Genomic DNA, 225,256 nt, shown 5'->3' on the forward strand with positions numbered 1-225,256 from the left:
GGCGTGAGTCCCAGCAGGACGTCGACGTTGGCCAGGCCGAGGTCGGCATCCAGCAGCATGACGCGACGGCCGAGATCGGCCAGAGCCAGTGCCAGGTTCACCGACACATTGGTCTTGCCGACGCCGCCCTTGCCGCCAGTTACTGCGATCACCTGTACGGGATGCATGCTACCCATCTGCTTCATACCTTGTGTTGTCGTCTTCCCGGAACGCCCCTTCCAGCGCTCTCCGGTATTGGCGGGAACGATGCGCCATCGCTCCCGGCCCGGCGGAAGCCACCTTCGCTTCCGTCACCCGCGCCACGCGCGGTTCTTCCCACATCCTCAGCCGGCACGCCGCGCCGGTTGCTGGTAGAGCCCGGCGAACATCTCGGCCATGGCGTCCTCGCTGGGCTCTTCCGGTGCCTGCAGGCTCACCGCCCGGCTGACCAGTTGGTGACTGCGCGCCACCTGCAGGTCGTCCGGAATCCGCGGCCCATCCGCCAGATAGGCTACCGGGAGACGCTGGGCGATAGCCAGCGCCATCGATTCACCGAGGCTGCCCGCCTCGTCCAGCTTAGTCAGGATGCAGCCCGCCAGCCCGCAGTGCCGATAGGTCTGGTAGGCCGACTTGAGCACCTGGCTCTGGCTGGTGGTGGCCATCACCAGGTAATTCTTCACGTTCAGGCTCGGCGACGCCAGTGCCTCGAGCTGCATGCGCAATGCCGGGTCGCTGGCCGGCAGGCCGGCGGTATCGATCAGCACCATGCGCTTGCGCGCCAGCGGCGCCAGGGCCTGGATCAGCGACTGGCCGGGATCGACCAGGGTCACCGGTACGTTGAGGATCCGACCGAGGGTCTTGATCTGCTCCTGGGCGCCGATCCGGTAGCTGTCCATGCTCACCAGCGCCAGGCTCTGGGCGCCGTACTTGAGGACGTAGCGCGCGGCCATCTTCGCCAGGGTGGTGGTCTTGCCGGCACCTGCCGGGCCGACCAGGGCCAGTACGCCGCCCGCGTCGAGCGGGTCCTGCTCGGGGGTCTGCACGGCACGCGACAGGTGCGCCAACAGCATGCGCCAGGCCTGGCGCGTATCGCCCACCGCGGCGACCCGCTCCAGCAACGGCTTGCTCAGCTCCGCCGGCAAGCCCATGCGCTGCAGGCGCCGCCAGAGATTGGCCTGCTGCGGACGCTGGTGCTGCAACTGGCCCCAGGCGATGGAACCCAGTTGTACCTCGATCAGCTCGCGCAGGCCGTTCAGTTCGAAACGCATTGCCTCGAGGGTCTGGCCGCCCGCCTGGGGCTTGGCCTGCGCCGCCGTCATGGACTCGGCCAGGGACGGACGCGCCGGCTTCTCCTCGGCGAACAATTGACGGTCCTTGCGCTGGGTTTCCGCCGGACGCGCCGTCAACTCGGCGCGCGCCTCTGCGATCCGCGCCTGGGTCTTGCGCAGCTCCACTTCCAGCGCCGGGTTGGGCTTGCTCGGCGCCGGCGGGGCCTGGTAATCCAGCGCCGCGGTCAGCTCGATGCCGCCGGCGACCCGGCGGTTGCCGAGAATCGCGGCGTCCGGACCCAGTTCGTCGCGGACCAGTTTCATGGCCTGGCGCATATCGGCGGCGAAGAAGCGTTTGACTTGCATTGCCCGAACCCCTCAGTTCAGTAGTCTTGCCGGCAACCTCAGGTTGCCCGGTGTGCCGGCCCTGGAGCCGGCGCAGCCCTCGTTCAGTTCTGTCCCACCGTCGCGACGATGGTGACTTGCTTGTTGTCCGGGATTTCCTGGTAGGCCAGCACATGCATGCTGGGCACCGCCATCCGCGCGAAGCGCGACATCATCGAGCGGATCGGTCCGGCAACCAGCAGGATCGCCGGCTTACCGAGCATCTCCTGGCGTTGCGCGCTCTCGATCAGCGAGCGTTGCAGCTTCTCGGCCATCCCCGGCTCCAGCAACATGCCGTCCTCGGAGCCTTGTCCGGCCTTCTGCATGCTGTTCAGCAAAATCTGTTCCAACCTCGGCTCGAGCGTGATCACAGGCAGCTCCGGCTCAAGCCCGACAATGCTTTGCACGATTGCGCGGGACAACGCGACGCGAACCGCGGCGACCATCGCGCCGGGATCTTGACTCCGTGGAGCGACGTTGGCGATGGCCTCGGCGATGGTACGGATGTCGCGCACCGGCACCTGCTCCTGGAGCAGCGCCTGCAGGACCTTGAGCAGGGTGGACAGGGAAATCAGCCCCGGCACCAGCTCTTCCGCCAGCTTCGGCGAGCTGCGCGCGAGCAATTGCAGGAGCTGTTGCACTTCTTCATGGCCCAGCAGCTCGTGGGCGTGCTTGTGCAGCACCTGGTTCAGGTGAGTGGCGACCACGGTGCTCGCATCCACCACGGTGTAGCCCAGCGACTGCGCCTGGTCGCGCTGGCCGGGCTCGATCCATACCGCCTCCAGGCCGAAGGCCGGGTCCTTGCCGGCGATGCCGTTGAGGCTGCCGAATACCTGGCCGGGGTTGATCGCCAGCTCGCGATCGGGATAGATCTCCGCTTCGGCCACGCTGACCCCCATCAGGGTCAGACGGTAGGCGTTGGGCAGCAGGTCGAGGTTGTCGCGGATGTGCACCGAGGGCATCAGGAAGCCCAGCTCCTGGGACAGCTTCTTGCGTACGCCCTTGATCCGCGCCAGCAGTTGCCCGCCCTGGTTGCGGTCGACCAGCGGGATCAGCCGGTAGCCGACTTCCAGGCCGACCATGTCCACCGGGGTGACGTCGTCCCAACCCAGTTCCTTGACCTCCTGGGCGCGCTGCGCCGGCAGCAGCTCCTGCTGGCGCTGCACCTCCTGCTCGGCGACCTGCTTGGCCTTGTTCTGCCGGTGCCAGATCCAGTAGGCGGCAGCGCCGGCCAGGGCGCCGAGGCCGATGAAGGAAACATGCGGCATGCCCGGCACGGCGCCCATGGCGATCAGGATCGCCGCGGAAATCGCCAGCGCCTTGGGCGAGGCGAACATCTGCCGGTTGACCTGCTGGCCCATGTCCTCGGAACTGGAGACCCGCGTCACCATGATCGCCGCCGCAGTCGACAGCAGCAGCGACGGCAGTTGTGCCACCAGGCCGTCACCGATGGTCAGCAGGGCGTAGACCTTGCCGGCGTCGCCGAAGGACATCGAATGCTGGATCATGCCGATGGCGACGCCGCCGATCAGGTTGATGAAGAGAATCAGCAGGCCGGCGATGGCGTCGCCGCGGACGAACTTGCTGGCACCGTCCATCGAACCGTAGAAGTCGGCCTCCTGGGCCACCTCGCTGCGGCGCTTCTTGGCTTCCTCCTGCTCGATCAGGCCGGCGTTGAGGTCGGCGTCGATGGCCATCTGCTTGCCGGGCATGGCATCCAGGGTGAAGCGCGCGCTGACTTCGGAAATCCGCCCGGCGCCCTTGGTCACCACCACGAAGTTGATGATCATGAGGATCGCGAACACCACCACCCCGACCACGTAGTTGCCGCCGATCACCACTTCGCCGAAGGCCTGGATCACCTTGCCTGCGGCGCCATGGCCGTCGTGGCCGTGGAGCAGCACCACGCGGGTCGAGGCAACGTTCAGCGCCAGGCGCAACAGGGTCGCCACCAGCAGGATGGTCGGGAACACGGCGAAGTCCAGCGGCCGCAGGGCGTACACGCAGACCAGCAGGACGACGATGGACAGGGCGATGTTGAAGGTGAACAGCACGTCCAGCAGGAATGGCGGGATCGGCAGGGTCATCATCGCCAGCATGGCCAGCAGCAGGACCGGCACGCCGAGGCTGCCGCGCCCCAGTCCCGCCAGGTTGCTGCGCACATTGCTGATCAGTTGCGTGCGATCCACTCTCGACTCCCCTGCCCTGCGTATGGCGCCCGTAGGTGGGCGCCGAACAAACTTTTGACGCCGGAATGCGCGTCGGGCGGGTCATTGCAGGAACCGTTCCAACTTTTCAATTCATTGATTGAAAAGGGTTTTCGCCAATCACCAACTACCGGAGGCGCCACCGCCGCCACTCGAGCCTCCGCCGCCGGAGAACGAGTCCGAAGACGAACTGGACGAACTGGACGACGAGGAACCCGATGAGCTAGCGTAATCGCCGCCGCGTCGACGCCCTCCCCCCGAGCCGCCGGCGCTGAAATTGCAACCGATGAGCAGCGGCAGGCAAGCGGCGGGCAGGATGATCAGCGCCTCGATGCTGTTCAGCGGGTCGTCCACCAGCAACAGCAGGCACTCCAGGGCCAGGGTCAGCAGCAGGCCGAGCAGGCCCGGCAGGTAGGCCCAGCGCCGTCCTCTGCGCAGCCCCTGCCAGGCACCGGCCAGCATCAGCAGGGTCAGTCCCAGCGAAAGCGGCACGGCCAATCCGTAATGGAGCACCGGCAGGCCATAACGGCCGTAGGCCCAGAACAGCCCCAGCGCATAGAGCACAAGAATGGCGAAGAACCAGCGGGCACCGCACGAATACTTGAGCAACGCGCCGAAGCCGACGCCCAGGACCGCCACCATCTCCGCCAGCGCCACCATCGCCCCTGCCGGCCAGTGCCGCCCCAGTGCCAACGCCGCAGCGAGCGCCACTACCGCCCCCAGGGTCCAGTACCAGGCGCGCGGACGTACCAGCAGCGCCACCCCGCCGAGAGCGCCGAGCAGGAATGCGATAGCCAGGGTCTGCCGTACCGCGCCGGGCTCCAGCGGGTCGCGCGGCGGCGGCGGCAACGCCTCGCCGTCGATCAGTCGTACCAGGCGCTGCGCCGCCGCTTCCAGGCCGCCGGCGTAGTCTTGCTGACGGAACGCAGGGGTCATGTATTCGCGGATGATCCGCCCGGCATCGATGTCGGTGATCGTTCCTTCCAGGCCATAGCCGACTTCGATGCGCATGCGCCGGTCGTCCTTCGCCACCAGCACCAGGACGCCGTCATCGATCCCCTTGCGCCCCAGCTTCCACGCCTCGAAGACCCGCGTCGCATAGGCCTCAATGCTGTCCGGATAGGTGCTGGGCACCATCAGGATCGCTACCTGGGCACCCTTCCGGGCCTCCAGCGCGGCCAGCGAAGCTTCCAGGCGGGCACGCTCGGCGGCGTCGAGGGTCGCGGTAAGGTCGGTCACCCGCCGCGCCAGCGCTGGAACCTCCGCGGACTCGTAGCCCGCATCGCGCGCTGCCTCGGCCTCGGCGCCGACCGCCGATGCCTCCACGGCCTCCTCCTCGACATCGGACGCTGCCACCGCGACGGTGACCGGCACCGTCGCGGTGGCAACGGAGGGAATCGCGGCGGCGCAGAGCAGCATGCCGAACAGGCGAAGCATGGCGAGATAACGCGTGATTGCAGACATCCTTGTCTCCGAATGAAATGAACGGGAACCCATTACCAACTGCCCGACGCACCGCCTCCGCCGCTGGAACCACCGCCCCCGGAAAAGCCGCCGGACGACGAGGAGGAAGAGGAGGAAGAGGAGGAGGAACCGCCGCCGGAGCTTCCCGACGAGCCTCCACCACCCCCACTCAGGCGTACCTGGCCGAACACCAGCAGCCCGAGCATGAGCTGGAACGGTAGCAGGGCCAGCCAGACCAGCGGTGCGTCCAGGCCACCGGACAGCAATCCGAGCAGCAGGTAGGCCGCCAGCAACGCCCACAGTCGGCGGTGGAAACTTTTCCGCCGCTCACGCCATAGCGAGCGCATCAGGCGGTAGTTCGACCAGCAGAGAACCGCCAGCATCAGCACCCCGGCCGGCCACAGCAGGCCATAGATGAAGGACACCGCGCTGAACCAATGCGCCGCCAGCCCGAGCAGGGCTACATAGACCAGTACGCCGATCACCAGGTAGAAGGCCGGGCGCACCGTCCACAGCGCGCCGAAGGTCGCGCCGCCGACCAGCATGCACAGCGGAGCGACCAGCAGCACGCTCATCCATTCGCCGGAAGCGCCGGCCAGCGTGCCCAGCAGCCAGCAGAGCAGCGCCCCGCCGAGCAGCCAGGGCCAGCGCAGCGCCCGGGCACTCAACAGCACTCCGGCCAACGATCCGTAGATGAAGGCGACCAGCAGCGCCCAGGCTTCCGCCGGCAATTGCCCCAGCGAGACTTTCGGCGCACCCGACGACGCGGCCGCCGGCAGCGTTTCGCCGTCGACCAGGCGGATCAGCTCGTCCACCGCGGCCTCGATCCCGCCGGCGTAGTCGCCCTCGCGAAATGCCGGGGCCATCCGCTCGCGAATGATCCGTCCGGCGACCACATCGGGCACCGCACCCTCCAGGCCGTAGCCGACCTCGATGCGCATGCGCCGGTCATCCTTGGCCACCACCAGCAGCAGACCGTCGTCGACCGCCTTGCGGCCGAGCTTCCAGGCCTGGAACAACTTGTCGGAGAAGGCTTCGATATCGAGGGTACCGGTAGTCGGCAGCATCACCACCGCGATCTGCGCACCGCGTCGCCGCTCCAGCGCCTCGAGCTTCTCCACCAGGCGTTGGCGCGTCGCCTCGTCCAGCGTGTGGGTGGCATCCACCACCCGCTCCGACAGGGGCAAGGCGACCCATTCCGCCGGCGCTTCGGCGTGCGCAGGCATCCAGGGCAGCAGCCAGGCCAGGGCGAGCAACAGGAGGACAGGCGGGAAAATACGATCAGACAAGGTTCGATCCATGAACGGCAAAGCTCTCATCCCGAGCGGGTATCGGCCAAGGCTGCCACAGCGCGGCGCGTAGCTCCAGCCAGGTCACTCGTCGCGACGCAGGTCCGGCGGGATCGGCAGGTCCTTCAACGGGCTCGGCCGCTTGCCCTTGCCGGCCTGGTACTGCTTGAGCTGGTAGACATAGGCCAGCACCTGGGCCACGGCGAGATAGAGCCCGGCGGGAATCTCCTGATCCAGCTCGGTGGAGTAGTACACCGCTCGCGCCAGCGCCGGCGACTCCATGACCATCACCTTGTGCTCCTGGGCCACCTCGCGGATCTTCAGGGCCAGGAAATCGTTGCCCTTGGCCAGCAGCAGCGGCGCCCCGCCGCCCGCCGGGTCGTACTTCAGGGCTACGGCGAAGTGGGTCGGGTTGGTGATCACCACGTCGGCCTCCGGCACCGCCGCCATCATCCGTCTCTGCGCCATCTCGCGCTGCATCTGGCGGATCTTCGACTTGACCTCGGGCTTGCCCTCGGAGTCCTTGTATTCGTCGCGGACTTCCTGCTTGGTCATCAGCAGCTTCTGGCGGTTGTCCCAGATCTGGTAGGGCACGTCCACCGCGGCGATCAGCAGCAGGCTGCAGGCCATCCAGAAGGCGCTCCAGCCGACCACCCGCACGCTGTGCAGGATCGCCTGCTCGAGCGGCTGGTGCGCCAGCGCCAGGAGGGCGTCGCGGTCGGCGGAGAGCACCAGCAGGGCCACCGCCAGCACCACCAGGAACTTGATCAGCGCCTTGCTCAGTTCGAGCAGCGACTTGGCGGAAAACATCCGCTTCAGCCCCGACAGCGGGTTGAGCCGGCTGAACTTGGGTTGCAGGGCGTCCATCGAGAACAGCCAGCCGCCGAGGGCGATCGGCCCGACGATCGCCGCCACCAGCAGCATCAGCAGGATCGGCCAGAGCCCCTGGGCAGCCAGGTAGGCCGAAGCGCCGAGCAATTGCAGCATGCTCTCGGTATTCATCGCGGTTTCCCGGGACAGCTCGAAATTGCTGCGCATCAGGCGCAACAGGGCGCCCGCCAGGTCGGCGCCGTAGATCAGCAGGCCGCCGGCGCCGGCCATGAGGATGGCCAGGGTGTTCAGCTCCCGCGAACGCGGCAACTGCCCTTTCTCGCGCGCCTCGCGGCGGCGTTTCTCCGTGGGTTCCTCTGTCTTGTCCTGCCCGCTCTCGCTCTCGGCCATGGCTATTTCGCCCGCACCAGTTCACGGAGGAATTGCAGGGCCTCGCCGGCCAGCACCTGGTACTGGCTGAGCAGGTCGGCGGTGCCGATCCAGAGGATCACCAGGCCCAGCACCAGGGTCAACGGAAAGCCGATGGAGAAGATGTTCAGTTGCGGCGCCGCGCGGGTCATGGCGCCGAAGGCGAGGTTCACCACCAGCAGCGCGGTGATCGCCGGCAGCGCCAGCAGCAGTGCCGCGCCCATCACCCAGCCGAGCTTGCCGGCGATGATCCAGAAATGGTTGCCGCTCAGGCCCTCGCCCACCGGCAGGGTGACGAAGCTCTCGGCGATTACCTCGAACACTACCAGGTGCCCGTTCATCGCCAGGAACAGCAGCGTCACCAGCATGGTGAAGAACTGGCCGAGCACCGGCACCGAGACGCCGTTGGCCGGGTCAACCATGGAAGCGAAGCCCAGGCCCATCTGCATCGAGATGATCTGCCCGGCGATCACGAAGGCGTGGAACAGCAACTGCAGGGAAAAGCCGAGCAAGGCGCCGACCAGGATCTGCTCGCCGATCAGCAGCATGGCCTTCATGCTCAGCGCGTCCACCTGCGGCATCGGCGGCAGGTTCGGCACCAGCACCACGCAGACGCCCAGCGCCAGGTAGAGGCGCACCCGCACCGGCACCAGCTGGGTGCCGATCACCGGCATGGTCATCAGCAGCGCCGCGACCCGGAACAGCGGCAGCACGAAGCTGGCGATCCAGCCGCCGATCTGCGCGTTGGTCAGCTCCAGCATCAGCCGATCAGCAGCGGGATGTTGCCGATCAGCGTCTGGGTGTACTCCATCAGCTGCCGCAGCAGCCAGGGGCCCAGCACGATCAGGGTGAGCAGGATCACCATCAGGCGCGGCAGGAAGCTCAGGGTCTGTTCGTTGATCTGGGTGGCGGCCTGGAACATCGCCACCACGAGACCGACCAGCAGGCTCGGAACCACCAGCACGCCGACGATCATCGCCGTCAGCCACAACGCCTCGCGGAACAGGTCGAGTGCCACCTCAGGGGTCATGTCTCTCTCCAGCGCGCCAGCGGCGCGTCAAGCCGGCGGCACCGCTAGACGGTGCCGAAACTGCCCGCCAGCGTCCCGATGATCAGCGCCCAGCCATCCACCAGGACGAACAGCATGATCTTGAACGGCAGGGAAATGATCAGCGGCGACAGCATCATCATGCCCATCGCCATCAGCACGCTGGACACCACCAGGTCGATGATCAGGAACGGGATGAAGATCATGAAGCCGATCTGGAACGCGGTCTTCAGCTCGGACGTGACGAAGGCCGGGACCAGGATGGTCAGCGGCGTCGCCTCCGGGCTGCCGATGTCGGTGCGCTTGGACAGGCGGACGAACAGCTCCAGGTCGGAGGTACGAGTCTGCGCCAGCATGAACGCCTTCAGCGGTACCTCGGCCTTTTGCAGGGCTTCCTGGGCGGGAATCTGCTCGTTCAGGTAGGGCTGCAGGGCCTGGCTGTTGATCTTGTCGAACACCGGGGCCATGACGAACATGGTCAGGAACAGCGCCAGCCCCACCAGCACCTGGTTCGACGGCGTCGATTGCAGGCCCAGCGCCTGGCGCAGGATGGAGAAGACGATGATGATCCGGGTGAAGCTGGTCATCAGCATGACGAACGCCGGGATGAAGCTCAGCGCGGTCATGATCAGCAGGATCTGCAGGCTGACCGAATACTCCTGCTGGCCCTGGCCGTTGGTGGTCACGGTGATCGCCGAGATCGATGTCGGGTCGGCGGCCAGCGCCGGCCACGGCGCCAGCAGCAGAAGGCAGAGCGCGGCGAGCGCGCCGGCCAGGGAGATGCGCGGAGTCATGGCTTGCCCTTGGGGTCCTTGTTCAGCAGCTCCAGCAGGCGCTGGGCGAATTCCGGCGTGGCCGGCTCGCCGTCCGGCAGGTGTACCGGCTCCTTGAGCACGTGCAACGGCGTGATCCGGCCGGGCGTCAGGCCGAGCAGGATCTGCTCCTCACCGACCTGCACCAGCACCAGCCGGTCGCGCGGACCCAGCGGCTGGCTGGCAAGGGTGCGGATCAAGCGGTTGCCGCGCGGACCGGCCTGTTGCACCCGGCGCACCAGCCAGGCGAGCAGGAAGATCAGGCCGATCACCAGGCCCAGGCCGAGCACCAGTTGGGCCAGTTGCGCGGCGGCGCCGGAAGCGGCGCCCACCGTCGGCGCGGCGGCACCCGTCGTCCCCTCGGCGGCGCACAGCGGCGCGCTCAGCGAGGCGAGTGCCGGCAGGAAGCCGGCGAACAGGTAGCGACGCATGTCAGCGCAGCTTCTTGATGCGTTCGCTGGGACTGATCACGTCGGTCAGGCGGATGCCGAACTTCTCGTTCACTACCACCACCTCGCCGTGGGCGATCAGGGTGCCGTTGACCAGTACGTCCAGCGGCTCGCCGGCCAGGCGATCGAGTTCGATCACCGACCCCTGGTTGAGCTGCAGCAGGTTGCGGATGCTGATGTCGGTATGCCCGACCTCCATGGAAATGGTCACCGGGATGTCCAGGATCACATCCAGGTTGGGCCCCTCCAGGCCGGAAATGGTCGGTGCCTTCGGCGAAGCGCCGAACTCTTCCATCGGCGCCCGCGGGGTACTCGGCTCCGCCACGGGAGTCGCGCCGCCCTGGGCCATCAGCGCATCGATGTCGTCCTGGCTGGCGTCGCCCGCCTCGGCCAGCGCCGCCGCCCACTCGTCGGCCAGTGCCTGTTCCTCGGTGGTCACTTTTTCTTCGTCTGCCATGGTTCGTCTTTCCTCCGGGGGAAGCGGTCAGCGCGAGCGCTCGACCGCTTCGAGAATCTGTAGCGCCAGGTTGCCCTTGTGGGCGCCCAGCTTGACCTTGAAGGCGGGCACGCCGTTGGCGCGCATCACCATGTGTTCCGGCATCTCCACCGGGATCACGTCGCCCGGCTGCATGTGCAGGATGTCGCGCAGCTTGAGCTGGCGGCGGACCACGGTGGCGCCGAGCGGTACCTGGACGTCCAGCACGTCCTCGCGCAGGGCCTTGATCCAGCGCTCGTCCTGGTCGTCGTGGTCGGACTGGAAACCGGCGTCGAGCATCTCGCGGATCGGCTCGATCATCGAATAGGGCATGGTGATGTGCAGGTCGCCGCCACCGCCGTCCAGTTCGATGTGGAAGGTGGAGACCACCACCACCTCGCTGGGACTGACGATGTTGGCCATGGCCGGGTTGACCTCCGAGTTGACGTACTCGAAGTTCATCTCCAGCACCGCCTGCCAGGCTTCCTTCAGATCGACGAAGGCCTGCTCCAGCACCATCCGCACCACCCGCAGTTCGGTCGGGGTGAACTCGCGGCCCTCGATCTTGGCGTGGCGGCCGTCGCCGCCGAAGAAGTTGTCCACCAGCTTGAACACCAGCTTGGCGTCGAGGATGAACAGCGCGGTGCCGCGCAGCGGCTTCATCTTCACCAGGTTGAGGCTGGTGGGAACGTACAGCGAGTGCACGTACTCGCCGAACTTCATCACCTGCACGCCGCCGACCGCGACGTCGGCCGAACGGCGCAGCAGGTTGAACATGCTGATGCGGGTGTAGCGGGCGAAACGCTCGTTGATCATCTCCAGGGTCGGCATGCGGCCCCGGACGATGCGGTCCTGGCTGGTCAGGTCATAGGACTTGACCGATCCCGGCGTCGCCTCGACTTCGGTTTCCACCAGGCCATCGTCGACGCCGTGCAACAGCGCGTCGATTTCATCCTGGGAAAGCAGATCTTGCACGGCCATGGGATACCTACTGCAGCACGAAATTGGTGAACAACACTTGTTCGATAGCCAGTTGGCCGGTTTCCTTCTTGGCCAGTTCCTGCAATCCGGCGGTCGCCTGCTGGCGGAGCATTTCCTTGCCCACCGGAGTCACCAGCGAGTCGAAACTCTGACTCGAGAACAGCATCACCAGTTTATTGCGAACCAGCGGCATGTGCTCGCGCAATGCGTCCATCTGCGCCTTGTCGCGCCCCATCAACGCGACGCCGACCTGCATGTAGCGCTGCCGGCCGTTCTGGTTGAAGTTGACGACGAAGGCCGGCGCCAGGATCTCGTAGAGCGCCGGCTGCTTGCCCGGCTTCGCCGCCTCGCTGGCGACTTCCTCGGTCTTCTCGGCCTTCAGCGACTTGCTGAGGAAGAACCAGGTGCCGCCCACCGACAGGCCGATCGCCAGCAGCAGGCCGACCACGATCAGCAGGATCAGCTTCAGCTTGCTCTTGCCGCCGCTCGGAGCCCCCGCGTCGGCGGGTGTCGCCTCTTTCTTAGCCATGCCAAAAATCCGTCGCTATAGCGTCAAATGAAGGGTTTCACAGGGGCAGAGCAAGGGTTGTGCCATTTCTGCAACGCCGCCCCGCCTCCTGGGACCAGCCCCGGAGGGCTGTCCGAGATGATAGACGGCGCGGATATTACAGCCTGGCCACAGGAAATCATCCCCGTCTTTTGCGAAATTGCCCGCTCCGGAAAAAGAAAGGCCTCCCGCAGGAGGCCCAAAGGGGAAATGCAGTCGTTCGCCTCAGGCGTAGTAGTCGACCAGACCGCGCGCCGCCGACGCACCCGGCCGGCTGCGGATCTCGCTGACTCCGGCGAGGGTTTCCTCATCGCCCGAGGCCTCGCCGGCCAAGCCGCGTCCGCGCGCCGATCCGCCCTCGCCCTGCTGCTGGCCCTGCCAGCCCCGCGCCAGCGACTGATCGGAGACGTTCACGTCGAGCTGGTTCATGCCCTGCTGGCTGAACATGTCGCGCAGCCGGTGCATCTGGCTTTCCAGGGCGTCGCGAACGCCGGCGTTGGGACTGGCGAAGGTCACCTGGGTCTGGTCGGCGGTCATGTGGATGCGCACGTCCAGGCGTCCCAGCTCGGCGGGGTCGAGCTGGATCTCCGCCGACTTCAGGTTCTGGCTGGACATCCACATCACCCGGTCCACCACCGCCTCGCTCCAGCCGTTCTGCTGCATCGCCACCGGCTGGCCGGGCACCGTGCCGTTCACCGGACGGTTGGTCAGGGCCTGTTGCGCCATGGCCTGAGTCAGCCCGTTGAGCTTGGCCGCGAAAGGTTCACCGCGGGGTTCCGCCTTGCTCTCCAGCAGGCTCTCGGAGGCGGCGCTGGCGACGGCCGGCTCGGCGGTCTGCTGCAACTGGGCCTCGAGCGCCTTGCCGTCGACGGCCTTGGTCAAGGAATCCGAGGTCAGGCCGGCAAGGGTATCGCCGAGGTTCGCCTGGCGGGGATCGGCGCTCTTCGCCGGCCCGCCTTTCGCCGTCTGCGCGGCGTCCTGGGCGCCTTGCTCCAGGGCCATGTTCACTGCCGGAACGCCGTTGAGCTTGACCAGGGTCGGGTCGCTGCTGGCTTCGGTCAGGCTGGCAGGAGCACTGCTGGCCGTCGGCACGGCCGGCGGCAGCAAAGTCGCCTGGGTATTCTCGTCGAGCATCGGCACGGCGCCGCCGAGGCCGAGCAGTTGCAGCGGATCGACCGGCGTTTCGACTTTATCTTCGCCGTCGGCCTTGGCCTGGCCGTCGGCCGGCAAAGGCTTGCCGTCTTCGGCAACGGCCGGCTGCCTGGCGGCATCCGTCGGCTGCGCTTCGACGGCGTCCTTGCCGGCGTCCCGTGGCTTGTCCCGCGAACCCTTCGCGGGACCGTCGGCGCGCTCGGCGGGCTTCTTCGCGGTCTCCTTGGCATACATGTCGGAGAAGCTGGAAGTCTTGTCGTTACTGGGCTCAGGCGTTTTCTGCTGGCTCTTCGGCGCAGCGGCCTTGGGCTTTACATCAGGCGTCGGCGGCAACAACACACCAGGGGCGACGGCCATGGGAATTCTCCATTTGCGAAGGGATTGCATCGTGGCTTGCGCAAGGGATGGAGCAAGGTCCGGGCCAACTTCGCCGAGAGCGTCCGTGAAACGCTCGCCAGGGCGCCGCAGCAGGCACGCTCGCTTTGCCCGCAGGTCCCGTCTGGACTACAATCCAGAGCCGCATCCCTCCCGAGGTAGTACCCTGATGTCCTTCGCCGAAAAACTGTCCCGTCTGCAAGCCTTCCTCGATGCCGATGACCTGCACGAAGAAGCGCTGGACTACGTGGCGACCCACGGCTACCTGACCGCCCTCTCCATCTGCCCGGAGCAGGTGCCGGAGCGGGAGTGGATCGACGCCCTGTTCGCCGAACCGCCGCACTACCGCAGCGATGAGGAGCGCCAGGAGATCGAGACTTCCCTCGAGCAGCTCAAGGCGCACATCACCCGCGTGCTGGCCAGCGACGAAGACCTCGAGCTGCCCTGCGACCTCGACCTCGGCGACGAGCCGGACGACTCCGACCTGCGCGGCTGGTGCATCGGCTTCATGGAAGGCGTGTTCCTTCGCGAGGAAGTCTGGTTCGAGCAGGCCGAGGAGGAAGTCAGCGAGCTGCTGCTGCCTATCATGGTCGGCTCCGGCCTGTTCGACGAGCAGCCCGAGTTCGACGAGATCGCCCGCGACCGCCACCTGGTGGACGACATGGTCGCGCAGATTCCCGACCTGCTGACCAACCTGTTCCTGCTCTGCCAGGCGCCGGAAGAAAAGCCCGCCCTGCTCAAGCCGCGCACGCACTAAGGAGCGCCGCGGTGGCGCAGCGGGAAATTCGCCCGAGCGCTCGCGCCTGGGTGCGCTATAGCCTCCAGGCCGTGGGTTTCCTAAGCGTAGCCCTGGGCGTGATCGGCATCTTCCTGCCGGTGCTGCCGACCACGCCTTTCCTGCTCCTCGCGGCGGCCTGCTTCATGCGCAGCTCGCCGCGCTTCTACCACTGGCTGGTTGGCCATCCACGGCTCGGCCCGTGGATCCGCGACTATCTCGACGGCGAAGGCATCCCGCTCAAGGGCAAGGTCTACGCCATCGGCCTGATGTGGGCCAGCATCGCCCTTTCCTGCTACCTGGTCCGACGCCCCTGGGCCCAGGGCTTCATGCTGACCAGCGCGGTACTGGTCAGCATCTATATCCTCCGCCAGAAGACCCGCCCGCCGCACGACGCCTGAAGGCCCGCTCAGGACAGCGCCGGATCGCCCTCGCCCAGCGGCAAGCGGTCGCCGGGCCCGCGCCGCTCAGGGCTCAGCACGGTGAAGCCGAAGGTGTTCCAGCCGTCCGCGCTGTCGACGAACACCGAACCGCCGTGCATGCTCGCCACCGCCTTGACGATGGACAGGCCGAGGCCGTGGTTGGCCTCGCTGTTGCTGCGCGCCGCGTCGACCCGATAGAAGCGTTCGAACAGGTGCCTGCGGTGCTCGTCGGCGATCGGCACGCCGGGGTTGCTCACCGCCACCCGCACTTCGTCGCCGCGCCGCTCGACGCCGACCCGCAGCGTGCCGCCGGCGGCGGTGTGCTGGGCGGCGTTGTACAGCAGGTTGGTCACCGCCCGCTGGAACAGGGCGCGCTCGACCAGCGCGCGGGCCTCGCCACGCACCTCAATGCCGACCCCGGCCTCGTCGAAGATCACCTCGAGGAAATCCACCGTGGTGGCGATCTCGCCGGCCAGCGAGGTTTCCTCGCGCTCGCAGGCCAGGCGTCCCTGGTCGGCGCGGGCGAGGAACAGCATGTCGTTGACGATCGCCCGCAGCCGCTCCAGCTCCTCCAGGTTGGATTGCAGGACCTCTTCGTAATGTTCGCCGCTGCGTTCGCGGGACAACGCCACCTGGGTCTGGCCGATCAGGTTGGTCAATGGCGTGCGCAGCTCGTGGGCGACGTCGGCATTGAACGACTCCAGGCGCACGTAGGCCTGCTCCAGGCGGTCCAGGGCGCCGTTGAACGCTCCCACCAGCTCGCGCAGCTCGGCCGGCAGCGGCGAGAGCTGCAAGCGCTGCGACAACTGCCGCGGGCTGATCCGCCGGGCCTCCTCGGACAGCCGATGCACCGGCCACAGGCCCAGGCGGGCGATCCAGTGGCCAAGCAACGAGGCCAGCAGCACACCGAGGGCGGACAGGCCGAGCAGCCATTTCAGGGTGGAGGTCCGCGCCTCATGGAACGCCGCGCTATCGATGGCGGTGACGTAGGTCAGCCGCGGCCGCCCCTCGCGCGCCGGCAACACGCCGACCCGCGCAGTCAGCGCGTACCGGTGCTCCGGCAACTCCAATTCGTAGCGGCCGGCGCCATCGGCGATCAGCCGCTGCACCGGTTCGCTGAAGCGCCCGTAGTGATAGCGCGGGTCGTCGCTGTCGATCCAGAAACGGATCAGCTCGTACTCCTGGCTCAGGTTGTCCAGCTTGCCCTGCAGGTGCGGCCAGCGCTCGGCCAGGTCGGGATGGTCGAGCATCCGCGAGACCATGTTGAAGCGCACGTCCACCTCGCCCTGCTGCAGGCGCTCGGTCTGGCGGTCGAGGATGCAATAGAGCATGGTGCCGATGAGGGCGAAGATCACCACCGCGGCGCCGGCGAACATTCCCGCCAGGCGGGTCGACAAGGACATGCCCACCTCAGCCCGACTCCGCCAGCGCACGGTTCTCCAGGACGTAGCCCATGCCCCGGATGGTATGCAGCAGCTTGTTCTCGAACGGACCGTCGAGCTTGGCGCGCAGGCGCTTGATCGCCACCTCCACGACATTGGTGTCGGTATCGAAGTTGATGTCCCAGACCAGTTCGGCGATCGCCGTCTTCGACAGGATCTCGCCGCTGCGCTGGGCCAGCACGCAGAGCAGCGCGTACTCCTTGGCAGTCAGCTCCAGACGGGTGTTGCCACGGAAGACCTTGCGGCTGAGCAGGTCGATGGACAGGTCGGCGATGCGCATCTGCGAATGGCTTTCATGGTTGCCGCCGCGCCGGGTCAGGGCCTGCAGGCGGGCGACCAGTTCGAGGAAGGAGAACGGCTTGATCAGGTAGTCGTCGGCGCCCTCGCGCAGCCCGCGCACCCGGTCTTCCACGCGCTCGCGCGCGGTGAGCATGATCACCGGGGTCTGCCGCCGCTCGCGCAACGCCCGCAGAACGCCGTAGCCGTCGACGCCCGGCAGCATCACGTCGAGCACGATCACGTCGTACTCGCCATGGAGCGCCAGGTGGCGACCGTCGATGCCGTTGTCCGCCAGGTCCACGGTGAACCCCTGTTCGCTGAGGCCACGGTTCAGGTAGTCCGCCGTCTTCGCCTCGTCCTCGACAATCAGTACCCGCATCTATCGCCCGATCCTCTGTTCGCCTTCGCATCCCGGGCGGGACGCATGCCTGCCTGCATCCTAGCCACGCGCCGCCGTCCAGGAAAGCCGCGTCCGTTACGCCTCATGTCGCCGTCGCCCCAGCGGTTCCGCCGTCCGAGGTCGTCGTCCCGCGCCGGTGGAACAGCCGCTCCAGGGCCAGGTATACCACCGGCGTGCTGAACAGGGTCAGCACCTGGCTCACCAGCAGCCCGCCGACCACCGCGATGCCCAGAGGCTGGCGCAGCTCGGAACCGGTGCCGAAGCCGATCATCAGGGGTATCGCGCCCAGCAGCGCGGCCAGGGTGGTCATCATGATCGGCCGGAAACGGGTCAGGCAGGCCTGGTAGATCGCCTGCTCCGCGCTCATGCCCTGCTCGCGCTGGGCGACGATGGCGAAGTCGACCATGAGGATGCCGTTCTTCTTGACGATGCCGATCAGCAGCACGATGCCGATCAGCGCCATGATCGAGAAGTCCTGGCCCCAGGCCCAGAGCAGGAACACCGCGCCGATCCCCGCCGAGGGCAGGGTCGAGAGGATCGTCAGCGGATGTACGAAACTCTCGTAGAGCACGCCGAGGATGATGTACACCGCGATCAGCGCGGCGAGGATCAGCAGCGGTTGCGAGGCCAGCGAGCTCTGGAAGGCCTGCGCCGCGCCCTGGAACACGCCGATAATGGTCGAGGGCATGCCGATCTCCTCCTGGGCGCGCTGCACCGCCTGCACCGCCTCGCCGAGGGACACCCCGGCAGCCAGGTTGAAGGACAGGTTGACCGCCGGGAACATGCCGTTGTGGTTGATCTGCAGCGGCCCGGAGCGCGGCGCCGCGACCTTGGCGATGGCCGACAGCGGGACCATCTCGCCGCTCAGCGGGGAGCGCAGGTAGAACCAGTCCAGGCTTTCCGCGCGGCCGCGCTGGCGCGCATCGAGTTCGAGGACCACCTTGTACTGGTTGACCTCGGTCTGGTACTCGCCGACCTGGCGCTGGCCGAAGGCGTCGTAGAGGGTCTGGCTGACATCCTCGGCGCTGAGGCCGAAACGCGCCGCGGCCACCCGGTCGATGTCCAGCGCGGTGACGCTGGCGCCGACCTGCAGGTCGTTGGACACATCCATCAGCCCCGGCACCTGCTTCAGGCGCTCGGTGAGGCGTTGCGCCCAGAGCGCCAGCTGGGTGCTGTCGCTGCTGCGCAGGGCGTACTGGTACTGGGTCCGCGAGGGTCCGGAACTGAGGTTGATGTCCTGCGCCGCGCGCAGGTAGAGCATGATTCCCGGCACCTTCGCCAGTTGCGGGCGCAGCCGGTCGATGAACTCGCCGACCGAGACATCGCGCTCGCCACGGTCCTTGAGGACGATCCAGAAACGTCCGTTGGCCAGGCTCTGGCTACCGCCGGTGACGCCCACCGCATGGTTGTAGCTCTGCACCGCCGGGTCGCTGGCGATGATCTCGGCCAGTTGCCGGTGCTTGGCGACCATGTCGTCGTAGGAGATATCCTCGGCAGCCTGGCTCGTGCCGAAGACGAAGGCGGTGTCCTGCAAGGGGAAGAAACCCTTGGGAATCCCGACGTAGCCGGCCACCGCCACCAGCACGGTAAAGGCGAAGCCGACCAGCATCAGCCGCTGGTGCCCGAGCGCCCAGCGCAGGCCGCGCTCGTATCCGCCGGTCAGCCATTCGGCGAAGCCCTTTCTCGGCGCGTCGGCATGCCGCAATGCCGGCATGAAGCGCGAAGCCAGCATCGGCGCCAGGGTCAGCGAAGCGAGCACCGAGATCAGGATCGCCACCGTCACGCTGACCGCGAATTCGCGGAACAGCCGGCCGACGATCCCGCCCATGAACAGCAGGGGAATGAACGCGGCGATCAGCGAGAAGCTGATGGAAATCACGGTAAAGCCGATCTCCGCCGCGCCCTTGAGCGCCGCCTCGACCTTCGAGGCGCCCGCTTCCAGGTGTCGGTGGATGTTCTCCACGACCACGATGGCGTCGTCGACGATGAAGCCGACGGCGATGATCAGCGCCACCAGGGTCAGGTTGTTGAGGGTGAAGCCGAGCACGTACATCGCCGCGAAGCTGGCGCTCAGGGACACCGCCAGCACCGTGGCGACGATCAGGGTCGCCGACAGCTGGCGGAGGAACAGGCCCATCACCAGCACCACCAGGCCAATGGTCAGCAGCAGGGTCAGTTCGACCTCGTGCAGCGACGAGCGGATGGTCCGGGTGCGATCGTTGAGCACGTCTACCTCGATGGTCGCCGGGAGCATCTCGCGCAGGCGCGGCAATGCGGCCTGGATCGCGTCGGCGGTATCGACGATGTTCGCCCCAGGCTGGCGGAGGATCACCAGTGCCACCCCGGGCACACCGTTCGGCCAGGCCTGCACGTAGTCGTCCTCGGGCGCCGAGACGATCCGCGCCACGTCCTTGAGGAACACCGGCGCGCCCTGGCGGTAGGCGACCACCAGGTCGTCATAGTCGCTGGCGTTGAACAACTGGTCGTTGGCCGCGAGGGTCGACACCCGCCCCTCGCCGTAGAGCGCGCCCTTGGCCAGGTTGACGCTGGCCGACTGCAACGACTGGCGCAGGTCGGCCAGGGTCAGCTGGTAGGCGGCGAGCTTTTCCGGCTGGGCCTGGATGCGGATCGCCGGGCGCTGCTGGCCGACCACGAAGATCTGCCCCACGCCGTTCACCTGGCTGAGCTGGCGGGCGAGGATGGTCTCGGCGTAATCGCTGAGTTCGATCAGCGGCATCATCTCCGAGTTGACCCGCAGGATCATGATCGGGCTGTCCGCCGGGTTGACCTTGCGCCAGGTCGGCAGGTTCGGCATGTCCACCGGCAGCCGCCCCGCCGCGGCGTTGATCGCCGCCTGGACCTCCTGGGCGGCGACGTCGATGCTCTTGTCGAGGCTGAACTGCAGGGTCAGGGTGGTGGTGCCCAGGGCGCTGCTGGAAGTCATCTCGGTGATCCCGGGAATCGCGCTGAACTGCACTTCCAAGGGGGTGGCCACCGACGAGGCCATGGTTTCCGGGCTACCGCCGGGCAGCAAGGCGTTGATCTGGATGGTCGGGAAGTCCGCCTCCGGCAACGGCGCCACACCGAGCCGGAGGAACGCCAGCAGCCCCAGCAGCAGCGAGGCCAGGGTCAGCAGCGCGGTGGCGATCGGGTGCCGTACGCACCAGCCGGAAATCCCGGCGCGCGGCGTCACGGCTGCCGCTCCGCCGCCTGAGCCAGGCTCGGGCGCGGCTCCTGGATATCGACCAGGGCGCCGGGCATCAGCCGCGAGTGGCCGTCCACCACCACCTGGTCACCGCTGGCCAGGCCTTCCACCACACTGAGGCCGTCGATGTCCTGGAGCACCCGCACCGGCACCGCCTCGACCCGGTCGGCGGCGACCCGGTAGACGAAATTACCCTCCAGGCCGCGGCGCACCGCCTTGCTCGACAGCACCAACTGGTCGCGCCGGACCCCGGTGTGCAGGCTCACCGCGACGAACTGCCCGGGCCAGAGCCGGGCCTGGCGGTTATCGAAGGAGGCGCGCACGCGGATGGTACCGGTGGAACTGTCGATCTGGTTGTCGATGGTCAGCAACCGGCCCTCGCCCAGCGCGCTCCCGCCGTCGCGGCTGTAGGCGCGCACCGCCGCCTCGCCGCCGAGCAGCGCCTGCAACTGGGGCAACTGTTCCTGTTGCAGGGAGAAGACTACGGAGATCGGTGCGATCTGGGTCACGCTGAACAGGCCGAGACTGTCGCCGACCCGCACCAGGTTGCCGACATCGACGTTGCGGATACCGACCTTGCCGGATACCGGCGAGGTGATCCGGGTGTAGGACAGGCGCACCCGCTCGGCGTTGATGGTGGCATCGTTGGCCTTCAGGGTCGCGCGCAACTGGTCGACCGTCGCCTGCTGCTGGTCCAGCAGTTGGCGTGACACCGCACGCTCGGCATACAGGCTGCGGTAGCGTTGCAGGTCCTGCTCGGCGGATTTCAGCTGGGCCTGGTTGCTCGCCCTGGAGGCCTGCGCCTGCTCCAGCGCGGCGACGACGGCGCGGTCATCGATGGTCGCCAGCAACTCGCCCGCCTCGACCATCTGCCCTTCGCTCACCAGCAGGCGGGTCAACTGGCCGTCGATCTGGGTGCGGATCACCACGTTGTGCAACGAAGTCACCGTGCCGATGCCGCTGACCTGTTGCTCGACGTCGCGCCGCTCCACCCGCGCCACGTTCACCGGGACCCTGGCCGGCGCGGGCGCCGCCTTCGCCCCGGCGTCGCCGCCGAGCCATGCCCAACCGCCGAAGGCGACCAGGCCCGCCGCCAGCACGCCCACCAGGACCCGTCCCCCACCACTGCGCAACGCCTGCATCTGTCCACCTTTCCCAGTGGCCGGCCTCGCGCGGCCGACTTCGTTCTTCTTTATAAGCAGCGCAGCGGGACCCCACCCTGACCCCTGAATGACAATCCTGTCAGTTTCGCCGGACACCCCGCGCTGGCAGGCCGCCCGGCGCTCTCGTAGACTTCGCTGAGTCCTTCCGGAGCCCGCTCGATGTCCCCACCCCCCGGCGCACGCCGGCCCTGCCCCAGGGCCTACGCCCCCTGGCTGCTGTCGCTGGCGGCGACATTGCTGCTGGCAGTCGGCGCGGCGCTGGCGCAGTGGGACCTGGAGTCGATACTGAGCCGTGCCGAGCAGCGCTACGGCGAGCTGGGCGCGGCGAAATCACGCCTGGGCGACTGGGGCCGCCTGCTCGAACAGGGCGGCACGCTCGACGAAGCGGCCAAGCTGCGCGCGGTCAACGACTTCTTCAACCGGTCGCTGCGTTTCACCGACGACATCGAGATCTGGCAACAGGAAGACTATTGGGCGACTCCGGTCGAGGCGCTGGTCAAGGGCGCCGCCGACTGCGAGGACTACGCCATCGCCAAGTACGTGACCCTGCGTCGCCTCGGCGTCGCCAGCGACAAGCTGCGCATCACCTACGTCAAGGCCCTGCGCCTGAACCAGGCGCACATGGTGCTGACCTGGTACGCCAGCCCGGGCGCCGACCCACTGGTGCTGGACAACCTGATCGGCGAGATCCGCCCCGCTTCGCAACGTGACGACCTGTTGCCGGTGTACGCCTTCAATGCCGAGGGCCTCTGGCTGCCCGGCGCCGACGGCGGACGCCGGACCGGCGACAGCAAGAAGCTGTCGCGCTGGCAGGACCTGCTGACCAAGATGCGCGCCGAAGGCCTCGACCTCGACGCACCCAAGGAGGATTGAATGTCACTGCTCAAGCAATTGTTCCTCGCCATCTGCCTGTTCCTCGTCGTCGCCTTCAGCGGCAGCTTCGTCAGCAGCGTGGAGAACTCCCGCGAGCAGTTGCGCGGCCAGTTGCGCTCCCACGCCCAGGACGCCGCCACCGCCCTCGGCCTGTCCCTGACGCCACACGTGGACGACCCGGCGATGGTGCAACTGATGGTCAGCTCGATCTTCGACAGCGGCTACTTCGCCAGCATCCGGGTGATCGACATCAAGAGCGGCAAGCCGCTGGTCGAGCGCGTGCAGGCGCATGCCGAGCGTACGGTGCCCGGCTGGTTCGAACGCCTGGTGGATCTCCAGCCCCAGGGTGGCGACGCGCTGATCATGCGCGGCTGGGAACAGGCGGCGCGGGTCGAGGTGGTCAGCCATCCGCAATTCGCCCTGGCGCGCCTGTGGGACAGCGCCCTGGGCAGCCTCTACTGGTTGCTGGCCTGCGGCGCGGTGAGCCTGCTGCTTGGCGGCTGGCTGCTGCGCCGCCAACTGCGCCCGCTCGACCAGATGGTGCGCCAGGCCCATGCCATCAGCCGGCGGGAATTCCTCAGCCTGCCCAGGCTGCCGCGCACGCCGGAGCTGCGCCGCGTGGTGCAGGCGATGAACCAGATGGTGGAGAAACTTCGCACGCTGTTCGCCGAGGAGGCCGCGCGTAGCGACAAGCTACGCGCCCAGGCCTACCAGGACAGTCTCACCGGCCTGCCCAACCGGCGCCTGTTCGACGCCCGCCTCAACGAACAGCTGGGTGCCGGCGAGCACGAGCATGCCGGGCAGCTCCTGCTGCTGCGCCTGAACGACCTGAACGGGCTGAACCAGCGTCTCGGCGGGCAACGCACGGATGAACTGATCCAGGCGGTCGCCCGCTTGCTGGTCGACTCCTGCGGCCAGCAAGGGCGCGCCGACTGGCTGCTGGCCCGCAGCCGCGGCGGCGAGTTCGCCGTGCTGGCTCCCGGTTGCTCCCGCGAGCAGGCCGAACGCCTGGCCGAGGAACTCTGCGAAGGCCTGGAGAACCTTGCCCGCACCGGTGCCAGCGATCTCACGCCGGTCGCCTATCTCGGTATCAGCGCGTTCGCCGAAGGCGACTCGCCCGCGGATCTCCTGGCCCGTGCCGACCAGGCCCTGGCCCAGGCCGAAAGCCAGCCCGCCCAGCCCTGGGCGAGCCAGGACGGCACCGCGCTCGCGGCGCTCAACGACAGCCAGGACTGGCACGACTGGATCGACCAGGCCCTGACGGAGCGCCGCCTGCTGCTCTATTTCCAGCCGGTGGTGGACTGCCTGGACACCCAGCGCGTCCTCCACCACAAGGTCCTCGCGCGCCTGCTCGACCCGCAGGCCACGGCCATCGCCGCCGGGCGCTTCCTGCCCTGGATAGAACGTTTCGGCTGGGCCGCGCGCCTGGACCTGGCGATGCTCGAACAGAGCCTGGAGCACCTGCGGCGCCATCCACGGCCGCTGGCGCTGAGCCTGTCGGCCGCCAGCGTCCGCAATGCGCAGGCGTTCGCCCCGCTACTGGCCCTGCTCAAGGCGCATCCGCAGGAGGCGCGCCAGCTGACCCTGGAACTGGACGAGCGGCACCTGCCAGCCGCGGCCGAACTGGAGCGCCTCAGCCAGGTCCTGCGCGAACTGGGCTGCGGTCTCGGCCTGCAGCATTTCGGCGGCCGCTTCAGCCTGATCGGCAACCTTACCCATCTGGGGCTGGCCTACCTCAAGCTGGACGGCTGCTACCTGCACGCCGTCGACCGGGAAGGCGACAAGCGGTTGTTCATCGAAGCGGTCTATCGCACCACCCACAGCATCGATCTACCGTTGATCGCGGAACAGGTGGAAACCCTCGGTGAACTCGAAGTACTGCGGGAAATGGGCTTGCGTGGCGCCATGGGACGCCTGTTCGGCAGCCCGGCGCCCTGGTCCGGGGATGCCTGATAGCGAGTCCGGAGCGGGTCGGACTCGCTTTACAGCGGATTCGGCATCGACGCCAGGCGCTCCCTCTCCGACAGAGAACGCGCCGGCGCGAGCCGACAGGTCCCCGTCATGAAACCGCCAGTCGCTGTTCCACCAGCACTCCCCCGTAAAGCGCGATCTGGGTCTTGGCATTGAGTTCGATGCGCAAGGCCACCGCGCGCTCGATGCCGATCTTCAGGTGCGGACCGAAGCGCGATACGTCCAGGCCGGCACGGATCATCATCTTCTCCACGCCTACGGTGGTTACCGTCACCAGCGTCTGGATGTCGTTCTGCAGGCTGTAGCGGGCCAGCGCGCGCATCGCCTCCAGCGTACAGTCGGAAAAGCCCAGCGAGCCTTTCTGTCCAGAGTTGATGGCGAAACGGCTGAGTTCCCAGATGTGCGGCGAGCAAGGCGCTTCCTTGCCGTGCAGAAGCTCCGGGAAGGTGTTCTTCAGCATGTAGGGGCCAGTGGTATCGAGAATTCGCCAGCAACCGAAAACCTGGGCTTCAGGAGTATCTTCCTGGATCAACATGTAATAAGGACTGAGTGCGTCATAACCATCGATTTCCATCTCGTCGATGACACTAACGTCCCAGCCTTTGCGCTCCTTGAACACTTGAGCACGCAACTTGTGCATCTCGCCCAGCAGTTTTTTATCGAACTCTTCGCGCCGACCAATTTGTACGATCATCTTCACTTCCTCCAAATAGGAAGCTGAAGAATTTATGCAAATTTCATAATTTTATAACTAGCAAATGAGATAGATTTCGGTGAACCCGGACCCTTGCTAGGCTCGAAGAAACGTCCGAAAAGATCAGAGCAATGGCTTCACACGAGAGAACACAGCCCCAAAACATGGCCTTCCGGGCAAAGGCCACCCGCACCGCCCGACGGGAAAGCCAGGAAACTTTCTGGAGCCGCTTCGGGATAAGCCAATCCTGCGGCAGTCGTTTCGAGAATGGCGAGAACCTGCCCTTCCCTATATATCTGCTTTTGCATTTCTATATAGAAGGGCAAATTACCGATCGCCAGCTCGCCGACCTGAGAGGCAAGATCAGAGAGTAATAAGACCCAAATTAACGGCCATAATGGCCGCTACGCGGCGGGAGGTCACACCGAACTTCCGCCGAATATTTCCCATATGGAAGTTCACATTGGCTTCCGAGCAGTTGCAGATAACCGATATCTCCCAACTGGTCTTGCCGATGGCGCACCACTGCAACACTTCCTTCTCCCGGCTGGTCAGAACCACCGGTTTGCTGACCGGATGTTCGAAGGCCAGTCCGGCACCGCTCTGCAGTGCGTAGTCCTTGAGCATCCACAGGGTCGGCAGGACCGACTCCATGAAACGGTTGGCCTCGGCCCGGTTTTCCGCTTCCACGCTGAGGCTCAGCGCGCCGAGTTCGCCGCGAGCACCATGCAGCGGCATGGTCAGCCCATACACCAGGCCGGCGGCCGAGGCTTCCTCGAAGAACTCGTGCTGCTTTCGCGTCTGGTAGATGGACGGTTCCCAGAAAATCGGCAGTACGCTCTGGGTACAGTGACTGACCGTCGGGTCGACCCGCGCGTAGCCAGCCCGGTCGTAATGCTCGCGCCAGGCGGCCGGGTAGTTGCCGACGATGAAGGCGTTCTCGTAGTCCTGGCTGTCCTTAGGCAACAGGCCGAACAGGATCTTCGAGAATCCAAGGTCGCTCGCCATCTTCTGCAGGATGGCGCTCCACTCCAATTTTCCACTTGAGCGTTCCAGCTCAAGAAAACCGTCAACCAAGGCCATAGCGCTACGTTCTTCTTAAACTATTAACCAATCAGCCAAATATGGATTCGGCACCCGATATCCGGCACGTTGTACGGCAGTCCGAGAATCCCGGCTTCCTGCCGAGGCGCATGCGCCCGTGCCCGACGACCCCTGAAGATGTCCAGTCAGCCCACTCTATAGAGTTGGCGTTGTGCCGGAAAGGCACATTTCAGTCCCACTTAACAATAGACCGCAGCGTTTGATGCACCTAGTACGATACCCGTCCTAGAGGGTAAGCAAACGTTTAAATGTGATCTAGATCACATTTTATGCGAACTGAATACCCAGTCACACCTGGTCCCCGGGTTCACTGTCGGCCCATCGCCACGCGTGCGACCGCTCTCGGCCGGGCGATCCGAGGCGCAGACGTCTGTGCGCGGCGCACGGGCAAAGGCACAGCGCCACGGCCAAGGGGGCGACCTCGCGGCGTCAGGCCTGCCGGGCACGGACCCGGCGACATAGCCACTTTTCCAGTTCGGCGACGCAGAACAGGCCGAGCCCGGCCAGCAGCACCCGCGCCCACTCGCCCGGGGCCAGGCCGACCGAGCCGAACAGCGCCTGCAACGGCGGCGCGTAGGTATAGAGCAGTTGCAGCACCACGCAGGCGGCGATCGCCAGCAAGACCTGGCGGTTGCCGAACAGGCCCTCGCGGCTGAGCACCGAATCGTAGATATGCCGGCTGTTGAGCAGGTAGAACATCTCGCACACCACCACGCTGTTCACCGCCATGGTCCGCGCGCTCTCCAGCCCGGTGCCATGCTCCAGCTCCCAGAGGAACAGGCCCAGGGCGCCCGCCATCATCAGCAGCGAGACCAGCAGCACCCGCCAGACGAAGAACAGCGACAACAGGGGCTCCGCCGGCGGACGCGGCGGACGCTGCATCAGGCCGCGCTCGGCCGGATCGAAGGCCAGCGCCAGGCCCAGGGTGCTGGAGGTGACCATGTTGATCCAGAGGATCTGCGCCGGCGTCATCGGCAGGGTCAACTGGAACAGGATCGCGGCGATCACGATCAGCGCCTCGCCACCGTTGGTCGGCAGCATGAAGAGGATGAATTTCTTCAGGTTGTCGTAGACCGCCCTTCCCTCGCGCACGGCATTGGCGATGGTGGCGAAATTGTCGTCGGCGAGGACCACCTCGGCCGCCTCCTTGGCCGCCTCGGTGCCCTTGTTGCCCATCGCTACGCCGACGTCGGCGCGCTTCAGCGCCGGCGCATCGTTGACCCCGTCGCCGGTCATCGCCACCACCTCGCCGCTGGCCTGCAGGGCCTGCACCAGGCGCAGCTTGTGCTCAGGGCTGGCGCGGGCGAACACATCGACGCCCGGCAGCACTTCGCGCAGGCGCTGGTCGTCGAGCAACTCGATCTCCGCGCCGGTCAGCGCCGGCCGGTCGATGCCGATCCCGAGCATGGCGCCGATCGCCCGCGCGGTGTCGACGTGGTCGCCGGTGATCATCTTCACCGCGATACCCGCCGCCTGGCATTCGGCGACCGCGGCCACGGCTTCCTCGCGCGGAGGGTCGATGATGCCCACCAGGGCCAGCAGGGTGAAGCCATGTTCCACGTCGGCGAAATCCAGCGTGCGCTGCTCCGCCGGCATCGCCCGTCGGGCGATGGCCAGCAGGCGCAGGCCGCGAGCGGCGGTGTCGGTGGCCAGGCGCCGCCAGTAGTCCGGGTCCAGCGGCCGCACCGAGTCGCCCACCCGTTCAGCCTCGCACATGTCGAGGATGCGCTCCGGCGCGCCCTTCAGGTAGACCATCGCCTGGCCTGCGTGGTCGTGGTGCAGGGTGGCCATGAAGCGATGCTCGGACTCGAACGGAATCGCATCGCTGCGTGGCCGTTCCGCCGCCAGCGCCTGCGGATCGAGGCCCAGCTTGAGGCCGAGGCTGAGCAGCGCGCCTTCGGTGGGGTCGCCCTCCAGTTGCCATGCCTCGCCCTCCTGGTGCAGGCGCGCCTCGTTGCACAACAGCGCCGCGCGACCGATCTCCTGCAGATCGTCGCGTCCGGCGGGATCGAGGCCTTCGCCGTTGTGGCTGAAACCACCCAGGGGGGCGTAACCGGCGCCGCTGACCTCGATTACCTGGTCGGCGGTGACGATACGCTGCACGGTCATCTCGTTGCGGGTCAAGGTGCCGGTCTTGTCCGAGCAGATCACCGTCACCGAACCCAGCGTCTCCACCGCCGGCAGGCGGCTGACGATGGCGTTGCGCCGGGCCATGCGCTGTACGCCGAGGGCGAGGATCACCGTCATGATCGCCGGCAGTCCCTCGGGAATCGCCGAGGCGGTCAGCGCCACCACCAGCATGAACATGTCCACCATCGGCTGGCCCTGCCAGAGGGTGCCGAGGACGAAAGTGGCGCCGGCCAGCAGCAGGATCGCCAGGGCCAGCCAGCGACTGAAGCTGGCGATCTGTCGCAGCAGCGGAGTGGCCAGGGTGCGGACTTCGCGCAACAGCGTACCGATCCGGCCCAGTTCGGTATCCCCGGCGGTGGCGACCACCACTCCGCGCGCCTGGCCGCTGGTCACCAGGGTGCCGGAATAGGCCATGCAACGGCGGTCGCCGAGCAGCGCGTCGATGGCCACCGCGACGCAGCCCTTCTCCACCGGCACCGACTCGCCGGTCAGGGCCGACTCGTCGACATGGAAGTTCTTCGTTTCGAACAGCCGCAGGTCGGCCGGCACCCGGTCGCCGGAGGCCAGCAGCACCACGTCGCCCGGTACCAGGCGTTCGGCGTCCAGCGCCTGGCGCTGGCCGTCGCGCAGGACCAGGGCATGCAGCGAAAGCATGTCGCGGATGGCGTCCAGCGCGTTGGCCGCCTTGCCCTCCTGGACGAAACCGATCAGCGCGTTGACCACCACCGCCAGGAGGATTACCGCACTGTCCACCCAGAAGCCGAGCAGCGCGGTGACCAGCGAGGCGAACAGCATCATGTACAGCAGGACGTTGTGGAACTGCCGCAGCAAGCGCAGCAGCGGCCCCTGGCGTTTCGGCGCGGGTAATCGGTTGTAGCCGTGCGCCGCCAGGCGGCGGGCGGCTTCGTCCGCGTCCAGGCCGGCGGCGGAGCTGTGCAATCGTTCCAGCACCCGTTGCGGCGGGCTGGCATGGGCGTCGCGGGAAGACAGGGGTGGGATGCCGTTCATGGGATTCCTGCGCCTCGTTCTGATGAACAGAACTATCGGGCAGGCCTGCGCCGCAACGTTTGACCTGTCTCAAACGGATGCTTGCAGTTGAAAGCATCTGGCCGGGGAAAACTTTTCCGGATGTTGCGCGGCACCTCGCTCCACAGGGCGAGGTGCCGCGTCCTCCTACAGGCTCATGTGCAGCAGCGGGAACGGCCGCCCCGCCGAGTCGGTCGCGGAGCGGCCGGTCTGGCGGAACCCATAGTGTCGATAGAAGCCGCAGGCCTGCGGGTTCTGCTCGTTGACATCGACGCTCAGGCGCGGCCAGGTCGCCCGCGCATGATCGAGCAGGCGTCGGCCGATACCCCGGCCGCGCAGCCCGGGTTCGACGAAGAGCATCTCGACATGCGCCTGGTTCAGGCCGATGAAGCCCTGGGCCACGCCGTCGTCGTCGACCAGCACCCAGACCTCGACGGCCGGCAGGTACAGGTCGCGGACCTGTGGGTAAAGCTCGACGATGTCCGCTTCACTGAGAAAGTCGTGGGTCGCGCGGACGGAACGTTCCCACAGGTCGACCAATGCCGTGTTGTCGGCGTCGACGCGCTTGCGAATGTGCATGCTGGATTCCTTTATCCGAAAGATTCCAGGTAGAACGAAAGGCAGCCGCGACCGCCAGGCCGGGCGCCACGCTGAGGTTCGTCGCCTGGATGCCCGTGGCGCGAATCAACGCATGGACGGTGCACAGCGGCGGCGACGAGGGAGGAAGGGAGCGCCATCCTAGAAGAAAACGACCGGTCGGAACAGCCGCTCTTCCCATGCTTTTCCCGAAACGACGAATGAACGACACTGCGCCCGACTCTTTTTCCCGGTATCGCCCATGCCCAACTCCCCGCTTCCTTCCGGCCGCAGGCTGCCCGCTTGCGCCTTCGCCGACATCGGCGAGCCCTACGCCGTGTTCCAGGCTCCCGGCGGCGCGCTCCTTGCGGTGGCCAGCGCCTTTCATGGGCAACACCCGGGCCGACAGCTCGACGTCTACGAACAGAGCCTGCGCCTGTACCGCGGCGGCGACCTCGAATGCATCGCCGTCCTGCCGGACCTGGGCTTTCCGCTCAACGCCATCGCCTGGCACCCGAGCCGGCCCGTACTGGTGATCGGCGGCGGACGCTACGACGGCGGCGCCTTCTTCGAAGGCGGTCTGCTGGCCTGGGACTACGCGAGCGGCAAGACCCAATCGCTGCTCGCCGACAACCGCGAAGTGCTCGCCTGCGACTTCGAGGACGACGGCCGGCGCCTGACCTTCACCGTCGCCCCCAGCGACGACCTGGAGGACCGACCGTTGTTCCGCCAGCGCCATTCGCTAGCCTTTCCGGTCGACGCCCCACTGGTGCTGGACGACCTGCCCGGCACCCGCCTGCCCTTCGACTGGGCCCTCTACCCTGCCTCGACACAACGCGAAGCAGCGCTGCCGATCCTGGAAAACCTAGCCCTGGGCAAAGATCGGCGGTTCCTGCATCGTCCACCGGTATGGGACCTGTGCTTTCTCGACGGCCAACGCCTGGCCATCGCCCGCGCCAACCCCCGGCTCGAGCTCTGGAATCTGGCCGACGACAGCCTGCGCAGCTTCGAACTGGCCGAACGGGGCCAGTGCCTGCAGGTCTTCCATAACGCCACGGACGACAGCCTGCTGGTCAATCTGCAACTCGGGTATGCCGCCCAGCGACTGTTCAAGGTGCCGCTGACACCGGGACAACCGCTGCTCCTGAGCGACTGCCGCCATCTGCTGGCGCAATCCGCCCAAGGCGGTTTTCTCGCCCGCCAGATCGCCCTCGAGGGCAAAGACCTGGAAGACCTCGTGCTCGACCCGGCCGGCCGGATCATCCACAGGCGCCGTCTCGGACACTACGACCTGTTCAACCACCATCTGCGCATCGACCGTGGCGAAGCCTTCTTCTACCTGGCCGGCAATCCGCCGGAGCAGCACCAGGACAAGGGCCTGTTCCGCCTCGACCCGCAGACCTTCAAGACCCGCGAAGTGCTACGCCTGGAGCGCCACCCGGAGCACTTCAACAACCTGCACGGCTGCCTGCTGGGCAATCGCCTGCTGCTCAACGCCAAGGTCTACAACTCGCCGCATCACGCCTACGGTACCCAGCGCCTGACCTGCTACGACCTGGAGAGCCGCGGCACGCTCTGGGGCGCGACCCTGTCCGCCCAGGTCAGCGCCTTCGCGCCGTTGCCCGGCGGACAATGGATCGCACTGGCGCTGGTCGATGGTCAGGTCGAGGTACGCGACCTCGCCAGCGGCGAATGTCGCTGGCGCTACCGCACGGCAGACGCCATACCGCTGTGCCTGGCAGTCAGCGACAAACTCCTCGCCATCGGTTTCAGCCACGGCGGAGTCAGCCTCCTGCAGGTCGCGGCGGATGGCCAGCTCATCGGTCCTCCAGGCGCCAACCCGCGGCAGTAGCCCGCAGTTCGCCATCCAGCGCCAGTCGCCGGAGAAACACCGGGTCGTGGGACACCACCAGCAAGGCCCCACGGTACTGCCCGAGCATGCTTTCCAGGGCCTGCCGCGCAGCCAGGTCGAGGTGGTTGTCCGGTTCGTCGAGCAGTAGCAGCTGCGCCGGCCGGTCGGCGTAGAGCACCAGGGCCAGGGCCGCCTTCAGGCGTTCGCCGCCGCTCAGCGTCGCGCACGGCTGGGCGAGCCGTTCAGCCGGCAAGCCGAGTTGCGCCAGGCGCGTGCGCAGCCAGCTTTCGCCGCGACTGCGATTGACCTCCAGCAACTGCTCCAGCACGCCTCGCCCGTGGTCCAGCACGCTCAGCCGCTGGTCGAGATAGGCGGCGCCCACCGTCACCGCGCAGGTTCCCGCCAGCGGCGCCCGTTGCCCGGCCAGAAGCCGCAGCAGGGTCGACTTGCCGCTGCCGTTCGGGCCGACCAGCGCCAGCCGTCGCGGACCGCTCAGGAGCAGGTCGATTTCGCGCAACGGCCCGCGCAGATGCGGCAGGACCGCGCCCTTCAACTCGACGATCCGGCGCTGTGCCGCCAGTTCGGCATCGGGCGAATCGAGCAGCAGCGGCGACGCCTCCTCGACCTCCCGGGCAGCCTCGCGCACCTCGCGGTCGAGACGCTCGCGCTCCGCCTGGTGGGCGTTGCGCAGCTTGCCGGCGCTGACCTCGCTACGTTCCCTGAACCCACCGAGCAGGATCTTCGCCTGGTTCGCCGTCTTGCCTTCGCGCCGGCCGCTGGCCTGGCGCCGCTCCTGGCGCTGCTGCTGTTCGCGCATGGCCAGGGTCTGCCGCTTGCGCTCCAGACGACGCTGGTCCAGGCGACGTTCGGCGGCCTCGCGCGCCTCCTCCCGGCTCTGCGCGTAGAAGGAATAGCCGCCGCCATAGCTGCGCAGGCCGAGGGTCGACAGCTCGACGATCCGCTGCATGCCCTCCAGCAGTTCGCGGTCATGGCTGACCAGCAGCAGGCCGCCGTCCCATACCGCCAGGCGCGCCCGCAGCAAAGCGCGTGCCGGCCCGTCGAGAGGGTTGCTCGGTTCGTCGAGGATGAGAAAGTCGGCGTCGTCGAGGAATGCGCCGAGCAGCGCTACGCGCATGCATTCGCCGCCGCTCAGGCGTTCGCTCGGGGTGTCCGCGCGGAGATGGCCGAGCCCCTCGGCGGCCAGGGCGTCGGCCAGGCGTTGGCGGATGTCCCAGCGCTCGCCCAGGCATTCGTAGTCGGCGGCGTCGAGGCTACCCGCCTCGATCCGCGCCAGCGCCTCCAGCCATGGGCGGACGCCGGCCAGATCGGCGACGGTCGGGTAGTCGGCCGGTTCGAGCTGCTGCGCCAGGTAGCGCACGCGCCCCTGGCGCCGGACGCTGCCGCTGGACGGCTGCAAGTGTCCGGCGAGCAGGCGCGCGAGCAGCGACTTGCCTACGCCGTTGCGTCCCACCAGCCCGGTGTGCCGGGTGTCGAAGGTTTCGTCGAGATCGGAAAACAGAAGGCTGCCGTCCGGCAGCTGGAAAGAGACGCCATCGAGCGTCAGGGTCGACGTCTTCGTCATGGATACCCCCTTGATGCCATGCATTCCCCCGGGCCCTCGGGCCAGGGACGGAAAACCGGCCGTGCAGACACGGCAGCATCAATTGCGCATCGGACGAACACCTCGTACGGAAGGAAAGACCGCGGCAGTCTACTCCGCCCATGCGGCCCTGCCAATCGGGCATACTTTTCGTTTCCGACAGACACGACCGACCGACATGGCCAGACCGCGCATCTCCGAACTCTTCGAACAGGAACCCTCGCGCTGGGGCGGCCGTGGCGACCCCTACCTCTGGCAGGAAATGGCCGGGCAACTGGCGGACGCGTCCTGGCCGGCTTCCGCAGCGGCCCTGGAACACCTGCTCGGCGAGACCTTCGAGCGCCTCAGCGGCCATCCGCTGGAATACGATGCCTTGATCTACCTCGCGCGCCACGCCCACGGCGGCATGTCCAGCGGCATGGTCAGCCCGGAGTTCTGGCGCGAAACGGCAATCCCGGAACTGCTCGACCGCTATCGGCGGCGGCGCTCCTGGCTGAGATGGTTGCGCCGATAGGTGTCCTCGCCCATCGCCGCGATCTGCCCCTCGATCAGGGCATCGAAGGGTTTCAGCAAGGCTTCGTGGGTACGCGGCGCCTCCAGTTCGTCGAGCGCCGCAGCGATTGCTTCGATGGTCGACAGCGCGCCCTCTCCCGGCGCCTTGCGCAGGCGATAACGCGACGCCATGCCTTCGGCCAGGCTCACCCGCGGCAGGGCCGCCAGGGCCGGGTTCAGGTGCAGGAGCTTGCGCGCCTTGCGCCAGGTGCCGTCCGGCACCACCAGCAGGAGGGGCTCGCCGGCGGCCTCGGCGGCCATCTCTGCCAGCGCACGCGCCTGCTCGCCGGGAAACAGCAGGCAGGCCCGGTAGCCCGGTACCCGCCAGGTCTCCTCGGCGAAACGCTCGCCAACCCGCAGCTCCGCATTGCACAAGCCGAGGACGGCCAATCCTGCGGTATTCAACGCGTGCCCGACCTCGCTGGGGTGCTGCAGGACCAGCACCCGCGTACGCGACGGCAAGGAGGGAATCAGCGCGCAGAGGCAATGGCTGGCGGGGCGAGCGCAACGCTCGCAGCGGATACGTGGCATGGGACGACTCCTGGAAGGGGCCCAGTGTGCCACAGGCGGAGGGGCTTCCTCTCACTCGCAAAAACGTCATATTTCCGACGAATGGCGGTAATTTGTTTCACCCATTAAGAATAACGACGATTTTTTGTCATTCGATGAAAAAATACAATCGTCCCACCCTCTCAACTCCCGCCCATCGGCGCCGAAGACAGGGATGAGCCCCTCTCTCTATCCAAGGATTTTTCTCATGTTCACTCGCAAGTACCGACAGATGAACGCCGACTTGCAACAGCAACTCGCCGCCGAGCGCCTGCACATGGCGGCCCTGGACCGCTCCATGGCGCGCGTGGAGTTCGATCCGGACGGCAATATCACCGATGCCAATGAGAATTTCCTGACCCTGCTGGGCTACCGCCGCGACGAGATCCTCGGCAAACCGCATCGCCAGCTTTGCGACGGCGCCTACGCGCAATCGGAAGACTACCGGCGCTTCTGGGAACGCCTGCGGCGCGGCGAACACTTTTCCGGCCGCTGCAAGCGCATTACCCGCGAGGGCCGGCCACTCTGGCTGGAAGCCACCTACAACCCCGTACGCGACGGGCAGGGTCGACTGCTCAAGGTGGTCAAGTACGCCAGCGACATCGATGCCATCGTCCACCAGGAACACGAGATGCAGAGCAAGCTGGATGCCCTGTCCCGCTCGATGGCGATGATCGAGTTCGACCTCGACGGCAATGTCCTCGCGGCCAACGACAACTTCCTCGCCACCATGGGCTATGGCCGGGCCGAGCTGGCCAGCGCCAACCACCGTCAGTTCTGCGAACCGGGCTACCGCGACGGCCCGCAGTACGCCGACCTCTGGCGCCGCCTGAACCGCGGCGAGTACGTCACCGGGCAGTTCCGCCGGGTCCACCGCAACGGCCAGCCGGTCTGGCTGGAAGCCAGCTACAACCCGGTCTACGACGCCGACGGCAAGCTCTACAAGGTTGTCAAGTTCGCCAGCGATGTCAGCGACCGCATGCGCCGCTACCAGGCCGAGGCGGACAACGCCCACCAGGCCCATACCCTGTCCACCGAGACCCGCACGGTCGCCGAACACGGCGCGCTGATCATCCAGAGCGCGGTGGAGGAAATGCTCAAGATCGCGAATACCCTGGATGCTTCCTCGCTGAACATCGGCGAACTGTCACAGCACTCGCAACAGATCACCTCGATCGTCAACACCATCCGCGAGATCGCCGAGCAGACCAACCTGCTCGCCCTCAATGCCGCCATCGAGGCCGCCCGCGCCGGCGACCAGGGTCGCGGCTTCGCCGTGGTGGCCGACGAGGTGCGGCAACTGGCGGAACGCACCAGCAAGTCGACCAAGGAGATCGCCGACATGATCGGTCGCATCCAGACCGGCACCCGCAGCGTCATCGACGACATGCAGCACAGCCAGGAACAGGCGCGGCGCGGCGTGGAGCTGGCCAACGAGGCCGGCGCGGCGATCCTCGGCATCCGCGAGAGCACGCACAAGGTGGTAGAAGCGGTGCAGCAGTTCTCGCGCACCCTCAACGCCGATCTCTAGGGCTCAGGCCAGGCTCATCTGCGTCCGCAACTGGTCGCGGAAGGCCTGGATCAGCGGCTCGCGCGAGCGGCCGCGACGGAGGATCAGGGAGAATGGCGCCTGGTAGCCGAAGGTCGCCGGCAGCAGGGCGCGCAGGCGCCCCTGCTCGACCCACGGGTGAGCGTAGTGCTCCGGCAGGTAACCGATGTAGCCGCCGGAAAGGATCAGGATCAGTTGCGCCTCCATGCTCTCCACCGTTCCCGCGCTGTGCTTGAATCCGTGCCGAGCCAGCTCGGCCTGGCTCCAGTAGCCGCGGCCGACCATGCGTTGCTGGGTGATCAGATCGGCGGGAATTCTCCGCCCGTCGAACAGCGGATGCCGGTCGCTGCAGTACAGCCAGTGCTGTTCGCGGTACAGCGGCTGGTAGACCAGTCCGTTCATGCGACTGGAAAAGGCGCCGATAGCCAGGTCCTGGCGGTTCTCCAGCACGCTCAGTTGCAGTTCGTAGGGGCTCTGCACCAGCAGGTGCAGGTGCACCGCCGGGTGTTCGCGGCTGAAGGCGCCGATCACCTCGGCCAGCGGCAGCGCCGGGTCGCTCACCGTGGAATCGAGCACGCCGAGGTTCAGGGTGCCGCGCAGCTCGCCCTTCAACGCCAGAGCGTAGCGTTCGAAGCCTTCCAGTTCGCCGAGGATGCGCAAGGTTTCCTGGTGGAACAGCTCGCCCTTGCTGGTCAGGCTGAAGCCACCGCGGCCACGGTGGCAGAGCAGGATGCCGAGCTGGTTCTCCAGTTGGCTCATGTAGGTGCTGATCGCCGAGGTCGACAGGTTCAACTCCTGCTGGGCGGCGGCGAAGCCCTGGTGGCGCACCACCGCGGCGAAGATGCGCAACAGGCGCAGGTCGGGCAAGGCGTTGGACACGGCGACTCCGGTTTGCGGGCGAGGATTTCGGACTGCGGGCCGAGGCAAAGGCCGCCGTCCAGGCTCGGCGGCGAAGTCTAGCCGCTTCGCCGTTAGTTTAGAAATCTCTGAACTGATTATTTGTAGCCAGCGATTTGACTCGCTACCGGCTGTGAAGAGAATCCATCCGACCCCTAAAACAACCACAACGACCGTGAGGCCACCCCGTGGACAAGAATCTCCACCAGCCCCTGGGCGGCAATGAAATGCCCCGCTTCGGCGGCATCGCCACCATGATGCGCCTGCCCCATGTCCAGTCCCCCGCCGAACTCGACGCCCTCGATGCCGCCTTCGTCGGCGTGCCCCTCGACATCGGCACCTCCCTGCGCTCCGGTACCCGCTTCGGCCCCCGCGAGATCCGCGCCGAATCGGTGATGATCCGTCCCTACAACATGGCCACCGGCGCCGCCCCCTTCGACTCGCTGAACGTGGCGGACATCGGCGACGTCGCGATCAACACCTTCAACCTGCTGGAAGCCGTGCGCATCATCGAGCAGGAATACGACCGCATCCTCGGTCACGGCATCCTCCCGCTGACCCTCGGCGGCGACCACACCATCACCCTGCCGATCCTCCGCGCGATCAAGAAGAAGCACGGCAAGGTCGGCCTGGTCCACGTCGACGCCCACGCCGACGTCAACGACCACATGTTCGGCGAGAAGATCGCCCACGGCACCACCTTCCGCCGCGCGGTGGAAGAAGACCTGCTGGATTGCGACCGTGTTGTGCAGATCGGCCTGCGCGCCCAGGGCTACACCGCCGAGGACTTCAACTGGAGCCGCAAGCAGGGCTTCCGCGTGGTGCAGGCCGAGGAGTGCTGGCACAAGTCGCTGGAGCCGCTGATGGCCGAGGTCCGCGAGAAGGTCGGCGGCGGCCCCGTCTACCTGAGCTTCGACATCGACGGCATCGACCCGGCCTGGGCGCCCGGCACCGGCACCCCGGAAATCGGCGGCCTGACCACCATCCAGGCGATGGAAATCATCCGCGGCTGCCAGGGCCTGGACCTGATCGGCTGCGACCTGGTCGAAGTCTCGCCGCCCTACGACACCACCGGCAATACTTCGTTGCTGGGCGCCAACCTGCTCTATGAAATGCTCTGCGTCCTCCCGGGCGTGGTGCGTCGCTGAGCCGTAGCGCGACCATGACCGACGACCGCGTCGAACAGGTGCTGGAGGCCGCCCGCCGACTGGTGGCGGCCTTCGCCCGCAACGATGCCGAGGCCTATTTCGCCGCCTTCAGCGAGGACGCCAGCTTCATCTTCCACAACTGGCCTCAGCCGCTGCGCTCGCGCGCGGCCTACCGCAAGTTGTGGGAGCGCTGGCGACGCGAGGACGGCTTCGAAGTGCTGGCGTGCGAATCCAGCAATACCTGCGTCAGCCTGCAAGGCGACCTGGCGATCTTCAGCCACGATGTCGCCACCCGGCTGCGCCTCCAGGGAACGGAAAGCCTGAACCGGGAACGGGAAACCATCCTGTTCCGCCTAGAACAACAAGAAGGCCGTTGGCTGGCCTGCCATGAGCACTTGTCGGCGATGCCGGAGTACCTGCCATCGACTAGCTAGCTCTCCCGGGAGAACGTCATGGATAACAACAATAACCAACACGCAATCACACGCATCGAAACCTTCGGGGTCGAACAGATTCCCGACCACGAACGCAACGCCACGCCGGTCGATCTGTTCCGCATGATCTTCGGCGGCGCCAATACCTTCGCCACCGCCGTGCTCGGCAGCTTTCCGGTGCTCTTCGGGCTGTCCTTCCAGGCCGGGCTGTGGGCGATCCTGCTGGGCGTCACGCTGGGCGCGCTGATCCTCGCCCCGATGGGCCTGTTCGGCCCGCTCAACGGCACCAACAACGCGGTCTCCTCCGGCGCGCACTTCGGCGTGCACGGGCGCATCGTCGGCTCCTTCCTCTCGCTGCTGACCGCCATCGCCTTCTTCTCGCTCTCGGTGTGGAGTTCCGGCGATGCCCTGGTCGGCGGCGCCCGGCGCCTGGTCGGCCTGGAAGAGAGCGAACTGAACCTGGGCCTGGCCTACGGCCTGTTCGCCGTGCTGGTGCTGACCGTATGCATCTACGGCTTCCGCTTCATGCTGCTGGTCAACAGGATCGCCGTGTGGGCCGCCAGCCTGCTGTTCCTGCTCGGCCTGTTCGCCTTCGCCGGCCCCTTCGACGCCGCCTACGCCGGCAGCGTGCAACTCGGCCAGCCGGGCTTCTGGGCCGCCTTCATCGGCGCCACCCTGCTGGCCATGAGTAACCCGATCTCCTTCGGCGCCTTCCTGGGCGACTGGGCCCGCTACATCCCGCGCCAGACCTCGCAGGCACGGATCATGCTGGCGGTGATCGGCGCGCAGCTGGCGACCCTGGTTCCCTTCCTGTTCGGCCTCGCCACCGCGACCATCGTCGCCGTCCGCGCGCCGGACTACATCGCTGCCAACAACTACGTCGGCGGCCTGCTGGCCATCGCTCCCGGCTGGTTCTTCCTGCCGGTATGCCTGATCGCGGTGATCGGCGGTATGTCCACCGGCACCACTTCGCTGTACGGCACCGGGCTGGACATGTCCAGCGTGTTCCCGCGCCTGCTCTCGCGGGTGCAGGCCACGGTGCTGATCGGGGTCGCCTCGATCGGCTTCATCTTCGTCGGCCGCTTCGCCTTCAACCTGGTGCAGAGCGTCTCTACCTTCGCCGTGCTGATCGTCACCTGCACCACCCCGTGGATGGTGATCATGCTGATCGGCCTGCTGACCCGTCGCGGCTTCTACCGCCCGGACGACCTGCAGGTGTTCACCCGCGGCCAGCGCGGCGGCGCCTACTGGTTCGAGCACGGCTGGAACTGGCGCGGAATGGGTGCCTGGATTCCCAGCGCGGCAGCCGGCCTGGCCTTCGTCAACCTGCCGGGGCAATTCGTCGGTCCGCTCGGCGAACTGGCCGGCGGCATCGACCTCAGCCTGCCGGTCGCCCTCGGCCTGGCCGCCCTGCTCTACCTGGCACTGCTGCGCCTGTTCCCGGAACCGCCTTGCGTCTATGGCCCGCGAGGACCGCGCTGGGTGCGCGCGCACGGCACGCGGAGGGCACCGGCGATAGCCACCGCCTGAGGTGGGGGACACACACGGCGGGACGCCAGCGTCCCGCGCTTCCGGCGCCTCGCCGGATACAACAATGACAATGAGAAACTTGGGAGACCTGATATGGCCCTCGACATATTCGTCGTTCTGATCTACGCCGCGGGCATGATCGCGCTGGGCTGGTACGGCATGCGCCGCGCCAAGACCCGCGACGACTACCTGGTGGCCGGCCGCAACCTCGGCCCCGGCTTCTACCTGGGAACCATGGCCGCCACCGTCCTCGGCGGCGCCTCCACCATCGGCACCGTGCGCCTGGGCTACGTCCATGGCATCTCCGGCTTCTGGCTGTGCGGCGCGATCGGCCTCGGCATCGTCGGCCTCAGCCTGTTCCTGGCCAAGCCGCTGCTGAAGCTGAAGATCTACACCGTCACCCAGGTCCTGGAGCGTCGCTACAACCCCGCCGCGCGCCACGCCAGCGCCCTGATCATGCTGGTCTACGCACTGATGATCGGCGCCACCTCGACCATCGCCATCGGCACCGTCATGCAGGTCCTGTTCGGCCTGCCGTTCTGGGTCTCGATCCTGATCGGCGGCGGCGTCGTGGTGCTCTACTCCACCATCGGCGGCATGTGGTCGCTGACCCTGACCGACATCGTGCAGTTCCTGATCATGACCGTCGGCCTGGTGTTCCTGCTGATGCCGCTGTCGATCAACGACGCCGGCGGCTGGGACGCCCTGGTGGCCAAGCTGCCGGCCAGCTACTTCGACTTCACCGCGATCGGCTGGGACACCATCGTCACCTACTTCCTGATCTACTTCTTCGGCATCTTCATCGGCCAGGACATCTGGCAGCGGGTGTTCACCGCCCGCAGCGAGACCGTGGCCAAGGTCGCCGGCTCCGCCGCCGGTATCTACTGCGTGCTCTACGGCATGGCCGGAGCGCTGATCGGGATGGCCGCCAAGGTCCTGCTGCCGGACCTGGAGAACGTCAACAACGCCTTCGCCAGCGTGGTCGAGCACAGCCTGCCGAACGGCATCCGCGGCCTGGTCATCGCCGCCGCCCTGGCGGCGCTGATGTCCACCGCCAGCGCCGGCCTGCTGGCGGCGTCCACCACCGTCACCCAGGACCTGCTGCCGCGCCTGCGCCGCGGCCGCGGCCAGTCCGACAACGGCGACGTGCACGAGAACCGCATCGCGACCCTGCTGCTGGGCCTGGTAGTGCTCGGCATCGCCCTGGTGGTCAGCGACGTGATCAGCGCCCTGACCGTGGCCTACAACCTGCTGGTAGGCGGCATGCTGATCCCGCTGATCGGCGCGATCTACTGGAAGCGCGCCACCACCGCCGGCGCCATCACCAGCATGACCCTGGGCTTCCTTACCGTGCTGGTGTTCATGATCAAGGACGGCCTCGACGCCAATACGCCGATCTACTACAGCCTGGCGGTCGGCCTGCTCAGCTTCGTCCTGGTCAGCCTGTTCTCGCGGCGCCCGACGGGTGTCGCCAGCGCCGCCTGAACCAGGCACAACCCCGACAGGCGAGGGACTTTCCCTCGCCTTTTCCATTCCCGAGAACATGAAAAAGGAACGGCCATGACCACCTGCGGCGAATTCCTCGTCAAGCAACTCGAAGCCTGGGGCGTCGAGACCGTCTTCGGCATCCCCGGCGTGCATACCGTAGAGCTCTATCGCGGCCTGCCCGGCAGCCGTATCCGCCATGTCACCCCGCGCCACGAGCAGGGCGCCGGCTTCATGGCGGACGGCTACGCACGGGTCACCGGCAAGCCCGGCGTGTGCTTCATCATCACCGGCCCGGGGATGACCAACATCCTCACCGCCATGGCCCAGGCCTACGCCGACTCGATTCCGATGCTGGTGATCTCCAGCGTCAACGAACGCGCGCGCCTGGCCCACGGCAACGGCTACCTGCACGAGCTGCCGAACCAGCGCAACCTGGTAGGCAACGTCTGCGCCTTCAGCCATACCCTGATGAGCGCCGAGGAGCTGCCGGCGGTGCTCGCCCGCGCCTTCGCCGTGTTCGACAGCGAGCGGCCGCGGCCGGTGCACATCGAGCTGCCGCTCGACGTCATCACCGCTCCCGCCGAACACCTGGCCCTGCGCCCACGCACCGTCGCCAGCCGCCCGGCGCCGGCCCTCGCGCCCTTGCGCGAGGCCGCAGCGCGCCTGCGCAACGCGAAGAAGCCACTGCTGCTGCTCGGCGGCGGCTGCGTCGAGGCCGCCGCCGAAGCGCGTGCCCTGGCCGCCGCGCTGGACGCGCCGACCGCCCTGACGATCAACGCCAAGGGCCTGCTACCGGCCGACCACCCGCTGCTGCTGGGCAGCAACCAGTCCTGCGTGCCGGTACGCGAGCTGGCCGCCGAGGCCGACGTGGTGCTGGCCATCGGCACCGAGCTGGGCGAAACCGACTACGACGTGGTGTTCGACGGCGGCTTCGCCCTCGATGGCGAGTTGATCCGCATCGACATCGACCCGCAGCAACTGATGCGCAACTACACGCCGAGCCTGGCCATCCACAGCGACGCCCGGCTGGCCATGCGCGTGCTGCTGGCCGAACTGCCGGGCGGCGAGGCCTCGCCGGACAGCCCCGGGGCCCGGCGCGCCGCCGCCGTGCGCCAGCGCCTGGCCGAAGACTTCGCCGGCTGGTCGCACTATCGCCAGCTGTTCGCCGCGATCCTCGCCGAGTGGCCGGACGCCCGCTTCGTCGGCGACTCGACCCAGACCGTCTACAGCGGCAACCACCTGGTCGATCTCGACGAGCCGCGCCGCTGGTTCAACGCCTCCACCGGCTACGGCACCCTCGGCTATGGCCTGCCCGCCGCCATCGGCGCCAAGCTCGGTGAGCCGGGACGCCCGGTGGTCAGCCTGATGGGCGATGGCGGCCTGCAGTTCACCCTGCCGGAACTGGCCAGCGCGGTGGAAGCCAAGGTCGGCATCGTCGTGCTGCTGTGGAACAACCACGGCTATGGCGAGATCAAGCGCTACATGGAGCGGCGCGAGATCACTCCGCTCGGGGTCGATATCTACACCCCGGACTTCCTCGCCATCGCCCGCGGCTTCGGCTGCGCCGCCGAACGCGCGCGCGATCTCGAGCACCTGCGCGAACTGCTGCGCGGCGCCCCGGCGGACCGTCCGCTGATCGTCGAGGTGCTGCAAGCCGCGCCCTTCCATCCCTGACCCGGAGCCCGCCATGGACGATTCCGAACTCTACCGCTCCCTCTGCGAGATCCTCGGCGCCCGTGGCGTGCGCGACAGTGCCGCGCTCGCCGGGCAGGACCCCGGCTACCATCCGCAGAACCTCGCCGGAAGCTTCCTGGTCCTGCCGGAAAGCACCGACCAGGTCGCCGCCGTGGTGCGTCTGTGCCGCCAGGCGGGACGCGCCCTGGTACCCCAGGGCGGACTCACCGGCCTGGTCGGCGGCGGCGCCGCGCAAGCCGGCGACGTGCTGCTCTCGCTGCGCAGGCTGAACCGCATACATCGGCTGGATGCGGCCAGCCAGACCCTCGACCTCGACGCCGGCGTCACCCTCGAACAGGCTCAGGCGCTGGCCGCCGAGGCCGGACTCGACCCCGGCATCGATCTCGCCGCGCGCGGCAGCGCCAGCGTCGGCGGGCTGGTCGCGACCAACGCCGGCGGCATCCGCGCCTTCCGCTTCGGCACCATGCGCCAGCGCGTGCTCGGCCTGGAAGCGGTACTCGCCGACGGCAGCGTCTACAGCGACCTGCGCGGGCTGCTGAAGAACACCACCGGCTACGACCTCAAGCAGTTGTTCGTCGGCGCCGAAGGCACCCTCGGCATCGTCACCCGTGCGGTACTGCGCCTGGAGCCGTTGCAGCGTCCCGGCGCCACCGCCCTGCTCGGCCTGCCCGACGTCGACGCGGCGATCACCATCGCCGCGCGCCTGCGCCGCGAGCACGCCGAACGCCTGTTCGCCTGCGAGATCCTCTGGCACGACTACCTGCAATGCACCGCCGCACCCATGGGCGACAGCGCGCCGAGCCTGGCGCCCTGCCCTCTCTACCTGCTGGTGGAACTGGCCGAGGACCGCCACCTGGATGCCGGCGAGGCGCTCACCGCCCTGCTGGAAGGCTGCTTCGAGGACGGGCTGGTGGAAGACGCCCTGCTCGCCGCCAACGAAACCCAGCGCCTGGCCATCTGGCGCCTGCGCGAAGACTCCGACGCGGCCATCCACGCCGGCGTCGACAGCCTGTCCTTCGACGTATCGCTGCCGGTGCCGGCCCTGGCCGGCTACGTCGAGCGCATCCGGCGGCGCCTGGACGACCTGGTGAAGGGCATGCAGGTCTTCCTCTTCGGCCATTTCCTCGACGGCAACCTGCACGTCATGCTCGCCGCCGACGTCCCGCTGCTGCCGCTGCACCAGGCGGTGGAGGAAATCCTCTACGGCGAGTTGGGCGAATGCGCTGGCGTGATCTCCGCCGAGCACGGCATCGGCCTGGAGAAGAAGGAAGCCCTGGGACGCTACGCCGATCCGCTGAAGCTCGCGCTGATGGCGCAGATCAAGGAACTGCTCGACCCCAGCGGGCTGTTCAACCCGGGCAAGGTCATACCCTGAACGCCTATCCTCCTGGGATAGCCTTTCCACCGACAGAGACCGCGATGAGAATCGTCAGCCGCGACCGCTGGTTCGAAACCCGGCACTTCTACAACGGTATCAGCCTGATCCACGAGCCCTACGTGCGCCCCTTATATCGCTGCAACATGTGGCATGTCCAGGGCCGCGAGCGCGACGTGCTGGTGGACAGCGGCTCCGGTCTGGTCAGCCTGCGCGAGCAACTGCCCTGGCTCACCGAACGACCGCTGCTGGCGGTGGCCAGCCACACCCACTTCGACCATATCGCCGGCCACCACGAATTCGCCGAGCGCCTGGCGCATCCGGCCGAGGCGGAGATCCTCGCCGCGCCGGACGGCGACAACACCCTGGCGCGCGCCTATGTCGGCGACGAGATGTTCGAGGCGCATCCGGAGTGCCCGCTGTGCTACGCCGAATACCGGGTGCGAGCAGCGCCGGCGACCCGACTGATCGACGAAGGCGACGTGCTCGATCTCGGCGACCGCGTGCTGCAGGTGCTGCACACGCCCGGGCACTCGCCGGGCGGCATCAGCCTGTGGGAAGCGGCGACACAGACGCTGTTTTCCGGCGACATCGTCTACGACGGTCCGCTGGTCGAGGACGCCTATCATTCCAACCTCGACGACTATGCCGCCAGCCTCGCGCGCCTGCGCGAGCTACCGGTGCGCACCGTGCATGGCGGGCATTTCGCGAGCTTTTCCGGGGAGCGTTTGAGGGAAATGATCGTCGCCTGGTTCAGGAACCACGATCGATAGACCAAAACCGGGACTCTGGCCAGCGCCGCAGGCGGAGGCCAGAGCGTCGGGGAACCGGCTCAGCGACGTTGCCGCGCGGCGAGGCGCCGGCGTTGCTCGTCGTTTTCCACCGGGATGGGTTGCATGCGCGGGGGCTCGATCAGGCCAAGGGCGACACCGAGTTGCCACGCCAGGTTTTGCAGCCAGAGTTTCATGACAGGCCCCTTGTCCAAGGGAAGGAGAATCGGGCGACCTGACAAGTCAGGTCGCCCTAGGAAAGAGTAGACCGGCGTCCCACTCTCCGCACGTTCCACTCCGTCCTTGGAAACAACTTTACTGCGGGAAACCGGCCCCGGACCCTGACCTGAATCAAGCCAACGCCGATTCCCGCCCTTGCAGGAGACCGATCCAGGCCTTCAGGTTGGCGCCGACCATGCCCTTGCGCCAGACCAGCCAGGTATTCGCCCGGGCGAACGGTTCGGCCAGCGCATGCACCGCCACCGACTCCCGCCCCGGCAGGCTTTGCAGCATCGACACCGGCATCAGCGCCACCCCGCCGCCGGCCACCACGCAGGCCAGCATGCTGTGGTAGGACTCGATCTCCATCACCCGGCCCATGCTCACCCGCGCGCTGGCGAACCAGGACTCCAGCAGCAGGCGATAGGAGCAGCGCGGGCGGAAGGCGATCACCGCGCTGCCGGCCACGTCCTCGGGACCGCGCACCGGCGGGTGGCCATTCTCGGTGACCAGCACCATGCGCTCCTCGAACATCGGCAGGCCCTCCAGACCGTCGAAGTCCAGCGGGCCGTCCACCAGCACGGCATCCAGGCGCCCGCCCAGCAGCGACTCGACCAGCTCGCCGCTGGGCGCGGTCTGCAATTGCAGGTTCACCGCCGGATAGCGCCGGTGGTATTCCGCCAGGCGCGGCGGCAGGTGGATCGCCGCGGTGCTGTACATCGAGCCGAGGGCGAAGTCGCCCACCGGTTCGCCCCCCTGCACCGCCGCGCGCGCCTCCTCCTGCAGGGCGAACAGCCGCGCGGCGTAGTCCAGCAGGACCTTGCCGGCCGGCGACAGTTGCAGGCGCTGGCGTTCGCGGAGGAACAGGTCGACGCCAAGCTGTTCCTCCAGTTGCCGCAGGCGCGTCGACAGGTTCGACGGCACCCGGTGCAGGCGCTCGGCGGCGCGGGCGATGGAGCCTTCCTCGGCGACCGCCTGGAAAATCCTCAACTGGCCGAACTCCACGATTAATTCTCCAAAACAGAACAAGTAATTCACGATTATTCATTTTTACAGAATTGCCGCAAGACCTAACCTGCTGCCATTCATCCCCCGGCAGGAATCCGCACATGTCCCGTGATTTTCTTCGTTCGCCGCTGGTCGGCCTGCTCGCCTGCCTGCTGGCACTGGTGGTCGCCATGGGGGTCGGGCGCTTCTCCCTGACCCCGCAACTGCCGCACCTGATCCGCGAAGGCCAGCTCGACCTGACCGGCGCCGGCCTGCTGGCCGCCGCCAACTACCTCGGCTACCTGGTCGGCGCGCTGGACGCGCTGTTCGCCCGCGAAGCGCGGCAGGCGCGCTTACGCCTGCTGGTCGGGCTATGGGCCTGCTTCGGCCTGACCCTGGCCTCGGTCTGGGCCGAGGGCTTCTGGCCGCACGCGCTGCTGCGCTTCGGTCTTGGCGTGGCCAGCGCCTGGGTACTGATCATGGTCACCGCCCTCAGCCAGCGCCTCGCCGCGGAAAGCGGTCGGGCCCGGCTGGGCGCGCTGGTGTTCGCCGGCCCCGGCATCGGGGTGATGGTCACCGGCCTGCTGGCGGCATTGGGCAACGCCCTGGGCCAGGACTCGGTGTTCATCTGGAAGCTCTTCGCCGACCTCGCGCTGGTCCTGATCCTCATGCTCCTGCCGCTGCTGCCGCGCCCGGCCGCACGCGGCGCCGGCCACGACGCGCCTGCCACGGCAAGCGAGAACGCCGGCCTCGGCCGCCTGACCTGGGCCTACGGACTGGTCGGCCTCGGCTACATCATCCCGGCCACCTTTCTCTCGCAGATGGCCGCGGCGCGTTTCCACGGGCAATGGCAGGCCGACCTGTTCTGGCCCTGCTTCGGCCTGGCCTCGGCCACCGGGGTAGTGCTGATCAGCCTGCGCCGGCAGCGCCCGGACGGCACCCGCCGCTGGCTGGTCGGCGCGCTCTGGCTACAGGCCCTCGGCGTGCTCGCCTGCCTGCTGCCGGGGATCGGCGGGCTGGCCCTGGGGGTAGTGCTGACCGGCCTGCCGTTCCTCGCCGGCATGCAACTGGTGATGCAATACGCCCGCGAACTGGCGCCGCATACGCCGCAGCGCAACGCCGGCCAACTGACCACCGGTTTCGCCCTCGGCCAGTTGCTCGGCCCGCTGCTGGCGGCGCTCAGCACGCATTTCGCCGGCGGCCTGCAACCGGCGCTGGCGCTCGCCGGGCTCGGCCTGGTCTTCGCCGGCCTGCTGTTGCGCCGGCCGCACTCGCTCAGCGTCGCAGCAGGCGTCGCAGCCACTGCTCGCCGCTGACCAGGGTGATGCCGGCGAGGACCAGCGCCGCGCCGGCGACGAAGTTCAGGCTGAGCGGCTCGCCCAGCAGCAATACGCCGAAGGTGACGCCGAACAGGGGGGTCATGAAGGAGAAGATCGCCAGGTTGTTCGCCAGGTAGCGACGCAGCAGCCAGAACCAGCAGAAGTAGCTGGCGAACGACACCACCACGCCCTGGAACAGCACGCTGGCGGTGCTCACCGGGGTCCAGCGGACCTCGCCGAGCTGGCCGCTGAAAAGAGCGATCAGCAATAACCCGGCGCATGCCACGAACAATTGGTAGAACAGCGTCAGGCTTGGCGGTGCCTCGGACAGCCGGGTGCCGCGCACTGCCACCGTGGTCGCGCCCCAGGACATCCCGGCGAGCAGGCCGAAGGCGTCACCGAGCAGCATCCGCCCATCCATTTCCGCCCACGACAGGCCTCCGCCGAAGGCCACCGCGATGCCGCTGAAGCACACCGCCACGCCCAGCCACTGCAAGGGCCGCAGGCGTTCGCTGGGAAGCAGGAAGTGCAGCCCGAGGGCAGAGAAGATCGGCGCGGTATAGAGGAACACCGACATGTGCGAAGCCGTGGTGTATTGCAGGCCGAGGGCGATGAACAGGAACTCCAGGGCGAACAGCGTGCCGGTCAGCAGGCCGGCGCCCAGGGTGCCCTGGCGCAAGCCCTCCCAGCCGCCGCGCCAGCACATCAGCAGGCCGACCAGGGCGGCGGCGATGCCGGAACGGATGGCCGCCTGCATGACCGGCGCGATGTCCGTCGCCGCCCACTTGATGGTCACCTGCTGGATGCCCCAGATCACGCAGAGCAACAGCATGGTCTGGAAGGCGAAGGCATCGGCGGACTTACGCATGGCGGACTCACAGGCAGGCATGGAAGGAAGCGGCCGCCAGCGGCGACCGTCGGGCAGCGCCATTATGGACAAGCCGGCGCGCCCGGTCGAAGCCTGGAAGCGACCTCCAGCGGGCCGTGGGCGGCGGTTCCGGCCTGCTTGCCTGGCCTGGCCTGGCCTGGGGGACGCTATCCGTCCTGCGAACCCGCCATCTGGCCGCGGCCGCTCACTTGCCGGTCTTGATCTTGCTCCAGGTCCGCGTGCGCAGCCGCTCCAGCTTCGGCGGCAGCATTTCCACCGAATACAGCCTGGCCTGCACTTCTTCCGGCGGGTAGACGTTCGGGTTGTCGCGCAACTCCGCCGAGATCAGGCCGTCCGCCGCCTTGTTCGGGTTGGCGTAGGCCACGTAGTCGGAGATCGGCGCCACTACCTCCGGGCGCAGCAGGTAGTCGAGGAAGGCGTGCGCCTGCTCGACGTTCTTCGCGTCGCGCGGAATCGCCAGCACGTCGAACCAGGCCGCGGCGCCCTCCTTCGGGATGCGGTACTCGATGCGTATGCCGTTCTTCGCTTCCCTGGCCCGGTTGGCCGCCTGCATAGCTCCGCCGGACCAGGCGATGGCCACGCAGACGTTGCCGTTGGCCAGGTCGCTGACGAACTTCGAGGAACTGAAGTAGGTGATGTACGGGCGCAGCTTCGCCAGGTGCTCCTCGGCTCGGCGGTAGTCTTCCGGCTGGTGGCTGTTGGGCGACAGGCCGAGATAGTGCAGCACCTCGGGGATCACCTCGGTGGGCGAGTCGAGGAAGGCCACGCCGCACTGTTGCAGCTTCGCCAGGTTCTCCGGCTTGAACACCAGGTCCCAGGAGTCCAGCGGCGCATAGTCGCCGAGCACCGCGCGGACCTTGTCGAGGTTGTAGGCGATGCCGTTGGTGCCCCACATGTAGGGCATCACGTAGCGGTTGCCGGGGTCCTTGCCGGCGAGCACCTTGAGCAGGGCCGGGTTGAGGTTCTTCCAGTTCGGCAGCTTGCTCTTGTCCAGCGGCTGGAACACCTCGGCCTTCAGGTAGTTGGGCAGGAAGCTGTCGCTGGGCACCACCAGGTCGTAGCCGGAATGCCCGGACAGCAGCTTGGCCTCGAGCACCTCGTTGCTGTCGTAGACGTCGTACTTCGGCGCGATGCCGGTCTGCGCCTGGAAGTTCTTCAGGGTGTCCGGGGCGATGTAGTCGAACCAGTTGTAGATCCGTACTTCCGGCGCGGCCTGGACCAGCCCGGCGGAAACGGCCAGCGCGAGGCCGGCCAGCAGCTTGCGAGTCGATTGCATGCTTCGCTCCTCAGCGGGCCGCGCCTTCGTAGCCCTGCAGCACGTTGACCGCGTTGATGCCGATGGCTTCCACCGCATAGCCGCCTTCCATGATGAACAGGGTCGGCAGGCCCAGCCGGGCGATGCGCTCGCCCATCCGCAGGTAGTCCGGCGAATCCAGCTTGAACTGGGAGATCGGGTCTTCCTTGTAGGTGTCCACGCCAAGGGAAATCACCAGGGCATCCGGGGCGTAGCCGGCGATCCGCACGCAGGCGTCGTCGAGCGCCGCCGACCAGAGGTCCCAGCCGCTGCCATGGGCCAGCGGATAGTTGTGGTTGCAGCCCTCGCCGGCGCCTTCGCCGCGCTCGTCTGCGTAGCCGAGGAAGTACGGGTATTCGACCCGCGGATCGCCATGGATCGAGGCGAACAGCACATCGTCGCGGCGGTAGAAAATGTCCTGGGTGCCGTTGCCATGGTGATAGTCGACATCGAGGATCGCCACGCGCCGGGCACCCTGGTCGAGGAACGCCTGGGTGGCGATGGCGGCATTGTTGAGGAAGCAGTAGCCGCCCATGAAGTCGCCACCGGCGTGATGGCCCGGCGGACGGCAGAGGGCGAAGGCGCTGCGGGCGCCCTGGCGCATATGCTCCTGGGCGGTCAGCGCGACCTGGGCGGAGCTGTAGATGGCCTGCCAGGTGCCGGCGGTGATCGGCGCCTCGGTGTCGAAGCTGTAGTAGCCCAGCTCGCCCATCAGCGCCGTGGGGATCGGCCCGTCGCGGCGCAGGCGGCGGCCGGGGAAGGTGGTGGACACCAGGTCGCCGCTGTGGCCTTCGGCGGTCCAGCGGGCCCAGGCGCCCTGGAGGAAGTCCAGGTAGGCGGCGTCGTGGATGCGCAGCAGCGGCTCGCGGCCGAAATCCTTCGGCGCGATCACCTCGCCAAGGTTCTGCGACTTCACCCGGGCCAGCACGGTGTCGGCCCGGCTGGGCATTTCGAAACAGGGTTGCAGCTTGCCGTCGACCAGTTCCGACTGGCCGAAGTGCAGACGATGATCGTCGCTGTAGACGCTCAGCATGGAGAGACCTCGCAGGTTTCTTGTTCTTGGTGGAGGGATTCTGCCCAGCGCGCGGTCGCGGCAAAACGGCGGCGGCGGCCAAAAAGGGATCGATATGGCCAGAATCCATGTCCCTTTAGCGCCGCCTGGCGATTATCGACGCGGGGAATTACTCGGCGCCCGCGCCGGTCCATACTGCTTGAGCCAGTCAGGATCGAAAGGGGGATTCGATGAGGCGCGCCAGCCTGCATATGTTGCTCTGCCAGTTCGCCATGGCCCTGGGCCTGCTCCTGAGCCTGGGCAGCGAGGCCTGGGCCGCCAGGCCGGCTCCGCAGGCGGCCGTCGACCTGGAAGCGCCGCCCGCCCTGGCCGAGGACGCCAGCCTCGACCAGCTCAACGCGCAACTCGACCTGATCCGCCAGCGCGTTACCGCCGACGCCAGCGACGACCTCCTCGCCGAGTTGCGCCAGAGCGCGCTGCAAGTCCAGCGTCAGGCCGACGCCCTGCTCGCGCTACGGGTGGCCGACATCGAGCGGCTCGACGATCAGTTGAAAGTGATCGGCCCGCCGCAGCCCGACGAGGCGGAAAGCCTCGCCGCCCAGCGCCAGGCCCTGACCCGGCAGAAGAACGCCCTGCTCGATGACGAACGCCAGGCCACCCAGCTCGGCCAGTCGTCCCGCGACCTGGCGGCACAGATCGTCAACCTGCGCCGCAGCCTGTTCAACTCGCAGATCAGCAGCCGCGCGGCGACACCGTTCAGCCCGAGCTTCTGGTCGACCCTGATCCGTCCCACCGACGACGACCTGCGCCGGCTGGACAAGCTGAAGGCGGAGGCCCTGGTCGCCTTCGACAGCGCCATCGCGCCCGGACACCGCTGGGCCTTCGCCGGAACCCTGCTGGCCACCGTGCTGGTCTGGAGCTTCGGCCGCCGCCTGCTGGAGCGCATGCTTACCTGGGCGATGATCCGCTGGCTGCCGGAAGGCCGCCTGCGGCGCAGCGCCCTGGCCCTGGCGGTCGGGCTGGCGACCATCCTGACCATCGTCGGCGCGGTGTCGCTGATGCGCTGGGGCCTGGAAAGCAACGCCAGCCTGAGCCCCGACATGGCCAGCCTGACCGATCAACTGGTGAGCCTGGCGACCTTCTGCGCCTTCATCGCCGGCCTCGGCCGCGCCCTGCTGATGCTGCCGCGACCATCCTGGCGGCTGCCGGCGATCCCGGACAGGATCGCCAGCGCCCTCGGCCCGTTCCCGGCGATCCTCGCGGTGGCGCTGATGCTGGTGGCCACCGAGGAACGGATCAACAGCGTCACCGGCACCAGCCTGGCCCTGACCGTCGCCCTCAACGGCCTGACCGCGCTGGTCACCGCGCTGATCTTCGCCGCCGCCCTGCTGCGCTACCACCATGTGCGGCGCAAGCACGACCTGGAGCGGCCAGGCGGGATCGCCGGGCTGATCCCCTTCGTCGCCTCGGTATGGATCGCAGCGATCCTCCTCGCCCTGTTCACCGGCTACCTGTCGCTGGCCTACTTCCTCACCGGCAAGCTGCTGTGGATCAGCGTGATCGCGGCCACCACCTACCTGCTGATCGCTTTCTTCGGCGACATCTGCGAAACCCTGCTCTCGCCCAAGCATCCCAGCGGCCTGGCGCTGGCCAATGCGCTCGGCCTGTCGCCGCGCCACCAGGCCCAGGCCAGCACGGTGCTGGCCGGGGTCGGCCGCACCCTGCTGCTGCTCACCGCGCTGCTGCTGGCCTTCCTTCCGGTCGGCTCGAGCCCCAGCGAACTGCTGCAGGGCTTCGCCCAACTGGGCGAAAGCAGCAAGACCCTGGGCAACCTGAACATCGTCCCGCAGGACATCCTGGTCGCCCTGCTGCTGTTCGTCGGCGGCCTGTTCGCCCTGCGCATCGTCAAGCGCTGGCTGAGCGAGCGGTTGCTGCCGGAAACCAACATGGACGCCGGCATGCGCGCCTCGCTGGTGACCCTGGTCGGCTACCTCGGCTTCGTGCTCCTGGCGATGCTGGTGATGTCCACCCTGCGCATCAACCTGACCAGCCTGACCTGGGTGGTCAGCGCCCTCTCGGTAGGCATCGGCTTCGGCCTGCAGGCCATCGTGCAGAACTTCATTTCCGGCCTGATCCTGCTGACCGAGCGGCCGGTGAAAGTCGGCGACTGGGTCAGCCTGGGCGGGGTCGAGGGCGATATCCGGCGGATCAACGTGCGCGCCACCGAGATCCAGATGGGCGACCGCTCCACGGTGATCGTGCCGAACTCGCAGTTCATCTCCCAGACCGTGCGCAACGTGACCATGGGCAATGCCCTCGGGGTGGTCGGGGTGAACCTGACCCTGCCGCTGGACACCGACGCGATGAAGGTCCGCGAACTGCTCCTGCAGGCCTTCGCCGAACACCCGGCGATCCTCGACGCACCGGCGCCCTCGGTGACGTTCAAGGATCTCGCCAGCAACGGCCTGGTGCTCAACGCCAGCGGCTTCGTCAACAGCCCGCGTTCGGTGGCCGGCGCGCGCAGCGACCTGCTCTTCACCATCCTCGACCGCTTGCGCAGCGAAGGCATCGCGCTGTCCTCGCCGCAGAGCCTGCTGATGATCCAGGATGGCGGCCCGGCCAGCGCCGCGCCTGCGCCCGCGACGCCCGATTGAAGCGAAGAGGCGGACTGGCCGTCACGCAACGGGTAGAATCCGCCCCTTTTTCAACGCCGAACCGCCATGAATCGCGAAGCCCTCGATACCCTCCTCCAGCACCTGCTTGCCGCGCTGTCCCCGGCGCCGGCGGAGACCCGCCGTCTGTTCCATGGTCGCGGCCGCTGCTGGCCGGACCTGGAACAATTGACCGCGGACTGGCTGCAGGGCGTCCTGCTGGTGACTCTGTTCAAGGAGCCGCAGCCGGAGGAACTGCAGGCCTTGCGCCGGACTCTGGAGCAACTGACCACGGCGCCGGCCTGGGCTGCGAGCCAGGGCCGGCACCTGGTCCTGCAGCACCGCTACCGCCCAGACAGCGCCTGCGAATGGCTGTCGGGCGAGCCGCTGGAAACCTGGGACATCGTGGAAAACGGACTGCGCTTCCGCCTCGACCTAGGGCGCAACCAGAACACCGGGCTGTTCCTCGACATGCGCCTGGGCCGCCGCTGGGTGCAGGAGCAGGCCGCCGGCCGCCGCGTGCTCAACCTGTTCGCCTACACCTGCGGCTTCTCGGTGGCGGCCATTGCCGGCGGCGCCAGCCAGGTGGTCAACCTGGACATGGCCCGCGGCCCGCTCAACCGCGGCCGCGACAATCACCGCCTGAACGGCCACGACCTCGGCCGGGTGAGCTTCCTCGGCCACGAACTGTTCAAGTCCTGGGGCAAGCTGCGCAAGCTCGGCCCGTACGACCTGGTGATCGTCGATCCGCCGAGCTTCCAGAAAGGCAGCTTCGTCCTGACCCAGGACTACCGCAGGATCCTCCGCCGCCTGCCGGAACTGCTGGTGCCCGGCGGCACCCTGCTGGCCTGTATCAATGACCCGGCCATCGGCCCCGACTTCCTCCTCGAGGAAACCGCCCGCGAGGCGCCGTCGCTGCACTTCGTCGAACGCCTGGAGAATCCGCCGGAGTTCCCCGATGTCGACCCCGCGGCGGGCCTCAAGGCGCTGCTGTTCCGCAACGCAGGCTGATCGACGCGCGGGCGGCGTGTCGCTAGGCTGTCGGCATGGACATGCCCGATGGCTTCATCCCCCTGCCGCCACGCGTCGAACCGCAGGCGGCCTTTCGCCCCCTGCTCGACGACCTGCGCCGGACCCTGGCCCGGCCTCCGTTCGAGCGGGCCGTGCACAGCATCTACCTGTACGGCAGCGTCGCCCGCGGCGAGGCCATCACGGGGCGCTCCGACCTCGACCTGACCCTGGTCCTGCGCGACCCGCCCAGCCCCGAACTGGCCGCGCAACTGGAAACCGCGCGCCTGGCATTGCAGGCGTGCCACCCGGAAGTCAGCAAGATCGATTTCGATATCGGCCACCTGGACCAGGCCCGCGATCCGGCCAACCGCGATAGCTGGGGCTATTGGCTCAAGCACCGCTGCCGCTGCCTGTGGGGCGAAGACCTGGCCAGCGCCCTGCCGCCCTTGCGTCCGGCGAAAGCCATCGCCCTGGCCCTCAACGGCGACTATGCGCAGGTGCTGGAAGACTATGCGCGACGCCTGGAAAGCGCGTCCTCGGAGGAGGAGCGCCGCCGCCTGCAACGAGAAGCGGCGAAGAAGCTGATCCGCTCCAGCGACATCCTTCGCGGGGAGACGGAAAGCGTCTGGCCGGAAACCCTGGAGCATTACCTGGCGCTGTTTCGCGCGCGGCACCCCGGACAGGTGCCGGCCCTGGAATATTTCAAGGCCGTGCTGGACGACCAGGTCACCGACCCGGCGGTGTTCATCGAGCGCCTGCGCGCATTCAGCGCCTGGATGCAGCGCCAGGCGTAGCCCGCCGAGACGGTCGTCCTCAGCGTCGGGCCAACAGGGCCGTGGCGCCCTGGGCCTTGCGCGTGTACCAGAGCACCCGGCTGACGCCACGGGTAATCGCCACGTAGGCCAGGCGCAGGCTTTCGTCCTCCATGGCCTGGTCGTAGCTGTTGCGGAAGAAACCCGAAGCCGCGTACAGCGCGTTGCGCAACGGATGCTTCTCGCCCGGCAGGCAGTCGTCGACGACGATCGCCACTTCGGCCTGGAGGCCCTTGGCGCGATGGATGGTCATGCCCTTCACCGGCAGCGCGCGATCCAACTCCGCCTGGATCGCCTGCAACGGCTCGTTGCGCCGGCTCAGCAACAGCACCGCGGTGCGCTCGCTGCTTTCGCGAGCGGCGGCGTGCTCGCACTGGGCGCGGATTTCCGCCAGTAGCTTCGGCAGTTGCGCACGCAGGTCGAAACGCTGCACCAGCTTCACGCCATGGTCGCCCGGCTGGATCGGGCGGAACGCGCGGCAGGTCTTGTCCTGCTTAAAACGCACCCCGGCCAGCACCTTCTCGCCGTCGCGAATGATCGGTTCGACGGAGCGGTAGTTGGTTTCCAGCACCAGCAGCGCGCTCTTGCGTCCCCGCCCACGCGAGGGGAAGTGCCGGTCGAAGTCGATGAACAGCTCCGGCGAACTGCCGCGCCAGCCGTAGATCGACTGCCAGTCGTCGCCGATGGCCATCAGGCTCGGCGCGGTGCCCTGGGTCGCCAGGCGGCGGTGCAACGCCTGTAGCCAGAGGACGATCTGCGGCGAGACATCCTGGAACTCGTCGATCAGCAGATGGGTGAACGGCGCCAGCGCCGTTTCCGCCAGGGCCCCGCCGGCCATCCGCTCGCCGAGCTGCTGGAACGCGGCGTCGAAGGTCATCAGGCCCTCCTCGCGCAACAGCGCCTGGAACCTCGCCCAGAACAGTGCCATGGCTTCGACGAAGATCTTCTCGCGCAACCCGCATTCCAGCTTGCCGCTGTCCAGGCGTTCGACGCGCAGGCCCAGGCTCTCGGCGAACCCGGCCTGGGCATGGAAGGCTTCGTACAGCGGCAGCGCCTGGAACTCGCCGGCCAGCTTGAACGGCTCCAGCGGCGCCTTCGGCTGCCGTCGCGCGCCCTCTTCCGGCTCCGCCGGCGGCGGCAGTTCCAGCAGCTTGTGGGTCTTGGCGCGGAACGCCGGGCTTTCCGCGTAGCACTGCTGGTAGGCCTGCTTCAGCAGGCGCTGCTGGGCCGGACGCAGGCGTCCGGCGGCAAGGGGGTTGTCCGGCTCGGCGGCGGGGTGGCGGTCGTCCAGTTGTTCGAACCAGCGCGGATTGCCGAGCACCTCGCGGGCCAGGCTGCCGAGCGCCGAATGGAAAGTGCGCACGCACTGCCGCGCCTGGGCCGCGTCGAACGGGTATTGCCAATGGGCGAGCACGCGCAGCAATTGTTCGCGCAACTGCGCGCAGGAGGCGTTGGTGAAGGAAATCACCGTCAGCCGCTGCGGCTCGACGCCCAGGTGGCAGAGCATGAACACCACCCGCAGGACCAGGGTGGTCGACTTGCCCGAGCCGGCACCGGCAAAGATCCGCGCCAGCGGCTGGCGGCAGAGGATCATCGCCCACTGTTCCTCGGACGGCGGGCTGACCACGCCGAGCGTCGCGGCCTGCGCCACCTGCTCGCGCATGGCGCGCTCCTGGGATTCGTCGACCTTCAGTGCGGCAGCCGGATAGATTCCCTGCGGCGCGCCCCGCGAGGCGGCAGCGGGCTTGCCGGCGCCCTTCGCAGGCTTGCCGGCGGCCTTGGCCGGAGCCTTCGCGGCGTTCTTCCTGGAGCGGGCCTTGGCCGGCTGCAACAAGGCTTCGCGAGCCTCGCGCTCGGCCTGCAGGTAGGCGGTGGTACGCGGGAAACAACGCGCCAGGGCGCTGGAGAGCATCGACTTGTAGCGCCGTACGGCAGACAGCATCGGGGACCGGTCCAGACAAAGCATGTGGCTGAATCATAAGTGTTTTCCGCCCTCGGCCGACAGTCGGACGCGGACCGCCCATCGCGCCAGGGCAACCCTTGCGCGACCGCACCGGTCTACCCTTCGGGCCCTGCCGGCCTGCCAACTCAGCGAAAACAAGGAGCCTACCCATGAGCGATTGGGCAATCACCTACAGCAAGGACGAAGCCACCGAGCGCCAAGTCCTGCCGTTCCCCCACAAGCCGAGCCCCGAAGAGGTCGCCGAGCACCTGCTGGAATGGGCCGAGGCCAACCTCAAGCCGGGCCACTACAGCACCGGCAAGCTGGAAAGCGACGAGCCGGCGGAACTGCTGCTGCGCCGCTTCGGCATCGTCGTCACCGGCATCGCCGAAGCCTGATCCCTCCCGCGACCGGCAGACGCCGGTCGCTTCCGCCGATAAACGCCTGCTCCGCCAAGCCTACGAACGCGCCAGCCGCGTACCTGGGCCGCTGGGCCAAGCGACGGTTTTGCTCCGGCCACCCGGCACCTCAGCGCTCGTCAAGGGCGGCGAGATAGGCGCAGAGCATATCGGCCAGGGCCTCGGCGTAACGCTCGATCTCCGCCTCGCTGCGCGGCTGTTCGGAGAACTGCTTGCCGACCGCGCCGAGGGTGGTGGTGAGCAAGTCGCCGGCCAGGCTGCGCTCGGCCTCGGCGACCTCCGGCAAGGCCTCCCGGAGAAACACCTGGAACACCCGCGCGCCCTCCGCCTTCACCTCCCGCGCCTCGTCGGCGTCGCGATACAGCGGCGCCGCGTCGCTCAGCGCCACGCGTATCGCCGCCTCTTCGCACTCCGAGCGCACGAATGCCAGCACCAGCCGGCGCAAGCGCGCCAGCGGCGGCCGGGTGGTGTCCTCGAGGATCTCGCCGAGCAGACGCGTGGTGCGCCGCCACTCGTCGCTTTGCAGGCGGAAGAGGATCGCCGCCTTGTTCGGGAAATACTGGTACAGCGAACCGATGCTCACCCCGGCGCGCTCCGCCACCCGCGCGGTGGTGAAACGTTGCGCGCCTTCGCTGGCCAGAACCTGAACAGCCGCCTCCAGGATGCTCGCCACCAACTCGCTGGAACGGGCCTGCTGCGGCTGCTTGCGCGAGGAAATACGCGGGTTTCGCTTGTCGCTCATGGAAGGCTCCGGAATGCGAATGGCGGAATGCGATGAATCCGTCGCATTCTAGGTCCACGCACTTACGCGCTCAAACATTCCCGGAGCCATCCATGAATACCCTCACCAACGCCCCGCTCGCCGATCTCCTGCAACGCCTGTTCGCCGAAGCCGAAGCCAGCGCACCGGGCGACAGTCCCGCCCTCGCCGACCTCTCGGAGGCCGAACTGAAGCGCCTCATGGGCAGCAAGACCGAATACCGCGAGTTCTACGGTCGCCTGAAGGACCTGGCGCTGCCCGTCTCCCGCGAAACCGGCTGCCTGCTCTACATGCTGGCGCGCAGCAGCTCGGCGCGCAGCATCGTCGAGTTCGGCACGTCCTTCGGCCTGTCCACCCTGCACCTCGCCGCAGCGCTGCGGGACAACGGCGGTGGCCGCCTGATCGGCAGCGAGTTCGAACCCTCCAAGGCCGAGCGGGCACGGCGCAACCTGGCCGCCGGGGGGCTGCTCGACCTGGTGGAACTGCGCGAGGGTGATGCCCTGCAAACCCTCGCCAAGGACCTGCCGGACAGCATCGACCTAGTCCTGCTGGACGGCGCCAAGGCGCTCTATCCGGAGGTCCTCGCCCTGCTGGAAAGCCGCCTGCGCCCCGGCGCGCTGGTGATCGCCGACAACGCCGAGCATAGTCCCGAGTACCTGGCCCATGTCCGCTCGCCGGCCAACGGCTACCTGTCGACGCCCTTCGCCGAGGATGTCGAGCTGTCCATGCGCCTGGGCTGAAGCCTAGCGACTGACGGCGTCTCGCGGGTTTGCTAGGGTCTGGCTCATGCCGCCCGGACAGCTCGAAGGAGACCCGCATGACCCGTGACCGACTCGCCGAGCGCTACCGCGCCTACATCGACTGCCTGAACCGTCAGGACTGGGCGCGCCTGGGCGATTTCGTCCATGACCGGGTGCGCTACAACGACGTGCAGATCGGACTCGACGGCTACCTGCGGATGCTCGAAGGCGACTTCCTGGCAATCCCCGACCTGCGCTTCGAGATCGAACGCCTGCTCGTCGATCCGCCGGGCGTCGCCTGCCGCCTGCACTTCGACTGCACACCCGGCGGCCGGCTGTTCGGCATCCCGGTCAACGGCCAGCGGGTACGCTTCGCCGAGAACGTCTTCTACGAATTCGAAGACGAGCGCATCGCCGGCGTCTGGTCGGTGATCGACAAGGCGGCGGTCGCCGCGCAGGTTCAGGCGACGCCGCCGTCGTCCTGAGGCGCCAGGGCACTGCGGGCCGACCATCTACCAGGTATCCACGAACGGCCGCTTGCGCCCCGCCCTCGGCGCCGGTTCTCCGGCGACGGCCAGGCCGCGCAGGAGCCAGGCGCGGGTCTCCGCCGGGTCGATCACCGCGTCGATCTCCAGGTAGCTGGCCATGTTCAGCGCCTTGCCGTTGCGGTAGGCCTTGTCCACCATGCCGCGGAACAGCGCCTCGCGCCGCTGGGGATCTTCCTCGGCCGCCAGCTCCTTGGCGAAGCCCAGCCGCACCGCGCCTTCCAGGCCCATGGCGCCGAACTCGCCGCTGGGCCAGGCGACGGTGAACAGCGGCGAATGGAAGCTGCCCGCCGCCATGGCCTGGGCTCCCAGTCCGTAGCCCTTGCGCAGGACCACGGTGAAGAACGGCACCGTCAGGCTGGCGGCGCTGACGAACATCCGCGAGACGTGGCGCACCGTGGCCTGTTTTTCCGCCTCCGGGCCGACCATGAAGCCAGGGGTGTCGCAGAGCGAGACGATCGGGATGTCGAAGGCGTCGCACAACTGCATGAAGCGCGCGGCCTTGTCGCCGGCCGCGGCATCGATGGCGCCGCCGAGATGGCCAGGGTTGTTGGCGATCAGGCCGAACGCCCGGCCCTCGATGCGCAGCAGCGCGGTGACCAGGCCGGGAGCGAACTGGCGCCGCAGTTCCAGCACGCTGCCCCGGTCGGCCAGGACCTCGATCGCCTGGCGGATGTCGTAGGCACGCAGGCGGTTCTCCGGCACCAGGTGGCGCAACTCGCGCTGGTCGGCGCAACTCCAGTCGGGCAGCGGGCCCTGGAAATAGCCGAGATAGCGCCTGGCCACCGCGACCGCTTCGGCCTCGTCCGCCACCAGTACGTCGATCACTCCGTTGGGCCCCTGCACGCCCGTCGGACCGACCTCCTCGGCGGCGAAACGGCCCAGGCCGCCGCCCTCGATCATCGCCGGGCCGGCCATGCCGATGGTGGCGTCGCGGGTGGCGATGATCACATCGCAGCAGCCCAGCAACGCGGCATTGCCGGCGAAGCAGCGACCGGAGACCACTCCCACCAGCGGCACCAGCCCGGAGAGCCGGGCCATGCCGACGAAGGTATGGCAATCGAGGCCGGCGACGCCGACGAAATCGGTATCGCCCGGGCGCCCGCCGCCGCCCTCGGCGAACAGCACCAGCGGCAAGCGCCACTGTTCGGCCAGGCCGAGCAGGCGGTCGGTCTTCTTGTGGTTCATCACCCCCTGGGTGCCGGCGAACACCGTGTAGTCGTAGGCCAGTACCAGGCAACGCGCGGCCTGCACGCCGAAGCTGGCGGCCCCCACCGTACCGGTGCCGGCGACCAGGCCATCGGCGGGGCTCAGCTCCAGCAACTCCTCGGCGGAGCGCCGGCGACGCTGGGCGGCCAGGGCGAAACCGCCATATTCGCTGAAGCTGCCCTCGTCCAGCAGGTCGAGCACGTTCTCCCGCGCGGTACGCTGTCCGGTCTTGCGCCGCCTGGCCAGCGCCTGCGGACGACGCTCGTCGCCCAGCGCTGCCTGGCGCTCGAGTACCTCGGCGAGATCGGCGCGGATATGCGCCAGGTCCAGCGCCTGTTCGGTCGGTGCCTGCTCGTCGTCATCCTCCGTCGGTTCGAGGAACAGCAGCGTCGCGCCCTCCTCCAGAGGCTCCCCGAGGCTCGCCGCGAGCCGCCGGACGATACCGCCGCCGGGTGCCTTGACCTCGAATTCCATCTTCATCGCTTCCAGGATCGCGACCCGCTGGCCGGCACGCACCCGTTCGCCATCGGCCACTTCCAGGGCCACCAGCACCCCGCTGCTCGGCGCAGACAGCGGCAGGCTGCCGAGTGGCGCCTCGACCCGCGCAGGCGCGGCGTCCTCGGCGAGCGGGCACTCGGCGCGGAGCCGCGGATGGCTCGCCGGGATAGGCGCCAGCAGTGTCTCCAGGTGGCTTTCGACGAAGCGGGTGTCGACCCGGTTGGCCTGTACCGCCGGATGCAGCAGAAGGTTGCGCAGCAGATCCAGGTTGCTCGCCACGCCCTCCAGGCGGAATTCGCAGAGCGCCCGGTAGGCCCGGCGCAACGCGGCGGGATAATCCGCACCACGCACGACCAGCTTGGCCAGCAGCGAATCGTAGCTGGGGCTGACCCGATAGCCGGCATAGCCGTAGCCGTCCACCCGCAGGCCGGGACCGCTGGGCGGTTCGTAGGCGCCGATAGTGCCCACCGCCGGACGGGCGCTGCCGTCGGCCGCCAGGGTCTCCAGGTTGATCCGCAGTTGCACCGCGCAGCCGCCGATCGCCGGCGGTCGCTCCAGGCCGAGGGCGGCAAGCTCCATGCCGGCGGCGAGACGCAACTGGGCATGCAGCAGGTCGACCCCGGTGACTTCCTCGGTGACGGTGTGCTCCACCTGGATGCGCGGATTGGCTTCCATGAAATAGAAGCGCCCGGGGCGCTCGTCGTCGACCAGGAACTCGAAGGTACCGATCCCCCGATAGCGCACCGCGCCGGCCATGCGCAGGGCGCAATCGATCAGCGCCTCGCGGGTGGCCTCCGGCAGGTCCGGGCTGGGGGCGATCTCCAGCAGCTTCTGCTGGCGCCGTTGCAGGCTGCAATCGCGCTCCCAGAGGTGGCTGACCGCACCGCTGCCGTCGCCGAGCACCTGCACCTCGATGTGCCGCGCCCGCGCTACCCGTTGCTCGACGTATAACTCGTCCCGGCCGAACGCCGCCTGCGCCTCGGCACGGCAGCGGCGGTAGGCATCGGCCAGTTGCGCAACCTCCTCCACCGCGCGCATGCCACGTCCGCCGCCACCGGCAAGGGCCTTGAGCATCACCGCGGCGCCATCGCCCAGCCCTTCCAGGAACGCCTCGGCCTCTTCGACGCTGACCGCACGGTTGATCCCGGCCACCAGCGGCACCTCCAGGCGCTCGGCCAGGGCGCGCGCGGCAGCCTTGTCGCCGAACAGGTCGAGCACTTCCGCTTGCGGCCCGACGAATTGGATGCCCGCGCGCTGGCAGCGACGGGCGAATTCGCCGTTCTCGGCGAGGAAACCGTAGCCCGGATGGATCGCCTCGCAGCCCTGCTCCAGGGCCAGCGCGACCAGCCGATCCATGTCGAGATAGGCCGCCACGCCACGGCCGGCCAGCGGCAGCGCGACATCGGCCTTGCGCACGTGCAGGGACGCGGCATCGTCTTCCGCGAACACCGCCACCGAGCGGATACCCAGGTCGGCGCAGGCGCGGGCGATGCGAATGGCGATCTCGCCGCGGTTGGCGATCAGCAAGGCGTTGAAGGGAGCGGTCACGGCAGGTTCTCCGGGGAGCGGGTCAGGCGGCCGGCGAAAGGAGCTGGCCCGGCGGCGCGTTGGTCATAGTCGCAGGCATCTTAGGCAGCCGAAGGAAGCGGCAGAACTGAGGCTTATTCATCGACATCCATGAAGCCTATGCATGGTTCTATCGGCGAGCATGCCTGCTAGGCTGGCGCCTTCCCCAGACAGGCGCGCGCAAACATGAATCAGCCACATGAATGGTCGCCCCTCAGCCGTTTCGATCTGAACCTGTTCCGGGTCTTCGAAGTGGTCTATCGAGAACGCAACCTGACCCGCGCGGCGGGCCTCCTGCATCTCAGCCAGTCGGCCGTCAGCCACGCCCTGGCGCGCCTGCGCGACCAGCTCGGCGACCCGCTGTTCGTCCGCCAGGGGCGCGGGGTTGCGCCGACGCCGCTGGCCGAGCGACTGGCGCCGGGCATCCATGACGCCCTCGCCGGCCTGCACCGCAGCATGAATCGCTGCCAGACATTCGACCCTCGGCGCGACGCGCGGACCTTCCAACTGAACATGCCGGAGCAACTGGAGCCGCTGGTGCTCCCGGCGATCCTCGACCACCTGCGCCAGGCCGCGCCGCACATCGAGATACGCTGCAACAGCCTGCACTGGGCGGACCTGAAGGCGGAACTGGGCGCCGGACGCATCGACCTCGCCATCGAGATCGCCCGGCCCACCGACGCCGCCCTGCGCCGCCAGCACCTGCTCGACGACAGCCTGTGCGTGATGGCCGGGCCGGGCTTCGCCGGCGAACTGAGTGCGGAGGAGTACCTGGCGGCGGACCATGTCGCGGTGACCTCGCGGCGACGCGGCATCTGCATCGAAGACCTGGCCCTCGGCCACCTCGGCCTGACCCGCCAGGTGCGCCAGCGCTGCCAGCACTACCTGTCGGCGGCGTTGCTGGTGGCCCAGGGCGGCTACCTGCTGACCCTGACCCGAGGCTACGCCGAACTGATCAACCGCGGCCTGGGCAACCGCCTGCTGCCGATGCCGCTGGCCCTGCCAGCGGTGACTCTAAATCTCTACTGGTCGCGCCAGGCCGACGACGAAGCCGGCAGCCTCTGGCTGCGCGGCGAACTGGCGGAGCTGGCGACGCGTCTGCGCTGAGCGCGGGCGCTGCGACTAGGGCTTCGCCGCCTTGGCGCGGGCCTTCTGCAGCCACTGCCCGGCCTTCGCCGAACACTCCGTGACATAGGTCGTATCGATCGCGCAGCGCTCCCCGGTGGCCTTGAGCAGGTAAGCGGCATCGGCTACCTCGTAGTCGGTGTGCCGGCGCGGCGTACCGTTCGCCTGGGATTCGCGTTCGTCCTCGCGGATGTCGCAGTACAGCGCATTGCTGCGGGCGAACAGTTCGAGGCACTCGGCATCCTTGCCCAGCAACGGGTTGGCGCTGTCCTCGGCGGACTTGGAGCAGCCGCCGAGCAGCAGGCAGGCGCAGGCGATCGTGGCAAGCGGGCTACGCATGTGTCCGTTTCCTTGGCCATGGAGAGAGCGCCATTAAAACAGCCCCGGCGCCTCGGCGCATCCGCCATCGCCTCAGAGCCGCTCCCACGCGGCAAGCCGTGCCCAGCCAGCCATTTCTCCCAACGGCAGATGGCGGCCGAGCGGCTAGCCTGTCCGATGGTCCTCGGCCTGGAGATGCCCCACAAGCCACGCCTGCTGCGCTTCTTCACCGCGCATCAAACCGATGCCCTGAAAGACGGGCGTCGCCAGCACGTGTCGGTATTGCGCGAACGTCGCTACGACGCGCGCCTGCCCATGTGGCTTGGAACAGGTCCCAGGCAAAAAGCCGAGGGGAGGCGGATATGGATAGAGCCCTCGATAGGGTTTGTTTGACTCCGCTCTATCCAAGCGTATCGATGTCCAGATCGAACACCGCTCCAGGGGCATGGCCGCCTACCAGGGTAGCGATCGCGCGCTCATTGCTGTCGGGATCCGGCGGGGCCATCGCGAGTTGTTCATGCGAGCGATTGAACGAGTGCGCCAGCCAGCGCTCCAGGCTCACCGCCAGCGCCTCGGGCCGCTCGGCAACCCGGCCGTAGACCTTGGCCTCGCTGACACGCTCGACGCTCAATGCTTTCAGTCGCACAGCGGTCTGTTGCAACCTGCCGATTTCAGCGCGCAATGGCCCCATTATCTGTTGTTCCCTGGCAGAACCGTAGGCCGCCGCCTCCTTTTCCCGCAACTGCGCCTTGAAGTCCTGCAGCGCTTCCCCGACCCGCTCGTACTCGGTCGGAGTCACCACGGTGCGGCCTTCCTCCAAGGCCTCTTGTGCACGGCGCAAGGAAGCCCAGCAATGCGGAATGTAGCTGGCGACCATCTTGTGATCGGCATTATCCAGCATCTGCCGCAGCAGCCCGCCTCGCTCCGGCAAGCCATTCCTTGCAGCCTGTGCCTTGGCGCAAACCGCTGCGCCGCCGCGCTCGGTGATGCTTTCGCAGCCGGGCGTCCACAGGATCGCGGACTTGTGGCCATCGGCAAACGACACGGGCATGAAATGACGCAGTTTACCGTGGTGCGTGTAAGGCTCGCCGACGATGTTGACGGGACTCAGGAGCACCACCGCCCCTCCGATGGCAGGGTTGAAGAGCATCAGCAGGACGCCCGCCCCCGACATGCGCCAGGACGTTTTCATCCAGGCCGCCGGGACACTGGGTACCGGATCGTTCTGGTTGACCATGCGGTGATGTACCAGAGGCCTGGCGTTTTCCACGAAGGTCTTGTCGCCTACGCGCGGGCTGCCGTAGGTGTAGAGCACGATGTCATATTTTTCTGGTTGTTGCCGCAACATCTCGGCGACCAGCAAAGCCACCGCGCCACCAAGGCTATGGCCGGTGATCACCAGCTTCTGCCCGCTGTAGAACTTATCCAGGTAGGTTGCAAAGAACTTGATGGCCACCTTGGCCGACTCGTAAAAGCCGTTGTGTACCTTGCCGCTGGTTTCCTCGAACGGCGTCTGCGCAGCATCCACATCGCGCAGAACGTCAGCCATACTCGCGGTGCCGCGTACCACCAGCAGGATCAGCTCATCGTTGTGGGTGACATAGGCTTGCGTATCGGTACTCCCCCGTTTTTTGGCATCGTCCAGGTAGTGGAGCCTGGCTGGATGTTCCTGATCCGCCCCGAGTTCGGGGCTGTTCACTTCGGGGTATAGCTCGGGGTCGAACGGTATGACCTCCAGGCGCCTGGAGTAGGCCACGTCTTCATACAGGGGGTAGTAAGCCTTCCCGCCGGACTGAGTTGCGTCCACTTGCCACAGCTCATCGGACCTGGCCAGGGCATCGCCGAACCAGTTGCCGACGCTGGGTTGCGCCGGAAAGCTCACGCTGTCGGTTTCCACCGGTTGCGTATCGGGTTCCTGGCCAAACGGGCTATAGCTCAGGGTCGACATCAGCGCCAACTGGTACAGGTTGAGGTAGCAGAACGCTTCACCCGTGGACAGGAGCGGACTCAGCGCCCGCAAGGGGCGCACCTCCAGCACATGGTGCCGGTTCGGCAACAGCGCGATACCGCGAACCCGGGGAGGCCTGGGAGCAAATCCCAACTCCGCCATGGCGGCCGAGGGACGGCGCATCAGCGCATGCACCTGGTGCCGGGGCGGAAAGCACCGGAGCGCCAGGGGCGGAAGATGGGCCCGGTGCTCCACCAGTTCGCTCACCTCGACCTGGCAGAAAGAATCGGCCTGGCCTTGGGCGGGGTTGGACCGGGTGCGGGCGCCGTCAGGGTTTACAAAGCGGGTCTTCTCGGCACGCACTTGCAGTTCGGTGATAGGTAGAGGGTAGTGATCTCTCCCACTTAAAGCTGTATAGATATCCTCAATCCCTTGATAGGCTTTATCGAATTTGAGCACCACCGGCCCGCAATAGTGCCGATTGATCTTCCCAGTCCCTGTTTCGTCCAGAATGCCAAGGTAGACAACCTCCTCAGAATCGCTGACTTCATAGGCCAGGCCGGCATAGGGCCTGCCATCCCCCCGCTCATCCACCAGTTGAAAACTGGTCGAGTGGGTGCGTCGCGGGCAAGCATGGATGCGTTCGCTGAAGAACGGCTTTTCCCACTCCTCCATCGGCCCCAAAGTCATGGGGTCACCGCCTTGTTTTCCGTACACCCGGGATAGAGGGTGCAGTAGTCACGACCATCCGGCATTCTGAAGGTACTGAAGTCCTTATAGTTTCCGTAGCAGAATGCATATTGATCTTCAAACCCTTTCCCCATACAGCGCTTCCACCCACCAGGAACCTTGACCCAGGTATCCTTCATATAGGGGCGCTCTTCGTCAGCCAGCTTGATCCTCAACCTCACCGTCTTGCCGGGCAGTTGATCCAGGGTGTAAGCCACGAAAGGTTTCGCTTTGCGCCGTACACCCGTCTCATCCATCCTTTTGCAATCGAGGAGCTTTCTCAGAACACGGGTCTTCCCGGCTGTACGAAACAGCCACTGGCATTGCCCGGCAAACTCGCTTTCCCCGGCCGCATTGAAAGTGCCTTTTTTCACCTCGACCAGCTTGTCTCGTACGACGATCAGGGCCGAGTCACGCCCGAAATCCCTCCAACTCTTGCCATACCAGCCATAGATATAGAAATCGATGTTTTGCAGTACCAAAGGGCAGCCACTGAGCGTACGACGTAACAATATCTTCGAATCCCGTTCATATTTTTCACGACCCGAGTTGTAGCCAACTTGGGTATCCTTTCCCCCCGGCACCGTGCAGGTTTCACCTTTGGCCGGCACATAAGTTGCCGTGGCTTCGTAAGTGAACTCAGGTGGCAGGTCCGCCGTAACGGTAAAACTGTTGGACTTGCCCAAGGCAGTGCAGCCCTGGGCCAGCGCAAGGCAACTGGCAAGGGTCATGTTTTTAAGGGTTCGGTTCATCTGGAGGCGTCTCCTTGCCAATAACTGCAGTCTTGGACGTTATTCGTCCACGGGTTGAAAGTTGTTGGAGTGCGAGCGCAACGGGCAGGTGTGGATACGCTCAGCGAAGAATGGCTTTTCCCATTCCTCCATCGGCCCAAGAGTCATGGGGTCACCGCCTTGTTTTCCGTACAGCCGGGATAGAGGGTGCAGTTGCGTCCATCCGGCATTCTGAAGGTGCTGAAGTCCTTATAGTTTCCATAGCAAAACGCGTATTGATCTTCAAAATTTTCACCCAAGCAGCGTTTCCACCATCCAGGTACCTTGACCCACGTGTCGCCGATAGCTGGCAGCTCTTCGTCAGCCAGCTTGATCCTCAACCTCACCGTCTTGCCGGGCAGTTGATCCAGGGTGTAAGCCACGAAAGGTTTCGCTTTGCGCCGTCCCCCCGTCTCATCCATCCTTTTGCAATCGAGGATTTTTACGATACGACGCAATTTTCCTACCGTGCGGAATAGAAACTGGCACTGCCCGGAGAATTCACTTTCCCCGGCGGCATTAAAAGTACCTTTTTCACTTCGACCAGCTTTTCGCGCACGGCAATCATTGCTGAGTCTCGCCCGAAATCCCCCCAATCCTTGCCATACCAACCATATACATAAAAATAGATGTTCTGCAGTACCAAGGGGCAGCCACTGACCGTACGGCGTAACAATATCTTCGAATCCCGTTCATATTTTTCCCGCCCCGAGTTGTAGCCAATTTGCGTATCCTTTCCCCCCGGCACCGTGCAGGTTTCACCGTTGGCCGGCACATAAGTTGCCGTGGCTTCGTAAGTGAACTCAGGTGGCAGGTCCGCCGTAACGGTAAAACTGTTGGACGTGCCCAGGGCAGTACAGCCCTGGGCCAGCGCAAGGCAACTGGCAAGGGTCATGTTTTTAAGGGTGCGGATCATACGGGGGCGTCTCCTTGCCAGAACCGCACCTCCTGATACACACGCTCGAAATGCGTCGTGGGGGTTTCGTCAGGCAGGGGTGACCAGGACCTGGGCAGGGCGTCATCCGATGCGAGCAGGCGTTGAAGCAGTAGAAAGCGGATCTGTTCAGGCGCCCGCCAGCCCCATGTGCGGGCCAGTTCCAACTGCGCCCGAAGCCAGGCGTCGGCATCCCGCTGCCCGGCCAATTCCGCAAACGGCTCCGTCCACTCGGCGATCAGGTAGCGCCAGGCGTTGTCGAACTGAATACCTGCCGCCGTCTCCGAAGCCGTGGGGACAACGAGCCACGCCGGTTCGGCCGGCACGGGATGGTCGCCAGGGGCGGGGTTGTCGGCATGGAGCCATCGCCCGGCCAGCCAGTAGCACGCGCTGGAGATCGGTCCCAGGAACGCCGGGCGCTGCTCCGGCTGCAGGTGTGCCAGGGCGCGACCCAGCACGCGACTGTCGTGAAAGCGATAAAGCGCCTGGTTCGGCCGCTCGCCCGTTACCAGGCGAGCGCGCCAATGCCGGGCCAGCGACTCCAGATCACTGCTCACGCTGCTGGCCAGCCAGCCCCAATGACGTTCTGGCGACTTGAGCAACGCCTGAATGACCGGATGGTCCAGCGCATCGAGCCGGAACAGGTAGGGACCTATCGCCGCCAGCGAACTGGCGGGCGTACCGCTATACAGATTGCCGTACTGATGGGGTTCGCGCCCTTCGAGCAAGGCATCGCGCTGGTCGAGCTGGCCATCGGAGTCCAGTACCAGGTACAGGTATCGGCCCAGCTCGCCTTGTTTCTGCAGCCATTGTTCGGCCGTGGTCATGCGGCACCTCCAACACGGCACAGTCCATCGCGACAGATTTCGCAGAGCGGGCAGAAGTCCGCGGCGCGTTGCCTGGCGGCAGCCACGAGAGGCAGCGAATTGGCGACGACGGTCTGTGCTGCTTCGGCCAGAGCCTGGAGTGCCTGCTGCGGTGCGATGCCGGCCATGGGGGGTCCGCCCTGCACGATCGGCACGCTGCTGAAAATCCCCGCGGAGTTGATGACGATATGCTGTCCACCGGCCTTGAGTGTCAGGTTCACGCCGGCATCGACCAGCACATTGGTGGCGGTGACGCGGGCCTGTGATCCGGCCTGCACGACCCAGGTGCCGTCCACGGCGATGCTGCCGGCGCCGCTGATGGAAAGCAGTTCGTTGCCGCCGATCCGGGTGTGGCGCTCACCCTGGGTGGTATGCAGCTCATCGCCCTTGATCAGGCTGGAACTGTTCATGTTCACCTGCTCAAAGCGGTCGTTTTCGACCAGGCTGCGGCTGTCCCGGCTTATCCGTTCGTGACGGTCATTGCCGATGCTGGTGTGACTGTCGTTGAGGATCAGTTGCTCGATATCGCGCTGCGCGCGCAGGAAGATCTTTTCCTGGCCTGCCCGGTCTTCGATCGAAAGTTCGTTGTAACCGCCGCTGTTCGGCGTACTTCGGCTACGCAATACGGTTCTGCTTTTGTTCGCCGGCAGCGCGTAGGGCACAGGCGTGGTCTTGTTCGGCACGACACCGGTAATCAACGGGCGGTCCGGGTTGCCTTCAAGGAAGCTCACCACCACTTCCATGCCAACGCGCGGGATGGTCACCGCGCCGAAACGCTCGCCTGCCCAACTGGAAGCAACCCGCAGCCAGCAACTGCTTTTGTCGCTTCCCAGTTCCCGTCTGTCCCAATGCAGTTCGACCTTCACCCGCCCGTATTCATCACAGAAGATCTCCTCGCCGGCCGGACCGGTGACCCGAGCGGTCTGGCACCCCGGCAGGGGTCGGCGCGTCAGCAGCGGCGGCCGGAAAAACACATCCCATGGAATGGCGGTGAAGGTATTGCGATAACCCTGGGTGAAGCCGTCTTCTGCCTGGCTATCCCCGGTCACGGACTCTTCGAGTGACTGGGGTTGCCGACCAGAGTGCGTGACGCTCAGCAACAACCACAGTTCGTTGCATGTCTTGCGCGGATGTTCGGTCAGCTTGAAGAAGTGACCGCTGCGCAACGTCGGCTGATCGCTCTGGCCTTCGGCCAACTGGTAATCGACACGATGCCGTTCCAGAGCCTGTCTGGCCAACACCTGTCCACGCTCCAGCGTGGTGATCGGCGAAGGATAACGATAGTCCTCGAGGGCCGGCTCGAACTCCGCGGTGAACTGGCTTTCCAGCAACAGGCTTGGCCGCTTCAGGTCGTAGTCGCGGCGAGTCACCTTGCTGGTGCGGGAACTGAAACGCTGGGAAAACCGATTGACCACCGGATGATCGGCGACCGTCCCAGTATCCTGGCGGTATGGCGTACATCCCAGCAAGGGGAACCAGGCCTGGTCCTCGGTGAACACCAGCAGGTGATTCTCCGCTGAATGCTGGTGGTGCCAAGCGATGCCGTCCTCGGCACACAGCCGCTGGATGAAATCGAAATCACTTTCACCGTACTGGGTGCAGTATTCGCGTTCCGGGCTGGTGTGGACATTGAAGACGTAGACATCAGGCTGGATACCATGGCCTGCCAGCACCTGTGCGATGATCTGCGGTACTGTCAGGTGCTGGAAAATGCGCTGGTTGAAGCTGAACTGCAGGTAGTGCAATACCGGCACCAGGGTCAGGTGATAGCGCGCCAGGCGCCTACCGGCTTCGCCCACGTACACGTCTTCGATATGCCCATGGATCCCTTCGCCGCTCAGGCCGAACTGGAGAAATGCCGGTTGACCGAGCAAACCCTCCAGGTCGAAATCGGGGTTCTCGCTGACCAGTTCGATACGGACGGCATACAGGGTGCTGATGGCTTCGGCGCCATCGAAAGCCAGTACCTTGAAGTCGTTGCGTACGGAGGGGATCGATAGCGCAAAGTGCGCACTATTGGCTGGCGCGAACATTTTGCTTTTCCTTAAGCTGGACAGCGCACTTGTAAAAATGCAGCTGCGCGGGCATGGAGCGAGGACTCTAGCAAGTCGCCCTTCGAACGTATGCGCAGAAAATTCTGAAAACGCTGTCTGACCAGAAGTGGTTCTGTCGGGACCTGCTGCCGTCTCACTCAGGCAGTCAAGCGACTGTCAAGCCATGCTCGCAACGCTACTGAACGTGCCGAGCCGCATGGTCTTGGCCTGTTAGGACCAAGGCCCCATGCCGGCGGCAGGACAAGGCGCACGACGTCTGATCGGCGCCGGGCCCATCGCTGCCGCTACTCCCCGTCGCCATGCCCCAGAGCCGCCCGGTACTTCACCGCCGCCGCGGTCCGCGACGGCACGTCCAGTGCCCGCAGCAGCGACGACACATGGATGCGCACCGTGTAGTGGGAGATGTCCAGGGCGCGGCCGATCTCCTTGTTGCTCTTGCCCTGGGCCAGCAGGCGCAGGACATCCAGCTGGCGCTCGGTGAGCCCCTCCAGGCGCGGGCTGGGCTGCAGCGGCAGGAGGCCGGAGGGTTCGTAGCGCACCAGCACTTCCCCGGCGCGGATGGCCAGAATCGCCTGGCCGAGTTCCTCGGGCGCGATGCTCTTGCCGAGGAAGCCGTCGGCCCCTGCGTTCATCACTTCGCCGATGAGTTGCGGGTCGTCGACCATCGAGACGACGATCAGGGTGGTGCGCGGGAACCGGCGGCGCAGGTCGGCGAGCATCTCGATGCGGGTCAGGCCGGGGAAACGCAGGTCGAGGATCAGCGAATCGGGCTGATCGCCTTCGCCAGCCAGGCGCAGGACCCCGGCGAGGTCGCCGGCCTCCTCGATCCTGGCCTCGGGCAGCAGGCGCTGGAGGATACTCAGCATGCCCTCGCGAAACAGCGGATGATCATCGGCGACGATGATGCGGCCAGTCATTCTTGTAGTCTCCAGGAGTCGCAGTTTCCGCCGCGCATGCTACCTTAGCCCGCTACCGCCGCGCCCACCCTTCGTCCGTCTTCGTGACGAAGGGGGCGAAACAGAGGAAAAGGCGCGCGGCGCTACCATGCACACGGAGGTGCACATGAAGTTCGAGAAGAATACCGAGCTGGACCAGGCCAACCTGCGACTGATCGTGGCCACCTGCGCGATCCTCTACGTGGTGCTGATCGGCCTGCTGCCCGGCCTGAAGGTCGAGACCTACCTGCCGATCGTTGCCTACTACGGCCTGTTCCTGATCGCCTCCATATTGCTGCGCCAGGCCATCGTGCGCTGGCCGGGGCACTACCCGGCGCGGCGGATCTTCTGCATGCTGCACGACTACGCCGGCACCTCGTTCGGCCTGATCGTGGGCGGCGAGGCAGCGCTGCCGCTGTACGCGGTGATGGTCTGGATCAACCTGGGCAACGGCATGCGCTACGGCTCGCGCTACCTGGCCATCGCCACCGCCCTGGCGCTGCTCGCGCTACTGGTCATCTATCGCCTGACCCCGGCCTGGCAGGCTCAGCCGTTCATGGTGCTGATGCTGATGACCACCAGTACCGTCATTCCCTTCTACGCGCACCTCCTGCTGGAGCGCACGCGCAAGGCCACCGAGGAAGCGTTGCAGGCGAACCAGGAGAAATCGCGCCTGCTGGCCCAGGCCAGCCACGACCTGCGCCAGCCGATCCACTCCATCGGCCTGTTCACCGCCTGCCTGCGCGACGCCCGCCTGGGCGACGAGGAACGGCGCCTGGTGGACAACATCGACCGCTCGCTGCTCAACGTCTCGCAACTGTTCCGCTCCATCCTCGATCTCTACACCCTCGACAACGGCCGGCTCCAACCCAAGCAGGAGAACGTCCACCTGGGCGAGTTGCTGCGCGACCTGGTCCGGCGCAACGCCGAAGCGGCGCGCTGGGCCGGGGTGGAACTGCGCCTGCGCCCTTGCCGCCTGTGGACGCGAACCGATCCGGGGCTGCTGTCCACCATGCTGCAGAACCTGCTCTCCAACAGCCTCAAGTACGCCGCCGAGCGCCCGCTGCTGATCGGCGTGCGGCGGCGAGGCGACGGCCTGGCCGTAGCCATCTACGACCAGGGCCGGGGGATCGCGGAGGAACACCTGCCGCGGGTGTTCGAGGAGTTCTACCGGGTACGCGAGACGCGCGACCGCGACGTCGAGGGAATCGGCCTGGGGCTGTCCATCGTCCGCCGCCTGGGGCAGTTGACCGGGATCGAGGTGACGCTGCGCTCGCGGGTCGGACGCGGCACCGCGGTGACCCTGCACGGCCTGCCGGCGGTCGCCGCGCAAGCCCTGCCCCGCCGCGACGATCCCCTGCAGGCCGGCCTGCTCACCGGCTTGCGGGTGTGCCTGGTGGAAGATGATCGCAACGTCCTGCGCGCCACCTCGGCGTTGCTCGAACGCTGGGGCTGCACGGTCCAGGCGGAAACCGAGGCGGACGGCTGGCGAACCGATTGCGACATCCTCGTCGTCGACTACGACCTCGGCCCCCACGCCTCCGGCGTCGAGTGCATCGAGCGGGTACGGCGGCAACGCGGAGAGGCGATACCGGCGCTGGTGATCAGCGGCCACGACATCGAGCGTATCCAGGCCAGCGTCGAAGACACCGACATCGCCCTGCTCTCCAAGCCCGTGCGCCCCACGGAATTGCGCGCCACCCTGCGCGCCCTGCGCGAGCGCCCGGTGGCCGCCAGCCACGCTTCCTGAGACAAGGCAGGTCGAGGAGCTCAGGCCTACGGCGGGCCGTACTTGATGCCGGCGCAGCCGTGGGACAGCAGCAACTCGCCGTCGTCGGCCTCGAACTGGGTGATCCGCTTGCTCTTGTCGACGGTGACGGAAATGATGCAGCGATTGGGGTGGTTGACGGTATCCCAGTAGTTGGTGTTCACCATCACGTTGCCCTGCATCTCCGAGCTGGAGCCCACCACTTCATAGCGGGAATAGCTGGTGTCGGTGTACCACTGCATCACCACCTGCGAGCCGTCAGCGGTGCGCTCCATGTTCTGCGGCGTACCGAAGAAGGCTATCGCTTCCTCGGCGGAACGGCCCTTCCACTGGCTGCGGGCGTAGACCTCGGGCAGCGTGTCCATCTGGATACAGCCGCCCAGGGAAAGCGACGCCAGTAACGGCGCGATGAATATCCGGCGCATGGGTTGACTCCGTGTCTAAGGGTTCTTCGGCGGGTTGCCAGGCAGCAGATCGAAGGCTCGCAGGCCCGGCGCGGCGTCCTGCCCGGACGCTTGCGCGCGGTTCGCCTGCTCGGCCACGGCCATTCCGCGCGGTGCGGCGGCAGGTTTTCTCGACGCCGCAAGCGAACGCCCACCGGCGAAGAACAATTCGCACGCCGGCTCGTCGCCGCTGCCGAAGCGCCACCAATCGCTGGCCTCCGGGCCGGTGGCGAGTGCGGATTGCCGAGTCATGGTTCCTTCCAAGTCGCGTGCGTCCTGCACAACCGGTTTCCGCGAAACGCGGGGATCAAGGGCGGGACTATAGCGTCGCGGCGAAGAAGCTCGAATAGCACAGAGGTACTATTTTCTCGGCTCGTCCGATCGGGAAGTCACCTGCGGTGAGTTCCGGTCGAAGCGGCGCCATTCCATCGACCAACTCTGCGCCCCGGAAAACGCTGGATGCGTTCCCCTGCTTTCTCGGTCTCCAACAGCACCCTCGCGACCGAACACTGCACGGCCATGGCTGGAAGACAAGTGAAACCAGCCACTTGCTTAAATACCTAAGGGAAAGAACATCCTACCGGAAAATCGGCATGGGAGGTGTGAACCTTATTCAGGACGGGACAGAGGCGAAAAAAAGCCCGGCGCAAGCGTCGGGCCAAGCCAATCGGACAAGCGTCCCGAGGGATAGAACACAGGAGCGGGTATCTCGGAACGAGCCGATTCTGCATGTCTGGACAAATCCCCCGCTGCCGGGCGAGGCTGATGACCGAGTAGGAATCTTCCTCGCCTGGAGCCAGCCCTTTCCTTTCGCCATTTCTCCGCCTCGCCGCGCGACGCCGGGATGACGCGACGCGGTCCAAGGGGCATGATCCACCCATTCGCCACCGGCTTTGCTTCCCGACCCAAGGAGTCCGCGATGTCGTCCGCCCAACTGCTGACCGCGCAACAACTGGCCGCCCGCCTCAGCGAACCCGACCTGCTGGTCCTCGACTGCCGTTTCGCCCTCGAAGACCCGCCCTACGGTGCCCGCGTCTATCAGGAGAACCACATTCCCGGCGCGCATTTCGCCGACCTCGAACGGGATCTTTCCGCTCCCGTGCGCAAGGGCGTGACCGGTCGCCATCCGCTGCCGGATCCCGCCGAGCTAGCGCTCAAGCTACAAGCCTGGGGCCTGCGCCAGGATAGCCAGGTGGTGCTCTACGACGACGGCCCCGGCGCATTCGCCGCCCGCGCCTGGTGGCTGTTGCATTGGCTGGGCAAGCGCGATGGGGTCTACCTCCTCGATGGCGGCCTGGCGGCCTGGAAGGCTGCGGGGCTGGCACTGACCAATGGCGAAAGCAGTCTTCGACCCGGCGATTTCCAGGGCCAGCCCGATGCCTCGCTGCTGATCGACGCCGCCACCCTCCAGGCCCAACTGGGCCAACCCGGACTGGCGCTGCTCGATGCTCGCGCGCAGCCGCGCTTCCGTGGCGAAGTCGAGCCCATAGATCCGGTCGCCGGACACATTCCCGGTGCCCAGTGCGCCGCCTTCACCGACAACCTTGGCAGCGACGGCCGCTTCCTTCCGCCGGAACAATTGCACCAGCGGTTCTCCGCCCTGTTGCGCGGTCGCCCGGTGGACGAGCTGGTCGCCTACTGCGGCTCCGGCGTCACCGCCTGCCACAACCTGTTCGCCCTGAGCCTCGCCGGCTTCCCGCTTCCGCGCCTCTACGCCGGCTCGTGGAGCGAGTGGATCACCGACCCGCGCCGCCCGGTCGCCACCGGCGACTGACGCCATACGCTCGGACGCGGCTTACGCCGCGTCGGGCAGCTTCCTGAAGTAGTCGAGCAACTCCTTCTGCAACGCCTCGTTGCGGAACAGCCCGAAATGCCCGACTGCCCCCTCGGCCCGTCCCTTGCGACGCAACTCCAGGTGCGCCGCGGCATAGACCTGGTGAAGCTTTTCCGCCGCAGCCCACGGCACGTAGTCGTCGTCCTCGAACAGGAAGCTGGCGACGGGGACGTCCAGCGCCTCGTAACCCTGCCGCTGCAATCCGAAGCGCGGTGCCAGGAGGTAGTCCGGCTGCCGCACCCAGCGCGCCCAGTCGCGCATGAAATGACTCGGCATATCCAGGCTGCCGAGGCCGAAGAAACGACTGGGAAAGCGTCGGAGCAGTCCGGTCAGTAGCGGCACCGCCACGCAGAACAGGCCGAACATCTGCCAGCGTTGCCTGCCTCGCCAGCGCCTCCAGTACGGAAACGAACCGGCGACGAACGCGGCGCCGCTCAATCCGCTGGCCTGACCAGCCAGACCGAGCAACTGCGCGCCGATGCTGTGGCCGACGAAATAGCGCGGTAGCTCCGGCGCGCGCGCTCGGCACCAGGCCAGCGCCGCATCGATGTCCTCGCGTCCCCAATCGGCCAGGCGATAGCTAGCCACGGCAGGGTCGTCGCCTTCGCTGCCGCGGTAGCTGAACAACAGCACCTCGTAGCCGGAAGCCGCGGCCAGGACGGCGAAGCGCTGGTAGAAGGCGCGCCTGACGCCGAGCGCGCAGGCCACCACGATGCTCCCCTGCGCATCGCCGACGGCCGGGAAGTGGTCGCCGGCCAGGCGCACACCGTCACGGCAGGCGATCTCCACTGCGGTACTCATTCGCGCTCTCCTTTGCCGTGTGGGTTCGAGCAGCCGGGACGGACGCAATGCTCGACGGATCGCCAGGCGTGCTAGCATGAACATACCGACGGTATGTAAGAAGGCAACAGTATGAATGTCAAGAGCAGGCAGCAGGAAAATGCCGAGGCGACCCGCGAGGCACTGCTGGAAAGCGCCCTCTCCGCCTTCATCGAACATGGCTATGGCGGAGTCTCCATCGACGCCATCGCCCGCGAGGCGCGCGTGACCAAGGGCGCGTTCTACCACCACTTCGGCAGCAAGCAGGAACTGCTCGCCGAATGCTACGAACGCCAGGTACGGACGATCGCCGAGGACCTGGACAGGGTGCCGGCGCATGTCGACAAGTGGGCGGAGGCCGCCGCACTGGCCGAGGCCTTCATCGACAGCGTGATGGCGCGCGGCAAGCGGCAACTGTCGCTGCAGGAGGTGATCACGGTCGTCGGCTGGGAGCGATGGAAACGCATCGACTCGCGCCACACGCTGCGCTACGTCGGGCGCCTGGTGGACGAACTGGCGGCCAGTGGCGAACTCAAGGACTACCGCCGGGAAACCCTGGTCGGCCAGCTCTACGGCTTCCTTACCCAGGCCGCGATGAGTCTTCGCGATGCACGCAACAAGCGGCAAGCGGCCAATGAAGTGAAAGCCATCATCCGCGACTTCCTCTACAGCCTGCGCAGGGGCTGAGAATGCCGCCCAGCACAAGCGAAGCAAGGACGCGCCGGTTTAATTTCCAGCGGGCATATCAGCTGTTCTCTAAAGCTGGAAACAATTTAAAAACAGTCCTTTACAGCTGACTTGTTTCACTACACTTCAAATCAAGCGGCTAAGTCCGCTATCGGCGGGGCCATCGGAATAGAAGCTGCCAAACTGCCCGGCCCCGCCGATCCACCTTGCGCGAGGCCGTCATGGGTATTTCCGCCAACGATCTTTGCCAGCACGTGATACGCCCGACCCTGGACTACCTGTCCTGCCACAGCCCCGCCGCCGAAGCGCTGCTGCTGGGCGCGGCGGCCTGCCAGTCGGCGCTGGGGAGCGCCCTCGACGACCGCCGTGGCCACGGCCTGTACCGGATCGCCAGCGAACGCCACCAGCAGCTCTGGGACCAGTACCTGGCGCTGGACCCGGAGCGCGCCAGCCGGGTCCGCGGCCTGGCCAGCCAGCATGCCTTCCTCGCCGCGCCGCACCTGGAACTGACGGTGAACCTGCGCTACAGCACGGCCATCGCCTGGTCGCTGGTGGAAGCCGCGCGACTGCCGCTGCCCGACCAGCACGACCACCTCGCCCAGGCTCGCGTGTGGCGCCAGGTATTCCAGCCGCACGGTCGCCTGCACGAGTTCATCGACGCCTGGCAACGCTGCATCGGCAGCCTCAGCCAGGTCGCCTGACGGCGAATGGAAAAATCCCGCGTCCGAAACAGACCAACCGGTCAGAAAATTTTTTACATACAGACACGAACGGTTGCGCTACCTTCGCTTCACTGGCACCGGAGCCAACCGCTCTGTTCCGCACCCTGCGGAACTTCGGAACACTGGCGCCGGTCTGGGAATCTTGGTAGTTTGCGCGCCGTTATACACAGGAGTTGCTCCAACAATGAAAACAATATGGTTTAAAACCTCTCTCGCACTGACCATTAGCGCTGTCTCCACCTACACCCTCGCCAACGGCATCGCCATCAACGAACAGAGCGCCAGCGGCGCCGGCACCGCCTACGCCGGCCGCGCCTCGTCCGCGCTCGATGCCAGCACCATCTACGGCAACCCGGCCGGCCTGTCCAAGCTGAAACGCACCGAAGTCAGCGGCGGTCTGGCCATCGTCAAGGCCAAGGACGACATCAGCCAGGCCCACAGCACCGCCCAGGGCAGCAACAAGGGCGACTCGGTACCGCTGGCCGCCGTACCGTTCGGCTACTTCTCCACGCCGATCAACGAAGATTTCACTTTCGGCCTGGGCATCTACGTGCCCTACGGCATCATCAACGATTACGAAAACGGCTTCATGGGCAGCTCCCACGGCTCCTATAGCAAGGTGCAAGTGATCACCGTGCAGCCAACCATCGCCTGGAAGATCAACGACAAGGTTTCCGTCGGCTTCGGTCCGACCTTCAACCGCATCGACGGCCAGTTGAAGAACACCCTGGCCACCAATGGCCTGCTCGGCAGCAACGGCGATACCAAGATCAACATCAAGGGCGACGACACCGCCATCGGCTACAACGTCGGCGTGATGGTCGACCTGACCGACGACACCACCTGGGGCCTGACCTACCACTCCAAGGTCAAGTACCACCTGGGCGGCAACACCGAAGTGAAGAACGCTCCGGGTGCCCTGGGCCTGAACGGCAAGTACGATGCCAAGCTGGACATCACCCTGCCGGAATCGGTGGATACCTCCATCACCCACAAGTTCGACGACAAGTGGACGGGCTACCTGGGCGCCGTCTGGACCCGCTGGAGCCGCCTGGAGAAGATCGAGGTGCGCAACAGCGGCGTACCGGCGCTCGGCCAGGCCCTGGGCTTCAACACCATCGGCGAAGACCTGAACTGGCGCGACACCTGGTCCTTCTCGGTAGGTACCTCCTACCAGGCCACCCCGGAGTGGGTGCTGCGCACCGGCTTTGCCTACGAGCCGTCGCCGACCTCCAACGAGGACCGCAACGTGCGTATCCCGGTGGGCGACCGCAAGGTCTTCACCGTCGGTGCCGGCTGGTCGCCGAACCAGGACCTGACCGTCGACGTGGCCTACGCCTACCTGTGGGAAACCACCGCCGGCGTCAACCAGGAAGGCAGCGCCCTGCAGCCGGCCTACAGCGCCAAGTACGACAACAGCGCGCATGGCCTGACCGCCCAGGTCACCTATCGTTTCTGATCGCACGCGCCAACGAAGAAGCCGGGCAATGCCCGGCTTTTTCATGCCTGGCCGACCCTCAGGGCTGGCTGGCGATGGCCTTCTCGATGGCGGCCTGGAGCTGCGGATCGTCCGGGGTAGTCTTGCTGGAGAACTGCGCGACCACCCTGCCCTGGCGATCCACCACGTACTTGTAGAAATTCCAGCGCGGCGCCTGGCCGCTCTGCTCGGCCAACTGGCGGAACAGCGGGATCGCCTCGTCGCCGCGCACGTGCTGCGGCTGGGTCATGGCGAAGGTCACGCCGTAGTTGCCATAGCAGATCTTCGCGGTCTCGGCGGTATCCGCGGCTTCCTGCTTGAAGTCGTCGGAAGGTACCCCGAGCACTTCCAGGCCCTGCCCCTTGTAACGCTGGTAGAGCGCCTCGAGCCCCTTGAACTGCGGGGTGAAGCCACAGTGGCTGGCAGTGTTGACCACCACCAGCGGCTTGCCGGCGTAACGCTGGCAAAGATCGATGCTTTCCTTGGAACGCAGCTTGGTCAACTGGCCCTGCAACAGTTCCGGGCAATCGGCGGCCCAGCCGCTCAGCGGCAGCCCGGCGAGCGCCAGGACGGACAACAGCACGCGAGGTTTCATGGAATGGCTCCTTGGCGACGAATGTCCCAGCTTACCCTTCCCCGCGCCTATCGCCACCTATCAGCATGCGCCCATGCCCAGTTCCAGCAGCGCCAGTCCGCCACGCTGCCAGCCCCACCAGGCGAGTCCCAGCAGCGCCCCGGCGGCGAGCAGCCAGGCCAGCTTCACGCCGCGCCTCCGGCCACCTGCAGGCGCGCCACCGGACGCTCGCGCACCGGCCAGTTGAGCAGCGCCGCGAGCAGGCTTAGCAGGATCGACAACTGCCAGACCAGGTCGTAGCTGCCGGTGCGGTCGTAGACCACCCCGCCCAGCCAGCCGCCGAGGAAGGCGCCCAACTGGTGGAAGAGGAACACGATGCCGCCGAGCATCGACAGGTTGCGCACGCCGAACAGGGTCGCCACGGTGCCGTTGGTCAGGGGCACCGTGGACAGCCACAGCAGCCCCATGGCCACGCCGAAGGCGTAGGCGCTGTAGACGCTCAGAGGCAGCCAGAGGAACAGCACGATCACTACCCCGCGCACCAGGTACAGCGCGGTCAGCAGGCGCGGCTTCGACCAGCGCCCGCCGAGCCAGCCGGCGATGTAGGTGCCGAACACGTTGAACAGCCCGACCAGCGCCAGCACCGTGGTGCCGACCTGCGCCGGCAGGTGCTGGTCGACCAGGTAGGCCGGCAGGTGTACGCCGATGAACACCACCTGGAAGCCGCAGACGAAGAAGCCCAGCGCCAGCAGCCAGAACCCGGAATGCGCGCAGGCCTCGCGCAGCGCTTCGCCGAGGCTCTGTTCATGGCCCTGCGGCGGCAACGGGCGATCCTTCATCAGCCCGGCCAGCGGCACGATCAGCGCCACCAGCAGGCCCAGGGCGAGCAGGGCCGAGGACCAGCCCAGCCAGCCGATCAGGGCGAGGGTACCGGGCAACATGGCGAACTGGCCGAAGGAGCCGGCCGCGCTGGAGATACCCATCGCCATGCTGCGCTGCTCCGCCGGCACTGCGCGGCCGACGGCGCCGAGGATCACCGAGAACGAGGTGCCGGAAAGGCCCAGGCCGATCAGCAGGCCGGCGCTCAGCGACAGCCCGGTGGCCGACTGCGAGAGTCCCATCAGGACCAGGCCGAGGGCGTACAGCAGGCCCCCCACCAGCACCGCCCGCGCCGCGCCGTAGCGGTCGGCGAGCGCCCCGGTGAACGGCTGGGCCAGGCCCCAGACCAGGTTCTGCAAGGCGATGGCGAAGGCGAAGACTTCGCGGCCCCAGCCGAAGTCGGCGCTCATCGGCGCGAGGAACAGGCCGAAGCCATGTCGCACGCCGAGGGACAGGGCGAGGATCAGGGCTCCGGACAGCAGGATCCAGAAGGCGGCACGCGGCATGGGTCGCTCCATCTACGGGTATATACCCGCTTTATCGTGAACGAAGCGCCTCGGCGAGAGGCTTCGTCGGTTGTCAGTCCAGTCGCTCCAGTTCCACCAGCAACGCCGCCAAGGCGCCGCTGCGCTCCTCGCCAAGCCGCCCGGCGAGACGCCGCTGCGCGTCTTCCCAGGCCGGCGTTCCGCGCTCCAGGGCATCCAGCCCGGCAGGCGTCAGCTCGACCAGGCGGTTGCGCTGGTCCTCGCCACCGGTCAGGCGCAGCAGGCCGTCGCCTTCCAGCACCCGCAGGTTGCGACCGAGGGTGCTGCGGTCGAGTCCCATGGCTTCGGCGAGTTCGGAAATGCTCGGCCGGTCCAGGCGCCGCAGGTGCCGCAGCAGGGAAAACTGCGCCACCTTGAGGCCGGTATCGGCCAGCGCCTCGTCGTAGAAGCGGGAAACGCTGCGGGCGGCGCGACGCAGTTTGGTACAGAGGCATTGGGTCGGTAGCATGGATGCGTGTATATACCCGTACTTCTCGACGGTCAAGCGGATTGTCCGAACTGCCAACGCCGTCTGTTGCCCCTGCCAAGGCCGGACGCCGGGCGCTGGCCTATAACTCGCGCTGTCAGCGGCGACCGGGAGCACCCGGCGCCCTCCATCCATCGCCGAGGTAGCCATGCCCGTTTACAAAGCCCCGCTGCGCGACACGCGCTTCCTGCTCAACGAAGTCTTCGATTTCCCCGAGCATTACCGCAACCTGGTCAACGGAGCCGAAGCCACGCCGGACATGGTCGATGCGATCCTCGGCGAATGCGCGAAGCTCTGCGAGGAAGTGATCGCCCCGCTCTACCACAGCGGCGACGAGGAAGGCTGCCACCTGGAGAACGGCGAAGTACGGACGCCGAAGGGCTACAAGGAAGCCTACGAGGCCTATGTCGCCGGCGGCTGGCAGGGCCTCTCGCACCCGGTGGAGTACGGTGGCCAGGGCCTGCCGATGAGCCTCGGCGCGCTCAAGCAGGAGATGATGGGCACCGCCAACTGGCCGTTCTCCATGTATCCCGGCCTCTCCCTCGGCGCGATGAACACCCTGATGCAGCACGGCACCGAGGAACAGAAGCAGACCTACCTGGTTCCGCTCACCGAGGGCCGCTGGGGCGGCACCATGTGCCTCACCGAGCCGCAGTGCGGCACCGATCTCGGCCAGGTGAAGACCCGCGCCGAGGCCAACCCCGACGGTAGCTACGCCATCAGCGGGACGAAGATCTTCATCTCTTCCGGCGAACACGACCTGACCGAGAACATCGTCCACATCGTCCTCGCCCGCCTGCCGGACGCACCGAAGGGCACCCGCGGCATTTCCCTGTTCATCGTGCCCAAGTTCCTTCCCGGCGAAGGCGGCGCGCTCGGCCCGCGCAACGGTGTGAGTTGCGGCGCGCTGGAGAAGAAGATGGGGATCAAGGCCTCGGCCACCTGCGTGATGAACTTCGACGGCGCCACCGGCTTCCTCATCGGACCGCCGAACAAGGGCCTGGAATGCATGTTCACCTTCATGAACAGCGCCCGCATCGGCACCGCCATCCAGGGCGTGGCCACCGCCGAGCTGGCCTACCAGGGCGCCCTCGCCTACGCCCGCGAACGCCGCTCCATGCGCGCGCTCTCCGGGACCAAGGAACCCGACCAGGTCGCCGACAGCCTGATGCACCACGGTGACGTGCGGCGCATGCTGCTGACCCAGAAAGCCATCGCCGAAGGCGGCCGGGCGCTGGTCTACCTGGCCACCCAGTACGCCGACCGGATGATCCAGGGCATCCTCAGCAACGACGACGCCGAATACGAACGCTGGGACGACAAGCTCGGTTTCCTCACGCCGATCCTCAAGGGCTGCCTGACCGAACTCGGCCTGGAAAGCGCCAACCTCGGCATGCAGGTGTTCGGCGGCCACGGCTATATCCGCGAACACGGCATGGAGCAGATCGTCCGCGACGCGCGGATCGCCACCCTCTACGAAGGCACCACCGGCATCCAGGCCCTCGACCTGCTCGGCCGCAAGGTCCTGCTGATGACCCAGGGCAAGGCCGTGCGCGACTTCACCAGGGGCGTGGCCCGGTTCGCCGTCGACCTGCTGAAGAACGAGCCGCGCATGCGCGGCCGCGCCCTGGTGCTGCTCAAGCTCTGCACCCAATGGAACCTGCTGACCCTGCGCATTGCCCTCACCGCGCGCAAGCAACGCGATCTGGTGAGCACCGCCAGCCACGACTACCTGATGTTCTCCGGCTACGCCACGCTGGCCTATTCCTGGGCCCTCCAGGAAGCCGCTGCGCGCCGGCGACTGCGCCAGGGCGGCAGCGAGTCGGCGGACTTCTACAAGGCCAAGATCGCCACCAGCGAGTTCTACTTCGCCCGCCTGCTTCCGCGCGCCAAGGGCCACGCGGCGGCAATGGCGAAGCCGACGGGTTCGATCATGGACCTGAAGAGCGAGCACTTCGCCTTCGACTGAGGCGACCACCCGCAGCGCGCGCCAGCGGAGCCTCAGTCTCCGCTGGCGCCAGCCGGGGTCAGCAACAACGCACGAACGTCGTCGAGCATCGAGTCCCACTCCTCCTGGCCAATGTCCATCAGGCGGAAGTAGCGCAACATGAAAGCGCCCTCCACCGCCAGGAACGCCAGGCGCGCACGGCGTCCCTCAGGTGCGGACAGGTCCAGGCCTTCCAACCGGCTGCGATACCACTGGTTGCTGCCCTCCAGGTGCTCGGGCGTCTGGATCAGCGCCGCCATCAGCGCCGCCGCCTTGCTGCTGGACAGCTCGTCCGAACGCTGGGTCGCCTCGGCATGCGCGCGAACCCGCGTCAGTGGCGTCGGCTGCTTCCCCGCCACCGCTTCGAACAGGCTGTCGTAGGCCTTGCCCCAGCGCTCGAAGATCGCGTCGATCAGCGCGTCCTTGGTACCGAAGCAGTACTGCACGCCGCCCTTGGTGATGCCCATTTCCTTCGCCACCGCATCGATGGTCAGGCCGGCCGCGCCCTCGCGGGCGATCACCGCCTCGGCGGCATCGAGCAACTGGTCGCGGTCGATCGTTCGTCGGCGTCCCATGGCTACCTCTTGAGTTTAAATCCATACGTATGTATTTATATTTTCACGCGTCCGCCCGTGGCGCGCAATTCCCGTTATCCACGGCGAGCGAAGAACCGTTCGCCACAGAGGTTATCCCATGTTCCGGCAGAACCGCTGGCTGGTCCTGGCCATCGTCTCCAGCGCCCTGTTCCTCATCATCATCGACATGACCGTGCTCTACACGGCCCTGCCGCGCCTGACCCACGACCTCGGCGCGACGGCCGCGGAGAAACTCTGGATCGTCAACGCCTATCCGCTGGTGGTCGCCAGCCTGCTGCCCGGCGCCGGCTTGCTCAGCGACCGCCTTGGCCACAAGCGGCTGTTCCTCGCCGGCCTGCCGCTGTTCGGCCTGGCCTCGCTGTGCGCCGCCTTCGCCCCCAGCGCCGCGGCGCTGATCGCCGCCCGCGCCGGGTTGGCGGTGGGCGCGGCGCTGATGATGCCGGCGACCCTGTCGATCGTCCGCCATGTCTTCCAGGACGAACGCGAACGCGCCCTGGCCATCGGCATCTGGGCCTCCGTCGCCTCTGCCGGCGCGGCGCTGGGGCCGGTGGTCGGCGGCGTGCTGCTGGAGTTCTTCTGGTGGGGCTCGGTGTTCCTCATCAACGTCCCGGTGGTGGCCATCGCCCTGTTGCTGGCGCTGCCGGCCATCCCGGCCTGCGGCGGCCAGTCACGGCGACCATGGGACGCCCTCGGCTCGCTGCAGGTGATGTTCGGCCTGGTCGGGGTGGTCTATGCAATCAAGGAACTCAGCGCGCGCGCCCCGGACTTCGGGCTGGCCGTCCTGGCCGCGCTCGGCGGCATGCTCTGCCTGTACCTGTTCGTCCGCCGCCAGCGCCGCGCCCGCGAGCCGATGATCGACTTCGCGCTGTTCCGCAACCGGCGCTTCGCCCGCGGCGTCGCGGTGGCCCTGGTGGCGACCATGGCGCTGGTCGGCATGGAACTGGTGTTCAGCCAGCACCTGCAACTGGTGCAGGGCCTGACGCCGCTGAAGGCCGGCCTGTTCGTCCTGCCGATCCCGCTGGCCTCGCTGGTGGTCGGGCCGCTGGCCGGCTGGCTGGTGCCGCGCTGGGGCGAGAACCGGGTGATGTGCGCCTCCCTGCTGCTCGGCAGCGCCGGATTGCTCGGCCTGGCCCTGTCCTACCAGTCCGCCACCGGAGCGCAACTGGCCAGCCTGGTGCTGCTCGGCGTCGGCTTCGGCGGCGCGATGACCGCCGCCTCCACCGCGGTGATGCTCAACGTGGACGAACAGAGTTCCGGAATGGCGGCCGCCATCGAAGACGTGTCCTACGAACTGGGCGGGGTGATCGGCGTGACCCTGCTCGGCAGCCTGATGAGTTTAGTCTACGGGATGTCGCTGAGGCTGCCCTCGGCCGAGCTGCCGGCGCGGGTCCGCGACAGCCTCGACGACGCCCTGTTGGTCGCCGAGGGCCTGGCGCCGGAGGTCGCGTCGCGGCTCGTCGAGCTTGCCCGGCAGGCTTTCGACCAGGCCTTCGTCGCCGTGCTGCTGGCCGCCGCCGCGCTGCTCTTCCTCAGCGCCATGGCGGTCCTGCGCCAGCCGCGTCCGGCTACAGAGCCAGCGCCACCAGCACCGCACACTCGGTAAGTTCGACCAGCGCGCCGGCGGTGTCCCCGGTGGTGCCGCCGAGGCGCGCGAGGAAACGGCTGCGCAGCCAGGCGAAGAGCATCAGCGTCACCAGCAACGCCAGCAGGCCGGCCAGGCCGAACGCCAGGGCCAGGCCGAAACTCACCCCCAGCACCCACGGCAGGCTGCGCGCCGGCAGGTGCTCGGCGATGGCCTGGCCGAGGCCGCCGGGGCGCGCGTAGGGCGTGGTCAGGAACAGCAGAGGCAGGCTGCTGCGCGCCAGCCACGGAGCCAGCGGCAACAACCCGGCCTCGCCCTGGCCGAGCAGCGCCGCCAGGGCGGAGAACTTCAACAACAGGACCAGTACCAGGACCACCACCGCCACCGGGCCGCTGCGCGGGTCCTTCATGATCGCCAAGGTCCGCTCGCGGTCGCCCAGCCCGCCGATCCAGGCGTCCGCCATGTCGGCCAGGCCGTCCAGGTGCAGCGCGCCGCTCAGCGCTACCCACAGGCTCAGCAGCAAGGCTGCCTGCAACAGCGGCGGCGTACCGTCGAGCGACCGCGCCGCGGCGTACAGCACGACGCCGATCAGCACCCCGACCAGTGGATAGCAGAGCACCGCGCGGCCGAACTGTTCCGGCGTCGGCATCGCCGACAGGCGCACCGGCAGGCGGGTGAGGAACTGCAAGGCGACCAGCAGTGAGCGCAAGGCTTCGCGCATGGCTATTCCCCTTCCCGGCATTCGTGCCAGCGATCGTCGCCCTCTCCGGCGCGCAGGCCGAACAGTGCGCCATGACCGACGTCCACCTGCAGCAAGTGCTCGCGCGGCAGGCCACGGGCGCGAGCGAGCAACAGACGGATGACGCCGCCATGGGTCACCAGCAGCACACGACGGCCGGCATGACGCTGGCGCAGGCGTCGCTGGGCGGCCAGCACCCGCGCCTCGAACTCGGACAGCGGCTCGCCGCCCGGCGGGGTAAAGGCGTAGGGATCGGCCCAGAAGCGGCCGAGCGCCTCGCTGTGGCCGTCCATCAGGCTGGCCGCCGAGCGCCCCTCCCAATCGCCGAAATGCAATTCGCGCAGATCATTTTCCAGTTCCAGCTCGATCCCCTGGCGCTGCGCCAGTTCCTCGGCGAAGGCGCGGCAACGTTGCAATGGCGAGCTGACCAGCAGGTCCCAGCGTCCGCCTTCCACCGCCGTGCGCATCTGCGCCCAGCCACGCGCGGTCAAGGCGTCGTCGAGGCTGCCGCGGAAACCGCCGCCGGACTCGGTTTCGCCATGCCGCAGGAGGTCCAGGCGCAGGCTCATGCCGGGCGGTCCGAGACCGCCGCTTCGGCGAAGGTCGCCATCCCCGCGTGCAGCGCGCAGGCCTGGCGCAGCAGCGGCACCGCCAGCGCCGCGCCGCTGCCCTCGCCCAGGCGCAGGCCGAGGTCGAGCAGCGGTTGCGCCGCCAGGGCTTCGAGCACATGCCGATGGCCCGGCTCGGCACCGCTGTGGGCGAACAGCAGCCAGTCGCGGCAGGCCGGGTTCAGGCGCACCGCGCAGAGCGCCGCGACGCTGCAGATGTAGCCGTCGATCAGGGCGACCATGCCTTTCTGCGCGCAGGCCAGGTAGGCGCCGGCCAGCGCGGCGATCTCCAGCCCACCGAGACGGCGGAGGGTTTCGAAGGGGTCGGCGCGATGGGCGCCGTGCAGGGCCAGGGCGCGCTCGATCACCGCGGTCTTGTGTGCCACGCCGCTGGCGTCCAGCCCGGTTCCCGGCCCGACCAGCGCGCTCGCCGGCGCATCCAGCAGCGCGCAGGCCATGGCCGCCGCCGCGGTGGTATTGCCGATGCCCATCTCGCCGCCGATGAACAGCTGGCTGCCGGCCTGCTCGGCGCGGCGCACGCTTTCGCGCCCGGCCTCGAGCGCCAGCAGGCACTGTTCGGCGCCCATCGCCGGGGCCTCGACGAAGTTCGCGGTACCCGCCGCCAGGCGCAGGTGGCGCACGCCGGGCAAGGCTTCCAGGGGGACGGCGGTGCCCAGGTCGACCACCTCCAGGCCGGCACCGAGTTCGCGCGCCAGCACGCTGATCGCCGCGCCGCCGCGGACGAAGTTGCGCAGCATCTCGCCGGTGACCGCCTGCGGATAGGCCGAGACGCCCTCGGCGACTACCCCGTGGTCGCCGGCGAAGACCGTCACCCAGATCCTCTCCAGGCTCGGTCGTTCGCGCCCCTGCAACGCCGCCAGGTCGATCGCCACTTGCTCCAGGCGGCCCAGCGAGCCGCGCGGCTTGGTCAACCGGTCCTGGCGTTCGGCCGCGCGCCGGCGCATCTGCGGGTCCGCCTCGCGGCAGGTGTCGCGCCACCATTGCAGACTCATAGCGGTTCTCCTTTCAACGGCATGGGCAGGCCGGCGACGGTGAAGGTCACCCGTTCGCAGCGTTCGGCGATGGCCTGGTGCAGCCAGCCGGCCTCGTCGACGTAGCGCCGGCTGAGTTCGCCCAGCGGCACCACGCCGAGCCCGGTTTCGTTGCTGACCAGGATGATCCGTCCCGGCAGCTCGCCGAGACATTCCAGCAGCGCCTCGCGCTCGCCGTCGAGACGCTGGGGATCGTCGCAGAGCAGCAGGTTGGTCAGCCACAGGGTCAGGCAGTCGACCAGCAGGCAGCGTCCGGCCTCGGCCTCGCTGCGCAGCGTCGCCGCCAGCGCCAGAGGCTCCTCCAGGGTTCGCCAGTGGGCCGGGCGGCGCGCGCGATGCTCGGCGATGCGCCGGCCCATTTCGCCGTCGCCGGCCTGGGCGGTGGCGATGTAGCTCACCGCCAGCCCGCTCTCGGCGGCCAGGCGCTCGGCCAGGCGGCTCTTGCCGGAACGGGCGCCGCCAAGGATCAGGTCACGCATGGGGTTCTCCGCAGAGGGCGAGCAATCGCCCGGTATCCAGGTGGCGCTCGACCAGGTCGGCGAGCCGCTCGATGTCGCGTTCGCGCAAGGCCTGGTAGTCCACCGCCTGGACCTCGCGCAGGCCGGCCCAGCGCAGCAGCGCCGAACAGGCCGCGGTGGATTCGAACAGGCCGTGCAGGTAGGTGCCCATGACGTTCCCGTCGACGCTGCGGGCACCATCCGCGCGGCCATCGTCGAGCACCACCGCCGGCCGCGCCAGGGCCTCGCCACGGGTGACCCCGGCATGGATCTCGTAGCCCGACAGCGGCGCATCCTCCAGGCTCAGGCGGCCCTGTACGTTGCGCAATTGCTTGTCCGCCTCAAGGGTCGTTTCCAACGCCAGCAGGCCGAGGCCAGCGCTGCTGCCGGCCGCGCCTTCCAGGCCGAGCGGATCGTGCAGGCGCTCGCCGAGCATCTGCAGGCCGCCGCAGATCCCCAGCAGGCGACCGCCGTAGCGCAGGTGACGGAGGATCGCCTCGTCCCAGCCACGCTCGCGCAGCGCCGCGAGGTCGGCGCGCACGCTCTTCGAGCCGGGCAGGACGATCAGGTCCGCCGACGGCAGCGCCTGGCCGGGGCCGACGAAGCTCAACTCGACCTGGGGGTGCAGGCGCAGCGGATCGAAATCGGTGTGGTTGCTGATCCTCGGCAGCACCGGCACCACCACCTTCAGGCGCGGCCCGACCTTGGCCGCCTGGCGCGTGTCGATGGCGTCCTCCGCCTCCAGGTGCAGGTCGCTGACATAGGGCAGCACGCCGAGCACCGGCTTGCCGGTGCGCGCCTCCAGCCAGTCGAGGCCGGGTTGCAGCAGGGCGATGTCGCCGCGGAAGCGATTGATGACGAAGCCCTTGACCCGCTCCCGCTCCGAGTCGGAGAGCAGTTCCAGGGTGCCGACCAGGTGGGCGAAGACCCCGCCGCGGTCGATATCGGCGACCAGGATCACCGGGCAATCCACCGCTTCGGCGAAGCCCATGTTGGCGATGTCGTTGGCGCGCAGGTTGATCTCCGCCGGCGAGCCGGCGCCCTCCACCATCACCACCCGGTAGGCGGCGGCGAGCCGCCCATGGGAAGCCAGCACCGCTTCCATCGCCACGCGCTTGTAGTCGTGGTAGGCGGCGGCGTCCATGCTGGTCACCGCGCGGCCATGGATGATCACCTGGGCGCCGATGTCGGTGTTCGGCTTGAGCAGCACCGGGTTCATGTCGGTGTGCGGCGCCAGCCGACAGGCCTGGGCCTGGACCGCCTGGGCGCGGCCGATCTCGCCGCCGTCGGCGGTGACCGCGCTGTTCAGCGCCATGTTCTGCGGCTTGAACGGCACCACCGCGACGCCGCGCCGGGCCAGCCAGCGGCACAGCGCGGTCACCAGGGTGCTCTTGCCGGCGTCCGAGGTGGTGCCCTGGACCATCAGGGTCCGCCCGCGATCACTCATGAGCAGGCTCCTTGAAGCCGAGCAGCGCGGCATCCAGCCGGGCCCAGGCGGCCTCGTCGGCGGGCAGGCCGAGGCGCAGGCTGGCCGGCTGCTCGAACTGGCGGGTGAGGATGCCGCGCCGCGCCAGGTAGTCGTGCAACGCCGCGCAGCGTGGATCGACCAGGCGCTGGAACAGCGCGCTGCCGCCCGCCGGCGGCCAGCCGTGGCGGCGCAGCAGTTCCTCCAGGCGCTGGCTGGCGGCCAGCAGGCGCTCGCGCTGCTGGCGCTGTTGCTGGCGGTCGCGCAAGGCATTCTGGGCCACATGGCGCACCGGGCCATTGACCGTCCACGGGCCGAGCTGCTCGGCCAGCGCCTGCAACAGCGGCCGTTCGCCGAGGGCGAAGCCGAGCCGCGCGCCGGCCAGGCCGAAGAACTTGCCGAACGAGCGCAGCACGATCAATCCGGGCCGGTTGCTGCAGGCCGCCAGGCTCGACTGCGGGGTGCAGTCCATGAACGCCTCGTCGACCAGCAGCCAGCCGCCGCGACGTTGCAGGCGGGCATGCCAGGCCAGCAGCTCGGCGGGCTCGAAGACCCGCCCGGTGGGGTTGTTCGGGTTGACCACCAGCAGCACGTCGAGGCTGTCGAGATAGGGCTCGACCTCGGCCTCGCCGATCTCCCGCACCAGGTGCCCGGCCTGGCGCCAGGCGTGGGCGTGCTCGGCGTAGCACGGCGACAGGACGCCGACCCGCCCGCCCCGCCGCAACCTTGGCAGGGCCTGGATCGCCGCCTGGCTGCCGGCCAGCGGCAATACCCGTTCGGCGCCGTAGTAGAGGCAGGCGGCGGCTTCCAGGCCGTCGTCGCTCTCCGGCAGGCGGGTCCAGGCCTGCTCAGGGATCGCCGGCAGCGGAAACGGCCAGGGCGCGATGCCGGTGGACAGGTCCAGCCAGTCCGCCAGCGGAATGTCGTAGCGGCGCGCCGCCTCGCGCAACCGCCCTCCGTGTTCAAGCATGCAGCCACCCCATGGCCCAGAGTCCGGCCAGCACCAGCAGCCAGAGCAGCACGCCCTGGCGCACCAGCGCCAGGGCCCGATAGATGTCGCGGCCCTGCGGCTGCGGGCCGCTGCCGAGGAGCGGCCGCTGGTGCAGCTCGCCGTGGTAGATCGCCGCGCCGCCCAGGGAAACCCCCAGCGCACCGGCGCCGGCGGCCATCACCGGGCCGGCGTTGGGGCTGTCCCATTGCGGCGCCTGCTCGCGCCAGCAGCGCAGGGCCTGGCGGGTGTCGCCGAGCAGCGCGTAGGTCAGCGCCACCAGCCGCGCCGGCAGGTAGTTGAGGATGTCGTCGATCTTCGCCGCGGCCCAGCCGAAGCGCTCGAAGCGCGCGTTGCGGTAGCCCCACATCGCGTCCAGGGTATTGCTCAGGCGATACAGCACCACCCCCGGCGCGCCGGCCACGGCGAACCAGAACAGGGCGGCGTAAACCGCGTCGCTGCCGTTCTCCAGTACCGATTCGGTGGCCGCGCGGGCGACCCCGGCCTGGTCCAGTTCGCGGGTATCGCGGCTGACCAGGTAGCCGACACGTCGCCGCGCCTCGTCCAGGTCGCCGGCGCGCAAGGCCAGCGCCACCGGTTCGGCGTGCTCGCCGAGGCTGCGCAGGCCGAGCGCGGCGTACAGCGCCAGGGCCTGGACCAGCCAGCCGAGGTAGGGAAGTTCAGCGAGCGCCCAGGCCAGCAGGGTCAGCGGCAGTACCGCGAGGACCCAGGCGGTCACCCCGTGGCTGCGCCAGCCGACCCCGGGATCACCCTCGCCGGCCAGGCGCGAGCGGTTGAAACGGCGCTCCAGGCGATCGGCCAGGCGGCCGAAGGCGACCAGCGGGTGCCAGCCCTGCGGCTCGCCGAAGCGCGCATCCAGCGCCACGCCGAGGATACCCAGCAGTGCGCTCATGCTCGCTCGCCCCAACGGTTCTGGTAGACCAGCTCGGCCAGCGGACGCGGTTCGCTCCAACCCTCCAGCGCCAGCATCGGCGCCGGGTAGAACTCCGCCACCGGGCCCAGGCAGAGCACCGCCACCGCCTCGCTGCCGGGCGGCAGGCCGAGCAACTCGCCCAGCGCGGCCGGATCGAACAACGATACCCAGCCCATCCCCAGGCCCTCGGCGCGACTGGCCAGCCAGAGGTTCTGGATCGCGCAGGCGAGCGACGCCAGGTCCATCTGCGGCAGGGTCCGGCGACCGAACACATGGCGTTCGCGGTCGTCCATCAGGGCGGCGACCAGCAGTTCGGCGCAATCCAGCACGCCCTCGACCTTGAGCCGCATGAACTCGTCGGAGCGCTCGCCGAGGGCTTCGGCGGTACGTCCGCGTTCCTCCTCGACCAGCCCGTGGATGGCCCGGCGCAACGCCGGCTCGGTGATACGGATGAAGCGCCAGGGTTGCATCAGGCCGACGCTGGGCGCCTGGTGCGCGGCCTCCAGCAGCCGCGCGAGCAGCTCCGGCGCCACGCTGCCGCCGCTGAAGTGGCGCATGTCGCGGCGCTCGGCGATGGCCCGGTAGACGGCGGCGCGTTCCGTGGCGCTGAAGGCGTGAGAAGAATCGGACATGTCAGTCGGCGTCTCGCGCGGGCGCCAGCAACGCGGCGGCGGCCTGCGGGTTGGAAGGCAGGTAGAAATGGATATAGGAAGCCGTCAGCCGGCCAAGACGGAACACCGCCTCCGCCGTGTTCCGGCCGTTCGGGCAGACGCCACGGGCCAGAGGCTCGACGGCGCAGTCGAGGGTCGAGTGATGGAAGGTATGCCCGCGCAGCCGCCCTTCCGGCAGCTCGACCTCCTGCAAGGCCAGGGCGGTCAGGCGCTTCTGCAGGCGCGCCCGGCCCGGCAGCAGGCCGAGCAGTTCGCCGCGCTCGCCGTCGGCGTCTTCCAGGCAGTCGAGCAGGTAGAGCATGCCGCCGCACTCGGCCAGCAGCGGCTTGCCGGCGGCATGGTGGGCTCGGATCGCCTCGGCCATGGCGCGATTGCCCTGCAGGCGCCCCAGGTGCAGTTCGGGATAGCCGCCCGGCAGGTACAGGCTGTCCACGGCGGGCAACGCCTGGTCCTGCAGCGGCGAGAAGAACGCCAGCTCGGCGCCGAGTTCGCGCAGCAGGTCGAGATTGGCCTGGTAGAGGAAGGCGAACGAGGCGTCGCGGGCCACGCCGATGCGCACGCCTTCCAGGCTGCGTTGCAGCGGCGCCGGAGCGGGCACCTCGAAGGTCACCGGCTCCGGCAGGTCGGTCTCGGCGCTGGCCAGCAAGGCGTCGGCGGCGGCGTCCAGGCGTACATCGAGATCGGCCAGTTCCTCGGCCTGGACCAGGCCCAGGTGGCGGCTCGGCAATTCGAATTCGGCCGAGCGCGGCAGACCGCCGAACCAGCGCATGCCGGGCGGCAGGCAATCGCGCAGGATGTCGCTGTGGCGCTGGCTGCCGACGCGGTTGCCGAGCACTCCGGAAAACGGCAGGTCCGGCTGGAAATGCGCCAGGCCGTAGGCCAGCGCGCCGAAGGTCTGGGCCATCGCCGCGCCGTTGATCACTCCCAGCACCGGCACGCCGAAACGCCGCGCCAGGTCTGCCGCCGAGGGGTTGCCATCGAACAGGCCCATCACCCCTTCGATGAGGATCAGGTCGGCCTCGCCGGCGGCCCGCGCCAGCAGGCGTCGCGCTTCGGCCTCGCCGACCATCCACAGGTCGAGCTGGTAGACCGGCGCGCCGGAGGCGCGAGCGAGAATCATCGGGTCGAGGAAGTCCGGTCCGCACTTGAACACCCGCACCCGTCGCCCCTGGCGCGCATGCAGGCGGGCCAGAGCGGCGGTGACGGTGGTCTTGCCCTGGCCGGAGGCCGGGGCGGCGATCAGCAGGGCCGGACAGCGTGCCTGGGTCATGGGCGAAGCGTCTCCGCGCATGGCGCCGGCATCAGAACTCCACTCCTTTCTGCGCCTTGATCCCGGCCTTGAACGCGTGCTTGACCAGGCTCATCTCGGTCACCGTGTCGGCGGCCTCGACCATCCCCGGCTGCGCGCCGCGGCCGGTCACCACCACATGCTGCATGGCCGGGCGCGCCTGGATGTCGGCGAGGACCCTGTCCAGTTCCAGGTAGCCGTGCTTGAGGGCGATGTTCAGTTCGTCCAGCACCACCAGGCCAACGTCCGGGTCGGCCAGCAATTGCGCGGCGACCTTCCAGGCCGCCTCGGCCTTGGCGATGTCGCGCTGGCGGTCCTGGGTCTCCCAGGTGAAGCCCTCGCCCATCACGTGATAGCTGACTTCCTCGGGGAAGCGCCGGAAGAAGGCTTCCTCGCCGGTGCTGGCGGCGCCCTTGATGAACTGCACGACACCGACCTTCATGCCATGGCCCAGGGCCCGCGCGACCATGCCGAAGGCCGAGCTGCTCTTGCCCTTGCCGTTGCCGCTATGCACCAGGAGCACGCCGCGTTCGTCGCGGGCCTGGGCGATCTTCTCGTCGACCACGGCCTTCTTGCGCTCCATCCGCTCGCGGTGGCGCTGGTCCTTCTCGGGGGATTCGTTCATCGTCGATCACTCCTTGCGGCGACGCGGCCGCGCCGTCGCCTCGTTCATTCGAAATACCCGGCCTCACAGGGCCTGGTAGCGCACGCTGAGGTAGACCGCCTGGCCAGGCTGGTTGTAGCCATACGCGGTTTCGTAGTCGGCACCGAACAGGTTGGCGATCCGGCCCTGCAGGCGCCATTCGTCGTTCAGCCGGTACTCGCTGCGCAGGTCGAGGGTGGCGTAGCCGCCCAGGCGCACCTCGTTGGCCGGGTCATCATAGCGTCGGCCTTCGGCGTGCACGCTGGCGCCCAGCGAAAGACGCTCGAAGCGCCGGTCCAGTTCCAGGTTGAACATCCGCTGCGCCCGGCGCGGCAGTTCGTTGCCGTCGTTGACGCCGCCGGAACGGTTTTGCGGGTCGAGGAAGGTCGCGTTGGCGTTCCAGTCCCAGCCCAGCCACTGGCTGCCGAGGACCAGTTCGACGCCACGGATGCGCGCTTCGTCGATGTTGAACGGCACATAAAGCCCCTGACGGGTTGTATAGGTGATCAGCGAGTCGATGTCCGTACGATAGGCATTCACCGCCCAGTGCCCCCAGTCGTGCGTACCGCTGAGACCGACCTCCAGGCTGCGCGAAGTCTCGGCGTCCAGGTCGGGATTGCCGTAGTCGGGGAGGTAGAGTTCGTTGAAGGTCGGCGCCTTGAACGCCGTCCCGTAGCTGACGGTGAAGCGCAGCGCGTCGCTCAGCGCGTAGCCCCAGGCGGCGCTGCCGGTGTCGTGCACGCCGAACTGCTGGTTGTCGTCGCGGCGCAGGCTCAGTTGCCAATCCTGGCGACCGTACCGGCCGAGGTACTGGGCGAACCAGCCTTTGTTCAGCCGCGAGTCGACGCTGAAGGCTTCGCTGCTGCTGATCTCGTCCTTCTGCCAGTCGTAGCCGAGGGTCAGCACATGGCCTTCGGCCAGGGTCAGGTCGTTCTGCCAGGACAGGCTGTCGCGACGGGTATCGAAGCGCGAGTAGAAACGGCCATCCTGATAGGCATCGGCCTTGTCCTCGCTGCGCCCTGCCTGGAGGGTCACCAGCCAGGGATCGAGCGGAGTGAAGCGGGCACGGCCGCCGACCAGGTTCTGCTCGCCGTCGGCGTTGGTATTGAAACCAGAGTTGCCGAGGACCTGGTCATAGTCGTTGTGCGACTTGGCCCTGACCAGGGTGCCGTCGAGTTCCAGGCCATTGTCGAAGCGATAGCCGCCGCGCAGGTTGCCGGACAGGTTGCGGTAGCCGTCTCGGTCTGGCTCATAGCCCGCAGTACCGGCGCGCTTGGTGTTGATCCCCGCCGTATCGAAGCTGCTCACCCCGAGGCTGTACCAGCCGTTGCCGGCGCCGCCGCTGACCCCGGCGCTGCCCTCCAGGGTCTGATGGGTGCCGTAACCGGCGGAGAAGAACGGCTTGGCGCCCTGGCCGTCGCCGCGCCGGGTGAAGATCTGGATCACCCCGCCGATGGCCTCCGAGCCGTACAGGCTGGAACGCGGCCCGCGGACCACCTCGATGCGCTCGATCAGCTCCACCGGCAAGTCCTGGAACGCGGTGAGGCCAGCGCTGGCCGAGCCGACCTTGATGCCGTCGATCAGCACCAGCACATGGTCGGACTCGGTGCCGCGCAGGAACAGCGTGGTGTTCTTGCCGAAACCGCCGTTGTTCGCCAGCGACACGCCGGGTACCTGGCGCAACAGCTCCGGCACGCTGCGCGCCTGGCTGCGCTCGATATCCTCGCGGTCGATGACGCTCACCGCCGCCAGGCTCTGGGAAGCGGTCTGGGCGGTACGGGTGGCGGTCACCACCTGGTCGGCAAGGCTGACCGGTTCGGCCAGGCTCAGGGAAGACGCGCCGCACAGCGCCACGGCTGCCGGGGTCAGGAAAACTCTGTTCATGCTCTGCGCTGCTCCGTCGCTCTCACCCGCGCGACCTGGGTTGAGGCAGACGGAGGACGAAGCGACGGCAGGAGACGTCCGACAGCGCCCTCCGCGATGCCGTGGGTGCGTCAGGCCGGTCTCCGGGCTCGCGAGCGAAGCGCTGGACGCTTCCAGCCGCGCCTTCCCATGCCGGAGCACAGTGGTCATCGAGCGGCTGTCTGATTCGCCTACCGTTGCGGGGGCAGCGCTGGCCTGGTTCCGACGGAACGCACCAGCTTCCCTGTTTCACCCCTTGCGGGGCACCTGTCGCAAGGCGCGCAGCTTAGTGGTTCGGGGCTTGCGCGGTCAATGTGGCCGGCCACCGCAGAACTAGCGCCCGGCTCCGGGGAGCGGGTCCGCGCGCAGCGCCGTCCCGGCCGGAGCATGGCTGCGGCACCACTGCCGCCAGGTGGCCTGCAACTGCACCAGCGCGGCGCCGGCCAGCTCGCCGCGTTCGCTGCCGGCCAGCGGGCTGGCGGCCAGGGCCTTGAGCAGGCGCGCGGTCGGCGGGTCGAGGGCGTGTTCACGCTCAGCCCGCGGGCCATCGCCCAGCAGCGCCAGGCGCAGGCGCCGCAGGTAGCGGTCGCGGGCCTGCGCCAGGGACGCCGGGACCTCCTCCAGGCACTGCCGCAGGTAGAGCAGCTCGTCGCCGAAGTCGAGTCCCATCAGGCCGTCCGACCAGGGCTGGCGGCGCCCCTCCGGCAAACGGTCGTAGCGCTGCGCCAGGCGGATCAGGCGATCCGCGGTGCGCCCGCCGAACCAGGCCTCGGCCTGCGCCGGCGAGCGCAGGGTGAGCCGCGCCAGGTCGCCGAGGGTGGCCTGCAGCATGCGCCGGTAATGGCGTTCGCCCGGCCGCAGGCTGACCAGGTTGAACACCAGCACGGCGAAGGCCACCCCGAGCACCGTCGACAGGGCGTTGTTGAGGAAGTGCGCGAGGTCGTAGCTCATGCTGTTGCTCGGCGCGACGTTCTTCACGAAGAAGATGCAGAACGGCGAGGCGATCCCGGCCAGGCTCGCCCGGTTCACGCACAGCGCGGCGAAGAACAGCGGTACGCCCAGGCCCAGGCAGAGCAGCGGGAAGCCGTCCACGCCGGGCAGGTAGAACAGTGCGACGAAGCCGGCCAGCGGGATCGACAGGAGGATCCCGCGAAGGAAGTTCAGGCCGGCCTGGGCCGGGTTGTCGCGGCTGGCGAAGAGACTCAGCACCACCCCGGTGATCGACACCGCGCCCAACCCGCTCGGCCAGGCGCTGGCCAGCCAGAACGCGGCCACGCAGAGGAACGCCAGGGCGCTGCGCAGGCCGAACAGCACGCCGCGCTCGATGTCCCGGTGCCAGGCGATGGCGCCCGGCGCCTGGCGGGTGGGCGCACCATAGACCAGCGCCTCGACGCTGCGCCCGGCCGCCCTCGCCTCGCCGAGCAGGCGTTCGAGGCAGACCAGGCACAGGTGCAACTGTCCGTGCGCCGCGTCCAGCGCCAGGCGCAAGCGCTGCCGGCAGGCCTCGAACTCGGCCTGGCGGCCCTCGCGCAACAGTGCCTCGAGTTCTTCCAGCCAGGGCTGCAAGGCGTGCGCGCTGGCCGGATCGAGCAGCCTCCGCTCGCGAGCCACCTTGCGCGCCGCGCGCAGCAGGCCGAGCAGGTCGAGGCCTAGCACGCGCAAGGCCTGGGAGCGGGCGCGGCCGAGCGCACCCTCGAACCAGGCGTGGTCGCGCTGGGCGTCCGCCGCGGCGATCCGCCCCAGCGCCGCGAGCAGCTCGCCGCGTTCGTCGGCGCCGCGCAGCTCCGCCGCGGCCGCCTGCAAGCCGGCCTCCCAGGCCGCCTTGCCCTGGTTCGCCAACTGGCGTTCCAGGCGCCGCGGCCAGAGCAGTACATTCACCAGCGCCGCGCAGAGGATGCCCAGGCCGATCTCCGAGCAGCGGGCCACCGCCTGGTCGAACACCGTCGCCGGATCGGCGCTGGCCGGCAGGGCGACGATCGCCGCGGTGTAGCCGGCCAGGACGAAACCGTAGGACGCATGGTTGTGCAGCAGCGACGCGCCGGCGGTGCAGAACGCCAGCCAGAGCGCCATCAGCAGGAGGAAGGGCAGCGACGCCTGACCATAGAGCGCGACCATGCCGATGGACACCAGCGCACCGGCGCAGGTGCCGATCAGGCGGAACATGCCCTTGGCCAGGACCATGCCGCTATAGGGCTGGCTGACCACGAACACCGTCATCAATGCCCATTGCGGCTGCTCCAGCTCCAGGCTGAAGGCCAGGTACAGGGCCAACCCGCCGGCCAGCAGGGCCTTCACGGCGAACTGCAGTTCGTGCAGACGCGGGCACAGCAGCACCTGCACCAGGTCGGAGGAAAAGAAGGAAGGCTTGGCCATCGCGGACGCCCCGAAATACATGAGCGAGCGAATTATTAGCAAGCTAATTTTCTATTGTCCAGCCTCTCCGCGAACTTTCCGGAAGAGCGTTTCGCCCTGCGAAACATGCGCCGCCGCCCGCACCTCTCCTGCGTGGGAGGCATCACGCCAAGAGCGTCCCGCAGCAGCACGGAGGCCCACTGGAGCCAACCAACACGCCTGCGCAGAAGGCGCCAACCGGCAGCGGCAGCCGCCGAGCGTTCGTATACAATATCCCGCACGTTCCCAACGCCACGCAGGTTGCCCCGCTTGCCTCTCTCCATGCTCAACGCCCCTAACCTGGGCATCGCTCCTTCGGCCTCCGAGATCATCGCCAAGCACCTGCGCGAAGCGATCATCGCCGGGCATTTCGCCGAGGACGAACCGATCCGCCAGGACGACATCGCGCAACTCTTCAATGTCAGCAAGATTCCCGTCCGCGAGGCCCTCAAGCGCCTGGAAGCGGAAGGCCTGGTGCTGTTCCAGCGCAACAAGGGCGCGGTGGTGACGCGTATTTCCGAACCGGAACTGGCGCAGATGTTCGAAGTGCGGGTGCTGCTCGAGGCGCAGGCGATCCGCCTGGCGGTGCCGAACATGGACGAGACCACCTTCGCCCGCGCCGAGGCGATCTGCGCCGACTTCGTCGGCGAAGACAACGTCGGCCGCTGGGCCGAACTCAACTGGCAACTGCACGCCTGCCTCTACGAACCGGCGCAGCGGCCGTTCCTGGTCAACCTGATCCGCTCCATCCACGACAAGCTGGAACGCTACCTGCGCATGCAGATGAGCCTGTCCGAAGGCAAGCAGCGCGCCGACCAGGAACACCGCGAGATCGTCGCCGCCTGTCGCGCCGGCGATGCCGAACGGGCCGCGGCACTGATCGAGGCACATATCGTCGGGGTCTGCCGGACCCTCTACGAACACCTGCCGAACCGCCCGGCCAGCACCTGAGCCGGGCCATCCCGGCTATGCCGCTTTCGTCATCCGCCTGAGCGAAAACCCTCAAGCGCCCCGCCCCGCCGAAACGCCACCCTGTGGCGCATTCCCCGGCACAGGCGAGGGCCACCATGCAACGCATCCGCATCATCGATTCGCATACCGGCGGCGAGCCCACCCGCCTGGTCATCGGCGGTTTTCCCGATCTCGGCCAGGGCGACATGGCCGAGCGCCGGCGCCTGCTCGGCGAGCGCCACGACGCCTGGCGCGCCGCCTGCATCCTCGAACCGCGCGGCAGCGACGTACTGGTCGGCGCCCTGCTCTGCGCACCGGTCGATCCCGAAGCCTGTGCCGGAGTGATCTTCTTCAACAACAGTGGCTACCTCGGCATGTGCGGCCACGGCACCATCGGCCTGGTCGCCTCGCTGGCACACCTCGGGCGGATCGGTCCCGGCGTGCACCGCATCGAGACGCCGGTCGGCGAGGTCGAGGCGACCCTCCACGAGGACGGCTCGGTCAGCGTGCGCAACGTGCCGGCCTACCGCTACCGTCGCCAGGTCAGCGTCGAAGTGCCCGGCATCGGCCGGGTCAGCGGCGACATCGCCTGGGGCGGCAACTGGTTCTTCCTAGTCGCCGGACACGGCCAGCGCATCGCCGGCGACAACCTCGACGCCCTCACCGCCTACACCGTCGCCGTCCAGCAGGCGCTGGAAGACCAGGGCATCCGCGGCGAGGACGGCGGCGCCATCGATCACATCGAACTGTTCGCCGACGATCCCCACGCCGACAGCCGCAACTTCGTGCTCTGTCCCGGCAAGGCCTACGACCGCTCGCCCTGCGGCACCGGCACCAGCGCCAAGCTGGCCTGCCTGGCCGCCGACGGCAAGCTGCTGCCCGGCCAGCCCTGGCGCCAGGCGAGCGTGATCGGCAGCCAGTTCGAGGGGCGTTACGAATGGCTCGACGGCCAGCCCGGCGGGCGCATCGTGCCGACCATCCGCGGCCGCGCCCACGTCAGCGCGGAAGCCACCCTGCTGCTGGCGGACGACGATCCGTTCGCCTGGGGCATCCGCCGGTGAACGCCGAGGTCATCGTGGTCGGCGCCGGCATCGTCGGCAGCGCCTGCGCCCATGAACTGGCGCGTCGCGGCCTCGACGTACTGGTGCTGGACAGCCGCCGCGGCGGTGCCACCGCGGTGGGCATGGGGCACCTGGTGGCGATGGACGACAACCCGGCCGAACTGGCCCTCAGCGACTACTCGATCCAGGCCTGGCGCACCTGGGCGGCGGATCTGCCGGAAGACTGCGCGTACCGCAATTGCGGCACCCTCTGGCTGGCCGCCGACGCCGCCGAACTCGCCGAAGCCGAGCGCAAGCGCCAGGCCCTGCTGGCCGCCGGCGTCGCCTGCGAGATGCTCGACGCCGCGCGCCTGCGTGACTTGGAACCGGTCTTGCGGCCAGGCCTCGCCGGCGCCCTGAAGGTGCCGGGCGACGGCATCCTCTACGCGCCCAACGCGGCGCGCTGGCTGCTCGAACGAGCCGGCCCGCGCCTGCGTCGATTGCACGCCGAAGTCAGCGAAGTGGACGGCAGCCGCCTGCGCCTGGCCGACGGCCGCTGGCTGAGCGCCGAGGCGCTGGTGCTGGCCAACGGCATCCATGCCGGCGAGCTGTGCGCGGAGCTGCCGATCCGCCCGAAGAAAGGCCACCTGCTGATCACCGACCGCTATCCCGGCACCCTCCGCCATCAACTGGTGGAACTCGGCTATGTCAGCAGCGCCCACGCCAGCAGCGGTACCTCGGTAGCCTTCAACGCCCAGCCACGCCCCACCGGGCAGGTCTTCCTCGGCTCCTCGCGGCAGTTCGACACGCTCGACCCGCAGGTGGAAGGCCCGGTGCTGGCGCGCATGCTGCGGCGTGCCCTGGACTACCTGCCGGGGCTCGCCGGCCTCAATGCGATCCGCGCCTGGACCGGCTTCCGCGCCGCCACTCCGGACGGCCTGCCGCTGCTTGGCGAGCACCCGGCGCAGCCGGGCCTGTGGCTGGCAGTCGGCCACGAGGGCCTGGGCGTGACCACCGCGCCGGGCAGCGCGCGCCTGCTCGCCGCCCAGTTGTTCGGCGAAACGCCGCCGCTGGATGCCACGCCTTATCTGCCGCAACGCTTCCTCTCCAGCTCCGGGAGTGCCCGTCCATGATCGAACTGTTCATCGACCGGCGTCCGCTGCGGGTCGCCGTCGGTACCAGCGTGGCGGCCGCCCTCGCCCTCGGCGGCGACGGCTGCTCCCGCAGCGCGGTCGGCGGCGGGCGGCGCGCGCCGTTCTGCGGCATGGGCGCGTGCCAGGAATGCCGGGTATTGATCGACGGTCGGCGACGCCTGGCCTGCCAGACCGTCTGCCAATCCGGCATGCGCGTGGAGACCCAGGCATGAGCGCCGACTACGACCTGCTGATCGTCGGTGCAGGCCCCGCCGGCCTGGCCGCAGCGCTGGCCGCCGCGCCGAGCGGCGCGCGCATCGCCCTGGTCGACGACAACCCGGCCGCCGGCGGACAGATCTGGCGCGACGGCCCGCGTGCCAGCCTGCCGCCGCGTGCCCATCAGATGCGCCAACGCCTGGCCGGGCAGGCCAATGTCGAGCACTTCCCGGCGACCCGGGTGGTCGCCTGCGGTCCCGGCAGGCGCCTGTTGCTGGAAGACCCGCAACGTGGCTGGCAGGTCGGCTACCGACGCCTGGTCCTCTGCACCGGCGCCCGCGAACTGCTGCTGCCTTTTCCCGGCTGGACCCTCCCCGGCGTCACCGGCGCCGGCGGCCTGCAGGCGTTGGCCAAGGGCGGCCTGCCACTGGCCGGCCAGCGCCTGGTGGTGGCTGGCTCCGGCCCGCTGCTGCTGGCCAGCGCCGCCAGCGCCAGCCAGTGCGGGGCGCGCCTGCTGCGCGTCGCCGAACAGGCGCCGGCGAGAACCCTGGCCGCCTTCGCCGTACGCCTCCCGCGCTGGCCCGGCAAGCTGTGGCAGGCCGCCGGCCTGTTCGCCCGTAGCTACCGCGCCGACAGCTACGTGCTCGCCGCCCTCGGCGAGGAGCGCCTGGAAGCCGTGCGCCTGCGCGAAGGCGGTCGGGTCCGCGAGATCGCCTGCGAACGCCTGGCCTGCGGCTTCGGCCTGGTGCCCAACGTGCAACTCGGCCAGGCCCTCGGCTATCGCCTCGACGGCCCGGCGCTCGCCGTCGACGAATGGCAGGCCGGCAGCCTGCCCGACCACTACGCCGCCGGCGAATGCACCGGCTTCGGCGGCAGCGAACTGGCCCTGGTGGAAGGCGCCATCGCCGGCCATGCCGCCGTCGACGAGCGCGACGCGGCTCGCCGCCTGTGGCCACGACGGCGACGCTGGCAGGGCTTCGCCGACACCCTGGCGCGACACTTCGCCCTGCGTGCCGAACTGCGTCAACTGGCGGAGGCGGATACCCTGGTCTGCCGTTGCGAAGACGTCCCCTTGGCCGCGCTGGCCGGGCATGCCGGCTGGACCGAGGCCAAGCTGCACAGCCGTTGCGGCATGGGCGCCTGCCAGGGGCGGATATGCGGCAGCGCCGCGCAATTCCTGTTCGGCTGGACGCCTCCGGCGCCGCGTCCGCCGTTCAGCCCGGCGCGCCTGGAGACCCTGGCCCGCTGGCAGGGCGACGCCGGCTAGCGACGCTCGGCGCGATACAGCCAGCCGAGGCCGGCCAGCGACAGCAGCAGACCACCCAGCAGCATGGGTGTCAGCGGCTCGGCGAACATCCAGTGCGCCCATAGCAGGGTCAGCGCCGGGCTCAGGTACAGCGCCGCGCTGCCACCCTGTGCGGAAAGATGGCGCAGGCCCAGCCAGTACAGGCCGTAGCCGCCGAAGGTGGGCAGCAGCACCAGCCAGGCGAGCCCGAACAGGAATCCGCCGGACAGCGGCGGCCGCAGGCTACCCTCCGCCAGCGCCAGGCCGGCGAACGCCGGCAGCGCGGCGCCGATCTGCACGAACAGCACCACGGCCAGCGATCCCGGCGCATCGTCCCAGCGCTTCTGCAACAGGGTGGCCAGGGCCAGCGCCAGCATGCCCAGCAGCGGCAGGCCGTAGGCCCAGCCCGGCGCCCGCCCCAGCGCCAGCGCCGCATGCCCGGCCCAGAGCACCCCGGCGACGCCCAGGGCGATCCCCGGCCACTGCCCCGGCCGCGTTCGCTGCCCCGGCAGGACCAGCGCCAGCAAGGCCACCAGCAGCGGCAACAGGTCGGCCATCAGCGCCGCCACGCCCGGCGAAACGCCGAGTTCGATGGCCTTGGCGATCGGCGCGATGTAGCCCGCGTAGGCCAACGCCCCGATCAGCGCCTGGCGCCGCCACTGGCGCGCCGACAACCGGCGCAGCCCGGCCCAGGCGAAGGGCAGCAGCAGCGCCAGGCAAACGGCGAAGCGCCAGAAGCTTGTGAGGAACACCGGCGCCTGTTCCATGGCATAGCGGTAGCCGACGAAGCCGGAACTCCAGGCCAGTACCATCCCCAGTTGCACGGCCAGCAGGCGGGTCGCCCCGGGCATCGCTCGCGGGGTGCAGGTGGTCGCGCGCATCGCTCGCCTCCGTCGGTCAGGTTCGAGTCGAGGCTAGGCGGCCTCCGCCGCTACTATCAAACGAAACTATCTGCACCAGTCATGCAGGAAATCGGAACCATGAGCGCCAACCTGGATATCGAGCTGCTGCGTACCTTCCATGCCATCCTGCGCTTCGGCCGCTTTCTCGCCGCGGCCAGCCACCTCAACCGCAGCCCCTCGGCGGTGAGCACCCACGTCCGGCGCCTGGAGGAACTGGCCGGTGGCCGGCTGTTCGAGCGCGACAACCAGTCGGTGCGGCTGACCCCGCTGGGGCAGCGGTTCCAGCGCCAGACCGCCGAGCTGCTGGAAACCCACGACCGCGTGCTCGCCGGGTTGCGCAGACGGGAAGAGCCGCTGCGCGTGCGCTTCGGCATTTCCGAGGAATACGCCGGCAAGCTGCTCGGCCGCCTCCTGCCACGCCTCGGCGCGGAACTGCCGGCGCTGGAGCTGGAGGTGCTCACCGACGCCAGCGGCAGGCTGGCCGGACGCCTGCGGCGCGGCCAGCTGGACCTCGCCCTGCTGGTGCAAGCGCAAGACGAAACCCCGTACGACGGGCACTCCCGCGAGATCGGCGGCACCCAGCCGGTGTGGGTCGCCGGCCACGGCCTGCGGATCGATCCGCAACGCCCGCTGCCGCTGGCCCTGCACGGCCAGGGTTGTCCCTATCGGCAGGCGCTGCTGGAAGCCCTCGGCGCGACGGGCCGGCGCTGGCGCACGGTGGTCAGCAGTCCCGGCGCGGCGGCGCTGGAAGCGGCCATCGAAGGCGGCCTGGCGATCGGCGTGATCGACCGTGCGCGGGTCGGCCCGACGATGCGCGTGCTGGGGCCGGCGGAGGGCTTCGCCGAACTGCCCGCCCACCGCATTCGCCTGGCCTTCGCCCCGGGAGAGCGGCCGCCGGCGCTGGAGCGCCTCGGCGAACTGATCGCCGAGGAGTTCCGGCTCTGAGCCGCTACAGCGCCGGGCGCTAGACCCGCAGGCGGTGGCCGTCTGTCAGTTTCCGGCAGCATTCACTCACTGCGCGGCGATGCTTTCCCGTTCACGCCACTCGCGCAGCAACGCCTGGTGCCGGCGCCGCCCTCGATGTGCGCGCCCTGCTGTCGCAGGGTGGCGATATCGCGGTAGAGGGTGCGCAGGCTGATCCCCAGTTCGCCGGCGAGCACATGCCCGGCCACCGGGTAACGGTGCCGGCGCAGAATCTGCAGCAGGTCGAGCAGGCGCTGGCTACGGGACAGGGCGCCGACTCAAAGTTGCTCCAGGCAGTCGCGGGCGTGGTCGTCGAGGGGGACGAAGACCAGCAGGCGATCGCCGTTCTTCGGCGCCGACCACCAGTTGGTCTGCTGCAGTTCGAATTCGCCGCAGCGCGCATGACGGAAGCGCTTGAGCTGGTTTTCGATACCCATCACCTCGTTGCGCCGCCAGATCTCGCGGAACTCCGCCGAAGCCTCCAGGCAGCGCTGCAACTGCCGCTCCCACAGCGGATCGCCCATGCGCTCGACCATTGCCGCGCGGAAGAAGCCGACCATCCGCGGCAACGCCTCCTCGCGGTTGGCCATGCAGTAGCGCCAGCGCTCGTGGGTCAGCGCCAGGTAGATGCAGTTGCGGTCTTCCTCGGGGATCTCCGCCAGGTCGATGCCCACCAGCCGGCAATAGGCGCGGTTGTAGCCGCGGATGTCGAAACGGGCGTTCTGCACCATGGCCGGCAACGGGTCGAGGGCATCGAGGATGGCCTGGGTGGCGGCCGAGGGCTTCTCGCAGACCGCCCGCCGCGCCGAGGTCGGCGCGGCCAGCCCGGCGAGGTTGAACAGGTGGTGGGTTTCCGTCTCGTTGCACAGCAGGGCCCGGGCGATGGCTCCGATCACCTGCTCCGAAGCGCGTACCGCGCGGCCCTGCTCCAGCCAGGTGTACCAGGTCACGCCGACCCCGGCGAGCTGCGCCACCTCCTCGCGACGCAGGCCCGGCGTGCGTCGGCGGCCGAGGCGGGAAATGCCGACCCGCTGCGGCTCGATGCTTTCCCGCCGGCGGCGCAGGAAGGCCCCCAGCTGTTCGGCGCGGGACGGCTGCGCGGGGCTTTCCGCAGCGTGGCTGGCAGGGGCGTCGAGGGGCATGGCGAAGTCCTCCGAAGGGCAGACGGGTAGCGCCAATACCAGGATAAGCAAGAACTGGTACCGGGTTAGCCAGAAGCGCATGCTGCCAGCCCACTCCCTTCCGCACAAGGACTCCGCCCATGCCCAGCACCGTCTCGTCGTCGCGGCTCGGCCTCGCCGGGCTCTGCATCCTGCTGGCGGGGCAACTGTTGCCGATGATCGATTTCTCCATCGTCAACGTCGCCCTCGACGCCCTCGCCCATTCCCTCGGCGCCAGCGAAACCGAACTGGAACTGATCGTCGCCGTCTACGGCGTGGCCTTCGCCGTGTGCCTGGCGATGGGCGGCCGGCTTGGCGACAACTACGGCCGTCGCCGCCTGTTCGTTCTCGGCGTCGCCCTGTTCGCCGTCGCCTCGTTGCTTTGCGGGCTGGCCGGTTCGGTCTGGCTGCTGTTGGTGGCGCGCGCCCTGCAGGGCGTCGGCGCGGCGCTGGTCGTGCCGCAGATTCTCGCCACCCTGCATGTCAGCCTCAGCGGCCACGCGCATTCCCGCGCGCTGGCCGCCTACGGCGCCATCGGCGGCCTGGCCTTCGTCGTCGGCCAGGTGCTCGGCGGCTTCCTGGTCTCCGCCGACATCGGCGGCCTCGGCTGGCGCAGCGTGTTCCTGATCAACCTGCCGATCTGCCTCGGCATTCTCCTTTGCAGCCGCCGCTGGGTACCGGAGACCCGCGCCGAGCATGCCGCCCGCGTCGACGCGCCGGGCACCCTGTTGCTCGCCGCGCTGATCCTCTGCCTGCTGCTGCCGCTGGCTCTCGGCCCATCGCTGCACTGGTCCTGGCCCTGCGCCCTGCTGTTGGCGGCGGCGGTGCCGCTGCTGGCCTGGCTGTGGCGCACCGAGTTGCGCCAGGAACGCCGCCAGGCCTGGCCGTTGCTGCCGCCGTCGCTGCTGCGCCTGCCGAGCATCCGCTTCGGCCTGTTGCTGGCGATCCTGTTCTTCGCCTGCTGGAGCGGCTTCATGTTCGCCCTCGCCCTGGCCCTGCAGGCCGGCGCCGGTCTCTCGCCGGTACAGGCCGGCAATGCCTTCATCGCCCTCGGCGCCTCCTACTTCGTCTCGGCGCTGCTCACCGCCCGGGTGGCGGCGCGGATCGGCCCGGTACGCCTGCTGCTGCTCGGCTGCGTCATCCAGATGTGCGGCCTGCTCGGCCTGATGCTGACCCTGCAACGGGTCTGGCCGCAGCCGGGCATCCTCAACCTGGCGCCGGCGACCCTGGTGATCGGCTTCGGCCAGGCGTTCATCGTCAGCAGCTTCTTCCGCATCGGCCTCTCGGAGGTGCCGGCCGCCCAGGCCGGCGCCGGCAGCGCCATGCTCGCCACCGTCCAGCAGGCCTCCCTCGGCCTCGGCTCGGCGCTGCTCGGCGCGGTGTTCGCGCACAGGCTGGAGCGCCATGGCGACTACCTGGAAGCGACGCAGACGACCCTGGCCGTCGAGTTCGTCCTGATGACGCTGCTGCTCGGCGCCACCTGCCTCTTCTACCTGCGCCGCGTGCGCACGGTGCCATTGCGCTGCGACTCGCCGGGCAACTGAGGCGCGCGGCCGGGCCCTGTTCCCGGCCGCCGGCGCCCCGTATGCTGGCGCGGTCCCCCAGCCAGGCCTTCGCCCCGATGCACGACCTGCTCGCCGCCCCGCCCCCCGCCGACCTCGCCAGCCTGCTGGCCAGCCTGCGCCAGGTCGAGGCGCTGCTCGACGCCATGCCCGGCGTGGTGTTCTTCGTCAAGGACGAGCGCGCCCGCTACGTCCTGGTCAACCGCACCCTGGCACGCCGCTGCGGCGTGAAGGACAAGGCCGAACTGCTCGGCCGCAGCGCCGACGAGGTCTTCCCTTCCAGCCTCGGTCCGCTCTATGCCGAGCAGGATCGGCGCGTGCTGCGCGGCGGCGCGACGCTGGAGAACCAGTTGGAGCTGCACCTCTATCCCGGTCGCCAGCCGGGCTGGTGCCTGACCCACAAGCAGGCGCTGCGCGATGCCGACGGGGCGATCATCGGCATGGCCGGCATCTCCCACGACCTGCCGGCGGCGCAGTCGGCGCACCCGGCCTACGGCCGGCTGGCGGCGGTGGATGCGCATATCCGCGAGCACTACGACCAGCCGCTCAGCCTCGCCGATCTCACTGCCATCGCCGGGCTCTCGGTGGCGCAACTGGAACGTCACTGCAAGCGCATCTTCCAGCTCACCCCACGGCAGATGATCCACAAGGCGCGGCTCGGCGCCGCCTCGCAACTGCTCGCCGGCGACGCGCCGATCACCGAGATCGCCCTGCGCTGCGGCTACACCGACCACAGCGCCTTCAGCCGCCAGTTCAAGGCGCTCACCGGACTCTCGCCGAGCCAGTACCGCGAGACCCATCGCCAGCCCCGAAAAGCGTAACGCCTCGCCCCGCCACGGGGCGGCGGTAGCAATCCTGCTCCCTTTTGTAACACCGCCGGCCGCGCCCGAGCGGGGCGCAGTCCGGCGCGGCCTGGCACAGCGACGCGCCAGCCAAAGCGGTCGCGCTCCAGCGAAAGGTTTTTTATCGCCGTCGGACGAGGTTCTGGCACAGCCATTGCTCACTTAAAATATCGTATACGAAATCACAAATACGGGATTTGCCGCCCTCCCACTCAACCGCATCGCCAGAGGCCCCCATGAATACCAAGAAGACCCTTGCCCTAGCCCTCACCGCTGCCCTGGGCTGTTCCCTCGCCGGTCTCGCCCAGGCCGACAAGCTCGACGACATCATCGAGTCCGGCAAGCTGCGCTGCGCCGTCACCCTGGACTTTCCGCCGATGGGCTCGCGCGATGCACAGAACAACCCGGTGGGCTTCGACGTCGATTACTGCAACGACCTGGCGAAGGCCCTGGACGTCAAGGCGGAGATCGTCGAGACGCCCTTTCCCGACCGCATCCCGGCGCTGGTGTCGGGTCGCGCCGACGTGATCGTCGCATCCACCTCGGACACCCTGGAGCGGGCCAAGACCATCGGCATGAGCATCCCCTACTTCGCCTTCGTCAAGGTGGTACTGACCCGCGAGGACACCGGCATCGCCAGCTACGAGGACCTCAAGGGCCGCCCGGTCGGCGGCACCGCCGGCACCTTCGAGGCGCTGGCCCTGGAGAAGGACAGCAAGGCCTGGGGCGACGCCAAGGGCAGCTTCCGCGCCTACCAGTCCGAGGCCGACACCGCCCTGGCGATCAGCCAGGGGCATATCGACGCCACGGTCGTCTCTTCCACCGTCGCCGCCTCGTGGATCAAGTCGGGCAAGTACAAGGGCCTGAAGATCGCCGGTGACGCGCCCTATGACATCGACTACGTGGCCCTCGGCGCCAAGCGCAACGAATACGGCCTGCTCAACTACCTGAACCTGTTCATCAACCAGCAGGTGCGCACCGGCCGCTACGCCGAGCTGGCGCAGAAATGGGTCGGCGGCACGGCGCCGGAGCTGACCACCAGCGCGGTCTACCGCTGAAGCCGAGGGCGCGGTCCGCCGCCGGGCCGCGCCGTTTCCCCCCGTCCTGGATGCGCCGATGAAGCACGCACACCTCATCGTTCCCCGTACCCTGGTCGCCGGCAGCGCGTCCGGCGAACTGCTGTACGCACCGACCGGCCTGAGCTTCTGGGGCGGCGTCGACCCGCGCAGCGCGGAAGTGATCGACCGTCACCACCCGCTCAGCGGCCGCCATCTACACGGCAGGCTGCTGGCGATTCCCGGTGGGCGCGGCTCCTGTACCGGCAGCAGCGTACTGCTGGAACTGATCCTCGGCGGACGTGCGCCGGCGGCGATCCTCCTGCGCGAACCGGACGAAATCCTCGCCCTCGGCGCGATCGTCGCCGAGGAACTGTTCGGCCGCTCGCTACCCATCGCCTGTCTCGGCGAGCGCTTCGACGAACTCGCCGCCTATCCCTGGGCGCGCCTGGCCGACGGACGCCTGGAACTCCACCGCGATGCCCCGCCGCCGCTGGAGACCCGACCCGCCGAAGCGCTGGCGACCGATGCCGGCCCACGACTGGACGCCTTCGACCAGGCCCTGCTCGCCGGCGAACACGGCGAAGCCGCACGCCTGGCGATGCGCATCGTCCTGCGCATGGCGGCGTTGCAGGGCGCGCAACGGCTGATCGACATCCAGCGCGCGCACATCGACGCTTGCATCTACACCGGCCCGGCCGGCCTGCGCTTCGCCGAGACCCTGCGCGACCTCGGTGCCCGGGTGCGGGTACCGACCACCCTCAACGCCATCTCCGTGGACCAGCGCCGTTGGCGCGAACAGGGCGTACCCGCCGCCCTCGGCGAGCCAGCCGCGGCCCTGGCCCAGGCCTATCTCGACATGGGCGCGCAGCCCAGCTTCACCTGCGCGCCCTACCTGCTCGACGACAGCGCGCGGGCCGGCGAACAGATCGTCTGGGCCGAGTCCAACGCGGTGCTCTTCGCCAACAGCGTGCTCGGCGCACGCACCAACAAGTACGCCGACTTCATGGATATCTGCTGCGCCCTCACCGGTCGCGCGCCGCTGGCCGGCTGCCACCTCGACGAGCAGCGCCAGGCGCGGGTACTGATCGAAGTGGAAGACCTCGGCAGCGTCGACGATGCCTTCTACCCGACCCTCGGCTACCTCTGCGGCCTGCTCTGCGACGGGCAGATCCCGGCGATCAACGGCCTGCGGCAGCGGCAGCCGGACCACGACGCGCTCAAGGCCTTCGGCGCGGCGCTGGGCACCAGTTCCTCGGTGCCGATGTTCCACGTCATCGGCGTCACCCCGGAAGCCCCTGACCTGGCCAGCGCCTTCGGCGGCCGCGCGCCGCGGCGGACCCTGCGGGTCGGACGCGAGCGCCTGCGCGACGCCTGGCGCGAGCTGGACAGCGCCGGCGAGACGCGGATCGACCTGGTGGCGCTGGGCAACCCGCACTTCTCCGCCAGCGAATTCGCCCAGCTCGCCGCGCTCTGCCACGGCCGCCGCAGACACCCGGAGGTAGCGCTGGTGATCACCAGCAGCCGGCAGGTCGTCGCCCAGGCCGAAGCGGCCGGGCACCTGGCGACGCTGCAGGCGTTCGGCGCGCGGCTGGTCACCGACACCTGCTGGTGCATGCTCGACGAACCGCTGGTGCCGCCGGGCGCGCGCACCCTGATGACCAACTCCGCCAAGTATGCCCACTACGCCCCCGGACTGGTCGGCCGCCAGGTGCGCTTCGCCGGCCTCGCCGGCTGCGTCGAGGCCGCCGTCGGCGGGCGGGCCCCCGCCGGGCTGCCCGCCTGGTTGAGCGAGGACTGCTGATGTTCGACTACACCTTCCACTGGCGCTCGGCGTTCAACGCCCTGCCGGAGATGCTCGCCGGCAGCCTGGTGACGCTCCAGGTCACCGCGCTGTCGATGCTCTTCGGCATCCTCATCGCCCTGCTCCTGGCCTTCGCCCGGCTCGGCGGCAACCGCCCGCTGCGCGCCGCCGCCGGAGCCTGGATCTCCATCGCGCGGAATACCCCGGCGCTGTTCCAGATCTACATCCTCTACTTCGGCCTGGGCTCCTTCGGCCTGCACGTCAGTTCCTGGTTCGCCCTGCTCGCCGGGGTCACCTTCAACAACGCCGGCTACCTCGCCGAGACCTTCCGCGGCGGCCTCCAGGCGGTGCCCGAGACCCAGTTGCGGGCGGCCCGCTCGCTGGGCATGAGCGCGCCGCAGGCCTATCGCCTGGTGGTGATCCCGCAGCTGCTGCGGGTGGTGTTCTACCCGCTGACCAACCAGTTGGTCTGGGCCATGCTGATGACCTCCCTCGGCGTGGTGGTGGGCCTGACCGACGACCTCACCGGCGTCACCCAGGCACTCAACGTCAAGACCTTCCGCACCTTCGAATACTTCGCCCTGGCCGCCGTCCTCTACTTCGCCATGGCCAAGCTGCTGGTGCTGGCCGCCCGCCTGCTGGGCTGGCGCCTGTTCCGTTACTGAGGGGAATGCCGTGTTCACCACCAGCCTCACCGCCAACGACCTGCTGTTCCTCCTGCAAGGCGCCTGGACCACCCTCGCCATCACCGCCATGGCGATGCTGATCGGCACCCTGCTGGGTGTCGTCTTCGGCCTGCTCCGCGCCCTGCTGCCACGCGCCAGCCTGCCGCTGGCGGCGCTGCTCGACGTATTCCGCAGCGTGCCGCTGCTGATCCAGTTCGTCCTGCTCAATTCCTTCAAGAGCATCCTCGGCCTCGACTGGAGCGCCTTCGCCGTGGCCTGCCTGGTGCTCGGCGTGTACGCCGCCGCCTACTGCACCGAGGTGGTCCGCGGCGGCGTCCTCTCGGTACCGCCGAGCGTGCGCCGGGCGGCGCGTTCCCTGGGCCTGAGCTATCGCCAGGACCTGTTCCACATCGTCCTGCCGATGGCCGCCCGGGTGGCCTTCCCCGGTTGGGTCAACCTGACCCTGTCGGTGATGAAGGACACCTCGCTGGTGCTCTGGATCGGCATCGTCGAACTGCTGCGCGCCTCGCAGACCATCGTCACGCGCATCCAGGAACCGCTCTTCGTGCTCTGCATCGCGGGGCTCGTCTATTACCTCATGAGCTGGGTGATCGCGCGACTCGGCGCCCGGCTGGAACGGAGATGGCAGCAATGATCGAGATCAGCGACGTGCACAAGGCCTACGGCCAGTTCGAGGTGGTCAAGGGTGTCGACCTGAGGGTGGACAAGGGCGAGGTGCTGTCGATCATCGGCGGCTCCGGTTCCGGCAAGTCGACCCTGCTGATGTGCATCAACGGCCTGGAGCCGATCCAGCGCGGCAGCATCCGCGTCGACGGCATCGACGTGCATGCCCGCGGTACCGACCTCAACCGCCTGCGGCGGAAGATCGGCATCGTCTTCCAGCAGTGGAACGCCTTCCCCCACCTGACCGTGCTGGAAAACGTCATGCTCGCGCCGCGCAAGGTGCTCGGCAAGAGCCGCGCCGAAGCCGAGGCGATGGCGCTGAAGCAACTCACCCACGTCGGTCTCGGCGACAAGCTCAAGGTCTTCCCCCAGCGCCTTTCCGGCGGCCAGCAACAGCGCATGGCGATCGCCCGGGCGCTGGCGATGTCGCCGGACTACATGCTGTTCGACGAAGCCACCTCGGCGCTCGACCCGCAGTTGGTCGGCGAGGTGCTGGACACCATGCGCCTGCTCGCCGAGGAAGGCATGACCATGGTCCTGGTCACCCACGAGATCCGCTTCGCCCGCGACGTATCCGACCGGGTGGCGTTCTTCCGCAATGGCCTGGTCCACGAGATCGGCACCCCCGACCAGGTGATCGGCAACCCGCAGCGGCCGGAGACGGTGGAATTCCTCCGCTCGGTGCTCTGAGCCCGCCCCCGCACAGGAGATAGCCATGCGTTCGCAGCGGATCGTCCACATCGTCAGTTGCCATGCCGAAGGCGAGGTCGGCGACGTGATCGTCGGCGGCGTCGCCGCGCCGCCCGGCGCCACCCTCTGGGAACAGTCGCGCTGGATCGCCAGAGACCAGGACCTGCGCAACTTCGTCCTCAACGAACCGCGCGGCGGAGTGTTCCGCCACGCCAATCTGCTGGTGCCGGCCAAGGACCCGCGCGCGCAGATGGGCTGGATCATCATGGAGCCGGCCGACACCCCGCCGATGTCCGGTTCCAATTCGCTGTGCGTGGCCACCGTACTGCTCGACAGCGGCATCCTGCCGATGCGCGAACCGCTGACCCGGCTGCTGCTGGAAGCGCCGGGCGGGCTGATCGAGGCCCGCGCGGAATGCCGCGACGGCAAGGCCGAGCGGGTGGAAATCCGCAACGTGCCGTCGTTCGCCGACCGCCTCGACGCCTGGATCGAAGTCGAGGGCCTCGGCTCGCTACAGGTCGACACCGCCTACGGCGGCGACAGCTTCGTCATCGCCGACGCCCGGCGCCTGGGCTTCGCCCTGCGCGCCGACGAGGCCGCCGAGCTGGTCGCCACCGGCTTGAAGATCACCCACGCGGCCAACGAACAACTGGGCTTCCGCCACCCGACCAACCCGGACTGGGACCATCTGTCCTTCTGCCAGCTGGCCGCGCCGCCGGAGCGCCGCGACGGTGTCCTCGGCGCGAGCAACGCGGTGGTCATCCGCCCCGGCAAGATCGACCGCTCGCCCTGCGGCACCGGCTGCTCGGCGCGGATGGCGGTGCTCCAGGCGAAAGGCCAGCTGCGGGTCGGCGAACGCTTCGTCGGGCGCTCCATCATCGGTTCGGAATTCCACTGCCACATCGAGTCGCTGACCGAACTCGGCGGCCGTCCGGCGATCCTCCCGTGCCTGTCCGGGCGGGCCTGGATCACCGGCATCCACCAGTACCTGCTCGACCCGGACGATCCCTGGCCGCAAGGCTATCGGCTGTCCGACACCTGGCCCGGCGGCCACTGCTGACCACCCCGCCCGACCGCAGGCAGCGGCCGGGCGGAAACCGATCCGGCGCGTACCGGATCGCCCACGACGGCGAACGCTGCCGTCGCCCTGTGACTCGGACCGCAGCGGTTCGATTGAATTCGTATACGAAATACGAAAAAAGGAGAAACCATGAGCAAGCACGTCAACTGGAGCGGCGTATTCCCCGCGGTCACCACCCAATTCAACGCCGATTTCTCGGTGAACCTGGAGGAAACCCACACGGTCATCTCCAACCTGGTGCGCGACGGCGTGTCCGGGCTGGTGGTATGCGGCAGCGTCGGCGAGAACACCTCGCTGACCATCGAGGAGAAGATGGCCGTCACCGAGGTCGCCAAGGATGCCTCCGGCGGCCGCGTGCCGGTGATCTGCGGGATCGCCGAGTTCACCAGCGCCGGCGCGGCGAAGGTGGCCAAGGCGGTGGAGCGGGTCGGCGTCGACGGCATCATGGTGATGCCGGCGCTGGTCTATTCCTCCAAGCCGCACGAAACCGCCGAGCATTTCCGCAGCGTGGCCAGCGGCACCGACCTGCCGGTGATGGTCTACAACAACCCGCCGATCTACCGGAACGACGTCACCCCGGACATCCTGGTTTCCCTGGCCGACTGCGAGAACATCGTCTGCTTCAAGGACAGCTCCGGCGACACCCGCCGCTTCATCGACGTACGCAACCAGGTGGGCGAGCGCTTCATCCTCTTCGCCGGGCTCGACGACGTGGTCCTGGAAAGCGTGGCGGTGGGTGCCCAGGGCTGGATCTCGGGAATGTCCAACGTGTTCCCGAAGGAAGGCGAGACCATCTTTCGCCTGGCCAGGGCCGGGCGCTTCGCCGAGGCGATGCCGATCTACGAGTGGCTGATGCCGATCCTCCATCTCGACGCCCGTCCCGACCTGGTGCAGTGCATCAAGCTCTGCGAGCAACTCGCCGGTCGCGGCAGCGCCCTCACCCGTCCACCGCGCCTGGCCCTGCGCGGCGCCGATCGCGAGCACGTCGAGCGGATCATGGCCAAGGCCCTGGCCAGCCGGCCGGCGCTGCCGGACGTCGGCTTGTAGCCGACGCCCCGCCCTCGCCGCCTCGCTCCCCGGGGAGCGGCCGGCGAGGGCCAGCGGCAGAGCATTCCGTCCACCGTCCCCAGGGAGGCCCCATGCCCAGCATCCTCGGTCACAACTACGTCGGCGGCGCTCGCAGCGCCGCCGGCAACCTCATCCTGCGCAGCCTCGACGCCGACAGCGGCGAAGCGCTGCCCTACGCCTTCGTCCAGGCCACCGAGGCGGAGGTCGACGCCGCCGCCCGCGCCGCCGAACGCGCCTATCCACACTACCGGCAACTGTCCGCCACGCGCCGCGCCGGATTCCTCGAGGCGATCGCCTCGCGCCTCGACGCCCTGGGCGACGACTTCGTCGCCCTGGTCCGTCGCGAGACCGCGCTGCCCGCCGCACGTATCGAGGGCGAACGGACACGTACCGCCAACCAGTTGCGGCTGTTCGCCGAAGTCCTGCGGCGTGGCGACTTCCACGGCGCGCGCATCGATCGCGGACAACCCGGGCGTACCCCGCCGCGCCCCGACCTGCGCCAGTGGCGAATCGGTCTCGGCCCGGTGGCGGTGTTCGGTGCCAGCAACTTCCCGCTGGCCTTTTCCACCGCCGGCGGCGACAGCGCCGCCGCCCTGGCCGCCGGCTGTCCGGTGGTGGTCAAGGCCCACGGCGGACACATGGCCACAGCCGAATGCGTGGCCGACGCGATCCTCCAGGCGGCGGCCGACAGCGGCATGCCGGACGGGGTATTCAACATGGTCTACGGCAGCGGCGTCGGCGAGGCGCTGGTGCGCCATCCGGCCATCCGCGCGGTCGGCTTCACCGGTTCGCTCAAGGGCGGGCGCGCACTGTGCGACCTGGCAGCGGCGCGGCCGCAGCCGATCCCGGTGTTCGCCGAGATGAGCAGCATCAATCCGCTGGTGGTGCTCCCCGAAGCCCTGCGCCGGCGCGGCCGGCAGGTGGCGGAGGAGCTGGCCGCCTCGGTGACGCTCGGCTGCGGCCAGTTCTGCACCAAGCCGGGCCTGGTGCTTGGCCTGCGCTCCCCCGGCTTCGACGCCTTCGTCGCGGCCCTGGGCGAGGCACTGGCCGCCAGGCCGGCACAGAGCATGCTCAACGCCGGCACCTTGCGCAGCTATGTCGAAGGACTGCAACGCCTGGAGCGCCACCCCGGCATCCGGCGCCTGGCCGGCGCGCCACAGGAAGGGCGGCAGGCCCATCCGCAGTTGTTCAAGGCCGACGTGGGCCTGTTGCTGGAAGGCGACGAACTGCTCCAGGAAGAGGTGTTCGGCCCGGCCACCGTGGTCGTCGAGGCGGCCGACGAGGAACAGCTTGCCCGCGCGCTGGACAACCTGCACGGCCAGTTGTCGGCGACCCTGATCGGCGAAGCGGACGACCTCGCGGCGTTCGCCGGGCTGGTCCCGCTGCTCGAACGCAAGGCCGGGCGCCTGCTATTCAACGGCTATCCGACCGGCGTCGAGGTGTGCGACGCCATGGTCCACGGCGGCCCCTACCCGGCCACCTCCGACGCTCGCGGCACCTCGGTGGGAACCCTGGCCATCGAGCGTTTCCTGCGCCCGCTGTGCTACCAGGACTACCCCGACAGCCTGCTCCCGGACGCCCTGAAGAACGCCAACCCGCTGGGCCTGCTGCGCCTGGTCGATGGCCGGAGCACGCGCGAGGCGCTGGATTGAGCACGCCTGGGAGCCTGGATGGCGGATAGCGCCGTTGGCGCTATCCGCCCTACGCAGTCGTCCTCGTTGCGCCACGCTGTCCGGTCGGCCCCTCGCCTTGCGCTCACTCCAGCAACGCCAGCAGCTCCCGGTGCAACGCCTCGGGAATCGTCACGCCGTCCCTGGCGCTGCGTTCGCGCGCTTCGAAGCGTCGCTGCGAGGGCAAGCGCGCGCCCTGTTCGACGATGCCTTCGAACAGCGTCTCGGCGCGCGCCAGGTGCTCCTCCGCCGAGGCGCCGAGCATGCGCCGCGGATCAATGGCGATCAGCAGTTCGCCACCGTAGGGAGAAGAACGGCTGCCCTCGTCGTAGGCCAGCGACTCGGCACTGGTCAGGTCGCCGATCAGCGGACCGGCGAGCAGTTCGACCATCGCCGCCAGGGCCGAGCCCTTGTGCCCGCCGAAAGTGAGCATGGCGCCTCGCAACGCCGCGCTGGCATCGGTGGTCGGCTCGCCCTGCTCGTCCACCCCCCAGCCCAGCGGGATCGGCTTGCCGGCGCGTTCGTGCAACTGGATCTCGCCACGCGCCACGGCGCTGGTGGCGAAGTCGAAGACGAACGGCGGGCCGTCCGGACGCGGCCAGCCAAAGGCGATCGGGTTGGTGCCGAAGATCGGCTTGCGTCCGCCCGCCGGCGCCACCCAGGCATGACTCGGCGTGGTCGCCAGGGCCACCAGGCCCGCCTCGGTGAGTGCCTCGACCTCAACCCATAGCGCGGAGAAATGCACACAGCGGTTCACCGCCATCGCCGCGATACCCTGGCTGCGGGCCTTCTCCAGCAGATGCGGCAGCCCCAGCCGGAATGCGCACTGGGAGAACCCGCCATGGGCGTCGACCCGCAGCAGGCCGGGAGCGATGTCGTGCAGTTCCGGCTCGGCGTCGGCGGATACCTTGCCAGCCTTCAGGGTGGCGATGCAGCCGAGCAACCGCCAGATACCGTGGGACGCGCATTCGTCACGCTCCCCCGCCACCAGGGTATCGGCCACCGCCTGTACATGGGCTTCGCTGAAAGCGTGCCGGCGCAGGATGCGCACGGCCAGCTCACGGACCTCGTCCAGCGTCATTCGGATCACGGGCTTCTCCTTGTTCGACCAATCCCTAGGGTGGCCTGCCGCGACAGCCTTCTCTTGACCTCAATCGACCCGGAGCATGCCGAAAACGGCACAACCGGCTCGAGCACATCGAAAACTTACAGAAAATTCCTAGCAATCATGTAAGGCAATTCCAAATAGCCCCGCAGACCATCAAGAAACCCTTCCGCGCCCCGCTACAGGACCAAGCACCTTCCCACAGCCCGGTCGGAGACCACCCCATGCTTCTTCGTCGTATCGCCATCACCCCACGCGCCGTCATCGGCTTCGCCATCCTCGCCTCGCTGCTGGTGGCGCTCGGCCTCTTCGCGCACAACCGCATGGGTTCGCTGAACCGCGCCGCCAAGGATATCGGCGAGGTCTGGCTGCCCAGCGTCGAAGCCTCGGCCCAGCTCAGCGGCCTGATGAGCGAACTGCGCCTCGGCGAGATGAACCACGTGCTGCTGCACGACGCCACGCGCATGCGCCAGCAGGAACAACGGATGGACGAGGTCATCGCTACCCTCGCCAGGGTGGAAAGGGAATACCGCCCCTTGCTGGTCCTGGACGAGGAGCGCGCGTTGCTCGACCAGTTCGTCCAGCGCCAGCAGGAATACCTCGAAGGACACGCCGCCCTGCTCGCGCTGTCCCGTGACAACCGTACCGACGAAGCCAGCGTGCTGATGGGCGGGGCCCAGTTGCAGCGCTACGAGCAGGTGCAGCGGACCCTGAAGCAACTCATCGCCCTCGACCGCGAGGCCGCCCGCGCCTCCACCGCCGAAGCCGCCGATGTCTACTCCCGGGCCTCCACCGCGATCCTCGCGGTGCTGCTGGTGGCCCTGGCGGCCAGCGTGACGATCGCCTGGCTGCTGACCCGCAGCATCGTCGTGCCGATCCGCCAGGCGGTGTCCTGCGCCGACCGCATCGCGGCCCGCGACCTGACCGGCGAGATCGCCAGCGACGGCGACGACGAGCCGGCGCAACTGATGAAGGCCATGCGCAGCATGCAGGCCAGCCTGCACGACACCATCGAGCAGATCGGCGATTCCGCCGCGCTGCTGGCCGCCGCTGCCGAGCAACTGAACGCGGTGACCGAGGAAGGCAACCGGTCGCTGGCCCGGCAGAACGATGAGATCGAGATGGCCGCCACCGCGGTCAACGAAATGAGCGCGGCGGTCGAGGAGGTCGCGCGCAACGCCAGCTCCACCGCCGAGGCCTCCAGTCTCTCGGAACGGGCCGCCGGCAACGGCCGCGCACGGGTCGGACAGACCGTCCGCTCGATCCGCCAGATGAACGCCGAGATCGGCCAGACCGCGCGCCTGGTGGAAGGCCTGGCCAGCCAGGCGCAGGACATCGGCAAGGTGCTCGACGTGATCCGCGCCATCGCCGAGCAGACCAACCTCCTCGCCCTCAATGCCGCCATCGAGGCCGCCCGCGCCGGCGAGCAGGGCCGCGGATTCGCGGTGGTCGCCGACGAAGTGCGCGCCCTCGCCCACCGCACCCAGCAATCGACCCATGAGATCGAAGGCATGATCGCCAGCGTCCGCGAGGGCACCGACACCGCGGTGTCCGCGATGCGCGAGAACGACCAGCGCGCCCGGCAGATGCTCGACGAGGCCGAGGCCGCCGACCACGCCCTGGGCGAGATCGCCGAGCACGCCACGCGGATCAACGAGCGCACCCTGGTGATCGCCAGCGCTGCCGAAGAGCAGGCCCACGTCGCCCGCGAGGTCGACCGCAACCTGGTGAACATCCGCGACGTTGCCGTGCAGACCACCCAGGGCGCCGAGCAGACCCGCGGCGCCAGCCACGAGCTGTCGCGCCTGGCCAACGACCTCAAGGGCATGATCGGTCGCTTCGTGGTCTGACCCGCAGGCGAGCTAGGGCGTCGCGCGGCGCAGCACCAACTGCCCGCCGTCGCCCTTCTGCACCCGGTAGTCGCCCTCGCCCTGGCGACCGAGGAGCATCAGGGTCAGGCCGCCGCGTTCGAGCAGCGCGATCCCGGCCGGGGTAGGCCTCCAGGCGCGCGGCTCGCTGGGCAGCCAGCGCGTGAGGCAGGCGGTATCGCCGCCCAGGTCGTAGCCACTGGCTTCCGCCACTTCGCTGTCGCGCAGCTCCAGGTGGCAGATCGCGGGCGCCTCGTCCTGCTGCAGGGTCCATTGCCCGGCGAGATCGGAAGCGCTGAGAAGAATCAGACTGCTGGCCATACTGATACCTGTGCTGAAAAAACCGCAGAGCAAGCAAACCATCCTGGAGAGCTTCGCGCTTGCCGACATCGAGAGATCTCCTTCAAGCCTGGAACATCGGATAACACGGCGAACGCCGCCCGCCATCCTCGCTTCGAACGCCAGCGCGCGCCAGGCGCCGCGGGCCTCCGTTCGTCCGCCAGGCCGCCGGCCCACGGGCGCGCCACAGTTCACAACTTCGCTCCTGTGGAAGACACCTATCAATTCGAACAGTGCCCGGCCGGCCGAAGGGCCGCGGTTCGTACCGCCGCACCGAACCGCGCCCGCTTCAGCGCGTCAGACGACGATGTCGGCCTGGGTCGCCTGGCCGATCAGATTGATCGCGAAATCGGCATGGGCGTCCCCGCTGAAGTCGATCGCCAGGCTGCCGGCCTTGCTCGCCGCGTCGTAGGACAGGATCGCCTGGCCGGCCTTGCCGGCGAAGGCGTCGACGTATTGCAGCACCAGCCCGCCGTTGACGAAGGCATCCAGCCCGGACAGGTCGATCTTGTCCTGGCCGCTGACGAAGTCGCGCAGGGTATCCGGCGCCGCCGCGGAGGACTCGGCGATATCGCCGTAGACGAAGGTGTCGGCCCCCGCGCCGCCCCACAACTGGTCCGCGCCGAGGCCGCCGTAGAGGATGTCGTTGCCGGCGCCGCCCTTGAGCACGTTGGCCACGTCGTTGCCGATCAACAGGTCGCTACCCGAGCCGCCGATGGCGTTTTCCACGGTGACCCCGGCAGCGATCGACACATTGCCCTTCAACCCGCCGACATCGGACAGCGCCTTCTCGTTGAGGTTGATCTTCTGGTTCTGGCTGAAGCCGGAGAAGTCCAGGGTGTCGTTGCCGCCGGCGTCCCACACCGAGAACACCAGCTTGGAACTGGACGAGGTGGCGCTGTAGAAGTCGCGCTCGGTGTTGGAGTTGAAGCCGTACACCGTGTCGCCGGTGCGGGTGGTCAGGTTGGCCCCGTAGAGCTTCTGGATCGCCGCGATGTCGTCCAGCAGCGGTGCCGAGGAATAGGCGCCCTTGAAGTCCTGGCCGGTGTTCTGCTCTTCCCAGTAGCTCATCACCGAATAGGCGCGGGTGTCCTCGGCGTAGGTAGCGTCGGCGTAGGTGGGATCGCCCTCGCCGGCGTTGTAGTCGCCGGGGTGGCTCAGGCCCAGGGTATGGCCGATCTCGTGGGTCAGGGTCTGGCGTCCGTAGTTGCCGTTGGCCGGATTGACGTTGGCGCTGTAGCTGCTGTTGATCAGGTACCAGGATTGCCCCTTGAGCGCATCCGGTACATCCGGCAGGAAGGCGAACGCCGCACCGCCGACACTACTGCTGAAGTTGCCGAAGGTCAGGTCGCCCTGATCGCCCTGGCCGGCGTCGACGAAGTGGATATTCGTGACGTCCGACCAGGATTGCAGCGACAACTTGGCCTGGGCCTGCTGCTGCGCGGAAAAGGCGCTGAACTTGCCCAGCGAGTAGATATCGCTGACATACTTCCACGGCGTATTGAAGAAGTCGTTCGGTTTGGTCAGGAACGAATAGGACAGGGTCAGTACCGAGTCGCCCGGCGCTTTCTGCCAAGACGCCTGTTCGCGGAGGATCTGCTCCGCCGCCTGGTCGACGGTATAGGACGGATGGCCATTGACCAATTCGTCCCCGCCCCGCGCATAGGCATGCAGGAAGTTGTCTACCTGGGTATACGCATCGCTACGACCTTTCAATGCAAGAGAATTGCTGGACATTGTCATATCCCTTTAAGTTGTAAAGGAAATAACTCGGATACAATTATCGGATGGATAATTGCAGTTATCGGCCAGATCAGGCCGAAGTCCAAACTGACACAGCTCATTTTCCAATGTCCACAGGTTTCACGAAAAAAATTAAGCTGCACTTAAAGCATATGCACGAACGAATTCCGCATATATGAAATCATGCAGGAAATATAAAACCACCGAAGACACTGGAATATTATAAAAACCGTTTCATATAAATAGCGCCTTATTGGAAAAACAATTCCGTGCATATTGTTCGACTTCTGTCGACCCGCCCGGGACATCGACTTCACGCCAGGCGAACAATTGCCTGCACGTCCTTCGCGGTCTCAATTGAGCGCGCCCCGGTTTTCCTCCGTATCGGTCTTCGACAGGGTGTGCAGCGGCGCCGGGCAATCCGTCGTCGCGCAGTCGCGGCGGCGCGCCGGCGTCTCGCCGGAAACGAAGTTCGCCGCCACCAGTTCCAGGTCGGCTTCGTCCAGCACCCCGGCGTAGAAACGCAGGCGTGCCCAGGCCGTGAGGTAGTCGTACTTGGCCTTGGACAGCTCGTTCATCGCGCTGTACAGCGCCTGCTCGGCGTTCAGCAGGTCGAGGTTGACCCGCACCCCGGCGGCGATGCTCTTGCGCGTGGCCATCACCAGCGTCCGCGCCGAATCCACGGTCATCTCGTAGGCGCGGATCTTCGCCGCGCTGCTGCTGCTCTGGTTGTACATCTTGCGCACCTGGTTGAGGGTCTCGCGGACCTTGTCGTCCAGGTCGTAATGGCTCTTCTCCATGCGATGCGTGGCCTGGCGCGTCGCCGCCAGGGTCTCGCCGCCGGAGAACAGCGGAACGCTCAACTGGATGCCGACGCTGTCGGTCTCGTAGCGCTGGTTGTAGGTATTCTCCGAACCGGACTTGGACTTGCCGGTGCTGGCGTACAGGCCCAGGCGCGGCAGGAAGTCGGCGCGGTTCTGCTCGACCTCGTAGCGGGCCACGTCCACCGCGTGGCGCAGCGAGGCCAGCTCGGGATTCTCGGCCAGCGCCAGGTCGCGCCAGGCGGTGTAGCTGGCAGGGCTCAGCGGGCGCACCTGGAAGCGTTCGCCGAGCGGCGCCAGGTCGGCGATCTCCAGCGGCGCTCCGACCAGTCGCTCCAGTTCGCGCAGGGCGGCATCCTGGCTGTCCCGCGCCTCGATTTCCTGGGCCTGGGCCAGGTTGAAGCGGGCCTGGGTCTCCAGGGTGTCGGTGCGGGTGCCGTTGCCGCGCTCGAACTGGCGCTGGTTGAGCTGGAACTGCTCGCGGTAGGAGCGTTTCTGCGCCCGCGCCAGTTCGATCTGGTCCTGGGCCAGCAGCGCGCCGGTATAGGCTTCCAGGACCCGGACCAGCAGTTCCTGGCTCTGGCTGCGGAAGCGCTCGTCGGACAGCAGCGCCTGGGCCACGCCCTTGCGGTAGCGGCTGAAGGCCTCGTAGTCGAACAACGGCTGTTGCAGGCTGAGGGTGGAGACGTAGCTGTCGTAGTCGCGGTCTTCCTTGAAATCGCCGCGGGTGGTGGTCTGGGTCACATCGGACCAGCTGCGCCCACGGTTGTAGCTGTACACCAGGCGCGGCAGCAGCGCCGCGCGGCCGAGCGCACGGTATTGCCTGCCGGCCTCGTGCTCCTGGATCGCGGCCTGGAACTGCGGGTCGTTCTCCAGGGCCAGGTGATAGCCGTCCAGCAGGCCGAGGGCGAAGGCGTCCTCGCGCAGCAGCAACAGGAAGGCGCCGAACAGCCAGGTCATCAGGCGGCGCATGGTCATCGGTCAGTTCTCCGCCAGCGCCACGTGGGCGCGGTCGAACAGGGGCTTGAACAGGTAATTGAGCAGCGAGCGCTCGCCGGTGCGGACGAACACCTGCACCGCCATCCCCGGGCGGATCTGCAGGCCCTTCAGCTTACCCATCGCGGCCGCGTCGACCTGGGCGCGCAGCGCGTAGTAGGGCTGCTTGTTCTGCTCGTCGAGCAGGCGGTCGGCGCTGACCATGGTCACCTCGCCGGTGACCCGCGGGGTCTTGCTCTGGTTGAAGGCGGTGAACAGCATCTCCACCGGCAGCCCGCTGTGGATCCGGTCGACCAGGTTCACCGCGAGCTGGCCCTCCACTTCCAGGCTGTCGCTGTTGGGCACGATGTACATCAGCAATTCGCCGGGGCCGATCACCCCGCCATCGGTGAACACCTTCAAGCCGGCCACGTAGCCGCTGACCGGCGCGCGGATCTCGGCGTGGCGCAGTTCGTAGCGCGCCGAGGACAGCTCCTCCCAGAGCGTCCGCGCATTGACCTGGGTTTCCGCCAGTTGCCCGTTGACTTCCTTGCGGTACTCCTCCTCGCGTTGGGCGATGCGCATCTGCGCCTCGGCGATGCTCTGGCGGATCTGCCCGAAGCGACCGCTGCTCTCCGATAGCCGGGCGTTCACCTCGGCCAGTTGGCGCTCCTGTTCGAGCAACTGGTTGCGCGGCATGTAGCCTTCCTCGGCGAGGTCGCGCGCACCGCTCAACTGGCTGTTCAACAGGCGTTGTTGCAGGCGCTGGTTGCCCTCGGTCTGGCGCAACCCTTCGAGCTGGGCGCGCAGCCCCTCGATGTTCGCCCGCAATGCGGAGAGTTCGTTGGCCAGCGCGGTCTGGCGGCTGTGCAGCAACTGCCGCTGCAACTCCAGGCGCTCGCCGAGGGTCGGCAGCGGGGCCTGCTCGGCCAGCCCCGCGGGCATCTCCAGGGTCCGCCGGCCGTCGTATTCGGCCTGCAGGCGCGCCTGGTTGAGCCGCGCGTTGGCGTACCGGTTGAGCAGCGAATCGACGTTGGCCCGGGCCTGGGTCGGTTCCATGCGGATCAGCGGCTCGCCCGCCTCCACATGCTGGCCGTCGCGCACTAGGATGTGCTTGACCACCCCGCCCAGCGGATGCTGCACCGACTTGCGCTGGCCGGAGATGATCACCGTGGCCGGCACCGCCACGCCCTGGTCGAGCGGCGCGAAGGCGGCCCAGAGCAGCGCGCCGCCGAAGCCGAACAGGACCAGCAGCCAGCCCAGTCGCGCATAGGCGTTCTCGTCGCGTTTCACCGTGCGGGTCATTCCACACCTCCCTGGCGCGGCGCGGCCACCACCTGCGGCGCGCCGTAGCCGGCCACCCGGTAGTCCGCGCGCTGCTGCGACGCCGACGCGGCGCGCTGGTTGTTCAAGGCGGCGAGCACCTGGTCGCGCTCGCCGTACAGGTGCAACTGGCCGGCGTTCAGCGCCAGCAGGCGGTCGGCGCAACCCAGCACGCCGGCCCGGTGGGTGATCAGCAGCACCGTGCAGCCACGCGCCTTGAGCGCCTGGATCGCCGCCAGCAGCGCCTGCTCGCCGCTGTCGTCGAGGTTCGAGTTGGGTTCGTCGAGCACCACCAGGGTCGGCGCGCCGTACAGCGCCCGGGCCAGGGCGATGCGCTGGCGCTGGCCGCCGGAAAGCCCGGCGCCGCCGACGCCGAGCACGGTGTCGTAGCCCTGCGGCAGGCGCAGGACCAGTTCATGGACCCCGGCCAGGCGCGCCGCCTCCACCACCTTGTCGGCCTGCACCTCGCCGAAGCGGGCGATGTTTTCCGCCACCGTGCCGGCGAACAGTTCGATGTCCTGCGGCAGGTAGCCGATGCGCGGGCCGAGGGTCTCGCGCTCGTACTGGCGGATCTCGGCGCCGTCCAGGCGCACGCTGCCGTGCAGGGTCGGCCAGATGCCCAGCACAACCCGCGCCAGGCTCGACTTGCCGGAGCCGGACGGACCGATCACGCCGACCACCGAGCCGGCCGGGATCGCCAGGGTCAGACCACGCAGGGTGCGCGCCTCGCTGCCGGGCGGCGCCGCGTCCAGCGATTCCAGCAGCAGGTGGCCACGCGGCTCGGGCAATTCCATGCGCCGCTCGCGGGCGGGGAATTCGTCGAGCAGGCCGCTCAGCCGGCGATAGGCATCGCGCGCTGCGCCCCACTGCTTCCACACGCCGATCAGTTGGTCGATGGGCCCCAGCGCACGGCCCATCAGGATCGAGCCGGCGATCATCATCCCCGGGGTGATGCGTCCCTCCACCGCCAGCCAGGCGCCGAGGCCGAGCACCAGGGATTGCAGGGCGATGCGCAGGTATTTGCTCAGCGCGTTGATCCGCGCCGCGCGCTCGCTGGCCAGGCTCTGCTGGTCGAGGAACGCCTGGTGCAGCCGTTCCCAGCGCCCGCGCATGCTGCCGAGCATGCCCATCGCCTCGATCACCTCGGCGTTGCGCAGGTTGTTGCTGGCCAGTTGGCCGGACTTGATCGACAACTCGCCGGCCTTGGCCAGCGGCGCACGGGTGGCGCGTTCGTTGAACCAGGCGAGGGCCATCAGGGCCAGCGCGCCGACCAGCGAGAGCAGGCCGAGCCAGGGGTCGAAGAGGAAGATCACCAGCAGGTAGACCGGGAACCAGGGTGCGTCGAAGAAGGCGAACAGCGCCTGGCCGGTGATGAACTGGCGCAGGGTGGTCAGGTCGTGCAGCGCCTGGCTGGCCTCCTGGCCGCCGGCGCGCAGGTTGCGTTCGAAGGCGGCGGCGTAGATCCGCCCGTGCAACTGGCCGTCGAAGCGTTCGCTGACCCGCACCAGGACGAAGCTGCGCAGCGCCTCCAGCGCGCCCATGAAGACGAACACGCCAAGCGCCATCAGGGTCAGCATCAACAGGGTGACTTCGTTGGCCGAGGACAGCACGCGGTCGTACACCTGCAGCATGTACAGCGAGGGCACCAGCATCAGCAGGTTGATCACCCCGGAGAACGCCGCCACGCTGCGCAATGCGCCGCGGCTGGCCGCCAGGGCCTGTTTGATTTCGTTGGTAACGCTGGAACCGAGCCTTGCCATCGAGCGCGCTCACTTCTGCCACGACTGCCGCTGGAATCCCGAATGAGCCCGGATGGCACCTCCCTGTGCCGGGCGTTCCCTCGCCGTCAGGCGGCCAGGGCCTGATGCTCCGGCGCCGGGTCGGCGCCGATCAGCTGGATTGTCGGCGGCGCCGCTTCGCCGCCGTGGCCGAGCAGCGCCGCGAGCACCTTGCCGGCCCCGTCCAGTGCGCTGTGCGCGGTATCCCCGGCGATACCGGCGACGATCGACAGGTCATTGTCGAGGTCATGCACCAGCTCGATCTGGCCCTTCGGCCCGACCCCGGCGACATCGACACCGGCAATCGTTTGCGCATACAGCTTGCTGTCGAAGTGCAGGTCCAGCGTCGGCAGCGAGACACCGATGTCCTTGACCACCGGCACGTAGCCGAGGATGCCGCCGACGATGGGCAGGTCCTTGAGGGTCACCTCGTTCCAGCTCAGCAGCTTGACCTCGTTGTAGCTACCCAGCTCCAGGGTGCCGCCGAGATTGGCCACGCCGAGGTTGTAGCTGGGTCCGGCGATACCGTAGAACTTGGCGCTGAAGCCTTCCTTGTCGACCGAGCCGACCACTCCCAGGCCGCCGAGGTTGAGCGGCGCCAGCACCGGCACCAGCGGCGCGGTGATCGGATTCAGCGCCAGGGCTGCGGTGACCAGCGGAGTCAGCGGCGTCTCGCCGCCGAAGGTCAGGCCTTGCTCGGTGAAGGAGACGTTGATCGGCAGCGGGCCGAGGATGCCGCGGCTATCGGGAATCACGCCCTGGTCGTGATTGCCGCCGAGCAGCGAGCCGATCACATTGACCCCGAGCAGGCCGTCGCTATTGCCGAGGCTTAGCGAGCCACCCTGGTAGGCGGCGTGATAGAGATCGTTGGCGGCCTTCAGGCTGTCGCTGCCGAATTCCCAGGCATGGCCGACGGTGGCACCGACGCCCTGCCCCAGGTCACCGACCAGTTTCAGGTAATCCTCCGGCTCGACGCGCCCGTGCAACAAGTCGTCGGCGATCGCCAGCGAGTTGCCGGCCAGCCCGCCCAGCGTGCCGACCGCGGAGCCTACGGTGTCGAGGGCGTCGCCGGCGATCTCGCCGAGCGTGCCGGCCACCGCGCCGACCGTACCCTCCAGCGCCTGCTCCACGCTGGCAACGGCGTCATGCACCGATGTAAGCGCTTCGTGCACCTGCTGCTCCACGGCGTCGACGGTGGAGCCCACCAATGTCCTGGCCACGTCCGCCACCGCCGTGACGGCGGTGGCGGCCACCTGCGTCGCACGCTCGTAGACCTGGCCGAACAGGTTCGCGGCTGCATTGAATAATCCCATCTTCTGTTCCTCGATTGAGTTGTCTCGGTTATCGCGTTTCCGGCGCAGGTCACTGTTTACCGACCGAACCGGTCACGCGGTTAAGCGCAGTCAGTGAGTTCCGCGAGAAAACGGAACGCGGGTACCTGAAAGTTCATCAGGCCTGGCGACAACTTGTTTTTATTGGAAGACAGGAGCCCCCCGAGGGCGAAACCCATTTAATCCCGAGCAGCCCGCAACAGAGCGCTCTCCACCGCTTCGCCTGTTAAGTAGGACTAACATGGGAAAGGCAAATTTGTACCACCACTTAAATCAGTTCAATACTTTGGTTGGGCATACCGGCCTGTCAGTTCTGCCAGGTGGATTTCCAAGCCCCTGATTCCTAAACGGATTATTGACGCTTTTAATTAATATCGAATGACGGACGGTCGCCCCGGTACGAACTCTGACGAAAATCAGAAATGAAGAAAGGGTTATATCCTTATGCACCAAAGTGCCGAGCCGCCCTCGCGGCGTGCCCAACTAGCGTGCAACTTCGGCAGCGCCCTCTTCGAAGAAGCGAATGACACTTTTGCGTGGCTCATAAGGAATACTCTTATTACGTGAAGCGCATCACAAAATATTGAATCGAACAGTCCAGGCGGATTGTTTTCTCCTGGTAAACGATGATTAACGGCGCGCTCCAAGGCCGGGTTATTTCAATGAATCGCTTCAGCCAACGCCTTGCCTGCCGATAGCCTCTGCCGTCACCCGTTCCCGCCCTTGCTCCCCGCCTTGCCTGCCCCTATCCTGCGCCCGTCACGGCCAAATCCGTGACCGGGTTTGACAGCCCGAAGAGACGGCGCGATGCGCCGAGCGGTGCATGCGAAAGCAGCGAATGCTTTTGCAGGCATCGGCTCGACCGCAGTTTTCCAACTGCGGGCCTTCATGGCGGATCGCGTGGGGAGACCCTCGTGGTCTGCCGGTTCCGTTTCCCGGTCTGTCAACCCTGCGCGATCCTGCCTCCATCGATTGACAGCGAAGGCGGCAGGTCATGTGACTCTCAGAAACGGAGTACCCAGCATGACGAAGGATGAAAAGGAAAAGACCCACGTCGACGCAATCATCGAACGCTACAAGGACCTGATGGTCGAGATTCCCCCCGCCGACCGGCAACCCGGTCTCTCCCTGCTCTGGCCGGTTCCCGCCCAGCCCGCCATCGACAAGGGCGTCCGCCAGGCCGAGAACTGGCTTGCCGACCAGATCGAAGGCCAGCTCTGGACCGCCTTCGCCTTCGGCCGCGACAGCCTGCCCACACCGATGCAGAAGACCGCCTTCGAAGTGGCCTTCCTGACGCGCCTGCAGCAGCGCCTGGTAGCCGCTCGACGTTCCGGTTGACCCGGCCATGGCGAATGACGCCGGTGGCGTCGTTCGCCCCTACGCCAAGTCTCCATCGCGGTCTCGGGCACCGCGTACGAAATCATCGCCAGACTCCGCCTGGCAACGCGCCGAGCGTCTGGAGCGCCCCGGTGCGCCATCCCGCCCAGCCGGATTGAACGCAAGCGCACCCACCGCCCTCCTATATTCCATACGACCCACCACCTCAACCGGAACCGAGCAAGACTCCGCAGACATGGCACAGCCTTTCACCATCGAACCGGACCCGAACACCCTTGACCATCCACCGGCCTTCCTGGCCAACGGAGGAGCGGTCGGGAAACTGTTGCTCAGCCTCGACGCGGCCAGTTCGCCCCTCGGCCCGCCGGACGCCTGGTCGGCGAGCCTGAAGACGACGATGGCCACGCTGCTGCCGGCCAAGGCGCAGATCGTGCTGTTCTGGGGCGCGGAATTCGTCGCCCTGTACAACGATGCCTACGCGCCGAGCATCGGCGACAAGCATCCGCGCGCCCTCGGCCGGCCGGCGATAGAGAACTGGCGGGAGCTGTGGGATGACCTCGAACCGCTGCTGCGCGGGGTGTACGAGACCGGTGAAACCTTCGCGGCAAAGGATCGGCCCTTCTACATCGAACGCCATGGACGCGGCGAGACGGTCTATTTCGACGTGTCCTATTCGGCGGTGCGGGAAACCGACGGTTCCGTCGGCGGCGTGCTGTGCATCGTCACCGAGACCACCGAGCGGGTGCGTTTCGAACGCCGCCAGGCGTTCCTCCTGGAACTGGGCCAGACCCTGCCGTCCCTGGCCGATCCCCTGGAAATCGAAGCCACCGCCCTGCGCCGGCTCGGCGAGGAGCTGGGCGCGTCGCGGATATTCTTCGGCGAGGACAACGGCGACGGCATGACCTTCCAGGTTCATCGCGACTATCTCCACGACGGCCGCTCGGCGGTCGGTCGGCATCGCTACCTGTCGTTCGGCGCCACCCTGTCCGGCGAACTGCATGCCGGACGCAGCGTGGCGCGGGAAGACCTCGCCGGGGAGCGCGGCATGAGTCTCGACGAGGCGGCGAGCCGCGCGCGCCTGGGGCTGGGCGCCACGCTGCATGTCCCGGTGCTGCGCCACGGCCGGCTGGAGGCGCTGCTGGCGATCCACTTCGCCCATCCGCAGGCGCTCGGCGAAGATCCGCGCCGCCTGGCGGAGGAAGCCGCCAAGCTGGCCTGGACCTCGCTCACCCATGCCCGCGCGGAGCTGGCGCTGCGCACCAGTTCCGCGCAACTGGCGGCGATGTTCGACCAGGCCAGCGCGGGCATCGCGGTATGCGACCGGAACTGGCGCTTCACCCGGGTCAACGATCGCTACTGCGAGATCGCCGGCCGTTCGCGCGAGACCCTGCTCGGCCTGCGCATGCAGGACATCCTCGACCCCGCCGACTTCGCCCTCCCTGCGGCGCCAGGCGGAGCGACCGGCGCGGCGTTCGAGATGAGCGGCCGCTACGTTCGCCCCGACGGCGATACGGTGTGGGTGCAGAACCAGGTCACGCCGCTGGTGGACGAGCAGCATGCCGCCAGCGGCCTGCTCTGCGTGTGCATGGACATCAGCGCGCGGGTACGCGCCGAGAACGAGCTGCGCGAACTCAACGAAAGCCTGGAAGAACGTGTCGCGACCATGCTCGCCCAGCGCGAAAGCGCCCTGGCGCAGCTTCACGAGGCACGCAAGATGGAGATGGTCGGCCAGTTGACCGGCGGCATCGCCCATGACTTCAACAACCTGCTGACGCCGATCATGGCCTCGCTGGAACTGATCCGCCGGCGGCTCGACGACGCCCGCTCCACCGACCTCATCGACGGCGCGCTACAGTCCGCCGAACGGGCGCGGAACCTCGTCGGTCGCCTGCTCACCTTCGCCCGCCGGCAAACCCTCAAGCCGCAGGCGGTGGCCCTGCGCGAGCTGGTCGAAGGCATGCACGACCTGATCGAGCGCTCGCTCGGCCCGACCATCGAGGTCCGCATCGAGATCCCGGAACGCCTGCCTGCGGTGGTGGTGGATCCGCACCAGTTCGAACTGGCCATCCTCAACCTCGCGGTGAACGCCCGCGACGCCATGGGCGAAGGCGGCCGCCTGGAAATAGGCGCGCGGACCGACCTGGTGATCGACGGCGCGGTGGACGGTCTCGGCGCCGGCCGCTACGTGTGCCTGGAAGTCGCCGACAACGGCGGAGGCATGCCCGCCGAGGTGCTGGCCCGCTGCATGGAGCCGTTCTTTTCCACCAAGGGCGTGGGCAAGGGCACCGGCCTTGGCCTGTCGATGGTCCAGGGCCTGGTCGCCCAGTCCGGCGGCGGCCTGGGCATCCACTCGGAGATCGGCAAGGGGACCCGGGTGAGCATCTGGCTGCCGATCACCGCGGAGCAGACGCAATCCACCGCAGAAAGCTGCCCGGACGCACCGGAGGCGTTGCGGCCGACCCACGTGCTGCTGGTCGACGACGACAGGATGGTGCGCTACACCACCGCGCTGCTGCTCGGCGATCTCGGCTACCAGGTCAGCGAGGCGGCGTCGGCGGAGGAAGCCCTGGGCGAGGTCGAGCGCGGCCTGGCGCCCGACCTGCTGGTCACCGACCATCTCATGGCCGACAAGACCGGCGTGCAGCTTGCCGAGGAACTGCGCCAGCGCTTCCCGCAATTGCCGGTGCTGGTCATCACCGGCTACGCCAACCTCAGGCCCGAGCAACTCAACGGCTTCGAGGTGTTGACCAAGCCGTTCCGCCACAACGAACTCGCCGAACGCCTCGCCCGGCTGCTGGAAGCCTCGCCGTGAGGCCCCGGGCCGGCGGAACGCCTCAGCGCACGCGCTCGCGGCTCTTCACCGCCAGGTCCAGGGCTTTCTGCATGTCCAGCCGCGCCGAGCGGCCGACGTCGCGGTGGTCCAGGCGGTAGCCGCGCTCCGAGGGCAGGATCGGTGCGGTGAGGTCCTCGGCATCGGCCGGCTCGAAATCGTAGTCGCCGCCGATGGTCATGGCGCTGCGCCGGAGCAGCATGCGGATCTCCTCGGGTCGCAGCCGCGGGTTGAGGGAAAGCATGGCGGCGACCGTGCCGGCGACCATCGGCGTGGCATAGGAGGTGCCGCAGTGCACCTCGCCCCGCGCGTCCCGCTCCAGGGTCGAGGCATGGGTACAGGCGGCGGCGGTGACATCCACCCGCATGTCGACGTTCGAGGTGCTGCGCTTGACCGCGTAGGCCGGGTCGTCCACCGCCAGGCCTTGGCGCTCGCTGCGCTGGTGGCCGCCCACCACCAGCAACTGCTCGGTAACGAAGGAGGACGGCAGGCGGTATTCGTCGGTACCGGAGTAGGACGAGCCGTTGCCGGCGGAGTTGACCACCAGCACGTCCGGATGCTCCTTGCGCAGCCAGAGGAAGAACTCCTCGAGCAACTCCTCGTAGCCGCTCATGGCGATCCCCGAGCGCACCAGCGAATCCACCTCGTCGCCATCGACGTCGCGAGCGCCGACGCGGTGGATGCCCCAGCTCCAGTTGAGCACCCGCACGCCATCCTCCACCAGGTTCACCGAGGCGGCGACGTTGGCCGTGATGCCAGCGTCCGAATTGCGCTCGACGATCACTTCGAAACCCTGGCTGGCGCGGTCCAGCCCACGCAGGAAGCCACTGTTGCCGCCCTGGTCCCAGCGCGCGGCGAGGATGCCGGCGACCGTCGAACCGTGGTTGTCGGGACGTTCGGCATCGCGCGCGTAGAGGCAGGTACGCGGTGCGGGCGCCTTGCAGGGGCCGAGGTAGTCGGCGAAGTCGGGAGCGTCGAAGTCGACGTCGCGCTCGATCACCCCGATGCGCACCGGGCGGGTCTCCAGCGGCGCCTGGCGGGCGCGGACCCGACGCTGGTAATAGTTCACCGCGTCCATGAAACGATTGGCCGCCCACTCGTCGGAGTCGCTGTCCGGCTTGTCCACGGGCCGGCGCGCCGCCTCGGTTTCCTCGCCCTTCTCCGGCGCGGACTCCTCCACCACCACGGCGTCCACGCTGGTCTCGCTGCCGATGCGGAGGACCAGCGCGTCGCGCTGGACGAGGTCGCGCGCCGGCAGGCGCAACTGGTAGAGGTTCAACGGCGGGATCGCGCCGACCACCCGCGCGCCATATTTATCGGCCAGGCGTTCGGCCTCCCGGCGACCGTCGTGGTTCTCCTCGATCAACAGGCTGACCAGGTCGACGTAGGTGGTCAGGCCATCCATGTTCTTCGCCACCTCGTCGGGACCGGCGGCGAGCACATGACTGCCGTTCAGGGTCAGCCATACCGGATTGCTGCTGCGCCCGCCCTGCTCCAGCCAAAGCGGACCGCTGGCGTGGCCACGGCGGTCCAGGCGGAGCCGCAGGCCGTCGCCCTCGCGCCGCAGGGCGGTGGCCGGCAGTTCGCGGCCGTCCAGCAACAGGCGCGGCAGGCCGGCACCCAGGCCGCGCACGCGCAGGCACCACTCCTGCCGCTCGCTGGCCAGGAGATCGCCGCAGCGCTCCAGGCGCTCCAGGCGCAGGGGTGTTTCGGCGGCGACCAAAGGACTGCCCAGGGACGCGAAAAGGATGGCGAAAACGGCACGGCGCAGCGGCATGGACTCAGCTTCCGGAACGGGGACCTGTTGTTCCGACCACCTGGCGAAACGCTTCGTTCAGGTTGAAGGCGGGCCCCCGGCCACGCCAAGGCGCAGGCTAGCCCACCAGTTGTTCCAGCGCCTGCGCCTCGTCGAAGGCGGGGTGAACCGCTGCTCCCGGCAGATCCACCGCATCTCCCTGCTGGCCATCCCGGCCGGGCTGCTGGCCCAGGGCTGCGGCCCGTACCTGATGCGGCAACGCTGAAAAATCCGCCGACTGTCCATTTCGCGACGATGACTGGCGCTTTTGCCGGCGCAGGCCGCCCGCGCCTGCCTTACCGTTCCCCGCTCTTTCAGACACGGGAGCAGGGCAATGCCGCTTGCCAGTCATCTGCGTTGCGTGGCGCTGGCGCTGGGGATCTCCACCGCGCTGGGCTGCGCGAACCGCAACCAACCCGCGCCACGCGCGGAAAGCCTCGACCCTGGCCTGTCGAGGGTGGCGGGAACCCGCGGCGACGCGCTGCCCGCCCAGTGGTGGACGCTCTACCAGGACCCTGGGCTGAACCACCTGGTGGCCGCCGCGCTGCGCCACAACCGCGACCTGGCCGCAGCCGATGCCCATGCCCGCGCGCTCCTCGGCCATCTGCGCGGCGCACAGGGCGAACGCTGGCCACGGACCGAGGTCGGCTATGGCTACCAGTATGGGCGCGACGGCGACGACCAGACCCTCGCCGAAGCCACCGACGAGGACCTGCACAGCCAGTGGAAACACACCGTCCGCCTCGACCTGTCCTACCAGTTGGACCTGTGGGGCGAAGTCCGCGCCCGCATCGCCGCGGCGAAGGCGGATGCCGAAGCGGCGCAAGCGGCGCGCGACCTGCTCAGGGTCAGCGTGGCCAGCCAGACCACCCTCGCCTACGTCCGCGCCTGCGCCCTGGCGCGACGGGCAGAGGTACAACGCCGATCGGTCGGTCTGCTCGACGCGAGCCTGGCGCTGAGCGAACGCCAGCTCGCCGCCGGCCTTTCCAGCGAGCTGCAGCGACGCCGGCTGCTGGCCTTGCGCGAGCGGACCCGCGCCGCGCTGCCGATGCTCGAGGCGCGGCGGCGCGCGGCACTCTACGAACTGGCGCTGCTCAGCGGGCGCTCGCCGCGCCAGTTGGACGCTCCTGCCGCGACCTGCGCCGGCATACCGCAACTGCGCCGTGCCCTGCCCACCGGCGACGGCTGGAGCCTGCTGGCGCGCCGCCCGGACGTCCGCGCGGCCGAGCGCCGGCTCGCCGCCGCCGACGCCCGGCGCGCGCTGGCCGAAGCCGAGCTGTACCCGCGCATCAGCTTCGCCGTCGGCGCCGAAACCTCCGCAGCGACCCTCGCCGGCCTCGGCGGCAGCGGCGCGCTGGCCTACGCGGCCGGCCCGCTGCTGAGCTGGCGCTTCCCCAACCGGGAAAGCGCGCGAGGCCGCCTGGACAGCGCAGCGGCAGAGCGCGACGCCGCCCTGGCGCGCTTCGACGGAGCGGTGCTCGGCGCCCTGCGCGAGGTCGAGCGTGCCCTGGCGCTGTATGCCGGCGAGCGCCAGCGGCGTGCCGACCTCCAGCGTGCCCTCGACGAGCAGCGCCACGCCTACCGGTTGGCGCGCAGCAACTATCGCGCCGGCGCCCTCGATGCCCTCGAGCTGCTCGACAGCCAACGCAGCCTGGTCGCCGACCGGGCGCGCCTGGTCGACGCCGAGATGCGCGTCGCCGAGCGCCAGGTCGAACTGTTCCGGGCTCTCGGCGGCGGCTGGCAAGCCGCTCCCAGCCCCTCCCACCAGGAAAACGGACAATGAACCAGGCAATCAGGGAACCCATCGAACACACCACTGGCGAAACCATGCCAGCAGCCACGCGCCGGCGCCGAACCTGGCTGCTGGGCGGCCTCGCCGGCGCCATCGCGCTCGCCGCCCTGCTGGCCTGGTGGTGGAGCAGCGGACGCTTCCTGGAGGGCACCGACGATGCCTATGTACGCGCCGACTGGGTGGCGGTCAGCGCGCAGGTCTCCGGCTACGTCGCCGAGGTGCTGGTGGCCGACGACGCCGACGTCCAGGCCGGCGACCTGCTGCTGCGCCTGGACCCGCGCGACTTCCGCCAGCGCCTGCGCGCCGCCGAGGCCCGCGAAGCGGCGGCGCAGGCGGCGCTGGAAGCCCAGCGCGCGAAGCTGGAGACCCTCGATCGGCAACTGCTGGAGCAGGCGCAGACGATCAGCCGCGCCCGCGCCGATGGCGAAGCGGCGCGAGCCGAATGGCGCCGCGCCGAGACCGACTGGCGACGCTACCGGCAATTGGCCGACGAGCATGCCACCAGTCGCCAGCGCCTGGAGAACGCCGACGCGGCGCACCAGCGAGCGCGGGCGGCGGCGCGGCGGGCAAGCGCCGAGGAAGGCCGCCAGCGCGCCGCCAAGGACGTACTGAAGAGCCGGCGACGCGAGGCGGAGGCGGCGCTCGCCCAGCGCCAGGCGGAGCTGCAGGAAGCCGCGGCGGCGCGCGAACTGGCGCGCCACGCCCTGGACGATACCGAAATCCGCGCCCCATTCGCCGGCCGCGTCGGCCAGCGCAAGGTGCGCCTGCGCCAGTACGTCACGCCGGGGCTGCCGCTGCTGGCGGTGGTACCGCTGGAGCAGGCCTACGTGGTGGCCAACTACAAGGAGACCCAGCTCGAACGCATCCGTCCCGGGCAACCGGTAGAGCTGGAGGTGGACACGTTCGGCCGCCGCTGGCGCGGCCGCGTCGACAGCGTGGCGCCGGCCTCCGGCGCGGTATTCGCGCTGCTGCCGCCGGACAACGCCACCGGCAACTTCACCAAGATCGTCCAGCGCTTCCCGGTGCGTATCCGCCTGGACGCCGACGCCGCCGAGCGGGGCCGGCTGCTTCCGGGGATGTCGGTGATCGCCACCGTGGACACTCGCGAACCGGACGGAGCCTCCGCCGATGAGCGCTGACGACAAGGTATCGCTGCGTGCCTGGGTCGCCGTCACCGGCGGCCTGTTCGGCTGCTTCATGGCCGGCATGAACGTGCACGTCACCAGCGCGGCGCTGCCGGAGATAGAAGGCGCGCTGGGAGCCACCTTCGAGGAGGGCTCGTGGATCTCCACCGCCTATCTGGTCGCGGAAATCAGCATGATCCCGCTTACCGCCTGGCTGGTGGAAGTGTTCTCCTTGCGCCGGGTGATGCTCCTCGGCTCGCTGGTGTTCCTGCTCAGTTCGCTGAGCTGCGCGCTGGCGCCGAACCTGTCGACGCTGATCCTGATCCGGGTGATCCAGGGGGCTTCGGGGGCGGTGCTGATCCCGCTGTCGATGCAACTGATCCTCACCGAGCTGCCGTCCAGCCGGATACCCCTCGGCATGGCGCTGTTCAGCCTTTCCAACAGCGTGGCCCAGGCCGCCGGCCCGTCGATCGGCGGCTGGCTGGCGGATGCCTATTCCTGGCGCTGGATCTTTCTCCTGCAACTGTTGCCGGGGATCGCCCTGCTGGCCGCGGTGGCCTGGTCGATCCGCCCCCGCGACGGCGACCGCGAACGCCTGCGCCAGGCCGACTGGCTCGGCATCGGCGCGATGGTCGCCGGCCTCGGCGCGCTGCAGATCGTGCTGGAGGAAGGTGGCCGCCGCGACTGGTTCGAGTCCGGCTTCATCCGCACCTTCGCCGTCCTCGCCGTGCTCGCCCTGCTGCTCTTCGTACAGCGCCAACTGTGGGGCGCGCGGCCGTTCATCAACCTGCGCCTGCTGGGCAGCTACAACTTCGGCGTGTCCAGCCTGGCGATGGCGGTGTTCGGCGCGGCGACCTTCGGCCTGGTGTTCCTGGTGCCCAACTACCTGTCCCAGTTGCAGGGTTTCAACGCCCGGCAGATCGGCGACAGCCTGATCCTCTACGGCCTCGTGCAACTGCTCCTGGCGCCGCTGCTGCCGCGCCTGATGCGCTGGCTGAACCCCAAGCTGCTGGTGGCCGGCGGCTTCGCGATCATGGCCCTGGGCTGCTGGATGGGCGCGCACCTGAACGCCGACGCGGGACGCAACGTGATCATCCCCTCCATCGTCGTGCGCGGCATCGGCCAGCCGCTGATCATGGTCGCGCTCTCGGTACTGGCGGTGAAGGGCCTGGACAAGGCCCAGGCCGGCTCGGCCTCGGCGCTGATCTCGATGCTGCGCAACCTCGGCGGCGCGATCGGCACCGCGCTGCTGACGCAACTGGTCTCGCTGCGCGAGCGCTTCCACTCCGAGCGGATCGGCGAGACCCTGACGATCTTCGACGGCGCCCTGCAGCAGCGCCTGGGCGGTGGCCAGGTGCGGATACAACTGCCGGAGCAGCAGCAGGCGCTGGCCCTGCTCGACCACGGGGTGCGCCAGCAAGCCTACCTGATGGCCTACTCCGACGCCTTCTACCTTTCCTGCGTGGCGCTCCTGGCCTGCGCCCTGGCCTCGCTGATGCTGCGCCAGAAGGACTGAACTCAGTCGCCCTCGGCCACCCCGTAGGCGGCGCCGCGGCCGAAATAGAGGCTCGGCGAAACGCCCAGGGTCCGGCGAAACATGGCGCTGAAGGCGCTCTGGCTGTCGTAGCCGAGGTCCAGTGCGACCTCGAGGATCGAGTGCCCTGCCGCCAGCGCATCGAGGCTGGCGAGCAGGCGCATGCGCCGCAGCCACTGGACGAAGCTGAGACCGGTTTCGCGCTGGAAGGCGCGGGTCAGGGTCCGCGGGCTGACGCCCAGGCGACGCGCGGCATCGCCCAGGCTCCAGTCGGCGGCCGGCTCGGCGCGCAGGCTGCGGCACAGCGCCGCCAGTCGCGGATCGACCGGCTGTGGCACGTGCAGGGCGAGGATCGGCAGCACCCGCAGTTCATCGAGGATCAGCTCCATCACCCGCTCGTCGCGGCCGCCCGGCGGGTAGTCCGGGGCGATCCGCATCGCCGCGACGATCAATTGCCGCAGCAACGGCGGCACGTCCACCACCCGGCAGTCCTGCGGTAGGTCGTGGCGCGCCTGCGGGGCGATGAACAAGGTGCGCATGCGCACCTGGCCGGCGAAACGCAGGGCATGCTCGATACCGGCCGGCAACCAGACACCGCGTCCCGGCGGCACCACCCAGGTGCCCTCGGCGGTGCCGACCGTGACCACCCCGCTGAGCGCATGGATCAATTGCGCGCGCGAATGCCGGTGCAGCTCGACGCGCTCGCCGTGGAGATAATCCTGGGCATAGGCGAAGACCGGACGGGTGGAAGGCAGGTCGATCAGCATCGGGCGGGCCTTGGGCAGTGGGGGCGCTGTCTTTTTACCAGCCGCGCCATGCTAACGACCAGTCCCGGCGAAGCACGCCGGCGCTCGCCGCGACGCGGCGAGCGCGCTACCCTGGCCGCCCCGGCGTGGCGCGACTACCTGGCGTATCCGCCGCGCCATCCCTCCCCAAGCACAGGAGCGAAACCAGCATGGCCTCTTACGCGGAACTGTTCGATATCGGAGAAGACTTCGCCGCCTTCGTCGGCCATGGCCTGGCCACGGAACAGGGCGCGGTCGCGCGGTTCCGGCAGAAGCTGGAAAGCAACGGGCTGCCGAGCGCGCTGACGGAACGCCTGCAACGCATCGAACGGCGCTATCGCCTGCTGGTCGCCGGGGAAATGTGGTGCCCGGACTGCCAGATCAACCTGGCCGCGCTGGACTTCGCGCAGCGCCTGCAACCGAACATCGAGCTGGCGATCATTTCCAAGGGCCGCGCCGAGGACGACCTGCGCCAGCGCCTGGCGCTGGAGCGAATCCCGATTCCGCTGGTACTGGTGCTGGACGAGGAGTTCAACCTGCTCGGACGCTTCGTCGAACGGCCGCAGGCGGTGCTCGACGGCGGTCCGCAGGCGCTTGCGGCGTACAAGGCGGGCGACTACCTGGAGCACGCCATCGGCGACGTCCTGGCGATCATCGAAGGCGCGGCGCGCTGAGACAGCGCCTTCGCCCGCTTCTCAGTGCCGCGAACAGCCCGCGCCAAGGCCTCGGTACTGCAAGCGATGTAGGCGTCCGGCGCTGTCGCGGTAGAGCATCACCAGCGGCACCACGCCACAGGTGGCCGGCACCGGCGTGACGGAAAGCACCCGCTCGATGTCCAGCGGCATGCCGTAGTCGTAGCGCTCGATCGGCGGCAACTCTTTCCCGTCGTCGTCCGCCGCCTGGACCTGGGACCAGCAGGACAGCAGCAAGGCCAGCAAGAACGAGGTTTTCATGAGGTCTTTTCTCCATGCTGCGCCCCGTCGGACGAGACGCTTTGCGAATAGGCCCGGAGCAACCAGGCGAGGTCGGTGAGGATCGCGGCCAGGCGCCACTCGCCGGCGGCCGCCAGGCGGGCGCCGGCACGGCGTGCGTGCCGCGCGGCGAGCGGCGGATCGCGATGGCGGACGGCGATGGCTCGCAGTGCGCGCTCGATCCACCGCGCCTCCGCGGCGGCCGGGTCGAGCCCGGCCAGGGCGCGCCACAGGCGCCGCGACTCGCGGCCGAGTTGCAGGGATACGAAGCCCAGGCGCAGGGCCAGCGCGCTGCGCGGATGTTCCATGCCATGCAGCGCGCCCAGCTGGGCGATGCGATGCTGCTGGCGGGCCTGCCAGGCATGCGCGTCGAAACCGGCGCGACGACGCAGCAAGGCGAGGGTCTCGCGGCGCAGATGGTCGAGCAGCGACGCCGAATGCCGTTCCAGGTCCTTCGGCAGCAGGCGGTAGACCAGCAGGCTGATGCAGAGCGCCAGCACCCAGGCACAGGACTGGTTGGCGAAGTCGCCGAAATCGAAGCGGGCGAGATTGCCGGTGGCGACCAGGGTGTTGAAGGCGATCAGGTAGGCGATTCCCTGCAACGCCCGCCTGGGCACTGTGGTGGCCTGGATACCGAACGACCAGAAGAAGGCGAGGCACAGCAGCAGCAATGGAAAACCGTTGATCAGCGGTAGCAGAAGGAATTTGCAGAGCAATGCGGCAGGTATCGCGTAGAGCGTGCCGCGAATGAAATTGCGCGTGCCCTCGGCGGGAAAGGGCGAGGCTGCCAGCAGCGTGCAGTAGGGGCCGAGCACCGCCAGCAGGGTCGGCCCCTGGTCCCACCCGCTGAGGAACCACAGGGCGCCGCCGACCAGCATCGCCAGCCAGGCTCGCGCGCCGTTGCGCAAGGCCTCGCGGTAATGTCGATGGAAGGCCGCTGGGCGGACGTCGGCGCGGGCCCGGCCGTCGAGCCGGGCGAACCCCCGCAGGGCGGCCTGCAGGTCATCCAGTTGCTCGTCGAGACGCTCCATGAACAGCCCTTCGCGACAGGCATCCGCTTGGTCTGTCGGAAGTCCGCGCCGAATCGCCGCCAGGCGACCGCGCAAGCTCGCGAGCCGTCGCGCGGCGCCGGCGAAGTCGAGCTCGCCGCGCTCCAGTTGGCCGCCCAGCAGGCGCAGGTCGTCGGCCATCGGCAGCGCCAGTCCACGCTCCGCCAAGCGCCGGGCCCAATGCGTCTCGCCGGCGAAGCGGAACTCCATCAGCGTGGAAAACAGCGCCGCCAGGCCACCGCGGATCGCCGGGAGCGCAGCGCTCAGCGCCCGCGACTCGGCTCGACCGACACCCAGCAGGTCGTCTACCGCGTAGACCTCGCCGGCCAGCGTCCGGCGACGGCGCTCCAGTTCCCCGTCAGCCGCACCGGCATGCCGCGCAGCGACCAGCGCCAGCGTCGCCGCGCAGAGCGAGACGAGACGCTGGCGCACCCGCCCGGACACGGTCCTGCGGCTGAAGAGCACGGTCACCAGGCTCAGGCAGCAGACCCCGACGATTACCGCCGAGGCGCGGGTGACGATGTGCTCGAAGGCCGCCTCGGGCTCGACCATGGCCGATCCCAGCGCCAGGCACACGGTGTAGCCGGCGACCACCGCGGCGGTGGCGTAGAAGTGCCGGACCAGGCTCATGACGCCGACGCAGAGACCCAGCCAGAAACCCAGGGCGACGACGAACAGCAGCATCTTCTGGGCGAACAGCGCGGTCAGGACGAAGGCAGCGAGCGTGCCGACCAGGGTACCCACGGCGCGCCACCAGCCCTTGCCGACCACCGCTCCCTGCACCGGATTGATCAGCAACAGCACAGTGGACGCCGCGGAAAACGGCGAATCCAGTTGCAGGTAGAGCCCCAGGCCGAGCGCCAGAGCGGCAGCGCCGATGCTGCGCAGCACGTAGTCCAGGCTGTCGATCCGCCAGGGCAACGGCAACGCCGCGTACCAATCGCGCCCGCCGGACGCCGACGCCGCCATCAAAGGTACTCCTGCAACCAGCGGGTCAGCCGCCAGTGCCGCGCGGTCCCCGCCTGCAGCACCTCGACACTGCCGGTCATGCCGGCGGCAAGCACCACGCCCGCCGGTACCCGGTCGAGTTCGATGCGCACCGGCACGCGCTGCGCCAGGCGTATCCAGCTGAAGTTCGGGCTGACCTGCGGCAGGCCGCTGTCGGCACGGCTTTCGTTGAGGTCGGCGACACCGCGACCGATGCTCGCGACATGGCCGTCGAGCAGCGGATCGAACCCCATCAGCTTGATCGTCGCCGGCGCGCCGACCTGTACATTGCGCAGCTTGGTTTCCTCGAAATAGCCGGTGACCCAGAAGCTTCGCCGATCGACGATGAAGATGTTGGTCCGGCCCGCCGCCGCGTAATCGCCGGGCTGCACGCGCAACTGCGTCACATAGCCGTCCACCGGCGAGCGCAACTCGCTGCGCCGCAGGTCCAGCCGCGCCTGGTCGAGCGCCGCCCCGGCGGCCTCGGCGCGGGCGCGGGCGATACGCAGGGCGCGACCGGCGTTGGCGACCTCCTCGCGCGAAACCGCGCCGGCCAACTGCATGCGTCGGCGCCATTGCTCGTCACGTTGGCGCAGGGTTTCCCGCGCCTGCTCCAGCTCCGCCTCGCGCTGGCGCACGGCCAGGCGATAGCTGCGCGGATCGATGCGGTACAGCGGATCGCCGCGGGCCACCCGCTGGTTATCTGCGACGAACACCGCCTCGACGCTGCCGGAGACTTCCGGCGCGATGCGGATCACCTGCGCGCTGACCCGCCCGTCGCGGGTCCAGGGCGCCAGCACGTAGGCTTGCCACAACTGCAACGCCAGGCACAGGGCGAGCAGGCCGCAGGCGAAGGTCGCAGCCACCTTGGAAAGACGAACGATGGACATGGGGACCTCGGCTCAGAACTTCAGCACCAGCACGGACAGCACGATGAACGACAGGAAGAAACGCAGCAGGCCGGGATGCCAGGCGCATTCCAGCCAGCGCCAGGCGAGGCGCTCCAGCAGCAGGTAGAGCGGCATCGCCAGGCACAGGTAGAGGAACAATGGCGGCACGTAGAGGCCGGAAACGGAGACTTCGCTCAGCATGCAGGGCACCAGGGTATCGAGGGCGCGGAGCGGTCGGCCGCTCCTGTCGGGTTGACGAGCACAGGCTACGGGTCGTAGCGATTTGCAAATATCGACTACTCAGCCAGAAAATAATCGAATTCGGACAACCACAGGACCTGCCGTGAGCCGTGAACCGCAGACCTACCTCGCCCAACGCTTCGATCCCGACGCGCTCGGCCAGCCGGCCCTGGCCCTGCAGCTGGAGGCCCGGCACAACGACACCGAAGTGCCGGTGCACCGGCATCGCAAGGGCCAGCTGGTGGTGGCCTGCCGCGGCGGCATCACCTGCACGGTGCCCGATGGCCTGTGGATGGTGCCGGCCGGGTTCGGTGTGTGGATTCCCGGCGGCATCGCCCATAGCAACCGGGTCACCGCCAACGGCAAGGTCTGCTTCCTCTTCGTCGAGCCGGGGGCGGCACGCCTGCCGAGCGACTGCTGCACCCTGGCCCTGTCGCCGCTGGTCCTCGAACTGATCCTGCACCTGAGCGCGCAACCGCAGGACTATCCGCACGACGGCCCGCTCGCACGTCTCGCCGGGGTGCTGCTGGAACTCCTGGAACAGGCGCCGACCGAACAGCTCTACCTGCCGCTGCCGGACAACCGCGGCCTGCGCCGCATCGCCGACGAACTGACCCGCGCCCCCGGCGACCGCGCCAGCATGGCCGAATGGGCCAGGCGAGTGGCGATGAGCGAGCGGTCCCTGGCGCGGATGGTGCGCCGGGAGACCGGCATGACCTTCGGCCAGTGGCGCCAGCAATTGCAGATCATCATCGCCCTGCAGCAACTGTCCGCCGGCGTTTCGGTGCAACGCACCGCCGAGATCCTCGGCTACGAGTCGGTCAGCTCGTTCATCGGCATGTTCCGCAAGGCGCTCGGCAGCCCCCCGGCCCGCTACGTGCGCGACAGCATGCGGCGGCCAGCCGACTGAACGGAGGTCGACGGAAAGGTCTTGCAGTTCGTCAGCTGTTCTCCCCCGAGGCTGGCACTCGAAGGCACTTCTGGGAATAATGCCGCCCTTTTTTCTCCAGGAGGATCAGATGGTTACGCACTTCTTGAGCGAATCCGGCCAGGCAGCCTGCGGACGCGGCGACAGCAACGTGAACGGCTCGAGCGACGTCGGCCAGGTCAGTTGCAAGACCTGCCGGCGCACCAACGCCTTCGCCCAGGCCCAGGAAAACGCCGCTCCGGCCAGTGCCCCTGTCACCCCCACCGCCGCTGCGCCAGTGATCGACAAGGCCGCGCCGCGGCCGAAAGCCGAGGCCAGGCTCGCCGCCGCGCAGCGCCAGGACCGCGATGCCGCCCGCAAGGCCTGGCAGGCGCGTCTCAACGAATTGTCCGGGAAGAACCGCATGCCGCGCTCGCGGCGCCGCGCGCAAGCCTATCTCTGAGCGGTAGCGGTACTTCGCGGCGGATGTCCGCACGCGGTCATATCCGTCCTGCCCAGCACAACCGCGCGTCCCCTCATCAGGCCAGGCCCTGCGCCTCCACCAGGGCCAGGCCGTCGAGGGCGCCGGCGAGCATCTCCGGCAGATGGCGCGGCTCGTCGGCCAGCTCGGCCAGCTCCGACAACCGATGCGCCGCCGTCAGCAAGGCGATCCGCCGACGCTCCAGGCGCCGACCGCTGAAGCGCTCGTAGGCGGCGACGATGCGCTCGGTGAGGTCGGCATCGATGAACGCGGAATAGATGAACTCCTGGTGCAGCGGACCGATGCCCGCGTCGGCGAAGTCGTACACACCGTTCAGCCGCCCGGCCTCGCTATCGAATGCCATGTTCCAGCCATGGCCGTCGAAGAAGCCGAAGATCGAACCCAGCGGATCGGCAGGCAGCTTGGCATATTCCCGCACCAAGCGTTCCGCGCGTTCGCGCCAGGCCGCAGGCAGCAGCGGCAAGGCGCGCCTGCGCATCGCCGTGGGCGACTCCCAGGGACGCACCGGCAAGGCTCCAACCGCCCGCATGCGCGCCGGTGGCAGTCGATGCAGCTCGGCGTAGAAGCGCCCCAACGCATCGCCGACCGCCTGCCGTGCGGGTTCGTCCAGGCGCCGGTAGTCCTCGCCCAGGAGGTAACCGCCAGGCAGTTTCTCGTGGCGGGAAAACAGCGGCGGTCCCGCAAACACCTGCGGCGCCGGCACCGCCAGGCTCACCGCCGGACGCACCAGGCGTAGCACGGCGGCCTCGCGCAGCAGCGCCGCCTCGGCCTCCGCGCCGCGCGGAAACTTGAACACCCAGCGCCCTCCGACCTCCACCGCCGTGGAATGCCAGCCCGAGGCCAGGATGGCGAAAGCGGCGTCCGCCAGCTCCGGACAGGCCGCCACTATCGCCCGGCGATATTCCTCCAGGGCACGCGGTTCCTTCACCGACGACTCCGCGCGACCATCGCCACGATCGCCTCGTACAGTTCCCGCCGCGCCTCTTCCGGGGCGATCTCTTCGGTGGCGGCCGCGTGCGACAGCGCTTCGGCGGCGCCGATCATTGCGCGCAGAGCGGCGACGGTCAGCCGTCCGCCGCCGGCGAAGGGCTCCAGCACGGCGCGGCACTTGTCCATGAAGAGAACCTCGTAGTCGCGCTTGATCCGCTCCAGCTCCGGCGAGCTGGCGAGGGCCGCGACCACCCCGGGAATCTCCCGGCCTTGTTGCATCACGCAGTCGACATAGGCGCGGGCGATGACGTCGGCGCGCCCCTCCAGGGTCGCCTCGCTCGCTTCCAGGGCAGCCTCCATCAGCGCCGTCTGGCGCAGGTCGTAATCCTGGTAGAGCGCCGCCAGCAGGCCGGCGCGGGTGCCGAAGTGGTCATAGACCACCGGCTTGGTCACCCCGGCCTGCTCGGCCAGGCGTCCGAGGGTCAGCGCCTCGGTACCTTCTTCGCGGACCAGCCGCCAGGCCACCTCGAGCAACTGGCGCTGGCGCTCGTCGCGGGACAGGCGGCGGCGTGGCGACGGGTCGTCTGGGGAGTGCGTTGACATAGATAACCTACTAAAAGTAACTTACTAAAGGTAACCTACGGAAAGTAGGTTTTACCCAGACTATCGACTTGCCCCCCTTCCCGCAATTCCCGGAGGAATTCGCCCATGCATGCCCTGATCGTCGTCGCCCATCACCATCCTCGCTCTCTCACACATGCCCTCGCCGCGCGCATCGCCGAAGGTGTGGTCCGCGCCGGTCATTCCGCGGAAACCGCCGACCTGGCGGCGGAAGGCTTCGAGCCGCGCTTCGGCCTGGCCGACCACGCCGTGCATCGCGGCCAGGCGTCGCCTCCCGCCGACGTCCTCGCCGAGCAGGCGCGCATCGATCGCGCCGATACCCTGGTGCTGGTCTACCCGATCTACTGGTGGTCGATGCCGGCCCTGCTCAAGGGCTGGATCGATCGCGTGTTCTCCAATGGCTGGGCCTTCGACTACAGCATCGGCGGCGACCTGCGGAAAAAGCTGCAGCGCCTGCGCGTGGTGCTGGTCGGTGTCGGCGGCGCCGATGCCGGCACCTTCGAGCGGCACGGCTACGCCGGGGCGATGCGCACCCAGATCGACCATGGCATCTTCGATTACTGCGGCGCACGGGTGGTCCGTTCCGAACTGTTGCTGGAATCGGAGACCGCCGATCCGATCCGGCATCTGGACCAGGCCCTGCACATCGGCAGCCAGCTCTTCGCCGCACGCGGCGCGCAGGGGGCCGCCCAGGCGCAGCCGCTGGAGGCCTGACCCCAGGTCATTCGGCCAGGTGCATGGCGAAACCGGCCCGCTGCGGGGCAAGTTCGTCGCGCAGGGTCAGCGCCGGGATCAGGTAGTCGCCGCCGTTCTGCCGGCGGAAGGGGATCGGCGCAGCGCGCTGCAGGTCATCGAGGCGCCGGCCCAACTGCTCGCTCAGCGCGGCGAAACGCTCCGCGTCGATCCGGCCGCTGCGATAGACGACGAACGGCGGCAATACCTCGAAGCCGGGGTAATGCAGGATGCCGTGATGGATGGGGAACAGCAGGTCGTCCATCGGTCCGTTGATACCGCGCGCGGCGTAGTGCGACTCCCAGCCGCCGGCGGTGACTACCAGCATCGCCCGCTTGCCCTGCATCCGGCCCTCGCCGTAGCGGTCGCCCCAGTGGCTGTCGGAATGTTCGCCGACCCCGTAGGCGAAGCCGCAGGCATAGACGCGATCGATCCAACCCTTGAGGATCGCCGGCATGCTGAACCACCAGAGCGGGAATTGCAGGATCAGCGTATCGGCCCAGCGCAGCTTGTCCTGCTCACCGGCGATGTCGACGCTCTGCCAACCGTTCTCGAAGGCGCGCAGGGAAGTTGCGGAAGGATCGAAGCGTTCGCTGGCCTCGCGCTCGAGGCTGTCGCCGGCATCGAGCACGGCCTTCCAGCCCATCGCGTAGAGGTCCGAAACCTGCACCGCATGGCCGGCCGCCTCGAGGCGGGCGACCGCGAAGTCCTTGAGCGCACCGTTGAGGGAGCGCGGCTCGGGATGGGCATAGACGATGAGTACGTTCATGGCGGGTCTCCGGCAAAAGGTGGGCGCAGGATCGGCCATCGCCGGATATAGTTGAAATGAATATCCGAAATTCCAGGTATATGGATGATTAATCTCCGGCGACTGGACCTGAACCTGCTGGTGACCCTCGACGTGCTGCTCACCGAACACAATGTGACGCGCGCGGCGGAACGCCTGAATTTTTCCCAACCCTCGGTGAGCGTGCACCTGGCCAAGCTGCGGGCGATCTTCGACGATCCCTTGCTGCTTCCCGGCCCGCGCGGGATGCGCCCGACGGCGCGGGCGGAGGAGCTGCGCGAGCCGTTACGCCTGGCCCTGGAAGCCCTGGAGCAGGCGGTGGCGCCGGCCGCGCCGTTCGATCCGACGCAGTCACGGCATACCTGGCGCGTCGCCGCCACCGACTACGCCGAGTCGGCGATCCTCCTGCCGATCCTCGCCAGTCTTCGCCGCCAGGCGCCGGGCAGCCGCCTGGCGGTGCTGGAGCTGGCGCCGACGCGAATCGTCAGGCAGGCGGAACGCGGCGAGATCGACCTGGCCTTCCACACCCTCGAAGAAGCGCCGCCGGGACTGCGCTGTCGCCGGCTGTTCAGCGAGCGCTATGTGCTGGCCGGGCGCGCCGGGCATCCGGGGCTGCGTCGGCGACCGACGCTGAAGCAGTTCTGCCGCCTCGAGCAGGCGATCGTCTCGCCCGACGGCGGCGGCTTCCTAGGTCCCACCGACCAGGCGCTCGCCGAACTCGGCGCGGAACGCCGGGTGGCGTTGTCGGTGCCGCACTTCCTGTTCCTCCGCGCGGTGCTGGAAAGCACCGACCTGGTGGCGCTGCTGCCGTCGCGACTGGTACGCGAGCGCGACAGGTTGCGGGTGGTCGAGGCGCCCCTGGAGGTGCCCGGCTACGACCTGGCCATGCTCTGGCACGAGCGCTCGCACCGCGATCCGGCCCATCGCTGGCTGCGCGAACTCATCGCCGCCTCGGTGTAACGCGGCGATACGCTTCGGTCGTCGCCGCGGTTTGACGCACCGTCGCGCTTTGCCCAAGCTAGCGGGCTTCGATCCACCACCAGGAAGTCCTTGGCGTGAAGTTTCCGTTCCATCCCTGGCGCCGCCTGCTGCTCTGCGCGCTCCCTTTCGCCGCCCTGCTGACGGCATGCGACGACGGCAAGAAAGAGCCCCCGCCCAAACCCGCCGAAGTCACCACCTACAACAGCGTGCCCTGGGACGCCCTGCCGGCCACCAGCGACGCCGACCTGCTCGCCGGCTTCAATGCCTGGCGCTCGGCCTGCGCGCGGCTGGCCAAGGACCCGGTATGGGGCGAGCCCTGTGCGAGCGCCACGACGGTCGCCGCCGATCCGACGGCGGTGCGCGCGTTCCTCCAGGAGCGGATGCAGGTCTATAGCCTGCGTTCCTCCAGCAACGGCGACCAGGGCCTGATCACCGGCTACTACGAACCGGTCTACCACGGCAGCCTGAGCCAGGGCGAAAAAACCCCGGTGCCGGTCTACGGCGTACCGGACGACCTGGTGGTGGTCGCGCTGGAAAGCGTCTACCCGGAACTCAAGGGCAAGCGCCTGCGCGGACGCCTGGAAGGCCGGGTGCTGAAACCCTACGACGACGCCGCGACGATCCGCGACAACGGCTCCAGCGCGCCGGTGCTCGCCTGGCTGGGCGACCCGATGGACCTGCAGTTCCTGCAGATCCAGGGTTCCGGGCGCATCCAGCTGGAAGACGGCCGGCAACTGCGCATCGGCTACGGCGACCAGAATGGCCACCCGTACAAGCCGGTCGGCCGCTGGCTGGTCGAGCAGGGCCTGGTGCCGAAGGAAGAGATCAGCATGAAGCGCATCCGCGACTGGGCCGAGGCCAATCCGCAGCGGGTCTCCGAGCTGCTGGCGAGCAATCCCAGCTTCGTGTTCTTCAGCCTGCGCCCGGACAGCGACGAAGGTCCGCGCGGCTCGCTGAACGTACCGCTGACCGACGGCTACAGCGTGGCCATCGACCGCAAGGTGATTCCGCTGGGCAGCCTGATGTGGCTGTCCACCACCCGCCCTGACGACGGCAGCGCGGTGGTCCGTCCGGTGGCGGCCCAGGATACCGGCGGGGCCATCGTCGGCGAGGTCCGCGCCGATCTGTTCTGGGGCACCGGCGACGCCGCCGGCGAACTCGCCGGACACATGAAGCAACCGGGCCGGCTCTGGCTGCTATGGCCCAAGGGTGCGCCGCTGCCCGCCTCCTGAAAACCTCCGGCCGGTGCCTACGCATCCGGCCGGGACGGCTGGCCAACGCAACGCCAGCGAGCGCCCGACACCGCAGACCAGCATCGACGGCGCCGGGCGCGCTTGCGGCAGCAACCATTCAAACGATGAATGACGCCGCAGAATCCTCTGTGATGATCGCCGCGCCAGCCGGACCTCCGCGCCTCGCCGCAGCGGCCAGGCCCCCCGAAACCACTTGTCCGTGCTACCCCGGCAGGCGTAGCCGCGGCCGCCTGCCTCGGCAAAAAGCCATCAGCCGGCGCGCTTCGAGGCCCCTCATAGCGCCCTTTCGCCAACTACCAATTCTCATAGTTGTGAGGGGAAATTTGTATCTTATTTTAAATACCCACGAAACATATAAACACACACACAGCGAAACACTTCGGAAAACCAACGCAAGGTGGAAGTGCAATGCGTGACCGTGAATCCATTCTCATCGCTTTTCTCTCTTTCCTGACGATAAGACTGCATGGCAGCAGTTGACTGCCCTTGAGTCGACGGCACTCCGTATTTCCATAACGGTTTTTCCGGGCAAGGCGCCTCGACGCTTGCCGCTCGCGTGAGCGAGCCGGTGGGCGGCGGACGACTGGCAGAGCCCGGGAAGACTCGGTGGCCGTCTTCGCGAAAAACCAAAAATCCTTCATTTAGCCGAAGAAGCCGGCAGATGGACTCATTTTTTCGAAAAAAGGCGATTGCCAGAATGTCCCAGAACTCCCTGCTCGACCTGTACGCGCACCCGACGGTGGTGGCCCGCTTCAGCGAAATGGCAGCGCTTCATCCCCATCACGAAGCCATCAGGGACCGTTTCGGAAGTGTCGACTATCGGCAACTCCTGCATAGCGCCGAACAACTTTCAGACTATCTTCTCGAGCATTATCCGCAGCCGGGAGTTTGTCTTGGAGTGTACGGCGAATATTCTCGGGAAAGCATTACCTGTCTGCTCGCCATACTGTTATCCGGCCATCACTACTTATATATAGACCTGAAACAACCGGCGGCCTGGAATGCAGAGTTGTGCCGGCAGGTCGACTGCCGCCTGATTCTCGACTGCTCGACCACGCCGACGCCCGCCAACGGTCTTCCCTGCGTCCCGGTCAGGCACCTGCCTGCCGCTCCAGCCTCGGTCGCCCGGCCATGCTTCGCGGCGGACCAGATCGCCTACATCAACTTCTCCTCGGGCACCACCGGCCGCCCGAAAGCCATCGCCTGCACCCACGCCGGCATTACCCGCCTGTGCCTGGGCCAGTCGTTCCTCGCGTTCGCTCCGCAGATGCGCTTCCTGGTGAACTCGCCGCTGTCCTTCGATGCGGCGACCCTGGAGATCTGGGGTGCGCTGCTCAACGGCGGCTGCTGCGTGCTGAACGACCTCGGCCCCCTCGACCCGGGCGTGCTGCGCCAGTTGATCGGCGAGCGCGGAGCCGACAGCGCCTGGCTCACCGCCTCGCTGTTCAACACCCTGGTGGACCTCGACCCGGACTGTCTCGGCGGCCTTCGCCAGTTGCTCACCGGCGGCGACATCCTCTCGGTGCCGCACGTGCGCCGGGCGCTGCTGCGGCATCCGCGACTGCACCTGGTGAATGGCTACGGACCGACGGAGAACACCACCTTCACCTGCTGCCATGTCGTCACCGACGACGACCTCGAGGAAGACGACATCCCCATCGGCAAGGCCATCGCCGGCACCGCGGTGCTCCTGCTCGACGAGCACGGACAGGAGATCGCCGAGCCCGACCGGGCCGGGGAGATCGTCGCCTTCGGCGCCGGCCTGGCGCAGGGTTATCGGAACGATGCGGCGCGCACCCGCGCCAGCTTCGTCGAGTTGCCCTATCGCGGCCGCCTCCTGCGTGCCTACCGTACCGGCGACCGCGCTCGCTACGACGAGCAGGGCCGGCTGCGCTTCATCGGCCGCGGCGATGGCCAGGTCAAGCTGAACGGCTATCGCCTCGACCTCCCCGCCCTGGAACAGCGCTTCCGCCGCCAGCCGGGCATCCTCGACTGCGCCCTGCTGGTCCGCGAGCGCAACGGCGTCAAGCAACTGCTCTGCGCCTGGACGGGAAAAGCCGACGCCAGCCCGCAGGCCCTGCTCCGCCAACTGCCCACCTGGCAGCGCCCGCATGCCTGCGTCCGGGTCGAGGCCTTGCCCTTGACGGCGCACGGCAAGCTGGACCGCGCCGCCCTGCTGCGCCGCCTGGAAGAACCGCTGGAGCGCTGCGCCAGCGCGCTCGATCCCGACCAACGCGGCTGCGCGCAGCTGTGGAGCGAATTGCTGGGTTGCGAGGTCGGCGCCGCCGACCAGGATTTCTTCCTCTGCGGCGGCAACTCGTTGCTCGCCCTGCAACTGGTCGCCCTCTGTCAATCGGCGGGTGCGGGAGCAAACCTGGGACTCGCCGACTTGCAGGCAAACTCGCGCCTCGACCAGTTCAGCCGTCTCCTGCGCAGCCACGGCCTGGCGCCGGAGCGTCTGCTGGAACGGGCGGCGACGCCGGAGCAGCCGCTGGTGCTGTCGAGGAGCGCGGCATGAACGTCGGTCTCTCCGCGGAGGTGCGCTACCACTGGTTCCGCGAGCACCTGGTGGTGGTCGGCGATTGGCACCGCCTGTCCCCCTCCGAGCGCGACCGCCTGCGGCACCAACCGATGCCGGATGAGGCCGCGCAGTCCTTGCGCGTCGACCTGTCGCCCTGGTCCTGCGGGATGGTCTTCAGCGAGCTGCTCGGCGCCGACCTGACCCGCTTCGGCCTCTGCTACCTGGCTCCGGCCGAGGTGCCGGCATCCGACCTGACGCGCCTGGGACGGCGCCTGCGCGAAGAGTTCCCGTTGCTCGACAGCCAGGTGGACAGCGGCGCGGAAGGTTTCGAACTGGTCGTCCACGGGCAGCCCGAGGAGAGCCCGGCGCTGGAAGTCGGCCCCTTCGCCGACGAAAACGCGCTCATCGCAGCGCTGCTGCAACGCCCGCATTCCCTGTTCGAGCGCGGCCTGCTGCGACTGTTCCACGGGCGCTGCGGAGGACGTGCGCGCTGGGGCGTCTGGCTGCATCACCTGGTCGCCGACGCCGACTTCGCCAGCGTGCTGCTGGCCCGCCTGGCCGTGCTCAACGCCGACCCCACGACCGAAGCGGCGGCCCCCGAGTTCGGCTTCCTCCAGCAGCAATGGCGCCTGGAGCGCCAGCTGCGCGAGCGCAGGACCAGGCTGGAAGACTACTGGAGCGAGCGCGGCGAGGCGTTCCGTGAACTGGCGAGCCTGCCCTGGGCGGAGCTCGCCAGCCATTGCGAGGATTTCCGCTTGGCTGCCACGCCAGGAGGCGGCGAAGCCGCCCTGCTGACCCGGCTCGCCTGCGCCCTGGCTCTCGCCCTGGCCAGCCAGGGCGCCACCGGCAAGGTCCTGGCGCTGACCCCGGTCAGCCTGCGCAGTCGCCGAGGCACGGCGGTTTCCGGTTGCTGGCTGAACCTGGTGCCGCTGTTGCTGGACGCCGCGACCGCCGAGGACACCTTCGAACGACACAGGCTCGAGGCCTTCGAGCACAGCCTGCTGCCGGCGGAGGCCATCGCCGAACGGGCCGGGCTGCGCTATGCCGACGCCCAGGTGATGATCAATGTCATCGACCAGCCATTCCGCAGCGCCGGGTTCATCCACCGGCCGACACTGAAGAGCCGCCTGCCGCTGACCCTGACCCTGGTCCGGCGCGACGACGGCGGCTGGGACGCCAGCCTGGCCAGCCGCTTCGGCCGCGAACGGACCCTGGCGCTGGCGGCGGCCATGGCCGAGGCGCTACGCCCATGCTGATCCTGCTGCCTGACTTCATCGGCCACCCGAGCTGCTTCCGCGGGCTGCTGGCACGCCTCGGCGCAACGGACTGCCGGCTGGTCGACTACCACCGGCTGGATGCCTACGCCAGCATCGAAGCCCTCGCCAGCCAGGTACTCGACGGCCTGGCGGAAGAACCGGACTGGCTGATCGGCTATTCCTTCGGCGGCCTGGTCGGCTACGAGATGGCCCGCCAGTTGCCGGCCAGCCGCCTGCTGATGATCGACAGCCACCTGCCCTGGCCGGCCCTGCGGCGAATGCCGCCGAGCGAGCAATACCAGCGCTGGCTGAGCGCCGAGATGCGCGAATGGATCGCCCTGATGAGCGAGCTTGGCGAACTGCGCGAAGAGGTCCTGCTGCGCAATGTCGAGCTGTTCGGCCGCTGGCAGCCCCGCCATCGCCTCGCCCGCGCCAGCTGGGTGCGCTGCCGGGACGACGCCGGCCGCGACCCGGCCGCCGAACGCTGGTGCGACCTGATCGAGCGGCTCGACACCTTCCCCTGCGAGCGTCCGCACCACCTGGCCCTGCAGGACCCGGCGGTGATCGATTTCATCGTCCACACCGTCAGCAAGGAGTCCGTCCAATGAAACACTATCGGCAGGTGGTATCCCCGCAATTGCGCCAACAGGCGCTGGACTGGATCCTCGCCGCGGCGCAGCGGCCGGACCCGGCGCTGGAACCGGAATTCGACATCGCCGACGACGAGCGCCGCGAGGCGAAGAAGGTGCGCAACCTGCACCGCCACGACCCGCTCTTCTGGGACGACTGGTTCGCCCGCTCCGGGCTCGACGCGCTGGTCCGCGACCATCTGCGCAAGCCGCGCCTGCTGCGCCACGCGGCGTTCATCAAGCGCCACGCCGACGAGTCCTACATCCCGCTGCACCAGGACATCGCGCTATGGGAGAAGCGCTACGAAAGCGCGCAGACCTTCTGGGTCGCCCTGACCCCGTCGCGGAACGACAACGGTGGGATGTTCTATTACCCCGACGACCGCACGATCTTCCCCCACGAGTTCGACCTCGCCTACCCGATGTTCAAGTGCATCGACCTCCAGGCCAACGGCATTTCCCGCGAGCAACTGGTGGATGCCGAGCTGGACGCCGGCGACGTCCTGGTCTGGCCCGCCCGCACCGCACATGGCAGCCACAACAACCGCAGCGGCGAGCTGCGCATCGGCATGCCGATCGTCTTCGTCGAGGACGACGAATTCCACCAACTGAATCGAGAGGACAGCATGAAAACCTGGATCGCTTCCAACCTGAAAAGCGTGTTCCCGGACGAGGCAATCACCGAGGACAACCTCGACCACTATCTTCCGCAGCTGTGCGACTACTCGCTGAAGATGGTCACCTTCCTCGCCCGTTTCTCCCGCCAGTTCGGTCATGCGCCGAAGATCCACGACTTCATCAGGGAGCCGCGGCTGGCGACGCTGTCGGCCTCGGACGCGGGAGCGAGACGATGATCCGGGTCATCGACTGCACCCTGCGCGAGGGGTGCCAGGCCCGCCAGTGCAGCTTCGACAGCGCGCAGTCGGTCCAGCTGGCGAGGGAAATCGCGGCGCTGGGGGTGGATATGATCGAGTGCGGCCACCCGCGGATTTCCGCGGACGAACGCGAGCGGGTACGCGCCGTGGTGGCGGCGGTTTCCACGCCGGTGCTGGCCCACGCCCGGGCGCGCCGGGAGGATATCGACGCGGTGCTGGAAACCGGTGCGCAGTGGGTCGGGCTGTTCGCCTCGATCAACGCGATCTCGCTGGAAACCAAGTTCAAGGGCATGAGCCGCGAGGAGGTGCTCGAACTGTTCCACGACGCGATCCGCTACGCCCGCGAACGCGGCCTGCGGGTCCGGGCCACGGTGGAAGACGCCGCGCGCACCTCGGTCAGCGACCTGGTCAGCATGATCGCCACCGCGCGCGACGCCGGCGCCGATCGCATCTGCTTCGCCGACAGCGTCGGCATCCTGCTGCCGGACGAGACCTTCGACGTGCTCTCGCTGCTGCGCCACGAGTTCCCCGACGTGGTCTTCGAGTACCACGTGCACAACGACCGCGGCCTGGCCCTGGGCAATACCCTGGCGGCGATCCAGGCCGGGGTCCAGTGGCACTCGGCGAGCTGCAACGGGATCGGCGAACGCGCCGGGATCACCGACACCTTCCAGTTGCTGACCCTGCTGCACACCAAGTTCGCCGCCGACCGCTTCAACCTGAAGAACGTCCTCGCGGTCTCCGAGCTGGTCGAGGCGCACAGCCGGATCAAGCGTTCACCGATGCACCCGGTGGTCGGCGAGAACGCCTTCGTCCATGTCGCCCGCCTGCACCAGTTGGCCATGCAGGAAAACCAGGACGCCTACAGCGCCTTCGATCCGGAACTGATCAACGGCCGCGTCTCGCTGCAACGCTACACGCCGATGCACCGCCAATCCCTGTTCCTCACGCCTTTCGAGAAATCCGCCAGCGAACTGAAGTACCACCGCCACGGCCCCGGCAAGCGCTTCGTCATGCTCGACCGGCGCCTGCTCGACGGCTCGCCGTTCTACTTCATCGCCCGCCAGTTCCACGACGTCGGCGACGGCGGGCCGGGCCACGTCGACAGCCACGTGCACAACTGCGACTCGGTGTTCCTGTTCCTCGGCAGCGACGAGGACTACCGCGGCCTGGAGGTGGAAGTCCTGCTCGGCGGCCAACTGCGCCGTTTGCAAAGCCCGGCCAGCGTGTTCATCCCCGCCGGCGTCGAGCACAGCTACCGCTACCTCGGCGGCAGCGGCACCTACATCAATTTCGTCCACAAGGGCGATTACCACGAGAGCCTACTGGAGATTACCCAATGAAGCAGTTCGACAAGCACGCAGACGCCTACAACGTGGTCCGCGGCAAGATCGCCTATCCGGATTCGCTCTACCGCAACCTCGCCGAACGCGCCCCGGCACGCGAAGCGGCGCTGGACATCGGCTGCGGCAACGGCGTCTCGACCGTCCGCCTGCAACCCTGGTTCCGCTACGTGGAAGGCAGCGACCTGGGCGAGGCGCTGATCGCCAAGGCCCGCGAGAACTACCCGGAGATCCGCTTCAGCGTGTCGCCAGCGGAAACCTTCGCGCCGCAACGCCGCTTCGACCTGGTCACCAGCGCCACCTCCTTCTACTGGATGGACCGCAAGCAGGTGCTGACGCGCATGGCCGACTGGCTGACCCCCGGCGGGCTGTTCTGCGCCTACAAGTACGACTTCCCGATCGCCTACGGGCCGCTGCGCGACTTCATCGAGCACGAACTGGTGAACAAGTGGGCCAAACACCGTGATCCGCGCCTGACCCGCTATGACGACACCCTGGAGATCATGGGCAGTTGCCCGCACCTGCGCGACTGCCGCCGCGAAGTGTTCGCCAACATCATCTTCCTCAGCCCGGAGGAGGTCGCGCTGTTCTTCCTCTCCACCAGCTACGTGACCCGCTACATCGAGCAGGAAGGCGGCGAAGACTACGCCGACCGCTTCATCGCCGCGGTGCGCGAGATCGAGAGCGCGCCGCAGGTGGCGGTGAACTTCGACATCCACGCCTTCACCGCGCTGAATCGCTGAGGAGCCGGCATGAGCAGCCTCCCCGTACCCGTATCGCTCGACAGCACCCTCCGCCATCTCGGCAGCGCCGACCCGCGGCGGCCGTTCCTGATCGACGCCCGCGAGCCGGAGCGACCGCTGGAATACACCTGGGGCGACGCCGACCGCCAGGTCGATGCCCTCGCCGAGCAGATCGCCGCGCATGCCTGCCGCAGTGTCGGCGTGCTGCTCGACAACAGCTACCGCAACCTCTGCCTGATCTATGCGGTCATGCGCGCGGGCAAGCATCTGGTGCTGATCGATCCCGAGTGGGGGGAGGCCGCGAAGCAGGCCATCGTCGACGAGATGCGCCTGGACGCGCTGGCCAGCGAACATCCGCTCGAGGGCGCGCTGGCCGGGCTGCGCCTGGCGCTGGACTTCGAGCGCAGCGCGACGCGCCGGCTCGACCGCGCCGCGCACAGCCACATGATCCTGTTCACCTCGGGCACCACCGGCCAGCCGAAAGGCATCGAACTCAGCCAGCAGGCCATGCTCCATGCCTACCGCATCGGCCGCGACTGCCTGGGCATCGGCGAGCACACGCGCTCCGGTTGCTTCTACCGGATCAGCGGCCTGGGCATCCTCGGCATCAATTTCCTCTTCCCGCTGCTGTACGGCGGCAGCGCGGTGCTCCTGCCGCTGCACTGCTGGGCCGACAGCGAAGGCTTCTGGGAATGCGTGGAACGCTTCGGCATCAGTTTCCTCTACCTGGTGCCGCCGGTGGTCAACCACATGGTCAAGGAAGGCTCCCCGCCGCCGCGCCGCTTGCCGTTGCAGCGCCTGCTCTGCGTCGCCGGCTCGGCGCGCCTGGACGCCGACCTGCAGGCGGCCTTCCAGCGCGACTACGCGGCGCTGGCGAACATCTACGGCCTCAGCGAGTGCGGCTTTGCCTTCCTCTTCGGCAAGCGTCGCGGCGATGCGTTCGACAACTCGGTGGGACCTGCCGTCGGCCTGGAACTCAAGCTGACCGACCCCGACGGCCGCCCGCTGGAGGGCAGCGGCGAACGCGGGCGCCTGTGGGTGCGCACGCCGAGCCTGTTCTCCGGCTACGTCAACCGCCCCGACCTGACCGCCCAGGTGCTCGAGGACGGCTGGCTGAATACCCAGGACCTCGCCTACTTCGACGAGGACCGCTGCGTGCACGTCCTCGGCCGTTGCGACGGCACCATCAACAAGGGCGGCAACCTGTTCCACCTGAATGAATGCGAAAGGGCGCTCAACGGCCTGGACGAGGTGATCGACGTCTGCTGCCTGAAGGTCGACTGCCCGCTCTATGGCGAAGACTATGTCGCCGTGATCCACACCGCGCCGCAGGTCGAGTTCGCCTTCCTGCCCTGGCTCCAGCAGCAGCTCGGCACCCTCCGCGCGCCACAGCGCGTGGTGCTGTCGCACCAGGCCCTGCCGCTGAATGGCGCCGGCAAGCACGATCGCCGTGCGCTCGCCACGCTGCTGCAACGGGAAGCCTCGTGATGTGCGGCATCCTCGGTTACGTCGGCACCGGTTTCAGTGTCTCGCGCTTCGCCGGAGCGCTACGCCTGCTGGCCCATCGGGGTCCGTTCGGCGAGGGCATCGCGGCCCTGCCGAACGGCGCCATCGGCATGACCCGCCTGCCGATGTCCGGCGCCGCGGCGGTGCCGCTCCCGCCGCAGGAGGGTCAGCGGCGGGTCGCCTACAACGGCGAGGTCTACCAGGCCGGCTGCGAAATCCATGGCGAGATCCGCCTGCTGCTCGACGGCTTGCAGCGCGGGGTACTGCCGGACGGCATGTACGCCCTCGCCAGCTGGGACCCGCAGACCCGGCAATTGACCCTGCTGCGCGACGAGTTCGGCATCAAGCCGCTGTACTACAGCTACCAGCCCGAGCGCGGCCTGCTGGCCTTCGCCTCCGAGCCGCGGGCGCTGCTGCACCTGCTCGGCGGCGCCCGCGCCGACGCCGAGGCGATCGCCCAGGTGGTCGCCGCCGGCGTGCCGCTGGAAGGCCAGACCCTGTTCCAGCAGGTCCGTCTGCTGCTGCCCGGCGAGGTGTTGCGCTTCGATCTCTCCCAGGAGCGTCCGCGCCTCTGCCAGCGCCAGCGGCTGGCCACCGCCCCGGCCAGCGAGGTGGACAGCCTCGACGAGCAGCTCGGCGAAACCCTCGAACGCTGCCGCCAGACCTTCCGCCCCTGCGCCCTGCTGGTCAGCGGCGGGGTCGATTCCAACCTGCTCGGCAGCTACCTGGACCCGCAGTTGCAACGCTTTCACCTGTGCCTGGAAGGCGACGAGGAAAGCCTGCTGCCACACCCTCGGCTGCAACGCTTCGAGCTGCGCCAGGAAGCCTTCATGCCGCTGCTGCGTCGCGCGGTCGGCAACTTCGGCGGGGCGACACGGATGTCCAGCCTGCTGATGTACCAGCGCCTGGCCGACGGTATCGGCGAGCAGGGCTATCACTGCGTGCTTCTCGGCGAAGGCGCCGACGAACTGTTCTGGGGCTACCCGCGCCATCTCGAACTCTGGCGCCGGCGCGACGCACCGGAACCGCGGCGCTTCGCCGCCGCCTGGTTCGGCGAGTACCGGCGCAAGGCCGCGCTGCTGGCGGAACCGGCGGGCCGACGGGTCGCCGAGCGGATCGAGGAACTCGCCCACGAGGCCCTCGGCCAGGGCCTCGAGGCGGCGATCGGCCAGTTCGACCTGCACTACTCGCTGGAGCCGCTGCTGCGCCGCGCCGACCATCTGCTGATGTCGCGCACCATCGAAGCGCGCACCCCCTACCTGCATGGCGCCCTGGCGCAGCGCGCCGGGCGCCTCCAGCGGATCGTCGGCGACACCGCCAAGGCACCGCTGGTGGCGCTCCTGGAGCAGCGCGAGAAACGCTGGCAGGCGCAGCCGAAACGGCATTTCCGCCTGCCGTTCGAACGGTGGCCGCAGGCCCTCGGGGAAATGCGCCGGCACCTCGCCGAACGCCTGCCGGCGCTCCACGACCTCGGCCTGGAAGGCCTGGATGCACCGAGCGTCGCGGCGCTGCCCGGCGACCAGTTGTTCACCCTCACCACCCTGTCGCTCTGGCAGCAGGAATACGGAGCCTCGCTATGACAACCATCCATCGTCGCCCCGCGCCCTGGCGGGGCAACGCGGTGTTCTGCGCTTCGGCCGCTTTCGCCGCCGGCCTGGAAACGCTGTTCGCGCGCCTGCTGGAGCGGCGTCCCGCGGATAGCGCGGAGGCTCTCCTGCGCCAGCGCCTGCATCACGAACTGGAGCATGGAAGCGGCGTGCTGCTGCACGATTCCGCGCTGCTGCGCGGACTCGCCGAGGACGAATTCCAGCGGGTGTTCCGCGCATTCTGCCAATGGCTGGGACGCACCGTGGCGATCAACCGCAACGGCGAGTACCTCAAGGAAGTGCGCGACCTCGGCCTGCGCGACGCCCGCGACGCGCCGCAGCGCGGCCACCTGACCAGCCAGGAATTGGCCTTCCACTCCGATCGCGCCGACCTCACGGTGCTCGCCTGCTGGTCGCCGGCACGCCGGGGCGGCGCCTTCCGCATCCGTTCCTCGGCCGACGTCCTCGCCACCCTGGAAGCCGCCAATCCGGCCTGGCTGCCCCTGCTCGGCCAGCCGATCCCCCACGACCTGCGCGACGAAGGCGACGCCGACTACGCGCTGGTGCCGCTGCTCACGGAAACCCCGCGGACCTTCGTCTTGCGCTATATCCGCAAGTTCAACGAATCGGTGACGCGCCACGGGCTAAGCCTCGCCCCGCAGGTGCGAAGCATGCTCGACGGCCTGGACGAGGCGATCGAACGCGCCGACGGCTATGCCGAACTGGACTTCAGCAAGGGCATGCTGGTGCTGGTGAACAACCACACCACCCTGCACGCGCGCACCGAGTTCAGCGACGACGAGCGGCAGCGCCGCTGCCTGCTGCGCTGCTGGCTGAGCAGCGAGTTCACCCGCGAACTGCCGGAAAGCTTCCTGCCGCTGTTCCACCAGGTAGCCGCCGGCAGCCTGCGCGGCGGCATCCGTCCCCTCGCCCAGGAGCCCCGCCCGTGAGCGACAACACCTTCAGCGTGCAACGCTTCCGCGCCCTGCCGACGGAAATCCACGTGATGCTCGTCGGTACGCTGCTGACCCGCGGCGCCTACTTCATGGTCTGGCCGTTCCTGGCATTGCTGCTGTGGCGCGAGTTCCGGCTGTCCGCCAGCGCCATCGGCCTGCTGCTGGCGCTGGCGACCGTCTGCGGCGCGCTCAGCGGCATCTACACCGGCTGGCTGTCGGACCGTTTCGGGCGCAAGCGCCTGATCTTCTTCGGCACCAGCCTCAGCGGGCTTTCCTTCGTGTTGCTGGGCTTCAGCGGCCAGCCGCTGTCCTACGGACTGGCGATCTCCGGGGTGAGCATCGGCTGCGCCCTGCTCGAATCCAGTTGCAAGGCGCTGATCGGCGACCGCGTCGAGGATCGCCGCTCGCGGGAACTGGCGCTCTACTGCCGGTACTTCCTGATCAACCTCGGCGCCGCCCTCGGCCCGCTGATCGGCCTGACTCTCGGCGTCGCCGCCCAGGCCGGCACCTTCCTGGTCACCGCGCTGGTCTACTTCTGCTACGGCCTGCTGCTCTGGCGCCTGCTGCACCACCTCGAACTTAAGCGGCGCAGCCTTGCCCCGCGATCCTCGACGGGGTTCCTCGAAGCCTGCCTGAGCATGGCCCGGCATCGCGCCTTCACCCTGCTGTTGCTGTGCAACATGCTGGCCGCGCTGATCTACGCCACCTTCGATTCGACCCTCGTGCAGTACCTCACCCGCAGCGGTCTGCCCGACGTGGTCAACAGCATCGCCCTGCTGGTGACCATCAACGCGCTGACCATAGTGGTCGCCCAGTTTCCCCTCCTCCGCCTGCTGGAAAACACCGGCACCGGCGGCCGCCTGATGCTCGGCATGCTGCTCATGCTCCTGGCCCAGCTAGGCTTCGCCTGGACCCCGGTGACCCTGTTCGCCGGCCTGGCGCTGGCCACGGTGGTACTCAGCCTCGGCGAACTGATCGTGTTCCCGACCTTCAGCGTGGAGGTCGACCAACTGACCCCCGACGACTTGCGCGGCAGCTATTTCGGCGCGGCCAATCTCTACAGCCTCGGCACCGCGCTGGCACCGCTGTACGGCGGGATCATGCTCGACCATGCCGGCAGCCAGGCGCTGTACCTCGGCCTGGCCGCGCTGTGCGGGGTGATCATGCTGCTGCAGGTCGGCGCGGTCGGCCTGCGCCAGGCCGAGCGGGCCGGCGGATGAGCGGCGCGCTGCTGGTCTCGGGATTTTTCCTGCGCCGCTCCGCCTGGTCCGTGGAAGGCGCCGGCTGGCGAAGCTGCGACCATCTGCGCGACGCGCCCGGATGCGACCTGGCGCATTGGCTGGACCAGGCCGCCGCCACGCTGGCCGGCGAGGAGCGGGTGATACTCTGCGGCCACAGCTTCGGCGGCTACCTGGCGCAATGCCTGGCGGCCCGCCTGGGCGAGCGCGCCGCGCACCTGTACCTGTTCAGCGCGCTGGTCAGCGAGGGCGGCGGCGCGCTGGAAAGCTACCAGGACAGCGGCCAGGACAATCTCCTCGGGCTATGCCGCCTCGACCCGCTCGGAGGGCGGGTCCGCCTGGAAGACCGCGCCGGCTTCCTCGAACTGCTCGGCGCCGAGGTGCCGACCAGCGCCAGCGAACCCGCGCAATTGCTGATCGACTCGCCGCGGCAGGTTCGTCCAGCCTGCCCGGTCACCTACGTTGTGGCGGCCGCCGACCGGCTCAGCCCGCCGCCGCTGCAACGTACCTTCGCCCACCGCCTGGACGCGCGAGTGCGGGAATACCCGGGCGGGCACCTCGCCGCACTGGCGGACCCGCGCTTCCTTCGCGCCCTTATCGAATCTAATAATTAGATAGATAAAGCCAAAAATACGCGCTTTTTTATCGCAATGATCTGACGGATGATGACCCCATCAACCGCCCGCCCCCCTCGCGCAAACGAGCGGCGACGGGCCCAATGGAGATCCGATCATGATCGAACGTCGTCCCTTCGACCGTCTGGGCCATGCCAACCACGGCTGGCTGAACGCGCGTCATCATTTTTCCTTCGCCGACTACTATGATCCGGAGCGCGAGGACTGGGGCCGCCTGCGGGTCTGGAACGATGACGAGATCGCCGCCGGCAGCGGCTTCCCGCCGCACCCGCACCGCGACATGGAGATCATTACCTATGTCCGCGAAGGCGCGATCACCCACCAGGACAGCCTGGGCAACAAGGGCCGCACCGAGGCCGGTGACGTGCAGGTGATGAGCGCCGGTACCGGCATCGTCCATTCGGAGTACAACCTGGAAGCCGAGACCACCCGGATCTTCCAGATCTGGATCATCCCGGACCGCCGCGGCGACCAACCGCGCTGGGGCTCCAAACCGTTCCCGAAGGCCGAGCGCGACGGTCGTTTCGTCACTCTCGCCAGCGGCGACGAGCAGGACAGCGAAGCGCTGCACATCCGCGCCGACGCCGAGGTCGCCGCGGTGACCCTGAAGGCCGGCCAGAGCGCCGAGTACGCCCTGGAAAACGGTCGCCGCGCCTACCTGGTACCGGCCACCGGCAGCATCGAGGTCAACGGCGTGCGCGCCGAGGCCCGCGATGGCCTGGCGGTACGCGACGAACCGACCCTGAAGGTCACCGCCCTGGAAGACAGCGAAGTGCTGCTGGTGGAAGTGGCCTGACCCGACAGCCCCTCGCCCCCACGGGCGAGGGGCTGCTTTCGTTGCGCCCCAGCCTCTCTCGACGCAGCGGCGTTATCCGCCGCAACGCCTCCGGCCCTGCCGACTGGGTTCTTCCCAGCTTCACGCTTCGCGCTCACACTACCCGCAGAAGAATTCGAGAGGCTCCGCCATGCGTGAACTGCAACCCCTGCTGGAGAACCACGGGCTGCTCCTGCTGTTCCTCAACGTGCTCTGCGAGCAGGCCGGGCTGCCGATTCCCGCCTACCCGGCGCTGATCGTCGCCGGCGCGCTGGCCATGCAGGGCGTCGGCGCGCCGCTGGGCGTGGTCCTGCTGGTGGTGGTGCTCGCCTGCCTGCTGGCGGACGTCGCCTGGTACCTGGCCGGACGCCGCTACGGCGGCTTCCTCCTGCGCAGCATCTGCAAGGTCTCGCTGTCCCAGGACAGTTGCATCCGCCAGAGCCAGAACATGTACCTGCGGGTCGGTCCGAGGGCGCTGCTGATGTCGAAGTTCCTGCCCGGCGCCAGTGCGTTGTCCACCACCCTGGCCGGCATGACCCGCACCCACCTGCGCCGCTTCCTCGCCTACGACGCCGCCGGCTCGGCACTCTGGGCCGGTTCCGCGCTGCTGCTGGGGGTGATCTTCAGCGATGCGGTAGACCACCTGCTGGCCCTGCTCAGCGACTACGCGGCCATCGGCGCGCTGCTGATCGCCGGCGCCTTCGCCGCCTTCATCGCCTGGAAGCTCTGGCAGCGCCAGCGCCTGCTGTCGCGCAGCCGGCGGATTCCGCGAATCAGCGTGGAGGAACTGGAAAACCTTCGCGAACAGGGGCAATTGCCGGTGATCCTCGATGTCCGCGCCCATCACGAAGACGAGCCGAGCGGCATTCCGGGAGCCATCCCGGTGGAGCTGAACGTGTCGCTGAAGGACCTCCCCGGCGACCTCAGGGACGCCAGCATCGTCATCTATTGCGCCTGTCCCCACGAACTTTCCGCCGCGATGCTCGCCCAGCGCCTCAACGCCTCCGGCTTCACCCGCACCTGGGCGCTGGCCGGCGGCCTGGACGCCTGGCGCAAGGCCTACGGGCAGGTCGTGGCGAACGCCTGAGCGACACCCACCGGGTTCAGCCCAGGGCCTGCACCGCCGCGCCGCCGGCTTGCCGCTGCGGCGCCGGCGAGGAGAACACCAGGTAGCCGTCCTCGACCTTGCCGTAGCGCAGCAGCGCCAGGTCGAGGACGTAGTTCTGGTAAAGCTTCCAGGGCATCCGGTCGCCCTGCTTGGGCATGCGCTCGGCGGCGCGCTGGATGTAGCCGGAGTCGAGGTTGAGGAAGGGCTCCTCGCGCACGTCGCCGGTGCTGTCGCGGGCGGTCACCTGGCGCATGCCGGTGGCATCCATGTGATTGATCAGGCGGCAGAAGTATTCGCTGGAGAGGTCCGCCTTGAGCGTCCAACTGGCGTTGGTATAGCCGACCACCGCCGCCAGGTTCGGCAGGTCGCGCAGCATGATGCCGCGATAGCCCATGCTCTGGTTGACCTGGAACGGCTTGCCGTCGACCGCCAGCTCGGCGCCGCCGAACATCACCAGGTCGAGGCCGGTGGCGGTGACGATGATGTCCGCCTCCAGCACCTCGCCGGTCTTCAGGCGAATGCCCCGCTCGACGAAGCGGTCGATGTGCTCGGTGACCACCGACGCCTTGCCCTTGCGCAGCACCTTGAACAGGTCGCCGTCCGGCACCGCGCAGACCCGCTCGTCCCACGGCTTGTAGCGCGGGCTGAAGTGACGCATGTCGAAGCGTTTGCCCAGTTGCAGGCTGGCCAGCTTGAGCAGGGCCTTGCGGACCAGGCCGGGGAAGGTCCTGGCGAGCATGAAGAAGACCATCTGCATGGCCACGTTGCGCGCCCGCGCCTGGCGGTAGATCCAGGTTTCCGGAAGGAAGCGGCGGAGGAAATTGGAGATCGCGTCCTTCTGCGGCAGGGTGATCACGTAGGATGGCGAGCGCTGCAACATGGTGACGTGGGCGGCCTTGTCGGTCAGCGACGGCACCAGGGTCACGGCGGTCGCGCCGCTACCGATCACCACCACCTTCTTGCCGCTGTAGTCGAGGTCCTCGGGCCACAGCTGCGGATGGACGACCTGCCCGGCGAAGTCCTCGCGACCGACGAATTCCGGGGTATAGCCGGCCTCGTAGCGGTAGTAGCCGGTGCACATCAGCAGGAACTGCGCGGTCATGCGCAGCGGCTCGGGCTCGTCGCCGCGCTGCACGTCGAGGTTCCAGCGCGCATTGGCGGAATCCCAGTCGGCCCTGAGCACCCGGTGGCGGTAGCGGATCTTCCGGTCGATGCCGTTCTCCCGTGCGGTCTCCTCGATGTAGCGGCGGATCGACGGACCGTCGGCGATGGCCTTGGGATCGCTCCATGGCTTGAAGTTGTAGCCGAGGGTGAACATGTCCGAGTCGGAACGGATGCCGGGGTAGCGGAACAGGTCCCAGGTACCGCCCATCGCCGCGCGCCCTTCGAGCAGGGCGAAGCTCTTGCCGGGGCAATGCTTCATCAGGTGGTAGGCGGCGCCGACGCCGGACAATCCGGCGCCGACGATGAGTACGTCCAGGTGTTCGACAGGCATAAGGTTCCTCGATCGGCGGAAGCGTCCAGCCGTCTGCTGGGCTGATGCCCTCCACCCTACAGAGGGGATGCCGCGCGGGTATCCCAACCTTCGTACTGCGATATCCGCAAAGTATGGACCCAGGCGTGGGAATTACCCATGCCGGCGTACCGGCATGGGTCGGGCGCTAGGACGCGCGGGAAGGTTTCTCCGGGGTCTCCGCCGCTACCGCGCCACGGTCTTCCAGCTGGTCGGTCTGGAACAGCGTCTCCAGCTCGACCCGCGCCTCGCGAGCGCTTTTGATCAGCGCGTCGCGGTCGTTGTAGAACAGGTGCTGGGAGGCCAGGACCTCTTCGTCGTGCCGGCGGAAACGACGGATCCGCGCGTCCGCCTGTTCCTCGCTCAGACCCAGGCCGCAGAGCACCATGCGGCTCATCTCCAGGCTGGAGAAGAAGGTCTCGCGCACCGGCTCGACCCCGGCGTCGAGCAACAGGTGGACGTGCTGGCGGTTACGCGCGCGAGCGATGATCTTCAGGTGCGGATACAGCTTGCGCACGCGCTTGGCCGTCTCGATGTTGGTCTCCGGGTCATCGGTGGCGATGACGAAGAACTCGGCCTTCTCTACCTGGGCCGCGCGAAGGATCTCCGGGCGCATCGGGTCGCCGTAGAAGATCGGGATCGCGCCGAGGGTACGGGTCAGCTCGATGGTCTCCACCGAGGTGTCCAGGGCGATGAACGGCACGCGCTGGGCGCGCAGCACGCGAGCGACGATCTGGCCCATGCGGCCGACCCCGGCGATCACCACGCGCGGGGTGTCGTCGTTGTCGATGCGTTCCATTTCCGGCGGCGGCTTCGTCGCCTCCGGCTCCTTCGCCAGCAGGCGCGCGAGGCCGAGTACCAGCAACGGGGTCAGGGCCATCGACAGGGTGATGGAAAGCACCAGCAGGTTGTGCAGGTCGTTCTGGAACAGGCCCTGGTCGCGGGCCATCTTGAACACGACGAAGGCGAACTCGCCGCCGGCCGCCAGGACCACGCCCAGGCGCAGCGCCGAGGCCTTGTCGAGGCCGCCGGAAATGCGTCCGACGAAGTACAGCACCGGCGCCTTCAGGGCGATCAGCAGCACGGTCAGGCCGAGCACCATCCACGGCGACTTGAGCAGCAGGCTGATGTCCGCGCTCATCCCCACGCTGATGAAGAACAGGCCGAGCAACAGGCCCTTGAACGGCTCGATCTGCGCCTCCAGTTCGTGGCGGTACTCCGAGTCGGCCAGCAGCAGGCCGGCGAGGAAGGCACCGAGGGCCATGGACACGCCGGCCAGCTCCATCAGCAGCGCGGTGCCCATCACCACCAGCAGCGCGGTGGCGGTGGACATGTCCTGCAGCTTGGTCTGGGCGACGATGCGGAACACCGGGCGCAGTAGATAGCGGCCACCGACCACCACCGCGGCGATGCTGCCGACCACCTTGAGGGTCTGGGTCAGTTCGCTGCCGCCGGCGTCGCTGTGCGCACCGCTGAGCAGCGGGATCATGGCGATCAGCGGGATCGCCGCGATGTCCTGGAACAGCAGGATGGCGAAGGCCAGGCGGCCATGGGGCTGGGTCAGTTCCTTGCGCTCGGCGAGGATCTGCAGGCCGAAGGCGGTGGACGACAGCGCCAGGCCCAGGCCGAGCACCACCGCGCTGTTCACCGGCTGGTCGAAGCCGACCAGGGCCACGGTGCCGATCACCAGGCCGGTCAGCAGCACCTGCAGCAGGCCGACGCCGAACACCGACTTGCGCATCACCCACAGGCGCCGCGGCGACAGCTCCAGGCCGATGATGAACAGCAGCAATACCACGCCCATCTCGGAGATCTGCGCGACGCTTTCCGGGTTGTCCACCAGGCCCAGCACGCTGGGACCGATCAGCACGCCGGCCAGCAGGTAGCCGAGCACCGCGCCCAGTTGCAGGCGCTTGGCCAGCGGCACCATGAACACCGCCGCGATCAGGAAGACCACGCCGGACTGGAGAAAACTGCTTCCGTGTTCCACGCTCAACTCCCGCTGGCGGCGCTGGCGCCGAACCGGTCGCGGATGGTGGCGATGGTCTCCACATCCATGGCGATATAGGCCTGCTTGACGAAGGCGTCGTAGGGTAGTTCGTCGCCCAGCGGCTGCAGGTAGCGGGTGCAGTAGGCGAAACGCACGAACAGCGAGCCGGGTTCCGGCTCCTCGATGGTCATGTCGAGGCTGCCGCCGGCCACCTCGGCGCTCGGCTTGATACTGTAGTGGGCACTGTCCGGCGCCTTCAGCACGACTTCGTCCTCGACCACCAGACCCGGCAGGTACAGGCGCCGGTGCAGGCGGTCGCCGTCATCGACGAGGATCTCGAAACGCTCCAGGCCGACGACGAAATACTGTGGCTCGCGCGCACGGCAGACCAGGCCTTCCCAGAGTTGCAGCCGGTCGAGGACCGGCAGGTCGACAAGTGTCCGGTCGTTGACCTGGACCAGGTGTTCGAATTGCATGTGGCTCACTTCCTGTTCGGTGCATGCGATAGGCGAGTTCTGACCGGCGATGGGTGCAGAAAGTTTTCCCGCTGCCGGCGAATCGCCAGGCCGCAGGTCCACAACGATCGCCGACAGGCATTCGAGGACGCCGCCGGGGCACCCGGCGGCACATCGACCTCACTCGGCGTCGATCTTCCAGGGAATCGGCGGAGCGCTCAAGCGCGGCCCTTCCAGGGCGTCGAGCCGGCCGAAGCGGGCATCCCCCTCCTCCCAGGCCTTCTGCGCCCGGGCGATCTCGCCCTTGCTGTGGCCGACGAAGTTCCACCACATGAAGATCTCCGCACCGAACGGTGCGCCACCCAGCAACAGCACCCGCGCGCCAGGGTCGAGTTGCAGTTGCAGGCCGTCGCGGCCGTCGCCCAGGTAGGCCAGTTCGTTCACCGCGAAATGCTCGCCGCCCACTTCCAACCCGCCTTCCAGCGGCAGCAGGCCGTACTCGAAGTGCGGGTCGAGCGTCAGTTGCAGGGTCGAGGCGTCGTGGCAGGCCAGGTCGGCACCGAGCAGCGGCGAGTAGAGCCGGCACGGCGCCTGTCGCCCGGCCAGCGCACCGGCCAGCAGGGTGAAGGTGACCCCCTGCTCCTGCCAGCGCGGCAGGTCGGGATGATGGTCGAAGGCCGGGGCGATGTCGCGCTGCTCGTAGGGCAGCGCGATCCACAACTGCGCGGCGTGGGCGTGGCGCTCGTCGGGCAGCGACTCCTCGGTGTGGGCGATGCCATGACCGGCGGTCATCAGGTTGACCTGGCCGGGGCGGATCACCTGGACGTTGCCCAGGCTGTCGCGGTGCAACGCCTCGCCCTGGATCATCCAGGTAAAGGTCTGCAGGCCGATGTGCGGGTGCGGGCCCACGGCCAGTCCGCCGCCAGGTTCGAATTCGGCGGGACCGGCATGGTCGAGGAAGCACCAGGCACCGATCATCCGACGCTGGCGCGACGGCATCAGCCGACTGACGGTGATCCCGCCGCCGATTTCCGCGGCACGCGCGGTGACCCGTTGCAGCAGGTGTTCGCGGCGCTCCGGACAGTCCCGCGAGGAGGACAGGTCGCAACGCTCTTCGGTATTGCTCATGTTCAGGCTCTCCGGTGACGAGGCATTCAACCGCGCAGGCGGCGCACCCATAGCTGCAGGGCCTGCAACTGCTGCTGGATCAGCTCGCGCGCCTTGTCGTCGAGCAACCGGCCCTGGGCGTCGAAGGCGTTCTGCGCGCTGGAGATCATCACTTCCGGCTTGTTCAGCGGATGAACGTCGAGGAACACCAGCGTCTGGCGCAAGTGATACTGCGCCCGCGCGGTGCCGAAACGCCCGGCACTGGCACCGAGGATCGCCGCCGGCTTGCCGGAGAACGGCTGCTCCGGCGGCCGCGAGGCCCAGTCGATGGCATTCTTCAGCACCCCGGCCATCGAATAGTTGTATTCCGGGGTGGCGAACAGCAGCGCGTCCGCCGCGCGGATCTGCTCGCGGAAGCGTTCCACCGCGGGCGGGAAGCCGAGGGCGTAGACGTCCTCGTTGTACAGCGGGATGCCGGAGATGTCCGCCAGCTCGATGCTCATGCCCGGCGGGACCAGGCCAATCGCCTCCTGCAGCGCCGCGCTGTTGTAGGAGCCGCTGCGCAGGCTGCCGGAAATGCCCAATACCTTGATGTCGTCGCTCATGCCGTGCTCCTCGTTGTGCGTGCGGGTTCAGTCGCGTAGCTGGCTGCTGACGCTGACCTCTCCGGAGAGTACACGATGGATCGGGCAGGCATTGGCGATCTCCAGCAGACGCTGGCGCTGCTCGGCGTCGAGATCGCCGGCCAGGCGGATGTCGCGGCGGATATGGGTGAAGGGCTCCGGCTTGGTGCGTTCCTCGACGATGTTCAGTTGCACGTCGATACCCTCCAGCGGCCACTCCTTGCGCTGCGCGTACATCGCCACGGTGATCGCCGTGCAGGCGCCCAGCGCCGAGAGCAGGATCTCGTGCGGCGAGGGACCGCTGTCGGCGCCGCCGAGGGCGGCCGGCACGTCGCTCAGCCACTGGTGGCTGTCGTCGCCGAGGGTCACGCGATAAGAGGTGGTGCCGAGGGAAGCGTTGACGACCTGGGTAGCCATGGGGTTTCTCCTGTGCATGGGGGGCGTGCCGGAACCTCGGGTTCCGGCGAAGCGGCGTTCCGATGAAAACACCTGGACGGAAAACGACACAAGGCACCCGATGGTCGGAGTGCCTTGTGTCCGGGACAGCGGCGAAGCCGGCTTACTTCTTCGTGCCGAAGCTCTGGATCAGGTTGGCGTACGCCGGCAGGTGGCCGCCGAGGATGGCACCGAAGCCTTCGATGTCGTTGCGCCAGTCGCGGTGCAGTTCGCAGCCGACGCTGAACCAGTTCATCAGTTGCGCGCCGGCGGCGGTCATGCGCGCCCAGGCGGCGTCGCGCACCACCGGGTTGAAGGTGCCGGAGGCGTCGGTGACGACGAATACGTCAAACCCCTCCTCCAGTGCCGAGAGGGTCGGGAAGGCTACGCAGACATCGGTCACCACGCCGGCGATGATCAGTTGCTTCTTGCCGGTGGCCTTGACTGCCTTGACGAAGTCCTCGTTGTCCCAGGCGTTGATGTTGCCGGGGCGGGCGATGTACGGGGCCTGCGGAAACATTTCCTTGAGTTCCGGCACCAGCGGGCCGTTGGGGCCATCCTCGAAGCTGGTGGTGAGGATGGTCGGCAGGTTGAAGAACCTGGCGATGTCGGCCAATGCCAGGACGTTGTTCTTGAACTCGTCCGGGCTGAAATCGCGGACCAGGGAGAGCAGGCCTGCCTGGTGGTCGACGAACAGCACCGCCGCATCGTTCTTGTCGAGTCGCTTGTAGGTGAAGGACATGGTGTTTCTCCGGTCTCGGGCGGCGTCCGTCGCCGCGCGGTGTGAAACGAAGCGCCTCCTGGGAGGCAAGCATGGGCGGTCTCGGGAGCGCACGCCGCCCATCAAGAGTAGTGACAGCGACAGCGATTTACCGCCCGGTAAAATGCGAAAACGGTGTTCTCGATACGAGAACAATGCCATTCCCCGGGCGCGCTACGCTTGCCCTGCCATTGTCTTTCCCGCACGTTCGACGCGCGCATCCCCTTACCAGGAGTTCTCCCGCATGCGACAGTCTGCCTCCCGATTGTTTCGAGATTCGCCATGAGCCTGCGCCTTGAAGACATACAGGCCTTCCTCAACGTGGTCGAGCTGGGCAGCATCAGCGCCGCCGCCGAACGCATGAGCCTGTCCAAGTCCGTGATCAGCAAACGCGTCAGCGACCTGGAGCGCCACCTCGGCGTGCGCCTGCTCTACCGCTCGACGCGCAACGTCGAGCCGACCGAGGCCGGCGGCTTCTTCTACAAGTCGGCCAAGGCCTCGCTGCAGGACCTGAACAACGCCGCGGAAAGCGTGGCCCTGCGCGAGAACGACCTGTGCGGGGAATTGCGGGTGATGGCGCCGATGAGCTTCGGCACGCTCTGGCTGGGGCCGCTGGTGATGGAATTCATGGCGCGCAACCCGCGCCTGGAAGTGGTCCTGCAACTGGACGACCGGATCGTCGACTTCGAGAAGGAAGGCTACGACCTGGCGATCCGCATCACCCGCCTGCAGGACAGCTCGCTGATCGCCCGCCAACTGGGCACCAGCCGCCGGGTAGTGTGTTGCAGCCCGGAATACCTGGAACGGCACGGCCCGCTGCAACGCATCGAAGACATCCTCTGCCATCCCTGCATCGGCTACAGCCACAACACCCCGTCGCAGCTATGGAGCTTCGAGCCGCGGGTGGCCGGCGAGCCGGCGCGGATGATCACCCCGCGCGGACGCTTCAACACCAACAACGGCCAGACCATGCGCGACGCCGCGGTGCGTGGCCTGGGCCTGGCGATGCTGCCGCTGTTCATCGCCGCCGAGGACCTGGCCGCCGGCCGGCTGGTCGAGGCCCTGCCGCAGGAGCGGCCGCTGGACGACCTGATCTACGCCATGTATTCGCGAGCGGCAACCCTCTCGCCGAAGGTGAAGCTGTTCGTCCAGTTTCTCCAGCAGGCCCTGGGCAGCCCGCCGTGGGGCGTGCGCTGAGCCTCGCTCAGCGCTTGCGACAGACGCTCAGCCCGTCGCCGATCGGCAGCAGCGAGTAGTCCACCCGCGCGTCGTTCTTCAGCGCCAGGTTGAGCTGCTGGATGCCGCGGGTATCCGCACTCTTCGGCTGCGCTTCGAGCACCCGGCCGCTCCACAGCACGTTGTCGAAAAGCACCAGCCCACCCTGGCGCACCAGCGCCAGCGCGGCCTCCAGGTATTCGGGGTAGTTGGCCTTGTCGGCGTCGATGAAGGCCAGGTCGAACTGCCCGGCCAGGCCTTCGTCGAGCAACGCACGCAGGGTTTCCAGGGCGGGCCCGAGGCGTAGCTCGATGCGCTCCTCGACAGCGGCTTCGCGCCAGTAGCGGCGCGCAGTCAGGTGGTAGTCGCCGGGCAGGTCGCAACAGGTAAGACGCCCCTGCTCGCCAAGGGCGGTAGCCATGCACAGGGCGCTGTAGCCGGTGAAGGTGCCGACCTCCAGCGCCCGCCGCGCGCCGATCAGGGTCAGCAGCAAGGCGATGAACTGGCCCTGCTCGGGGGCGATCTGCCAGCGTGCGTTGGGCAGCTTCGCGGTTTCCTCGCGCAGGCGGGTCATCAGCGGGGTTTCCCGCAGCGAAACGTCCAGCAGGTAGCGGTAGAGGTTGTCGTCGAGGTTGAGGGTGCGGGTGGTCATCGGCCCGGACCTCCCCGCCTCAGGGCACCCGCGCCAACGGCGACGGCGCGACCAGCACGCGCTTGGCGTCCAGGTACGCGCGTTGCCAGTAGCTGTTCTGCAGGCTGTCCAGGCGCACCGTGCCGCCGGTGCGCGGCGCATGCACGAAGCGACCCTCGCCGACGTAGATGCCGGCATGGCTCACGGTGCGACCACCGGAGGTGGCGAAGAACACCAGGTCGCCGGTCTGCAGGGCCTGCACCGGCACGCTGGGCGCGCGCATGGAAATCATCTCGCGGGTCGAGCGCGGCAGCTTGATGCCGGTCATGTCGCGGTAGACGAAGTTGATCAGGCCGCTGCAATCGAAGCCCGAATCGGGCGTGTTGCCGCCCCAGCGGTAGGGCGTGCCGACCAGGCCGAGGGCACGGAACAGCACATCGTCGGCGGCGGGCGAGAAATTCGTCGCCGGACGGAATACGACCTGTTTGGCGGGCGCGGGGGGCGGCGCTTTGCTGGCGCAGGCGGTAAGCAGCGCAGCAAAGGCGAGGATCGAGAATCGGGCCAGTGCATGCATAGTGGAAGCCTTCCTGGTGAGGAATGCTTCCACTTTGCTACGACAAGGAGTTAAACGCAATACTTAAAGTAAAACTTTAAGTTTAGCGCTTGCTCGTCAGGGCATCCTTGTAGCCGGGTTCGAGCACCCGCTTGGCTTCCATGTAGCTCAGGCTCCAGTAGCTGGAGTCCAGGCTGTCCACCCGCACCCCGCCGCCGCGACGGCTGGCGGAATGGATGAACTGGCCATCGCCGATGTAGATGCCGGCGTGGCTGACGCGACCACGGCCACGGTTGTTGAAGAACAGCAGGTCGCCGGGCTGCAGCTCGTCCTTGGAGACCAGCGGTACGTCCATATCGATGAGTTCGCGGGTGGAGCGCGGCAGCTTGATGCCGGCCTCCTCGCGGAACAGGTAGCCGACGAAGCCGCTGCAATCGAAGCCTTTCGCCGTCGTACCGCCGAAACGGTACGGCGTACCGATCAGTTCGAAAGCGCGCTCGAGGATGCTGGACGCCAGCGCAGGCGTACCAGCCGATGAATTGTCCGCCCCTTCGTCCTCAACATCCTGCCAAGCGATCGCGTCGCGTTCGACGTCGATGCTGCTCTTGGCTGCGGTCGGCTCTTTGGCGACCTGCGGCTCCGGCGAATGGCTGGCGCAAGCGGCCAGCAGCAGAACGAAACTCATGGGCACGAGGGGTGCTAAGCGTTTAAGCATGGGCACGACCGTGTCTCATTAGTTTTACTAGCGGGCTAATTTGCCTTCTCGATCAATCCTATGCAAGTTTTTTATCGATAAATGTGACTTACCACCTGCGGCATGATGTCTAAGGCTCGTCCTGTCATTTTCACATCGACCCGCTCGCTGAGGTCGGTCACGCCAGGATTCACCTCCGCGGTGAAGCCTCCCGCCTGCCGCGTGCGCAGCACCGGTTCGACGATATAGGGGAAGCTCGCGGTGGTTCCCACCACCAGCACCGCATCGAAGCCTTTGCGCAATTCGCGGTACAGGGTATCGATCGCCTCTTCCGGCAACATTTCCTCGAACAGCACCACCGGCGGCCGCAGCACCCCACCGCAAGCGGCGCAGCGCGGCGGCAACTGGCCGTGCAGATGCTCCTCCAGGCCGCCGCTCTCGGCACCGCAGGACTGGCAGTAGAGCGGCGCCAGTTCGCCATGGATCTCGATCAGCCGCTCGGCCGGCGAGCCGGCCTGGCGATGGAAGCCGTCGATGTTCTGGGTCAGCACCCAGCATTCCGGCTTGTGCTTCTGCAACTCGGCGATGGCTTCGTGGCCGGCGTTGGGTCGGGCCGCCAGGCAAGCCTTGCCGAGTTCCGCGAGGTACTTCCAGCACAGCGCCGGATCGCGCCGCAGCATCGGTCCGGAAAGTGCCGCCTCGATCGGCAGGCCCTCTTCCGTGCGACCGTTGTAGAGACCGCCGAGGCCGCGATAGGTGGGCATACCGGAGTCCGCGGAGAGGCCGGCGCCGGTGATGACCAGGATGCGTTCGGCGCGCCGCAGGGCCTGGGCGACGGTGGCGATCGGGCTGTGGCTGTCCATGGTTGGCTCCTGTCAGGCTGGCGGATCGAGGGAAGCCGGCAAGCCGAGCCGGCGCATGCGCCCGAGCAGGGTCGTGCGCGGAATCCGCAACCGGGCGGCGGCCCGGGAGAGATTGCCGCGCGCCTGGCGCAAGGCGTCTTCTATCAGGTTGCGCTCCTGTTGCGCCAGCGCCTCGCGCAGGCCTCCGACCGCCGCGCTGTTCATCGAGAGCGCGGCCTCGCCGCCCACGGCCTCGGCGCCGTCGTCGGCGAACGCCACCTCATCCAGCAGTGCGCCGCCCTCCCCGTGCAGCAACAGGCTGCGCCGGATCACGTTTTCCAGTTGCCGGACGTTGCCCGGCCAGTCGCAGGCCAGCAACTGCGCCAGCGCCCGCTCGCCAAGAGCGGTGACACGCGGGTTGAGGCTGCGCGCATCGCGACGGACGAACGCCCGTGCCAGCAGTTCCACATCGCCGGGGCGCTCGCGCAGCGGCGGGATGCACAGGCTGCCCACGTCCAGACGGTAGTACAGGTCCTCGCGCAGGCGTCCCTCGGCGATCGCCTGGCGCGGCGGCTGGTTGCTCGCCGCGATCAGGCGTACATCGGCCCGCTGCGGGCTCAGGCTGCCCAGAGGCAGGTAGCTGCCGTCCTGCAGGACCCGCAGCAGCTTGCTCTGCATGGCCATCGGCATGGAATTGATCTCGTCGAGGAACAAGCTGCCGCCCTGCGCCAGGGCGAACATGCCCTTGCGGTTCTCGGCGCCGGTGAAAGCGCCGCGGGTGGTGCCGAACAGGGTACTTTCCAGCAGCGTCTCGGGAATCGCTGCGCAGTTCAGGCTGATCATCGGACCGCTGCGTCGCGGGCTCAGGGCATGGGCGCGACGGGCGAACAGTTCCTTGCCGGTGCCGGTCTCGCCATGGATCAGCAGCGGCAGGTCGGTGGCCGCGAAAACGTCCAGGCGCTGCAACTGCCGCAGCAGGCTCGGCGCCACGCTCAGGATGTTCGGGCAATCCGCCAGGCCTGCGGCCTCTTCGGTCTCGGCGACGACTTCGCCGAGCTCCATCGCGCCGAGCAGGCAACCGTCGCGCCCGCGCAGCGGGATCGCCCGGTGGCGATACTGCAACAGCTCGCCGCCGGCCCCCACGTAGGCCTGCAGCGTATCGATCGATGGCCGCCCTTCGGCCAGGCAACGCAACAGCGTGCTTTGCTCGGCCGCCAGCCAGGGAGCGCTCTGCAACAGGTGCATACCCAACGCCCGCTGCGGGTCGAGACCATCGAGCAGGCCGCTGGCACGGTTGTAGTAGACGAAGCGACCGGAGGGGTCGACCACCGTGACCGGTTGCCGCAGGCCGTCGAAAATCGGCGCCAGGCAGTCCACCAACCAGGCCAGTTCACCGCTTCGCGCGGAAATCGTCGGCTCCTCGACAAGCGCCATGCTCTCCCCCTCGGTTTCCCGGATGTCGAAATCTCGTCAGTTGTCCCATCTTCGACGCAGCGCGACCGAGCATCCTTGGCGTGGATCAACCAAGCCCTCGGAAAACCAGGAAAATCCTCCGATTTATCAAGGATTTCCAAGGCAATTCCCGGGCGTTGGCTGGCGCGTGGCTTGCAACGACCTCGTCGTCCCCACACGAGGAAAATCGTCATGTTCAAGCACATCATCGCTCGCACGCCCGCCCGCAGCCTGGTCGACGGCCTGACCTCCAGCCACCTCGGCAAGCCGGACTACGCCAAGGCCCTGGAGCAGCACAACGCCTACATCCGCGCCTTGCAGACCTGCGACGTGGACATCACCCTGCTGCCGCCGGACGAACGCTTCCCCGACTCGGTGTTCGTCGAGGACCCGGTGCTCTGCACCTCGCGCTGCGCCATCATCACCCGCCCCGGCGCCGAATCGCGGCGCGGCGAGACCGAGATCATCGAGGAAACCGTGCAGCGCTTCTATCCGGGCAAGGTCGAGCGCATCGAGGCACCCGGCACGGTGGAAGCCGGCGACATCATGATGGTCGGCGACCACTTCTACATCGGCGAATCGGCCCGCACCAACGCCGAGGGCGCCCGGCAGATGATCGCGATCCTGGAGAAACATGGCCTCAGCGGCTCGGTGGTGCGCCTGGAAAAGGTCCTGCACCTGAAGACCGGGCTCGCCTACCTGGAACACAACAACCTGCTGGCCGCCGGCGAGTTCGTCAGCAAGCCGGAGTTCCAGGACTTCAACATCATCGAGATCCCCGAAGAGGAGTCCTACGCCGCCAACTGCATCTGGGTCAACGAAAGGGTGATCATGCCCGCCGGCTATCCCCGGACCCGCGAGAAGATCGCCCGCCTCGGCTACCGGGTGATCGAGGTGGACACCTCCGAATATCGCAAGATCGACGGCGGCGTCAGTTGCATGTCGCTGCGCTTCTGAACCATGCCGCGGCGGACCGACCCGCCGCCTCCCGCCGTCGCACCCCGGCGCAGGCTCCGCCTGCGCCGGGCGCGACATACCGGATGCAGTTTCGGAGGTGCCACATGGCCGATTCGGACAAGGGAAAACTGGGGCTGCCGGCGCTGACCGCGCTGGTGGTGGGCGGCATCATCGGCAGCGGCATCTTCAGCCTGCCGCAGAACATGGCCGAAGGCGCAGGCGCCGGCGCGATCCTGATCGCCTGGGCGATCACCTTCGTCGGCATGCTGACCCTGACGCGGATATTCCAGTGGCTGTCGACCACCCGCCCCGAACTGGACGACGGCGTCTACGGCTACGCCCGCGAAGGCTTCGGCGAATACCTGGGGTTCAATGCCGCCTGGGGCTACTGGATTTCCGCCTGGGTCGGCAACGCCGGCTACCTGGTGGTGCTGTTCAGCGCCCTCGGCTCGTTCGGCGCGCTGGCCTTCTTCGGCGACGGAACCACCTGGCCGGCGCTGCTCGGCGAATTGACGGTGCTCTGGCTGATGCATGCCTTCGTCCTCCACGGCGTGCACAACGCGGCGATCACCAACGCCATCGTGACCCTCGCCAAGGTGGTGCCGATCGCCCTGTTCATCCTCTGCGTAGCCCTGGCCTTCCGCATCGAGACCTTTCACCTGGACTTCTGGGGCAGCCCGGCCCTGGGCAGCGTCGCCCGCCAGGTGGAAACCACCATGCTCTACACCGTCTGGGTATTCCTCGGCATCGAGAGCGCCACGGTCTATGCCAGCCACGCGCGGCACGCGGCCGATGTCAGCCGCGCAACCCTGCTCGGCTTCGTGGTCACCCTGCTGTTGCTGGTCTGCGTCTCGGTGCTGTCGCTGGGCGTGGTGCCGCAGCACGAACTGGCGCAGATGAAGAACCCCTCAATGGCTCAGGTGATGGCCGCGGCGGTGGGCCCCTGGGGCGCCACGCTGATCAACGTCGGGCTGATCGTCTCGGTCGGCGGCGCGCTGCTGGCCTGGACCATGCTCGCGGTGGAAATGCTCTACCTGGCCAGCCGTGGCCCAACGCACACCGCGCCGGCACTGTTCGGCCGCACCAATGCGGTGGAAACCCCGGCGCCGGCACTGTGGCTGACCAGCACGCTGATCTCTGCGCTGCTGCTGGTGGCCTTCCTCAACGCCTCGGGCTACAACGCGCTGATCCAGTTGGCCACCTCGATGGCGCTGATCCCCTACCTGCTCTGCGCCGGCTTCTGCCTGAAGCTGGTGGCGCGCCGCCCGCACTCGGGCGCGATGCTGGCGCTGGCGCTGTTGGGGACGCTCTACGGGGTCTGGCTGATCTACGCCGCCGGGCTGAAATACCTGCTGCTGTCGATGATCCTCTACGCGCCAGGCCTGGGCTTCTTCCTGCATGCCCGTCGCCAGCGCGGCCTGCCGGCGTTCGGCAATCGCGCCGAAGGCAGCGTCGCGGCGCTGGTGCTGGTCCTCGCGCTGGCGGCGCTGTGGATGATCGGCAGCGGTCGGCTGAGCCTCTAGCTCAATGATTGACCGTATGTGCCAGCATCACCGACAGCTGGCACAGCGGCCGGCCGCTCTCCTCGCGCCACTGGTTGAAGGCGGCCTGCACGGCAGCCAGGTCCTTGAGGCTGGTGGGCGGTTTGTCGATGATCTCCTGGGCCTTCAGCGCGGCGACCATGTCGTCGCTGGGAATGAAGGTGTCCTTGCCGGCCATCCGCAGGAAACGCGGCGCCGACAAGCCGCCGAGCTGGTTGCCGCGCTTGCTCAGCAGCTTCCACAGGCCGACGATGTCGGTTTCCGGCCAATCCGCGAGGAAGTTGCCGAAGCTGCCATGCTCGCGGGCCAGGTCGAGCACCATCTGCGCATTGCGCGGCACGCTCTTGAGCTTGCCCAGGTGGCGGATCAGGCGGGCGTCCTGCATCAGCCGCTCGAGATGCTCGGCGCTCATGAGCACGACCTTCTGCGGATCGAAGCCGAAGAACACTTCCTCGAAGGCCGGCCACTTGGCGTCCACCAGGCTGTGCTTGAGGCCGGCGCGGAAGATCCGCAGGCTGATCAGCGACAGGTAGCGGTCGTCACCCACCGCGCGCAGCTCGGCGGCGCTCTTCGGCTGCGGCAGGCGCGCTTCCAGCGCCTCCCTGGAGCCGAAGCGGTTCAGGCAGTATTCGTACATCCAGGCGTAGTCGCGCATCGGGAATCCTTGCAGACCGGAGAGAAGAACTGACCCGCGGCGCAGCTCAGAGGTTCATCACGTCGAGGAAGCGCGGCGTGGCGTTCTCGTCGATGCGCAGGTTGGCGAAGTCGAACAGGTTGCGGTCGGCCAGTTGCGACGGCACCACGTTCTGCAGGGCGCGGAACATGATCTCGGTACGCCCCGGCGATTTGCGTTCCCATTCCAGCAGCATTTCCTTGACCACCTGGCGCTGCAGGTTCTCCTGCGAACCGCAGAGGTTGCAGGGGATGATCGGGAACTCCTTGAGCTGGGAATAGGCCTCGATGTCCTTCTCGCTGCAATAGGCCAGCGGCCGGATCACCACGTTGCGCCCGTCGTCGGCCAGCAGCTTCGGCGGCATGGCCTTCAGGGTGCCGCCGTAGAACATGTTGAGGAAGAAGGTCTCGAGGATGTCGTCGCGATGGTGACCGAGGGCCATCTTGGTCGCGCCGATCTCGTCGGCGAAGGTGTACAGCGTGCCACGGCGCAGGCGCGAGCACAGCGAGCAGGTGGTCTTGCCTTCCGGGATCTTCTCCTTGACCACCGAGTAGGTGTCCTTCTCGACGATGTGGTACTCGACGCCGATCGACTTCAGGTACTCCGGCAGGACGTGCTCGGGAAAACCGGGCTGCTTCTGGTCCATGTTCACCGCGACGATCTCGAAGCGGATCGGCGCGACCTTCTGCAGGTAGAGCAGGATGTCGAGCATGGTGTAGCTGTCCTTGCCGCCGGACAGGCAGACCATGACCTTGTCGCCATCCTCGATCATGTTGAAGTCGGTGATGGCCTCGCCGGCCAGGCGGCGCAGGCGCTTCTGCAGTTTGTTCTGATTGACCGAAAGGGTGCCCATGGTGCTCTGGAATCCGGGTGTTCGAGGAGAAAAGCTGACTATTTTACGCACAAAGCGACGCCGACCCCAGCCCCTCCCGACGCCCGATGCTAGTCTTGTCCCATGACTCCCGACCTCGACCACCGCCTCGACCTCGCCGGGCAGATCCTCTGCCTGCTGCGCGAGCATCCCGAGGGGCTTTCCGAATACCAGTTGATCCAGCTGCTGAAGGCCCGCCATTCGACGCATATCCCCCATCGCGAACTGGCCGACAAGCTGGTGCTGTTCCGCACCCATTTCCTCCTGTTCAACGCGCTCTACCACCTGCGCGACCACCTCTGGGCCGAGCGCGAGGCGCACCTGGAGATCAGCCCGCTGAGCCTGCGCCTGCATCCTTACGTGGATGGCACGCAGGCGCTGGAACAGGGCGATCCGCTGCGCGACTACTACCTCGACCTGCGTCACCTGGGGGAGACCAGCGAGGCCGACGTCGAGCGGCTGCTGCAGAGTTTCTGGACGCGCATGCAGGGCAGCGAGGAGAAGGCTGCCGCCCTCGCCCTGTTCGAGCTGGAAGGCGCGGTCGACTATCCCGCCATCAAGCTGCGCTACCGGCAACTGGTCAGCCAGCACCATCCCGACCGCGGCGGCAGCACTGCGCGCCTGCAATCGATCAACAAGGCGATGGAAATACTGCAACGCTATTACAGCCGGCCGTGAAGCTTCGATTTGCTCTAAACCCGCGAGCGACGCGGGCTCGGGCCGTTCCTATACTGCGACATAAGGTCGCATAGGTCGGCCGAGCACCGGGTGGCGCTGTCCATGCGCGCCCGGCGCTTCGCTGGGGGGCGACCACATAAGAACGAGGAGGAAACGGCATGATCCATCATGTATGGGGGCTCTTCACCCATCCCGATCAGGAATGGCAGGAAATCCGTGGCGAAGAAGAAAGCATCAGCCACATGTACCTGACCCACATCCTGATCCTGGCTGCCATTCCGGCGATTTCCGCCTATATCGGCACGACCCAGGTCGGCTGGGTGGTCGGCGGCGGCGATCCGGTCAAGTTGACCCAGGCCAGCGCGTTGCAGATGACGGTCCTCACCTACCTGGCGATGCTCGCCGGGGTGGCGGTGATGGGCGCGTTCATCCACTGGATGGCGCGGACCTACGACGCCAATCCGAGCCTGACCCAGTGCATCGTGTTCGCCGCCTACAACGCCACGCCGCTGTTCATCGCCGGGCTGGCGGCGCTGTATCCGCACCTCTGGCTGGGAATGATCGTCGGGGTGGCGGCGATCAGCTACACGGTCTACCTGCTCTACGTGGGGATTCCCACCTTCATGAACATCCACAAGGACGAAGGCTTCCTGTTCTCCAGCTCGGTGCTGGCGGTGGGCCTGGTGGTGCTGGTGGCGATGATCGCCCTGTCGGTGATCCTCTGGGGCAGCGGGGTCGGCCCGGAATACACCAGCTGACGTCCAGCGAACGCATCGTACGACCGGGCCGCGGGCAACCGCCGCCCGGTTTTTTCTTGCCCGCCGCCGCGCTTGCCTGATCCTGCACCCCGGACGAGCGGTCGTCCCGACGCCTGCGCCCGCCCTCCTGTCTCCGGCATAATCGCCCGCTGCTGGAGTCTTCCCGAATGCCCGAACACCTCAACGCCCGCGTCGAGGCCTGCTATCGGCAGGCCGAACACTTCTTCCAACGCAGCTTCCCCCGCCCGACCGTCAGCTTCCGCCTGCGCGGCCAGAAAGCCGGGGTCGCCCATCTCGACGAGAACCTGCTGCGCTTCAATCCCCAGCTGTACCGCGAGAACCGCGAGCACTTCCTGGAACAGACCGTGGCCCACGAAGTCGCGCACCTGATCGCGCACCAGTTGTTCGGCCCGCGCATCCGCCCCCACGGCGAGGAGTGGCAGTTGATCATGCGCGGCATCTACGGCCTGCCGCCGGACCGCTGCCACACCTACGCGGTCAAGCGCCGCGCCACCACCCGCTACCTGTACCGCTGCCATTGCCCGGAGCACAACGACTTCCCGTTCTCCCCGCAACGCCACACCCTGGTGGCCAAGGGGCGCCGCTACTACTGCCGGCGCTGCAAGGCGACCCTGGTGTTCACCGGCGAAGTGCTCCGCGAGTGATTCAGGCGATGGCCCCGGCCGCCTTCAGCTCGGCGATCCGTTCGGCGGAGTAGCCCAGGCCTTCGAGCACCGCCACGGTGTCGGCGCCGAGCGCCGTGCCGATGTGGCGAGGCGCCGGCAGGCCGGCGGAAAACTTGATCGGACAGGCCATCTGCGCCTGGCTGCCGCCGTCCGCCAGCGGCACCCGGGCGACCAGCCCGCGCGCCTGCAACTGCGGGTGTTCCAGCGCCTCGGAGAGCGGCAGCAGCGGCTCCACGCAGGCATCCAGGGCGGCGAACACCGCCTGCCATTCGGCGAAGTCGCGTTTCTCGAACTCCATCTCGATCTCGCGCTTCAGCGCCCGCTGCTCTTCCGGCTTCGGCGACAGGCCGCGGGCGGCCAGTTCCGGGCGGCCGATGGCGGCGCAGAACTGCTGCATGAACTGCGGTTCCAGGCTGCCTACCGAGAACCAGCGGCCATCGCGGGTGAGGTAGTAGTCGTAGAAGCTGCCGCCGTTCAGCGCCAGCGCCTCCATCTCCGGCTCGACCCCGGCCGCGAGATAGCCTGCACCGGCCATGCCGTTCAGGCTGAAGGCGCAGTCGGTCATGCTGATGTCGACGAACTGCCCCTCGCCGGTCTGCTGCCGGTGGATGACCGCCGCCAGCAGGCCCATCACGCCATGCAACGAACCACCGGCGAGGTCCGCCAGTTGCACCCCCAGCGGCAACGGGCCACGCTCGCGGCGCCCGGTGTAGCTGGCGACGCCGGCCAGCGCCAGGTAGTTGATGTCATGCCCGGCGCGCTCGCGGTACGGCCCGGTCTGGCCGTAGCCGGTGATGGCCACGTAGATCAGCCGCGGGTTCGCCGCCTTCAGCGCCTCGTAGCCGACGCCGAGCTTGTCCATCACCCCCGGACGGAACTGTTCGAGGACGATGTCGTATTCGCGTACCAGCTCCAGCACCACCTCGCGCGCGCCCTGCCGCTTCAGGTCGAGGCCGATGGAACGCTTGTTGCGGTTCAGGTAGGCATGGCTGGCCGAGGTGCCGTCGACGTGCGGCGGCAGCACCCGCACCAGGTCCATGCGCCCGGGCGACTCCACGCGCAGCACGTCCGCCCCCATGTCGGCCAGCAGCAGCGAGGCGAACGGCCCCGGCAACAGGGTCGAGAAATCCAGCACTTTCAACGATGACAACGGGCCTTTCATGCTCCCTCCTCTGGGTCGCCGGGCATTGGTCGGGATCGCCTGCCGAGCAGCCTATCCACCCGCCGCGCGGCGCGACATGGCCGTGGCGTCAGAGCTTCATGCCGCGGCTGATGATCTCTTTCATGATCTCCGAGGTACCGGCGAAGATCCGCTGGATGCGGGCGTTGGCGTACATCCTGCAGATCGGATACTCCCACATGTAGCCCCAGCCGCCATGCAGTTGCACGCCTTCGTCGACCACCTTGCCCAGCAGCTCGGTGGTGAACAGCTTGGCTTCGGCGGCGACCTCGGGGGACAGCTTCTTCTGGTTGTGGTCCATCACGCAGCGGTCGGTGAAGACCTGCGCCACGTCGATCTGGGTACGCATTTCGGCGAGCTTGAAGCGGGTGTTCTGGAAGTGCGCCACCGGCCGGCCGAAGGCCTGGCGCTCCTTCACGTAGTCGATGGTCGCCTGCAACGCCGCCTCGGCCCCGGCCACCGCGCCGCAGGCGTTGGTCAGGCGCTCCTGGGCGAGCATGTTCATCAGGTAGAAGAAGCCGCCCTTGGCGTCGCCCAGCAGGTTTTCCTTCGGCACCCGCACATTGTTGAAGAACAGCTCGGCGGTGTCCTGGCTCTTCATGCCGAGCTTCTTCAGGTTGCGCCCGCGCTCGAAGCCTTGCATGCCGCGCTCCACCAGGAACAGGCCCATGGCGTGCTTGTTCGCCGGATCGGTCTTCGCCGCGACGATCACCAGGTCGGCCAGCAGGCCGTTGGAGATGAACACCTTGGAGCCGTTGAGCAGCCAGTGGTCACCCTTGTCCACCGCGGTGCTGCGCATGCCGGCCAGGTCGGAGCCGGCGGACGGCTCGGTCATGGCCACGGCGAGGATGGTCTCGCCACGGACGATCCCCGGCAACAGGCGGGCCTTCTGCTCGGCGCTACCGTATTCGGCGATGTACGGCCCGCACAACGCCGAGTGCAGCGGGATCATGAAGCCCGGTTCGTTGATCCGCGCCAGCTCCTCGCACATGATCTGCTCGTAGCGGAAGTCCTTGAGCCCGGCGCCACCGTACTCCTCGTCCGCCCAGGGCAGCAGGAAGCCCATCTCCCCCGCCTTCCTCCAGACAGCGCGGTCGACCACCCCGGCCTCTTCCCAGGCGTCCTGGTGCGGCACCACCTCTTTGTCGAGAAAGGCGCGGAAGGCATCGCGGAACAGGTTGTGTTCGGTCTCGAAGATCTGCCGTTGCATGTACGGGGACTCCCTGCGGTCAGTGGTTCCGCAGGGTAGGCGGCGCCGGCCGGCGCCCTCAATGACGCGAGCGCTCAGGCTCGGTTGACCGAATCGGTCAGCTACCAGTCCATGCTCGCCGGCTGCACGCCCGGGTGGGACGGGAACAACGGCAGCACCTCCTCGGCCAGTTCCTGGATGACTTCCGCTGCCGGCCTGGCGGAGAACTGGATGCCCAGGGCGGCATGGTTGACGCCCGCCGCGCGCCATTCGCCGAGCAGCTCGATCAGGCCGTTGCGCCCGGTGCGCAGTACGTAGCCGCCGTGCAACGGCGTACGCGGATACGCCGGGTCGTCCACCAGGTCCAGCCATTCGTTGGTCATGTGCGGGCGGAACCCGCCGTCCGCGATGGACATCCTCCAGGCGCGGATCTTCCGGGCCAGGCGACGTGGTCCGGACGCATCGACAGTCGACTCGGGATAGGTCAGCCAGCCATCCGCCTGGCGTGCCAGCCAGTCCGCCGGCTGCCGCGCGGAGCCGGTGACGACCAGCGGGATGGCGCCGGCCGGCGGACGCGGCAACAGTTCGGCGTCGTCCAGCGTACCGAGCGGCGAGGCGACGCGCCGGCAGCCGTGCAGCAGTTGGCGCAGGTAGTCCAGGCCCTGGGCGAACCGCTCGCCGCGCTGAGCATGCTCCAACCCGTAGGCGGGGAACTCCACCGGCCGGTCGCCGGAGGCGAGGCCCAGCACCAGGCGTCCGCCGGACAACCGGTCGACGCTCGCCGCGGCCTTGGCCAGGTCGACCGGTTGGCGCAGGGAAAGCACCGCGCTGCCGGTGGCCAGGGCGATACGGCGGGTCCGCGCGGCCAGATAGCCAAGGTAGGTGAACGGGTCGAACACTTGTCCGGCATCGCCGAAGCGTGGGTCGAACAGCGGTACGTCGCGTACCCAGACGGCGGCGAATCCCAGTCGATCGATTTCTTCGACCAGCCGCGCCTGGCCCAGCAGCACCCGCATGTCGCCCTGGTAGAAACGCAACGGCAGGAACAGGCCCAGGGTCAGCGCGTCTGCGGCGAACATGCGCCGATAGCCAGGGTGCCCGACGAAGGCCGGCGCCGAGGCGCCTTGCAGCAGGGCGCTCATGGACCCACCGCCGGTTCCGGCAGGAGGATCCCGCGCTGCACCGCAGGCCGCAGGGCCATGCGCCGGTGCCAGTCGTCCAGGTGGCGATAATGGCTGAAGTCGAAGTCGACGATCCGCGCCGTATGGGTCCAGCCGAAGGTGGCGATATCGGCGATGGAGTATTGCTCACCGGCCAGCCAGGGCCGTCCGGCCAGGCGCTGGTCGAGGGTGGCGAAAACCTCCTCGGAGAGCCGCCGATAGCGTTCGATGGCCGGCGGGTACCGCTCTTCGGCGAAGATCTCGAAATGCACGCGCTGGCCGAGGATGGGCCCCATGCTGGAAGCATGGAAAGTCAGCCAGGTCAGGGCCTCCCAGCGTTCCCGGGGGGCGTCGGGAAGCAACCGCCCGCTGGTCTCCGCCAGGTACTGCAGGATCGCCGCCGACTCGAACAGGGTGATGCCGGCGGCCCGGTCTACCAGCACCGGTATCCGGCCATGTGGATTCAGGCGCAGGAATTCCGGGCGGCGTTGCTCGCCATGGTCGATGCGAACGTGGTGCAGTGCGTAGGGCAGCCCCAGTTCCTCGAGGGCGATGGTGATCTTGAATCCGTTGGGTGAACTGTCGCTGTAGAGCTGGAGGGAAGGCATGGCAAGTATCCTTGCAGCGCTGGACTATCCGGCGCCTGGGCGATGGGGGCGGCGCCGACCGGGGAAACCGCCTCGGCCGCTTCCCGCACACCGAAGAAAGCAGCTAGGCTAAAGTCTCTCGTTTCGCCACACATGCTGAAGCCCAGGCCGGCGGATGAAAAACGATCCTTTCTACAACCTGTTTATAGAAAAACTAAATTCATGGGTGCCGTCCTCCCGCTCCTCGCGCTACGCGCTTTCGTCGAAACCGCCCGCCATGGCAATCTCACCCGCGCGGCCGCGGCCATGGGCGTCACTCCCGGCGCGGTAAGCCAGCAGCTCAGGGCTCTGCAGGCGCGCACCGGCGTCGTCCTGTTCCAGCGCTTCAGCCATGGCATGCGCCTGACGCCAGAGGGCGAGCAGGTCTATCCCGGCCTCCGCCAGGCCTTCGAGCAGATCACCCCGAGCCTTGCCCAGCTGGAGGCGATCAATGCCCGCCAGACCCTCACGGTCAGCACCGAGCCCTCCTTCGCCGCCACCTGGCTGGTGCCGCGCCTCGGTCAATTCAGCGCGTCGCACCCGCAGGTGGAAGTCCGCGTGGAGGCTACGGCACTGCTCGCCGACCTGCGCCGGGAACGAATCGACGTCGCCATCCGCCACGGGCTCGGCGACTACCCCGGACTCGACGTGCAGGCACTGATGGCCCCGCCGCTGATCCCGGTGGCCAGCCCGCGCCTGCTGGCGGAAGGTCCTGAGATCCGCGAAGCGATCGATTGCCTGGCCTACCCGCTGTTGCAGGAGTCGGAGCGCAATGACTGGCGCCTGTGGCTGCGGGCGATGGGGGTGGAGGACGACCCGCGCAGCGAGAGAGGTCCGGCTTTCGCCGACGACCTGCTGCTGGTTCGCGCCGCCGAGGCCGGCCAGGGTATCGCGCTGGTACGGGAGATCCATGCCCGCGCCGAGATCGTCAGCGGCCGCTTGGCGGTCGCCCTTGAGCGGCCCTGGCCGAGCCGCTTCGCCTATTACGCGGTGAGCCTGCCAGGAGCGGCGCAACGAGCGCCCCTCTCGCTGTTCCTCGCCTGGCTGCGCGAGCAGGCCGCCGCCGAGGCATAAAAAAACCCGCCACGAGGGCGGGTTCGAAGGGCGGCAGGGAGCTCTTCACTTCCCCCTGCCGAACAGGTTTGAGCTTAGACCGCTTCGCGGCCGCCCACCGGAATATCGCTGGCAGGCGACGAAGCGTTGCCCTCGCCGGCCAGTTCGCGCTGCAAGGTGCCCTCGTCGAGCTGCTTGCACCACTTGGAAACCACTACCGTGGCCACGCCGTTGCCGACCAGGTTGGTCAGCGCGCGGGCTTCGGACATGAAGCGGTCGATGCCGAGGATCAGCGCCAGGCCGGCGACCGGCAGGTGGCCGACGGCGGAAAGGGTCGCGGCGAGCACGATGAAGCCGCTGCCGGTGACGCCGGCGGCGCCCTTGGAAGCGATCAGCAGCACCAGCAGCAGGGTGATCTGGTGGGTGATGTCCATCGGCGTATCGGTGGCCTGGGCGATGAACACCGCGGCCATGGTCAGGTAGATCGAGGTGCCGTCGAGGTTGAAGGAGTAACCGGTGGGAATCACCAGGCCGACCACCGACTTGTTGCAGCCGAGCTTCTCCATCTTGTCGATCATCCGCGGCAGGGCCGACTCGGAAGACGAGGTGCCCAGCACGATCAGCAGTTCCTCGCGGATGTACCTGATGAAGCGCAGGATGCTGAAGCCGTGGGCGCGGGCGATGCCGCCGAGGACGATGAGCACGAACAGGATGCAGGTGATGTAGAAGCACAGCATCAGTTGGCCGAGCTGCACCAGCGAACCCACGCCGTAGGCGCCGATGGTGAAGGCCATGGCGCCGAACGCGCCGATCGGGGCGACCTTCATGATCACGTTGATGATGTTGAACATCACGTGGGAGACGCGCTCGATGAACTCGAACACCGGCTTGCCGTAGCTGCCCAGGCGATGCAGGGCGTAGCCGAAGAGCACGGAGAAGAACAGGACCTGGAGGATGTCGCCGTTGGCGAACGCGCCGACCACGGTGCCGGGGATCACGTTCATCAGGAAGTCGACGGTGCTCTGCTTCTCGCCGGCAGCGGCGTAGGCAGCGATCTTGCTGGTGTCGAGGGTGTTCGGGTCGACGTGCATGCCGGCGCCCGGCTGGACCACGTTGACCACTACCAGGCCGATGATCAGGGCCACGGTGGAGACGACCTCGAAGTACAGCAGCGCCATGCCGCCGGTCTTGCCGACCGACTTCATGCTCTGCATGCCGGCGATGCCGGTGACCACGGTGCAGAAGATGATCGGCGCGATGGCCATCTTGATCAGTTTGACGAAGCCGTCGCCGAACGGCTTCATCGCCACCGCCGTTTCCGGGTACCAGTGGCCGAGCGCGATACCGATGGCGATGGCGACCAGAACCTGCACGTACAGGCTCTTGTAGAAGGGTTGTTTGGTCATGGGCAGAGTCCTCACGGGGGCGCTTCGCCAGTTCCCTGGAACGCGCTCACCGGTAGCGTTACCCCCCTTGCTGGGGAGATTTTTTGTCGTGAACCGCCGCGGCGGAACCTTGCCCAGGCATTGCAGAGGCTGTGCCAGGATGCTCTTTATCTAAATAAAATCCTTATATATCAACAAGTTAAATAATAAATGAAAATTGCATAGCGGGCTAAGCGTGGCGGATTACCGCCCGGCGGGCCGGCTGTGCCGCGCGAGCATGGCGGGAGTCCGCCACCACCCTTGTCGTCTTCCGGGTGGCGCCCTACCATCGCCGTTCCAACAACAAGGACGCCGCCATGCGTGAGCGCACCATCGCCAGCCATTTCGTCCGCGCCGCGTTGCGCGGGGCCACGCGCCAAGGCCTGGACGGCCCCGCCCTGCTGCGTCGCGCCGGCATCCAGCCGGCCCTGCTGGACGAACCGCGGGCACGCATCGCGCCGGAGCAGTTCACCCGCCTGATGCAGTTGCTCTGGGAAGTGCTGGACGACGAATACATGGGCTTCGGCGAAGTCCGCAGCAAGCGCGGCACCTTCGCCATGATGTGCCACACCCTGATTCATTGCCGGACCCTGGAAAAGGCCCTGCAGCGCGGCGAACTGTTCTACGGCCTGTTCCCCCAGGCGCCGCTGATCCACCTGCGGCGCGACGGCGACCTGGTGCGCCTGAGCCTCGAGGAACGCCACCTGTCGGACCCGGATCACTTCCTCGCCGAAAGCCTGCTGGTGATCTGGCACCGCCTCGCCAGTTGGCTGATCGGCCAGCGCATCCGCCTGGAGGAAGCCACCTTCAGCTACCCGGCGCCGGACCACCAGGCCGAGTACGACCTGCTGTTTCCCTGCCCCCGGCGGTTTTCCGCCGGCTGCACCAGCCTGCTGTTCGCCGCCCGCTACCTGGGCATGCCGCTGCTGCAGGACGAACGCACCCTCAAGCAGTTCCTCCAGCACTCTCCCGCCGACCTGCTGGCGCGCCCGGACGGCGGCGACAGCCTGACCAGCCAGATCCGCCGCCTGCTCGGCCGCGACTGCCGGCGCTGGCCAGACCTCGACCAGGTCGCCCGCCAACTGCACATGAGTTCGCAGACCCTGCGACGCCACCTGCGCGAGGAAGGCGGCAGCTTCCAGCAACTCAAGGACCACCTGCGGCGCGACCTGGCGATCTACCACCTGGGTCGGGACGAGCTGTCGATCCAGGACATCGCCGAGCAGCTCGGCTTTTCCGAGCCCTCGGCCTTCCATCGCGCGTTCAAGAAGTGGACCGGCCTCACCCCCGGCGCGTACCGGCACCAGGCGGAAGCCTGAAGCTCAGCCCAACTCCTGGCGACGAAGCCCGCTGCGCAGTTGGTCGAGCACCGTGGCGAACGGCTGCGGCCGCCCGACCGCGTAGCCCTGGGCGAAATCCACCCCGAGGCGCGCCAGGTGATCGAGGATTTCCCGGCTCTCGACGAACTCGGCCACAGTCACCGCGCCCAGGCGGTGGGCGATCTGGTTGATGGAGTCGACGATGGCCTGGTCCACCGGGCTCTTGTCCAGGTTGCGGACGAAGCTGCCGTCGATCTTGATCACGTCGACGACGAAATTCTTCAGGTAATTGAAGGAACTCAGGCCGGAGCCGAAGTCGTCCAGCGCCACCTTGCAGCCGAGGTCGCGCAGCTTGGCGACGATCCGCGAAGCCACCGACAACTGGTTCATCAACGCCGTCTCGGTCAGCTCGAAGTACAGGCGCTCCGGCCTCAGCGGCGAGTGTTCGATGCGATCCAGCAGGTAAGGCAGGAACAGCGGGTCGTTGAGCGAGTTGCCGGACAGGTTGATGCCGATGCTCAGGCCCTCCACCGCGGCGATCCGCGCGCCGAAGTTGATCAGCGCCTCGTTGATCACCCAGCGGTCGATGCTGGCCATCAGGTTGAAGCGCTCGGCGGCCGGGATGAAGGCGCCCGGCGGAGTCATCTGGCCATCCGGATCGTACAGTCGCAGCAGCAGCTCGTAGTGCCGGTCGCCGTCGCGGCGGGGGCCGACCGGGACGATCTCCTGCGCCTGCAACTGGAAGCGGTCGTTCTCCAGGGCCTCGCGCAGCCCGCTGGCGAGGAGTATGTCGCGGTGCTGGCGCTCCACTTCCTCATGGCCGAACTGGTACACCGAAACCCGGTTGCGCCCGGCATGCTTGGCCGCGTAGCAGGCCACGTCGGCCTGGCTCATCAGTTCGCTGGTGCTGCGCGAGGTGGCGGTAAGGGCGGTGATACCGATGCTCGCGCCCACGTCGTAGAGCCGCCCTTCCCAGGGGAAGCGCACCGAGCAGATCTGCTCGATGAGCTTGCTCGCCACCTGCTCCGCCTCCGCCAGGTCGCAATCGAACAGCAGCAGGCCGAACTCATCGCCGCCCAGCCGCGCCAGGGTGTCGGAGGCGCGGGTGCGGTCGGCGAGAATCCGGCTCAGCTCGCGCAGCAGCATGTCGCCCGCCGCGTGCCCGGCGGAATCGTTGACCACCTTGAAGCGGTCGAGGTCGATGAAGCACAGCGCATGCTGGGTCGCCCGCTCCTGGGCGTTGGCCAGGGCGCGTTGCAGCTCCTCCTCGAACTTGGTGCGGTTGAACAGCCCGGTGAGGGCATCGTGGGAGGCGTGATAGCTCAGCTCGCGCTGCATCGCCCGGGCCTTGGTGACGTTCTGGAACACCAGCACGGTGCCGATGATCTCGCCATCGCGGGTGCGCACCGGCGCCGCGCAATTCTGGATATCGTGCTGCTCGCCCTTGCGGCTGATCAGCGTGGCGCCGTCCTCCAGGTAGAACACCCGGGTGTTCTGCAGGCAGCGTCGCACCGGGCTTTCCAGGGCCTCGCCGGTGTCGCTGTCGAGCACGTTGAAGACCAGTTCGTGGGGCGCGCCGATGGCGTCCTGCAAGGTCCAGCCGGTCATCGCCTCGGCCACCGGGTTCATGAAGGTCACGCGGCCGCCGGCGTCGGTGGTCAACACGGCATCGCCTATGGAATACAGGGTCACCTGCAGGCGTTCCTTTTCCTCGTGCAGGGTTTCCGCCAGGGTGCGGATCTCGGTGATGTCGCTGTTGATGCCGATCATCCGCACCGGACGGTTGTCCTCGTCGCGCGTCAGCGTGGCGATCGCCCGCAGGTGGCGAACCTCGCGGTTGGGGCGGACGATACGGAACTCGCAGTCGAATTTCTGCAACCCGCTGACGGCGCGCTCCAGCTCGCGCAGCACGCGGTCGTGATCCTCGGCATGCAGGCTCGCCTTCCACTGCTCCACCGTGGTCTCCCCGGGACCGCTGCGGATGCCGTACAGGTCGAACATGCGGAAATCCCAGTGCAGGCGGTTGCGCGCCAGGTCCCACTCCCAGATGCCGATCTGCCCGGCGTCGGTGGCCAGCTTGATCCGTTCGGCGAGGCGCTCGCGCTCCAGCTCGGCACGCTTGCGACTGTCGATATCCTCCACCTGGGTGACGAAGTACTGGGCGACTCCCTCCTCGTCGCGCACCAGCGACACGCTGATGCGCGCCCAGAAGGTTTCGCCGTCCTGGCGCAGGTAGCGCTTCTCCATCTGGTAGGAGTTGATACGCCCGGCGAGCAGGTCGCGCACCAGGTCGAGGTCCAGTTCCAGGTCGTCCACATAGGTGATCTCCTGGAACGACAGCTCGCCCAGGCGTTCGGCGGAATAGCCGAGCATCCGGCACAGCGCCTCGTTGACCTTGAACAGCCGCCCCTCCAGCGACACCAGGGCCATGCCGATCGCCGAGAATTCCATGGCGCCGCGGAACTGCGCCTCGCCGATGGCCACCTGATGCTGCTCGCGGCGGCTGCGCTCCATGATCACCGAGACCAGGAAGGCGGGAATGAGGGTCAAGGCCATCGGCAGGTACAGCAGCGGCTCGCCGAAACGTTGCTGGGACGACTCGGGGACGAACACGCCGAGGGCGATCAGCACGGCGATGAAACAGGTGTTCAGGCAACCGATCAGCGCGGTACCGAACACGCTGGTGCTGGCGGCGGCCACCAGCAGCGGCAGGAGCACGTAGATGAAGGCGTAGGGCAGGCGCGTCAGGGCCACGAAGCTGATCACCAGGGTCACCAGCAGGAGCATCGCGTTGTCCACTCCCGCCCGCCCCGACAGAGCGTGACGCCAGGCCGCCAGGTTGCTGGCCATGCACAATGGCAGCAGCGCGAGCATGCCCATCGCATCGCCCACGTACCAGCGCGCCCACATTTCCGGGAAACGCCCCATGCCGAAGACGCTGACCAGCACCGCGCCCACCGAGGCGCCGAGCAAGGGCGGGATCAGCGCGCCGGCCCAGAGCACGCGAACCGCCGAATGCAGGTTGAATTCGAAGTCCTCGCGCACCCGGTTGATGCGTAACAGCATCGCGGCGAAGATCGCTTCGCTCAGGTTGGCCGGCAGGAACGCCGCGCTCATCCACAGGCTGTCGCCATACAGGCGGTTGGCCGCCAGGTTGGCCACGGCGGAGCAGAGCAGGATCGCCGGCCACTGGCGCAGCGGCGCGCGCAGCAGGGCGGCGGTGAGGATCGCGTTGGGCAGCCAGATCGCAGCGATGGTGGCGGGCTGGCGCGACAGGTAGATGCAGGCCAGGGCGGCGAGAAAGAACAGCACACCGGCCTGGATGCCCGCCCACAAGCCCCTGTCGTCGGTTTTGCCACTGAACATCCGCTCGAATCCCCGGTACCTGCGTCAAAGGAACTGCGCCAGCCGAACAGACTTCAGCGTAGCGCGGAAACACCTCAGACGTAGGTAACGGCCGCCAAGTCTCAGACTGTAGCGAAACGTATGCGGAAGCAGGCGCCGCCCAGCTCGGAATCGTCCAGGCTCAGTTCGCCGTCGTAGCTCTCGATGATGTCCAGCGCCACGGCCAGGCCGATGCCCTGCCCCGGGTGCTGGGTATCGGCGCGCTCGCCGCGGCGGATGATTCGTGCGCGCTGTTCGGCAGGCACTCCGGGACCGTCGTCCTCGACCCACAGCTCCGAGTAACCCGGCCCCAGCCGGGCGCCCACGCGGACCCGGCCCAGGCACAGGCGATAGGCGTTCTCCAGCAGGTTGCCGAGCAGTTCCAGCAGCGCGCCGCGCTCCACCGGCACGCTGAAGGACGGCGAGAAGTCCCGCTGCAGGCTTACCCGCTTGTCGCGATAGACCTTGTCCAGCGCGTCGCACAGGGTCTCCACCAGCGGCGCCAGTTGCTCGCGATGGCGTACCAGGCCGCTCTTGCGCAGGCTGGCGCGCTGCAACTGATAGCCTATCTGCTGGCTCATGCGCTCGATCTGGCCCTGTAGCACCCGCACCTGCTCGCGGTTGCCGGGCTCCTCGGCGAGCTGGTCGCCGACCCCCTGCAAGACCGCCAGCGGCGTCTTCAGACTGTGCGCCAGGTCGCCGAGGGAGTGGCGGTAGCGCTCGCGCTGCTTGTGCTCGCTGCGCAACAGGCGGTTCAGCGAGTGGGTCAGGCGCAGCAGCTCGCGCGGATGCTCCTCGCTCAGGCTCTCGCGCTCGCCGGATTCGATCTGGTCCAGCTCGGAACTCAACCCGCGCATCGCCCGGAAGCCCCAGGTCAGACCCAGCCAGAGCAGCCCGAGCAAGACCAGCAGGGCGCCGCCGAGCCACAGGTAGAGCTGCTCGCGGAACCCCTTGAGCAGGCTCTCGAACTCGCTGACCGATTGCATGGTGACGATGCTGTAGGCCGCCTGCTTGCCGCGCAGCAGGTCGATCTCGACGTCGAACACGAAGAACTCCTCGCCCTTCGCATCGCGGGTGGTGTGGAATTCGTTGCCGCGGCCGTCGTAGCGCGGCGTGTAGTTGATCGACTCGTCGGCCGCCGAGGTGGAGCGCCAGAGCAGATCGCCATTCTGGTCGTAGATATAGCCGAGGACCTTGGCCTCCGGCAGGTTGAACTCCTCCACCGGCAGGTGCTCGGGCATCACCAGGCGGCCCTTCTCCACCCGCGCCGCCGAGACCAGGGTCGCCACGTCGGCGGCCAGGCGCTGCTCGATGGTGTTCTCCAGGGCGATGCCGAAGGCCCGCTGCAGGGCCGGCAGCAGCGCCAGCATGAACAGCACCGCCAGGGCGGCGGCGCCGAGCATCAGACGGATGCGCAGGGAACGGATCACCGGCAGCGCTCGGTGAACAGGTAGCCCTGGCCGCGCACCGTATCGATCGGCTTGAAGCCGCCGCAGGCCTCCAGCTTGCGCCGCAGGCGGCCGACCAGCACCTCGATGACGTTGGCGTCGCGCTCCTCGTCGTCGGGATAGAGCTGTTCCATCAGGCGTTCCTTGGCCACCACCTGCTGGTGATGCCGCATGAGGTATTCGAGGATGCGGTATTCGTAGGCGGTCAGCGCCACCGGTTGCTCCTCGACCAGCGCCTGCTTGCGGTTCAGGTCGAGGACCAGGGGGCCGGCCTCGATGGTCGACTGGACGAACCCCGAGGAGCGTCGCAGCAACGCGTTCAGGCGCGCTTCCAGTTCCTCGAACTGGAACGGCTTGACCACGTAGTCGTCGGCCCCGGCGGCCAGGCCTTCGACCTTGTCCTGCCAGTTGCCGCGGGCGGTGAGGATCAGGATCGGGAAGGACTTGCCCTGCGAACGCAGCTCGCGGATCAGGTCCAGGCCGCTCATGCCCGGCAGGCCGAGGTCGATCACCGCCAGGTCGTGGTGGTATTCGCTGACCCGGTAGAGGGCTTCCTCGGCATCCGGTACCGCGTCCACCACGTGCCCCTGTTCACCCAGGCGGGTATAGAGGTGGTGGCGCAACAGCGCCTCGTCTTCCACTACCAGCAGTTTCATGAGGTTCCTCCGGATGAGATGCGGCCGGACCTTCCGGCCCGGCCATCGAAGCATGCCCTCGCGGGCGCTGCGCGGTCATTTAGAACTTGTAGTTGGCGCCCAGGTAGAATTGCGAGCTGCTGTGCAGGTCCAGGGAGCCCAGCTTGTTGCCGCCATGCGGGGTCATCTCGGTGCTGGCGTTGGTGCGCAGGTAACGATAGCCGCCTTCGATCGAGGCATTCTTGCTCAGCTCCTGCAGGATACCGGCCTGCAGCCCGGCAGCGTAGCCGACATCGCTGTCGCGCTTGAAGCCCTTGCCGTCCTGTTCCAGCTTGACCAGGCCGAGGGTGGCACCGCCGAACAGCTTGGTGTTGTTGTCGCCGATCGGCAGGAAGGCGTCGTAGCTGCCGAGCAGGTTCTGCTGGCGCAGCTTGTTGCCGCTGCTGGTGTCGGAGATGTTCTCGTAGGTCGCGTAGTAGCGGCCCTGCTCGAACTGCTGGCCGGCGCGGATGCCCCAGGTGCCGGTGTTGTCGATCACCTTGTCGAGGTTCGGGCTGTTCAGGTTGCGGTTCAGCGACTTGGATTTCTGGATGTTGTTGCTGGTCTCGCCCCAGGTCAGGCCGACGAAGTTGTCGGCGGCCTGGACGCCGGCGGCGGAACCCAGCAGGGCGGTGGCGATGAAAAGAGTCTTGAGTGCTTTCATGGTGTTTCTCCGTTCTGCGAGAGTCGTGTCGTTCACGGCTTGCAGAGTACGGACAGGGTACTGAACCGCCCCTGAACGCTTGCTGAACCCGGGCTGAACGACTCGCGTTTGCCGGCAAACGCTCTGTTTCCAGGCTGCCGCGCGCCGGCTCAGCGAGGTTTTTGCCCGTACTACAAGTAGGGTCTAGGCTCTCTACAGTCGCCTGCACAGAGGCTGGGCCAATGAACGAACAACCCGACCAGGGACGCGTCAAGGGCATGGAAGCCAGGCTCTTCCTGTTCCTCGTGATCTGCCTGTTCCCGCTGCTGTCCGTCGCACTGGTCGGCGGCTTCGGTTTCTGCGTCTGGATGTACCAGCTACTGGCCGGCCCGCCCGGGCCGCCGGCCTGAGGTCGGGTATGAGCAGTCGCCGAGAGCTGTTCCGCCGCCTCGGCGGGCACCCGCCGACACGGCGCCCGCCGTGGACCGCCGCCGACTTCGCCGCAGGCTGCACAGGCTGCGCCGCCTGCGTCGAGGCCTGCCCGGAAGGCGTGCTGAAGCTCGGCGCCGGTCGGCTCGTCGAACTCGACCTCTCCAACACCGGCTGCACGCTGTGCGGGGAATGCGCCAGCCGCTGCGAGGCCGGCCTGTTCGATGGCGCGCGCCCGGCCTTCCCCTGGATCGCCACGATCGGCGAAGCCTGCCTGGCCCTGGCCGGGATCCACTGCCGCAGTTGCCAGGACGCCTGCGAACCCGCCGCGATCCGTTTCCGCCCGACCTCCGGCGGCGTCGCCCTGGCCGAGCTGGACAGCCAGCGCTGCAACGGCTGCGGCGCCTGCCTGGCGCCCTGTCCGAGCCAGGCCATCCAACTGCGCGCGCTATCCACCGAGGAGTCTCCACGACATGCCTGAAGCCCTGCAGATCGCCAGCCTCATCCTGCATTGCCGGCCCGAGCGACTGCCGGCGGTGAAGGCCAACCTGGCGCTGCTCGACGGCCTGGAGATCTACCAGGAAAGCCCGCAGGGCAAGCTGATCCTGGTGCTGGAAGCCGAACGCGAAGAACAGATTCTCGACACCCTGGGCCAGTTGCAGAACCTGCCAGGAGTGCTCAACGCCGTGCTGGTCTACCACGAGATCCTGCGCGACGACGATAGCAACGACGCGGCGGCCATGACCGACCGCGCGATACCGTGCTCGCCCGAGGAGACAATCGATGAACCTCACCCGTCGTGAATTCGCCAAGGCCAACGCCGCCGCCATCGCCGCGGCGGCGGCCGGCCTGCCGATCCTGGTCCGCGCCAGCAACCTGGTGACCGAGGCGGACGTCACCAGCCTGGTCTGGAACAAGGCACCCTGCCGCTTCTGCGGCACCGGTTGCAGCGTGATGGTCGCCACCCGCGACGGCCAGGTGGTGGCCACCCACGGCGACATCAAGGCCGAGGTCAACCGCGGGATCAACTGCGTGAAGGGCTACTTCCTGTCGAAGATCATGTACGGCAGCGACCGCCTGACCCGCCCGCTGCTGCGCATGAAGGACGGCAAGTTCGACAAGCAGGGCGAGTTCCAGCCGATCAGTTGGGAACAGGCCTTCGACATCATGGCCGAGAAGTTCAAGGCCGCACTCAAGGCCAAGGGACCGGAGTCGGTCGGCATGTTCGGCTCCGGCCAGTGGACGGTCTGGGAAGGCTATGCGGCGAACAAGCTGTTCAAGGCCGGCCTGCGCAGCAACAACATCGACCCCAACGCCCGCCACTGCATGGCCTCGGCGGTGATGGGCTTCATGCGCAGCTTCGGCATGGACGAGCCGATGGGCTGCTACGACGACATCGAGGCCACCGACAGCTTCGTCCTCTGGGGCTCGAACATGGCCGAGATGCACCCGGTGCTCTGGTCGCGGGTCACCGACCGCCGGCTCAGCGCGCCGCAGGTCAAGGTCGCGGTGCTGTCCACCTTCGAGCACCGCAGCTTCGAGCTGGCCGACCTGCCCATGGTGTTCAAGCCGCAGACCGACCTGATCATCCTCAACTACATCGCCAACCACATCATCGAGAGCGGCGCGGTGAACCGCGACTTCGTCGAGCGCCACGTGCGCTTCGCCCATGGCGCCGAGGACATCGGCTACGGCCTGCGCCCGGACGACCCGCTGGAGAAGAAGGCGAAGAACGCCGACAAGGCCAACACCTGGAGCGACATCGACTTCAAGGCCTTCGCCGAGTTCGTCAAGCCCTATACCCTGGAGCGCACCGCGCGCGAAAGCGGCGTGCCGGCCGAGCGGCTGAAGGCCCTCGCCGAACTCTACGCCGACCCCAAGCGCAAGGTGGTGTCGTTCTGGACCATGGGCTTCAACCAGCACACCCGCGGGGTCTGGGCGAACAACCTGATCTACAACATCCACCTGCTCACCGGGAAGATCAGCGAACCGGGCAACAGCCCCTTCTCGCTCACCGGCCAGCCCTCGGCCTGCGGCACCGCGCGCGAGGTCGGCACCTTCTCCCACCGGCTCCCCGCCGACCTGGTGGTGACCAACCCGAAGCACCGGGAAACCGCGGAGAAGATCTGGAAGGTGCCGGCCGGCACCATCCAGGAGAAGGTCGGCTTCCACGCCGTGCAGCAGAGCCGGATGCTCAAGGACGGCGTGCTCAACGTCTACTGGACCCAGGTCAGCAACAACATGCAGGCCGGTCCCAACGTGATGCAGGAAGTGCTGCCCGGCTGGCGCAACCCGGACAACTTCGTGATCGTCTCCGACGTCTACCCCACCGTCTCGGCCCAGGCCGCCGACCTGATCCTGCCCAGCGCCATGTGGGTGGAGAAGGAAGGCGCCTTCGGCAATGCCGAGCGCCGCACGCAGTTCTGGCACCAGTTGGTGAAGGCACCGGGCGAGGCGAAGTCCGACCTCTGGCAGCTGGTGGAATTCTCCAAGCGCTTCACCACCGACGAGGTCTGGCCCGCGGAACTGCTGGCGAAGGCCCCCGAGCTGAAGGGCAAGACCCTCTACGACGTGCTGTTCCGCAACGGCCAGGTCGACCGCTTCCCGGCCAGCGACCTGGCCAAGGGCTACGCCAACGACGAGGTCGACGCATTCGGCTTCTATATCCAGAAGGGTCTGTTCGAGGAATACGCCGCCTTCGGTCGCGGCCACGGCCACGACCTCGCCCCCTTCGACGCCTACCACGAGGCGCGCGGCCTGCGCTGGCCGGTGGTGGACGGCAAGGAGACCCGCTGGCGCTACCGCGAGGGCTACGACCCCTACGTGAGCAAGGGCAGTGGCGTGCAGTTCTATGGCTATCCGGACAAGAAGGCGATTGTCTTCGCCCTGCCCTACGAGCCGCCGGCCGAGGCGCCGGACCAGGACTACCCGTTCTGGCTCGCCACCGGCCGGGTGCTCGAACACTGGCACACCGGGAGCATGACCGCGCGGGTCCCGGAGCTGTACAAGGCGGTGCCCGACGCGCTGGTCTACATGCACCCGGAGGATGCGCGCCAGCTCAAGCTGCGCCGCGGCAGCGAGGTCAAGGTGGTGAGCCGGCGCGGCGAGATCCGCGCGCGGGTCGAGACCCGCGGGCGCAACAAGCCGCCCCAGGGGCTGGTGTTCGTGCCGTTCTTCGACGCCAACAAGCTGATCAACAAGGTCACCCTGGACGCCACCGACCCGATTTCCAAGCAGACCGACTACAAGAAGTGCGCCGTTCGCATCGAACTGCTCAACCTGGCCTGAGGAGCGCGCCATGAAACCTCTGCTGACTGCCCTGCTCCTCGTCCTGCTCGGCGCCCCCGCGGCCTTCGTCGCCGACCTCGGCTACCCGCTGGACGCGCCCGCCCCCGACGGCCGCCGCCCCGGCGGCACGCTGGCCGAAAGCCGCCCCGCGCCGCCGCTGGCGGCCGAGGAAAACAAGGACCTGAAACGCGAGCGCAACTACCCCGAGCAGCCGCCGACCATTCCCCACAGCATCGTCGGCTATCGCATCGACAAGGACAGCAACAAGTGCCTGTCCTGCCACAGCCGCGCCAACAGCGCGCGAACCCAGGCGGTGATGATCAGCATCACCCACTACATGGACCGCGACGGCCAGCCGCTGGCCGCCGTCTCGCCGCGCCGCTACTTCTGCGTGCAGTGCCATGTGCCGCAACAGGACGTAAAGCCGCTGGTCGACAACCGCTTCGAGAACATCGACCAGATCCTCGAGAAAGAAGCCGCCAATGCGGCGCGCAAACCCTGAGGGAGGCCGCATGAAAGCACTCATCGCCTGGCTGGCCGGTTACTGGCGGGTCCTGCGTCGTCCCAGCGTGCATTTCAGCCTGGGCTTCCTCACCCTCGGCGGCTTCATCGCCGGGATCGTCTTCTGGGGCGGCTTCAACACCGCCCTGGAGGCGACCAACACCGAGACCTTCTGCATTTCCTGCCACGAGATGCGCGACAACGTGTTCGTCGAACTCAAGGACACCATCCACTACAGCAACCGTTCCGGAGTCCGCGCCACCTGTCCCGACTGCCACGTGCCACACAAGTGGACCGACAAGATCGCGCGCAAGATGCAGGCCTCCAAGGAGGTCTGGGGCAAGATCTTCGGCACCATCAACACCCGCGAGAAATTCCTCGATCACCGCCGCGAGCTGGCCGAGCACGAATGGGCACGACTCAAGGCCAACGATTCGCTGGAATGCCGCAACTGCCACAACTTCGAGTTCATGGACTTCACCCGGCAGAGCGTGCGCGCGCGGCAGATGCACTCCACCGCCCTGGCCAGCGGCGAAGCCACCTGCATCGACTGCCACAAGGGGATCGCCCACCACCTGCCGGACATGACCGGGGTGAAGGGCTGGTAGCGCCGCCCGCGGACCGGGCGGCGCGGCGCAATCAGGGCTGGGCGCCCTTCAGCGCCTCGAGGATCTTGCGCCCGGCGCGACCGTCGGCCGGGGTCAGGCCGAGGCGCTTCTGCTCGGCCTGGATCGCCTTGCGCGTGCTGGTGCCGATCAGCCCGTCGGCCTCGCCGATGTCGTAGCCGCGCGCCAGCAACGCCTTCTGCAATTGCTTGCGCTCGAGCCGGCTGATGCCCGGGTCGTCGGTCGGCCAGGACGCCACCAGGCCGCTGCCGCCGCGCAGGCGGTCGGAAAGCAGGGCGATGGCCAGCGCGTAGCTTTCCGCGGCGTTGTAGGAATAGATCGCATCGTAGTTGCGATAGACCAGGAAGGCCGGGCCCTGGGCCCCGGCCGGCAGGAGGATCGCGGCCTTCTCGTCGCCGCCCGGCAGCGGCTGGCCGTCGACCCGCCTCACCCCACGGGCGACCCAGGCCGACAGCGGCTGGCGCTTGCCGCGCCCGGCCAGGCTGGCGGGGAAGTCGGCCGGCACCTTCACTTCATAGCCCCACGGCTGTCCCGTGCGCCAGCCAGCCTTCTTCAGGTAGTTGGCGGTGGAACCGAGGGCATCCGGCACGCTGCCCACCAGGTCGCGGCGACCGTCGCCGTCGAAGTCCACGGCGATCCGCGCGTAGGTCGATGGCATGAACTGGGTATGGCCGAAGGCCCCGGCCCAGGAGCCGGTGATGCCGGCGTCGCGGATGTCGCCGGCCTGCAACAGCTTCAGGGTGGCGAGGAACTCGCCCTGGAAGAACGACTGGCGGCGCCCGTAGCAGGACAGGGTCGACAGCGAGGTCAGCAGCGGACGCTTGCCGAAGATCCGCCCGTAGTCGCTTTCCACGCCCCACACCGCCACCACCGTGTACTTGTCCACGCCGTAGCGCGCGGCCACCTGGTCGAGCAGCTTGTCGTGCTGGGCGAGCATCGCCTTGCCATCGCTGACCCGCTGCTCGTCCACCAGACCGGCCAGGTAGTCCCACAGCGGGGTGGTGAACTCCGGCTGCGCGTCGAGCAGGTCGAGCACGCTGAGGTCGGCCTGCAGGCCGCTGGTGAAGCGCTCATAACTGTCGGCGGAAATGCCCTGCGCCTGGGCCTTCTTCTGCAGGCCGGCGAGGCAGGAAGGGAAGCTCGAGGCGTCGGGTTGCGCCAGGGCCAGGGCGGGTAGCAGGGCCAGCGAGGAGAGAAGAAGACTGCGCATGGGGTTTCCTTGTACGGTGAACGGTCATCCATGGCACCGGCGGGCTTCCCCCGGCGCCGAAGGCCTGGTGGCCTGTACGGTTGACTCGGTGATCGGCGTTCGACTGGTCGAGTCAGCCACACGGGCCACTAGCCTACCGTCCCGCCGGGTGCGGCGCCATCTCCGCCCTGAAAGGCGGGTGAAACCTTGCTCGGGCAGACTGGCGGCGGAATACGCATGCCGGGTGTCTCGCGGCCGATCCGCCGCGTCACATCCGTGCCCGAACGCGCTGCGCCACCCGCGCGTCCGTTTTCCGGGCACTGGCCGGGCGTTCGCCGGTCCAAGCAGTGTTCCCCGCCTCCGTCCACAAGCCGGAGCCGGCCCCGACGGTCCCAGACCACCGCAGGAAAGCCGGGCGGCCGCCACCCGCCACCGCCCCGGGCTTTCCACCCTCACTACACGTTTCGGAGTACAACCTTGATCCACTGGTTGAGCGACCCGACGTTCTGGACAGCCCTGCTGCAGATCGTCGCCATCGATATCCTCCTGGGCGGCGACAACGCCGTAGTCATCGCCCTCGCCTGCCGGCACCTGCCGGCGCACCGGCGCAAACAGGCGATCTTCGGCGGCGTCGCCGGTGCCATCCTGATCCGCATCCTGCTGCTGTTCTTCGCCCTGCACCTGCTCGACCTGCCCTACCTCAAGGTAATCGGCGCGCTCCTGCTGCTGTGGATCGGCATCAAGCTGCTGCTGCCGGAGGAGGAGAACGGCGACGACATCAAGGGCAGCACCCACCTGCTCGGCGCGATCAAGACCATCATCATCGCCGACGCGGTGATGAGCCTGGACAACGTCATCGCCCTGTCCGCCGCCTCGGCCGGGGATTTCTTCCTGGTCTCCCTGGGCGTGCTGATCAGCATCCCGATCATCGTCTGGGGCAGCCAGCTGATCCTGCGCCTGATCGACCGCTTCCCGCTGATCATCCTCTTCGGCGGCGGCCTGCTCGGCTGGATCGCCGGCGGCATGCTGCTCACCGACAGCGCCCTGAAGCCCTGGCTGGCGCCCTACGCGCAATGGGATTCCTACCTGCACTACGGTGCGGCGGCCTTCGGCGCGCTGTTCGTGATCCTCCTCGGCAGCCTCCTGGCGCGCCGCCAGTTGAAGCAGCGGCATGCCGCGCCGGCGGACGCCGCCGAAAGCGAAGACCGCTAAGAGCAACGGGGCGCCCAGGGGCGCCCCGTCCTCTTTCTCCGGCTCAGATATTGGTGCTCGCCGGGATCCGGCTCGGCAACAGGTACTCGTAGGGCCTGCGGCGCGCCTGGTTGCGCGTGCGAATGGTCACCTCGACCTCCTTCAGGCGTGCCTGGAAGCGCTCCAGCGGGCCGCCGCTGGCGGTCACCCGCCTGTCCGAAAACACCGGCGCGTAGGGGAACCCGGTCTGCCGGTAGTCGCCGAGGCGACCGTGGTAGACCGAACCGAGCAGGTGATAGATGTTCACCTTCTCCAGCGCCACCAGGGTCGGCGGCATCATCTTCAACCAGTCGGCCTCGCTCTTGCCGCTCGGCGAGTCCGGTGCCGGCGCCGCGCTCATGGCGCAGATCGCTGGCGCGTAGGTCATCATCGAAGGCTGGGGAAAATTGACCGCCGCATGCTGCGCGGAGGCGGTGAAGATCACCATGGTCAGCACCTCGACCAGTTGGCTGCGACCGGTGATCGGGCGGAACCCGGCCACCTTGCCGCTGCCGATCACTTCGCCGACCCAGGCCGCCAGTTCGACGTCACCGGTGACGTCGCCGTCGCTGGCGTAGTACACCGCCACGTAGTCGGCCGCCCACTGGCGGATCGCATTCCACACCAGCAGGCCGTCGTCGCGGTAGGGGTAGTCCGGTAACGCGGCCGGGTCGTCGACGTTCCGCGCCTTCAGGCTCTCCGGCAACATGCCGCGGTAGAAGTCGAACCCCAGCCGGTTGCCGCCGGCGGTGGCCTGGGTGTCCTGGATCGGCGCGGCGAACATCACGTCGATGAAGCCCGCGCTGGGCAACAGGATCCGCGCCGCCCCCTCGTTGATGAACAGGGTGCCCTCGAAGTGCGGGGCGAGCAGGACGTGCAGCGGATGGCTGGGCGCCAGGGTACGCTGGGTGGCCAGGCAGAACGCCTCGCTCACCAGGTGGGTCTGGGCCAGGTGGACGAACATCTCGTGGTAGTTCTCCTCGGCGACCTGGACCACCGTCTTGGCCATCTGCCAACCCCAGTACAGATCACTCTCCGACTCCGCGGGACGCACGAACATCGGATGGGTAGCGGGGTCCTGGCCGCACTGGATGGCCACCGGCAACAGCCTCGCCCGATCCTTGCCAAGGGCGAACAGGGCGATCGGCGCATAGGCGAAGCCCGTCCCGGTGAGCAGTTTGTCCACCGCTCCCGACGGCGCCAGCTTGCCCAGCTCGGCGTAGTCCAGCAGGTACAGGCGGCGGCTGGCGGCGGCCTCCAGCAAGCTGTCGTCGGCGCCCATCACCCGGCGGAACTGCTCTTCGCCCAGCGGAAAGTTGGCCGGCAGCGCATCGACGCGGCGGATCAGCAGCGGATTAGGCCCGGCCACCCGCCAGTAGGCGAACGCTTCGTCGTCACGGAAGCTGTCGGCGACCTCCGGCAGGCGTAGGGTGCCGAACACCGCGCGGAAGCGATTCAGGCCGTCGCCCTGTCCACCCTGGGTAACCAGGTTGCTGGCGCTCTTGAGGATGTCGTCGACCAGCAGGCCGACCCGCGTCAGTAAGGCGATCACCCGCGTCTGCAACTCCGTGAAGCGCAGCAGCAGGCTGCCGGCCGCGGCCGGATCGTTCTTCGCCTCCTCCAGCAACGCCTCGTGGACCTGGCGCGCCGCCTCCAGGTCACCGCTGAGCCCGGTGGCGATCCGCTCGAACTGCGCGGCGGCCGACGCCGGCAACGAGGCGACGAAATTGACGATCAGCTCGACGATCACCCCGGCGGTCTTCAACAGCCAGTCGACATTCGGCAACTCGCCCAGCGGCACCGAGCGGGCCATCGGCACGCCTTTGACATTGACGAAGTTCTCGGTCCAGACATATACCAGTTTCTTGCTGGTCAATACCGCACGCCGCGCCAACTTTCCGGCCAGGTTGTCATATTGCGGCAAACTCGGCGGAATCAGGTTGTCCAGCAAACTTCGCGAGGCATCGATAGATCGCTGTTGTTCCGCCCCGAGGTATTTCAAGGGTGAAAAGAATATCGAGTCATTGGCCAGTGCGGTTCCACTCAGGGCGACACCCGACAAGAGCACACTCCTGCGTTTCATATCATCGACTCCATCAATGCATTAACCAGGAACGACTCGATGCCTGAGCATCGAATCGCTCTTTCAACAGGTTGCGATCAGCTGTAAAGCCCTTCGCCGCTTTCCTTGTTGTAATGCAACGGAACATTATGGTTGTCGGTCCCGCCGAGAATCTTGCCGACGGTGATCGCCGCCACCGAAGGCACCTGGAAGGCCAGCAGGTCGACCAGCTCGTGGGTACGGTTGAGGCCGATGGCGCTGGCCGCGTTGCCGATGCTGGAGAACAGCGGCGAGTTCAGGAAGGAGTTGGCCGCGTAGACGCCGTTGATGATGGCATCGCCCAGGAAAGTCCCTGCGCCAGAAACTTGTTCGATTTCACCCACACTTAGAACCGCCAGGGCATTCACCTGATTTTTCATTTCTGAATCTCCACATATTCGAATTGTTGAAACGAATGGTTCTCGCTGAAAACAGCAAAGAAACCTGTACGCCCGAACTTCTTCGGAACGTGGAGAAAGCAATAGCGAGAGGAAAAACCGGCAATAAGCTGACGCTTCGCACAGTTGACAGGAAAAGCCTGGAACAATAGTTATCCACAATAATTATTGACGGCGAACTTTTGACTTGCAAAGAACTACGCTGGCCAGCGGCAAGAGTGAATTTCATCCAGCCAGGGCTATACCAATCGTGCAAACCCGGAAGGGCGCTGCGCAAAACGTCACATTTATTCGGGGCGATACGCCAAGGCGGTTCCCTGTACTGAAGTACCAGAATCGCCAGATCGCGCGGCCTATTTCCCCTTGGAAAAATACGGATATTTTTTTCCGGGCCAGGTTTTCCTTCTTCCGCGCCTGCCAGATCTGGCAGTTGCGAAGCGCCACGACAACGCGAAGTCCGCGGCGCAGACGCCTCGACCGCTCATTGATGGCTAACGCGCAGCTCGCTGAATGTCGCCCGCCCGCCCTCGCTGGACGGTCCGCGGTTGTCCTGCAGGTAGAGTCCGGCCTTGAAATAAAGGCCCTGGTAGGCCCACTGCGGGTCCAGTTGCTGCTCCAGGGCGCTACCATTCACCGACACGCTGAGCAATCCGCTGCGAGACACGCCGATGCGGTAGCTGAACGGCTGGCCGAGAGGAATCCCGTCCATCAGTGTGTAGGCTCTGGTCCCGCCGTCGTCCGGCCGCTCGCGGACCAGCGCCTGGACCCGCCCCTGGTCGAGCCGCAACTGGTAGAGCAGCTTCACAAGCGGCGCGGCCTGGCCGCTATTGCTGCCATCGCTGTGGATCTGGCCGATGATCATGCGCCGGGTCGAGGGCACCGCCTCGATGCGCAGAGTCGCCTCCAGCCAGTTGTCGGCCCTGGCGTAACGCCAGTTGTAGGGCCTGCCGCTGGACAGGGTCTCGCGCAACTCGCTGCGCGGGAACTCGCTGTTGCGCGTGTGGCTGCCGTTCACCGGCACCCAGAAGCGAATGCCGTCGGCGGTGCGCTGGAAATAGTCGCTGCGGTAGTCGCGCTGCAATTGGCTGGTGGAGATGGTGATGGCCGGGCGGCCCTGGGGAATGGTCAGGTTCCAGGTACTCAGGTCAGGCATCCAGACGGTGTCCTAGCGAGGGGAAGGGACTCGCCCATAGGGTAGATGAGCGGCGCACGCTTTGCCTGGCCGAATGGCCCGCGTTTGAGCGGCGCAAGGCCGGCACCGAGGGTTTTCCCCGCGTCTCGCGCACAAGCGTCTATCTTGATCGGGGACCCTTTCACGGAGAGATGCCATGCGCCTGCTCTGCGCCCTGCTGTTCATCGCCTGCGCCGCCAGCGCCCAGGCCGCTATCCAGACCCGCGAGATGCCTTACCGGAGCGCAGACGGCACGCGCATGGTCGGCTATTTCGCCTACGACGACAGCAAGCCGGGGATCCGCCCTGGGGTCATCGTGGTCCACGAATGGTGGGGGCTCAACGACTATGCCAAACGCCGCGCCCGCGACCTCGCCGAACTCGGCTACAGCGCCCTGGCCATCGACATGTACGGCGAAGGCAAGCACACCGAGCACCCGCAGGACGCGATGGCCTTCATGCAGGCCGCGACCCGGGATGCCGACGCCGCCAAGGCGCGCTTCCTCGCCGGCCTGGAACTGCTGAAGCGGCAACCGCAGACCGATCCCAGCCAGATCGCCGCGGTCGGCTACTGCTTCGGCGGCAAGATCGTCCTCGACATGGCCCGCCAGGGCCTGCCGCTGGCCGGCGTGGCGAGCTTCCACGGCGCCCTCGGCACCGCCACCCCGGCCAGCAAGGGCAGCGTCAAGGCGAAGATCCTGGTGGAGCACGGCAGCGCCGACAGCCTGGTCCCGGCCAAGGACCTCGACGCCCTGAAACAGGAACTGAACGCCGCCGGCGCCGACTACCGGGTGGTGATCCAGGACGACGCCAAACACGGCTTCACCAACCCCGACGCCGACGCGCACAAAGGCCACGGCCTGGACATCGGCTACGACCGCCAGGCCGACCAGCGCTCCTGGGCAGACCTGCAGGCGTTCCTCAAGGACATCTTCGGGCAGGGTTGAACCCTGCGCCGACGCATAAAAAAACGGGAGTCCCCGGAGGGACTCCCGTCTTGAAAGGTCGAGACAGGACAGTATCCCGTCATCAACAAACAACCTCACCTGCATTCCACAGGAATGCGCGGCGCAGTCTGTCAAAACCGGGCCTCGCGGTCCGTTTTCCTTTGTTGCGCTTTTGCAATCTTGTGTAAGCGCCGCGTGACTGGTGGGCCACGTCGGGAACCGGCACAATGCGCGCCATGAACGACCGTCTCCCCTCCTTCTGCACCCCGCTGGACGACCGCTGGCCGCTGCCCGTCGCGCTGCCCGGCGTGCAACTGCGCAGCACCCGCTTCGACCCGGCGCTGCTGCAACCCGGCGACTTCGCCCTGGCCGGCATCCAGCCGCCGGCGAACATCCTCCGCGCGGTGGCCAAGCGCCAGGCCGAGTTTCTCGCCGGGCGCCTCTGCGCACGCGCCGCCCTGTTCGCCCTCGATGGCCGCGCCCAGACGCCGGCCGTCGGCGAGGACCGCGCACCGGTCTGGCCGGCCGCGATCAGCGGCTCGATCACCCATGGCGACCGCTGGGCCGCCGCCCTGGTGGCGGCGCGCGGCGACTGGCGCGGGCTCGGCCTGGACGTGGAAACCCTGCTCGAAGCCGAACGGGCGCGCTACCTGCATGGCGAGATACTCACCGAAGGCGAGCGCCTGCGCTTCGCCGACGACCTGGAGCGACGCACCGGCCTGCTGGTGACCCTGGCGTTCTCGCTGAAGGAAAGCCTGTTCAAGGCGCTCTATCCGCTGGTGGGCAAGCGCTTCTATTTCGAACATGCGGAACTGCTGGAATGGCGCGCCGACGGCCAGGCCCGGCTGCGCCTGCTCACCGACCTGTCGCCGGAGTGGCGCCACGGCAGCGAGCTGGACGCCCAGTTCGCCGTGCTCGACGAACGCCTGCTCAGCCTGGTGGCGGTCGGCGCCTGATCAGGCGTTCCCCGGCGTGCGCCGCGACGGCCGCAGCGCGCGGCCTTCCGCCAGGCGCTCGACGGCGCGGGCGGCGGCGACCATGCCGAAGGTGGCGGTGACCATCATCACCGCGCCGAAGCCGCCGGCGCAGTCCAGCTTCACCCCTTCGCCGACGAAACTCTTCGACTGGCACACCGTGCCGTCCGGCTTCGGGTAGCGCAGTTGTTCGCTGGAGAACACGCAGGGCACGCTGTAGGTGCGCCCCGGCGTGCGCGAGAAGTTGTAGTCGCGGCGCAGGGTGGAACGCACCTTGGCCGCCAGCGGGTCGTTGAAGGTCTTGTTCAGGTCGGCGACCTGGATCTGCGTCGGGTCGACCTGGCCACCGGCGCCGCCGGTGGTGATCACCGGGATCTTGCGCCGCTTGCACCAGGCGATCAGCGCGGCCTTGGCGGCCACGCTATCGATGCAGTCGATCAGGTAGTCGAAGTCGACGATGTACTCGGCCATGGTCTCGCGGGTGACGAAATCGGCCACCGCGTGGACCCGGCAGGCCGGGTTGATGGCCCGGATGCGCGCCGCCATCACCTCGACCTTGGCCTTGCCCACCGAGCCTTCGATGGCATGCACCTGGCGGTTGGTGTTGGTCACGCAGACATCGTCGAGGTCGAACAGGGAAATCTCGCCGACGCCGCTGCGGGCCAGCGCTTCCGCCGCCCAGGAACCGACCCCGCCGATGCCGACCACCGCGACGTGGCTATCGGCCAGGCGTTGCAGCCCCTCGCGACCGTACAACCGGCCGATACCGCCGAAGCGCTGTTCATCCACCTGCATCACCAACCACCTCTGAAACCGAATCGCGGATTGCCGCGCGCATTATAAAAAGCCGCGGCCGCCGCGTCGCCTGCGTTCTTACGGCTCGTCGCGCAGGCCGGACTAGACTTGCAACAGACCCGCCGGCCCGGCGCCTGTACACCCCGGGGGGTGCGGGGTAGCATGCGCCGCCCCGTGTTCAGCGAAACATCCGGAACCTGGTTTCATCTCTATGTCTTCACGCAAGATCGGGCTCAACCTGGTGGTCATCGTCGCCCTGGCCGCCCTCTTCACCGGCATCTGGGCCCTGTACAACCGTCCGGTCAGCGTACCGGACTGGCCGGAACGCATCTCCGGCCTCTCCTTCTCGCCGTTCCGCCTCAACCAGAACCCGCAGAGCGGCCGCTACCCCAGCGCCGAACAGATGCGCACCGACCTGGAACTGGTCGCCCGGCACACCCACAGCATCCGCACCTATTCGGTCCAGGGCGCGCTCGGCGACATCCCGGCGCTGGCCGAGGCGTTCGGCCTGCGCGTCAGCCTGGGCATCTGGCTCGGCCCGGACCTGGCCAGCAACGAGGCCGAGATCGCCCGCGCCATCCGCATCGCCAACGAGTCGCCGAGCGTGGTGCGAGTGATAGTCGGCAACGAGGCGCTGTTCCGCCGCGAGGTGACGGCGGAACAGTTGATCGCCTACCTCGACCGGGTCCGCGCGGCGGTCAAGGTTCCGGTGACCACCGCCGAACAGTGGCACGTCTACCGCGAATACCCGGAACTGGCGCAACACGTCGACCTGATCGCCGCCCACGTCCTGCCCTACTGGGAGGCTACGCCGGTGGCCGACGCGGTGGACTTCGTGCTCGAACGCGCGCGCGAACTCAAGGCCGCCTTCCCGAGGAAGCCGCTGCTGCTCGCCGAGGTCGGCTGGCCGAGCAACGGGCGCATGCGCGGCAGCGCCGAGGCGACACCCGCGGACCAGGCCATCTACCTGCGGCGCCTGACCAACGCGCTCAACGGCGAAGGCTACAGCTACTTCGTCATCGAAGCCTTCGACCAGCCCTGGAAGGTCAGCGCCGAAGGCTCGGTGGGCGCCTACTGGGGCGTCTACAACGCCGACCGCAAGGCCAAGTTCAACTTCACCGGGCCGGTGGTGCCGATTCCCAAGTGGCGCGCCCTGGCCATCGCCTCGGCGGTACTCGCGGTACTCGCCTTCACCCTGCTGCTGATCGACAGTTCCTCGCTGCGCCAGCGCGGGAGGACCTTCCTCGCCGTGGTCTCGTTCGCCTGCGCCTCGGTGCTGGTGTGGATCGCCTACGACTACAGCCAGCAGTACAGCACCTGGTTCAGCCTGACCGTCGGCGCGTTGCTGGGCGTCGGCGCGCTGGGGGTGGTCATCGTGCTGTTCACCGAGGCCCACGAGCTGGCCGAGGCGGTCTGGACGCGCAAGCGGCGCCGGCCATTCCTGCCGATCACCGCCGCGCAGGCCTATCGGCCCAAGGTGTCGATCCACGTGCCCTGCTACAACGAGCCGCCGGAACTGCTGAAGCAGACCCTCGACGCCCTTGCCCGCCTCGACTACCCGGACTACGAAGTCCTGGTGATCGACAACAACACCCGCGACCCGGCCGTCTGGCAGCCGGTCGAGGCGCACTGCGCGCGCCTGGGCGAGCGCTTCCGCTTCTTCCACGTCGCCCCGCTGGAAGGCTTCAAGGCCGGCGCGCTGAACTTCGCCCTGGGCCACGTGGCGGCGGACGTCGAGGTGGTCGCGGTGATCGACGCCGACTACTGCGTCGACCCCGACTGGCTCAGGCACATGGTGCCGCACTTCGGCGACCCGCGGATCGCCGTGGTGCAGTCGCCGCAGGACTACCGCGACCAGCACGAGAGCGCCTTCAAGCGGCTCTGCTACGCCGAGTACAAGGGCTTCTTCCACATCGGCATGGTCACCCGCAACGACCGCGACGCGATCATCGAGCACGGCACCATGACCATGATCCGGCGCAGCGTGCTGGACGAGCTGAGATGGCCGGAATGGTGCATCACCGAGGACGCCGAGCTGGGCCTGCGGGTGTTCGAGAAGGGCCTGTCGGCCGCCTACTTCGAGCGCAGCTACGGCAAGGGGGTGATGCCCGATACCTTCATCGACTTCAAGAAGCAGCGCTTCCGCTGGGCCTACGGCGCGATCCAGATCATGAAGCGGCATACCGACGCCCTGCTGCGCGGCCGCGGTCCCGACGGCAGCCGCCTGACCCGCGGCCAGCGCTACCACTTCGTGGCCGGCTGGCTGCCGTGGATCGCCGACGGCCTGAACATCTTCTTCACCCTCGGCGCGCTGCTCTGGTCGGCGGCGATGATCATCGTGCCCAAGCGCGTCGACCCGCCGCTGCTGATCTTCGCGATCCTGCCGCTGGCCCTGTTCGTCTTCAAGGTCGGCAAGATCCTCTTCCTCTACCGGCGCACCGTCGGCGTCGACCTGCGCGACTCGTTCTTCGCCGCCCTCGCCGGCCTGTCGCTCTCGCACACCATTGCCAAGGCGGTGCTGTACGGCTTCGTCACCCGCGGCATCCCGTTCTTCCGCACGCCGAAGATGCGCTCCAGCCACGGCCTGCTGGTGGCCCTGGCGGAGGCCCGCGAGGAAGTCTTCGTGATGCTCCTGCTGTGGGGCGCGGCGGCCGGCATCGTGGCGGTTCAGGGCGTGCCGAGCCGCGACCTGCTGATCTGGGTCGCCATGCTCCTGGTGCAATCGCTGCCCTACCTGGCGGCGCTGGTCATGGCCCTGCTCTCGTCGCTGCCGAAACCGCGCGAGGAACTGGCCGGCGGCGCCGAGCGGATCGGCGGTTGAGATCGAGCGAGGCGTCGGGACAGCCGGCTCCGCTCGCCTAAACGGCGTCCCTTCGCCCACGTTTATGCTTTAAGATTCCCCCTTTCCGCTCGACCCGCTCAGGATGCCCTCCCCATGACCGCCTCTTCGCCGAGTCTCTCGCCGACCCTCGAACTCGCCTGCGAGTTGATCCGCCGCCCCTCCGTCACGCCGCTCGACGCCGACTGCCAGGCCCTGATGATGCGCCGCCTGGAAGCCGCCGGCTTCGCCCTGGAGCCGATGCGCATCGAGGAGGTGGACAACTTCTGGGCACGGCGCGGCGGCGACGGCCCGGTGCTGTGCTTCGCCGGGCACACCGACGTGGTCCCCACCGGCCCGCTGCAGGCCTGGCAGCACCAACCCTTCGACGCCCTGATCGACGACCAGGGCATGCTCTGCGGGCGCGGCGCGGCGGACATGAAAGGCAGCCTGGCGTCGATGATCGTCGCCGTCGAGCGCTTCGTCGCCGACCACCCGGAGCACAAGGGTGCCATCGCCTTCCTCATCACCAGCGACGAGGAAGGCCCGGCCCACCACGGCACCAAGGCGGTGGTCGAACGCCTCGCCGCACGCGGCGAGCGCCTGGACTGGTGCATCGTCGGCGAACCGTCGAGCACCAGCCTGGTCGGCGACGTGGTGAAGAACGGCCGCCGCGGCTCCCTCGGCGCCAAGCTGACCATCCGCGGCGTACAGGGCCATGTGGCCTACCCGCACCTGGCGAAGAACCCGATCCACCTGGCCGCCCCGGCGCTGGCCGAACTGGCGGTGGAACACTGGGACGACGGCAATGCCTTCTTCCCGCCGACCAGCTTCCAGGTTTCCAACCTGAACTCCGGCACCGGCGCCACCAACGTCATCCCCGGCGAACTGACCGTGCTGTTCAACTTCCGCTTCTCCACCGAATCCACCGTCGAAGGCCTGCAGAAACGCGTCGAGGCGATCCTCGACAAGCACGGCCTGGACTGGCACGTCGAATGGGCGCTGTCCGGCCTGCCGTTCCTCACCGAGCCGGGCGAACTGCTCGATGCGGTGGCCGCCAGCATCAGGGCGGTCACCGGCCGCGAGACCCAGCCCTCGACCAGCGGCGGCACCTCCGACGGACGCTTCATCGCCACCATGGGCACCCAGGTGGTCGAACTCGGCCCGGTCAACGCCACCATCCACCAGGTAAACGAGCGGGTCCTGGCCAGCGACCTGGAGCTGCTCACCGAAATCTACTACCAGACCCTGGTGAGGCTGCTCGCCTGATGCTGATCTGCCCGCTCTGCTCCGCCGCCCTGGGCGAGGTCGACAACGGCGTCGCCTGCCCCGCCGGGCACCGCTTCGACCGCGCCCGCCAGGGCTACCTGAACCTGCTGCCGGTGCAGCACAAGAAAAGCCTCGATCCGGGCGACAACGCCGCCATGGTCGAGGCCCGTCGCCAGTTCCTCGGCGCCGGCCACTACGCGCCGCTGGCCCGGCGCCTGGCCGAACTGGCCGCCGAACGCGCGCCGCGACGCTGGCTGGATATCGGCTGCGGCGAGGGCTACTACAGCGCCCGGCTCGGCGAAGCCCTGGCCGGCGCCGAAGGCTATGCCCTGGACATCTCCCGCGAGGCAGTGAAACGCGCCTGCCGCCGCGCGCCGCAGTTGTCCTGGCTGGTGGCGAGCATGGCCCGGCTGCCGCTGGCCGACGCCAGTTGCGAGCTGATCGCCAGCGTGTTCAGCCCGATCGACTGGAACGAAGCCGTGCGCGTCCTCGCCCCCGGCGGCGGCGTACTGCGCCTGGGCCCGGCCAGCGCGCACCTGCTGGAACTGCGCCAGCGGCTCTATGACGACGTGCGCGACTACGCCGACGACAAGCACCTCGCCGGCCTGCCCGCGCAACTGCGCCTGCGCCACACCGAGACCCTCGAGTTCCGCCTGGCGCTGGACAGCTACGACGCGCGGGAAAACCTCCTGGCCATGACCCCGCACGGCTGGCGGGTCAACCCCGAGCGCCGCGCGCGAATCCTGGCCGAACCCTTCGAAGTCAGCGTGGCGGTGCGCTACGATTGGCTGCAACGCGACTGACCGTCCCCGAGGACCCCATGCGCCAACCGGATATCGAGATCTACCTGAAAGACGCCGAGCACGCGGCCGTCGCCGCCTGGCTGGAACAGGCGCTGGGGCCCTGCGGCCCATGGCAGGAGCACGGCCAGACCCTCAAGTGCACCGCCCGCGGCAAGCACGGCGCGGTGCGCGTCACCTGGCTGCCGAAGGCGGTGGGCAAGTGGCACAGCCTGTTCTTGGAGAGCGACAGCACGCCCTGGGACGACGACCTCGCCTGCGCCAGGGCCGCGCATGCCGCGCTCGGCGTGGAGATCCGCTGCGCGCCGGGCGGCTGGGAGGAAAACCAGGGCGAAGAGGACGCCGACCGCTGGCTGCGGGTCGACGCCGGTGGCGTCGAGGAAATTACCTGGCGCACCGCCTGAACGACGAAAACCCCGCGCTGCGAGGGGCCACCCAACGGGGGCCTGGCGGGGTGGATGCGCTGGATGACAAAAGCCCGTCTCGCGACGGGCTTTTGCTTGCGGGAATCAGACCTTGGAGACGTCTTCCGCTTGCAGGCCTTTCTGGCCCTGGATCACCGAGAATTCCACTTTCTGGCCTTCCACCAGGGAGCGGTGACCCTCGCCGCGGATGGCGCGGTAGTGAACGAACACGTCCGGACCGCTATCGCGTTGAATGAATCCATAACCTTTGGCGTCATTGAACCACTTGACGGTTCCGACCTCACGATCAGCCATTACCACACTCTCCAACTTGCAATTTTTTATAAGTGGCCTTCCCAATCCGGGAAGACTTCGACGGTTCGGCTGCGCAACGCTGTTCTTGTTATCCGACCCCGGCAAAATGCCGTTGGAGCGGGCATTTCGAATGGCGTTCCACTAGCCACCGCGTCCCGGAGTATAAACAAACGAGTCCAACTGAAAAGGACTTTTTTAGCCCCTGGCGGAATACTCGCCACGCCCGGCGGGACTGGCCTTTCGATATGTTTTCGCTACGCCTGGAATACGTCTGCGCATGCACTTGCAGATAGCTAGCCGCCATATTTCCGTCGGCTTTTCAGCGGTCGCGCAGACCCGCCTTGCGCGGCCAGGCCAGGGTGAAGCAGGCACCGCCCAGAGTCTCGCTGCGGCCGATGGAGGCCCGGCCGCCATGCCAGTAGACGATCCGCCGGACGATGGACAGTCCCAGGCCATGCCCGCCGGAAGCACGGGTCCGGCTATCGTCCAGGCGTAGGAATGGCGTAAAGAGCCGCTCCCATTGCGCCTCCGGCACCCCCGGCCCGTCGTCCTCGACATCCACCCGGCAACGCTCCAGGCTGACCCGGTAGCTGATCCTGACCCGACGATCGGCATGCCGCAGCGCATTGGTCAGCAGGTTCTGCAAGGCCCGATGCAGGTAGCGCGGCTCGGCCTCGATCCAACTGCCCAGCTCCTCAGGCACCAGCGCGCCCTCCTCGCAACTGACCAGCACCTCGCGGCGCAGCGGGGCGATCTCCTCCACCACCTGGCGCACCAGCACGCCCAGCTCCAGGCGCTGGTAGGTCAGCGGCGGCGAGCCCTGTTCCAGGCGCGCGTAGGTGAGCATCTCGTCGACCAGCTTGTCGAGGTCCTGGATATCGTTGTCCATGCCCTCCAGGTACTTCAGGCGGGCGCCGTCGGTCTCGGCGGTCTCGATCATCTCCAGGCCGAAGCGCAACCGCGCCACCGGCGTGCGCAGCTCGTGGGACACCGCGCGAACCATCTCGCGCTGCACCGTCAGCAGCCGGTGGATGTGCTCGGCCATATGGTTGAAGGCCGCGCCCAGGCGTCCCACCGAGTCGCCACCGCGCACCTCGACGCGGGTATCCAGACTGCCGCGGGCGATCCGCGTGGCGGCCGCCTCCAGGCTGCGCAGGCGCTGCTCCAGACGACGCACCAGCAGGTAGGTGATCAGGCCGATGAAGCTCAGGCACAGCGCGCCGAGCAGCAACAGCAGCTGCGGCGGATAGAGGTTCATCTGGAACAGCGGGCCCAGCTCCAGCACCCAGGGCGTGTCGAGGATGCCGGCGAAGATGCGGATCGAGTCGCCGTCCTTGCCCAGCGCCATCACCGTGTCGCCCTCCACCACCCGCCGGCGCTGGTCGTCGTCGAGGTCCAGCTCCTTGACCTGGAGCAGGTGCACCGGGAAGCCGAAGCGCTTGTCGCGGACGATCCGCGCAAGGTGGTAAGGCTGTTCGCTGGCCGGGTAGCGCACCAGTTCGTCCATCAGCAGGTAAACCGTGGCCCGCGCCAGTTGCTCGCTGACCTGCTGCACCTCGCCGCTGAGCACCAGGTTCTCGGCGGCGCCGGCCTGGGTATAGACGGTGACGGCGTGCTCGGCGGTCTGCTTCACCAGCACCTGGCCGTTCATCAGGCGCGCGCGGCTGCGTCCGTCCATCCGCAGCTCATCCAGCCCGTGCAGTTGCAGGGGAATACCCAGCAAGCGGCTCCACTGCGCCAGGGCGCGCTTGCGCTCGGTGGCGGTCATCGGTTGCAGGTTGTCGGCCATCAGGCGGAAGGTGCCGCGCGCAAGCTCCTCGCGGTAGTGCTCGCCGCGCACCTCGTTGATCCAGTGCAGGCCGAGCAGGCCCAGGCCGCTGACCAGCAGCAGGGCCAGGAGCATGCCGCCATAGATGCGCAGGAAGATGGATTTCATCGGCGAGCCCCCGGCCGCTGTCCGCTGCTGTTGATTCTGGCCGACCGGGACGCCCGCGCCCCGGCCCGCAGGAAAAAAGCGCCTCAGCCCTCGCCGACGAACAGGTAGCCCTTGCTGCGTACGGTCTTGATCAGCCGCGGGTGCATCGGGTCGTCGCCGATCTTCGGGCGGATCCGCGAGATGCGCACGTCGATGGAGCGGTCCTGGCCGTCGTACTCGATGCCGCGCAGGGCGTTGAAGATCTCCTCGCGGGAGAGAATGCGCCCGGCGTTCGCCGCCAGCAGCCAGAGCAGGTCGAATTCGGCGCTGGTCAGCTCGATGGTGGTCCCGTCCAGCCAGGCCTCGCGCATCGCGTTGTCGATCACCAGGCGACCGAACGCCAGGCGTTTGCTGTCCGCCGCCGGGGCGCCCGCTTCCGGCGCCTCGCTGCGCCGCAACAGGGCACGGATGCGCGCCAGCAGCACACGCGGGCGCACCGGCTTGCACACGTAGTCGTCGGCGCCCATCTCCAGGCCGAGTACCTCGTCCATATCGTCGGTGCGCGCGGTGAGCATCAGGATCGGACCGTCGAACTGCGGGCGCACCTGGCGGCAGATGGACAGGCCGTCCTCGCCCGGCAGCATCAGGTCGAGCACCACCAGGTCCGGGCGTTCGGCGAGGATACGCGCCGCCGCCAGTGCGCCGTTGGCTTCGATGTCGACCTTCAGGCCGTTGCCTTCCAGGTATTCCCGGGTCAGCTCGGCCAGGCGTCGATCGTCCTCGACGATCAGGATGCGCCAGGCTTCTTGCTCCACACAGCCTCCTCGTATCGCGGTCCCGGAGCCGCCGTGCGGCCCCCTCAGAGCGGCCCGCATTGTAGCCAATACGGGGGCCGCGCGGCAGCACGCGAGGAACATCTTGCAAACACTACATATTGTGGGTAGGGTGCGCGCCCCGAAAGGTTGGGGAGTAGGTCTGCGCCGGTGCTTTCCGAGGGCGACGAATGGCATTCTCCAGCGCTGCCGCGGCCTACGGACGCTTCCTAGGACTCACGCACAGAAGACCCACACTTTATCCACAGGTTTCCCCCAGACTGTCACCTTGCAAACACCCCATTAGCGCATTATCTTGTATCCCCATCGTCGCCACCCCCTATATCTTGGGTTTCGAGCGCACGAACGGCTACAACGGAACCAACCGCGCACGGACCACTCTGATGGCTCCGGCGGCTCCGCAAAAAAGCATTTTCCAGACGTACTGAAAGCATCGACGGCGCTCACCGCAAGGAGCCCTTCATGACGTTGGAAAAGCGGTACGGGTGTTGCAACGGACGCTGTAAACAGACAGTCAACACCACTAGGTATTGTGTTCGACGGCAAAACGCCACGAACCCGCCAGGGCCAGGGAGGCACTCACAGTCCCCACCCTCAGCATTCGAATGAAGCAGCCGCCGCGAGGCCGGCTGCCCGGCTCTTTATCGATTCAAGGGAATGGGCGCCCCGGCGCCCGCTAGCAAAACCATTACGAGAACGTGGAGATACCCACCCATGCATACCGACACCACACGCGAGAACCCGCAGGCCAGCGCGCCGCAGGCCGCCGATTCGTCGCAGGATCTGGCCGCCACCGCGCCGGGCCAGCTGCGCGTGATCAAGCGCAACGGCACCGTAGTCCCCTACACCGATGACAAGATCACCGTGGCCATCACCAAGGCGTTCCTCGCCGTGGAAGGCGGCACCGCCGCCGCCTCGTCGCGTATCCATGACACCGTGCGCCGCCTGACCGAGCAGGTCACCGCCACCTTCAAGCGCCGCATGCCGTCCGGCGGCACCATCCACATCGAAGAGATCCAGGACCAGGTCGAACTGGCCCTGATGCGCGCCGGCGAGCAGAAGGTCGCCCGCGACTACGTGATCTACCGCGAAGCCCGCGCCGCCGAGCGCAAGAACGCCGGCGCCGCCAGCGATGTCGCCCAGCCGCACCCGAGCATCCGCATCACCCGCGCCGACGGCAGCCTGTCGCCGCTGGACATGGGCCGCCTGAACACCATCATCAGCGAAGCCTGCGAAGGCCTGGCCGAGGTGGACGGCGCGCTGATCGAGCGCGAGACCCTGAAGAACCTCTACGATGGCGTCGCCGAGAAGGACGTCAACACCGCCCTGGTGATGACCGCGCGCACCCTGGTCGAGCGCGAGCCGAACTACTCCTACGTCACCGCCCGCCTGCTGATGGACACCCTGCGCGCCGAAGCCCTGGGCTTCCTCGGCGTGGCCGAGAGCGCCACCCATCACGAGATGGCCGAGCTGTACGCCAAGGCCCTTCCGGCCTACATCGAGAAAGGCGCCGAGTTCGAGCTGGTCGATGCCAAGCTGAAGGAATTCGACCTGGAGAAACTGGGCAAGGCCATCGATCACGAGCGCGACCAGCAGTTCACCTACCTCGGCCTGCAGACCCTGTACGACCGCTACTTCATCCACAAGGACGGCATCCGCTTCGAACTGCCGCAGATCTTCTTCATGCGCGTGGCCATGGGCCTGGCCATCGAGGAGAAGGACCGCGAGGCACGCGCCATCGAGTTCTACAACCTGCTGTCGTCCTTCGACTACATGAGTTCCACCCCCACCCTGTTCAACGCCGGCACCCTGCGTCCGCAGCTCTCCAGCTGCTACCTGACCACCGTGCCGGACGACCTGTCGGGCATCTACGGCGCCATCCACGACAACGCCATGCTGTCGAAATTCGCCGGCGGCCTGGGCAACGACTGGACCCCGGTGCGCGCGCTGGGCTCCTACATCAAGGGCACCAACGGCAAGTCTCAGGGCGTCGTGCCCTTCCTGAAAGTGGTCAACGACACCGCGGTCGCGGTCAACCAGGGCGGCAAGCGCAAGGGCGCGGTCTGCGCCTACCTGGAGACCTGGCACCTGGACATCGAGGAATTCCTCGAGCTGCGCAAGAACACCGGTGACGACCGTCGTCGTACCCACGACATGAACACCGCCAACTGGATCCCCGACCTGTTCATGAAGCGCGTCTTCGACGACGGCTCCTGGACCCTCTTCTCGCCGTCCGACGTCCCCGACCTGCACGACCTCTACGGCAAGGCCTTCGAGGAGCGCTACGAGTACTACGAGGCCCTGGCCAGCTACGGCAAGCTGAAGCTGCACAAGGTCGTCCAGGCCAAGGACCTGTGGCGCAAGATGCTCTCCATGCTGTTCGAGACCGGCCACCCGTGGCTGACCTTCAAGGACCCGTGCAACCTGCGCAGCCCGCAGCAGCACGTGGGCGTGGTGCACAGCTCGAACCTCTGCACCGAGATCACCCTGAACACCAACAAGGACGAGATCGCCGTCTGCAACCTGGGCTCGATCAACCTGGTCAACCACATCGTCGACGGCAAGCTGGACACCGCCAAGCTGGAGAAGACCGTCAAGACCGCGGTACGCATGCTCGATAACGTCATCGACATCAACTACTACTCGGTCCCGCAGGCGCAGAACTCCAACTTCAAGCACCGTCCGGTCGGCCTGGGCATCATGGGCTTCCAGGACGCCCTGTACCTGCAGCACATCCCCTACGGTTCGGACGCGGCCATCGCCTTCGCCGACCAGTCCATGGAAGCCATCAGCTACTACGCGATCCAGGCTTCCTGCGACCTGGCCGACGAGCGCGGCGCCTACCAGACCTTCCAGGGCTCGCTGTGGTCGCAAGGCATCCTGCCGATCGACTCGGAGAAGAAGCTGATCGAAGAGCGCGGCGCCAAGTACATCGAAGTCGACCTGTCGGAAACCCTCGACTGGGCACCGCTGCGCGAGCGCGTACAGAAAGGCATCCGCAACTCGAACATCATGGCCATCGCGCCGACCGCGACCATCGCCAACATCACCGGCGTCTCGCAGTCGATCGAGCCGACCTACCAGAACCTGTACGTGAAGTCGAACCTCTCCGGCGAGTTCACCGTGATCAA

General features: G+C 67.9%; 202 protein-coding genes, 1 pseudogene and 1 riboswitch (2 of these 204 only partly in view). Of the genes and pseudogenes, 94 read left to right on the forward strand and 109 right to left on the reverse strand.

Annotation, left to right across the window (positions count from 1 at the left end; all coding sequences use genetic code 11):
- From fleN to ACYAF3_RS00360, 14 genes are all read right to left on the reverse strand, one after another.
- On the reverse strand, window positions 1–185 hold the beginning of the coding sequence (gene fleN, locus ACYAF3_RS00295; protein WP_003083064.1) for a flagellar synthesis regulator FleN. Its footprint begins 658 nt before the window's first position; the window shows 185 of its 843 coding nt (coding positions 1–185); it begins with the start codon at window positions 183–185; the stop codon falls past the left edge of the window.
- Window positions 186–323: 138 nt separating this feature from the next.
- Window positions 324–1,613: a flagellar biosynthesis protein FlhF gene (gene flhF / locus ACYAF3_RS00300; protein ID WP_003083061.1), complete on the reverse strand. Its 1,290-nt coding sequence runs from the start codon at window positions 1,611–1,613 to the stop codon at window positions 324–326.
- A gap of 83 nt (window positions 1,614–1,696) precedes the next feature.
- On the reverse strand, window positions 1,697–3,820 hold the full coding sequence (gene flhA, locus ACYAF3_RS00305) for a flagellar biosynthesis protein FlhA (RefSeq protein WP_003083059.1): 2,124 nt from the start codon (window positions 3,818–3,820) through the stop codon (window positions 1,697–1,699).
- Between the two features lie 138 nt (window positions 3,821–3,958).
- Window positions 3,959–5,302, reverse strand: a complete 1,344-nt coding sequence (locus ACYAF3_RS00310) for a TPM domain-containing protein (RefSeq protein ID WP_047105144.1) — start codon at window positions 5,300–5,302, stop codon at window positions 3,959–3,961.
- 32 nt (window positions 5,303–5,334) lie between these two features.
- Window positions 5,335–6,603 (reverse strand): TPM domain-containing protein, encoded by a 1,269-nt coding sequence (locus ACYAF3_RS00315; protein ID WP_003118682.1) that lies wholly within the window; start codon window positions 6,601–6,603, stop codon window positions 5,335–5,337.
- A gap of 72 nt (window positions 6,604–6,675) precedes the next feature.
- Entirely contained in the window at window positions 6,676–7,812 is a 1,137-nt protein-coding gene (gene flhB, locus ACYAF3_RS00320; RefSeq protein ID WP_003083056.1) for a flagellar biosynthesis protein FlhB, read from the reverse strand.
- Between the two features lie 2 nt (window positions 7,813–7,814).
- The gene (gene fliR / locus ACYAF3_RS00325) at window positions 7,815–8,591 is read right to left on the reverse strand and encodes a flagellar biosynthetic protein FliR (protein ID WP_003083054.1); all 777 of its coding nucleotides are present in this window, start codon (window positions 8,589–8,591) and stop codon (window positions 7,815–7,817) included.
- Window positions 8,591–8,860, reverse strand: a complete 270-nt coding sequence (fliQ, locus tag ACYAF3_RS00330) for a flagellar biosynthesis protein FliQ (RefSeq protein WP_003083053.1) — start codon at window positions 8,858–8,860, stop codon at window positions 8,591–8,593. Before fliQ ends, fliR begins: the two co-directional genes overlap by 1 nt.
- Window positions 8,861–8,904: 44 nt before the next feature.
- Entirely contained in the window at window positions 8,905–9,672 is a 768-nt protein-coding gene (gene fliP / locus ACYAF3_RS00335; RefSeq protein ID WP_003083052.1) for a flagellar type III secretion system pore protein FliP, read from the reverse strand.
- Window positions 9,669–10,121 carry a flagellar biosynthetic protein FliO gene (gene fliO, locus ACYAF3_RS00340; RefSeq protein WP_003083051.1) on the reverse strand — a complete coding sequence of 151 codons (453 nt, stop codon included), beginning with the start codon at window positions 10,119–10,121 and terminating at the stop codon, window positions 9,669–9,671. The genes fliP and fliO overlap by 4 nt, the downstream gene beginning before the upstream one ends.
- Window position 10,122: 1 nt before the next feature.
- On the reverse strand, window positions 10,123–10,596 hold the full coding sequence (gene fliN, locus ACYAF3_RS00345) for a flagellar motor switch protein FliN (RefSeq protein WP_003083049.1): 474 nt from the start codon (window positions 10,594–10,596) through the stop codon (window positions 10,123–10,125).
- Window positions 10,597–10,623: 27 nt separating this feature from the next.
- Window positions 10,624–11,595, reverse strand: coding sequence for a flagellar motor switch protein FliM (gene fliM, locus ACYAF3_RS00350; protein ID WP_003083045.1), 972 nt, complete (start codon window positions 11,593–11,595; stop codon window positions 10,624–10,626).
- A 7-nt stretch (window positions 11,596–11,602) separates the two neighbouring features.
- Window positions 11,603–12,124, reverse strand: coding sequence for a flagellar basal body-associated protein FliL (gene fliL / locus ACYAF3_RS00355; protein ID WP_003083042.1), 522 nt, complete (start codon window positions 12,122–12,124; stop codon window positions 11,603–11,605).
- 243 nt (window positions 12,125–12,367) lie between these two features.
- Entirely contained in the window at window positions 12,368–13,651 is a 1,284-nt protein-coding gene (locus ACYAF3_RS00360; protein ID WP_016253632.1) for a flagellar hook-length control protein FliK, read from the reverse strand.
- Between the two features lie 187 nt (window positions 13,652–13,838).
- Here ACYAF3_RS00360 and ACYAF3_RS00365 point away from each other — a divergent pair, with 187 nt between their 5' ends.
- Window positions 13,839–14,426 (forward strand): UPF0149 family protein, encoded by a 588-nt coding sequence (locus ACYAF3_RS00365; protein WP_003083037.1) that lies wholly within the window; start codon window positions 13,839–13,841, stop codon window positions 14,424–14,426.
- 11 nt (window positions 14,427–14,437) lie between these two features.
- On the forward strand, window positions 14,438–14,845 hold the full coding sequence (locus ACYAF3_RS00370) for a YbaN family protein (RefSeq protein ID WP_003087079.1): 408 nt from the start codon (window positions 14,438–14,440) through the stop codon (window positions 14,843–14,845).
- 8 nt (window positions 14,846–14,853) lie between these two features.
- Here ACYAF3_RS00370 and ACYAF3_RS00375 read toward each other — a convergent pair whose 3' ends face one another.
- The 4 genes from ACYAF3_RS00375 to mexM all read right to left on the reverse strand — a co-directional run bounded on the left by ACYAF3_RS00375 (window position 14,854) and on the right by mexM (window position 21,334).
- Complete coding sequence (locus ACYAF3_RS00375; protein ID WP_003083034.1) at window positions 14,854–16,299, reverse strand: sensor histidine kinase; 1,446 nt, start codon at window positions 16,297–16,299, stop codon at window positions 14,854–14,856.
- A complete protein-coding gene (locus tag ACYAF3_RS00380) occupies window positions 16,277–16,966 on the reverse strand; it encodes a heavy metal response regulator transcription factor (RefSeq protein ID WP_003083028.1) in 690 nt (229 codons plus the stop codon). Before ACYAF3_RS00380 ends, ACYAF3_RS00375 begins: the two co-directional genes overlap by 23 nt.
- Window positions 16,967–17,069: 103 nt before the next feature.
- Complete coding sequence (mexN, locus tag ACYAF3_RS00385) at window positions 17,070–20,180, reverse strand: multidrug efflux RND transporter permease subunit MexN (RefSeq protein WP_003083027.1); 3,111 nt, start codon at window positions 20,178–20,180, stop codon at window positions 17,070–17,072.
- Window positions 20,177–21,334, reverse strand: coding sequence for a multidrug efflux RND transporter periplasmic adaptor subunit MexM (mexM, locus tag ACYAF3_RS00390; RefSeq protein WP_003083025.1), 1,158 nt, complete (start codon window positions 21,332–21,334; stop codon window positions 20,177–20,179). The genes mexN and mexM overlap by 4 nt, the downstream gene beginning before the upstream one ends.
- Window positions 21,335–21,514: 180 nt before the next feature.
- On the opposite strand from mexM, the gene lapG reads away from it, so the two are divergent.
- Both lapG and lapD read left to right on the forward strand, forming a co-directional pair.
- Window positions 21,515–22,228: a cysteine protease LapG gene (gene lapG, locus ACYAF3_RS00395; protein WP_023112872.1), complete on the forward strand. Its 714-nt coding sequence runs from the start codon at window positions 21,515–21,517 to the stop codon at window positions 22,226–22,228.
- Window positions 22,229–24,181 carry a cyclic di-GMP receptor LapD gene (gene lapD, locus ACYAF3_RS00400; protein ID WP_003083019.1) on the forward strand — a complete coding sequence of 651 codons (1,953 nt, stop codon included), beginning with the start codon at window positions 22,229–22,231 and terminating at the stop codon, window positions 24,179–24,181.
- A gap of 106 nt (window positions 24,182–24,287) precedes the next feature.
- Here lapD and lasI read toward each other — a convergent pair whose 3' ends face one another.
- Window positions 24,288–24,893, reverse strand: a complete 606-nt coding sequence (gene lasI / locus ACYAF3_RS00405; protein ID WP_003083017.1) for an acyl-homoserine-lactone synthase LasI — start codon at window positions 24,891–24,893, stop codon at window positions 24,288–24,290.
- Between the two features lie 131 nt (window positions 24,894–25,024).
- Here lasI and rsaL point away from each other — a divergent pair, with 131 nt between their 5' ends.
- On the forward strand, window positions 25,025–25,267 hold the full coding sequence (gene rsaL, locus ACYAF3_RS00410) for a quorum-sensing transcriptional regulator RsaL (protein ID WP_003083010.1): 243 nt from the start codon (window positions 25,025–25,027) through the stop codon (window positions 25,265–25,267).
- On the opposite strand, the gene lasR is transcribed toward rsaL, so the two are convergent.
- The 3 genes from lasR to ACYAF3_RS00425 form a co-directional block, all read right to left on the reverse strand.
- A complete protein-coding gene (gene lasR / locus ACYAF3_RS00415) occupies window positions 25,257–25,976 on the reverse strand; it encodes a transcriptional regulator LasR (RefSeq protein ID WP_003082999.1) in 720 nt (239 codons plus the stop codon). The two genes, rsaL and lasR, sit on opposite strands and share 11 nt — an antisense overlap.
- Window positions 25,977–26,426: 450 nt before the next feature.
- On the reverse strand, window positions 26,427–29,135 hold the full coding sequence (locus tag ACYAF3_RS00420; RefSeq protein ID WP_003116553.1) for a cation-transporting P-type ATPase: 2,709 nt from the start codon (window positions 29,133–29,135) through the stop codon (window positions 26,427–26,429).
- A 165-nt stretch (window positions 29,136–29,300) separates the two neighbouring features.
- The gene (locus tag ACYAF3_RS00425; protein ID WP_003082981.1) at window positions 29,301–29,732 is read right to left on the reverse strand and encodes an acetyltransferase; all 432 of its coding nucleotides are present in this window, start codon (window positions 29,730–29,732) and stop codon (window positions 29,301–29,303) included.
- A gap of 259 nt (window positions 29,733–29,991) precedes the next feature.
- On the opposite strand from ACYAF3_RS00425, the gene ACYAF3_RS00430 reads away from it, so the two are divergent.
- On the forward strand, window positions 29,992–31,581 hold the full coding sequence (locus ACYAF3_RS00430) for a hypothetical protein (protein ID WP_003100461.1): 1,590 nt from the start codon (window positions 29,992–29,994) through the stop codon (window positions 31,579–31,581).
- Here the strand turns inward: ACYAF3_RS00430 and ACYAF3_RS00435 are convergent.
- Window positions 31,547–33,163, reverse strand: a complete 1,617-nt coding sequence (locus tag ACYAF3_RS00435; RefSeq protein WP_073658518.1) for an ATP-binding cassette domain-containing protein — start codon at window positions 33,161–33,163, stop codon at window positions 31,547–31,549. The two genes, ACYAF3_RS00430 and ACYAF3_RS00435, sit on opposite strands and share 35 nt — an antisense overlap.
- A gap of 196 nt (window positions 33,164–33,359) precedes the next feature.
- Between ACYAF3_RS00435 and ACYAF3_RS00440 the strand changes: the two genes are divergently transcribed.
- Entirely contained in the window at window positions 33,360–33,695 is a 336-nt protein-coding gene (locus tag ACYAF3_RS00440) for a hypothetical protein (RefSeq protein ID WP_003100463.1), read from the forward strand.
- Here the strand turns inward: ACYAF3_RS00440 and ACYAF3_RS00445 are convergent.
- Window positions 33,653–34,264, reverse strand: a complete 612-nt coding sequence (locus ACYAF3_RS00445; RefSeq protein WP_003082973.1) for a tRNA-uridine aminocarboxypropyltransferase — start codon at window positions 34,262–34,264, stop codon at window positions 33,653–33,655. The genes ACYAF3_RS00440 and ACYAF3_RS00445 overlap by 43 nt on opposite strands.
- A gap of 295 nt (window positions 34,265–34,559) precedes the next feature.
- Here ACYAF3_RS00445 and bdlA point away from each other — a divergent pair, with 295 nt between their 5' ends.
- Complete coding sequence (gene bdlA / locus ACYAF3_RS00450; RefSeq protein WP_003082971.1) at window positions 34,560–35,813, forward strand: biofilm dispersion protein BdlA; 1,254 nt, start codon at window positions 34,560–34,562, stop codon at window positions 35,811–35,813.
- Window positions 35,814–35,816: 3 nt separating this feature from the next.
- Here the strand turns inward: bdlA and ACYAF3_RS00455 are convergent, their stop codons facing one another.
- Complete coding sequence (locus tag ACYAF3_RS00455; RefSeq protein ID WP_073658516.1) at window positions 35,817–36,710, reverse strand: LysR family transcriptional regulator; 894 nt, start codon at window positions 36,708–36,710, stop codon at window positions 35,817–35,819.
- Between the two features lie 206 nt (window positions 36,711–36,916).
- On the opposite strand from ACYAF3_RS00455, the gene speB reads away from it, so the two are divergent.
- From speB to ACYAF3_RS00490, 7 genes are all read left to right on the forward strand, one after another.
- On the forward strand, window positions 36,917–37,876 hold the full coding sequence (speB, locus tag ACYAF3_RS00460; RefSeq protein ID WP_003082966.1) for an agmatinase: 960 nt from the start codon (window positions 36,917–36,919) through the stop codon (window positions 37,874–37,876).
- Window positions 37,877–37,890: 14 nt separating this feature from the next.
- Window positions 37,891–38,310 (forward strand): YybH family protein, encoded by a 420-nt coding sequence (locus ACYAF3_RS00465; RefSeq protein WP_003112430.1) that lies wholly within the window; start codon window positions 37,891–37,893, stop codon window positions 38,308–38,310.
- Window positions 38,311–38,328: 18 nt separating this feature from the next.
- Complete coding sequence (locus ACYAF3_RS00470; protein ID WP_003112429.1) at window positions 38,329–39,840, forward strand: purine-cytosine permease family protein; 1,512 nt, start codon at window positions 38,329–38,331, stop codon at window positions 39,838–39,840.
- A 93-nt stretch (window positions 39,841–39,933) separates the two neighbouring features.
- A complete protein-coding gene (locus ACYAF3_RS00475; protein ID WP_003100479.1) occupies window positions 39,934–41,325 on the forward strand; it encodes a sodium:solute symporter family protein in 1,392 nt (463 codons plus the stop codon).
- 75 nt (window positions 41,326–41,400) lie between these two features.
- Complete coding sequence (locus ACYAF3_RS00480; protein ID WP_003122953.1) at window positions 41,401–43,002, forward strand: 5-guanidino-2-oxopentanoate decarboxylase; 1,602 nt, start codon at window positions 41,401–41,403, stop codon at window positions 43,000–43,002.
- Between the two features lie 13 nt (window positions 43,003–43,015).
- The gene (locus tag ACYAF3_RS00485; protein ID WP_004348900.1) at window positions 43,016–44,398 is read left to right on the forward strand and encodes an FAD-binding oxidoreductase; all 1,383 of its coding nucleotides are present in this window, start codon (window positions 43,016–43,018) and stop codon (window positions 44,396–44,398) included.
- Window positions 44,399–44,442: 44 nt separating this feature from the next.
- Window positions 44,443–45,171, forward strand: a complete 729-nt coding sequence (locus ACYAF3_RS00490) for an MBL fold metallo-hydrolase (RefSeq protein ID WP_073658646.1) — start codon at window positions 44,443–44,445, stop codon at window positions 45,169–45,171.
- A 59-nt stretch (window positions 45,172–45,230) separates the two neighbouring features.
- Here ACYAF3_RS00490 and ACYAF3_RS00495 read toward each other — a convergent pair whose 3' ends face one another.
- Complete coding sequence (locus tag ACYAF3_RS00495; protein ID WP_003087006.1) at window positions 45,231–45,365, reverse strand: PA1414 family protein; 135 nt, start codon at window positions 45,363–45,365, stop codon at window positions 45,231–45,233.
- A gap of 154 nt (window positions 45,366–45,519) precedes the next feature.
- A complete protein-coding gene (gene ptrR, locus ACYAF3_RS00500) occupies window positions 45,520–46,392 on the reverse strand; it encodes a putrescine utilization regulator PtrR (RefSeq protein ID WP_003082949.1) in 873 nt (290 codons plus the stop codon).
- 104 nt (window positions 46,393–46,496) lie between these two features.
- Here ptrR and ACYAF3_RS00505 point away from each other — a divergent pair, with 104 nt between their 5' ends.
- The gene (locus ACYAF3_RS00505; protein WP_003115602.1) at window positions 46,497–47,690 is read left to right on the forward strand and encodes an MFS transporter; all 1,194 of its coding nucleotides are present in this window, start codon (window positions 46,497–46,499) and stop codon (window positions 47,688–47,690) included.
- Here ACYAF3_RS00505 and ACYAF3_RS00510 read toward each other — a convergent pair.
- The 3 genes from ACYAF3_RS00510 to aphA all read right to left on the reverse strand — a co-directional run bounded on the left by ACYAF3_RS00510 (window position 47,650) and on the right by aphA (window position 50,909).
- Complete coding sequence (locus tag ACYAF3_RS00510) at window positions 47,650–48,561, reverse strand: DMT family transporter (RefSeq protein WP_003105419.1); 912 nt, start codon at window positions 48,559–48,561, stop codon at window positions 47,650–47,652. The two genes, ACYAF3_RS00505 and ACYAF3_RS00510, sit on opposite strands and share 41 nt — an antisense overlap.
- A 205-nt stretch (window positions 48,562–48,766) precedes the next feature.
- Window positions 48,767–49,858 (reverse strand): extracellular solute-binding protein, encoded by a 1,092-nt coding sequence (locus tag ACYAF3_RS00515; protein ID WP_073658645.1) that lies wholly within the window; start codon window positions 49,856–49,858, stop codon window positions 48,767–48,769.
- Between the two features lie 10 nt (window positions 49,859–49,868).
- Entirely contained in the window at window positions 49,869–50,909 is a 1,041-nt protein-coding gene (gene aphA, locus ACYAF3_RS00520; protein WP_003082940.1) for an acetylpolyamine amidohydrolase AphA, read from the reverse strand.
- 209 nt (window positions 50,910–51,118) lie between these two features.
- On the opposite strand from aphA, the gene ACYAF3_RS00525 reads away from it, so the two are divergent.
- The 3 genes from ACYAF3_RS00525 (at window position 51,119) to ACYAF3_RS00535 (ending at window position 55,344) form a co-directional block, all read left to right on the forward strand.
- On the forward strand, window positions 51,119–53,542 hold the full coding sequence (locus tag ACYAF3_RS00525) for a DUF3772 domain-containing protein (RefSeq protein WP_003105416.1): 2,424 nt from the start codon (window positions 51,119–51,121) through the stop codon (window positions 53,540–53,542).
- A 66-nt stretch (window positions 53,543–53,608) separates the two neighbouring features.
- Window positions 53,609–54,550: a class I SAM-dependent methyltransferase gene (locus ACYAF3_RS00530; protein ID WP_003112422.1), complete on the forward strand. Its 942-nt coding sequence runs from the start codon at window positions 53,609–53,611 to the stop codon at window positions 54,548–54,550.
- 35 nt (window positions 54,551–54,585) lie between these two features.
- A complete protein-coding gene (locus ACYAF3_RS00535; RefSeq protein ID WP_116349936.1) occupies window positions 54,586–55,344 on the forward strand; it encodes a nucleotidyltransferase domain-containing protein in 759 nt (252 codons plus the stop codon).
- A gap of 19 nt (window positions 55,345–55,363) precedes the next feature.
- Here the strand turns inward: ACYAF3_RS00535 and ACYAF3_RS00540 are convergent, their stop codons facing one another.
- Window positions 55,364–56,956 carry a UvrD-helicase domain-containing protein gene (locus ACYAF3_RS00540; RefSeq protein ID WP_012614345.1) on the reverse strand — a complete coding sequence of 531 codons (1,593 nt, stop codon included), beginning with the start codon at window positions 56,954–56,956 and terminating at the stop codon, window positions 55,364–55,366.
- 518 nt (window positions 56,957–57,474) lie between these two features.
- On the opposite strand from ACYAF3_RS00540, the gene ACYAF3_RS00545 reads away from it, so the two are divergent.
- Entirely contained in the window at window positions 57,475–57,702 is a 228-nt protein-coding gene (locus ACYAF3_RS00545) for a hypothetical protein (protein WP_003082927.1), read from the forward strand.
- 130 nt (window positions 57,703–57,832) lie between these two features.
- On the opposite strand, the gene ACYAF3_RS00550 is transcribed toward ACYAF3_RS00545, so the two are convergent.
- Entirely contained in the window at window positions 57,833–58,465 is a 633-nt protein-coding gene (locus ACYAF3_RS00550) for a TetR/AcrR family transcriptional regulator (protein WP_017148881.1), read from the reverse strand.
- A gap of 92 nt (window positions 58,466–58,557) precedes the next feature.
- Here ACYAF3_RS00550 and ACYAF3_RS00555 point away from each other — a divergent pair, with 92 nt between their 5' ends.
- The gene (locus ACYAF3_RS00555; protein WP_003082920.1) at window positions 58,558–59,223 is read left to right on the forward strand and encodes an O-methyltransferase; all 666 of its coding nucleotides are present in this window, start codon (window positions 58,558–58,560) and stop codon (window positions 59,221–59,223) included.
- A 77-nt stretch (window positions 59,224–59,300) separates the two neighbouring features.
- Window positions 59,301–59,708: an ester cyclase gene (locus ACYAF3_RS00560; protein WP_003145185.1), complete on the forward strand. Its 408-nt coding sequence runs from the start codon at window positions 59,301–59,303 to the stop codon at window positions 59,706–59,708.
- A gap of 27 nt (window positions 59,709–59,735) precedes the next feature.
- Here ACYAF3_RS00560 and ACYAF3_RS00565 read toward each other — a convergent pair whose 3' ends face one another.
- Window positions 59,736–63,023, reverse strand: coding sequence for an acetyl-CoA carboxylase family protein (locus ACYAF3_RS00565; RefSeq protein ID WP_023104225.1), 3,288 nt, complete (start codon window positions 63,021–63,023; stop codon window positions 59,736–59,738).
- Between the two features lie 204 nt (window positions 63,024–63,227).
- Between ACYAF3_RS00565 and ACYAF3_RS00570 the strand changes: the two genes are divergently transcribed.
- Window positions 63,228–64,148 carry a LysR family transcriptional regulator gene (locus tag ACYAF3_RS00570; protein ID WP_003086983.1) on the forward strand — a complete coding sequence of 307 codons (921 nt, stop codon included), beginning with the start codon at window positions 63,228–63,230 and terminating at the stop codon, window positions 64,146–64,148.
- A gap of 15 nt (window positions 64,149–64,163) precedes the next feature.
- On the opposite strand, the gene ACYAF3_RS00575 is transcribed toward ACYAF3_RS00570, so the two are convergent.
- From ACYAF3_RS00575 to ACYAF3_RS00605, 7 genes and pseudogenes are all read right to left on the reverse strand, one after another.
- Window positions 64,164–64,505 carry a hypothetical protein gene (locus ACYAF3_RS00575; RefSeq protein WP_003082903.1) on the reverse strand — a complete coding sequence of 114 codons (342 nt, stop codon included), beginning with the start codon at window positions 64,503–64,505 and terminating at the stop codon, window positions 64,164–64,166.
- A gap of 379 nt (window positions 64,506–64,884) precedes the next feature.
- A complete protein-coding gene (locus ACYAF3_RS00580; protein WP_474727147.1) occupies window positions 64,885–67,122 on the reverse strand; it encodes a lipase family protein in 2,238 nt (745 codons plus the stop codon).
- The gene (locus tag ACYAF3_RS00585; RefSeq protein WP_073658641.1) at window positions 67,119–67,913 is read right to left on the reverse strand and encodes a hypothetical protein; all 795 of its coding nucleotides are present in this window, start codon (window positions 67,911–67,913) and stop codon (window positions 67,119–67,121) included. The genes ACYAF3_RS00580 and ACYAF3_RS00585 overlap by 4 nt, the downstream gene beginning before the upstream one ends.
- A 143-nt stretch (window positions 67,914–68,056) precedes the next feature.
- Window positions 68,057–68,847: pseudogene (locus ACYAF3_RS00590) on the reverse strand (hypothetical protein).
- Entirely contained in the window at window positions 68,844–69,692 is an 849-nt protein-coding gene (locus ACYAF3_RS00595) for a DUF4123 domain-containing protein (protein ID WP_031756258.1), read from the reverse strand. The pseudogene ACYAF3_RS00590 and the gene ACYAF3_RS00595 overlap by 4 nt, the downstream one beginning before the upstream one ends.
- Window positions 69,689–71,764 (reverse strand): type VI secretion system Vgr family protein, encoded by a 2,076-nt coding sequence (locus ACYAF3_RS00600; RefSeq protein ID WP_073658640.1) that lies wholly within the window; start codon window positions 71,762–71,764, stop codon window positions 69,689–69,691. The genes ACYAF3_RS00595 and ACYAF3_RS00600 overlap by 4 nt, the downstream gene beginning before the upstream one ends.
- Window positions 71,765–72,069: 305 nt before the next feature.
- Entirely contained in the window at window positions 72,070–72,702 is a 633-nt protein-coding gene (locus ACYAF3_RS00605) for a response regulator (RefSeq protein ID WP_043089331.1), read from the reverse strand.
- A 145-nt stretch (window positions 72,703–72,847) separates the two neighbouring features.
- Between ACYAF3_RS00605 and ACYAF3_RS00610 the strand changes: the two genes are divergently transcribed.
- On the forward strand, window positions 72,848–74,470 hold the full coding sequence (locus tag ACYAF3_RS00610; protein WP_014603138.1) for a two-component system sensor histidine kinase: 1,623 nt from the start codon (window positions 72,848–72,850) through the stop codon (window positions 74,468–74,470).
- A gap of 26 nt (window positions 74,471–74,496) precedes the next feature.
- On the opposite strand, the gene ACYAF3_RS00615 is transcribed toward ACYAF3_RS00610, so the two are convergent.
- Complete coding sequence (locus tag ACYAF3_RS00615) at window positions 74,497–74,913, reverse strand: hypothetical protein (RefSeq protein WP_003082897.1); 417 nt, start codon at window positions 74,911–74,913, stop codon at window positions 74,497–74,499.
- A gap of 15 nt (window positions 74,914–74,928) precedes the next feature.
- The gene (locus ACYAF3_RS00620) at window positions 74,929–75,183 is read right to left on the reverse strand and encodes a hypothetical protein (protein ID WP_004348879.1); all 255 of its coding nucleotides are present in this window, start codon (window positions 75,181–75,183) and stop codon (window positions 74,929–74,931) included.
- 667 nt (window positions 75,184–75,850) lie between these two features.
- On the opposite strand from ACYAF3_RS00620, the gene ACYAF3_RS00625 reads away from it, so the two are divergent.
- Window positions 75,851–76,705, forward strand: coding sequence for a sulfurtransferase (locus ACYAF3_RS00625; protein ID WP_034030065.1), 855 nt, complete (start codon window positions 75,851–75,853; stop codon window positions 76,703–76,705).
- 21 nt (window positions 76,706–76,726) lie between these two features.
- Here ACYAF3_RS00625 and ACYAF3_RS00630 read toward each other — a convergent pair whose 3' ends face one another.
- Window positions 76,727–77,566: an alpha/beta hydrolase family protein gene (locus ACYAF3_RS00630; RefSeq protein ID WP_033943533.1), complete on the reverse strand. Its 840-nt coding sequence runs from the start codon at window positions 77,564–77,566 to the stop codon at window positions 76,727–76,729.
- 111 nt (window positions 77,567–77,677) lie between these two features.
- Between ACYAF3_RS00630 and ACYAF3_RS00635 the strand changes: the two genes are divergently transcribed.
- The 3 genes from ACYAF3_RS00635 (at window position 77,678) to ACYAF3_RS00645 (ending at window position 80,452) form a co-directional block, all read left to right on the forward strand.
- The gene (locus ACYAF3_RS00635) at window positions 77,678–78,271 is read left to right on the forward strand and encodes a TetR family transcriptional regulator (protein WP_003082643.1); all 594 of its coding nucleotides are present in this window, start codon (window positions 77,678–77,680) and stop codon (window positions 78,269–78,271) included.
- Window positions 78,272–78,492: 221 nt separating this feature from the next.
- The gene (locus tag ACYAF3_RS00640) at window positions 78,493–78,972 is read left to right on the forward strand and encodes a hypothetical protein (protein ID WP_003082640.1); all 480 of its coding nucleotides are present in this window, start codon (window positions 78,493–78,495) and stop codon (window positions 78,970–78,972) included.
- Between the two features lie 205 nt (window positions 78,973–79,177).
- A complete protein-coding gene (locus ACYAF3_RS00645; protein WP_003082638.1) occupies window positions 79,178–80,452 on the forward strand; it encodes an outer membrane protein transport protein in 1,275 nt (424 codons plus the stop codon).
- Between the two features lie 58 nt (window positions 80,453–80,510).
- Here ACYAF3_RS00645 and ACYAF3_RS00650 read toward each other — a convergent pair whose 3' ends face one another.
- The 3 genes from ACYAF3_RS00650 to ACYAF3_RS00660 all read right to left on the reverse strand — a co-directional run bounded on the left by ACYAF3_RS00650 (window position 80,511) and on the right by ACYAF3_RS00660 (window position 82,952).
- Window positions 80,511–81,065, reverse strand: coding sequence for a glutathione peroxidase (locus ACYAF3_RS00650; protein WP_003082631.1), 555 nt, complete (start codon window positions 81,063–81,065; stop codon window positions 80,511–80,513).
- A gap of 164 nt (window positions 81,066–81,229) precedes the next feature.
- A complete protein-coding gene (locus ACYAF3_RS00655) occupies window positions 81,230–82,429 on the reverse strand; it encodes an MFS transporter (protein WP_003082619.1) in 1,200 nt (399 codons plus the stop codon).
- A 73-nt stretch (window positions 82,430–82,502) separates the two neighbouring features.
- A complete protein-coding gene (locus tag ACYAF3_RS00660) occupies window positions 82,503–82,952 on the reverse strand; it encodes a MarR family winged helix-turn-helix transcriptional regulator (protein WP_003145315.1) in 450 nt (149 codons plus the stop codon).
- Window positions 82,953–83,082: 130 nt separating this feature from the next.
- Here ACYAF3_RS00660 and ACYAF3_RS00665 point away from each other — a divergent pair, with 130 nt between their 5' ends.
- Complete coding sequence (locus ACYAF3_RS00665) at window positions 83,083–84,903, forward strand: acyl-CoA dehydrogenase C-terminal domain-containing protein (RefSeq protein WP_023114118.1); 1,821 nt, start codon at window positions 83,083–83,085, stop codon at window positions 84,901–84,903.
- Window positions 84,904–84,935: 32 nt separating this feature from the next.
- Here the strand turns inward: ACYAF3_RS00665 and ACYAF3_RS00670 are convergent, their stop codons facing one another.
- The gene (locus ACYAF3_RS00670; protein WP_003163469.1) at window positions 84,936–85,496 is read right to left on the reverse strand and encodes a TetR/AcrR family transcriptional regulator; all 561 of its coding nucleotides are present in this window, start codon (window positions 85,494–85,496) and stop codon (window positions 84,936–84,938) included.
- A gap of 118 nt (window positions 85,497–85,614) precedes the next feature.
- Here ACYAF3_RS00670 and ACYAF3_RS00675 point away from each other — a divergent pair, with 118 nt between their 5' ends.
- Window positions 85,615–87,120, forward strand: a complete 1,506-nt coding sequence (locus tag ACYAF3_RS00675; protein WP_023121112.1) for an MFS transporter — start codon at window positions 85,615–85,617, stop codon at window positions 87,118–87,120.
- On the opposite strand, the gene ACYAF3_RS00680 is transcribed toward ACYAF3_RS00675, so the two are convergent.
- The 12 genes from ACYAF3_RS00680 to ACYAF3_RS00735 form a co-directional block, all read right to left on the reverse strand.
- Entirely contained in the window at window positions 87,083–87,820 is a 738-nt protein-coding gene (locus tag ACYAF3_RS00680) for an adenosylcobinamide-GDP ribazoletransferase (RefSeq protein WP_003082605.1), read from the reverse strand. The two genes, ACYAF3_RS00675 and ACYAF3_RS00680, sit on opposite strands and share 38 nt — an antisense overlap.
- 2 nt (window positions 87,821–87,822) lie before the next feature.
- A complete protein-coding gene (gene cobC, locus ACYAF3_RS00685; RefSeq protein WP_023086470.1) occupies window positions 87,823–88,407 on the reverse strand; it encodes an alpha-ribazole phosphatase family protein in 585 nt (194 codons plus the stop codon).
- Window positions 88,404–89,459, reverse strand: a complete 1,056-nt coding sequence (gene cobT, locus ACYAF3_RS00690) for a nicotinate-nucleotide--dimethylbenzimidazole phosphoribosyltransferase (protein ID WP_128669436.1) — start codon at window positions 89,457–89,459, stop codon at window positions 88,404–88,406. Before cobT ends, cobC begins: the two co-directional genes overlap by 4 nt.
- A complete protein-coding gene (gene cobU / locus ACYAF3_RS00695; protein WP_003082599.1) occupies window positions 89,456–89,977 on the reverse strand; it encodes a bifunctional adenosylcobinamide kinase/adenosylcobinamide-phosphate guanylyltransferase in 522 nt (173 codons plus the stop codon). The genes cobT and cobU overlap by 4 nt, the downstream gene beginning before the upstream one ends.
- Window positions 89,970–91,442, reverse strand: coding sequence for a cobyric acid synthase (locus tag ACYAF3_RS00700; RefSeq protein WP_003112353.1), 1,473 nt, complete (start codon window positions 91,440–91,442; stop codon window positions 89,970–89,972). Before ACYAF3_RS00700 ends, cobU begins: the two co-directional genes overlap by 8 nt.
- Entirely contained in the window at window positions 91,435–92,430 is a 996-nt protein-coding gene (gene cobD, locus ACYAF3_RS00705) for a threonine-phosphate decarboxylase CobD (protein ID WP_003120510.1), read from the reverse strand. Before cobD ends, ACYAF3_RS00700 begins: the two co-directional genes overlap by 8 nt.
- The gene (cbiB, locus tag ACYAF3_RS00710) at window positions 92,423–93,361 is read right to left on the reverse strand and encodes an adenosylcobinamide-phosphate synthase CbiB (protein WP_003159856.1); all 939 of its coding nucleotides are present in this window, start codon (window positions 93,359–93,361) and stop codon (window positions 92,423–92,425) included. Before cbiB ends, cobD begins: the two co-directional genes overlap by 8 nt.
- Entirely contained in the window at window positions 93,358–94,014 is a 657-nt protein-coding gene (gene bluB / locus ACYAF3_RS00715) for a 5,6-dimethylbenzimidazole synthase (RefSeq protein ID WP_003082592.1), read from the reverse strand. The genes cbiB and bluB overlap by 4 nt, the downstream gene beginning before the upstream one ends.
- 1 nt (window position 94,015) lies before the next feature.
- Entirely contained in the window at window positions 94,016–95,323 is a 1,308-nt protein-coding gene (locus ACYAF3_RS00720) for a cobyrinate a,c-diamide synthase (protein ID WP_003107030.1), read from the reverse strand.
- A gap of 31 nt (window positions 95,324–95,354) precedes the next feature.
- The gene (gene cobO, locus ACYAF3_RS00725; RefSeq protein WP_003082589.1) at window positions 95,355–95,966 is read right to left on the reverse strand and encodes a cob(I)yrinic acid a,c-diamide adenosyltransferase; all 612 of its coding nucleotides are present in this window, start codon (window positions 95,964–95,966) and stop codon (window positions 95,355–95,357) included.
- Between the two features lie 63 nt (window positions 95,967–96,029).
- On the reverse strand, window positions 96,030–97,868 hold the full coding sequence (gene btuB, locus ACYAF3_RS00730) for a TonB-dependent vitamin B12 receptor (RefSeq protein ID WP_003107028.1): 1,839 nt from the start codon (window positions 97,866–97,868) through the stop codon (window positions 96,030–96,032).
- A 96-nt stretch (window positions 97,869–97,964) separates the two neighbouring features.
- Window positions 97,965–98,172, reverse strand: a riboswitch (cobalamin riboswitch).
- A gap of 47 nt (window positions 98,173–98,219) precedes the next feature.
- A complete protein-coding gene (locus ACYAF3_RS00735; protein WP_003123102.1) occupies window positions 98,220–100,259 on the reverse strand; it encodes an FUSC family protein in 2,040 nt (679 codons plus the stop codon).
- Window positions 100,260–100,559: 300 nt separating this feature from the next.
- Between ACYAF3_RS00735 and ACYAF3_RS00740 the strand changes: the two genes are divergently transcribed.
- The 5 genes from ACYAF3_RS00740 to ACYAF3_RS00760 all read left to right on the forward strand — a co-directional run bounded on the left by ACYAF3_RS00740 (window position 100,560) and on the right by ACYAF3_RS00760 (window position 104,884).
- Entirely contained in the window at window positions 100,560–101,228 is a 669-nt protein-coding gene (locus tag ACYAF3_RS00740; protein WP_003086767.1) for a GntR family transcriptional regulator, read from the forward strand.
- A gap of 116 nt (window positions 101,229–101,344) precedes the next feature.
- Window positions 101,345–102,289 (forward strand): 4-hydroxyproline epimerase, encoded by a 945-nt coding sequence (locus ACYAF3_RS00745; protein ID WP_003082577.1) that lies wholly within the window; start codon window positions 101,345–101,347, stop codon window positions 102,287–102,289.
- The gene (lhpB, locus tag ACYAF3_RS00750; protein ID WP_003120522.1) at window positions 102,286–103,401 is read left to right on the forward strand and encodes a D-hydroxyproline dehydrogenase subunit beta LhpB; all 1,116 of its coding nucleotides are present in this window, start codon (window positions 102,286–102,288) and stop codon (window positions 103,399–103,401) included. Before ACYAF3_RS00745 ends, lhpB begins: the two co-directional genes overlap by 4 nt.
- Window positions 103,398–103,634: a (2Fe-2S)-binding protein gene (locus ACYAF3_RS00755; protein ID WP_003114956.1), complete on the forward strand. Its 237-nt coding sequence runs from the start codon at window positions 103,398–103,400 to the stop codon at window positions 103,632–103,634. Before lhpB ends, ACYAF3_RS00755 begins: the two co-directional genes overlap by 4 nt.
- Complete coding sequence (locus ACYAF3_RS00760; protein ID WP_003114957.1) at window positions 103,631–104,884, forward strand: NAD(P)/FAD-dependent oxidoreductase; 1,254 nt, start codon at window positions 103,631–103,633, stop codon at window positions 104,882–104,884. Before ACYAF3_RS00755 ends, ACYAF3_RS00760 begins: the two co-directional genes overlap by 4 nt.
- Here the strand turns inward: ACYAF3_RS00760 and ACYAF3_RS00765 are convergent.
- Entirely contained in the window at window positions 104,881–105,783 is a 903-nt protein-coding gene (locus tag ACYAF3_RS00765; RefSeq protein ID WP_003114958.1) for a DMT family transporter, read from the reverse strand. The genes ACYAF3_RS00760 and ACYAF3_RS00765 overlap by 4 nt on opposite strands.
- Before the next feature lie 99 nt (window positions 105,784–105,882).
- On the opposite strand from ACYAF3_RS00765, the gene ACYAF3_RS00770 reads away from it, so the two are divergent.
- Window positions 105,883–106,749 (forward strand): LysR family transcriptional regulator, encoded by an 867-nt coding sequence (locus ACYAF3_RS00770; protein ID WP_003082572.1) that lies wholly within the window; start codon window positions 105,883–105,885, stop codon window positions 106,747–106,749.
- A gap of 62 nt (window positions 106,750–106,811) precedes the next feature.
- On the opposite strand, the gene ACYAF3_RS00775 is transcribed toward ACYAF3_RS00770, so the two are convergent.
- Entirely contained in the window at window positions 106,812–106,976 is a 165-nt protein-coding gene (locus tag ACYAF3_RS00775) for an HTH domain-containing protein (protein WP_394547541.1), read from the reverse strand.
- Between the two features lie 69 nt (window positions 106,977–107,045).
- Window positions 107,046–107,990 carry a helix-turn-helix transcriptional regulator gene (locus ACYAF3_RS00780; protein WP_003082569.1) on the reverse strand — a complete coding sequence of 315 codons (945 nt, stop codon included), beginning with the start codon at window positions 107,988–107,990 and terminating at the stop codon, window positions 107,046–107,048.
- A gap of 38 nt (window positions 107,991–108,028) precedes the next feature.
- Between ACYAF3_RS00780 and ACYAF3_RS00785 the strand changes: the two genes are divergently transcribed.
- From ACYAF3_RS00785 to ACYAF3_RS00830, 10 genes are all read left to right on the forward strand, one after another.
- A complete protein-coding gene (locus ACYAF3_RS00785; RefSeq protein ID WP_003114961.1) occupies window positions 108,029–109,471 on the forward strand; it encodes an MFS transporter in 1,443 nt (480 codons plus the stop codon).
- A gap of 41 nt (window positions 109,472–109,512) precedes the next feature.
- Entirely contained in the window at window positions 109,513–110,310 is a 798-nt protein-coding gene (locus tag ACYAF3_RS00790; RefSeq protein WP_003110834.1) for an AraC family transcriptional regulator, read from the forward strand.
- A 257-nt stretch (window positions 110,311–110,567) separates the two neighbouring features.
- Window positions 110,568–111,389 (forward strand): ABC transporter substrate-binding protein, encoded by an 822-nt coding sequence (locus ACYAF3_RS00795; protein WP_003082561.1) that lies wholly within the window; start codon window positions 110,568–110,570, stop codon window positions 111,387–111,389.
- A 58-nt stretch (window positions 111,390–111,447) separates the two neighbouring features.
- Window positions 111,448–113,190 carry a cis-3-hydroxy-L-proline dehydratase gene (gene lhpI, locus ACYAF3_RS00800; RefSeq protein ID WP_128669438.1) on the forward strand — a complete coding sequence of 581 codons (1,743 nt, stop codon included), beginning with the start codon at window positions 111,448–111,450 and terminating at the stop codon, window positions 113,188–113,190.
- Entirely contained in the window at window positions 113,190–113,855 is a 666-nt protein-coding gene (locus ACYAF3_RS00805) for an amino acid ABC transporter permease (RefSeq protein WP_003082559.1), read from the forward strand. The genes lhpI and ACYAF3_RS00805 overlap by 1 nt, the downstream gene beginning before the upstream one ends.
- Before the next feature lie 10 nt (window positions 113,856–113,865).
- A complete protein-coding gene (locus ACYAF3_RS00810; RefSeq protein ID WP_003449379.1) occupies window positions 113,866–114,510 on the forward strand; it encodes an amino acid ABC transporter permease in 645 nt (214 codons plus the stop codon).
- Entirely contained in the window at window positions 114,507–115,229 is a 723-nt protein-coding gene (locus ACYAF3_RS00815; protein WP_003082555.1) for an amino acid ABC transporter ATP-binding protein, read from the forward strand. The genes ACYAF3_RS00810 and ACYAF3_RS00815 overlap by 4 nt, the downstream gene beginning before the upstream one ends.
- Before the next feature lie 25 nt (window positions 115,230–115,254).
- Window positions 115,255–116,289: a trans-3-hydroxy-L-proline dehydratase gene (locus ACYAF3_RS00820; RefSeq protein WP_003082552.1), complete on the forward strand. Its 1,035-nt coding sequence runs from the start codon at window positions 115,255–115,257 to the stop codon at window positions 116,287–116,289.
- Between the two features lie 150 nt (window positions 116,290–116,439).
- Entirely contained in the window at window positions 116,440–117,357 is a 918-nt protein-coding gene (locus tag ACYAF3_RS00825; RefSeq protein WP_003105052.1) for a dihydrodipicolinate synthase family protein, read from the forward strand.
- Between the two features lie 92 nt (window positions 117,358–117,449).
- Window positions 117,450–119,030 (forward strand): aldehyde dehydrogenase (NADP(+)), encoded by a 1,581-nt coding sequence (locus ACYAF3_RS00830; RefSeq protein WP_023127964.1) that lies wholly within the window; start codon window positions 117,450–117,452, stop codon window positions 119,028–119,030.
- 103 nt (window positions 119,031–119,133) lie between these two features.
- On the opposite strand, the gene lhpD is transcribed toward ACYAF3_RS00830, so the two are convergent.
- Complete coding sequence (lhpD, locus tag ACYAF3_RS00835) at window positions 119,134–120,138, reverse strand: bifunctional delta(1)-pyrroline-2-carboxylate/delta(1)-piperideine-2-carboxylate reductase (RefSeq protein ID WP_003082545.1); 1,005 nt, start codon at window positions 120,136–120,138, stop codon at window positions 119,134–119,136.
- A gap of 239 nt (window positions 120,139–120,377) precedes the next feature.
- Here lhpD and ACYAF3_RS00840 point away from each other — a divergent pair, with 239 nt between their 5' ends.
- Window positions 120,378–122,003 carry a methyl-accepting chemotaxis protein gene (locus tag ACYAF3_RS00840; RefSeq protein WP_003082544.1) on the forward strand — a complete coding sequence of 542 codons (1,626 nt, stop codon included), beginning with the start codon at window positions 120,378–120,380 and terminating at the stop codon, window positions 122,001–122,003.
- A gap of 12 nt (window positions 122,004–122,015) precedes the next feature.
- Here ACYAF3_RS00840 and aprI read toward each other — a convergent pair whose 3' ends face one another.
- From aprI to aprX, 6 genes are all read right to left on the reverse strand, one after another.
- Window positions 122,016–122,411, reverse strand: a complete 396-nt coding sequence (aprI, locus tag ACYAF3_RS00845) for an alkaline proteinase inhibitor AprI (protein WP_003082543.1) — start codon at window positions 122,409–122,411, stop codon at window positions 122,016–122,018.
- 246 nt (window positions 122,412–122,657) lie between these two features.
- A complete protein-coding gene (aprA, locus tag ACYAF3_RS00850; RefSeq protein WP_003082542.1) occupies window positions 122,658–124,097 on the reverse strand; it encodes a serralysin family metalloprotease AprA in 1,440 nt (479 codons plus the stop codon).
- A gap of 359 nt (window positions 124,098–124,456) precedes the next feature.
- Window positions 124,457–125,902 (reverse strand): alkaline protease secretion protein AprF, encoded by a 1,446-nt coding sequence (aprF, locus tag ACYAF3_RS00855; protein ID WP_012614361.1) that lies wholly within the window; start codon window positions 125,900–125,902, stop codon window positions 124,457–124,459.
- A 3-nt stretch (window positions 125,903–125,905) separates the two neighbouring features.
- Window positions 125,906–127,204, reverse strand: a complete 1,299-nt coding sequence (gene aprE / locus ACYAF3_RS00860; RefSeq protein ID WP_003082540.1) for an alkaline protease secretion protein AprE — start codon at window positions 127,202–127,204, stop codon at window positions 125,906–125,908.
- Window positions 127,201–128,982, reverse strand: a complete 1,782-nt coding sequence (gene aprD / locus ACYAF3_RS00865; protein WP_003082539.1) for an alkaline protease secretion ATP-binding protein AprD — start codon at window positions 128,980–128,982, stop codon at window positions 127,201–127,203. The genes aprE and aprD overlap by 4 nt, the downstream gene beginning before the upstream one ends.
- A gap of 86 nt (window positions 128,983–129,068) precedes the next feature.
- Window positions 129,069–130,313: a type I secretion system-dependent protein AprX gene (gene aprX, locus ACYAF3_RS00870; protein ID WP_003082538.1), complete on the reverse strand. Its 1,245-nt coding sequence runs from the start codon at window positions 130,311–130,313 to the stop codon at window positions 129,069–129,071.
- A 1,041-nt stretch (window positions 130,314–131,354) separates the two neighbouring features.
- On the opposite strand from aprX, the gene ACYAF3_RS00875 reads away from it, so the two are divergent.
- Both ACYAF3_RS00875 and ACYAF3_RS00880 read left to right on the forward strand, forming a co-directional pair.
- Entirely contained in the window at window positions 131,355–131,669 is a 315-nt protein-coding gene (locus ACYAF3_RS00875) for a LasR-specific antiactivator QslA (protein WP_003086723.1), read from the forward strand.
- A 235-nt stretch (window positions 131,670–131,904) separates the two neighbouring features.
- Entirely contained in the window at window positions 131,905–134,481 is a 2,577-nt protein-coding gene (locus ACYAF3_RS00880) for a PAS domain-containing protein (protein ID WP_003082532.1), read from the forward strand.
- 22 nt (window positions 134,482–134,503) lie between these two features.
- Here the strand turns inward: ACYAF3_RS00880 and ACYAF3_RS00885 are convergent, their stop codons facing one another.
- Entirely contained in the window at window positions 134,504–136,276 is a 1,773-nt protein-coding gene (locus tag ACYAF3_RS00885; protein ID WP_003086721.1) for a S8/S53 family peptidase, read from the reverse strand.
- A 109-nt stretch (window positions 136,277–136,385) separates the two neighbouring features.
- Here ACYAF3_RS00885 and ACYAF3_RS00890 point away from each other — a divergent pair, with 109 nt between their 5' ends.
- The 4 genes from ACYAF3_RS00890 (at window position 136,386) to ACYAF3_RS00905 (ending at window position 140,726) form a co-directional block, all read left to right on the forward strand.
- A complete protein-coding gene (locus ACYAF3_RS00890) occupies window positions 136,386–136,520 on the forward strand; it encodes a hypothetical protein (RefSeq protein WP_003106937.1) in 135 nt (44 codons plus the stop codon).
- A 108-nt stretch (window positions 136,521–136,628) separates the two neighbouring features.
- Window positions 136,629–138,077, forward strand: a complete 1,449-nt coding sequence (locus ACYAF3_RS00895; RefSeq protein ID WP_003145366.1) for an efflux transporter outer membrane subunit — start codon at window positions 136,629–136,631, stop codon at window positions 138,075–138,077.
- Window positions 138,074–139,225, forward strand: coding sequence for an HlyD family secretion protein (locus tag ACYAF3_RS00900; protein WP_003112440.1), 1,152 nt, complete (start codon window positions 138,074–138,076; stop codon window positions 139,223–139,225). The genes ACYAF3_RS00895 and ACYAF3_RS00900 overlap by 4 nt, the downstream gene beginning before the upstream one ends.
- The gene (locus ACYAF3_RS00905; RefSeq protein ID WP_003082523.1) at window positions 139,215–140,726 is read left to right on the forward strand and encodes an MDR family MFS transporter; all 1,512 of its coding nucleotides are present in this window, start codon (window positions 139,215–139,217) and stop codon (window positions 140,724–140,726) included. Before ACYAF3_RS00900 ends, ACYAF3_RS00905 begins: the two co-directional genes overlap by 11 nt.
- 2 nt (window positions 140,727–140,728) lie before the next feature.
- On the opposite strand, the gene ACYAF3_RS00910 is transcribed toward ACYAF3_RS00905, so the two are convergent.
- Entirely contained in the window at window positions 140,729–141,511 is a 783-nt protein-coding gene (locus ACYAF3_RS00910) for an AraC family transcriptional regulator (RefSeq protein ID WP_003086711.1), read from the reverse strand.
- A gap of 188 nt (window positions 141,512–141,699) precedes the next feature.
- Here ACYAF3_RS00910 and ACYAF3_RS00915 point away from each other — a divergent pair, with 188 nt between their 5' ends.
- Complete coding sequence (locus ACYAF3_RS00915; RefSeq protein WP_003086710.1) at window positions 141,700–142,203, forward strand: thioredoxin family protein; 504 nt, start codon at window positions 141,700–141,702, stop codon at window positions 142,201–142,203.
- A 21-nt stretch (window positions 142,204–142,224) separates the two neighbouring features.
- Here the strand turns inward: ACYAF3_RS00915 and ACYAF3_RS00920 are convergent, their stop codons facing one another.
- The 4 genes from ACYAF3_RS00920 to ACYAF3_RS00935 are packed head-to-tail and all read right to left on the reverse strand — an operon-like array spanning window position 142,225 to window position 145,636.
- Complete coding sequence (locus tag ACYAF3_RS00920; protein ID WP_003107483.1) at window positions 142,225–142,482, reverse strand: DUF2790 domain-containing protein; 258 nt, start codon at window positions 142,480–142,482, stop codon at window positions 142,225–142,227.
- Window positions 142,479–144,518 (reverse strand): FUSC family protein, encoded by a 2,040-nt coding sequence (locus ACYAF3_RS00925; RefSeq protein WP_031672647.1) that lies wholly within the window; start codon window positions 144,516–144,518, stop codon window positions 142,479–142,481. The genes ACYAF3_RS00920 and ACYAF3_RS00925 overlap by 4 nt, the downstream gene beginning before the upstream one ends.
- Window positions 144,518–145,426 (reverse strand): efflux RND transporter periplasmic adaptor subunit, encoded by a 909-nt coding sequence (locus ACYAF3_RS00930; protein WP_003112442.1) that lies wholly within the window; start codon window positions 145,424–145,426, stop codon window positions 144,518–144,520. The genes ACYAF3_RS00925 and ACYAF3_RS00930 overlap by 1 nt, the downstream gene beginning before the upstream one ends.
- A gap of 12 nt (window positions 145,427–145,438) precedes the next feature.
- Complete coding sequence (locus ACYAF3_RS00935; protein WP_003082517.1) at window positions 145,439–145,636, reverse strand: DUF1656 domain-containing protein; 198 nt, start codon at window positions 145,634–145,636, stop codon at window positions 145,439–145,441.
- A gap of 133 nt (window positions 145,637–145,769) precedes the next feature.
- On the opposite strand from ACYAF3_RS00935, the gene ACYAF3_RS00940 reads away from it, so the two are divergent.
- Window positions 145,770–146,576 (forward strand): AraC family transcriptional regulator, encoded by an 807-nt coding sequence (locus ACYAF3_RS00940; RefSeq protein ID WP_003082516.1) that lies wholly within the window; start codon window positions 145,770–145,772, stop codon window positions 146,574–146,576.
- 109 nt (window positions 146,577–146,685) lie between these two features.
- Window positions 146,686–147,036 carry a hypothetical protein gene (locus tag ACYAF3_RS00945; RefSeq protein ID WP_003082515.1) on the forward strand — a complete coding sequence of 117 codons (351 nt, stop codon included), beginning with the start codon at window positions 146,686–146,688 and terminating at the stop codon, window positions 147,034–147,036.
- Window positions 147,037–147,112: 76 nt separating this feature from the next.
- Here ACYAF3_RS00945 and ACYAF3_RS00950 read toward each other — a convergent pair whose 3' ends face one another.
- Entirely contained in the window at window positions 147,113–147,961 is an 849-nt protein-coding gene (locus ACYAF3_RS00950) for an aminoglycoside phosphotransferase family protein (RefSeq protein ID WP_094776779.1), read from the reverse strand.
- Window positions 147,962–147,999: 38 nt separating this feature from the next.
- On the reverse strand, window positions 148,000–148,608 hold the full coding sequence (locus ACYAF3_RS00955; protein WP_003123120.1) for a TetR/AcrR family transcriptional regulator: 609 nt from the start codon (window positions 148,606–148,608) through the stop codon (window positions 148,000–148,002).
- A gap of 105 nt (window positions 148,609–148,713) precedes the next feature.
- Between ACYAF3_RS00955 and ACYAF3_RS00960 the strand changes: the two genes are divergently transcribed.
- A complete protein-coding gene (locus tag ACYAF3_RS00960; RefSeq protein WP_003116364.1) occupies window positions 148,714–149,340 on the forward strand; it encodes an NAD(P)H-dependent oxidoreductase in 627 nt (208 codons plus the stop codon).
- A gap of 7 nt (window positions 149,341–149,347) precedes the next feature.
- On the opposite strand, the gene ACYAF3_RS00965 is transcribed toward ACYAF3_RS00960, so the two are convergent.
- Window positions 149,348–150,127, reverse strand: a complete 780-nt coding sequence (locus ACYAF3_RS00965) for an NAD(P)H-dependent oxidoreductase (RefSeq protein ID WP_003112444.1) — start codon at window positions 150,125–150,127, stop codon at window positions 149,348–149,350.
- Between the two features lie 84 nt (window positions 150,128–150,211).
- Between ACYAF3_RS00965 and ACYAF3_RS00970 the strand changes: the two genes are divergently transcribed.
- From ACYAF3_RS00970 to ACYAF3_RS01040, 15 genes are all read left to right on the forward strand, one after another.
- Complete coding sequence (locus tag ACYAF3_RS00970; RefSeq protein ID WP_003116363.1) at window positions 150,212–151,105, forward strand: LysR family transcriptional regulator; 894 nt, start codon at window positions 150,212–150,214, stop codon at window positions 151,103–151,105.
- A 95-nt stretch (window positions 151,106–151,200) separates the two neighbouring features.
- Window positions 151,201–152,358: a murein transglycosylase A gene (gene mltA / locus ACYAF3_RS00975; protein ID WP_003082509.1), complete on the forward strand. Its 1,158-nt coding sequence runs from the start codon at window positions 151,201–151,203 to the stop codon at window positions 152,356–152,358.
- 718 nt (window positions 152,359–153,076) lie between these two features.
- Complete coding sequence (locus tag ACYAF3_RS00980) at window positions 153,077–154,897, forward strand: non-ribosomal peptide synthetase (protein WP_185838813.1); 1,821 nt, start codon at window positions 153,077–153,079, stop codon at window positions 154,895–154,897.
- The gene (locus tag ACYAF3_RS00985) at window positions 154,894–156,156 is read left to right on the forward strand and encodes a hypothetical protein (protein ID WP_017002600.1); all 1,263 of its coding nucleotides are present in this window, start codon (window positions 154,894–154,896) and stop codon (window positions 156,154–156,156) included. Before ACYAF3_RS00980 ends, ACYAF3_RS00985 begins: the two co-directional genes overlap by 4 nt.
- The gene (locus ACYAF3_RS00990) at window positions 156,150–156,764 is read left to right on the forward strand and encodes an alpha/beta fold hydrolase (RefSeq protein ID WP_003109228.1); all 615 of its coding nucleotides are present in this window, start codon (window positions 156,150–156,152) and stop codon (window positions 156,762–156,764) included. Before ACYAF3_RS00985 ends, ACYAF3_RS00990 begins: the two co-directional genes overlap by 7 nt.
- Complete coding sequence (locus ACYAF3_RS00995; RefSeq protein WP_003120545.1) at window positions 156,761–157,639, forward strand: phytanoyl-CoA dioxygenase family protein; 879 nt, start codon at window positions 156,761–156,763, stop codon at window positions 157,637–157,639. The genes ACYAF3_RS00990 and ACYAF3_RS00995 overlap by 4 nt, the downstream gene beginning before the upstream one ends.
- The gene (locus ACYAF3_RS01000) at window positions 157,636–159,003 is read left to right on the forward strand and encodes a 2-isopropylmalate synthase (RefSeq protein ID WP_003082506.1); all 1,368 of its coding nucleotides are present in this window, start codon (window positions 157,636–157,638) and stop codon (window positions 159,001–159,003) included. The genes ACYAF3_RS00995 and ACYAF3_RS01000 overlap by 4 nt, the downstream gene beginning before the upstream one ends.
- On the forward strand, window positions 159,000–159,746 hold the full coding sequence (locus ACYAF3_RS01005; protein ID WP_003112447.1) for a class I SAM-dependent methyltransferase: 747 nt from the start codon (window positions 159,000–159,002) through the stop codon (window positions 159,744–159,746). Before ACYAF3_RS01000 ends, ACYAF3_RS01005 begins: the two co-directional genes overlap by 4 nt.
- A gap of 9 nt (window positions 159,747–159,755) precedes the next feature.
- Window positions 159,756–161,234 (forward strand): ANL family adenylate-forming protein, encoded by a 1,479-nt coding sequence (locus tag ACYAF3_RS01010; RefSeq protein ID WP_003162629.1) that lies wholly within the window; start codon window positions 159,756–159,758, stop codon window positions 161,232–161,234.
- Window positions 161,234–162,832: an asparagine synthetase B family protein gene (locus tag ACYAF3_RS01015; RefSeq protein ID WP_003123124.1), complete on the forward strand. Its 1,599-nt coding sequence runs from the start codon at window positions 161,234–161,236 to the stop codon at window positions 162,830–162,832. The genes ACYAF3_RS01010 and ACYAF3_RS01015 overlap by 1 nt, the downstream gene beginning before the upstream one ends.
- On the forward strand, window positions 162,829–163,788 hold the full coding sequence (locus ACYAF3_RS01020; RefSeq protein ID WP_003082503.1) for a clavaminate synthase family protein: 960 nt from the start codon (window positions 162,829–162,831) through the stop codon (window positions 163,786–163,788). Before ACYAF3_RS01015 ends, ACYAF3_RS01020 begins: the two co-directional genes overlap by 4 nt.
- Window positions 163,785–165,014, forward strand: a complete 1,230-nt coding sequence (locus ACYAF3_RS01025; RefSeq protein WP_003082502.1) for an MDR family MFS transporter — start codon at window positions 163,785–163,787, stop codon at window positions 165,012–165,014. Before ACYAF3_RS01020 ends, ACYAF3_RS01025 begins: the two co-directional genes overlap by 4 nt.
- A complete protein-coding gene (locus ACYAF3_RS01030) occupies window positions 165,011–165,646 on the forward strand; it encodes an alpha/beta fold hydrolase (RefSeq protein WP_003082501.1) in 636 nt (211 codons plus the stop codon). Before ACYAF3_RS01025 ends, ACYAF3_RS01030 begins: the two co-directional genes overlap by 4 nt.
- Window positions 165,647–165,764: 118 nt before the next feature.
- The gene (locus tag ACYAF3_RS01035; protein WP_003086661.1) at window positions 165,765–166,463 is read left to right on the forward strand and encodes a pirin family protein; all 699 of its coding nucleotides are present in this window, start codon (window positions 165,765–165,767) and stop codon (window positions 166,461–166,463) included.
- A gap of 169 nt (window positions 166,464–166,632) precedes the next feature.
- Complete coding sequence (locus tag ACYAF3_RS01040) at window positions 166,633–167,568, forward strand: DedA family protein/thiosulfate sulfurtransferase GlpE (protein WP_003112452.1); 936 nt, start codon at window positions 166,633–166,635, stop codon at window positions 167,566–167,568.
- 16 nt (window positions 167,569–167,584) lie between these two features.
- Here the strand turns inward: ACYAF3_RS01040 and ACYAF3_RS01045 are convergent, their stop codons facing one another.
- From ACYAF3_RS01045 to ycaC, 7 genes are all read right to left on the reverse strand, one after another.
- Entirely contained in the window at window positions 167,585–169,084 is a 1,500-nt protein-coding gene (locus tag ACYAF3_RS01045; protein WP_003082495.1) for a flavin-containing monooxygenase, read from the reverse strand.
- Between the two features lie 166 nt (window positions 169,085–169,250).
- The gene (gene kefB, locus ACYAF3_RS01050) at window positions 169,251–171,092 is read right to left on the reverse strand and encodes a glutathione-regulated potassium-efflux system protein KefB (RefSeq protein WP_003112454.1); all 1,842 of its coding nucleotides are present in this window, start codon (window positions 171,090–171,092) and stop codon (window positions 169,251–169,253) included.
- Between the two features lie 2 nt (window positions 171,093–171,094).
- A complete protein-coding gene (locus tag ACYAF3_RS01055; RefSeq protein WP_003082488.1) occupies window positions 171,095–171,568 on the reverse strand; it encodes an SRPBCC family protein in 474 nt (157 codons plus the stop codon).
- A gap of 159 nt (window positions 171,569–171,727) precedes the next feature.
- Window positions 171,728–172,675, reverse strand: coding sequence for a pirin family protein (locus ACYAF3_RS01060; RefSeq protein ID WP_003145400.1), 948 nt, complete (start codon window positions 172,673–172,675; stop codon window positions 171,728–171,730).
- Window positions 172,676–172,701: 26 nt separating this feature from the next.
- Entirely contained in the window at window positions 172,702–173,259 is a 558-nt protein-coding gene (locus tag ACYAF3_RS01065; protein ID WP_003082483.1) for an NAD(P)H-dependent FMN reductase, read from the reverse strand.
- A gap of 27 nt (window positions 173,260–173,286) precedes the next feature.
- Window positions 173,287–173,694 (reverse strand): OsmC family protein, encoded by a 408-nt coding sequence (locus ACYAF3_RS01070; protein WP_003158235.1) that lies wholly within the window; start codon window positions 173,692–173,694, stop codon window positions 173,287–173,289.
- A 142-nt stretch (window positions 173,695–173,836) separates the two neighbouring features.
- The gene (gene ycaC, locus ACYAF3_RS01075) at window positions 173,837–174,454 is read right to left on the reverse strand and encodes an isochorismate family cysteine hydrolase YcaC (RefSeq protein ID WP_003082476.1); all 618 of its coding nucleotides are present in this window, start codon (window positions 174,452–174,454) and stop codon (window positions 173,837–173,839) included.
- Window positions 174,455–174,754: 300 nt separating this feature from the next.
- Here ycaC and ACYAF3_RS01080 point away from each other — a divergent pair, with 300 nt between their 5' ends.
- Window positions 174,755–175,669 carry a LysR family transcriptional regulator gene (locus ACYAF3_RS01080; protein WP_003082475.1) on the forward strand — a complete coding sequence of 305 codons (915 nt, stop codon included), beginning with the start codon at window positions 174,755–174,757 and terminating at the stop codon, window positions 175,667–175,669.
- 7 nt (window positions 175,670–175,676) lie between these two features.
- Here the strand turns inward: ACYAF3_RS01080 and ACYAF3_RS01085 are convergent, their stop codons facing one another.
- The 5 genes from ACYAF3_RS01085 to ddaR all read right to left on the reverse strand — a co-directional run bounded on the left by ACYAF3_RS01085 (window position 175,677) and on the right by ddaR (window position 179,841).
- Window positions 175,677–176,339: an O-methyltransferase gene (locus tag ACYAF3_RS01085; protein WP_003086626.1), complete on the reverse strand. Its 663-nt coding sequence runs from the start codon at window positions 176,337–176,339 to the stop codon at window positions 175,677–175,679.
- 19 nt (window positions 176,340–176,358) lie between these two features.
- The gene (locus ACYAF3_RS01090; RefSeq protein WP_003082473.1) at window positions 176,359–176,892 is read right to left on the reverse strand and encodes a C40 family peptidase; all 534 of its coding nucleotides are present in this window, start codon (window positions 176,890–176,892) and stop codon (window positions 176,359–176,361) included.
- A gap of 82 nt (window positions 176,893–176,974) precedes the next feature.
- Entirely contained in the window at window positions 176,975–177,592 is a 618-nt protein-coding gene (locus ACYAF3_RS01095) for a C40 family peptidase (protein WP_003082470.1), read from the reverse strand.
- 65 nt (window positions 177,593–177,657) lie between these two features.
- Window positions 177,658–178,428, reverse strand: coding sequence for an NAD-dependent deacylase (locus ACYAF3_RS01100; RefSeq protein ID WP_003112457.1), 771 nt, complete (start codon window positions 178,426–178,428; stop codon window positions 177,658–177,660).
- 12 nt (window positions 178,429–178,440) lie between these two features.
- Window positions 178,441–179,841 (reverse strand): transcriptional regulator DdaR, encoded by a 1,401-nt coding sequence (ddaR, locus tag ACYAF3_RS01105; RefSeq protein WP_033981126.1) that lies wholly within the window; start codon window positions 179,839–179,841, stop codon window positions 178,441–178,443.
- 210 nt (window positions 179,842–180,051) lie between these two features.
- Here ddaR and ddaH point away from each other — a divergent pair, with 210 nt between their 5' ends.
- Together ddaH and ACYAF3_RS01115 are read left to right on the forward strand one after the other, a co-directional pair.
- Window positions 180,052–180,816 carry a dimethylargininase gene (gene ddaH / locus ACYAF3_RS01110; RefSeq protein ID WP_003086612.1) on the forward strand — a complete coding sequence of 255 codons (765 nt, stop codon included), beginning with the start codon at window positions 180,052–180,054 and terminating at the stop codon, window positions 180,814–180,816.
- Between the two features lie 104 nt (window positions 180,817–180,920).
- A complete protein-coding gene (locus tag ACYAF3_RS01115) occupies window positions 180,921–182,339 on the forward strand; it encodes a basic amino acid/polyamine antiporter (RefSeq protein WP_033999088.1) in 1,419 nt (472 codons plus the stop codon).
- A gap of 1 nt (window position 182,340) precedes the next feature.
- Here the strand turns inward: ACYAF3_RS01115 and ACYAF3_RS01120 are convergent, their stop codons facing one another.
- The gene (locus ACYAF3_RS01120) at window positions 182,341–183,012 is read right to left on the reverse strand and encodes a DNA-3-methyladenine glycosylase I (RefSeq protein ID WP_003082464.1); all 672 of its coding nucleotides are present in this window, start codon (window positions 183,010–183,012) and stop codon (window positions 182,341–182,343) included.
- A 46-nt stretch (window positions 183,013–183,058) separates the two neighbouring features.
- Window positions 183,059–183,883, reverse strand: a complete 825-nt coding sequence (gene ttcA / locus ACYAF3_RS01125) for a tRNA 2-thiocytidine(32) synthetase TtcA (RefSeq protein WP_003082462.1) — start codon at window positions 183,881–183,883, stop codon at window positions 183,059–183,061.
- 102 nt (window positions 183,884–183,985) lie between these two features.
- Between ttcA and ACYAF3_RS01130 the strand changes: the two genes are divergently transcribed.
- The 3 genes from ACYAF3_RS01130 to ACYAF3_RS01140 all read left to right on the forward strand — a co-directional run bounded on the left by ACYAF3_RS01130 (window position 183,986) and on the right by ACYAF3_RS01140 (window position 186,002).
- On the forward strand, window positions 183,986–184,579 hold the full coding sequence (locus ACYAF3_RS01130; RefSeq protein ID WP_003082458.1) for a DNA-J related domain-containing protein: 594 nt from the start codon (window positions 183,986–183,988) through the stop codon (window positions 184,577–184,579).
- 158 nt (window positions 184,580–184,737) lie between these two features.
- Window positions 184,738–185,337, forward strand: a complete 600-nt coding sequence (locus ACYAF3_RS01135; protein WP_003082455.1) for a Yip1 family protein — start codon at window positions 184,738–184,740, stop codon at window positions 185,335–185,337.
- 167 nt (window positions 185,338–185,504) lie between these two features.
- Window positions 185,505–186,002: a SprT family zinc-dependent metalloprotease gene (locus ACYAF3_RS01140; RefSeq protein ID WP_003082453.1), complete on the forward strand. Its 498-nt coding sequence runs from the start codon at window positions 185,505–185,507 to the stop codon at window positions 186,000–186,002.
- A 1-nt stretch (window position 186,003) separates the two neighbouring features.
- On the opposite strand, the gene ACYAF3_RS01145 is transcribed toward ACYAF3_RS01140, so the two are convergent.
- From ACYAF3_RS01145 to ACYAF3_RS01160, 4 genes are all read right to left on the reverse strand, one after another.
- Complete coding sequence (locus tag ACYAF3_RS01145; protein ID WP_116350024.1) at window positions 186,004–187,185, reverse strand: CaiB/BaiF CoA transferase family protein; 1,182 nt, start codon at window positions 187,183–187,185, stop codon at window positions 186,004–186,006.
- Between the two features lie 88 nt (window positions 187,186–187,273).
- On the reverse strand, window positions 187,274–188,413 hold the full coding sequence (locus tag ACYAF3_RS01150) for an acyl-CoA dehydrogenase family protein (RefSeq protein ID WP_003082447.1): 1,140 nt from the start codon (window positions 188,411–188,413) through the stop codon (window positions 187,274–187,276).
- 101 nt (window positions 188,414–188,514) lie between these two features.
- Window positions 188,515–189,534 (reverse strand): LLM class oxidoreductase, encoded by a 1,020-nt coding sequence (locus ACYAF3_RS01155; RefSeq protein WP_023115467.1) that lies wholly within the window; start codon window positions 189,532–189,534, stop codon window positions 188,515–188,517.
- Entirely contained in the window at window positions 189,531–190,160 is a 630-nt protein-coding gene (locus ACYAF3_RS01160) for a glutathione S-transferase family protein (RefSeq protein WP_003112463.1), read from the reverse strand. The genes ACYAF3_RS01155 and ACYAF3_RS01160 overlap by 4 nt, the downstream gene beginning before the upstream one ends.
- Window positions 190,161–190,361: 201 nt before the next feature.
- Between ACYAF3_RS01160 and ACYAF3_RS01165 the strand changes: the two genes are divergently transcribed.
- Window positions 190,362–191,252, forward strand: a complete 891-nt coding sequence (locus tag ACYAF3_RS01165; protein WP_128669442.1) for a LysR substrate-binding domain-containing protein — start codon at window positions 190,362–190,364, stop codon at window positions 191,250–191,252.
- A 74-nt stretch (window positions 191,253–191,326) separates the two neighbouring features.
- Here the strand turns inward: ACYAF3_RS01165 and dctA are convergent, their stop codons facing one another.
- The gene (gene dctA, locus ACYAF3_RS01170; protein WP_003082442.1) at window positions 191,327–192,637 is read right to left on the reverse strand and encodes a C4-dicarboxylate transporter DctC; all 1,311 of its coding nucleotides are present in this window, start codon (window positions 192,635–192,637) and stop codon (window positions 191,327–191,329) included.
- A gap of 335 nt (window positions 192,638–192,972) precedes the next feature.
- Between dctA and ACYAF3_RS01175 the strand changes: the two genes are divergently transcribed.
- The gene (locus ACYAF3_RS01175) at window positions 192,973–193,974 is read left to right on the forward strand and encodes an AraC family transcriptional regulator (RefSeq protein WP_003106595.1); all 1,002 of its coding nucleotides are present in this window, start codon (window positions 192,973–192,975) and stop codon (window positions 193,972–193,974) included.
- A gap of 3 nt (window positions 193,975–193,977) precedes the next feature.
- On the opposite strand, the gene ACYAF3_RS01180 is transcribed toward ACYAF3_RS01175, so the two are convergent.
- The 4 genes from ACYAF3_RS01180 to ACYAF3_RS01195 form a co-directional block, all read right to left on the reverse strand.
- Window positions 193,978–197,340, reverse strand: coding sequence for a diguanylate cyclase (locus tag ACYAF3_RS01180; RefSeq protein ID WP_003086577.1), 3,363 nt, complete (start codon window positions 197,338–197,340; stop codon window positions 193,978–193,980).
- A 101-nt stretch (window positions 197,341–197,441) separates the two neighbouring features.
- Window positions 197,442–198,788, reverse strand: coding sequence for a two-component system sensor histidine kinase PhoQ (gene phoQ / locus ACYAF3_RS01185; protein WP_003082438.1), 1,347 nt, complete (start codon window positions 198,786–198,788; stop codon window positions 197,442–197,444).
- Window positions 198,785–199,462: a two-component system response regulator PhoP gene (gene phoP / locus ACYAF3_RS01190; protein ID WP_003082436.1), complete on the reverse strand. Its 678-nt coding sequence runs from the start codon at window positions 199,460–199,462 to the stop codon at window positions 198,785–198,787. The genes phoQ and phoP overlap by 4 nt, the downstream gene beginning before the upstream one ends.
- Window positions 199,463–199,541: 79 nt before the next feature.
- Entirely contained in the window at window positions 199,542–200,144 is a 603-nt protein-coding gene (locus ACYAF3_RS01195) for an outer membrane protein (protein WP_003082431.1), read from the reverse strand.
- 221 nt (window positions 200,145–200,365) lie between these two features.
- Between ACYAF3_RS01195 and napE the strand changes: the two genes are divergently transcribed.
- From napE to ACYAF3_RS01225, 6 genes are read left to right on the forward strand one after another with little or no spacing between them, the layout of a single operon-like run.
- Window positions 200,366–200,533 (forward strand): periplasmic nitrate reductase, NapE protein, encoded by a 168-nt coding sequence (napE, locus tag ACYAF3_RS01200; RefSeq protein WP_003082429.1) that lies wholly within the window; start codon window positions 200,366–200,368, stop codon window positions 200,531–200,533.
- A gap of 8 nt (window positions 200,534–200,541) precedes the next feature.
- Window positions 200,542–201,033, forward strand: coding sequence for a ferredoxin-type protein NapF (gene napF / locus ACYAF3_RS01205; RefSeq protein WP_023110271.1), 492 nt, complete (start codon window positions 200,542–200,544; stop codon window positions 201,031–201,033).
- Window positions 201,026–201,355, forward strand: coding sequence for a chaperone NapD (locus ACYAF3_RS01210; protein ID WP_023115469.1), 330 nt, complete (start codon window positions 201,026–201,028; stop codon window positions 201,353–201,355). Before napF ends, ACYAF3_RS01210 begins: the two co-directional genes overlap by 8 nt.
- Window positions 201,336–203,840, forward strand: coding sequence for a nitrate reductase catalytic subunit NapA (gene napA / locus ACYAF3_RS01215; RefSeq protein ID WP_003107632.1), 2,505 nt, complete (start codon window positions 201,336–201,338; stop codon window positions 203,838–203,840). Before ACYAF3_RS01210 ends, napA begins: the two co-directional genes overlap by 20 nt.
- A 10-nt stretch (window positions 203,841–203,850) precedes the next feature.
- Complete coding sequence (locus tag ACYAF3_RS01220; protein WP_128669444.1) at window positions 203,851–204,342, forward strand: nitrate reductase cytochrome c-type subunit; 492 nt, start codon at window positions 203,851–203,853, stop codon at window positions 204,340–204,342.
- Between the two features lie 10 nt (window positions 204,343–204,352).
- Window positions 204,353–204,949, forward strand: coding sequence for a cytochrome c3 family protein (locus tag ACYAF3_RS01225; RefSeq protein ID WP_003082412.1), 597 nt, complete (start codon window positions 204,353–204,355; stop codon window positions 204,947–204,949).
- A 31-nt stretch (window positions 204,950–204,980) separates the two neighbouring features.
- Here the strand turns inward: ACYAF3_RS01225 and ACYAF3_RS01230 are convergent, their stop codons facing one another.
- Window positions 204,981–206,177 (reverse strand): lytic murein transglycosylase, encoded by a 1,197-nt coding sequence (locus ACYAF3_RS01230; protein WP_003082409.1) that lies wholly within the window; start codon window positions 206,175–206,177, stop codon window positions 204,981–204,983.
- Window positions 206,178–206,633: 456 nt separating this feature from the next.
- On the opposite strand from ACYAF3_RS01230, the gene ACYAF3_RS01235 reads away from it, so the two are divergent.
- On the forward strand, window positions 206,634–207,368 hold the full coding sequence (locus ACYAF3_RS01235; RefSeq protein ID WP_474727202.1) for a TerC family protein: 735 nt from the start codon (window positions 206,634–206,636) through the stop codon (window positions 207,366–207,368).
- A 43-nt stretch (window positions 207,369–207,411) separates the two neighbouring features.
- Here ACYAF3_RS01235 and loxA read toward each other — a convergent pair whose 3' ends face one another.
- The 3 genes from loxA to ACYAF3_RS01250 all read right to left on the reverse strand — a co-directional run bounded on the left by loxA (window position 207,412) and on the right by ACYAF3_RS01250 (window position 211,038).
- A complete protein-coding gene (gene loxA / locus ACYAF3_RS01240; protein ID WP_033994991.1) occupies window positions 207,412–209,469 on the reverse strand; it encodes a lipoxygenase LoxA in 2,058 nt (685 codons plus the stop codon).
- A 77-nt stretch (window positions 209,470–209,546) separates the two neighbouring features.
- Window positions 209,547–209,867: a hypothetical protein gene (locus ACYAF3_RS01245; RefSeq protein ID WP_003082401.1), complete on the reverse strand. Its 321-nt coding sequence runs from the start codon at window positions 209,865–209,867 to the stop codon at window positions 209,547–209,549.
- A gap of 499 nt (window positions 209,868–210,366) precedes the next feature.
- The gene (locus tag ACYAF3_RS01250; protein ID WP_003106699.1) at window positions 210,367–211,038 is read right to left on the reverse strand and encodes a polysaccharide lyase family 7 protein; all 672 of its coding nucleotides are present in this window, start codon (window positions 211,036–211,038) and stop codon (window positions 210,367–210,369) included.
- 175 nt (window positions 211,039–211,213) lie between these two features.
- Between ACYAF3_RS01250 and ACYAF3_RS01255 the strand changes: the two genes are divergently transcribed.
- Together ACYAF3_RS01255 and ACYAF3_RS01260 are read left to right on the forward strand one after the other, a co-directional pair.
- Complete coding sequence (locus tag ACYAF3_RS01255; protein ID WP_015648384.1) at window positions 211,214–212,002, forward strand: dienelactone hydrolase family protein; 789 nt, start codon at window positions 211,214–211,216, stop codon at window positions 212,000–212,002.
- 227 nt (window positions 212,003–212,229) lie between these two features.
- Window positions 212,230–212,958 (forward strand): 4'-phosphopantetheinyl transferase family protein, encoded by a 729-nt coding sequence (locus tag ACYAF3_RS01260; RefSeq protein ID WP_003082383.1) that lies wholly within the window; start codon window positions 212,230–212,232, stop codon window positions 212,956–212,958.
- Here ACYAF3_RS01260 and tcdA read toward each other — a convergent pair whose 3' ends face one another.
- Entirely contained in the window at window positions 212,959–213,771 is an 813-nt protein-coding gene (tcdA, locus tag ACYAF3_RS01265; protein ID WP_003086553.1) for a tRNA cyclic N6-threonylcarbamoyladenosine(37) synthase TcdA, read from the reverse strand.
- Between the two features lie 211 nt (window positions 213,772–213,982).
- Here tcdA and ndvB point away from each other — a divergent pair, with 211 nt between their 5' ends.
- From ndvB to ACYAF3_RS01285, 4 genes are all read left to right on the forward strand, one after another.
- A complete protein-coding gene (ndvB, locus tag ACYAF3_RS01270) occupies window positions 213,983–216,592 on the forward strand; it encodes a glycosyltransferase NdvB (protein WP_003449096.1) in 2,610 nt (869 codons plus the stop codon).
- 114 nt (window positions 216,593–216,706) lie between these two features.
- On the forward strand, window positions 216,707–217,858 hold the full coding sequence (dapE, locus tag ACYAF3_RS01275; protein WP_031755282.1) for a succinyl-diaminopimelate desuccinylase: 1,152 nt from the start codon (window positions 216,707–216,709) through the stop codon (window positions 217,856–217,858).
- Entirely contained in the window at window positions 217,858–218,661 is an 804-nt protein-coding gene (locus ACYAF3_RS01280; protein ID WP_003101808.1) for a putative RNA methyltransferase, read from the forward strand. Before dapE ends, ACYAF3_RS01280 begins: the two co-directional genes overlap by 1 nt.
- Before the next feature lie 17 nt (window positions 218,662–218,678).
- Complete coding sequence (locus tag ACYAF3_RS01285; protein ID WP_003101810.1) at window positions 218,679–219,062, forward strand: hypothetical protein; 384 nt, start codon at window positions 218,679–218,681, stop codon at window positions 219,060–219,062.
- A 105-nt stretch (window positions 219,063–219,167) separates the two neighbouring features.
- On the opposite strand, the gene ACYAF3_RS01290 is transcribed toward ACYAF3_RS01285, so the two are convergent.
- The 3 genes from ACYAF3_RS01290 to ACYAF3_RS01300 form a co-directional block, all read right to left on the reverse strand.
- Complete coding sequence (locus ACYAF3_RS01290) at window positions 219,168–219,377, reverse strand: cold-shock protein (protein WP_003082372.1); 210 nt, start codon at window positions 219,375–219,377, stop codon at window positions 219,168–219,170.
- A gap of 319 nt (window positions 219,378–219,696) precedes the next feature.
- Window positions 219,697–221,313: an ATP-binding protein gene (locus ACYAF3_RS01295; RefSeq protein ID WP_221771366.1), complete on the reverse strand. Its 1,617-nt coding sequence runs from the start codon at window positions 221,311–221,313 to the stop codon at window positions 219,697–219,699.
- An 83-nt stretch (window positions 221,314–221,396) separates the two neighbouring features.
- Window positions 221,397–222,107: a winged helix-turn-helix domain-containing protein gene (locus ACYAF3_RS01300; RefSeq protein WP_003082360.1), complete on the reverse strand. Its 711-nt coding sequence runs from the start codon at window positions 222,105–222,107 to the stop codon at window positions 221,397–221,399.
- Window positions 222,108–222,839: 732 nt separating this feature from the next.
- Between ACYAF3_RS01300 and ACYAF3_RS01305 the strand changes: the two genes are divergently transcribed.
- A protein-coding gene (locus ACYAF3_RS01305; protein ID WP_003082358.1) for a ribonucleoside-diphosphate reductase subunit alpha crosses the window boundary here: on the forward strand, window positions 222,840–225,256 show its 5' portion. The gene runs 475 nt beyond the window's last position; the window shows 2,417 of its 2,892 coding nt (coding positions 1–2,417); its start codon is at window positions 222,840–222,842; its stop codon lies beyond the right edge, outside the window.

The sequence above is a fragment of the Pseudomonas sp. TZ252 genome, from assembly GCF_056110345.1.

Excerpts from the sequence above, each read along its gene's own strand:
- cobU (WP_003082599.1), bottom strand. The coding sequence starts at position 89,977 with ATGCGTGACCTGATCCTTGGCGGCGCCCGTTCCGGCAAGAGCCGCCTG.
- ttcA (WP_003082462.1), bottom strand. The coding sequence starts at position 183,883 with ATGGGCACCCTTTCGGTCAATCAGAACAAACTGCAGAAGCGCCTGCGC.
- phoP (WP_003082436.1), bottom strand. The coding sequence starts at position 199,462 with ATGAAACTGCTGGTAGTGGAAGACGAGGCGCTGTTGCGCCACCACCTC.
- ACYAF3_RS00605 (WP_043089331.1), bottom strand. The coding sequence starts at position 72,702 with ATGACTGGCCGCATCATCGTCGCCGATGATCATCCGCTGTTTCGCGAG.
- ycaC (WP_003082476.1), bottom strand. The coding sequence starts at position 174,454 with ATGTCCTTCACCTACAAGCGACTCGACAAGAACGATGCGGCGGTGCTG.
- aprF (WP_012614361.1), bottom strand. The coding sequence starts at position 125,902 with ATGACCATGCGCCGCCTGATGACCTGGCTGTTCGGCGCCTTCCTGTTG.
- ACYAF3_RS00945 (WP_003082515.1), top strand. The coding sequence starts at position 146,686 with ATGGTTACGCACTTCTTGAGCGAATCCGGCCAGGCAGCCTGCGGACGC.
- ACYAF3_RS00815 (WP_003082555.1), top strand. The coding sequence starts at position 114,507 with ATGATCGAGATCAGCGACGTGCACAAGGCCTACGGCCAGTTCGAGGTG.
- ACYAF3_RS01100 (WP_003112457.1), bottom strand. The coding sequence starts at position 178,428 with ATGGACAGCCACAGCCCGATCGCCACCGTCGCCCAGGCCCTGCGGCGC.
- ACYAF3_RS01090 (WP_003082473.1), bottom strand. The coding sequence starts at position 176,892 with ATGCATGCACTGGCCCGATTCTCGATCCTCGCCTTTGCTGCGCTGCTT.
- ACYAF3_RS00910 (WP_003086711.1), bottom strand. The coding sequence starts at position 141,511 with ATGCTGATCGACCTGCCTTCCACCCGTCCGGTCTTCGCCTATGCCCAG.
- loxA (WP_033994991.1), bottom strand. The coding sequence starts at position 209,469 with ATGAAACGCAGGAGTGTGCTCTTGTCGGGTGTCGCCCTGAGTGGAACC.
- ACYAF3_RS01045 (WP_003082495.1), bottom strand. The coding sequence starts at position 169,084 with ATGCCTGTCGAACACCTGGACGTACTCATCGTCGGCGCCGGATTGTCC.
- ACYAF3_RS00630 (WP_033943533.1), bottom strand. The coding sequence starts at position 77,566 with ATGAGTACCGCAGTGGAGATCGCCTGCCGTGACGGTGTGCGCCTGGCC.
- napF (WP_023110271.1), top strand. The coding sequence starts at position 200,542 with ATGAGCAGTCGCCGAGAGCTGTTCCGCCGCCTCGGCGGGCACCCGCCG.
- ACYAF3_RS01180 (WP_003086577.1), bottom strand. The coding sequence starts at position 197,340 with ATGTTCAGTGGCAAAACCGACGACAGGGGCTTGTGGGCGGGCATCCAG.
- ACYAF3_RS00600 (WP_073658640.1), bottom strand. The coding sequence starts at position 71,764 with ATGTTCGCGCCAGCCAATAGTGCGCACTTTGCGCTATCGATCCCCTCC.
- ACYAF3_RS01115 (WP_033999088.1), top strand. The coding sequence starts at position 180,921 with ATGGCCGATTCGGACAAGGGAAAACTGGGGCTGCCGGCGCTGACCGCG.
- ACYAF3_RS00965 (WP_003112444.1), bottom strand. The coding sequence starts at position 150,127 with ATGAACGTACTCATCGTCTATGCCCATCCCGAGCCGCGCTCCCTCAAC.
- ACYAF3_RS00980 (WP_185838813.1), top strand. The coding sequence starts at position 153,077 with ATGTCCCAGAACTCCCTGCTCGACCTGTACGCGCACCCGACGGTGGTG.
- napE (WP_003082429.1), top strand. The coding sequence starts at position 200,366 with ATGAACGAACAACCCGACCAGGGACGCGTCAAGGGCATGGAAGCCAGG.
- dapE (WP_031755282.1), top strand. The coding sequence starts at position 216,707 with ATGACCGCCTCTTCGCCGAGTCTCTCGCCGACCCTCGAACTCGCCTGC.
- fliM (WP_003083045.1), bottom strand. The coding sequence starts at position 11,595 with ATGGCCGTGCAAGATCTGCTTTCCCAGGATGAAATCGACGCGCTGTTG.
- ACYAF3_RS01055 (WP_003082488.1), bottom strand. The coding sequence starts at position 171,568 with ATGCAATTCGAACACCTGGTCCAGGTCAACGACCGGACACTTGTCGAC.
- ACYAF3_RS01130 (WP_003082458.1), top strand. The coding sequence starts at position 183,986 with ATGACTCCCGACCTCGACCACCGCCTCGACCTCGCCGGGCAGATCCTC.
- ACYAF3_RS00780 (WP_003082569.1), bottom strand. The coding sequence starts at position 107,990 with ATGCGCTTCTGGCTAACCCGGTACCAGTTCTTGCTTATCCTGGTATTG.
- lapD (WP_003083019.1), top strand. The coding sequence starts at position 22,229 with ATGTCACTGCTCAAGCAATTGTTCCTCGCCATCTGCCTGTTCCTCGTC.
- btuB (WP_003107028.1), bottom strand. The coding sequence starts at position 97,868 with ATGAACAGAGTTTTCCTGACCCCGGCAGCCGTGGCGCTGTGCGGCGCG.
- bluB (WP_003082592.1), bottom strand. The coding sequence starts at position 94,014 with ATGTCCGATTCTTCTCACGCCTTCAGCGCCACGGAACGCGCCGCCGTC.
- fliN (WP_003083049.1), bottom strand. The coding sequence starts at position 10,596 with ATGGCAGACGAAGAAAAAGTGACCACCGAGGAACAGGCACTGGCCGAC.
- ACYAF3_RS00785 (WP_003114961.1), top strand. The coding sequence starts at position 108,029 with ATGCCCAGCACCGTCTCGTCGTCGCGGCTCGGCCTCGCCGGGCTCTGC.
- ACYAF3_RS00895 (WP_003145366.1), top strand. The coding sequence starts at position 136,629 with ATGCCGCTTGCCAGTCATCTGCGTTGCGTGGCGCTGGCGCTGGGGATC.
- ndvB (WP_003449096.1), top strand. The coding sequence starts at position 213,983 with ATGTCTTCACGCAAGATCGGGCTCAACCTGGTGGTCATCGTCGCCCTG.
- ACYAF3_RS00700 (WP_003112353.1), bottom strand. The coding sequence starts at position 91,442 with ATGAGTGATCGCGGGCGGACCCTGATGGTCCAGGGCACCACCTCGGAC.
- aphA (WP_003082940.1), bottom strand. The coding sequence starts at position 50,909 with ATGCTGAGCGTCTACAGCGACGATCATCGTCTGCACTTCGGCCAGTCG.
- ACYAF3_RS00955 (WP_003123120.1), bottom strand. The coding sequence starts at position 148,608 with ATGTCAACGCACTCCCCAGACGACCCGTCGCCACGCCGCCGCCTGTCC.
- ACYAF3_RS00525 (WP_003105416.1), top strand. The coding sequence starts at position 51,119 with ATGAGGCGCGCCAGCCTGCATATGTTGCTCTGCCAGTTCGCCATGGCC.
- ACYAF3_RS00515 (WP_073658645.1), bottom strand. The coding sequence starts at position 49,858 with ATGCAATCGACTCGCAAGCTGCTGGCCGGCCTCGCGCTGGCCGTTTCC.
- ACYAF3_RS01210 (WP_023115469.1), top strand. The coding sequence starts at position 201,026 with ATGCCTGAAGCCCTGCAGATCGCCAGCCTCATCCTGCATTGCCGGCCC.
- lapG (WP_023112872.1), top strand. The coding sequence starts at position 21,515 with ATGTCCCCACCCCCCGGCGCACGCCGGCCCTGCCCCAGGGCCTACGCC.
- ACYAF3_RS00470 (WP_003112429.1), top strand. The coding sequence starts at position 38,329 with ATGGATAACAACAATAACCAACACGCAATCACACGCATCGAAACCTTC.
- fliR (WP_003083054.1), bottom strand. The coding sequence starts at position 8,591 with ATGCTGGAGCTGACCAACGCGCAGATCGGCGGCTGGATCGCCAGCTTC.
- ACYAF3_RS00805 (WP_003082559.1), top strand. The coding sequence starts at position 113,190 with ATGTTCGACTACACCTTCCACTGGCGCTCGGCGTTCAACGCCCTGCCG.
- ACYAF3_RS00570 (WP_003086983.1), top strand. The coding sequence starts at position 63,228 with ATGAATCAGCCACATGAATGGTCGCCCCTCAGCCGTTTCGATCTGAAC.
- ACYAF3_RS00770 (WP_003082572.1), top strand. The coding sequence starts at position 105,883 with ATGAGCGCCAACCTGGATATCGAGCTGCTGCGTACCTTCCATGCCATC.
- ACYAF3_RS01250 (WP_003106699.1), bottom strand. The coding sequence starts at position 211,038 with ATGCCTGACCTGAGTACCTGGAACCTGACCATTCCCCAGGGCCGCCCG.
- ACYAF3_RS00480 (WP_003122953.1), top strand. The coding sequence starts at position 41,401 with ATGACCACCTGCGGCGAATTCCTCGTCAAGCAACTCGAAGCCTGGGGC.
- ACYAF3_RS01260 (WP_003082383.1), top strand. The coding sequence starts at position 212,230 with ATGCGCGCCATGAACGACCGTCTCCCCTCCTTCTGCACCCCGCTGGAC.
- ACYAF3_RS01140 (WP_003082453.1), top strand. The coding sequence starts at position 185,505 with ATGCCCGAACACCTCAACGCCCGCGTCGAGGCCTGCTATCGGCAGGCC.
- ACYAF3_RS00670 (WP_003163469.1), bottom strand. The coding sequence starts at position 85,496 with ATGGGACGCCGACGAACGATCGACCGCGACCAGTTGCTCGATGCCGCC.
- cobC (WP_023086470.1), bottom strand. The coding sequence starts at position 88,407 with ATGAGCCTGCGCCTGGACCTCCTGCGGCATGGCGAAACCGAGTCCGGC.
- ACYAF3_RS00790 (WP_003110834.1), top strand. The coding sequence starts at position 109,513 with ATGCTGGCGCGGTCCCCCAGCCAGGCCTTCGCCCCGATGCACGACCTG.
- ACYAF3_RS01225 (WP_003082412.1), top strand. The coding sequence starts at position 204,353 with ATGAAAGCACTCATCGCCTGGCTGGCCGGTTACTGGCGGGTCCTGCGT.
- ddaH (WP_003086612.1), top strand. The coding sequence starts at position 180,052 with ATGTTCAAGCACATCATCGCTCGCACGCCCGCCCGCAGCCTGGTCGAC.
- ACYAF3_RS01195 (WP_003082431.1), bottom strand. The coding sequence starts at position 200,144 with ATGAAAGCACTCAAGACTCTTTTCATCGCCACCGCCCTGCTGGGTTCC.
- ACYAF3_RS00530 (WP_003112422.1), top strand. The coding sequence starts at position 53,609 with ATGAATCGCGAAGCCCTCGATACCCTCCTCCAGCACCTGCTTGCCGCG.
- ACYAF3_RS01290 (WP_003082372.1), bottom strand. The coding sequence starts at position 219,377 with ATGGCTGATCGTGAGGTCGGAACCGTCAAGTGGTTCAATGACGCCAAA.
- ACYAF3_RS00575 (WP_003082903.1), bottom strand. The coding sequence starts at position 64,505 with ATGCGTAGCCCGCTTGCCACGATCGCCTGCGCCTGCCTGCTGCTCGGC.
- ACYAF3_RS01145 (WP_116350024.1), bottom strand. The coding sequence starts at position 187,185 with ATGAAAGGCCCGTTGTCATCGTTGAAAGTGCTGGATTTCTCGACCCTG.
- ACYAF3_RS01295 (WP_221771366.1), bottom strand. The coding sequence starts at position 221,313 with ATGAAATCCATCTTCCTGCGCATCTATGGCGGCATGCTCCTGGCCCTG.
- flhF (WP_003083061.1), bottom strand. The coding sequence starts at position 1,613 with ATGCAAGTCAAACGCTTCTTCGCCGCCGATATGCGCCAGGCCATGAAA.
- ACYAF3_RS01255 (WP_015648384.1), top strand. The coding sequence starts at position 211,214 with ATGCGCCTGCTCTGCGCCCTGCTGTTCATCGCCTGCGCCGCCAGCGCC.
- ACYAF3_RS01000 (WP_003082506.1), top strand. The coding sequence starts at position 157,636 with ATGATCCGGGTCATCGACTGCACCCTGCGCGAGGGGTGCCAGGCCCGC.
- ACYAF3_RS00365 (WP_003083037.1), top strand. The coding sequence starts at position 13,839 with ATGTCCTTCGCCGAAAAACTGTCCCGTCTGCAAGCCTTCCTCGATGCC.
- ACYAF3_RS01230 (WP_003082409.1), bottom strand. The coding sequence starts at position 206,177 with ATGCGCAGTCTTCTTCTCTCCTCGCTGGCCCTGCTACCCGCCCTGGCC.
- ACYAF3_RS00445 (WP_003082973.1), bottom strand. The coding sequence starts at position 34,264 with ATGCCACGTATCCGCTGCGAGCGTTGCGCTCGCCCCGCCAGCCATTGC.
- ACYAF3_RS01015 (WP_003123124.1), top strand. The coding sequence starts at position 161,234 with ATGTGCGGCATCCTCGGTTACGTCGGCACCGGTTTCAGTGTCTCGCGC.
- ACYAF3_RS00610 (WP_014603138.1), top strand. The coding sequence starts at position 72,848 with ATGAAGTTCGAGAAGAATACCGAGCTGGACCAGGCCAACCTGCGACTG.
- ACYAF3_RS00485 (WP_004348900.1), top strand. The coding sequence starts at position 43,016 with ATGGACGATTCCGAACTCTACCGCTCCCTCTGCGAGATCCTCGGCGCC.
- ACYAF3_RS00435 (WP_073658518.1), bottom strand. The coding sequence starts at position 33,163 with ATGACGAAGACGTCGACCCTGACGCTCGATGGCGTCTCTTTCCAGCTG.
- ACYAF3_RS00545 (WP_003082927.1), top strand. The coding sequence starts at position 57,475 with ATGAGCGATTGGGCAATCACCTACAGCAAGGACGAAGCCACCGAGCGC.
- ACYAF3_RS01120 (WP_003082464.1), bottom strand. The coding sequence starts at position 183,012 with ATGCGCGACTACGCCTGGATGTACGAATACTGCCTGAACCGCTTCGGC.
- ACYAF3_RS00645 (WP_003082638.1), top strand. The coding sequence starts at position 79,178 with ATGAAAACAATATGGTTTAAAACCTCTCTCGCACTGACCATTAGCGCT.
- cbiB (WP_003159856.1), bottom strand. The coding sequence starts at position 93,361 with ATGAGCGCACTGCTGGGTATCCTCGGCGTGGCGCTGGATGCGCGCTTC.
- ACYAF3_RS01220 (WP_128669444.1), top strand. The coding sequence starts at position 203,851 with ATGAAACCTCTGCTGACTGCCCTGCTCCTCGTCCTGCTCGGCGCCCCC.
- ACYAF3_RS00640 (WP_003082640.1), top strand. The coding sequence starts at position 78,493 with ATGGGTATTTCCGCCAACGATCTTTGCCAGCACGTGATACGCCCGACC.
- aprE (WP_003082540.1), bottom strand. The coding sequence starts at position 127,204 with ATGACCCGCACGGTGAAACGCGACGAGAACGCCTATGCGCGACTGGGC.
- ACYAF3_RS00505 (WP_003115602.1), top strand. The coding sequence starts at position 46,497 with ATGTCCCGTGATTTTCTTCGTTCGCCGCTGGTCGGCCTGCTCGCCTGC.
- ACYAF3_RS00930 (WP_003112442.1), bottom strand. The coding sequence starts at position 145,426 with ATGTCCATCGTTCGTCTTTCCAAGGTGGCTGCGACCTTCGCCTGCGGC.
- lasI (WP_003083017.1), bottom strand. The coding sequence starts at position 24,893 with ATGATCGTACAAATTGGTCGGCGCGAAGAGTTCGATAAAAAACTGCTG.
- ACYAF3_RS01060 (WP_003145400.1), bottom strand. The coding sequence starts at position 172,675 with ATGAGCAATACCGAAGAGCGTTGCGACCTGTCCTCCTCGCGGGACTGT.
- ACYAF3_RS00825 (WP_003105052.1), top strand. The coding sequence starts at position 116,440 with ATGAGCAAGCACGTCAACTGGAGCGGCGTATTCCCCGCGGTCACCACC.
- ACYAF3_RS00745 (WP_003082577.1), top strand. The coding sequence starts at position 101,345 with ATGCAACGCATCCGCATCATCGATTCGCATACCGGCGGCGAGCCCACC.
- ACYAF3_RS01160 (WP_003112463.1), bottom strand. The coding sequence starts at position 190,160 with ATGCCTTCCCTCCAGCTCTACAGCGACAGTTCACCCAACGGATTCAAG.
- ACYAF3_RS00905 (WP_003082523.1), top strand. The coding sequence starts at position 139,215 with ATGAGCGCTGACGACAAGGTATCGCTGCGTGCCTGGGTCGCCGTCACC.
- ACYAF3_RS00425 (WP_003082981.1), bottom strand. The coding sequence starts at position 29,732 with ATGCACATTCGCAAGCGCGTCGACGCCGACAACACGGCATTGGTCGAC.
- ACYAF3_RS01040 (WP_003112452.1), top strand. The coding sequence starts at position 166,633 with ATGCGTGAACTGCAACCCCTGCTGGAGAACCACGGGCTGCTCCTGCTG.
- aprX (WP_003082538.1), bottom strand. The coding sequence starts at position 130,313 with ATGGGATTATTCAATGCAGCCGCGAACCTGTTCGGCCAGGTCTACGAG.
- ACYAF3_RS00495 (WP_003087006.1), bottom strand. The coding sequence starts at position 45,365 with ATGAAACTCTGGCTGCAAAACCTGGCGTGGCAACTCGGTGTCGCCCTT.
- ACYAF3_RS00755 (WP_003114956.1), top strand. The coding sequence starts at position 103,398 with ATGATCGAACTGTTCATCGACCGGCGTCCGCTGCGGGTCGCCGTCGGT.
- ACYAF3_RS00625 (WP_034030065.1), top strand. The coding sequence starts at position 75,851 with ATGTCGTCCGCCCAACTGCTGACCGCGCAACAACTGGCCGCCCGCCTC.
- ACYAF3_RS01175 (WP_003106595.1), top strand. The coding sequence starts at position 192,973 with ATGCGTGAGCGCACCATCGCCAGCCATTTCGTCCGCGCCGCGTTGCGC.
- ACYAF3_RS00555 (WP_003082920.1), top strand. The coding sequence starts at position 58,558 with ATGAATACCCTCACCAACGCCCCGCTCGCCGATCTCCTGCAACGCCTG.
- ACYAF3_RS00900 (WP_003112440.1), top strand. The coding sequence starts at position 138,074 with ATGAACCAGGCAATCAGGGAACCCATCGAACACACCACTGGCGAAACC.
- ACYAF3_RS01065 (WP_003082483.1), bottom strand. The coding sequence starts at position 173,259 with ATGAGCGACGACATCAAGGTATTGGGCATTTCCGGCAGCCTGCGCAGC.
- ACYAF3_RS01005 (WP_003112447.1), top strand. The coding sequence starts at position 159,000 with ATGAAGCAGTTCGACAAGCACGCAGACGCCTACAACGTGGTCCGCGGC.
- ACYAF3_RS00360 (WP_016253632.1), bottom strand. The coding sequence starts at position 13,651 with ATGGCCGTCGCCCCTGGTGTGTTGTTGCCGCCGACGCCTGATGTAAAG.
- ACYAF3_RS00925 (WP_031672647.1), bottom strand. The coding sequence starts at position 144,518 with ATGGCGGCGTCGGCGTCCGGCGGGCGCGATTGGTACGCGGCGTTGCCG.
- ACYAF3_RS00535 (WP_116349936.1), top strand. The coding sequence starts at position 54,586 with ATGGACATGCCCGATGGCTTCATCCCCCTGCCGCCACGCGTCGAACCG.
- ACYAF3_RS00740 (WP_003086767.1), top strand. The coding sequence starts at position 100,560 with ATGCTCAACGCCCCTAACCTGGGCATCGCTCCTTCGGCCTCCGAGATC.
- cobT (WP_128669436.1), bottom strand. The coding sequence starts at position 89,459 with ATGAGTCTGCAATGGTGGCGCGACACCTGCCGCGAGGCGGACCCGCAG.
- ACYAF3_RS00315 (WP_003118682.1), bottom strand. The coding sequence starts at position 6,603 with ATGGATCGAACCTTGTCTGATCGTATTTTCCCGCCTGTCCTCCTGTTG.
- bdlA (WP_003082971.1), top strand. The coding sequence starts at position 34,560 with ATGGCGGCCCTGGACCGCTCCATGGCGCGCGTGGAGTTCGATCCGGAC.
- ACYAF3_RS00380 (WP_003083028.1), bottom strand. The coding sequence starts at position 16,966 with ATGCGGGTACTGATTGTCGAGGACGAGGCGAAGACGGCGGACTACCTG.
- ACYAF3_RS01020 (WP_003082503.1), top strand. The coding sequence starts at position 162,829 with ATGACAACCATCCATCGTCGCCCCGCGCCCTGGCGGGGCAACGCGGTG.
- tcdA (WP_003086553.1), bottom strand. The coding sequence starts at position 213,771 with ATGCAGGTGGATGAACAGCGCTTCGGCGGTATCGGCCGGTTGTACGGT.
- ACYAF3_RS00540 (WP_012614345.1), bottom strand. The coding sequence starts at position 56,956 with ATGATCCTCTGCCGCCAGCCGCTGGCGCGGATCTTTGCCGGTGCCGGC.
- lasR (WP_003082999.1), bottom strand. The coding sequence starts at position 25,976 with ATGGCCTTGGTTGACGGTTTTCTTGAGCTGGAACGCTCAAGTGGAAAA.
- ACYAF3_RS00650 (WP_003082631.1), bottom strand. The coding sequence starts at position 81,065 with ATGAAACCTCGCGTGCTGTTGTCCGTCCTGGCGCTCGCCGGGCTGCCG.
- ACYAF3_RS00760 (WP_003114957.1), top strand. The coding sequence starts at position 103,631 with ATGAGCGCCGACTACGACCTGCTGATCGTCGGTGCAGGCCCCGCCGGC.
- ACYAF3_RS00875 (WP_003086723.1), top strand. The coding sequence starts at position 131,355 with ATGACGAAGGATGAAAAGGAAAAGACCCACGTCGACGCAATCATCGAA.
- ACYAF3_RS00510 (WP_003105419.1), bottom strand. The coding sequence starts at position 48,561 with ATGCGTAAGTCCGCCGATGCCTTCGCCTTCCAGACCATGCTGTTGCTC.
- ACYAF3_RS00490 (WP_073658646.1), top strand. The coding sequence starts at position 44,443 with ATGAGAATCGTCAGCCGCGACCGCTGGTTCGAAACCCGGCACTTCTAC.
- lhpI (WP_128669438.1), top strand. The coding sequence starts at position 111,448 with ATGAAGCACGCACACCTCATCGTTCCCCGTACCCTGGTCGCCGGCAGC.
- ACYAF3_RS00920 (WP_003107483.1), bottom strand. The coding sequence starts at position 142,482 with ATGAAAACCTCGTTCTTGCTGGCCTTGCTGCTGTCCTGCTGGTCCCAG.
- ACYAF3_RS00310 (WP_047105144.1), bottom strand. The coding sequence starts at position 5,302 with ATGTCTGCAATCACGCGTTATCTCGCCATGCTTCGCCTGTTCGGCATG.
- ACYAF3_RS00655 (WP_003082619.1), bottom strand. The coding sequence starts at position 82,429 with ATGCCGCGTGCCGCCTTCTGGATCCTGCTGTCCGGAGCCCTGATCCTC.
- ACYAF3_RS00680 (WP_003082605.1), bottom strand. The coding sequence starts at position 87,820 with ATGCGCGAAGCCTTGCGCTCACTGCTGGTCGCCTTGCAGTTCCTCACC.
- ACYAF3_RS01150 (WP_003082447.1), bottom strand. The coding sequence starts at position 188,413 with ATGCAACGGCAGATCTTCGAGACCGAACACAACCTGTTCCGCGATGCC.
- ACYAF3_RS00820 (WP_003082552.1), top strand. The coding sequence starts at position 115,255 with ATGCGTTCGCAGCGGATCGTCCACATCGTCAGTTGCCATGCCGAAGGC.
- ACYAF3_RS00720 (WP_003107030.1), bottom strand. The coding sequence starts at position 95,323 with ATGACCCAGGCACGCTGTCCGGCCCTGCTGATCGCCGCCCCGGCCTCC.
- ACYAF3_RS00995 (WP_003120545.1), top strand. The coding sequence starts at position 156,761 with ATGAAACACTATCGGCAGGTGGTATCCCCGCAATTGCGCCAACAGGCG.
- ACYAF3_RS00595 (WP_031756258.1), bottom strand. The coding sequence starts at position 69,692 with ATGACCACGGCCGAACAATGGCTGCAGAAACAAGGCGAGCTGGGCCGA.
- ACYAF3_RS00585 (WP_073658641.1), bottom strand. The coding sequence starts at position 67,913 with ATGAACCGAACCCTTAAAAACATGACCCTTGCCAGTTGCCTTGCGCTG.
- ACYAF3_RS01080 (WP_003082475.1), top strand. The coding sequence starts at position 174,755 with ATGAGCCTGCGCCTTGAAGACATACAGGCCTTCCTCAACGTGGTCGAG.
- ACYAF3_RS00960 (WP_003116364.1), top strand. The coding sequence starts at position 148,714 with ATGCATGCCCTGATCGTCGTCGCCCATCACCATCCTCGCTCTCTCACA.
- ACYAF3_RS01035 (WP_003086661.1), top strand. The coding sequence starts at position 165,765 with ATGATCGAACGTCGTCCCTTCGACCGTCTGGGCCATGCCAACCACGGC.
- ACYAF3_RS00885 (WP_003086721.1), bottom strand. The coding sequence starts at position 136,276 with ATGCCGCTGCGCCGTGCCGTTTTCGCCATCCTTTTCGCGTCCCTGGGC.
- ACYAF3_RS01245 (WP_003082401.1), bottom strand. The coding sequence starts at position 209,867 with ATGAAAAATCAGGTGAATGCCCTGGCGGTTCTAAGTGTGGGTGAAATC.
- ACYAF3_RS01030 (WP_003082501.1), top strand. The coding sequence starts at position 165,011 with ATGAGCGGCGCGCTGCTGGTCTCGGGATTTTTCCTGCGCCGCTCCGCC.
- fliO (WP_003083051.1), bottom strand. The coding sequence starts at position 10,121 with ATGCGTCGCTACCTGTTCGCCGGCTTCCTGCCGGCACTCGCCTCGCTG.
- mexM (WP_003083025.1), bottom strand. The coding sequence starts at position 21,334 with ATGCAGGCGTTGCGCAGTGGTGGGGGACGGGTCCTGGTGGGCGTGCTG.
- ACYAF3_RS01165 (WP_128669442.1), top strand. The coding sequence starts at position 190,362 with ATGGGTGCCGTCCTCCCGCTCCTCGCGCTACGCGCTTTCGTCGAAACC.
- ACYAF3_RS00430 (WP_003100461.1), top strand. The coding sequence starts at position 29,992 with ATGCCCAACTCCCCGCTTCCTTCCGGCCGCAGGCTGCCCGCTTGCGCC.
- ACYAF3_RS00970 (WP_003116363.1), top strand. The coding sequence starts at position 150,212 with ATGATTAATCTCCGGCGACTGGACCTGAACCTGCTGGTGACCCTCGAC.
- ACYAF3_RS00915 (WP_003086710.1), top strand. The coding sequence starts at position 141,700 with ATGGCCTCTTACGCGGAACTGTTCGATATCGGAGAAGACTTCGCCGCC.
- ACYAF3_RS00675 (WP_023121112.1), top strand. The coding sequence starts at position 85,615 with ATGTTCCGGCAGAACCGCTGGCTGGTCCTGGCCATCGTCTCCAGCGCC.
- ACYAF3_RS00465 (WP_003112430.1), top strand. The coding sequence starts at position 37,891 with ATGACCGACGACCGCGTCGAACAGGTGCTGGAGGCCGCCCGCCGACTG.
- ACYAF3_RS01085 (WP_003086626.1), bottom strand. The coding sequence starts at position 176,339 with ATGACCACCCGCACCCTCAACCTCGACGACAACCTCTACCGCTACCTG.
- ACYAF3_RS01155 (WP_023115467.1), bottom strand. The coding sequence starts at position 189,534 with ATGAGCGCCCTGCTGCAAGGCGCCTCGGCGCCGGCCTTCGTCGGGCAC.
- ACYAF3_RS01070 (WP_003158235.1), bottom strand. The coding sequence starts at position 173,694 with ATGGCTACCCAGGTCGTCAACGCTTCCCTCGGCACCACCTCTTATCGC.
- ACYAF3_RS00840 (WP_003082544.1), top strand. The coding sequence starts at position 120,378 with ATGCTTCTTCGTCGTATCGCCATCACCCCACGCGCCGTCATCGGCTTC.
- fliQ (WP_003083053.1), bottom strand. The coding sequence starts at position 8,860 with ATGACCCCTGAGGTGGCACTCGACCTGTTCCGCGAGGCGTTGTGGCTG.
- aprA (WP_003082542.1), bottom strand. The coding sequence starts at position 124,097 with ATGTCCAGCAATTCTCTTGCATTGAAAGGTCGTAGCGATGCGTATACC.
- ACYAF3_RS00830 (WP_023127964.1), top strand. The coding sequence starts at position 117,450 with ATGCCCAGCATCCTCGGTCACAACTACGTCGGCGGCGCTCGCAGCGCC.
- ACYAF3_RS00990 (WP_003109228.1), top strand. The coding sequence starts at position 156,150 with ATGCTGATCCTGCTGCCTGACTTCATCGGCCACCCGAGCTGCTTCCGC.
- ACYAF3_RS00560 (WP_003145185.1), top strand. The coding sequence starts at position 59,301 with ATGACCCGTGACCGACTCGCCGAGCGCTACCGCGCCTACATCGACTGC.
- fliL (WP_003083042.1), bottom strand. The coding sequence starts at position 12,124 with ATGGCTAAGAAAGAGGCGACACCCGCCGACGCGGGGGCTCCGAGCGGC.
- rsaL (WP_003083010.1), top strand. The coding sequence starts at position 25,025 with ATGGCTTCACACGAGAGAACACAGCCCCAAAACATGGCCTTCCGGGCA.
- cobD (WP_003120510.1), bottom strand. The coding sequence starts at position 92,430 with ATGCTTGAACACGGAGGGCGGTTGCGCGAGGCGGCGCGCCGCTACGAC.
- ACYAF3_RS00635 (WP_003082643.1), top strand. The coding sequence starts at position 77,678 with ATGAATGTCAAGAGCAGGCAGCAGGAAAATGCCGAGGCGACCCGCGAG.
- fliP (WP_003083052.1), bottom strand. The coding sequence starts at position 9,672 with ATGACTCCGCGCATCTCCCTGGCCGGCGCGCTCGCCGCGCTCTGCCTT.
- napA (WP_003107632.1), top strand. The coding sequence starts at position 201,336 with ATGAACCTCACCCGTCGTGAATTCGCCAAGGCCAACGCCGCCGCCATC.
- cobO (WP_003082589.1), bottom strand. The coding sequence starts at position 95,966 with ATGAACGAATCCCCCGAGAAGGACCAGCGCCACCGCGAGCGGATGGAG.
- ACYAF3_RS01010 (WP_003162629.1), top strand. The coding sequence starts at position 159,756 with ATGAGCAGCCTCCCCGTACCCGTATCGCTCGACAGCACCCTCCGCCAT.
- ACYAF3_RS00795 (WP_003082561.1), top strand. The coding sequence starts at position 110,568 with ATGAATACCAAGAAGACCCTTGCCCTAGCCCTCACCGCTGCCCTGGGC.
- ACYAF3_RS00615 (WP_003082897.1), bottom strand. The coding sequence starts at position 74,913 with ATGCGCCGGATATTCATCGCGCCGTTACTGGCGTCGCTTTCCCTGGGC.
- ACYAF3_RS00580 (WP_474727147.1), bottom strand. The coding sequence starts at position 67,122 with ATGACTTTGGGGCCGATGGAGGAGTGGGAAAAGCCGTTCTTCAGCGAA.
- ACYAF3_RS00440 (WP_003100463.1), top strand. The coding sequence starts at position 33,360 with ATGGCCAGACCGCGCATCTCCGAACTCTTCGAACAGGAACCCTCGCGC.
- flhB (WP_003083056.1), bottom strand. The coding sequence starts at position 7,812 with ATGGCCGAGAGCGAGAGCGGGCAGGACAAGACAGAGGAACCCACGGAG.
- aprD (WP_003082539.1), bottom strand. The coding sequence starts at position 128,982 with ATGGCAAGGCTCGGTTCCAGCGTTACCAACGAAATCAAACAGGCCCTG.
- ACYAF3_RS00880 (WP_003082532.1), top strand. The coding sequence starts at position 131,905 with ATGGCACAGCCTTTCACCATCGAACCGGACCCGAACACCCTTGACCAT.
- ACYAF3_RS01285 (WP_003101810.1), top strand. The coding sequence starts at position 218,679 with ATGCGCCAACCGGATATCGAGATCTACCTGAAAGACGCCGAGCACGCG.
- aprI (WP_003082543.1), bottom strand. The coding sequence starts at position 122,411 with ATGTCGGCAAGCGCGAAGCTCTCCAGGATGGTTTGCTTGCTCTGCGGT.
- ACYAF3_RS00665 (WP_023114118.1), top strand. The coding sequence starts at position 83,083 with ATGCCCGTTTACAAAGCCCCGCTGCGCGACACGCGCTTCCTGCTCAAC.
- ACYAF3_RS01280 (WP_003101808.1), top strand. The coding sequence starts at position 217,858 with ATGCTGATCTGCCCGCTCTGCTCCGCCGCCCTGGGCGAGGTCGACAAC.
- ACYAF3_RS00765 (WP_003114958.1), bottom strand. The coding sequence starts at position 105,783 with ATGCGCGCGACCACCTGCACCCCGCGAGCGATGCCCGGGGCGACCCGC.
- dctA (WP_003082442.1), bottom strand. The coding sequence starts at position 192,637 with ATGACCAAACAACCCTTCTACAAGAGCCTGTACGTGCAGGTTCTGGTC.
- ACYAF3_RS00420 (WP_003116553.1), bottom strand. The coding sequence starts at position 29,135 with ATGAACGGCATCCCACCCCTGTCTTCCCGCGACGCCCATGCCAGCCCG.
- ACYAF3_RS00985 (WP_017002600.1), top strand. The coding sequence starts at position 154,894 with ATGAACGTCGGTCTCTCCGCGGAGGTGCGCTACCACTGGTTCCGCGAG.
- ACYAF3_RS00620 (WP_004348879.1), bottom strand. The coding sequence starts at position 75,183 with ATGACTCGGCAATCCGCACTCGCCACCGGCCCGGAGGCCAGCGATTGG.
- ddaR (WP_033981126.1), bottom strand. The coding sequence starts at position 179,841 with ATGGCGCTTGTCGAGGAGCCGACGATTTCCGCGCGAAGCGGTGAACTG.
- ACYAF3_RS00475 (WP_003100479.1), top strand. The coding sequence starts at position 39,934 with ATGGCCCTCGACATATTCGTCGTTCTGATCTACGCCGCGGGCATGATC.
- ACYAF3_RS00735 (WP_003123102.1), bottom strand. The coding sequence starts at position 100,259 with ATGGCCAAGCCTTCCTTCTTTTCCTCCGACCTGGTGCAGGTGCTGCTG.
- ACYAF3_RS01135 (WP_003082455.1), top strand. The coding sequence starts at position 184,738 with ATGATCCATCATGTATGGGGGCTCTTCACCCATCCCGATCAGGAATGG.
- ACYAF3_RS00550 (WP_017148881.1), bottom strand. The coding sequence starts at position 58,465 with ATGAGCGACAAGCGAAACCCGCGTATTTCCTCGCGCAAGCAGCCGCAG.